General features: G+C 54.8%; 211 protein-coding genes, 2 tRNA genes, 2 other RNA genes, 7 pseudogenes and 1 other annotated feature (1 of these 223 cut by a window edge). Of the genes and pseudogenes, 138 read left to right on the forward strand and 84 right to left on the reverse strand.

Translation table 11 applies throughout. From position 1 onward, the window contains the following. Nucleotides 1-1,281, forward strand: partial view of a murein biosynthesis integral membrane protein MurJ gene (gene murJ, locus PGR29_RS11200; protein WP_316424538.1) — the 3' portion only. The gene continues 255 nt to the left of window position 1, outside the view; only the last 1,281 of its 1,536 coding nucleotides appear in the window; the start codon falls outside the window, past its left edge; its stop codon occupies nt 1,279-1,281. Nucleotides 1,282-1,336: 55 nt separating this feature from the next. Here murJ and PGR29_RS11205 read toward each other — a convergent pair whose 3' ends face one another. Next, nucleotides 1,337-2,551, reverse strand: coding sequence for an MFS transporter (locus tag PGR29_RS11205; protein WP_047079612.1), 1,215 nt, complete (start codon nt 2,549-2,551; stop codon nt 1,337-1,339). Nucleotides 2,552-2,660: 109 nt separating this feature from the next. On the opposite strand from PGR29_RS11205, the gene PGR29_RS11210 reads away from it, so the two are divergent. Then, complete coding sequence (locus tag PGR29_RS11210; protein ID WP_316424539.1) at nt 2,661-3,599, forward strand: LysR family transcriptional regulator; 939 nt, start codon at nt 2,661-2,663, stop codon at nt 3,597-3,599. A gap of 39 nt (nt 3,600-3,638) precedes the next feature. On the opposite strand, the gene rne is transcribed toward PGR29_RS11210, so the two are convergent. Continuing rightward, nucleotides 3,639-6,863, reverse strand: coding sequence for a ribonuclease E (rne, locus tag PGR29_RS11215; protein ID WP_316424540.1), 3,225 nt, complete (start codon nt 6,861-6,863; stop codon nt 3,639-3,641). 825 nt (nt 6,864-7,688) lie between these two features. Here rne and rluC point away from each other — a divergent pair. Further along, a complete protein-coding gene (gene rluC / locus PGR29_RS11220; protein ID WP_072205245.1) occupies nt 7,689-8,642 on the forward strand; it encodes a 23S rRNA pseudouridine(955/2504/2580) synthase RluC in 954 nt (317 codons plus the stop codon). Nucleotides 8,643-8,682: 40 nt separating this feature from the next. Here the strand turns inward: rluC and PGR29_RS11225 are convergent, their stop codons facing one another. Further along, entirely contained in the window at nt 8,683-9,267 is a 585-nt protein-coding gene (locus PGR29_RS11225; protein ID WP_087858005.1) for a Maf family protein, read from the reverse strand. Nucleotides 9,268-9,408: 141 nt separating this feature from the next. Here PGR29_RS11225 and yceD point away from each other — a divergent pair, with 141 nt between their 5' ends. The 22 genes from yceD to PGR29_RS11335 all read left to right on the forward strand — a co-directional run bounded on the left by yceD (nt 9,409) and on the right by PGR29_RS11335 (nt 28,342). Next, nucleotides 9,409-9,930 carry a 23S rRNA accumulation protein YceD gene (gene yceD / locus PGR29_RS11230; RefSeq protein ID WP_015705036.1) on the forward strand — a complete coding sequence of 174 codons (522 nt, stop codon included), beginning with the start codon at nt 9,409-9,411 and terminating at the stop codon, nt 9,928-9,930. Nucleotides 9,931-9,946: 16 nt separating this feature from the next. Then, the gene (gene rpmF, locus PGR29_RS11235) at nt 9,947-10,120 is read left to right on the forward strand and encodes a 50S ribosomal protein L32 (protein ID WP_000290724.1); all 174 of its coding nucleotides are present in this window, start codon (nt 9,947-9,949) and stop codon (nt 10,118-10,120) included. Nucleotides 10,121-10,266: 146 nt separating this feature from the next. Beyond that, nucleotides 10,267-11,367: a phosphate acyltransferase PlsX gene (gene plsX, locus PGR29_RS11240; RefSeq protein ID WP_087858004.1), complete on the forward strand. Its 1,101-nt coding sequence runs from the start codon at nt 10,267-10,269 to the stop codon at nt 11,365-11,367. A 53-nt stretch (nt 11,368-11,420) separates the two neighbouring features. Continuing rightward, on the forward strand, nt 11,421-12,374 hold the full coding sequence (locus tag PGR29_RS11245; RefSeq protein WP_045393676.1) for a beta-ketoacyl-ACP synthase III: 954 nt from the start codon (nt 11,421-11,423) through the stop codon (nt 12,372-12,374). A 15-nt stretch (nt 12,375-12,389) separates the two neighbouring features. After that, nucleotides 12,390-13,319 carry an ACP S-malonyltransferase gene (gene fabD, locus PGR29_RS11250; protein WP_087858003.1) on the forward strand — a complete coding sequence of 310 codons (930 nt, stop codon included), beginning with the start codon at nt 12,390-12,392 and terminating at the stop codon, nt 13,317-13,319. Nucleotides 13,320-13,331: 12 nt separating this feature from the next. After that, nucleotides 13,332-14,066, forward strand: a complete 735-nt coding sequence (gene fabG / locus PGR29_RS11255) for a 3-oxoacyl-ACP reductase FabG (protein ID WP_015367190.1) — start codon at nt 13,332-13,334, stop codon at nt 14,064-14,066. Nucleotides 14,067-14,276: 210 nt separating this feature from the next. Next, a complete protein-coding gene (gene acpP, locus PGR29_RS11260; RefSeq protein ID WP_000103754.1) occupies nt 14,277-14,513 on the forward strand; it encodes an acyl carrier protein in 237 nt (78 codons plus the stop codon). Between the two features lie 88 nt (nt 14,514-14,601). Further along, a complete protein-coding gene (gene fabF, locus PGR29_RS11265) occupies nt 14,602-15,843 on the forward strand; it encodes a beta-ketoacyl-ACP synthase II (RefSeq protein ID WP_087858002.1) in 1,242 nt (413 codons plus the stop codon). A 128-nt stretch (nt 15,844-15,971) separates the two neighbouring features. After that, a complete protein-coding gene (gene pabC, locus PGR29_RS11270) occupies nt 15,972-16,781 on the forward strand; it encodes an aminodeoxychorismate lyase (RefSeq protein ID WP_087858001.1) in 810 nt (269 codons plus the stop codon). 2 nt (nt 16,782-16,783) lie between these two features. Continuing rightward, the gene (yceG, locus tag PGR29_RS11275; protein WP_271031909.1) at nt 16,784-17,806 is read left to right on the forward strand and encodes a cell division protein YceG; all 1,023 of its coding nucleotides are present in this window, start codon (nt 16,784-16,786) and stop codon (nt 17,804-17,806) included. Beyond that, nucleotides 17,796-18,437 (forward strand): dTMP kinase, encoded by a 642-nt coding sequence (gene tmk, locus PGR29_RS11280; protein ID WP_113374196.1) that lies wholly within the window; start codon nt 17,796-17,798, stop codon nt 18,435-18,437. The genes yceG and tmk overlap by 11 nt, the downstream gene beginning before the upstream one ends. Continuing rightward, nucleotides 18,434-19,438 (forward strand): DNA polymerase III subunit delta', encoded by a 1,005-nt coding sequence (gene holB / locus PGR29_RS11285; RefSeq protein ID WP_087857998.1) that lies wholly within the window; start codon nt 18,434-18,436, stop codon nt 19,436-19,438. The genes tmk and holB overlap by 4 nt, the downstream gene beginning before the upstream one ends. 10 nt (nt 19,439-19,448) lie before the next feature. Further along, the gene (locus tag PGR29_RS11290; RefSeq protein ID WP_316424541.1) at nt 19,449-20,243 is read left to right on the forward strand and encodes a metal-dependent hydrolase; all 795 of its coding nucleotides are present in this window, start codon (nt 19,449-19,451) and stop codon (nt 20,241-20,243) included. A 297-nt stretch (nt 20,244-20,540) separates the two neighbouring features. Then, nucleotides 20,541-21,974, forward strand: a complete 1,434-nt coding sequence (ptsG, locus tag PGR29_RS11295) for a PTS glucose transporter subunit IIBC (protein ID WP_045393695.1) — start codon at nt 20,541-20,543, stop codon at nt 21,972-21,974. A gap of 257 nt (nt 21,975-22,231) precedes the next feature. Then, the gene (gene hinT / locus PGR29_RS11300) at nt 22,232-22,588 is read left to right on the forward strand and encodes a purine nucleoside phosphoramidase (RefSeq protein ID WP_087857996.1); all 357 of its coding nucleotides are present in this window, start codon (nt 22,232-22,234) and stop codon (nt 22,586-22,588) included. Nucleotides 22,589-22,592: 4 nt separating this feature from the next. After that, the gene (locus PGR29_RS11305) at nt 22,593-22,967 is read left to right on the forward strand and encodes a YcfL family protein (RefSeq protein ID WP_087857995.1); all 375 of its coding nucleotides are present in this window, start codon (nt 22,593-22,595) and stop codon (nt 22,965-22,967) included. A 21-nt stretch (nt 22,968-22,988) separates the two neighbouring features. After that, nucleotides 22,989-23,627, forward strand: coding sequence for a penicillin-binding protein activator LpoB (lpoB, locus tag PGR29_RS11310; RefSeq protein ID WP_213316802.1), 639 nt, complete (start codon nt 22,989-22,991; stop codon nt 23,625-23,627). Next, nucleotides 23,608-24,435 carry a thiamine kinase gene (gene thiK, locus PGR29_RS11315; protein ID WP_316424542.1) on the forward strand — a complete coding sequence of 276 codons (828 nt, stop codon included), beginning with the start codon at nt 23,608-23,610 and terminating at the stop codon, nt 24,433-24,435. The genes lpoB and thiK overlap by 20 nt, the downstream gene beginning before the upstream one ends. 23 nt (nt 24,436-24,458) lie before the next feature. Further along, on the forward strand, nt 24,459-25,469 hold the full coding sequence (nagZ, locus tag PGR29_RS11320; protein ID WP_316424543.1) for a beta-N-acetylhexosaminidase: 1,011 nt from the start codon (nt 24,459-24,461) through the stop codon (nt 25,467-25,469). Between the two features lie 36 nt (nt 25,470-25,505). After that, nucleotides 25,506-26,048 (forward strand): alpha/beta hydrolase YcfP, encoded by a 543-nt coding sequence (gene ycfP, locus PGR29_RS11325; RefSeq protein ID WP_087857991.1) that lies wholly within the window; start codon nt 25,506-25,508, stop codon nt 26,046-26,048. A gap of 244 nt (nt 26,049-26,292) precedes the next feature. Further along, nucleotides 26,293-27,597, forward strand: a complete 1,305-nt coding sequence (locus PGR29_RS11330; protein WP_087857990.1) for an NAD(P)/FAD-dependent oxidoreductase — start codon at nt 26,293-26,295, stop codon at nt 27,595-27,597. A 205-nt stretch (nt 27,598-27,802) separates the two neighbouring features. Further along, nucleotides 27,803-28,342, forward strand: a complete 540-nt coding sequence (locus PGR29_RS11335) for a glycine zipper 2TM domain-containing protein (protein WP_020079139.1) — start codon at nt 27,803-27,805, stop codon at nt 28,340-28,342. Between the two features lie 56 nt (nt 28,343-28,398). On the opposite strand, the gene PGR29_RS11340 is transcribed toward PGR29_RS11335, so the two are convergent. From PGR29_RS11340 to PGR29_RS11350, 3 genes are all read right to left on the reverse strand, one after another. Beyond that, on the reverse strand, nt 28,399-30,588 hold the full coding sequence (locus PGR29_RS11340; protein ID WP_087857989.1) for a TonB-dependent siderophore receptor: 2,190 nt from the start codon (nt 30,586-30,588) through the stop codon (nt 28,399-28,401). Nucleotides 30,589-30,813: 225 nt separating this feature from the next. Further along, on the reverse strand, nt 30,814-31,449 hold the full coding sequence (locus PGR29_RS11345; RefSeq protein ID WP_087857988.1) for a TetR/AcrR family transcriptional regulator: 636 nt from the start codon (nt 31,447-31,449) through the stop codon (nt 30,814-30,816). Further along, entirely contained in the window at nt 31,446-31,565 is a 120-nt protein-coding gene (locus PGR29_RS11350; RefSeq protein ID WP_161801890.1) for a hypothetical protein, read from the reverse strand. Before PGR29_RS11350 ends, PGR29_RS11345 begins: the two co-directional genes overlap by 4 nt. 133 nt (nt 31,566-31,698) lie before the next feature. Between PGR29_RS11350 and bhsA the strand changes: the two genes are divergently transcribed. Further along, nucleotides 31,699-31,956: a multiple stress resistance protein BhsA gene (gene bhsA / locus PGR29_RS11355; RefSeq protein ID WP_045375056.1), complete on the forward strand. Its 258-nt coding sequence runs from the start codon at nt 31,699-31,701 to the stop codon at nt 31,954-31,956. 230 nt (nt 31,957-32,186) lie between these two features. Here bhsA and ldtC read toward each other — a convergent pair whose 3' ends face one another. Beyond that, a complete protein-coding gene (gene ldtC / locus PGR29_RS11360; protein ID WP_271031905.1) occupies nt 32,187-33,146 on the reverse strand; it encodes a L,D-transpeptidase LdtC in 960 nt (319 codons plus the stop codon). A 165-nt stretch (nt 33,147-33,311) separates the two neighbouring features. Then, entirely contained in the window at nt 33,312-36,758 is a 3,447-nt protein-coding gene (gene mfd, locus PGR29_RS11365; protein ID WP_316424544.1) for a transcription-repair coupling factor, read from the reverse strand. A gap of 338 nt (nt 36,759-37,096) precedes the next feature. Between mfd and lolC the strand changes: the two genes are divergently transcribed. The 6 genes from lolC (at nt 37,097) to PGR29_RS11395 (ending at nt 42,521) form a co-directional block, all read left to right on the forward strand. Beyond that, nucleotides 37,097-38,296: a lipoprotein-releasing ABC transporter permease subunit LolC gene (gene lolC / locus PGR29_RS11370; RefSeq protein WP_087857985.1), complete on the forward strand. Its 1,200-nt coding sequence runs from the start codon at nt 37,097-37,099 to the stop codon at nt 38,294-38,296. Further along, nucleotides 38,289-38,990, forward strand: a complete 702-nt coding sequence (gene lolD / locus PGR29_RS11375) for a lipoprotein-releasing ABC transporter ATP-binding protein LolD (RefSeq protein ID WP_015367168.1) — start codon at nt 38,289-38,291, stop codon at nt 38,988-38,990. The genes lolC and lolD overlap by 8 nt, the downstream gene beginning before the upstream one ends. After that, entirely contained in the window at nt 38,990-40,234 is a 1,245-nt protein-coding gene (gene lolE, locus PGR29_RS11380) for a lipoprotein-releasing ABC transporter permease subunit LolE (RefSeq protein ID WP_113374189.1), read from the forward strand. Before lolD ends, lolE begins: the two co-directional genes overlap by 1 nt. Nucleotides 40,235-40,337: 103 nt before the next feature. Then, entirely contained in the window at nt 40,338-41,249 is a 912-nt protein-coding gene (nagK, locus tag PGR29_RS11385; protein ID WP_221694252.1) for an N-acetylglucosamine kinase, read from the forward strand. Between the two features lie 14 nt (nt 41,250-41,263). Further along, on the forward strand, nt 41,264-42,094 hold the full coding sequence (gene cobB / locus PGR29_RS11390; protein WP_087857981.1) for a Sir2 family NAD+-dependent deacetylase: 831 nt from the start codon (nt 41,264-41,266) through the stop codon (nt 42,092-42,094). Between the two features lie 91 nt (nt 42,095-42,185). Continuing rightward, complete coding sequence (locus PGR29_RS11395; protein ID WP_316424545.1) at nt 42,186-42,521, forward strand: hypothetical protein; 336 nt, start codon at nt 42,186-42,188, stop codon at nt 42,519-42,521. Nucleotides 42,522-42,661: 140 nt separating this feature from the next. Here the strand turns inward: PGR29_RS11395 and PGR29_RS11400 are convergent, their stop codons facing one another. The 6 genes from PGR29_RS11400 to potA all read right to left on the reverse strand — a co-directional run bounded on the left by PGR29_RS11400 (nt 42,662) and on the right by potA (nt 48,588). Next, nucleotides 42,662-43,549 carry a DUF6708 domain-containing protein gene (locus PGR29_RS11400; protein ID WP_316424546.1) on the reverse strand — a complete coding sequence of 296 codons (888 nt, stop codon included), beginning with the start codon at nt 43,547-43,549 and terminating at the stop codon, nt 42,662-42,664. Nucleotides 43,550-43,605: 56 nt separating this feature from the next. Continuing rightward, on the reverse strand, nt 43,606-44,469 hold the full coding sequence (locus PGR29_RS11405; RefSeq protein ID WP_316424547.1) for a DUF6708 domain-containing protein: 864 nt from the start codon (nt 44,467-44,469) through the stop codon (nt 43,606-43,608). Nucleotides 44,470-44,785: 316 nt separating this feature from the next. Further along, complete coding sequence (potD, locus tag PGR29_RS11410) at nt 44,786-45,832, reverse strand: spermidine/putrescine ABC transporter substrate-binding protein PotD (RefSeq protein ID WP_020079135.1); 1,047 nt, start codon at nt 45,830-45,832, stop codon at nt 44,786-44,788. Next, nucleotides 45,829-46,614 carry a spermidine/putrescine ABC transporter permease PotC gene (gene potC / locus PGR29_RS11415; RefSeq protein ID WP_012968557.1) on the reverse strand — a complete coding sequence of 262 codons (786 nt, stop codon included), beginning with the start codon at nt 46,612-46,614 and terminating at the stop codon, nt 45,829-45,831. Before potC ends, potD begins: the two co-directional genes overlap by 4 nt. Further along, entirely contained in the window at nt 46,611-47,468 is an 858-nt protein-coding gene (gene potB, locus PGR29_RS11420) for a spermidine/putrescine ABC transporter permease PotB (RefSeq protein WP_316424548.1), read from the reverse strand. Before potB ends, potC begins: the two co-directional genes overlap by 4 nt. Continuing rightward, a complete protein-coding gene (gene potA, locus PGR29_RS11425) occupies nt 47,452-48,588 on the reverse strand; it encodes a spermidine/putrescine ABC transporter ATP-binding protein PotA (RefSeq protein WP_316424549.1) in 1,137 nt (378 codons plus the stop codon). Before potA ends, potB begins: the two co-directional genes overlap by 17 nt. Nucleotides 48,589-48,842: 254 nt before the next feature. Between potA and pepT the strand changes: the two genes are divergently transcribed. Together pepT and PGR29_RS11435 are read left to right on the forward strand one after the other, a co-directional pair. After that, a complete protein-coding gene (gene pepT / locus PGR29_RS11430; protein ID WP_316424550.1) occupies nt 48,843-50,066 on the forward strand; it encodes a peptidase T in 1,224 nt (407 codons plus the stop codon). Nucleotides 50,067-50,179: 113 nt separating this feature from the next. Then, on the forward strand, nt 50,180-50,605 hold the full coding sequence (locus tag PGR29_RS11435) for an REP-associated tyrosine transposase (RefSeq protein WP_316424651.1): 426 nt from the start codon (nt 50,180-50,182) through the stop codon (nt 50,603-50,605). 134 nt (nt 50,606-50,739) lie between these two features. Here PGR29_RS11435 and PGR29_RS11440 read toward each other — a convergent pair whose 3' ends face one another. The 8 genes from PGR29_RS11440 to rluE all read right to left on the reverse strand — a co-directional run bounded on the left by PGR29_RS11440 (nt 50,740) and on the right by rluE (nt 58,617). After that, a complete protein-coding gene (locus tag PGR29_RS11440; protein WP_015367148.1) occupies nt 50,740-51,861 on the reverse strand; it encodes a cupin domain-containing protein in 1,122 nt (373 codons plus the stop codon). Between the two features lie 85 nt (nt 51,862-51,946). Next, nucleotides 51,947-53,413, reverse strand: coding sequence for a two-component system sensor histidine kinase PhoQ (gene phoQ / locus PGR29_RS11445; RefSeq protein ID WP_087857975.1), 1,467 nt, complete (start codon nt 53,411-53,413; stop codon nt 51,947-51,949). Then, on the reverse strand, nt 53,410-54,084 hold the full coding sequence (gene phoP / locus PGR29_RS11450; RefSeq protein ID WP_087857974.1) for a two-component system response regulator PhoP: 675 nt from the start codon (nt 54,082-54,084) through the stop codon (nt 53,410-53,412). Before phoP ends, phoQ begins: the two co-directional genes overlap by 4 nt. A gap of 167 nt (nt 54,085-54,251) precedes the next feature. After that, nucleotides 54,252-55,622, reverse strand: coding sequence for an adenylosuccinate lyase (purB, locus tag PGR29_RS11455; RefSeq protein WP_015367145.1), 1,371 nt, complete (start codon nt 55,620-55,622; stop codon nt 54,252-54,254). Nucleotides 55,623-55,625: 3 nt separating this feature from the next. After that, the gene (gene hflD / locus PGR29_RS11460) at nt 55,626-56,267 is read right to left on the reverse strand and encodes a high frequency lysogenization protein HflD (RefSeq protein ID WP_015367144.1); all 642 of its coding nucleotides are present in this window, start codon (nt 56,265-56,267) and stop codon (nt 55,626-55,628) included. A gap of 56 nt (nt 56,268-56,323) precedes the next feature. After that, nucleotides 56,324-57,430 carry a tRNA 2-thiouridine(34) synthase MnmA gene (mnmA, locus tag PGR29_RS11465; RefSeq protein WP_015367143.1) on the reverse strand — a complete coding sequence of 369 codons (1,107 nt, stop codon included), beginning with the start codon at nt 57,428-57,430 and terminating at the stop codon, nt 56,324-56,326. A 56-nt stretch (nt 57,431-57,486) separates the two neighbouring features. Beyond that, the gene (locus PGR29_RS11470; RefSeq protein ID WP_015367142.1) at nt 57,487-57,945 is read right to left on the reverse strand and encodes an NUDIX hydrolase; all 459 of its coding nucleotides are present in this window, start codon (nt 57,943-57,945) and stop codon (nt 57,487-57,489) included. Between the two features lie 21 nt (nt 57,946-57,966). Continuing rightward, nucleotides 57,967-58,617: a 23S rRNA pseudouridine(2457) synthase RluE gene (rluE, locus tag PGR29_RS11475; protein WP_045393759.1), complete on the reverse strand. Its 651-nt coding sequence runs from the start codon at nt 58,615-58,617 to the stop codon at nt 57,967-57,969. A gap of 239 nt (nt 58,618-58,856) precedes the next feature. Here rluE and icd point away from each other — a divergent pair, with 239 nt between their 5' ends. From icd to yajD, 3 genes are all read left to right on the forward strand, one after another. Then, on the forward strand, nt 58,857-60,107 hold the full coding sequence (gene icd / locus PGR29_RS11480; protein WP_015705065.1) for an NADP-dependent isocitrate dehydrogenase: 1,251 nt from the start codon (nt 58,857-58,859) through the stop codon (nt 60,105-60,107). A 192-nt stretch (nt 60,108-60,299) separates the two neighbouring features. Beyond that, nucleotides 60,300-60,599: a hypothetical protein gene (locus PGR29_RS11485; protein ID WP_113374181.1), complete on the forward strand. Its 300-nt coding sequence runs from the start codon at nt 60,300-60,302 to the stop codon at nt 60,597-60,599. Between the two features lie 134 nt (nt 60,600-60,733). Beyond that, nucleotides 60,734-61,081, forward strand: a complete 348-nt coding sequence (gene yajD, locus PGR29_RS11490) for an HNH nuclease YajD (protein ID WP_015367133.1) — start codon at nt 60,734-60,736, stop codon at nt 61,079-61,081. 33 nt (nt 61,082-61,114) lie between these two features. Here yajD and PGR29_RS11495 read toward each other — a convergent pair whose 3' ends face one another. The 4 genes from PGR29_RS11495 to PGR29_RS11510 form a co-directional block, all read right to left on the reverse strand. Beyond that, entirely contained in the window at nt 61,115-62,074 is a 960-nt protein-coding gene (locus tag PGR29_RS11495) for a YbgA family protein (protein ID WP_316424551.1), read from the reverse strand. Between the two features lie 148 nt (nt 62,075-62,222). Further along, nucleotides 62,223-62,951 carry a MerR family transcriptional regulator gene (locus tag PGR29_RS11500; RefSeq protein WP_316424552.1) on the reverse strand — a complete coding sequence of 243 codons (729 nt, stop codon included), beginning with the start codon at nt 62,949-62,951 and terminating at the stop codon, nt 62,223-62,225. Between the two features lie 88 nt (nt 62,952-63,039). Further along, nucleotides 63,040-63,444, reverse strand: coding sequence for a cell envelope integrity protein TolA (gene tolA, locus PGR29_RS11505; RefSeq protein WP_271031897.1), 405 nt, complete (start codon nt 63,442-63,444; stop codon nt 63,040-63,042). A gap of 117 nt (nt 63,445-63,561) precedes the next feature. Further along, complete coding sequence (locus PGR29_RS11510; protein WP_087857968.1) at nt 63,562-63,921, reverse strand: helix-turn-helix domain-containing protein; 360 nt, start codon at nt 63,919-63,921, stop codon at nt 63,562-63,564. Nucleotides 63,922-64,250: 329 nt separating this feature from the next. Here PGR29_RS11510 and PGR29_RS11515 point away from each other — a divergent pair, with 329 nt between their 5' ends. Next, nucleotides 64,251-65,426 carry an efflux RND transporter periplasmic adaptor subunit gene (locus PGR29_RS11515; RefSeq protein WP_316424553.1) on the forward strand — a complete coding sequence of 392 codons (1,176 nt, stop codon included), beginning with the start codon at nt 64,251-64,253 and terminating at the stop codon, nt 65,424-65,426. Nucleotides 65,427-65,449: 23 nt separating this feature from the next. Next, nucleotides 65,450-68,602 (forward strand): multidrug efflux RND transporter permease subunit OqxB, encoded by a 3,153-nt coding sequence (oqxB, locus tag PGR29_RS11520; protein WP_316424554.1) that lies wholly within the window; start codon nt 65,450-65,452, stop codon nt 68,600-68,602. Nucleotides 68,603-68,666: 64 nt separating this feature from the next. Here the strand turns inward: oqxB and PGR29_RS11525 are convergent, their stop codons facing one another. Next, a complete protein-coding gene (locus PGR29_RS11525; RefSeq protein ID WP_015705070.1) occupies nt 68,667-69,146 on the reverse strand; it encodes an RrF2 family transcriptional regulator in 480 nt (159 codons plus the stop codon). A gap of 104 nt (nt 69,147-69,250) precedes the next feature. After that, entirely contained in the window at nt 69,251-70,141 is an 891-nt protein-coding gene (locus PGR29_RS11530; RefSeq protein ID WP_113374298.1) for an oxidoreductase, read from the reverse strand. A gap of 171 nt (nt 70,142-70,312) precedes the next feature. Here PGR29_RS11530 and PGR29_RS11535 point away from each other — a divergent pair, with 171 nt between their 5' ends. After that, nucleotides 70,313-70,795 carry a cold-shock protein gene (locus PGR29_RS11535; RefSeq protein ID WP_113374177.1) on the forward strand — a complete coding sequence of 161 codons (483 nt, stop codon included), beginning with the start codon at nt 70,313-70,315 and terminating at the stop codon, nt 70,793-70,795. Nucleotides 70,796-70,845: 50 nt separating this feature from the next. Next, nucleotides 70,846-71,385, forward strand: a complete 540-nt coding sequence (locus PGR29_RS11540; protein ID WP_045375126.1) for a DUF2058 domain-containing protein — start codon at nt 70,846-70,848, stop codon at nt 71,383-71,385. 107 nt (nt 71,386-71,492) lie between these two features. On the opposite strand, the gene PGR29_RS11545 is transcribed toward PGR29_RS11540, so the two are convergent. After that, entirely contained in the window at nt 71,493-71,651 is a 159-nt protein-coding gene (locus PGR29_RS11545) for a hypothetical protein (RefSeq protein ID WP_316424555.1), read from the reverse strand. 34 nt (nt 71,652-71,685) lie between these two features. On the opposite strand from PGR29_RS11545, the gene PGR29_RS11550 reads away from it, so the two are divergent. The 4 genes and pseudogenes from PGR29_RS11550 (at nt 71,686) to PGR29_RS11565 (ending at nt 74,617) form a co-directional block, all read left to right on the forward strand. Beyond that, nucleotides 71,686-71,943: a YjhX family toxin gene (locus tag PGR29_RS11550; RefSeq protein ID WP_015705074.1), complete on the forward strand. Its 258-nt coding sequence runs from the start codon at nt 71,686-71,688 to the stop codon at nt 71,941-71,943. Between the two features lie 22 nt (nt 71,944-71,965). Beyond that, nucleotides 71,966-72,712, forward strand: a pseudogene (locus PGR29_RS11555) (SAM-dependent methyltransferase); the annotation flags it as partial. Between the two features lie 155 nt (nt 72,713-72,867). Further along, nucleotides 72,868-73,893 (forward strand): LLM class flavin-dependent oxidoreductase, encoded by a 1,026-nt coding sequence (locus tag PGR29_RS11560; RefSeq protein ID WP_316424556.1) that lies wholly within the window; start codon nt 72,868-72,870, stop codon nt 73,891-73,893. A 160-nt stretch (nt 73,894-74,053) separates the two neighbouring features. Beyond that, entirely contained in the window at nt 74,054-74,617 is a 564-nt protein-coding gene (locus PGR29_RS11565; protein ID WP_045393784.1) for a YagU family protein, read from the forward strand. An 81-nt stretch (nt 74,618-74,698) separates the two neighbouring features. Here the strand turns inward: PGR29_RS11565 and ychF are convergent, their stop codons facing one another. Together ychF and pth are read right to left on the reverse strand one after the other, a co-directional pair. Beyond that, nucleotides 74,699-75,790, reverse strand: coding sequence for a redox-regulated ATPase YchF (ychF, locus tag PGR29_RS11570; protein WP_015705079.1), 1,092 nt, complete (start codon nt 75,788-75,790; stop codon nt 74,699-74,701). A gap of 117 nt (nt 75,791-75,907) precedes the next feature. Next, nucleotides 75,908-76,492: an aminoacyl-tRNA hydrolase gene (gene pth / locus PGR29_RS11575; RefSeq protein ID WP_015705080.1), complete on the reverse strand. Its 585-nt coding sequence runs from the start codon at nt 76,490-76,492 to the stop codon at nt 75,908-75,910. 271 nt (nt 76,493-76,763) lie between these two features. On the opposite strand from pth, the gene ychH reads away from it, so the two are divergent. Then, on the forward strand, nt 76,764-77,039 hold the full coding sequence (ychH, locus tag PGR29_RS11580) for a stress-induced protein YchH (RefSeq protein WP_045393789.1): 276 nt from the start codon (nt 76,764-76,766) through the stop codon (nt 77,037-77,039). Between the two features lie 43 nt (nt 77,040-77,082). On the opposite strand, the gene dauA is transcribed toward ychH, so the two are convergent. The 4 genes from dauA to lolB form a co-directional block, all read right to left on the reverse strand. After that, nucleotides 77,083-78,774, reverse strand: coding sequence for a C4-dicarboxylic acid transporter DauA (gene dauA / locus PGR29_RS11585; RefSeq protein WP_087857962.1), 1,692 nt, complete (start codon nt 78,772-78,774; stop codon nt 77,083-77,085). A 124-nt stretch (nt 78,775-78,898) separates the two neighbouring features. Next, on the reverse strand, nt 78,899-79,846 hold the full coding sequence (gene prs / locus PGR29_RS11590) for a ribose-phosphate diphosphokinase (RefSeq protein WP_015367113.1): 948 nt from the start codon (nt 79,844-79,846) through the stop codon (nt 78,899-78,901). A 181-nt stretch (nt 79,847-80,027) separates the two neighbouring features. Then, complete coding sequence (gene ispE, locus PGR29_RS11595) at nt 80,028-80,879, reverse strand: 4-(cytidine 5'-diphospho)-2-C-methyl-D-erythritol kinase (protein ID WP_213316803.1); 852 nt, start codon at nt 80,877-80,879, stop codon at nt 80,028-80,030. Then, nucleotides 80,879-81,493 (reverse strand): lipoprotein insertase outer membrane protein LolB, encoded by a 615-nt coding sequence (gene lolB / locus PGR29_RS11600; protein WP_015705083.1) that lies wholly within the window; start codon nt 81,491-81,493, stop codon nt 80,879-80,881. Before lolB ends, ispE begins: the two co-directional genes overlap by 1 nt. Nucleotides 81,494-81,764: 271 nt before the next feature. Here lolB and hemA point away from each other — a divergent pair, with 271 nt between their 5' ends. The 6 genes from hemA to kdsA are packed head-to-tail and all read left to right on the forward strand — an operon-like array spanning nt 81,765 to nt 87,094. Continuing rightward, complete coding sequence (gene hemA, locus PGR29_RS11605; RefSeq protein WP_015367110.1) at nt 81,765-83,021, forward strand: glutamyl-tRNA reductase; 1,257 nt, start codon at nt 81,765-81,767, stop codon at nt 83,019-83,021. A 40-nt stretch (nt 83,022-83,061) separates the two neighbouring features. Further along, nucleotides 83,062-84,144, forward strand: a complete 1,083-nt coding sequence (gene prfA / locus PGR29_RS11610; RefSeq protein ID WP_015367109.1) for a peptide chain release factor 1 — start codon at nt 83,062-83,064, stop codon at nt 84,142-84,144. Further along, on the forward strand, nt 84,144-84,995 hold the full coding sequence (gene prmC, locus PGR29_RS11615) for a peptide chain release factor N(5)-glutamine methyltransferase (RefSeq protein ID WP_316424652.1): 852 nt from the start codon (nt 84,144-84,146) through the stop codon (nt 84,993-84,995). Before prfA ends, prmC begins: the two co-directional genes overlap by 1 nt. After that, nucleotides 84,992-85,384, forward strand: coding sequence for an invasion regulator SirB2 (gene sirB2 / locus PGR29_RS11620; protein ID WP_015367107.1), 393 nt, complete (start codon nt 84,992-84,994; stop codon nt 85,382-85,384). Before prmC ends, sirB2 begins: the two co-directional genes overlap by 4 nt. 3 nt (nt 85,385-85,387) lie before the next feature. After that, complete coding sequence (gene sirB1 / locus PGR29_RS11625) at nt 85,388-86,200, forward strand: invasion regulator SirB1 (protein WP_045393803.1); 813 nt, start codon at nt 85,388-85,390, stop codon at nt 86,198-86,200. A gap of 39 nt (nt 86,201-86,239) precedes the next feature. Then, a complete protein-coding gene (gene kdsA, locus PGR29_RS11630) occupies nt 86,240-87,094 on the forward strand; it encodes a 3-deoxy-8-phosphooctulonate synthase (RefSeq protein WP_015367105.1) in 855 nt (284 codons plus the stop codon). 78 nt (nt 87,095-87,172) lie between these two features. On the opposite strand, the gene chaA is transcribed toward kdsA, so the two are convergent. Continuing rightward, a complete protein-coding gene (gene chaA, locus PGR29_RS11635) occupies nt 87,173-88,273 on the reverse strand; it encodes a sodium-potassium/proton antiporter ChaA (RefSeq protein ID WP_015367104.1) in 1,101 nt (366 codons plus the stop codon). A gap of 265 nt (nt 88,274-88,538) precedes the next feature. On the opposite strand from chaA, the gene chaB reads away from it, so the two are divergent. Together chaB and PGR29_RS11645 are read left to right on the forward strand one after the other, a co-directional pair. Then, complete coding sequence (chaB, locus tag PGR29_RS11640; RefSeq protein WP_015367102.1) at nt 88,539-88,769, forward strand: putative cation transport regulator ChaB; 231 nt, start codon at nt 88,539-88,541, stop codon at nt 88,767-88,769. A gap of 148 nt (nt 88,770-88,917) precedes the next feature. Continuing rightward, nucleotides 88,918-89,598 (forward strand): gamma-glutamylcyclotransferase, encoded by a 681-nt coding sequence (locus PGR29_RS11645; RefSeq protein ID WP_015705085.1) that lies wholly within the window; start codon nt 88,918-88,920, stop codon nt 89,596-89,598. A gap of 28 nt (nt 89,599-89,626) precedes the next feature. Here the strand turns inward: PGR29_RS11645 and PGR29_RS11650 are convergent, their stop codons facing one another. After that, complete coding sequence (locus PGR29_RS11650; RefSeq protein WP_015705086.1) at nt 89,627-89,869, reverse strand: DUF1883 domain-containing protein; 243 nt, start codon at nt 89,867-89,869, stop codon at nt 89,627-89,629. 228 nt (nt 89,870-90,097) lie between these two features. After that, entirely contained in the window at nt 90,098-90,451 is a 354-nt protein-coding gene (locus PGR29_RS11655; protein ID WP_015367099.1) for a DsrE/DsrF/TusD sulfur relay family protein, read from the reverse strand. 66 nt (nt 90,452-90,517) lie between these two features. Here PGR29_RS11655 and nasR point away from each other — a divergent pair, with 66 nt between their 5' ends. The 7 genes from nasR (at nt 90,518) to PGR29_RS11690 (ending at nt 103,077) form a co-directional block, all read left to right on the forward strand. After that, complete coding sequence (nasR, locus tag PGR29_RS11660; protein WP_316424557.1) at nt 90,518-91,714, forward strand: nitrate regulatory protein NasR; 1,197 nt, start codon at nt 90,518-90,520, stop codon at nt 91,712-91,714. Between the two features lie 234 nt (nt 91,715-91,948). After that, on the forward strand, nt 91,949-93,205 hold the full coding sequence (locus tag PGR29_RS11665; protein ID WP_316424558.1) for an ABC transporter substrate-binding protein: 1,257 nt from the start codon (nt 91,949-91,951) through the stop codon (nt 93,203-93,205). A 1-nt stretch (nt 93,206) separates the two neighbouring features. Next, nucleotides 93,207-94,091: a nitrate ABC transporter permease gene (gene ntrB, locus PGR29_RS11670; protein ID WP_316424560.1), complete on the forward strand. Its 885-nt coding sequence runs from the start codon at nt 93,207-93,209 to the stop codon at nt 94,089-94,091. Between the two features lie 9 nt (nt 94,092-94,100). Then, complete coding sequence (locus PGR29_RS11675; RefSeq protein WP_213316718.1) at nt 94,101-94,889, forward strand: ABC transporter ATP-binding protein; 789 nt, start codon at nt 94,101-94,103, stop codon at nt 94,887-94,889. A 6-nt stretch (nt 94,890-94,895) separates the two neighbouring features. Then, nucleotides 94,896-98,963 (forward strand): nitrite reductase large subunit NirB, encoded by a 4,068-nt coding sequence (gene nirB / locus PGR29_RS11680; protein WP_316424561.1) that lies wholly within the window; start codon nt 94,896-94,898, stop codon nt 98,961-98,963. Continuing rightward, nucleotides 98,963-101,569, forward strand: a complete 2,607-nt coding sequence (locus tag PGR29_RS11685) for a nitrate reductase (protein ID WP_316424562.1) — start codon at nt 98,963-98,965, stop codon at nt 101,567-101,569. Before nirB ends, PGR29_RS11685 begins: the two co-directional genes overlap by 1 nt. A gap of 131 nt (nt 101,570-101,700) precedes the next feature. Beyond that, nucleotides 101,701-103,077, forward strand: a complete 1,377-nt coding sequence (locus tag PGR29_RS11690) for a YchO/YchP family invasin (RefSeq protein WP_213793777.1) — start codon at nt 101,701-101,703, stop codon at nt 103,075-103,077. On the opposite strand, the gene narL is transcribed toward PGR29_RS11690, so the two are convergent. Both narL and narX read right to left on the reverse strand, forming a co-directional pair. Next, the gene (gene narL / locus PGR29_RS11695) at nt 103,074-103,724 is read right to left on the reverse strand and encodes a two-component system response regulator NarL (protein WP_015705094.1); all 651 of its coding nucleotides are present in this window, start codon (nt 103,722-103,724) and stop codon (nt 103,074-103,076) included. The two genes, PGR29_RS11690 and narL, sit on opposite strands and share 4 nt — an antisense overlap. Before the next feature lie 10 nt (nt 103,725-103,734). Beyond that, nucleotides 103,735-105,513: a nitrate/nitrite two-component system sensor histidine kinase NarX gene (gene narX / locus PGR29_RS11700; protein WP_213316722.1), complete on the reverse strand. Its 1,779-nt coding sequence runs from the start codon at nt 105,511-105,513 to the stop codon at nt 103,735-103,737. A 311-nt stretch (nt 105,514-105,824) separates the two neighbouring features. Between narX and PGR29_RS11705 the strand changes: the two genes are divergently transcribed. From PGR29_RS11705 to narI, 5 genes are all read left to right on the forward strand, one after another. Further along, complete coding sequence (locus PGR29_RS11705) at nt 105,825-107,213, forward strand: NarK family nitrate/nitrite MFS transporter (RefSeq protein WP_045375160.1); 1,389 nt, start codon at nt 105,825-105,827, stop codon at nt 107,211-107,213. A 387-nt stretch (nt 107,214-107,600) separates the two neighbouring features. Beyond that, the gene (locus tag PGR29_RS11710) at nt 107,601-111,344 is read left to right on the forward strand and encodes a nitrate reductase subunit alpha (RefSeq protein ID WP_316424563.1); all 3,744 of its coding nucleotides are present in this window, start codon (nt 107,601-107,603) and stop codon (nt 111,342-111,344) included. Next, nucleotides 111,341-112,876 carry a nitrate reductase subunit beta gene (gene narH / locus PGR29_RS11715; RefSeq protein ID WP_316424564.1) on the forward strand — a complete coding sequence of 512 codons (1,536 nt, stop codon included), beginning with the start codon at nt 111,341-111,343 and terminating at the stop codon, nt 112,874-112,876. Before PGR29_RS11710 ends, narH begins: the two co-directional genes overlap by 4 nt. Next, the gene (gene narJ / locus PGR29_RS11720; RefSeq protein ID WP_045375167.1) at nt 112,873-113,583 is read left to right on the forward strand and encodes a nitrate reductase molybdenum cofactor assembly chaperone; all 711 of its coding nucleotides are present in this window, start codon (nt 112,873-112,875) and stop codon (nt 113,581-113,583) included. The genes narH and narJ overlap by 4 nt, the downstream gene beginning before the upstream one ends. Beyond that, nucleotides 113,583-114,260 (forward strand): respiratory nitrate reductase subunit gamma, encoded by a 678-nt coding sequence (gene narI / locus PGR29_RS11725; protein ID WP_015367083.1) that lies wholly within the window; start codon nt 113,583-113,585, stop codon nt 114,258-114,260. Before narJ ends, narI begins: the two co-directional genes overlap by 1 nt. Here the strand turns inward: narI and PGR29_RS11730 are convergent. Continuing rightward, nucleotides 114,257-115,153, reverse strand: coding sequence for a DMT family transporter (locus PGR29_RS11730; RefSeq protein ID WP_316424565.1), 897 nt, complete (start codon nt 115,151-115,153; stop codon nt 114,257-114,259). The two genes, narI and PGR29_RS11730, sit on opposite strands and share 4 nt — an antisense overlap. Nucleotides 115,154-115,260: 107 nt before the next feature. On the opposite strand from PGR29_RS11730, the gene PGR29_RS11735 reads away from it, so the two are divergent. Then, a complete protein-coding gene (locus PGR29_RS11735; RefSeq protein ID WP_049056889.1) occupies nt 115,261-115,704 on the forward strand; it encodes an Lrp/AsnC family transcriptional regulator in 444 nt (147 codons plus the stop codon). 116 nt (nt 115,705-115,820) lie between these two features. On the opposite strand, the gene PGR29_RS11740 is transcribed toward PGR29_RS11735, so the two are convergent. The 5 genes from PGR29_RS11740 to PGR29_RS11760 all read right to left on the reverse strand — a co-directional run bounded on the left by PGR29_RS11740 (nt 115,821) and on the right by PGR29_RS11760 (nt 117,710). Continuing rightward, nucleotides 115,821-115,953: non-coding RNA, RtT sRNA (locus tag PGR29_RS11740), on the reverse strand. Between the two features lie 43 nt (nt 115,954-115,996). Further along, a tRNA-Tyr gene (locus tag PGR29_RS11745) sits at nt 115,997-116,081 on the reverse strand. Nucleotides 116,082-116,120: 39 nt separating this feature from the next. Then, nucleotides 116,121-116,205 (reverse strand) — tRNA-Tyr (locus PGR29_RS11750). 159 nt (nt 116,206-116,364) lie between these two features. Next, on the reverse strand, nt 116,365-117,207 hold the full coding sequence (gene purU, locus PGR29_RS11755; RefSeq protein WP_316424566.1) for a formyltetrahydrofolate deformylase: 843 nt from the start codon (nt 117,205-117,207) through the stop codon (nt 116,365-116,367). Between the two features lie 44 nt (nt 117,208-117,251). Next, nucleotides 117,252-117,710, reverse strand: a complete 459-nt coding sequence (locus tag PGR29_RS11760; protein ID WP_045397568.1) for a YchJ family protein — start codon at nt 117,708-117,710, stop codon at nt 117,252-117,254. A 110-nt stretch (nt 117,711-117,820) separates the two neighbouring features. Here PGR29_RS11760 and rssA point away from each other — a divergent pair, with 110 nt between their 5' ends. The 3 genes from rssA (at nt 117,821) to galU (ending at nt 120,924) form a co-directional block, all read left to right on the forward strand. After that, a complete protein-coding gene (gene rssA / locus PGR29_RS11765; RefSeq protein ID WP_045397562.1) occupies nt 117,821-118,720 on the forward strand; it encodes a patatin-like phospholipase RssA in 900 nt (299 codons plus the stop codon). An 89-nt stretch (nt 118,721-118,809) separates the two neighbouring features. Beyond that, nucleotides 118,810-119,823, forward strand: a complete 1,014-nt coding sequence (gene rssB, locus PGR29_RS11770; protein WP_087857945.1) for a two-component system response regulator RssB — start codon at nt 118,810-118,812, stop codon at nt 119,821-119,823. 198 nt (nt 119,824-120,021) lie between these two features. Beyond that, nucleotides 120,022-120,924 carry a UTP--glucose-1-phosphate uridylyltransferase GalU gene (gene galU / locus PGR29_RS11775; protein ID WP_045397556.1) on the forward strand — a complete coding sequence of 301 codons (903 nt, stop codon included), beginning with the start codon at nt 120,022-120,024 and terminating at the stop codon, nt 120,922-120,924. 124 nt (nt 120,925-121,048) lie between these two features. On the opposite strand, the gene hns is transcribed toward galU, so the two are convergent. Then, nucleotides 121,049-121,456 (reverse strand): histone-like nucleoid-structuring protein H-NS, encoded by a 408-nt coding sequence (hns, locus tag PGR29_RS11780; protein ID WP_004103116.1) that lies wholly within the window; start codon nt 121,454-121,456, stop codon nt 121,049-121,051. Between the two features lie 546 nt (nt 121,457-122,002). On the opposite strand from hns, the gene tdk reads away from it, so the two are divergent. Then, nucleotides 122,003-122,623 (forward strand): thymidine kinase, encoded by a 621-nt coding sequence (gene tdk, locus PGR29_RS11785; RefSeq protein WP_045397553.1) that lies wholly within the window; start codon nt 122,003-122,005, stop codon nt 122,621-122,623. A gap of 184 nt (nt 122,624-122,807) precedes the next feature. On the opposite strand, the gene adhE is transcribed toward tdk, so the two are convergent. After that, a complete protein-coding gene (gene adhE, locus PGR29_RS11790) occupies nt 122,808-125,486 on the reverse strand; it encodes a bifunctional acetaldehyde-CoA/alcohol dehydrogenase (protein WP_087857943.1) in 2,679 nt (892 codons plus the stop codon). Between the two features lie 478 nt (nt 125,487-125,964). Here adhE and PGR29_RS11795 point away from each other — a divergent pair, with 478 nt between their 5' ends. From PGR29_RS11795 to PGR29_RS11825, 7 genes are all read left to right on the forward strand, one after another. Continuing rightward, entirely contained in the window at nt 125,965-126,612 is a 648-nt protein-coding gene (locus tag PGR29_RS11795) for a YchE family NAAT transporter (RefSeq protein WP_045397549.1), read from the forward strand. Nucleotides 126,613-127,365: 753 nt separating this feature from the next. After that, a complete protein-coding gene (gene oppA / locus PGR29_RS11800; protein ID WP_045397547.1) occupies nt 127,366-128,997 on the forward strand; it encodes an oligopeptide ABC transporter substrate-binding protein OppA in 1,632 nt (543 codons plus the stop codon). An 84-nt stretch (nt 128,998-129,081) separates the two neighbouring features. Then, entirely contained in the window at nt 129,082-130,002 is a 921-nt protein-coding gene (oppB, locus tag PGR29_RS11805; RefSeq protein WP_015367069.1) for an oligopeptide ABC transporter permease OppB, read from the forward strand. A gap of 14 nt (nt 130,003-130,016) precedes the next feature. Next, entirely contained in the window at nt 130,017-130,925 is a 909-nt protein-coding gene (gene oppC, locus PGR29_RS11810; protein ID WP_087857941.1) for an oligopeptide ABC transporter permease OppC, read from the forward strand. Between the two features lie 11 nt (nt 130,926-130,936). After that, nucleotides 130,937-131,950: an ABC transporter ATP-binding protein gene (locus PGR29_RS11815; RefSeq protein ID WP_113374162.1), complete on the forward strand. Its 1,014-nt coding sequence runs from the start codon at nt 130,937-130,939 to the stop codon at nt 131,948-131,950. Beyond that, nucleotides 131,947-132,951: a murein tripeptide/oligopeptide ABC transporter ATP-binding protein OppF gene (gene oppF, locus PGR29_RS11820; RefSeq protein WP_059304977.1), complete on the forward strand. Its 1,005-nt coding sequence runs from the start codon at nt 131,947-131,949 to the stop codon at nt 132,949-132,951. Before PGR29_RS11815 ends, oppF begins: the two co-directional genes overlap by 4 nt. Nucleotides 132,952-132,967: 16 nt before the next feature. Beyond that, a complete protein-coding gene (locus tag PGR29_RS11825; protein WP_162750197.1) occupies nt 132,968-133,834 on the forward strand; it encodes an ion transporter in 867 nt (288 codons plus the stop codon). A gap of 68 nt (nt 133,835-133,902) precedes the next feature. Here PGR29_RS11825 and PGR29_RS11830 read toward each other — a convergent pair whose 3' ends face one another. After that, nucleotides 133,903-134,232 carry an HI1450 family dsDNA-mimic protein gene (locus PGR29_RS11830; protein ID WP_015367064.1) on the reverse strand — a complete coding sequence of 110 codons (330 nt, stop codon included), beginning with the start codon at nt 134,230-134,232 and terminating at the stop codon, nt 133,903-133,905. A gap of 34 nt (nt 134,233-134,266) precedes the next feature. Continuing rightward, nucleotides 134,267-135,727 (reverse strand): cardiolipin synthase, encoded by a 1,461-nt coding sequence (cls, locus tag PGR29_RS11835; protein WP_045397543.1) that lies wholly within the window; start codon nt 135,725-135,727, stop codon nt 134,267-134,269. A gap of 144 nt (nt 135,728-135,871) precedes the next feature. Between cls and PGR29_RS11840 the strand changes: the two genes are divergently transcribed. After that, nucleotides 135,872-136,045 (forward strand): YciY family protein, encoded by a 174-nt coding sequence (locus PGR29_RS11840; RefSeq protein ID WP_086538044.1) that lies wholly within the window; start codon nt 135,872-135,874, stop codon nt 136,043-136,045. Between the two features lie 52 nt (nt 136,046-136,097). Here PGR29_RS11840 and PGR29_RS11845 read toward each other — a convergent pair whose 3' ends face one another. Continuing rightward, the gene (locus tag PGR29_RS11845; protein WP_015367051.1) at nt 136,098-136,394 is read right to left on the reverse strand and encodes a YciI family protein; all 297 of its coding nucleotides are present in this window, start codon (nt 136,392-136,394) and stop codon (nt 136,098-136,100) included. 210 nt (nt 136,395-136,604) lie between these two features. On the opposite strand from PGR29_RS11845, the gene tonB reads away from it, so the two are divergent. Beyond that, on the forward strand, nt 136,605-137,345 hold the full coding sequence (gene tonB / locus PGR29_RS11850) for a TonB system transport protein TonB (protein WP_271031887.1): 741 nt from the start codon (nt 136,605-136,607) through the stop codon (nt 137,343-137,345). A 43-nt stretch (nt 137,346-137,388) separates the two neighbouring features. Here tonB and PGR29_RS11855 read toward each other — a convergent pair whose 3' ends face one another. The 3 genes from PGR29_RS11855 to pfkB form a co-directional block, all read right to left on the reverse strand. Further along, on the reverse strand, nt 137,389-138,249 hold the full coding sequence (locus tag PGR29_RS11855; RefSeq protein ID WP_087857938.1) for a fructosamine kinase family protein: 861 nt from the start codon (nt 138,247-138,249) through the stop codon (nt 137,389-137,391). Nucleotides 138,250-138,354: 105 nt separating this feature from the next. After that, entirely contained in the window at nt 138,355-138,639 is a 285-nt protein-coding gene (ghoS, locus tag PGR29_RS11860) for a type V toxin-antitoxin system endoribonuclease antitoxin GhoS (RefSeq protein WP_087857937.1), read from the reverse strand. 86 nt (nt 138,640-138,725) lie between these two features. After that, nucleotides 138,726-139,658 carry a 6-phosphofructokinase II gene (gene pfkB / locus PGR29_RS11865; RefSeq protein WP_087857936.1) on the reverse strand — a complete coding sequence of 311 codons (933 nt, stop codon included), beginning with the start codon at nt 139,656-139,658 and terminating at the stop codon, nt 138,726-138,728. A gap of 357 nt (nt 139,659-140,015) precedes the next feature. On the opposite strand from pfkB, the gene PGR29_RS11870 reads away from it, so the two are divergent. The 6 genes and pseudogenes from PGR29_RS11870 (at nt 140,016) to PGR29_RS11900 (ending at nt 147,811) form a co-directional block, all read left to right on the forward strand. After that, complete coding sequence (locus PGR29_RS11870) at nt 140,016-140,774, forward strand: DUF481 domain-containing protein (protein ID WP_316424567.1); 759 nt, start codon at nt 140,016-140,018, stop codon at nt 140,772-140,774. Between the two features lie 603 nt (nt 140,775-141,377). Then, a pseudogene (locus PGR29_RS11875) lies at nt 141,378-142,364 on the forward strand (IS3 family transposase). 186 nt (nt 142,365-142,550) lie between these two features. Further along, nucleotides 142,551-144,206, forward strand: a complete 1,656-nt coding sequence (locus PGR29_RS11880) for a hypothetical protein (RefSeq protein ID WP_316424569.1) — start codon at nt 142,551-142,553, stop codon at nt 144,204-144,206. Nucleotides 144,207-144,272: 66 nt separating this feature from the next. Continuing rightward, entirely contained in the window at nt 144,273-145,763 is a 1,491-nt protein-coding gene (locus tag PGR29_RS11885) for a hypothetical protein (RefSeq protein ID WP_316424570.1), read from the forward strand. A gap of 189 nt (nt 145,764-145,952) precedes the next feature. Beyond that, on the forward strand, nt 145,953-147,182 hold the full coding sequence (locus PGR29_RS11895; protein ID WP_410477029.1) for a putative holin: 1,230 nt from the start codon (nt 145,953-145,955) through the stop codon (nt 147,180-147,182). Then, nucleotides 147,179-147,811 carry a hypothetical protein gene (locus PGR29_RS11900; RefSeq protein ID WP_316424571.1) on the forward strand — a complete coding sequence of 211 codons (633 nt, stop codon included), beginning with the start codon at nt 147,179-147,181 and terminating at the stop codon, nt 147,809-147,811. Before PGR29_RS11895 ends, PGR29_RS11900 begins: the two co-directional genes overlap by 4 nt. Nucleotides 147,812-147,964: 153 nt before the next feature. Here the strand turns inward: PGR29_RS11900 and PGR29_RS11905 are convergent, their stop codons facing one another. Further along, nucleotides 147,965-149,581 carry a hypothetical protein gene (locus PGR29_RS11905; protein WP_316424572.1) on the reverse strand — a complete coding sequence of 539 codons (1,617 nt, stop codon included), beginning with the start codon at nt 149,579-149,581 and terminating at the stop codon, nt 147,965-147,967. Nucleotides 149,582-149,634: 53 nt separating this feature from the next. Continuing rightward, on the reverse strand, nt 149,635-149,874 hold the full coding sequence (locus tag PGR29_RS11910; protein WP_316424573.1) for a DinI family protein: 240 nt from the start codon (nt 149,872-149,874) through the stop codon (nt 149,635-149,637). Nucleotides 149,875-150,000: 126 nt separating this feature from the next. Here PGR29_RS11910 and PGR29_RS11915 point away from each other — a divergent pair. Beyond that, nucleotides 150,001-151,265: pseudogene (locus PGR29_RS11915) on the forward strand (Y-family DNA polymerase). A gap of 130 nt (nt 151,266-151,395) precedes the next feature. Here PGR29_RS11915 and PGR29_RS11920 read toward each other — a convergent pair. Beyond that, nucleotides 151,396-152,808 (reverse strand): MFS transporter, encoded by a 1,413-nt coding sequence (locus tag PGR29_RS11920; RefSeq protein ID WP_316424574.1) that lies wholly within the window; start codon nt 152,806-152,808, stop codon nt 151,396-151,398. A 111-nt stretch (nt 152,809-152,919) separates the two neighbouring features. Here PGR29_RS11920 and PGR29_RS11925 point away from each other — a divergent pair, with 111 nt between their 5' ends. Then, entirely contained in the window at nt 152,920-153,579 is a 660-nt protein-coding gene (locus PGR29_RS11925) for a helix-turn-helix transcriptional regulator (RefSeq protein ID WP_410477030.1), read from the forward strand. A gap of 174 nt (nt 153,580-153,753) precedes the next feature. On the opposite strand, the gene PGR29_RS11930 is transcribed toward PGR29_RS11925, so the two are convergent. Beyond that, the gene (locus PGR29_RS11930; RefSeq protein ID WP_316424576.1) at nt 153,754-154,431 is read right to left on the reverse strand and encodes an SOS response-associated peptidase; all 678 of its coding nucleotides are present in this window, start codon (nt 154,429-154,431) and stop codon (nt 153,754-153,756) included. A gap of 319 nt (nt 154,432-154,750) precedes the next feature. Between PGR29_RS11930 and thrS the strand changes: the two genes are divergently transcribed. The 8 genes from thrS to ihfA all read left to right on the forward strand — a co-directional run bounded on the left by thrS (nt 154,751) and on the right by ihfA (nt 161,917). After that, the gene (thrS, locus tag PGR29_RS11935; protein ID WP_045397528.1) at nt 154,751-156,679 is read left to right on the forward strand and encodes a threonine--tRNA ligase; all 1,929 of its coding nucleotides are present in this window, start codon (nt 154,751-154,753) and stop codon (nt 156,677-156,679) included. A 3-nt stretch (nt 156,680-156,682) separates the two neighbouring features. Then, nucleotides 156,683-157,225 carry a translation initiation factor IF-3 gene (gene infC / locus PGR29_RS11940; protein ID WP_004189469.1) on the forward strand — a complete coding sequence of 181 codons (543 nt, stop codon included), beginning with the start codon at nt 156,683-156,685 and terminating at the stop codon, nt 157,223-157,225. Nucleotides 157,226-157,315: 90 nt separating this feature from the next. Next, nucleotides 157,316-157,513: a 50S ribosomal protein L35 gene (gene rpmI, locus PGR29_RS11945; protein ID WP_001124225.1), complete on the forward strand. Its 198-nt coding sequence runs from the start codon at nt 157,316-157,318 to the stop codon at nt 157,511-157,513. A 50-nt stretch (nt 157,514-157,563) separates the two neighbouring features. Beyond that, on the forward strand, nt 157,564-157,920 hold the full coding sequence (gene rplT, locus PGR29_RS11950) for a 50S ribosomal protein L20 (RefSeq protein ID WP_004102963.1): 357 nt from the start codon (nt 157,564-157,566) through the stop codon (nt 157,918-157,920). A 118-nt stretch (nt 157,921-158,038) separates the two neighbouring features. After that, nucleotides 158,039-158,163, forward strand: a sequence feature (Phe leader region). After that, nucleotides 158,044-158,088, forward strand: a complete 45-nt coding sequence (gene pheM, locus PGR29_RS11955; protein ID WP_001386830.1) for a pheST operon leader peptide PheM — start codon at nt 158,044-158,046, stop codon at nt 158,086-158,088. It overlaps the preceding feature by 45 nt. 63 nt (nt 158,164-158,226) lie before the next feature. Then, the gene (pheS, locus tag PGR29_RS11960; protein WP_015367044.1) at nt 158,227-159,210 is read left to right on the forward strand and encodes a phenylalanine--tRNA ligase subunit alpha; all 984 of its coding nucleotides are present in this window, start codon (nt 158,227-158,229) and stop codon (nt 159,208-159,210) included. 15 nt (nt 159,211-159,225) lie between these two features. Next, nucleotides 159,226-161,613, forward strand: coding sequence for a phenylalanine--tRNA ligase subunit beta (gene pheT, locus PGR29_RS11965; RefSeq protein WP_113374159.1), 2,388 nt, complete (start codon nt 159,226-159,228; stop codon nt 161,611-161,613). A 4-nt stretch (nt 161,614-161,617) separates the two neighbouring features. After that, nucleotides 161,618-161,917 (forward strand): integration host factor subunit alpha, encoded by a 300-nt coding sequence (ihfA, locus tag PGR29_RS11970; RefSeq protein ID WP_015367042.1) that lies wholly within the window; start codon nt 161,618-161,620, stop codon nt 161,915-161,917. Nucleotides 161,918-161,974: 57 nt separating this feature from the next. Here the strand turns inward: ihfA and PGR29_RS11975 are convergent, their stop codons facing one another. The 3 genes from PGR29_RS11975 to PGR29_RS11985 are packed head-to-tail and all read right to left on the reverse strand — an operon-like array spanning nt 161,975 to nt 164,543. Then, nucleotides 161,975-162,328: a RidA family protein gene (locus tag PGR29_RS11975; RefSeq protein ID WP_316424577.1), complete on the reverse strand. Its 354-nt coding sequence runs from the start codon at nt 162,326-162,328 to the stop codon at nt 161,975-161,977. Beyond that, on the reverse strand, nt 162,325-163,590 hold the full coding sequence (locus tag PGR29_RS11980; RefSeq protein WP_337072016.1) for a D-amino acid dehydrogenase: 1,266 nt from the start codon (nt 163,588-163,590) through the stop codon (nt 162,325-162,327). The genes PGR29_RS11975 and PGR29_RS11980 overlap by 4 nt, the downstream gene beginning before the upstream one ends. A 38-nt stretch (nt 163,591-163,628) precedes the next feature. Continuing rightward, nucleotides 163,629-164,543 carry a LysR family transcriptional regulator gene (locus PGR29_RS11985; protein WP_015705115.1) on the reverse strand — a complete coding sequence of 305 codons (915 nt, stop codon included), beginning with the start codon at nt 164,541-164,543 and terminating at the stop codon, nt 163,629-163,631. 277 nt (nt 164,544-164,820) lie between these two features. Between PGR29_RS11985 and PGR29_RS11990 the strand changes: the two genes are divergently transcribed. Continuing rightward, nucleotides 164,821-166,254, forward strand: a complete 1,434-nt coding sequence (locus PGR29_RS11990; protein ID WP_113374157.1) for a gluconate:proton symporter — start codon at nt 164,821-164,823, stop codon at nt 166,252-166,254. A gap of 127 nt (nt 166,255-166,381) precedes the next feature. Next, nucleotides 166,382-167,368: a vitamin B12 ABC transporter permease BtuC gene (gene btuC, locus PGR29_RS11995; RefSeq protein WP_316424579.1), complete on the forward strand. Its 987-nt coding sequence runs from the start codon at nt 166,382-166,384 to the stop codon at nt 167,366-167,368. 36 nt (nt 167,369-167,404) lie between these two features. On the opposite strand, the gene PGR29_RS12000 is transcribed toward btuC, so the two are convergent. After that, nucleotides 167,405-168,205, reverse strand: coding sequence for a MetQ/NlpA family ABC transporter substrate-binding protein (locus tag PGR29_RS12000; RefSeq protein ID WP_316424580.1), 801 nt, complete (start codon nt 168,203-168,205; stop codon nt 167,405-167,407). A 231-nt stretch (nt 168,206-168,436) separates the two neighbouring features. On the opposite strand from PGR29_RS12000, the gene PGR29_RS12005 reads away from it, so the two are divergent. From PGR29_RS12005 to selO, 4 genes are all read left to right on the forward strand, one after another. Further along, the gene (locus PGR29_RS12005) at nt 168,437-168,988 is read left to right on the forward strand and encodes a glutathione peroxidase (protein WP_087857929.1); all 552 of its coding nucleotides are present in this window, start codon (nt 168,437-168,439) and stop codon (nt 168,986-168,988) included. Next, nucleotides 168,988-169,737: a vitamin B12 ABC transporter ATP-binding protein BtuD gene (btuD, locus tag PGR29_RS12010; protein WP_113374155.1), complete on the forward strand. Its 750-nt coding sequence runs from the start codon at nt 168,988-168,990 to the stop codon at nt 169,735-169,737. Before PGR29_RS12005 ends, btuD begins: the two co-directional genes overlap by 1 nt. An 81-nt stretch (nt 169,738-169,818) precedes the next feature. Continuing rightward, complete coding sequence (locus PGR29_RS12015) at nt 169,819-170,283, forward strand: NlpC/P60 family protein (protein WP_045374354.1); 465 nt, start codon at nt 169,819-169,821, stop codon at nt 170,281-170,283. A gap of 113 nt (nt 170,284-170,396) precedes the next feature. Continuing rightward, nucleotides 170,397-171,839, forward strand: a complete 1,443-nt coding sequence (selO, locus tag PGR29_RS12020; protein ID WP_213316736.1) for a protein adenylyltransferase SelO — start codon at nt 170,397-170,399, stop codon at nt 171,837-171,839. A gap of 28 nt (nt 171,840-171,867) precedes the next feature. On the opposite strand, the gene hemP is transcribed toward selO, so the two are convergent. From hemP to ppsR, 3 genes are all read right to left on the reverse strand, one after another. Then, nucleotides 171,868-172,047 (reverse strand): hemin uptake protein HemP, encoded by a 180-nt coding sequence (gene hemP / locus PGR29_RS12025; protein WP_162750204.1) that lies wholly within the window; start codon nt 172,045-172,047, stop codon nt 171,868-171,870. 169 nt (nt 172,048-172,216) lie between these two features. After that, nucleotides 172,217-173,263 (reverse strand): 3-deoxy-7-phosphoheptulonate synthase, encoded by a 1,047-nt coding sequence (locus PGR29_RS12030; protein ID WP_316424581.1) that lies wholly within the window; start codon nt 173,261-173,263, stop codon nt 172,217-172,219. Between the two features lie 154 nt (nt 173,264-173,417). Continuing rightward, nucleotides 173,418-174,251 (reverse strand): posphoenolpyruvate synthetase regulatory kinase/phosphorylase PpsR, encoded by an 834-nt coding sequence (ppsR, locus tag PGR29_RS12035; RefSeq protein ID WP_087857925.1) that lies wholly within the window; start codon nt 174,249-174,251, stop codon nt 173,418-173,420. Between the two features lie 330 nt (nt 174,252-174,581). Between ppsR and ppsA the strand changes: the two genes are divergently transcribed. Further along, nucleotides 174,582-176,960: a phosphoenolpyruvate synthase gene (gene ppsA / locus PGR29_RS12040; protein WP_015367026.1), complete on the forward strand. Its 2,379-nt coding sequence runs from the start codon at nt 174,582-174,584 to the stop codon at nt 176,958-176,960. Between the two features lie 83 nt (nt 176,961-177,043). Here ppsA and rprA read toward each other — a convergent pair. Both rprA and ydiK read right to left on the reverse strand, forming a co-directional pair. Further along, nucleotides 177,044-177,151, reverse strand: an RNA gene (gene rprA / locus PGR29_RS12045) — antisense sRNA RprA. Nucleotides 177,152-177,321: 170 nt separating this feature from the next. Further along, the gene (gene ydiK, locus PGR29_RS12050) at nt 177,322-178,446 is read right to left on the reverse strand and encodes an AI-2E family transporter YdiK (protein WP_113374151.1); all 1,125 of its coding nucleotides are present in this window, start codon (nt 178,444-178,446) and stop codon (nt 177,322-177,324) included. A 218-nt stretch (nt 178,447-178,664) separates the two neighbouring features. Between ydiK and ydiJ the strand changes: the two genes are divergently transcribed. Together ydiJ and menI are read left to right on the forward strand one after the other, a co-directional pair. Then, on the forward strand, nt 178,665-181,721 hold the full coding sequence (gene ydiJ, locus PGR29_RS12055; protein ID WP_316424582.1) for a D-2-hydroxyglutarate dehydrogenase YdiJ: 3,057 nt from the start codon (nt 178,665-178,667) through the stop codon (nt 181,719-181,721). Then, the gene (gene menI / locus PGR29_RS12060) at nt 181,718-182,128 is read left to right on the forward strand and encodes a 1,4-dihydroxy-2-naphthoyl-CoA hydrolase (RefSeq protein WP_316424583.1); all 411 of its coding nucleotides are present in this window, start codon (nt 181,718-181,720) and stop codon (nt 182,126-182,128) included. The genes ydiJ and menI overlap by 4 nt, the downstream gene beginning before the upstream one ends. Before the next feature lie 37 nt (nt 182,129-182,165). On the opposite strand, the gene PGR29_RS12065 is transcribed toward menI, so the two are convergent. Next, nucleotides 182,166-182,354 (reverse strand): YegP family protein, encoded by a 189-nt coding sequence (locus PGR29_RS12065; RefSeq protein ID WP_113374148.1) that lies wholly within the window; start codon nt 182,352-182,354, stop codon nt 182,166-182,168. A 167-nt stretch (nt 182,355-182,521) separates the two neighbouring features. Between PGR29_RS12065 and PGR29_RS12070 the strand changes: the two genes are divergently transcribed. Beyond that, nucleotides 182,522-182,770, forward strand: a complete 249-nt coding sequence (locus tag PGR29_RS12070) for a GlsB/YeaQ/YmgE family stress response membrane protein (protein WP_087857921.1) — start codon at nt 182,522-182,524, stop codon at nt 182,768-182,770. A gap of 486 nt (nt 182,771-183,256) precedes the next feature. Here PGR29_RS12070 and PGR29_RS12075 read toward each other — a convergent pair whose 3' ends face one another. Further along, entirely contained in the window at nt 183,257-183,853 is a 597-nt protein-coding gene (locus PGR29_RS12075) for a hypothetical protein (RefSeq protein WP_271031880.1), read from the reverse strand. Between the two features lie 179 nt (nt 183,854-184,032). Here PGR29_RS12075 and PGR29_RS12080 point away from each other — a divergent pair, with 179 nt between their 5' ends. Then, nucleotides 184,033-184,839 (forward strand): MBL fold metallo-hydrolase, encoded by an 807-nt coding sequence (locus PGR29_RS12080; RefSeq protein ID WP_316424584.1) that lies wholly within the window; start codon nt 184,033-184,035, stop codon nt 184,837-184,839. Between the two features lie 401 nt (nt 184,840-185,240). On the opposite strand, the gene PGR29_RS12085 is transcribed toward PGR29_RS12080, so the two are convergent. Continuing rightward, a complete protein-coding gene (locus tag PGR29_RS12085) occupies nt 185,241-185,360 on the reverse strand; it encodes a small membrane protein (protein ID WP_141097063.1) in 120 nt (39 codons plus the stop codon). 554 nt (nt 185,361-185,914) lie between these two features. On the opposite strand from PGR29_RS12085, the gene sufA reads away from it, so the two are divergent. The 7 genes from sufA (at nt 185,915) to ldtE (ending at nt 192,523) form a co-directional block, all read left to right on the forward strand. After that, nucleotides 185,915-186,292, forward strand: coding sequence for a Fe-S cluster assembly scaffold SufA (gene sufA / locus PGR29_RS12090; protein WP_063443660.1), 378 nt, complete (start codon nt 185,915-185,917; stop codon nt 186,290-186,292). 2 nt (nt 186,293-186,294) lie between these two features. Continuing rightward, nucleotides 186,295-187,782, forward strand: a complete 1,488-nt coding sequence (sufB, locus tag PGR29_RS12095) for a Fe-S cluster assembly protein SufB (RefSeq protein ID WP_113374145.1) — start codon at nt 186,295-186,297, stop codon at nt 187,780-187,782. A 16-nt stretch (nt 187,783-187,798) separates the two neighbouring features. Beyond that, nucleotides 187,799-188,545: a Fe-S cluster assembly ATPase SufC gene (gene sufC / locus PGR29_RS12100; RefSeq protein WP_047050190.1), complete on the forward strand. Its 747-nt coding sequence runs from the start codon at nt 187,799-187,801 to the stop codon at nt 188,543-188,545. Continuing rightward, nucleotides 188,520-189,791, forward strand: coding sequence for a Fe-S cluster assembly protein SufD (gene sufD, locus PGR29_RS12105; protein ID WP_113374144.1), 1,272 nt, complete (start codon nt 188,520-188,522; stop codon nt 189,789-189,791). The genes sufC and sufD overlap by 26 nt, the downstream gene beginning before the upstream one ends. Beyond that, nucleotides 189,788-191,008: a cysteine desulfurase SufS gene (gene sufS / locus PGR29_RS12110; RefSeq protein ID WP_113374143.1), complete on the forward strand. Its 1,221-nt coding sequence runs from the start codon at nt 189,788-189,790 to the stop codon at nt 191,006-191,008. The genes sufD and sufS overlap by 4 nt, the downstream gene beginning before the upstream one ends. 11 nt (nt 191,009-191,019) lie before the next feature. Further along, nucleotides 191,020-191,436 (forward strand): cysteine desulfuration protein SufE, encoded by a 417-nt coding sequence (gene sufE, locus PGR29_RS12115; protein ID WP_113374142.1) that lies wholly within the window; start codon nt 191,020-191,022, stop codon nt 191,434-191,436. 100 nt (nt 191,437-191,536) lie between these two features. Beyond that, entirely contained in the window at nt 191,537-192,523 is a 987-nt protein-coding gene (gene ldtE, locus PGR29_RS12120) for a L,D-transpeptidase LdtE (protein ID WP_113374141.1), read from the forward strand. Nucleotides 192,524-192,583: 60 nt separating this feature from the next. Here ldtE and PGR29_RS12125 read toward each other — a convergent pair whose 3' ends face one another. The 3 genes and pseudogenes from PGR29_RS12125 to PGR29_RS24980 form a co-directional block, all read right to left on the reverse strand. Further along, the gene (locus PGR29_RS12125) at nt 192,584-192,820 is read right to left on the reverse strand and encodes a major outer membrane lipoprotein (protein WP_002908860.1); all 237 of its coding nucleotides are present in this window, start codon (nt 192,818-192,820) and stop codon (nt 192,584-192,586) included. 311 nt (nt 192,821-193,131) lie between these two features. Then, nucleotides 193,132-194,544, reverse strand: a complete 1,413-nt coding sequence (pykF, locus tag PGR29_RS12130; RefSeq protein WP_047056319.1) for a pyruvate kinase PykF — start codon at nt 194,542-194,544, stop codon at nt 193,132-193,134. Nucleotides 194,545-194,551: 7 nt separating this feature from the next. After that, nucleotides 194,552-194,686 (reverse strand): annotated as a pseudogene (locus PGR29_RS24980) (hypothetical protein); the annotation flags it as partial. Here PGR29_RS24980 and PGR29_RS12135 point away from each other — a divergent pair. Then, the gene (locus tag PGR29_RS12135) at nt 194,682-194,813 is read left to right on the forward strand and encodes a hypothetical protein (protein ID WP_161799851.1); all 132 of its coding nucleotides are present in this window, start codon (nt 194,682-194,684) and stop codon (nt 194,811-194,813) included. The pseudogene PGR29_RS24980 and the gene PGR29_RS12135 overlap by 5 nt on opposite strands. A gap of 235 nt (nt 194,814-195,048) precedes the next feature. After that, nucleotides 195,049-195,261 (forward strand): fumarate hydratase FumD, encoded by a 213-nt coding sequence (gene fumD, locus PGR29_RS12140; RefSeq protein WP_213316754.1) that lies wholly within the window; start codon nt 195,049-195,051, stop codon nt 195,259-195,261. A 26-nt stretch (nt 195,262-195,287) separates the two neighbouring features. Here fumD and PGR29_RS12145 read toward each other — a convergent pair whose 3' ends face one another. Continuing rightward, complete coding sequence (locus PGR29_RS12145) at nt 195,288-195,926, reverse strand: TetR family transcriptional regulator (protein WP_087857909.1); 639 nt, start codon at nt 195,924-195,926, stop codon at nt 195,288-195,290. 127 nt (nt 195,927-196,053) lie between these two features. Here PGR29_RS12145 and PGR29_RS12150 point away from each other — a divergent pair, with 127 nt between their 5' ends. From PGR29_RS12150 to PGR29_RS12165, 4 genes are all read left to right on the forward strand, one after another. Beyond that, nucleotides 196,054-197,904: a bifunctional sugar phosphate isomerase/epimerase/4-hydroxyphenylpyruvate dioxygenase family protein gene (locus PGR29_RS12150; protein ID WP_316424587.1), complete on the forward strand. Its 1,851-nt coding sequence runs from the start codon at nt 196,054-196,056 to the stop codon at nt 197,902-197,904. 76 nt (nt 197,905-197,980) lie between these two features. Beyond that, entirely contained in the window at nt 197,981-199,303 is a 1,323-nt protein-coding gene (locus PGR29_RS12155; RefSeq protein WP_271031874.1) for an MFS transporter, read from the forward strand. Between the two features lie 15 nt (nt 199,304-199,318). Then, nucleotides 199,319-200,155 (forward strand): shikimate dehydrogenase family protein, encoded by an 837-nt coding sequence (locus PGR29_RS12160; protein ID WP_316424589.1) that lies wholly within the window; start codon nt 199,319-199,321, stop codon nt 200,153-200,155. 58 nt (nt 200,156-200,213) lie between these two features. After that, nucleotides 200,214-200,951 carry a substrate-binding domain-containing protein gene (locus tag PGR29_RS12165; RefSeq protein WP_316424590.1) on the forward strand — a complete coding sequence of 246 codons (738 nt, stop codon included), beginning with the start codon at nt 200,214-200,216 and terminating at the stop codon, nt 200,949-200,951. On the opposite strand, the gene PGR29_RS12170 is transcribed toward PGR29_RS12165, so the two are convergent. Genes PGR29_RS12170 through PGR29_RS12180 form a run of 3 tightly spaced genes read right to left on the reverse strand, consistent with a single transcriptional unit; the run spans nt 200,938 to nt 203,739 of the window. After that, nucleotides 200,938-201,687, reverse strand: coding sequence for an ABC transporter ATP-binding protein (locus tag PGR29_RS12170; RefSeq protein ID WP_316424591.1), 750 nt, complete (start codon nt 201,685-201,687; stop codon nt 200,938-200,940). The two genes, PGR29_RS12165 and PGR29_RS12170, sit on opposite strands and share 14 nt — an antisense overlap. Beyond that, nucleotides 201,684-202,691, reverse strand: a complete 1,008-nt coding sequence (locus PGR29_RS12175) for a FecCD family ABC transporter permease (RefSeq protein WP_213316760.1) — start codon at nt 202,689-202,691, stop codon at nt 201,684-201,686. The genes PGR29_RS12170 and PGR29_RS12175 overlap by 4 nt, the downstream gene beginning before the upstream one ends. Then, a complete protein-coding gene (locus PGR29_RS12180; protein WP_113374135.1) occupies nt 202,681-203,739 on the reverse strand; it encodes an ABC transporter substrate-binding protein in 1,059 nt (352 codons plus the stop codon). The genes PGR29_RS12175 and PGR29_RS12180 overlap by 11 nt, the downstream gene beginning before the upstream one ends. Nucleotides 203,740-203,875: 136 nt before the next feature. Here PGR29_RS12180 and PGR29_RS12185 point away from each other — a divergent pair, with 136 nt between their 5' ends. Next, a complete protein-coding gene (locus PGR29_RS12185; RefSeq protein ID WP_316424592.1) occupies nt 203,876-204,595 on the forward strand; it encodes a polyphenol oxidase family protein in 720 nt (239 codons plus the stop codon). Between the two features lie 80 nt (nt 204,596-204,675). Beyond that, nucleotides 204,676-206,079, forward strand: coding sequence for a DUF7594 domain-containing protein (locus PGR29_RS12190; RefSeq protein ID WP_316424594.1), 1,404 nt, complete (start codon nt 204,676-204,678; stop codon nt 206,077-206,079). Between the two features lie 54 nt (nt 206,080-206,133). Here PGR29_RS12190 and PGR29_RS12195 read toward each other — a convergent pair whose 3' ends face one another. Together PGR29_RS12195 and PGR29_RS12200 are read right to left on the reverse strand one after the other, a co-directional pair. Next, nucleotides 206,134-207,714 carry a rhodanese homology domain-containing protein gene (locus PGR29_RS12195; RefSeq protein ID WP_316424596.1) on the reverse strand — a complete coding sequence of 527 codons (1,581 nt, stop codon included), beginning with the start codon at nt 207,712-207,714 and terminating at the stop codon, nt 206,134-206,136. After that, the gene (locus tag PGR29_RS12200) at nt 207,707-208,312 is read right to left on the reverse strand and encodes a cysteine dioxygenase (RefSeq protein WP_113374131.1); all 606 of its coding nucleotides are present in this window, start codon (nt 208,310-208,312) and stop codon (nt 207,707-207,709) included. Before PGR29_RS12200 ends, PGR29_RS12195 begins: the two co-directional genes overlap by 8 nt. Nucleotides 208,313-208,419: 107 nt before the next feature. Between PGR29_RS12200 and PGR29_RS12205 the strand changes: the two genes are divergently transcribed. The 7 genes and pseudogenes from PGR29_RS12205 to PGR29_RS12235 all read left to right on the forward strand — a co-directional run bounded on the left by PGR29_RS12205 (nt 208,420) and on the right by PGR29_RS12235 (nt 215,452). Then, the gene (locus tag PGR29_RS12205) at nt 208,420-209,313 is read left to right on the forward strand and encodes a LysR family transcriptional regulator (protein WP_316424598.1); all 894 of its coding nucleotides are present in this window, start codon (nt 208,420-208,422) and stop codon (nt 209,311-209,313) included. 145 nt (nt 209,314-209,458) lie between these two features. Then, nucleotides 209,459-210,551: pseudogene (locus PGR29_RS12210) on the forward strand (LLM class flavin-dependent oxidoreductase); the annotation flags it as partial. 46 nt (nt 210,552-210,597) lie between these two features. Next, nucleotides 210,598-211,692, forward strand: coding sequence for an acyl-CoA dehydrogenase family protein (locus tag PGR29_RS12215; protein WP_316424654.1), 1,095 nt, complete (start codon nt 210,598-210,600; stop codon nt 211,690-211,692). Nucleotides 211,693-211,697: 5 nt separating this feature from the next. After that, complete coding sequence (locus PGR29_RS12220; RefSeq protein WP_213316767.1) at nt 211,698-212,672, forward strand: ABC transporter substrate-binding protein; 975 nt, start codon at nt 211,698-211,700, stop codon at nt 212,670-212,672. Then, nucleotides 212,669-213,706, forward strand: coding sequence for an ABC transporter substrate-binding protein (locus tag PGR29_RS12225; protein ID WP_316424599.1), 1,038 nt, complete (start codon nt 212,669-212,671; stop codon nt 213,704-213,706). Before PGR29_RS12220 ends, PGR29_RS12225 begins: the two co-directional genes overlap by 4 nt. After that, nucleotides 213,687-214,682 (forward strand): ABC transporter permease, encoded by a 996-nt coding sequence (locus PGR29_RS12230; protein WP_316424601.1) that lies wholly within the window; start codon nt 213,687-213,689, stop codon nt 214,680-214,682. The genes PGR29_RS12225 and PGR29_RS12230 overlap by 20 nt, the downstream gene beginning before the upstream one ends. Further along, nucleotides 214,676-215,452 (forward strand): ABC transporter ATP-binding protein, encoded by a 777-nt coding sequence (locus PGR29_RS12235; protein WP_316424602.1) that lies wholly within the window; start codon nt 214,676-214,678, stop codon nt 215,450-215,452. The genes PGR29_RS12230 and PGR29_RS12235 overlap by 7 nt, the downstream gene beginning before the upstream one ends. 95 nt (nt 215,453-215,547) lie before the next feature. Here PGR29_RS12235 and PGR29_RS12240 read toward each other — a convergent pair whose 3' ends face one another. Next, a complete protein-coding gene (locus PGR29_RS12240; protein ID WP_316424655.1) occupies nt 215,548-217,620 on the reverse strand; it encodes a TonB-dependent siderophore receptor in 2,073 nt (690 codons plus the stop codon). A gap of 505 nt (nt 217,621-218,125) precedes the next feature. Here PGR29_RS12240 and PGR29_RS12245 point away from each other — a divergent pair. The 8 genes and pseudogenes from PGR29_RS12245 to PGR29_RS12280 all read left to right on the forward strand — a co-directional run bounded on the left by PGR29_RS12245 (nt 218,126) and on the right by PGR29_RS12280 (nt 225,278). After that, nucleotides 218,126-218,947, forward strand: coding sequence for an ABC transporter ATP-binding protein (locus PGR29_RS12245; RefSeq protein WP_316424603.1), 822 nt, complete (start codon nt 218,126-218,128; stop codon nt 218,945-218,947). Further along, nucleotides 218,944-219,969 (forward strand): FecCD family ABC transporter permease, encoded by a 1,026-nt coding sequence (locus PGR29_RS12250; protein WP_113374124.1) that lies wholly within the window; start codon nt 218,944-218,946, stop codon nt 219,967-219,969. The genes PGR29_RS12245 and PGR29_RS12250 overlap by 4 nt, the downstream gene beginning before the upstream one ends. Continuing rightward, complete coding sequence (locus PGR29_RS12255; RefSeq protein ID WP_316424604.1) at nt 219,966-221,018, forward strand: FecCD family ABC transporter permease; 1,053 nt, start codon at nt 219,966-219,968, stop codon at nt 221,016-221,018. Before PGR29_RS12250 ends, PGR29_RS12255 begins: the two co-directional genes overlap by 4 nt. Before the next feature lie 11 nt (nt 221,019-221,029). Continuing rightward, nucleotides 221,030-221,982 (forward strand): annotated as a pseudogene (locus PGR29_RS12260) (iron-siderophore ABC transporter substrate-binding protein). Then, nucleotides 221,927-222,878: pseudogene (locus PGR29_RS12265) on the forward strand (MurR/RpiR family transcriptional regulator). The pseudogenes PGR29_RS12260 and PGR29_RS12265 overlap by 56 nt, the downstream one beginning before the upstream one ends. Nucleotides 222,879-222,973: 95 nt before the next feature. Then, a complete protein-coding gene (locus PGR29_RS12270) occupies nt 222,974-223,741 on the forward strand; it encodes a basic amino acid ABC transporter substrate-binding protein (protein ID WP_020079063.1) in 768 nt (255 codons plus the stop codon). Nucleotides 223,742-223,804: 63 nt separating this feature from the next. Continuing rightward, nucleotides 223,805-224,569, forward strand: coding sequence for an amino acid ABC transporter permease (locus PGR29_RS12275; protein WP_020079062.1), 765 nt, complete (start codon nt 223,805-223,807; stop codon nt 224,567-224,569). Further along, nucleotides 224,556-225,278 (forward strand): amino acid ABC transporter ATP-binding protein, encoded by a 723-nt coding sequence (locus tag PGR29_RS12280; protein WP_316424656.1) that lies wholly within the window; start codon nt 224,556-224,558, stop codon nt 225,276-225,278. Before PGR29_RS12275 ends, PGR29_RS12280 begins: the two co-directional genes overlap by 14 nt. Before the next feature lie 54 nt (nt 225,279-225,332). On the opposite strand, the gene PGR29_RS12285 is transcribed toward PGR29_RS12280, so the two are convergent. After that, on the reverse strand, nt 225,333-226,532 hold the full coding sequence (locus PGR29_RS12285) for an MFS transporter (protein WP_316424606.1): 1,200 nt from the start codon (nt 226,530-226,532) through the stop codon (nt 225,333-225,335). Nucleotides 226,533-226,789: 257 nt separating this feature from the next. Between PGR29_RS12285 and PGR29_RS12290 the strand changes: the two genes are divergently transcribed. Beyond that, entirely contained in the window at nt 226,790-227,953 is a 1,164-nt protein-coding gene (locus PGR29_RS12290) for a M20 aminoacylase family protein (protein ID WP_316424607.1), read from the forward strand. A 78-nt stretch (nt 227,954-228,031) separates the two neighbouring features. Here PGR29_RS12290 and PGR29_RS12295 read toward each other — a convergent pair whose 3' ends face one another. The 3 genes from PGR29_RS12295 to PGR29_RS12305 form a co-directional block, all read right to left on the reverse strand. Continuing rightward, nucleotides 228,032-228,778 (reverse strand): SDR family NAD(P)-dependent oxidoreductase, encoded by a 747-nt coding sequence (locus PGR29_RS12295; protein ID WP_316424657.1) that lies wholly within the window; start codon nt 228,776-228,778, stop codon nt 228,032-228,034. Between the two features lie 70 nt (nt 228,779-228,848). Continuing rightward, nucleotides 228,849-229,538: a helix-turn-helix transcriptional regulator gene (locus PGR29_RS12300; RefSeq protein ID WP_316424608.1), complete on the reverse strand. Its 690-nt coding sequence runs from the start codon at nt 229,536-229,538 to the stop codon at nt 228,849-228,851. 40 nt (nt 229,539-229,578) lie between these two features. After that, the gene (locus tag PGR29_RS12305; RefSeq protein WP_045366971.1) at nt 229,579-230,478 is read right to left on the reverse strand and encodes a LysR family transcriptional regulator; all 900 of its coding nucleotides are present in this window, start codon (nt 230,476-230,478) and stop codon (nt 229,579-229,581) included. Nucleotides 230,479-230,686: the final 208 nt, after the last annotated feature.

The following is a 230,686-nucleotide window of genomic DNA, read 5'->3' on the forward strand; positions in this document are numbered from 1 at the left end:
TATGTTTCCGGGCTGTTGACGCTGGTTCTGGCGCTGGTCACGGTGGCAGGGATGCTGGCTGCGCCGTGGGTGATTACCGTTACTGCTCCGGGCTTTGCCGATACGCCAGATAAATTTGCCTTAACCACCCAGCTGCTGCGCATCACCTTCCCCTACATTTTATTGATCTCGCTGGCGTCGCTGGTGGGGGCGATCCTTAACACCTGGAACCGCTTCTCGGTTCCCGCCTTCGCGCCGACCTTCCTCAACGTCAGCATGATTGGTTTTGCCCTGTTTGCCGCGCCTTATTTTCATCCGCCAATGCTGGCGATGGCCTGGGCGGTCACGGTTGGCGGTATCCTGCAACTGGCGTATCAACTGCCGCATCTGAAAAAAATAGGTATGCTGGTGCTGCCGCGGGTTAACCTGAAAGATGCCGGGGCGATTCGCGTGGTTAAGCAGATGGGGCCGGCGATCCTCGGCGTCTCTGTTAGCCAGATCTCGCTGATTATCAATACCATTTTCGCCTCCTTCCTGGTTTCAGGTTCGGTCTCCTGGATGTATTATGCCGACCGTCTGATGGAGTTCCCCTCCGGCGTGCTGGGCGTGGCGCTGGGCACCATCCTGTTGCCATCGTTATCAAAAAGTTTCGCCAGCGGCAATCACGATGAGTACTGCCGACTGATGGATTGGGGGCTGCGTCTGTGCTTCCTGCTGGCCTTGCCAAGCGCGGTTGCCTTAGGCATTCTCGCCAAACCGCTGACGGTATCGCTATTCCAGTACGGTAAGTTTAACGCTTTCGATGCGGCGATGACCCAGCGCGCGCTGGTGGCTTATTCGGTTGGACTGATGGGGCTTATCGTCGTGAAGGTGCTGGCGCCGGGCTTTTACTCGCGCCAGGATATCAAGACGCCGGTTAAAATCGCCATTGTTACTCTGATAATGACCCAGGTGATGAACCTGGCGTTTATTGGCCCGTTGAAGCATGCCGGCTTGTCGCTGTCTATTGGTCTGGCTGCCTGTCTGAACGCCGCGCTGCTTTACTGGCAACTGCGTAAGCAGAAAATCTTCACGCCGCAGCCGGGCTGGCTCGTCTTCCTGCTGCGTCTGGTCATCGCGGTGCTGGTCATGGCCGCAGCGCTCGTCGGCGTGATGTATCTGATGCCGGAATGGTCGCAGGGGACGATGCCGTTCCGCCTGATGCGTCTGATGGTAGTAGTGGTCGCCGGCGTTGTCGCCTATTTCGCGACCTTGCTGCTGCTCGGCTTCCGCCTGAAAGAGTTTGCCCGCCGCACGATTTAAATTCACCGTAACGTCGGGCCTGATTAACCCGTTCCGCTATGCGGAGCGGGTTTTTTTATCTCACGGCGCGTTCTGCGGCCTGTAGACGAGCATTTTCCAGCAGGCGGATAATCAGAGCAATCGCGCCGCTGCTCACCGCCAGAATCACCACACCGTTCCAGCCAGCCAGCACGTACAGTTTACTTCCCAGCACCGATCCCAGAGCCATTCCGATGAAGACCACGGTAAATAGCAAGGCGTTAAGCCTGCCGCGGGCCTGGGGCTCCAGGCTGTAAACCAGATTTTGATGCGCCACCAGGCTCGACTGCAGACCAAGGTCAAAACCGATAGCCGATAACGCAATCAGCGCCAGTTGGCCGTGTACCGGCAGCGCGGGCAGTAGCAACATCAGGGCAAAGGAGACGGTGACTAACGCCGCGCCGAGCTGGGTGACTCTCCCCGCGCCAACTTTATCCGCCAGTCCTCCTGCCAGCGGTGCCGCCAGGGCGCCTGCCGCGCCAGCGATACCGAAGCCGCCGGCGACCGCGCTACCCATCTGAAAATGTTCGGCGAGCATGACCGCCAGCGTCGACCAGAACGCGCTAAAGGCGATAGACAAAAAGCCCTGGGCGAATGCCGCGCGGCGCAGCGCGGGATAGCGCTGCCACAAATGGGCCATTGACTTCAGCAACTGCGGATAACTGAGGGTAGAGTGGATCTCAAAACGCGGCACAACACGCCACATTAACAGGCCGATAAAGGCGATACTGACTGCCGCAGCCTGGTACATGACCCGCCAGCCAAATAGCGCGCCGACCAGCCCGCTGACGGTACGTGAAAGCAGGATCCCCAGTAGCAGGCCGGTCATCACCGTACCGACCATCTTCCCCTGTTTGCCCGCCGGCGCCAGAATCGCCGCCGCCGGGACAATATCCTGCGCCATGGTCGCCGCCATGCCAATCAGCAGGCTGACGACCAGTAGCGAGGTAAGCTGACCGGTCAGGCTGCAGAGTAGCAACAGTACCGCCAGCACGGCGCTTTTCAGCAGGATAAGCGTTCGGCGATCGTGGCGATCGCCGAGCGGCAGCAGAAATAATATTCCCAATGCATAGCCAGCCTGGGTCAGCGTGGGTACCAGCCCCATTCCCTCAACGCTGAGATGCAGGTTGGCGCCGATTAACGGCAGCAGCGGCTGGGCGTAGTAGATGGATGCGACGCTGAAGCCAGCGCCGAGCGCGAGAATAAAAATAACCCAGCCGGCCTGGCGGGGGGATAAAGGAAGCGGTGTCATGGTAGTGCCCTCGTAAATGCGTTGGCGCTATTGTTCCCTGAAGCAGACTGGCGCGGAAGATAGGGTAGTGGTAAAACGGTTATACGTAGCACGTATAGGCAAAATATAAATGAAGAAACAAGAGCGTATAGATCGGATTGAGCTGATGCGGACCTTTATTCGCATCGTCGAAGCGGGTTCGCTCTCGGCGGCGGCTCTGCAGATGAGTACGACTCAGGCGACCGTCAGCCGACGTTTGCAGTCGCTGGAGACGTTACTTGGCGCGAGGCTTATTCTGCGCACGACCCATGCGATGAAACTGACCGATGACGGCGAGCGCTGTTATCAACATGCGCGGCGGCTGGTGGACAGCTGGCTGGCGCTGGAAGATGATTTGCGCATCGAGGAAGACCGGCCGGTTGGCGTGCTGCGGGTGCGGGCGCCGCACGCTTTTGGCCAACAGCAGTTGCTGGGTCCGCTGGTGAGTTTTCTGCAGCGATATCCTGAGCTCTCCGTTGAGTGGATGCTGAATGATAAAACCGTCGACTTTCTTAGCGATAATATTGATTGCGCGATCCGCGTTGGCGCGGAAGTCGATCCATCAACGGTATCGGTACTGTTGGCTGTGGTTCCCCGCAGCCTGGTGGTTGCGCCTGAGCTATTGGCGCGCCATCCGGAACTCAGCGAACCTCAGATGCTCTCCGCGCTGCCCTGGGTCGCTATCAGCACCTTTTATCAGCATGAAGTCACGCTACAGCATCAGGTGGACGGGCAGTTGATGAATTTCCCGATTGTCCCTTGCCTGAGTACCGATAGCGTCTACGTTGCGCGTAACACCGCCCTAGCGGGGCTGGGGGCGGCAATTGTTTCCAGTTGGGCGGTGGAGGAAGATATTGCGGCAGGCAGGCTGATTGAGCCGTTTGCGCAGTGGCGGGCTTCGCCGCTGCCGGTGCATCTGGTTTACCCCTGGGCGCGCTATTATCCGACGCGGCTACGCAAGTTTCTCGATTTGATGCGCGAAGTGATGCCACAGGTGGCGGGGATGCAGCGCCCGGACGAGAAGAAATAAAAAAACCGGCCAGTTGGCCGGTTTTTTCGTTGAGCACCGTTACTCTACAGGCTGCGGACGGGTAGCTTCCGCCGTGGCTTGATGAGTGGCGCTATGGCCGCCTGCAGACCCTTTACCCTCAAAGGCAAACGGAGGACGAACCCAATCGCTTTGGCGCGGCGCTTCCGGCACGTATTCCGGAGCCGGTGCGCGGGTCATCGGCGCGGTCGCATGGCGAGTAGCGGTGGTCGCCGGTTGCGCTTTCACCACTGGCGCGGTGCTGATGACCGGCGTCGGTTCAACAACCGGCGCGGCTTCTTCAACGGCGGCAACGGTCGTTTCTTCGACAACAGCGGTTTCTTCTTCGACAATCGTTGGCTGCGCAGTGACGGTTTCTTCAGTAGCTGGAGCAGGTGCGGACTCAGTTTCTTCGACTACCGGCTCTGCTGGCTCACTGACTTCTGCCTGCGGCGCAACGCTTTCCGCAACAACTGCGGTCTCTTCAACCACCGCCGTTTCTTCGACGACCGGAGCTTCAACGACGGTCGCTTCTGCGGTCGGTTCGCTGGCCACTGCCGGTGCGACAGTTTCAGCCGCGACGGTTTCCGCAACGACAACCGGAGCGATAGTCTCCGCGACGACTGGCGTAATGATAGGCTCAACGTTGGCGGTTTCCTGTACCGGTAACTCTTCCTGCTGCTGATCATGCGCACGGGCAATCGGATAGCGGATCCACGCTTTACCTGACGCCAGCTCAGGCGACGCGCAGGCGATGGCCAGCGGCATCGGCGATTGGGTCGGATAACGCTCATCGCGGTAGCGACGGCGACGTTGGCCGCTTACGCGCAGGTGGCGCGGAGAGCGACGTGAACGACGCGGCATACCGTTAGATTCACGAGCGTCGCCGTTTTCATCCTGCTCAGCGGCAGTTTCAACGACGGCCGGCAGATCGACTTTTGCCAATTCCGTACGCGGCGTAGTGGATTCCGCCTGCTGCTCGGCTACGGTTTCGATAACCTGCTCGGTTTCCACGGACTCAAAGCGGATTTTCTGCGCCAGCTGACGCGGCTTACGACGCGGCATGCTCTGAACGCGTTCTTCCTGCTCGGTTTCCTGCTGGACTACCGGTTCTTCACGGGTCTGAGCTTTCGCTTCCTGCTGTGCCTGGCGCTTGTCATCATTACGACGACGGTTGCGTTCACGGCGCGGTTGCTGCTGCTCATCACGTGATTTGCCGGTATCAGCCTCATTGCCTGCGGTTTGACGAGATTCGCGCTGTTCAACGTTCTGCGGCTGTTTCTCACGGCGATTACGGCGGTTTTCCTCACGAGACTCACGAGAGTCGCGACCTTCAGCGTTTTCTCCACGGTTATCGCGATTGTCACGATTATCGCGGCTATCGCGGTTATCACGACGGTCATTGCGATCGCGGCGATTATTAGAACGCGGTTTACGACGCTCTTGCTGACGTTCCGGTTTCTCTTCTGTTTTTTGCTCAGTCTTGACTTCCGCCGGTTTGGCTTCCTCTGCGCCAGCAAAAATGTTTTTCAATGCGCCGAAGAAGCGGGACAGCAGGCCAGGTTGGGCAGGCGTTGCTACTTTTGCGGCTGGAGCGGCGGCGGCTTTCGCTGCGACCGGGGCGGCTGAGGTTTCTTCCTGTACCGGTACTGGCGGCGCATCCGGCATCACGAAAGCGGCCAGCGCAGGTTCCTCGCGGCGTTTACGCTCAGCAGGTTCCTCGTCGGACGGCATCGCCATCTCTTCTTCGTGCAGTTTCGGCAGCAAATAGCTCAGGGTTGAGGTCTCTTCGCCTTTACGCACGCGCAGTACGGAGTAGTGCGGGGTTTGCATCTCGTCGTTCGGGACGATGATGACGCGAATGTCGCTCTGACGGGTTTCAATCGCGCTGACTGCGGCACGTTTTTCGTTAAGCAGATAAGACGCAATGGGGACCGGAACGATCGCGTGGACTTCTTTGGTGTTCTCTTTCAGCGCTTCTTCTTCAATCAGACGCAGGATAGAGAGCGACAGCGATTCGTTGTCACGCACGGTACCGGTGCCGCTACAGCGTGGGCACACGTGGTGGCTGGATTCACCCAGTGACGGGCTCAGACGCTGGCGGGACATCTCCAGCAGGCCGAAGCGCGAGATATGGCTTATCTGGATACGCGCGCGGTCCTGGCGGACGGCTTCACGCAGGCGGTTTTCAACCGCGCGCTGGTGGCGTACCGGGGTCATATCGATGAAGTCGATAACGATCAGGCCGCCAAGGTCGCGCAGACGCAGCTGGCGCGCGATTTCGTCAGCCGCTTCGAGGTTAGTATTGAACGCCGTTTCTTCGATATCGCCGCCGCGGGTCGCGCGAGCGGAGTTGATGTCGATAGCGGTCAGCGCTTCGGTACTATCAATAACGATAGAACCACCGGATGGCAGGCGAACTTCACGCTGGAACGCGGATTCAATCTGGGATTCAATCTGGTAGTGGCTGAACAGCGGGATTTCACCGGTGTACAGTTTGATTTTGCTGCTGAAATCCGGACGACCGAGGGCGGCGATATGCTGGCGCGCCAGCTCAAGCACTTTCGGGTTATCGATCAGGATTTCGCCGATGTCCTGGCGCAGGTAGTCGCGGAAGGCACGTACGATAACGTTACTTTCCTGGTGGATCAGGAATGGAGCAGGGCGGCTCTCAGCGGCTTTCTGAATCGCTTCCCAGTGCTTCAGGCGGAAGCTCAGATCCCACTGCAGCGCTTCAGCGGATTTGCCGACGCCCGCGGTACGTACGATAAGACCCATGCCGTCCGGCAACTGCAGGCTCGCCAGCGCTTCTTTCAGCTCGGTACGATCGTCACCTTCGATACGGCGTGAAATACCGCCGGCGCGAGGGTTATTCGGCATCAGTACCAGGTAGCTGCCTGCCAGGCTGATAAAGGTGGTCAGCGCAGCACCTTTATTACCGCGCTCTTCTTTATCAATCTGAACAATGACTTCCTGACCTTCGCGCAGAACGTCCTTAATGTTAGGGCGGCCATGAGAGCTGTAATTGGCTGGGAAGTATTCGCGGGCAATTTCTTTGAGGGGGAGGAAACCATGACGCTCAGCGCCGTAATCGACAAACGCGGCTTCAAGGCTAGGTTCAATACGTGTGATTTTGCCTTTGTAGATGTTCGCTTTTTTCTGCTCGTGCCCGGGGCTTTCGATATCCAGGTCGTACAGGCGCTGCCCATCAACAAGAGCGACGCGCAACTCTTCCTGCTGAGTTGCGTTGATTAACATTCTTTTCATCGTAACTTACTCATTATTCTTACATTGACGACTAAGCTACGGGCAGAGTAACGCCTTACCGGGTGAAAACCGATGGCCTCGAGTCTGGTTCACGTCGCCAACCTCACGGTTGTCGCGCGCTTAAGAGGCGCAGAGTGTCGGTCGCCTGTGTTTCAAACGGAAACACAGCGCAATTATTCAGGGGAACAGCCTGGGATGTATCACCAGAGAATATTCCATTTATACACTTCATCCTTTAAGTGATTTCGCGTTGGCCGCGCTTGTTCACTTCAATCGATTGCTTGTACAACCGACTGAAGATTCTCTCTTTTGCAGCCTTGACGCACCTCAAACGATGTTGCGTATATTCTCATCGTCTCTCACGTCGCAGGGGTAATGGCTTAACCTGTTCACCTCAATCGGAGGATTCAGATGAACTCCCGGTAGTCCCGGAGTCGTCGCCGTCCTGCCACGCAAAAATCTTATAGAGCCTGTGCCGGTAAGGACTGCAACCCGCAGCCCGCTAACTGTCTGAAAGATCAATACGTCTTACGCCATTGCTGCGTGGATGATCGGTCAGACAAAATTGGTCATTCCGCTAATTTCTTGTTCTAACAAGTGTCAACACGGAAAACAGCCTCATTATTCCATTGCTAACCTTGTTATAGCAAGTTCACTTTTACCTTTTATCACCGGGTTACTCACAGTTTTTTCACCAGCGTCTACAGATTGTTCTAATAACAAACAAAACGCCGATGAAGCATGCGATGAAATCCGGATACTGATAAATATAAGCATATAAAAATGAGTGGCGCTAATGCCCTCGGCTATTTAGAATCGCCGACCATGAAAACTGAGACTCCAACCGTAAAAATGGTTGCCATTTCCGCCGATGAAGCGGGGCAACGTATCGACAACTTTTTGCGTACGCAACTTAAGGGCGTACCGAAGAGCATGATTTATCGCATCCTGCGTAAAGGCGAGGTGCGGGTAAACAAAAAACGCGTCAAGCCGGAATATAAACTGGAAGATGGCGATGAAGTGCGTATCCCGCCAGTGCGTGTCGCCGAGCGCGAAGAAGAGGCCGTTTCGCCGCACCTGCAAAAAGTGGCGGCGCTGTCGGATGTGATTCTCTATGAAGACGATCATATCCTGGTGCTGAATAAACCTTCCGGCACCGCAGTGCACGGCGGTAGCGGTCTGAGCTTCGGCGTGATTGAAGGGCTGCGCGCGCTGCGCCCGGAGGCCCGTTTCCTTGAACTGGTTCACCGTCTCGATCGCGATACTTCCGGCGTGCTGTTGGTGGCGAAAAAACGTTCGGCGCTTCGTTCGCTCCACGAGCAGCTGCGTGAGAAAGGGATGCAGAAGGATTATCTGGCGCTGGTGCGCGGTCAGTGGCAGTCGCACACGAAGGTGGTACAAGCGCCTCTGCTGAAAAATATTCTGCAGAGCGGCGAGCGTATCGTGCGCGTGAGCCAGGAAGGTAAGCCCTCCGAAACGCGCTTTAAAGTAGAAGAGCGTTACGCATTTGCCACGCTGGTGCGCTGTAGTCCGGTTACCGGGCGTACGCACCAGATTCGCGTTCATACGCAGTATGCGGGACATCCGATTGCTTTTGACGATCGCTATGGCGATCGCGAGTTTGACAAGCAGCTTTCAGGGACTGGCTTAAACCGCCTGTTTTTGCATGCGGCGGCGTTGAAATTCACCCATCCTGGCACCGGAGAGGTGATGCGTATTGAAGCGCCGTTGGATAACCAACTGAAGCACTGCTTACAGGTTTTACGTAATAGCAAATAGGTAAAGCGGCGGATTTATACTCCGCCGCTTTCTTTTCTGACTAACTGAGTAACGGGTTGTAGCCTTCCCGGCGCAACATCTGGCATAGCGCTATTAGCGGTAACCCAACCAGCGAATTAGGGTCGCGTCCTTCCAGTCGTTCAAATAGCGTAATACCTAATCCTTCGCTTTTAAAACTCCCGGCGCACTGCAGAGGGTTCTCTTTACGGATATAGGCCTCGATCTCCTGATCGCTTAAATGCCGAAAATGGACGTCGAAAGGTTCGCATTCCGTTTGCAGGTGTCCGTTGGCGGAATTATAGAGCGCCAGTCCGGTATAAAAAGTGACAATCGTGCCGCTGGCTTTGCGTAGCTGACGGTGGGCGTTTTCTTCAGTGTGTGGTTTACCGGTAATTTCGCCGTCTAAGACGCAAACCTGATCGGAACCTATAATAAGGTGCTGAGGGAAGCGGGATGCCAGCGCCTGGGCTTTGGCTTGCGCCAGACGCACAACCAACTGGCGGGCGGATTCGCCGGGCAGAGGCGTTTCATCAACCTCAGGCGCTGCGCATTCGAACGGCAGCGAGAGTTTTTCCAGCAGCATCCGCCGCCACGGCGAGGTTGAGGCCAGGAGAAGATTAGACATATTTTTTCATCCACATATAGCGCTTCGCAGAGCATCATTTTAAACTATGCGCCGCAATGTGTGCGAATAAATGGCAAAAGGCAACCTGAGGCTGCCTTTTTCTTTGACTCTATGACATTACAAAGTTAATATGCGCGCCCTATGCAAAAGGTAAAATTACCCCTGACTCTCGATCCGGTTCGCACGGCTCAAAAACGCCTTGATTACGAGGGTATCTACGCCCGTGATCAGGTTGGCCGTGTCGCCGATTCAGTCGTCAGCGTGGACAGTGATGTGGAATGCAGCATGTCGTTCGCTATCGATAACCAGCGTCTCGCCGTTATTACCGGTGATGCGAAGGTATCGGTAACCCTCGAATGTCAGCGTTGCGGGAAACCGTTCCCTCATCATGTTCACACAACGTATTGTTTCAGCCCTGTCAGAAATGACGAACAGGCAGAAGCACTACCGGAAGCGTATGAGCCGATTGAGGTTAACGAATTCGGTGAAATCGATCTGCAGGCGATGGTTGAGGATGAAATCATTCTTTCCTTGCCGGTAGTTCCGGTGCATGATTCTGAACACTGTGAAGTGTCCGACGCGGACATGGTCTTTGGCGAACTGCCTGAAGAGGCACAAAAACCAAACCCATTTGCCGTATTAGCCAGCTTAAAGCATAAGTAATTGAGGAGTAAGGTCCATGGCCGTACAACAGAATAAACCAACCCGTTCCAAACGTGGCATGCGTCGTTCCCATGACGCTCTGACCGCAGTCACCAGCCTGTCTGTAGACAAAACTTCTGGTGAGAAACACCTGCGTCACCACATCACTGCCGACGGTTTCTACCGCGGTCGCAAGGTAATCGCTAAGTAATCACGCCTTACTCCGTGGATTTCACGTTGCAAGAAAACGTAATTAACGTCCTTGTAACGTGAAAGACAAGAGTAAAAGCGTGGTGAAGCTTAGTGAGGATCTCCCCAGGTAACTGGGGAATAACCGAACCGGGCAGCGACGATACCTTGACACGTCTAACCCTGGCGTTAGATGTCATGGGGGGCGATTTTGGCCCATCCGTGACAGTGCCTGCAGCACTGCAGGCACTGAACTCTAATTCGCAACTCACACTTCTTTTAGTCGGCGACCCCGACGCCATCACGCCATTACTTGCCAAAGCTGATTTCGAACAACGTTCGCGATTGCAGATTATTCCTGCACAGTCAGTTATTGCCAGTGATGCGCGGCCCGCTCAGGCTATCCGCAATAGTCGCGGTAGCTCGATGCGCCTGGCGCTGGAGCTGGTAAAAGAAGGCCGGGCCGAGGCCTGCGTTAGCGCGGGAAATACCGGCGCGCTGATGGGACTGGCGAAATTATTACTCAAACCCATTGAGGGAATTGAGCGCCCGGCGCTGGTGACGGTGCTACCGCATCAGCAAAAGGGCAAAACGGTGGTGCTGGATTTAGGCGCCAACGTCGATTGTGATAGCACGATGCTGGTACAGTTCGCGGTGATGGGCGCAGTGTTAGCTGAAGAAGTCGTAGGGATTAAAAATCCACGCATTGCGCTGTTGAATATCGGCGAAGAAGAGATGAAAGGTCTCAATAGCATCCGTGATGCGTCGGCGATTCTCAAAAAGCTGCCGTCCTTCAACTATATTGGTTACCTTGAAGCTAACGAGTTGCTGACGGGTAAAACGGATGTTCTGGTTTGTGATGGATTCACGGGCAACGTCACATTAAAGACGATGGAAGGTGTTGTCAGAATGTTCCTTTCGCTGCTGAAATCACAGGGAGAGGGAAAAAAACGGTCGTGGTGGCTGATTTTATTAAAGCGTTGGTTACAAAAAAGCCTGAGCAGGCGATTCAGTCACCTCAACCCCGACCAGTATAATGGCGCCTGTCTGTTAGGATTGCGCGGTTCTGTGATCAAAAGTCATGGCGCTGCCAACCAGCGCGCATTTTGCGTCGCAATAGAGCAGGCAGTGCAGGCGGTGCAGCGGCAGGTTCCACAGCGGATCGCCGCTCGCCTGGAATCGTTATACCCAGCAGGCTTTGAACTGCCAGGGAGCAGCAGCGGTAACGGGAATGCCCGACGGCACAACGGGACCAACGGATACGACTGACGCCCTGCGGTTTGAACAACGCGGGTATATTACCCAAGAGTGACTGAGCGTACATGTATACAAAGATTATTGGCACCGGCAGCTATCTGCCTGAGCAAGTGCGTACTAACGCCGACCTGGAAAAAATGGTTGAAACGACTGACGAGTGGATTGTCACGCGTACAGGTATTCGTGAACGCCGTATTGCCGCAGCGAACGAAACAGTTGCTACGATGGGCTTCGAAGCCGCAAAGAAAGCGCTTGAAATGGCGAATGTCAACCCGGAGCAAATTGGTCTGATCGTTGTTGCGACCACCTCGGGCACTCATGCCTTCCCGAGCTCTGCGTGCCAGATTCAATCTATGCTGGGCGTAAAAGGTTGCCCGGCGTTCGACGTCGCAGCCGCCTGCGCGGGCTTTACCTATGCCCTGAGCATCGCCGATCAGTACGTGAAAAACGGCGCCGTTGATTATGCGCTGGTGATCGGCGCTGACGTGCTGGCGCGCACCTGCGATCCAACCGATCGCGGTACGATCATTATCTTCGGTGACGGCGCGGGCGCGGTAGTGCTCGGCGCTTCTGAAGAGCCGGGGATTATCTCCACGCATCTGCATGCCGATGGCCGCTACGGCGACCTGTTAACGCTGCCGAACGCCGATCGCGTTGAGCCGGAAAACCCGATTTATCTGACGATGGCCGGTAACGAAGTGTTTAAAGTTGCGGTCACCGAACTGGCGCATATCGTTGACGAGACGCTGGCGGCCAACAATCTTGAGCGCTCGGCGCTGGATTGGCTGGTGCCGCATCAGGCTAACCTGCGTATCATCAGCGCGACGGCGAAAAAGCTGGGAATGTCGATGGATAATGTGGTGGTCACGCTCGATCGTCACGGTAATACTTCCGCGGCCTCGGTTCCTTGCGCGCTCGATGAAGCCGTTCGCGATGGCCGTATTCAACGCGGTCAGTTGATTCTGCTGGAAGCCTTCGGTGGTGGTTTCACCTGGGGTTCCGCGCTGGTTCGTTTTTAGTATAAGGATTTAAACATGACGCAATTTGCTTTTGTGTTCCCGGGACAGGGCTCTCAGGCTGTCGGTATGCTGGCAGATATGGCCGCGACCTGGCCAGTTATTGAAGAGACCTTCGGCGAAGCTTCCGCAGCGTTGGGTTACGATCTGTGGGCGCTTGCCCAACAGGGCCCGGCAGAAGAACTGAACAAAACCTGGCAAACGCAACCGGCGCTGCTGACCGCGTCCGTCGCGTTATATCGCGTATGGCAGCAGCAGGGCGGTAAAGCGCCGGCGCTGTTAGCCGGTCATAGCTTGGGCGAATACTCTGCGCTGGTCTGCGCAGGCGTTATCAATTTCGCTGATGCTGTTCGTCTGGTTGAACTGCGTGGTAAATTCATGCAGGAAGCGGTACCGGAAGGTACCGGCGCGATGTCTGCAATTATTGGCCTTGACGACGCGTCCATCGCTAAAGCTTGTGAAGAATCTGCGCAAGGGCAGGTGGTTTCGCCAGTGAACTACAATTCACCGGGCCAGGTGGTTATCGCCGGGCACAAAGAAGCCGTTGAACGCGCGGGCGCCGCGTGTAAAGCCGCAGGCGCCAAACGCGCGCTGCCGCTGCCGGTCAGCGTACCTTCGCACTGCGCGCTGATGAAACCTGCCGCTGAAAAACTGGCGGTAGAGCTGCAGAAAATCACTTTTAACGCGCCGACCGTTGCGGTTGTGAACAACGTCGACGTGAAGTGCGAAACCGCGCCGGACGCTATCCGCGACGCGCTGATTCGCCAGCTGTACAGCCCGGTGCAGTGGACTAAGACCGTTGAGTTTATGGCATCTCAGGGCGTCGAGCACCTGTATGAAATGGGCCCGGGTAAAGTCCTCACCGGCCTGACCAAACGTATTGTTGACACCCTGACTGCTTCTGCGCTCAACGAGCCGGCTGCGATGTCTGCGGCGCTTGAGCAATAAAAGAGGAATACCATGAGTTTTGAAGGAAAAATCGCGCTGGTTACCGGCGCGAGCCGCGGTATCGGCCGCGCTATTGCTGAAACCCTCGCCGCGCGCGGCGCGAAAGTTATCGGTACTGCCACCAGCGAAAGCGGCGCGCAGGCGATCAGCGACTATTTAGGCGCCAATGGTAAAGGTCTGATGTTGAATGTGACCGACCCGGCATCTATTGAATCTGTTCTGGAAAATGTTCGCGCAGAGTTTGGCGAAGTTGACATCCTGGTCAATAATGCCGGGATTACTCGTGATAACCTGTTAATGCGAATGAAAGATGATGAGTGGAACGATATTATCGAAACCAACCTGTCATCGGTATTCCGTCTGTCAAAAGCGGTAATGCGCGCTATGATGAAAAAGCGTCATGGACGTATTATCACTATCGGTTCTGTGGTTGGTACCATGGGAAATGCTGGTCAGGCTAACTACGCTGCGGCGAAAGCGGGTCTGATCGGTTTCAGTAAGTCACTGGCACGTGAAGTTGCGTCTCGCGGTATTACTGTAAACGTTGTTGCTCCGGGCTTTATTGAAACGGACATGACGCGTGCGCTGACCGATGAGCAGCGTGCGGGTACGCTGGCGGCAGTTCCTGCGGGGCGCCTTGGCTCCCCAAATGAAATCGCCAGCGCGGTTGCATTCTTAGCCTCTGACGAAGCGGGTTACATCACTGGTGAAACCCTGCACGTCAATGGCGGGATGTATATGGTCTGACCGAGATTTGCGCAAAATGTTCAGGAAGCGCGCAGTCTGCACGCTTGCGGGTACTGTTTTGTGCGAAATCATTTGCGTTATTAGGGCAAACAGCCGCAAAATAGCGTAAAATCGTGGTAAGACCTGCCGGGATTTAGTTGCAAATTTTTCAACATTTTATACACTACGAAAACCATCGCGAAAGCGAGTTTTGATAGGAAATTTAAGAGTATGAGCACTATCGAAGAACGCGTTAAGAAAATTATCGGCGAACAGCTGGGCGTTAAGCAGGAAGAAGTTACCAACAATGCTTCCTTCGTTGAAGACCTGGGCGCTGATTCTCTTGACACCGTTGAGCTGGTAATGGCTCTGGAAGAAGAGTTTGATACTGAGATTCCGGACGAAGAAGCTGAGAAAATCACCACCGTTCAGGCTGCCATTGATTACATCAACGGTCACCAGGCGTAAGTGAACATCTCCAGGCGGTCATTCGACCGCCTGAGTTTTATCTTTTTTTGTCCCACAAGAATCTATTTTCCCTCCCTGGAGGACAACCGTGTCTAAGCGTCGTGTAGTTGTGACCGGACTGGGCATGTTGTCTCCTGTCGGCAATACCGTAGAGTCTACCTGGAAAGCTCTCCTTGCCGGTCAGAGTGGCATCAGCCTGATCGACCATTTCGATACTAGCGCCTATGCAACGAAATTTGCTGGCTTAGTAAAGGATTTTAACTGTGATGATATCATCTCGCGCAAAGAACAGCGCAAGATGGATGCCTTCATTCAATATGGAATTGTCGCTGGCGTTCAGGCCATGCAGGATTCTGGCCTTGAAGTGACGGAAGAAAACGCAACCCGCATCGGCGCCGCTATCGGTTCCGGTATTGGTGGCCTTGGCTTGATCGAAGAAAACCACAGTTCGCTGGTAAATGGCGGACCGCGGAAGATCAGCCCGTTCTTCGTACCGTCCACAATTGTTAACATGGTGGCCGGTCATCTGACCATCATGTTCGGTCTGCGTGGACCGAGTATCTCCATCGCGACCGCTTGTACTTCAGGCGTACACAATATCGGCCACGCGGCGCGTATTATCGCTTACGGCGATGCCGATGCGATGGTTGCCGGTGGTGCAGAGAAGGCGAGTACGCCGCTGGGCGTAGGCGGCTTTGGCGCTGCGCGCGCGCTGTCTACCCGCAATGACAATCCGCAGGCGGCAAGCCGTCCGTGGGATAAAGAGCGTGATGGCTTCGTGCTGGGCGACGGCGCCGGTATGGTCGTACTGGAAGAGTACGAGCATGCGAAAAAACGCGGCGCGAAAATCTACGCTGAGATCGTCGGCTTTGGTATGAGCAGCGATGCCTACCATATGACGTCTCCACCGGAAGATGGCGCTGGCGCTGCGCTGGCGATGGTTAACGCCATTCGTGATGCGGCAATTGAACCGGGCCAGATTGGCTACGTCAACGCCCACGGAACTTCTACGCCAGCGGGCGATAAAGCAGAAGCCCAGGCGGTGAAATCCGTGTTTGGCGATGCGGCACGCCGTGTGATGGTGAGCTCCACCAAATCCATGACTGGCCACCTGTTAGGCGCGGCTGGCGCAGTAGAGTCTATCTACTCTATTCTCGCGCTGCGCGATCAGGCGGTTCCGCCGACCATCAACCTGGATAACCCGGATGAAGGTTGTGACCTGGACTTCGTTCCTCATGAAGCGCGTCAGGTTTCCGGTATGGAATACACCCTGTGTAACTCCTTCGGCTTTGGCGGTACTAACGGTTCGATTATCTTCAAAAAAGTATGATCAACCGCTAATGCTGGTTTAAGCGTTGACGAAAGACCCGCCTGGCGGGTCTTTTTTTATTCGGTTTTCTCCGCTTGTTCTCTGCTTTTTATCCTGAGACACTGTGCCACCGGTGAGAGGAGCCCTCTATGTTCTTGATAAATGGTGTCGAGCAGGATGTTCTGGCAGCAAATGACCGCGCAATTCAATTCGGTGATGGCTGTTTCACCACCTCGCGAATCATCAACGGCCAGATAGCCTTTTTCAATGCCCATCTGGGCCGTTTGCAGGATACGTGCGAAAAACTCTTTATACCTTTTACTGAATGGCGAACGTTGGCCGCAGAGATGCAAGAACTGGCAAAGCCGCACAGTGAAGGCGTCCTCAAAGTGGTCATAACGCGTGGCTCAGGAGGCCGGGGATATAGCGCGACAGGCTGCATGCAGCCGAACCGCATGATGAGCGTTTCTTCTTTCCCCTCGCATTATGCGCGATGGCGAGAAGAGGGAATAACCCTGGCGTTAAGTCCGATCCGCCTGGGGCGCAATCCCTCGCTGGCCGGGCTCAAACATCTTAATCGCCTGGAACAAGTCTTGATTCGTTCTCATCTTGAGCAGACAGACGCCGATGAGGCGCTGGTCCTTGACAGCGACGGGTGGCTTACGGAATGCTGTGCCGCGAATGTGTTCTGGCGTAAAGGAAGCCATGTGTTCACGCCGCGCCTCGATCAGGCGGGCGTCAATGGCATTATGCGCCAGTACTGTATAGCCAAGTTGGCACGTTCGCCTTTTGATGTTGTCGAAGTATCCGTGCGCCCCGATGTGCTGCGCGATGTCGATGAAGTGCTGATTTGCAATGCGCTTATGCCGCTGGTACCGGTTCGTCGTTGGGATGACATCTGTTGGTCCGAACGCGATCTTTACCATTTTTTAGCCCCATTGTGTGAGCTGCCTGGTTAGTCATGAAGAAAATGTTACGTTTTGTCTTGCTGTTAGTGGTGGTGTTCGGTATTGCCGCAGCGGCAGGGATGTGGAAAGTCCGCCAACTGGCAGACAGCAAGTTGCTTATTAAAGAAGAGACCATCTTCACTCTTGAGCCAGGAACCGGACGAGTGGTGCTTGGCCAGCAGCTTTATGGCGATAAAATTATTAATCGTCCGCGCGTATTCCAGTGGTTGCTGCGCGTCGAACCCGAACTTTCTCATTTTAAAGCGGGTACTTACCGCTTCACACCGCAAATGACGGTGCGCGAAATGCTGCAGCTACTGGCAAGCGGCAAAGAGGCGCAGTTCCCGTTACGTTTTGTTGAAGGGATGCGCGTTAGCGACTATCTGCATCAGCTGCGCGATGCGCCGTATGTAAAACACACTTTAGAAGACGATAGTTACGAAACGGTGGCCAAAGCGCTGGGGCTTGAGCATGCCGATTGGGTTGAAGGCTGGTTCTGGCCGGATACCTGGATGTACACCGCCAATACCAGCGATATCGCGATTCTTAAACGCGCGCATCAGAAAATGGTCGCTGCGGTAGCGAAAGCCTGGGAAGGGCGGGCGGAAAATCTACCGTATAAAGATCAAAACCAATTACTGACCATGGCCTCTATTGTTGAGAAAGAGACCGCGGTTCCTGCCGAGCGCGATCGCGTGGCTTCGGTCTTTATCAACCGCCTACGTATTGGCATGCGTTTACAGACCGACCCTACCGTGATTTACGGCATGGGTGAGCGCTATAATGGTAAACTGACGCGCAAAGATCTGGAAACGCCGACCGCCTATAACACCTATGTGATTAGCGGTATGCCGCCAGGGCCCATCGCCGTGCCGGGCGAAGCGTCTCTCAATGCGGCCGCGCATCCGGCGAAGACGCCGTATCTCTATTTTGTTGCCGACGGAAAAGGCGGCCATACGTTCAATACCAATTTGGCCAGCCATAACCGCTCGGTTCAGGACTATTTAAAAGTACTTAAGGAAAAAAATGCGCAGTAACTATATCGTCATCGAAGGCCTGGAAGGGGCGGGGAAAACGACCGCACGCAATCTGGTCGTTGAGACACTCGAACAGCTGGGTATCCGCGATATGGTGTTTACCCGTGAGCCGGGCGGCACCATCCTGGCTGAAAAACTGCGCAGCCTGGTGCTGGATATCCAGTCTACCGGCGATGAAGTCATTAACGACAAGGCGGAAGTACTGATGTTTTACGCCGCCCGCGTACAGTTGGTTGAAACCGTTATCAAGCCGGCGCTGGCCCGCGGTCAGTGGGTCATTGGCGACCGTCACGATCTCTCAACTCAGGCCTACCAGGGCGGCGGGCGCGGTATCGATCAGGGAATGCTGGCGACGCTACGCGATGCGGTGCTCGGCGATTTCCGTCCTGATTTAACGCTCTATCTTGACGTGACGCCGGAGGTCGGCCTCAAGCGCGCGCGCGCGCGCGGCGATCTGGATCGGATTGAACAGGAGTCGATGAACTTCTTTAATCGTACCCGCGCGCGCTACCTTGAACTGGCGGCGCAGGATCCGACTATCCGTACGGTGGATGCAACGCAGCCTCTGGAAGCGGTTGAACGTGATATCCGTTCTGTCATCACACAATGGGTTGCGGAGCAACGCGCATGAAATGGTATCCGTGGTTACGCCCGTCCTTCGAGCAGCTAGTGGCTGGTTATCAGGCAGGACGGGGTCACCATGCGTTATTACTGCAGGCGTTGCCGGGGATGGGCGGCGATGCGCTCATCTACGCGTTATGCCGATTCCTGATGTGCCGCCAGCCGGAAGGGCATAAAAGCTGCGGCCATTGTCATAGCTGCCAGCTTATGCAGGCCGGCACCCATCCTGATTACTACACGCTTGCCCCGGAGAAAGGCAAGAGTGCGCTAGGTATCGATGCGGTGCGCGGCATCACTGAAAAACTCTATGAGCGCGCGCGTCTCGGCGGCGCGAAGGTGGTGTGGATCAACGATGCGACGTTGTTAACCGATGCCGCCGCCAATGCTTTGCTGAAGACGCTGGAAGAGCCGCCGGAACACACCTGGTTTTTCCTGGCCTGTCAGGAGCCGGCGCGGCTGCTCGCTACCTTGCGTAGCCGTTGCTTCTCATATCATCTTGCCCCGCCCTCTGAAGCCTGGGCATTAGGGTGGTTAGAGCGCGAAGTGACAATGTCACAAGATGCTTTGTTGGCCGCTCTGCGCCTCAGCGCTAACGCGCCCGCAGCAGCGCTAGAGTTACTGCAAGAGGCCAACTGGGCGCCGCGACAACAGCTCTGCCAGGCGCTAGCCAGCGTGTTAACCAGCGGCGACTGGCTGTCATTATTACCGGTTCTGAATCACGAACAGGCTCCGGTGCGTCTGCACTGGCTGGCATCGCTGTTGCTGGATGCGCAAAAAAGGCAACAGGGTATTTCGCTTCTGAGTAATCCGGATGCCTGGACGCTGGTTAACCAGCTGGCGCAAACACTCTCGGGCCCGCGTCTTGAAGCTATCACGCGCGATGTTAGCGCCTGTCGCGAACAGTTACTGAGCGTGGTCGGCGTCAACCGCGAACTACTACTCACCGAGCGCCTCCTGCGCTGGGAACATTACCTGCAACCCGGGGCGGTTCTGCCCGTCTCGCATCTCTGAGAATAAGAATATGTTTTTAGTCGATTCCCACTGCCATCTTGATGGCCTGGATTATCAAACGTTGCATAAAGACGTCGATGATGTTCTGGCGAAAGCCGCCGCGCGTGATGTCAGGTTTTTCCTGGCGGTCTCCACGACGCTGCCGGGATACCGCGGGATGCGTGAATTAATCGGCCAGCGCGATGACGTCGTGTTTTCTTGCGGCGTGCATCCCCTGAACCAGGATGAAGCGTATGACTTTGAGGAACTGCGTACGCTGGCGGCGGAAGAGGGCGTCGTGGCGATGGGGGAAACCGGGCTCGATTACTTCTATACCCCGGAAACTAAACTGCGCCAGCAGGAGTCTTTCCGTCAACACATTCGCATTGGCCGCGAATTAAATAAACCGGTGATTGTGCATACCCGTGATGCGCGCGCCGACACGCTGGCAATTTTGCAGGAAGAAAACGTGACGGATTGCGGTGGCGTACTACACTGTTTCACAGAAGATAGAGAGACTGCGGGTAAACTGCTCGATATGGGATTCTATATTTCGTTTTCCGGTATCGTCACATTCCGTAATGCCGAACAGCTACGAGATGCCGCGCGTTATGTGCCGCTCGATCGTCTGCTGGTGGAGACCGATTCGCCGTATCTGGCGCCGGTGCCGCACCGCGGCAAAGAGAACCAGCCGGCAATGGTTCGTGATGTCGCCGAATACATGGCGGTGTTGAAAGGCGTGCCGTTGGAGCAACTCGCGCAACAAACCACCGAAAACTTTGCCAGCTTGTTCCACATCGACCCTGCCAGACTGCAACCTGCCTGATCTTTCTATTATTTTAAGGCTCGTAATTAATACTTAAAGCGAGTAAAGTTCACCGCCGCGACAGAGGCGGTGAACGCATTTTTGCAACATACAGATACACATTATGTAAATCAGTGTAAATTTTTATATGTTGACTGAATGAAACGTGATAGCCGTCAAACAATCTCCGCGTTAATTATTTTACTCTGTGTAATAAATAAAGGGCGCTTAGATGTCCTGTCCACGGCCCGGTTCTCCCCCCGAGCCAATGCGTGAAAACGTAAAAAAAGTACCAAATACTCAGGAGCACTCTCAATTATGTTTAAGAATGCATTTGCTAACCTGCAGAAGGTCGGTAAATCGCTGATGCTGCCAGTATCCGTACTGCCTATCGCAGGTATCCTGCTGGGCGTCGGTTCTGCCAACTTCAGCTGGCTGCCAGCCGTGGTTTCTCACGTCATGGCAGAAGCAGGCGGTTCAGTATTCGCCAATATGCCGCTGATCTTCGCAATCGGTGTTGCGCTTGGCTTCACCAATAACGACGGTGTATCCGCACTGGCTGCAGTCGTAGCTTACGGCATCATGGTGAAAACCATGGCGGTAGTCGCGCCGCTGGTTCTGCATTTACCTGCTGAGGAAATCGCAGCGAAACACCTGGCTGATACCGGCGTGCTTGGCGGTATTATCTCGGGTGCGATTGCAGCCTACATGTTCAACCGCTTCTACCGTATCAAGCTGCCTGAATATCTGGGCTTCTTCGCGGGCAAGCGCTTTGTGCCGATTATCTCTGGTCTCGCTGCTATCTTCACCGGCGTGATCCTGTCCTTTATCTGGCCGCCGATCGGTTCCGCCATCCAGACCTTCTCTCAATGGGCGGCTTACCAGAACCCAGTTGTGGCGTTCGGTATCTACGGCTTCATTGAGCGCTGCCTGGTACCGTTTGGTCTGCACCATATCTGGAACGTACCTTTCCAGATGCAAATTGGTGAATACACCAACGCTGCAGGCCAGGTGTTCCACGGCGACATCCCGCGTTACATGGCAGGCGACCCGACTGCAGGTAAACTGTCTGGCGGCTTCCTGTTCAAAATGTACGGCCTGCCGGCTGCAGCTATCGCGATTTGGCACTCTGCTAAACCAGAGAACCGCGCCAAAGTCGGCGGTATCATGATCTCCGCTGCGCTGACCTCGTTCCTGACCGGTATTACCGAGCCGATCGAGTTCTCCTTCATGTTCGTCGCGCCGATCCTGTATATCATTCACGCGATTCTCGCAGGCCTGGCATTCCCGATCTGTATCCTGCTGGGTATGCGTGACGGGACTTCGTTCTCTCATGGTCTGATCGACTTTATCGTTCTGTCCGGCAACAGCAGCAAACTGTGGCTGTTCCCGATTGTCGGTATTTGCTACGCGATCGTGTACTACGTCGTCTTCCGCGTGCTGATTAAAGCGCTGGACCTGAAAACGCCGGGTCGTGAAGATGCAACAGAAGACAGCAAAGGCGCCGCTACCAGTGAAATGGCCCCGGCTCTGATTGCTGCTTTCGGCGGTAAAGAGAACATCACTAACCTCGACGCATGTATTACTCGTCTGCGCGTGAGCGTGGCTGATGTAGCGAAAGTTGATCAGGCTGGTCTGAAAAAACTGGGTGCTGCTGGCGTAGTTGTTGCAGGTTCTGGCGTTCAGGCCATTTTCGGTACCAAGTCCGATAACCTGAAAACCGAAATGGATGAATACATCCGCAACAGCTAAGACGTAGTGTGGGGAGACTAAGGCAGCCAAATGGCTGCCTTTTTTACGTCGGTATTCTGGTCATTGTTTGGCAATATCCGGAAAATGGGGAGAAATGCTTATTCCCTCAGCAGCTAAGTCTATAGTTGAATAAGAAAAACTGCATTCAGGTTGAAAGAGAGGGAGGAAGTCGCTCATACTCTTAGCTGATCCTGTGCATTCGTGTTTATCTGCAGAGGCAGGCCGGAGCACGGTATAAAACTAATAAGGAATCAGTCATGGCAGAAGAAACGATTTTCAGCAAAATCATTCGCCGGGAAATCCCGTCGGATATTGTTTATCAGGATGAGCTGGTCACCGCTTTTCGCGATATCTCTCCGCAGGCGCCGACCCATATTCTGATTATCCCGAATATCCTGATTCCGACCGTAAACGACGTCACTACCGAGCACGAACTGACTTTGGGCCGTATGATGACCGTCGCGGCCAGGATTGCCCGTGATGAAGGCCTGGCTGATGACGGCTACCGCCTTATCGTTAACTGCAACCGCCATGGCGGCCAGGAAGTCTACCATATTCATATGCACCTGCTGGGCGGTCGTCCGTTAGGCCCGATGCTGGCGCATAAAGGCTAAACCGATGCGCGCTGCTTATTCAGGCGTTTTGATTCTGACGGCGCTACTGGCCGGATGTAGCTCGCGCCCGGAAATTCCGGTTGGCGAACAGCAGACTTTGGTGATGGAATCCAGCGTTCTGGCGGCGGGTATCAGCGCCGATCCGCCGTCGGTCACCGCCTCGGAAATCCAGGCCACCGCTACCTCAAGATTATTTAATGAACGGCAACAGCCCATAACCGTGCACTACCGTTTCTTCTGGTATGACGCCCATGGGCTGGAGATGCATCCGCTGGAACCTGCGCGAAGCGTGACGGTTCCAGCCCACTCGTCCGTGGTGCTCTACGGCAGTGCCAATATTCTCGGGGCACACAAAGCCCGTCTTTATCTTTATCTCTAAGAGGTCATCATAATGATTAAAATGTGTCGCTATGCGTTAATCACTGCACTGGCGATATTCCTGGCAGGCTGTGTGGGGCAACGAAATGAACCTGCGCCAGTCGAGGAGGCCAAGCCGAAGCCGGAACAACCTGCGCAGCCGCAGCCGACGGTACCTGCCGTGCCGACGGTGCCAACGCAGCCGGGTCCAATCGAACACGGCGGTGAACAGCCTTCGCAGCCGTCCCAGCCCGCGCCGCGCGTTCGCCACTATAACTGGGACGCCGCTGTGCAACCGATGGTCGGTCAGATGCTGCAGGCGGGCGGCGTGAACGCAGGTAGTATTCTGCTGGTGGATAGCGTCAACAACCGTACCAACGGATCGCTGAACGCATCCGAAGCGACCTCCGCGCTGCGCAATGCGTTGGCGGGCAACGGCAAGTTTACGCTGGTTTCCTCGCAGCAGCTCTCCGTAGCGAAACAACAATTAGGTCTTTCGCCGCAGGATAGTCTCGGCAGCCGCAGCAAAGCGATGGGAATTGCGCGCACCGTTGGCGCTCAGTATGTGCTGTATTCGAATGCCACCGGCAACGTCAACGCGCCGGAGCTGAAAATGCAACTGATGCTGGTGCAGTCCGGCGAGATTATCTGGTCAGGCAAAGGTGCGGTTCAGCAACAATAAGCTAACGCGCGACGAGCTCTTGTCGCGCTTTTTTCCCCGCTATTCGCCTGTCGCCGCGCTGACTGAAAACGGTCTTAGCGGCGGCAGCTGTATTATCAGCGATGGCGTTCGTCGGCTGGTGTTGCGCCAGCCACACGATCTGCTGGCGCCGCTCAGCCATTTTCTACGCCAGTACCGCGTGCTTCAGCGCCTTCCCGCGACCCTTTCGCCGGCGCCGGTGTTCTTTTCGCCGTGCTGGATGGTGGTGGAGTATTGCACAGGGGAAGTGAAAAGCGGGCTGCCGGAATGCCCCTCGCTTGCCGGGTTATTGTATCATCTGCATCAACAGCCGCGTTTTGGCTGGCGTATCGAGCTGGCGCCGTTGCTTGAATTGTACTGGCAGCAGTGCGATCCGGCGAGGCGTACGGTTTTCTGGTTACGTTGGCAGAAACGGTTATTACGCCGGCGAGAACCACAGCCGTTGCGTTTGGCGCCTCTGCATATGGACGTCCACGCCGGCAATATAATTCACCGCGACGACGGGCTGCGCTTGATTGATTGGGAGTATGCCGGAGACGGCGATATCGCACTGGAACTGGCGGCGGTATGGTGCGATGCCCCTACGCGTCGTCAATTGCTTAAAGCCTATTCACGGCTCGCGCATCTTGATGAGCGTCAGCTGCGGCGGCAAATACAACGCTGGCGACCGTGGGTGCTCATGCTGATGGCGGGATGGTATGAACGGCGCTGGCAGCAGAGCGGCGACCGGCAATTTATTACGCTGGCGGATGCGACATGGCGTCAGCTAAAAATAGAAAATAAAGGATAAGAGAGGTCTGTGTGGGTCCGGTAATGTTGGATGTCGAAGGTTTTGAACTGGATGCGGAAGAGCGTGAGATTCTGGCTCATCCTTTGGTCGGCGGCTTAATTTTGTTTACCCGCAACTACCACGATCCGGCGCAATTGCGTGAACTGGTACGTCAAATCCGCGAGGCCTCGCGTAATCATCTCGTGGTGGCGGTAGATCAGGAAGGCGGACGCGTGCAGCGTTTTCGCGAAGGTTTTACTCGCCTGCCGGCTGCGCAGTCTTTTGCCGCTCTGCTGGGGGTGGAAGAGGGCGGTAAACTCGCCGCTGAGGCCGGTTGGCTGATGGCCAGCGAAATGATCGCCATGGATATTGATATCAGCTTTGCGCCGGTGCTGGATGTCGGCCATATCAGCGCCGCGATCGGTGAACGCTCCTGGCATGAAGACCCGCAAAAAGCGTTGGCGATGGCGCGTCATTTCATCGACGGTATGCATGCCGCCGGCATGAAATCCACCGGTAAACACTTCCCTGGCCACGGCGCGGTGACGGCGGATTCACACAAAGAGACGCCGATTGATCCGCGTCCGGCGGCGGAAATTCGCGCCAAAGATATGGCGGTGTTCAAAAGTCTGATCGATGAACAACGGCTGGATGCGATTATGCCGGCGCACGTGATTTACTCTGACATCGATCCGCGCCCGGCCAGTGGTTCAGAATACTGGCTGAAGACGGTGCTGCGCGGCGAGCTGGGCTTTGACGGCGTCATCTTCTCTGACGACCTGTCGATGGAAGGAGCGGCGATCATGGGCAGCTATGCTGAACGTGGGCAGGCATCGCTCGATGCCGGTTGCGATATGATCCTGGTCTGCAATAATCGTAAAGGCGCGGTGAGCGTATTGGATAACCTGTCCCCGATCAAAGCAGAGCGTGTTACAAAATTGTATCATAAAGGTTCATTTACCCGTCAGGAACTGCGAGATTCCGCGCGTTGGCAGACGGTCAACGCACAGCTGGAGGCGCTCCATGCGCGCTGGCAAGAAGCGAAGTCTGCGTAATTAACCTGAAGGGCGTTGTTGTCTGGTGAGGATACGATGATTATCTATTTACACGGTTTTGACTCTAACAGCCCCGGTAACCATGAAAAGGTGCTGCAGCTGCAGTTTATCGACCCGGACGTGCGGTTGATTAGCTACAGTACGCTCCATCCAAAACATGATATGCAGCATTTGTTGAAGGAAGTCGACAAAATGCTGCAGCTCAATGCCGACGATCGGCCGCTGATATGCGGTGTCGGGTTAGGTGGCTACTGGGCGGAAAGGATTGGTTTCCTGTGCGATATTCGCCAGGCCGTGTTCAACCCGAATCTGTTCCCTCACGAGAACATGGAAGGGAAAATCGACAGGCCGGAGGAGTATCAGGATATCGCCACCAAGTGCGTGAACAACTTCCGTGAAAAAAATCGCGACCGTTGCCTGGTAGTGCTATCACGCCATGATGAGGCGCTGGATAGCCAACGCTCGGCTGACTTGTTGCATCATTATTACGAAATCATCTGGGATGAAGAACAGACTCACAAATTTAAAAGTCTTTCACCGCACCTGCAGCGAATAAAAGCTTTTAAGACCCTCGGCTAATCCTGTTTTGTCATAATCAGCCCGCCGCGTGCAAACGCCGCGGGCTTTTTCTTGTCCATAATTGACGTTGTTCGTTTAAAAAATATGCGGTAAAACTTGATGCACATCAATTTTGGTATGACCAATGTTCCGTTCATGCTATTCTCGGTGCTGCTGAATGGTTTCATCGCTGCAACCTATTGTTAAATAAGAGCTATTTGAATAACTTTTAATTAACAATTGGTTAATAATTTTAGGGGGTCTTGTGACTACGCCATTGAAAAGAATCGTTATTGTAGGTGGTGGTGCCGGCGGACTGGAACTGGCTACTCAGTTGGGTAGAAAGCTGGGCCGCAGCAAAAAAGCGAAAATTACGCTGGTGGACCGCAACCATAGCCACCTGTGGAAGCCGTTGCTGCACGAAGTGGCGACCGGTTCTCTGGATGAAGGCGTTGACGCGCTGAGCTACCTGGCGCATGCGCGCAACCATGGTTTTCAGTTCCAGTTAGGCTCGGTGGTGGATATCAATCGCGAAGGGAAAACCATTACCCTTGCGGAACTGCGTAACGAGAAAGGCGAGCTGTTGGTTGCGGAGCGTAAGCTGCCGTACGACACGCTGGTAATGGCGCTGGGCAGTACCTCCAATGACTTTAACACGCCAGGGGTGAAGGAAAACTGTATTTTCCTGGATAACCCGCACCAGGCGCGCCGTTTCCATCAGGAAATGCTCAACCTGTTCCTCAAGTATTCTGCAAATCTCGGTGCGAACGGTAAGGTCAATATCGCTATCGTCGGCGGCGGGGCCACCGGCGTTGAGCTGTCGGCTGAGCTACATAATGCGGTGAAACAGCTGCATAGTTACGGCTATAAAGGGTTGACCAACGAAGCGCTGAACGTGACGCTGGTCGAAGCCGGTGAACGTATTCTTCCGGCGCTGCCGCCGCGTATTTCCGGCGCCGCGCACAATGAACTGACCAAACTCGGGGTTCGTGTCCTGACGCAGACCATGGTGACCAGCGCAGACGTTAACGGCCTGCACACTAAAGATGGGCAGTTTATTGATGCCGATCTGATGGTATGGGCGGCGGGTATCAAAGCGCCTGATTTTATGAAAGAGATTGGCGGCCTGGAGACCAACCGTATTAATCAGCTGGTGGTGGAGCCGACGCTGCAGACCACCCGTGACCCGGATATTTACGCCATCGGCGACTGCGCCTCCTGCGCTCGCCCGGAAGGTGGGTTTGTCCCACCGCGCGCCCAGGCGGCGCACCAGATGGCAACCTGCGCGCTGAATAACATTCTGGCGCAGATGAAAGGCAAAGCGCTGAAACCGTATGTCTATAAAGATCACGGTTCACTGGTCTCGCTGTCGAACTACTCCACCGTTGGCAGCCTGATGGGCAACCTGATGCGCGGCTCGATGATGGTTGAAGGGCGAATTGCGCGCTTCGTGTATATCTCGCTGTATCGCATGCATCAGATTGCGTTACACGGCTATTTCAAAACCGGCCTGATGATGTTGGTAGGACGTATTAACCGCATCATTCGTCCGCGTCTCAAGCTGCACTAAGCGGCAGGCAATCAGGATAGCGTCATCGCGGCGCTATCCTGAAAACACAGCATATCCTTCTGCCAGAATCGCTAATTCCTGTTAGGAATCCTCTGAATCCCCTTGATCTGCCGTAGGTTCCCGCATTTTTCATCCGCTTTCTGATTTGCATACCCCCTGAGCAGAACGCAGAATTGCTAGTAACAGCAATGAAGGAGGAACTCCCGTGAATAAATCAATGTTGGCGGGTATTGGGATTGGCGTTGCCGCCGCGTTGGGCGTCGCCGCCGTTGCCGGTCTCAATGTATTAGATCGTGGCCCGCAATATGCGCAAGTGGTGTCCAGTACGCCAATAAAAGAAAGCATAAAAACGCCGCGTCAGGAATGCCGTAACGTGACCGTTACCCATCGTCGCCCGGTTCAGGATGAAAACCGTATTGCCGGTTCCGTTCTCGGCGCGGTCGCCGGCGGCGTGATTGGCCATCAGTTTGGCGGCGGTCGTGGTCGAAGCGTAGCGACCGTTGTCGGCGCGTTGGGCGGCGGCTATGCCGGCAACCAAATTCAGGGCTCAATGCAGGATAACGACACCTATACCACTACCCAGCAGCGCTGTAAGACGGTCTACGATAAGTCGGAAAAAATGCTCGGTTATGACGTCACCTATAAAATCGGCGACCAGCAGGGCAAAATCCGCATGGACCACCAGCCGGGGGCGCAAATCCCGCTGGACAGCAACGGTCAGCTGATTCTGAATAACAAAGCGTAAAACAGCAGTTTTAAGCTATTAGCCCCTCAATCACTCAGGCTGAGGGGCTTTTTTTATCAGAACGTTAACGCGTAGTTCAGGCCGAAGGTCCGGCCGCGGCCTTTATATTCGTACAGCCCGGCGCTGCCATAGGTTGGACTATACAACAGCGGCGCACGCTGTCCCCAGATGGTGACGTAATCCTCATTCAGCAAGTTCTCGATGCTAAAGGTCAGTTTACCCACCGGGAGCAGATAGCTACCGATAAAATCGACGGTATTGTACCCATCAAGCTTATTGCCGCTGGCATCGCTTAAATCAAATACCTGCTGGCTTTGCACACGCAGCGACCACGGGTCCGGCGCCCAGCCGACCCAGGCAGTAGCTTTCGACGGCGAGGCCAGGGTGACGTCCCACTTCTGCCAACTGCCATCAGTTTTTACTTGCGATTTCAGCACGTTGAAGTTAGCACCCAGACTCCAGTCGCTATCAGGCACGAAGTAGTCCACCGCGCCTTCCACGCCGTAAATGCGTCGTTTATCCGATTGCACATCAATGGTCATATCGCTGCGGTTAACCACGATGGTTTTGTCTGATGTCGAGTAATAAGCGGCAAGCTGGGTGCGCAGGTTGTCGCCGGTGTAGCGCCAACCCAGCTCCCAGGAGTTAACTTTGATCCCCTGCAGCGGCGAGTCGCCGACGTTAACACTGGAGACCAGCGGCAGATGGCCGTTGACCGCGGCGCCGTAGCTGCCGATACCGTAATATTTACCCGGATCCGGGAGTTCGACGCCCTGAGAGAAGTTAAACCAGGTCTGCTGGCGTTCGGTAATGTGGGCGACGATCCCGGCGTTAAAGAGGAAGTTATCATAATCGGTCTTGCCGCCAGGAATGGCGTCAGCCGACCGGTATTTACCTTTGGCCACATCCTGCTGTTGCGCATAGCCGACAAAATCATCAACCCGATTTTCCGTCCACTGATAACGGACGCCGCCGCTAAGGGTGAAGATGTCGTTCAGGTCATAACTGCTTTGCAGGAACGGCGCGAGATTGGTGATGCTGTAGCCAGGGTAACGGCCCGTGGTATAGGCTGACTGGTTGTTCAGGCCGCCGGAAGCCATCGCTTTATCCAGATCGAAAAACATCTGGTTGGAATTAAAGGTTTCATGGTCGGCATCAACGCCCCAGGTTAGATCCCATCCCGTTAGCGGCTGGCTGTTGAAGGTAATTTTAGCGCCGTACTGGTCGGTATCCTGCTGTGAGGCGGAAAAACTGCTGATTTTACCTTTGCTCAAGGCCGGGAAGGGGTAGAAGGTCAGCGATTCGTCGCGATAGTAAATCTGGCTGACCAGGTTCTGACCGAAGAAGTCGGCGTCGGAATATTGCAGGCTGATCAAATGACGTTCGGTGCCGGGTACGCGGTCAGAGTTAAGCCCGTTAGAGGTCCAGGCTTTACTTTCGCCAAGTACCGCCGACATATCTTTGCCCAGATTCAGGCCATAATCATCGCCCTGGCTTTTATAGTACTGCGTGACTAGCTGGAGCTGACGCTGGTCATCGATTTCTATGGTACCGGTGCCCATCACGTCGAGTCGGTCTGAATGCTGTAAGCCGGTTTGCGTATTATCGAGGATCAGCGCGTCATTGTTGCCGTCATACCAGCCGCCGAAGCGCTGATAGGCCACCGATAGACGGCCGGAAGCATGATCGGTACCACCGCTGACGGCCGCCGCCACCCGTTCATCATGGTCGTTGCTATTGGCAAAGCCGGTTTTACCACCCAGCTCCAGATCCACCTGGCGTTCCTGCTGGCCTTTTTTCGTAACGATATTAATCAGACCGCCGGTACTACCGCCACCGTATAACGACGTCGCGCCGGAAATAACTTCAATATGCTCGATGTTAAACGGATCGATGGCATCAAGCTGGCGGCTATCGGTGCGCGATGAATTGAGGCGCACGCCGTCGATCAGCACGACGATGGCGCGTCCGCGCATGTTCATGCCGTAGTTGGTACGCCCCTGGCTGCTGACATCTATCCCGGGGATCAGCTGCGCGAGGACATCTTTAAACTCTTTACCACCCTGAACCTGTTGCTCGATTTCCTGGCCTTCAATCACCCAAGTGGTTTGCGCCATCTCAGCGACGGTACGGTGGTTACGGTTGGCGCTGACGATAATATCGTCTTCATCGGCAGCCTGCGCAGTAAACGCTGGCAGAGCGGTGGCCAGCAGCAGAGGATTGAGCAGCCAGAGGCGCTTGTTCATTCGCATTCCTTGATATGAGTTAGTCAGTAGTGTTGTTATTTTTTTCAGCCACAGGCGCGGCTGTTACAGCGTGAAACATATAGAAAGACAAATGCGAATTTTGCACATATTGATTATCGTTATCAATATCATTTACAACAAATCAACATAATGAAAATATTGAGAAAAGTAAGGGTATTCAGCAGAAGGGGAAAAAACCGGCGAGCGACGGCCGCCGGTAGGGGATTAAGGTTGCAGGATTTGCGGCCACAGGCGCAGCGTAGTGTCGCTTATTTGTTTCAGGGTAGCGAAATCAGCGCCTTCGCGCGCGCTGATTGACATTCCTTGCAGCACGCAGTTTAAAAACTGCGCCAGCTGCAAGACATTGCCCTGCGCAGGGAGCTCGCCGCGCTGCTGGCGTTGCTGTAAAAATTGCGTCAGCGTTTGTTCCTGCACCGCGTGGCGCGACTTAATGGTGTTGGCGATATCGGTTGACGAGGCGGCCAGCGCCGCGGAGGTGTTAATCATAAAACAGCCTGCCGGGGTATCTTTGCTGGTAAAGCAGGTGGCGACGGCGGTGAAATAGTCGCGCAGCGCCTGATCGACGGTTTTAGCGTCATCGAATAGCAGGGCTTCGTGTTTGGCGGCGAAGCGGGAAATGTAGCGATCCAGCACCGCGCGGAATAAGCCTTCTTTGTTCACGAACTCGGCGTACAGCGTCGGGGCTTTCGCACCGGTCGCTTCGACGAGATCGGCCAGCGAAGTTGCTTCATAGCCGTGCTGCCAGAAAAGTGTCATGGCCTTGTCCAGCGCCGCGTCCCTGTCGAACACTTTAGGTCGGCCACGGCTTTTTTTTGTGCAACTTTGAACGTCAGTTGTCATGATGCCGTTGTACCTATGTTGGGTTGTTGAACGGCCATTATAAAAATAAACGTGTCATGCTGCCAGCGGCAGAAGTCCAAAAATAAATAATTCATATATGTATGAAAATTAAGCATTTTATAAATAGTTAAATGATCGTTATAAAAATGAGTTGACCTGTGACGTGGATCACATTATCATTTACCTATCGATCGTTAAGTTAATTCTTACGACCCTACTATAAAAATCATCTGCATAGGTATAATAATCATGAAAAACGTCCAAAAACTGGCACTTGCCGCCGTACTGAGCTCACTCTCATTCGCAAGTTTCGCCGCTGTTGAGGTGCAATCCACCCCAGCAGGTCAACATAAAATCGGTACCGTTTCCGCATCCGCCGGCACCAATCTGGGTTCGCTTGAAGATCAGCTGGCGCAGAAAGCCGACGAGATGGGGGCGACCTCTTACCGTATTACTTCGGTAACCGGTCCTAACACCCTGCACGGTACCGCGGTTATCTATAAATAAATGTTGTAACCCCTGTCATGCCACTGACAAAACGCGTTCCTGACCCCCTTCAGCAGAACGCGTGTAGTAAGCAGTAAAAGTCGTTCCCTTTGTTATGCCACTCTCGCGACGCGGTCCACACCCCTTCATGGGACCGCGCCCCGCGAAACCTCGTCAGCGACGCTGACGATTGCCACAAAAAAACCCGCCGTGCCTGGCGGGTTTTTTACTTTCTGCAATTCGGAAATGCATTACAAGGCTTGCTCGGCGGAAACCTGATGGCGGGTCACATCGATCGGCATTCCTGAACGCAGCTCCATCGCGCTTTCCATCACCTGCTGATTGGTCTGCGGCGCCTGTTTAAAGTTCTTCATGCTGGCGTTCAGGACGATTGGCAGCGTCTGCGGATCGTCATTGATATGTTCGGACAGCGGCTGGTGGACTTCCACCAGACGGGTACCGTTTGGTTCTACCGAAACTTTGATTGGTTCGTTGATGATATTCACCCTGGTGCCCGGCGTGATTTTGTTATACAGCGACTTGATATCGGCATCGCGCAGGCGGATACAGCCTGAACTGACGCGCATCCCGATACCAAAATCGGCGTTGGTGCCGTGCAGCAGATAGACGCCGCCGTAGGCCGCGAGACGAATCGCGTGATGCCCCATCGGGTTATTCGGCCCGGCTGGAACAACCGCAGGTAAATCGATCCCCATCGCTTTATATCGTGCGCGGATGTTGGCGGTTGGTGTCCAGGTGGGGTTGGCGCGCTTATCGGAAACGGTAGTGACCATCGTCGGGGTCAGAGTATCGCCGCCAAGCTGGCCGATACCGATCGGATAAACGGTCACGCTATTCTGTCCCGGCGGATAGTAGTACAGGCGCAGCTCGGCGATATTGAGCACCAGACCTTCACGGGGGGCGTCAGGCAGCAGCGTCTGTAGCGGGATAGTCAGCACGCTCCCGGCGCGCGGCACATAAGGATCGACGCCAGGATTAGCCTGCAGCAGCGCGAGAAAACCGACGTTGTATTTTTTAGCAATCGCTTCCAGCGATCCGCCGTTATCCTGCACCACATGAAACTGATTCTCCCCGACCAGCCGGCTACCGCTCGGCGGTAGCGGCCAGGTATTGGCGCGGGCGGGAAGGGCCAGCGTCGCCGCGAGAGCGAATGCCGTAAGCCAGGTTGAAACACGCGAGATATTTATCATTACCATAATTCCACAATAAACAAACGGTTATTTTTATAAGATAATCGATGTCAATTATGGCGCGGGAGAGTGTTGGGAAATCCAGGTGGATTGCAAAATGTTTGTAAAGTTTGCTAACTGTGATAGGTAAAGAGATGCGGTTCTGACAACCGCATCTCTTTTTTATCATGCGCTGGCGTTCTCTTCTAGCTGACGCATAAACTGGTTTACCCATTCCATGCGCGTTTTACGCTCATCAAGCTCCTGGAAGAATTTGAGCCTTGTCGGCCCATCCAGCCGGTAATGCTGCGGCTGCTTCTGCAGTAGACCGATAAGCCAGACCGGGTTAACGTTATTTTTCTCGTTAAACTCGATCACGCCGCCTTTTTCATTGCACTCCAGCTTGCGGATCCCCAGCTTTTGCGCCTGCTGGCGTAGGCGCGCGATATCCAGCAAATCACGCGCCGCATCCGGCAATGTGCCAAAGCGATCGATCAGCTCGACTTTGATTTCATCGAGATCGTGTTCATTTTTGGCGCTGGCGATACGCTTATAGAACGACAGGCGGGTGTTAACGTCGGGAATAAAGTCATCCGGCAGCAGCGCCGGCATGCGCAGCTCCACTTCCGTCTGCTGGCTGGTGAGATCTTCCAGCGACGGCTCGCGACCCTCTTTCAGGGCATCGACAGCGTTCTCCAGCAATTCCATATACAGTGAAAAGCCGATAGTTTCCATCTGCCCGCTCTGACCTTCTCCCAGCAGTTCGCCAGCGCCGCGGATTTCAAGATCGTGGGTCGCGAGGGCAAAGCCGGCGCCAAGGTCTTCTAACGACGCGATAGCTTCCAGGCGTTTCTGCGCGTCGGTGGTCATGGCTTTCGGATGCGGGGTGAGCAGCCAGGCGTAGGCCTGATGGTGCGAACGACCCACGCGGCCGCGCAGCTGGTGCAGCTGGGCAAGGCCGAAGTGATCGGCGCGCTCAATGATGATGGTATTGGCGGTCGGGATATCGATGCCGGTTTCAATGATTGTCGTGCAAACCAGCACATTAAAACGCTGGTGATGGAAATCGTTCATCACCCGTTCCAGTTCACGTTCGCGCATCTGGCCGTGACCGATGGCAATTCGCGCCTCCGGTACCAGTTCAGCCAGACGATCCGCCGCTTTCTGAATATTTTCAACATCGTTATACAGATAGTAGACCTGGCCGCCGCGCAGGACTTCACGCAGAATCGCCTCGCGAACCACCAGCGCGTCGTATTCGCGGACAAAGGTTTTTACCGCCAGACGGCGAGCTGGCGGGGTGGCGATAATGGACAGATCGCGCATTCCGCTCATCGCCATATTCAGCGTACGCGGGATCGGCGTGGCGGTCAGCGTCAGGATATCGACGTCCGCGCGCATCGCCTTGATACGTTCTTTATGACGCACCCCGAAGCGGTGTTCTTCATCGACGATAAGTAGACCCAGGTCGCGCAGCTTGACTTCATTTTGCAGCAGCTTATGGGTACCGATCAAAATATCGATTTTACCCTCAGCCGCCTGTTCGAGGATCTGCGCCTGCTCTTTAGCGCTGCGGAAACGCGATAGCATCTCAATGCGTACCGGCCAGTTGGCGAAGCGGTCGCGGAAGTTATCGTAGTGCTGCTGGGCGAGCAGGGTGGTCGGCACCAGCACGGCCACCTGTTTGTGGTTTTCGACGGCGAGGAAAGCGGCGCGCATCGCCACTTCGGTTTTCCCAAAGCCAACGTCGCCGCAGACCAGACGATCCATCGCCAGCGGCTGGCACATGTCGCTGAGGACGGCGTTAATCGCCTGTGCCTGATCCGGCGTGGTTTCGAACGGGAAACCGTCGCAGAATAATTGATACTGCTCGCGGTCATGCTTAAAGGCGAAGCCTTCTTTGGCCGCGCGCTGGGCGTAAATATCCAGCAGTTCGGCGGCCACGTCGCGCACTTTCTCCGCCGCTTTTTGCCTTGCCCGCGCCCAGGCGTCGCCGCCGAGTTTATGTAGCGGCGCATTTTCTTCCGCCCCGCCGGCGTAGCGGCTAATCAAATGCAGTGACGATACCGGGACGTACAGTTTGGCGTCGTTGGCGTAGGTGAGCATCAGATATTCGCCTTTGATGCCCCCGGCTTCGAGGGTGGTCATCCCGGCATAACGACCCACCCCGTGTTCAAGGTGCACCACCGGCTGTCCGATATGCAGTTCCGCCAGGTTGCGAATGAGCGTATCGGGGTTGATGGTACGGCGGGAATCCTGACGGCGGCGGGCGACGCGTTCGCCCAGCAGATCGCTTTCGCAAATCAGCGCCAGATTGGCCTGACTGTCGATAAATCCGTGTTCGGCGGCGCCGATCATCAGGAAGCGGCCATTTCCGGTGGCTTCCTGCAGGCGCAATATATGTTTTGGCGCAATTTTGATGCGCGCCAGCATTTCGCCAAGCGCCTCGCGGCGGCCTTCGCTTTCAACTGAGAAAATCACCGGGCCGCTGAAGGATTCAAGGAAGCGACGCAGATTGTCCAGCGGCGCTTTATTCTGCGCCTGGATCGCCAGCTCGGGCAGGGGTTGATAGCCGAGGTTAGTATTAGCGGCTTTCTCCGCCAGACGCTCGGTTTTTAACTGGATCCGCGGCCATTTTTTCAGCTCGCTAAAAAGTTCGTCGCTGCGAAGCCACAGCTGCTCCGGCGGTAGCAGCGGGCGCATCGGATCGACGCCGCGGTTTTCAAAGCGGGCGCGGGTTTCATTCTGGAAACGCTCGGCGCTGTGCTCCAAATCGCCGGTATTCACAATCAGCGTACTGGGCGGGAAATAGCTAAACAGCGGCGGCAGCGGTTCGTTGAAGAACAGCGGTTGCCAGTATTCGATCCCGGCGGGCAGGGTACCTTTGCTCACCTGCTGGTAGATATGTTCCGGATCGCGCTTCACGTCAAAACGATCGCGCCACTGGCTGCGGAACAGCTCGATCGCCGCCTGGTCGGTCGGGAACTCATGCGCCGGCAGCAGATTGATGGCCTCGACTTCTTCCAGGGTACGCTGGCTATCAACATCGAATAACCGCAGGCTGTCTATTTCGTCATCAAAGAAATCGAGGCGATAGGGCTGCTCGCTACCCATCGGGAAAAGGTCGAGCAGCGCGCCGCGGGTCGCGTATTCGCCGTGTTCCATCACCTGATCGACATGGCGGTAACCGGCGCTATCTAACTGCGTGCGTAGCGCATCGCGCGACAGACGCTGCCCTTTTTTCATTACCAGCGCGTGACCGTGCAGATAATTATGCGGGCAGACCTTCTGCATCAGAGTGCTGACCGGAACGATAAGCACGCCGCGCTGCATGGTCGGCAACTGGTATAAAGTGGCAAGGCGCGAAGAGATAATATCCTGATGGGGCGAAAAGCTATCGTAAGGCAGGGTTTCCCAGTCAGCGAGGCTTATCACCATGCTATCGGTAAATTGCCTGATTTCATCATTCAGACGCAGGGCGTTTTGCATGTCGGGCGCCACCAGCACCACCGGGCCGTGATGGCGTTCGGCCATTTCGGCTACCAGCGTGGCGCACGCGGCGCCGGTGAGTTCGCCAAGCTGGCGCTGATCGCCGGCTTTGACCGGCAGAGTATAGCGATATTGTTCAGGCATAACGGTTGTCAGGATCCCTTAGCGCCTATCCCATCAGGCGATTGTTTGTACTGTTTGGCCGCAGTCGGCCAACTCGCTCTACGATGTAGGGGCAAATTGCTGATATTCAATGTCTCTGATTATCCGCAATTGGTCTGATTTCGCCAACCCGAATGGCCTTCCGCGCCAGGTTTTCTACAGCGCGTGGCGATTGATAAATATATACACTCTAAATTAACTTCCTGATTTAAAACTATTATTTTGTTATTTTGGCGAAAAAATCTACCGTATCAGCGATTTACGCGTTGGGCTATGCCATATATACTCGAACATCGGCTATCAGCAACCAGATGGATTACATGTACCAACCTGCCGCACTATTTATCGGCCTTCGCTACATGCGCGGGCGCGCAGCCGACCGCTTCGGCCGTTTCGTCTCCTGGCTTTCGACCATCGGCATTACGCTTGGCGTGATGGCGCTGGTGACTGTCCTGTCGGTGATGAACGGTTTTGAGCGCGAGCTGCAAAACAACATCCTGGGGCTGATGCCGCAGGCTATCATTAGCGCCCAACAGGGCTCTATCAACCCGCAAAAAATGCCGGAAAGCGCCGTTAAGCTGCAGGGCGTGACGCGCGTCGCGCCGCTCACCACCGGTGATGTGGTGCTGCAAAGCGCCCGCAGCGTCGCCGTCGGCGTAATGCTGGGCATCGACCCGGCGCAAAAGGATCCGCTGACGCCTTACCTCGTCAACGTCAAACAGAGCGATCTGCAGGCAGGTAAATATAACGTCATTCTCGGCGAACAGCTGGCGGGTCAGTTGGGGGTTAACCGCGGCGATCAAATTCGCGTCATGGTACCTTCCGCCAGCCAGTTTACGCCGATGGGACGCGTGCCGAGCCAGCGTCTTTTTAACGTCATCGGCACCTTCGCCGCCAACAGCGAAGTTGACGGCTATCAAATGCTGACCAATATCGATGATGCCTCTCGACTGATGCGCTATCCGCTGGGCAATATTACCGGCTGGCGATTGTGGCTTAGCCAGCCGCTGCAGGTTGACACCCTCAGCCAGCAGACGCTGCCGGAAGGTACCAAATGGCAGGACTGGCGCGAGCGTAAAGGCGAGCTGTTCCAGGCCGTGCGGATGGAAAAAAATATGATGGGGCTGCTGCTGAGCCTGATCGTCGCCGTCGCCGCTTTTAACATTATTACCTCGCTTGGCATGATGGTGATGGAGAAGCAGGGCGAGGTGGCTATTCTGCAGACCCAGGGGCTGACGCCGCGGCAGATCATGGCCGTCTTTATGGTACAGGGCGCCAGCGCCGGGATCGTGGGCGCGCTGCTTGGCGCGCTGCTCGGCGTGCTGTTGGCCAGCCAGCTGAATAATTTAATGCCGATTATCGGCGCGTTTTTGGACGGCGCGGCCCTGCCGGTGGCGATTGAGCCGCTGCAGGTGATTATTATCGCTCTGGTGGCGATGGCGCTGGCCCTGCTGTCTACGTTGTATCCTTCCTGGCGCGCCGCCGCCACCCAACCCGCTGAGGCTTTACGTTATGAATAAGATCCTGCTGCAATGCGACAACCTGTGCAAACGCTATCAGGAAGGCAACGTGCAAACCGATGTGCTGCACGATGTCAGCTTCAGCATTCAAGAGGGTGAAATGATGGCGATTGTCGGCTCTTCAGGCTCCGGCAAAAGCACGCTACTGCACCTGCTTGGCGGGCTGGATACGCCGACCTCCGGCGATGTTATTTTCTCCGGTCAGCCGATGAGCTCGCTCTCCGCCGCGGCTCGCGCCGATCTGCGTAACCGCGAGCTCGGGTTTATCTATCAGTTCCACCATCTGCTGCCGGATTTTACCGCGCTGGAAAACGTGGCGATGCCGCTGCTGATTGGTAAGAAAAAAGCGGCGGATATCGAACGCCAGGCGAAAGCGATGTTGCAGGCGGTCGGTCTGGAGCACCGTAGCCACCATCGTCCGTCGGAGCTTTCCGGCGGCGAGCGCCAGCGCGTGGCGATTGCTCGCGCGCTGGTGAACAAACCGCGGCTGGTACTGGCGGATGAACCGACCGGCAACCTCGACGCCCGCAATGCCGACAGCATTTTTGAGCTGCTGGGCGAGCTTAACGTGGCGCAGCGTACCGCTTTCCTGGTGGTGACCCATGACTTGCAGCTGGCGAAACGAATGAACCGCCAGCTGGAGATGCGCGATGGCCGCCTGACGGCTGACCTGACCCTGATGGGGGCCCAGTAATGGCTTCACCGTTATCGTTACTGATTGCGCTGCGTTTTAGCCGCGGCAGACGCCGCGGCGGTATGGTCTCGCTGATTTCCGTCATCTCTACTATTGGCATCGCATTAGGCGTGGCGGTACTGATCGTCGGCCTGAGCGCGATGAACGGTTTCGAGCGCGAGCTCAACAACCGCATTCTGGCGGTAGTGCCGCACGGTGAAATCGAGCCGGTTAATCAGCCGTGGAATAACTGGAACGAAGCGCTGACGAAGGTTGAAAAAGTGAAAGGCATCGTCGCCGCTGCGCCTTATATCAACTTTACCGGGTTGGTGGAGAGCGGCAGCAATATGCGTGCCATTCAGGTCAAGGGCGTCGATCCGCAGCAGGAGAGCCGCCTGAGTTCATTACCAAACTTTGTGCAGAACAATGCCTGGGCTAGTTTTAAGGCCGGCGAGCAGCAGGTGATTCTGGGCAAAGGCGTCGCCGATGCGCTGCACGTGAAGCAGGGGGATTGGGTGTCTATCATGATCCCCAATTCAGATTCCGAGCACCAGCTGTTGCAGCCGAAACGCGTCAGGCTACACGTGAGCGGCATTCTGCAACTGAGCGGCCAACTGGACCATAGCTTCGCGATGATCCCGATGGCGGACGCCCAGCAGTATCTGGATATGGGCAGCAGCGTGACCGGCATCGCCATTAAAGTCACCGACGTCTTCCACGCCAATACGCTGGTACGCGACGCCGGCGAGGTAACCAACAGCTACGTCTATATCAAGAGCTGGATCGGCACCTACGGCTATATGTATCGTGATATTCAAATGATCCGCGCCATTATGTATCTCGCCATGGTACTGGTGATTGGCGTCGCCTGTTTTAACATTGTCTCGACGTTGGTGATGGCGGTGAAAGATAAAAGCGGCGATATTGCGGTGCTGCGCACGCTTGGCGCGAAAGACGGCTTAATCCGCGCGATTTTCGTATGGTATGGTTTATTGGCCGGTTCGGTCGGGAGCCTGATCGGGGTGGTTATCGGCGTGTTAGCCGCGCTGAAGCTGACATCGATTATCAACGGTATCGAAGCGTTGATCGGGCATAAATTCCTTTCCGGCGACATCTATTTTATTGACTTCCTGCCGTCTGAATTGCACTGGCTGGATGTCGTTTATGTGCTGGTGACAGCACTGTTGCTGAGTTTGCTGGCCAGCTGGTATCCCGCCCGCCGCGCCAGTCGTATTGACCCGGCGAGGGTGCTGAGTGGCCAGTAATTTATCGTCGTGGCCCTTCAACGCTGCATCTATTAAGCCAATTCTGTGACAGCAGAGGCCGCCCAAAGGATGTGGGGTTGGGGCTAATAAGAGGAATGGCTAAATGTATTACGGATTTGACATTGGCGGCAGCAAGATAGCGTTGGGGGTGTTTGATAACGCCCGGCAACTTCAGTGGGAAAAACGCGTTGCCACTCCAACGGAAAGCTATGAGGCTTTCCTGCAGGCGATTGAAGCGCTGGTTCGCGAAGCCGATCGGCGCTTTGGCGTGGAGGGCGCGGTCGGTATCGGTATCCCCGGCATGCCGGAAACCGCGGACGGCAAGCTGTATGCCGCCAACGTTCCCGCCGCCAGCGGCCAACCGCTGCGCGTTGATCTCAGCGCGCGCCTGGGGCGCGAAGTACGTCTTGATAATGACGCTAACTGCTTTGCGTTATCTGAAGCGTGGGATGATGAATTTACCCAATATCCGCTGGTGATGGGATTAATCCTCGGCACCGGCGTCGGCGGCGGGATCGTGCTTAACGGCAAATCGATTACCGGTCACAGTTACATTACCGGCGAGTTCGGCCATATTCGTCTACCGGTGGATGCCCTGGAAGTGGTGGGGCGCGATTTTCCGCTGACCCGCTGCGGCTGCGGCCAGCTCGGCTGCATTGAGAACTATCTTTCCGGCCGCGGATTCGCCTGGCTGTATCAGCATTTTTATCACCAATCCTTAACTTCGCCGCAGATCGTCGATCTGTGGCTGCAGGGTGATGCGCAGGCGCGGGAGCACGTCGAGCGTTATCTCGATCTACTGGCCGTTTGTCTGGGCAATATCCTCACCATTGTCGATCCGGATCTGCTGGTGTTGGGTGGCGGATTATCTAATTTTACTGCTATAACCGAAGGGCTGGCGCAGCGCCTGCCGCGTCATTTGCTTCCGGTCGCCCGGGTGCCGCGCATTGAGCGCGCGCGTCATGGCGACGCCGGAGGTATGCGCGGTGCGGCCTTCCTTCATTTGACTCATTAATTACAGGGGTAGCTATGCTGTCGCGCCGCTTACATCGCTTAAGCCGTTTCCGCCGTAAAAAACGCCAGTTGCGCGATCGCTTACGGCAACGTGTCTTCTTCGGCGAAGACAAAACGCCGCCGCAGGCAATAGATAAACCGCGGGTGGTGGTGTTAACCGGCGCCGGGATTTCGGCAGAGTCGGGGATTAAAACCTTCCGCGCCGCCGACGGCCTGTGGGAAGAACACCGGGTGGAGGACGTGGCGACACCGGAAGGTTTTGCTCGCGACCCGGCGCTGGTGCAGGCGTTTTATAACGCCCGCCGCCGCCAGTTGCAGAGTGCGGAAATCGCGCCCAATGCCGCGCATCTGGCGCTGGCGAAGCTGGAAGAGGCGCTTGGCGATCGTTTTCTGCTGGTGACGCAGAATATCGATAATCTGCACGAGCGCGCGGGTAACCGCCGGGTTATCCATATGCACGGCGAGCTGCTGAAAGTACGCTGTTCGTGGAGCGGGCAGGTGCTGGAATGGACCGGCGACGTGACGGCGGATGATAAATGCCACTGCTGTCAGTTCCCGGCGGCGCTGCGCCCGCACGTGGTATGGTTTGGCGAGATGCCGCTGGGCATGGATGAGATCTACAGCGGGCTGGCCGAGGCCGATATCTTTATCGCTATCGGAACCTCCGGTCACGTCTATCCGGCGGCGGGGTTCGTCCATGAAGCTCGTTTGCACGGCGCGCATACCGTCGAGCTAAACCTTGAACCCAGCCAGGTCGGCAGCGAATTCGCTGAGAAACATTACGGGCTGGCAAGCGAAGTGGTGCCCGAGTTCATTGATAAGCTGCTGCAGGAAAATTCGCTATAAACTGAAGCAGCCTGCCAGGGAGCATGGGCACAGCCCATTGCTTCCGGCAGCGCTGTTGACAAGGATGAAACGTCATGACAGGAGTCAGACTATGCATAATCCGCTGGTTATCGAAGCGATCATGTTGATCGCGGCCATCGTCGTCGGCGTATGGAGCCAGAGAGCTTTACCTATATACGCCGATAGTCGGCCGATTCTCTTTATACTGTGCTTGTTCATCAGTATCGGCAGCACATTGGGCCTGCTGCTCGATGGCTTAGCCCTGCTCCTCACCGGCCAGGTAGCAACAGGTATTGTACGGATATATGGCCCCCTGCTGCTGCTGGTGGTGCTGTGGAAACCCCTTAATGCGGTCTTCGGTATCATTGAAGATTTTTTGCAGCGCAGAGAAGCCAGGGGGAAATCCCGGCGGCGAAAGCGAAATTAGAAACGTCTTAACGGTCGGAAGCTTCCGACCGCGATGAGTTATTGCTTAAAAAAATTGAATACCTGTCTGCCTGAATAATATGGACAAATTTTAATGCTCGCAAGAACAGGTCTGTAAGCCACTCTGGCTACTTCTAACTTTTAACTATCCAACGTAGATTCCGTCAGCGCGGAGTCAGACCACGGGGTGTCGGGAAGTCTTCGCATAATCCAGCGCATTGCTAATGCGTCTAGTAAAATGAAGGGAACAATAACTATAGAAAATGTTAAGAAAAATGGGTCCCTGAGAGGAAAGATTGTGGTCCATTTGTCATTCTGATTGGCACGTAGCACTATTCGACTGCTGATTGCCGTGACGCAGTATTTATAGCTGTATTCGTTTTCAGGTGAGACTAAACGCAAGTTGGGCATCGCGCCACTCATATAGTGGTTACACCATTCCCATGATGCTTCATAGCCAGAGATAATCGTAGTCATATCGGCTTTAAAGCGAGAGTAGGGAGAGCACATCGGTAAAATATCTTCGCTAATGGTAAAACTGGTTTTGGTACCATTAGATGAAACAGCATGCCAGCGGTACCACGACTGGGGACCATAATAGCGACTGACATGCTGACCAAAATGGGCCTCTATAAGATTCCAGTCATAAATGAGTGTTTCAATGGGCCATTTAGCAAAAATATTAAATGTACGCTGATGTTTTTGAATATAAACTTTCTGCTGTTGGCGATTTAACCTGATGGTGAGCGTTTTAGGGTGTTCTAAAGCGCATCGTAATGCGTAGATACAAAAATAAATTAATGCACAACCTGCCAGACCAAGGAAGAGTAAAATGTCATTTTCCTCCAGTAGACTAAAGCAAAGGTATAGGAAAGGTGAAGTGATAATTATCAGTAGTGTCGGTATTGTTACATTTCGCGTCATGCTATTCATGTTCATACCGATATTCATGTTGGTTATTATATCACAATAAATATCATTCGCCGTAGTAACGCCGAACAACGGTGGCATTGCTCTGTTAATTTCCAATGTGGCCACTCCTTGTAATGTTATCAAATGTCGCCGATATACGGAAATGACTATTTTTAATTGTTCGACGTTGATTCCGCCCGTGCTGAATCAGACCACGGGGTGTCGGGTTTTATTCGTAACACCACATACGTTATTAATGCATCAGGTATCATCATTGGCAGCATGAAAAGAGCCAGAATCCAGAAGAAAGGGTTCCGGAAAGGAATAATAGTTGACCATTTATCATTTATATCAGCACGCAGGAAACCCCGACTAACTAATAACATGCAATATTTAAATGAGTGTTGAGGCTCTGGCGGTAAAATATGGACAGGCGGCATCATGCCGCGCATGTAGTTTTCACACCATGCCCATGATTTCGCATAGCTAAAGAGAAAATCTTCGTTTTCAATGGTAAAACGTGAAAATAGCGAAGCACTATGATCGGCGCTAATAACAAATTTTCTTTGGTAACCGCTGGGTTCAGTAACACGCCACTCATACCACGTACAACCGCAGCTTTTCCCGGATCCGGTCTTAAAGTTAGCGACTATCTCTTTCCAGTCATAAGTCAGCGTTTCGATAGGCCATCTGGCAAAGATGTTATAGGAAGTATTATGATGTTGAATATACACCCGCTGTCGCTTGCGATTCAGTCTGATGATTAAGCTTTTAGGCTGTGTTATGGCCACGCGTAGCACATATATACTGTAGTATAATATAAAAATAACGAATAGTATGGCGTAAAAGATTTCATCGGAATGGGTTAATAGAGGCCCCACCAGAAAAAGAGAGTAAATAGTTCCAATTATTAAAAATAACCATATAGTTACACCAGTTCCATTTCCTCGGAGGATGTTTCTTTTTATATCGCAGTAAATATCATTAACTTCTGTAATACCGAAGAGTGGAGGGGGATTAATTTTTATATCATTCATTATTCCATTTCCTTATGTAAGAGCGGCGGTTAATCCTTTAGGTATTTCTGCTGGTTATGTTTTTTATCGCTAAATAATGGCGGTAGAGTTGCCTTCTCTTATTTATCCCGGTTAGGGCTACCCGCAAAGCGGCAACATCGATGTAAAGTATCGACGGCGACGGGTGAGATGCAATACATATAATTATTGAATAAATTCGGATGAAATGAATAACCCGCAGTACTTTATAAGCCTGTGTTTTCGCGGGTGATTGACAGTGAATATATTAATTTTTTATATGCTGGATAACATCGCGCTATCCAGCATAGTATTACAATTAGCGACCGGCTTTCAACTTCTGGTAATACTCTTCATAAATGGCGCTGGCGCTGCCGACGTCATTTTGCCATTCGCCTTTTTCGATAGTGGCGGCATCCGGATACAGCGATTTATCGTTGGCGACTTCCGGGCTGAGCATTTTGCGCGCGGCCAGGTTTGGCGTCGGATAACCGATAGTTTCGGCTACCTGTTTCGCGACATCAGGGCGCAGCAGGAAGTTAATCAACTTAAGCGCGCCGTCAACGTTTTTGGCATTCGCCGGAATCGACAGGCTATCCATCCAGAAAATGCCGCCTTCTTTTGGCCAAATCACTTCCAGCGGGGTGCCAGCCTGACGCGCGACATAAGCGGAACCGTTCCAGACCATGCCAAGGTTCACTTCACCTTCCATATACGGGTTTGCCGGGTTATCGGAATTGAACGCCGCGACGTTTGGCATCAGCTTTTTCAGCTCGTTATAAGCCGCTTCAATCTCTTTTGGATCGGTGGTGTTGCCGGAATAGCCCAGTTTGCGCAGCGCCATCTGGAACACCTCGCGGGCGTCATCGGTCAGCAGCAGGCTGCTTTTATATTCCGGTTTCCACAGGTCGGCCCAGCTGGTTACGGTTTTCGGGTCGATAGCATCGCTATTGACGCCGATTGCCGTCGCGCCCCAGATGTAGGGAATCGAGTAGTCGTTATTCGGGTCGAAAGGTTTGTTCAGCATCTGCGGATCGAGGTTGCTGAAGTTACTCAGCTTGCTCTTGTCAATCTTTTGCAGCATGCCTTCTTTGCGCATTTTGTCGACGAAATAGGTTGATGGCACCACCAGATCGTAAGCGCCGTCTTTATAGGTTTTGAGCTTGGCGTACATGGTTTCATTCGACTCGTAGGTCGAATAGATCACCTTGATACCGGTCTCTTTGGTGAACTGTTCCAGCAGGCCTGGCGGCACGTATTCGGTCCAGTTATAGAAGTAGAGCGTTTTGCTATCGTCCGCCTGCGCGGCGCCCATGCCCAAAGCCAGAGCGCCCGCAGCGAGCAGGTGGCGTGACCATTTTTTCATTTTAACGTCCCCTGAGTTTTATCACGTGCAATTAACTGACTGGCGATAACCATCACCAGCGAAAGAACCAACAGAATCGTCGCCAGCGCGTTCACTTCTGGTGAAACGCCGACCTTCACCATGGAGTAGATCTTCAGCGGCAGGATTTCATAACCCGGACCCGTAACGAACGAAGAGACCACCACGTCATCCATCGACAGGGTAAAGCTCAATAGCCACCCGGCCGCTACCGCCGGCAGTGCCAGCGGCAGGATGATTTTGCGCAGGATGGTCATCTCGCTGGCGCCGAGATCTTTCGCCGCTTCCAGCATGCGCACATCAAAGCCTTTCAGGCGAGAGAACACGGTCACTACCACGAATGGCAGACAGAAGGTGATATGCGAAAACAGCAGCGACCAGAAGCCCAGCTGAATACCGATCAGCATAAACAGCACCAGCAGGGAGATAGCCATCACGATATCCGGCGACATCATCACGACGAAAAGCATTCCGCTGACGAACGGTTTACCGCGAAAACGGTAGCGATACAGCGCCACGGCGGTGAGTGAGCCGATAAGCGTGGCGAAGGTTGCCGACAGCACCGCCATGGTCAGCGAGTGCTGGGCGGCCTGCAGTAGGCTATCGTTATTCATCAACAGGCTATACCAGTCGGTGGTGAAGCCTTGCCAGTTGATACCAAAGCGTGAACGGTTAAACGAGTTAACGATCAGAATAATAATAGGGATGTAGAGATACGCGTAAATGGCGGTCATAAAGCCGCCGCGCAGCAGTCGACCGATCATTCCAGCTCCACCTTTTTATTCAGCAGGCGCGCCGCGCGCCAGTAAATCAACAACATCAGCCCCATCACCAGCGTTAAGGTAATACTGGTTGCCGCGCCGAATGGCCAGTCGCGGATATTAAGGAACTGACTCTTGATAACGTTGCCGATCAGCAGATTTTTGGCGCCGCCCATCAGGTCTGAGACGTAAAAGAGCCCCATTGCCGGCAGCATCACCAGCAGACAGCCGGCGATAATTCCCGGCATGGTCAGTGGAATAATGATGCGGATAAAAGTCTGCAGCTTGCTGGCGCCGAGATCTTTTGCCGCCTCCAGCAGCGGGCGATCCAGTTTCTCAATGCTGGAGTAGAGCGGCATCACCATAAACGGCAGCAAAATATAGACCAGGCCGATAATTACCGCTGACGGCGTGTACATAATGCGTACCGGCGTATCGATAATCCCTAACCACAGCAGGAACTCGTTCAGATAGCCTTTGGTACTGAGGAAAATCTTCAGCCCATAGATGCGGATCAGCGAATTCGTCCAGAACGGGACGATAAGCAGGAACAGCAGCAGCGGGCGTACCTTTTGCGGCAAGCGCGCCAGGAACCACGCGAACGGGTAGCCCAACGCCAGGCAGGCGAGGGTCGCCAGCAGCGCCATATTCAACGAGTGCAGCAGCACATCGTAATAGAGCGGATCCAGCAGCCGCGAGTAGTTATCCAGCGTGAAGACCATTTTGACGAAGTTCGCATCGTCGCGGGTCAGGAAGCTGGTGGTGATGATCATCAGGTTGGGCAAAAAAACGAACAGCACAAGCCAACCCACGATAGTGGCGATCACCACATTCTGGAATTTACTGGTGTTCTTCATCGGCCAGCACAACCTCCCAGCTTTCTACCCAGTTAATCGCCATTTTCTGGTCGAGTGAGTGGTCAAAGTCCGGATCGTCTTCATTGAAGAATTCGCTGACCATAACCATCTTGCCGTTTTCCAGCTCAACAACTGACTCAAGGGTCATCCCCTTGTAGTTGCGTTCGCGCACGTAACCGATAAGGCCATCCGCTTCGCTGCCGTGATGAATTTCATCAACGCGGAGATCTTCCGGGCGCAGCAGAACGTTCAACTGTTGCCCTTTTTCAACGGCGAAGTTGACATAGATATTGCACTCGCGGCCTTCGACGCAGGCGCGTACGCGCTGTTCATCCAGGCGTTCAATAACGGTCGCGCTGAAAATGTTGATTTCGCCGATAAAACTGGCGACGAAAAGATTCTTCGGCTCTTCGTAGATTTCACGCGGGGTACCGTCCTGCTCGATTTTGCCATCGCGCATCACCACAATGCGGTCGGACATGGTCAGGGCTTCTTCCTGGTCATGGGTGACGAAAACAAAAGTGATGCCCAGCTTGCGCTGTAGCGCTTTGAGTTCGTTCTGCATCTGCTTACGCAGCTTGTAGTCGAGCGCCGAGAGGGATTCATCAAGCAGCAGCAGACGCGGTTTGTTGACCACCGCCCGGGCGATGGCGACGCGCTGCTGCTGGCCGCCGGAGAGCTGGTGAGGCTTACGCTGGGCAAACTCTTCGAGCTGTACCATTTTCAATGCGTCCACCACCCGCGGGGTGATTTCTGCCGCCGGGGTTTTCTGCATCCGCAGGCCGAAGGCGACGTTTTCGAACACGGTCATGTGCGGGAAAAGCGCATAGCTTTGGAATACGGTATTGACGTGGCGGTTTTCCGCCGGGACATGGGTAATATCCTGGTCTTCCAGGTGGATACGTCCGATATCGACGCTTTCCAGACCAGCGATTAGACGAAGAACGGTTGTTTTACCGCAGCCAGAGGGGCCAAGCAGGGTGAGAAATTCACCATTATTGATGGTTAAGTTGAGATCGGAGATAACGGTCTTACCATCAAAGCTTTTGCGAATTCCCGCCAGTTGTACCAGCGGAGAAAGCGAACGCGGTTGTATATTCAATTTTTGACTCTGTCCCATGTAGACGCAACGGAAAAGGGATCGCTGCGGGGTTTGTGATTAACCACCTTTGGGGTTGCACATAATTAATAAGGGCCAGCATTTTACGGCAAACGATTGTAATCGCCAATCATTGTTGTACCGCGGTGTATCACCTTTACACATAATGCACGTAAATGTATTAAATTTTGGTTTACGGGCTAAAAATGACCTGACGCAATATTTGTCTTTTCGCCCTTATTGATAATGTTGTCACAAAAAAAGAGGGTGGCCACATGGATAAATTGCTTGAGCGTTTTCTGCAGTATGTTTCTTTAGATACGCAATCGAAGCCTGGCGTGCGTCAGGTTCCCAGTACCGAAGGGCAGTGGAAGCTGCTGCGTTTGCTGCAGAGCCAGTTGGAAGAGATGGGGCTGGTCAACGTGACGCTAAGTGAAAAGGGCACGGTGATGGGGACGCTGCCGGCCAACGTCGCAGGCGAAATCCCGGCCATCGGTTTTATTTCCCACGTTGATACCTCGCCGGATTTCAGCGGTAAGAACGTGAATCCGCAAATTGTCGAAAACTACCGCGGCGGCGATATCGCCCTCGGCATCGGCGATGAAGTGTTGTCGCCGGTGATGTTCCCGGTTCTGCATCAACTGTTAGGCCAGACGCTTATTACCACCGACGGTAAAACGCTGCTCGGCGCCGACGATAAAGCGGGCATCGCAGAGATCATGACGGCGCTGGCGACGCTGCAGGCGAAAAAGATTCCTCACGGCGATATTCGCGTCGCCTTTACGCCGGATGAAGAAGTCGGCAAAGGCGCGAAGCACTTTGACGTCGCCGCGTTTGATGCCCGCTGGGCGTACACCGTTGATGGCGGCGGGGTCGGTGAGCTGGAATTTGAAAATTTCAATGCCGCCTCGGTGACCATTAAAATTGTTGGCAATAATGTGCATCCCGGCACCGCGAAAGGGGTGATGGTTAACGCTTTATCATTGGCGGCGCGTATTCACGCCGAAGTGCCGGCCAGTGAGGCACCGGAAACCACCGACGGTTATGAGGGCTTTTATCACCTGACCAGTATCAAGGGCAGCGTTGATCGGGCGGAGATGCACTACATTTTGCGTGATTTCGATCGCAAGCAGTTTGAAGCGCGCAAACGCAAAATGATGGAGATCGCCAAAAAGGTCGGTAAAGGGCTACATCCGGATTGCTACATCGAACTGGTGATCGAAGATAGTTATTACAACATGCATGAGAAGGTGATTGCCCATCCGCACGTAGTGGACATCGCGCGTCAGGCGATGGTGGACTGCGATATCGAGCCGCAGATAAAGCCAATCCGCGGCGGTACCGACGGCGCCCAACTCTCTTTCATGGGGTTACCGTGCCCGAATCTGTTTACCGGCGGCTATAACTATCACGGTAAGCACGAGTTTGTCACTCTGGAGGGTATGGAAAAAGCCGTGCGGGTGATTGTGCGGATTGCGGAGCTGACGGCAAAACGTTAAACCCAGATCCCGGTCCTGTAGGCCCGGTAAGGCGTGAGCCGCCACCGGGCAAAAAGAGTCCATCTAAGCTGAAGAGGAGGGAACCTCTGATGTCAAATTATCGCCGTAGTTAAATCCCCGGCGGCTGCTGGTTCTTCACCGTAAACCTGCAAAACCGCCACAGCGATCTGCTGACACGACATATTGATCATCTTCGTGCCGCGATAGCCTGTGCTAAACGTAAAAGACCTTTTCAGATTAACAGTTGGGTTGTGTTACCTGAACATATGCACTGTATCTGGACGTTACCGGAGGGTGATTCCGATTATTCCGCTCGTTGGCGGGAGATTAAAAAGTCTTTTACGCGTGCGTTAGCGCAAAACCAGATCTGGCAGCCGCGTTTTTGGGAACATACCATCCGTAATGATGAAGATTATCGGCGCCATATGGATTACGTTTATATCAATCCAGTGAAACATCGGCTTGTTGGATGCGTGAGGGATTGGCCATATTCAACGTTCCACCGCGATGTGAGGAAAGGGTTATATCCTGAGGATTAGGCTGGGGATACGGTCAAAATAGATGCCGGAGAGCGGCGGTAATATGCCGGATGGCGGCTACGCCTTATCCGGCCTACGGTACCGATGCCATTTGTCGGCCCGGTAAGCGCAGCGCCACCGGGCAGGGTGCCGACTCAGTCCTCGAAGAACCAATAGCCGCTGTTGACCAGCGCCGCCAGCATGGCGAGGAACGACGGGTCTTCCAGCGCATCGCCGAAATGTTCGGCGCGTAGCGACAGATGCGTTGCCAGCGCGTCAAGCGCCGGGCGGTGCGGAGAGTCTATTTTTTCGCCGTTGACGAACACTTCACCATCGATCCGCAGCACGCGCAGGCCGCCAAGGCGGGCGAGCTTATCGCCCTGCTGCAGCGCATCGTAAATTTCGTCCGGCTGATAAGGCGGCTCCGGCGGCGCCACGTCAAGTTCGTGGCGGGATTGGGTAATGAACTCGCCAAACCACTGCTTAAAGTGCTCAGGTTGGTTAATCAGCCCCAGCATCATCTCACGCAGGCGATCCAGTTCAACCGGAAGAATATCGGCCGGATGGTCGCGGGATGGCACGTCCGGGTCGGCATAGCGCTGGCTGCCCAGCTCTCGTTGCAAAATATAGTCAGCAAAGCCGCTGAACAGCTCGCGGGCATTCGGCGCACGATAGCCGACCGAATAGTTAAGCGAATTTTCCAGCGAATAGCCTTCATGCGGGAATCCTGGCGGAATGTAGAGAATATCGCCAGGTTCCATCTCTTCATCGATGATGGCTTCAAACGGATCAACCTGCAGCAGATCCGGATGCGGGCAATGCTGCTTCATCGGCACCTTTTCGCCCACGCGCCAGCGCCGGCGACCGGTACCCTGAATGATAAACACGTCGTATTGATCAAGGTGCGGGCCCACGCCGCCGCCGGGGACGGAGAAAGAGATCATCAGGTCGTCGATACGCCAGTCCGGCAGAGCGCGGAAGGGGTGCATCAATGCCGCCGTCGGCTCGTGCCAGTTGTTCACCGCTTGCACCAGCAGCGACCAGTTGTTTTCGCTAAGATGATCGTAGCTTTCAAATGGACCATGGCTGACCTGCCATTTTCCGTCCTGATGACTCACCAGACGGCTGTCGACCTCGCTCTCCATGGCCAGGCCGGCCAGTTCATCCGGGCTGATTGGGTCGATGAAATTGGCGAAGCCGCGCTTTAACACTACCGGGCGTTTTTGCCAGTAGCGTTCGATAAAGTCGGGCCAGTTTAGCGTTAATTGATAGTCCATATTTATATTCCACAGCAGGTGTCTGTCTGGGATTATAACGGATGCGGCGCCGCGGCGATGCAGGCGCCGTTAAAAAACTGTTGCGTTAGCTCTCTTTATCATCAGGAAGCTGGCGGCCAAAGATAACTTCCATGCAGGCGCCGCCGAGCAGGCTGTCGCCGGTCAGGATATCGCCATCGTACTGTTCAACGATATCGCGGGCGACAGACAGGCCTACCCCCTGACCCGGACGCAACGTATCGGCGCGCTGGCCGCGATCGAACACCGCCGTGCGCTGGTTGCGGGGAATTCCGGGACCGTCATCCTCCACCAGAATATGCAACTGGTTGTCGTTGGTCTGGCGTACCGAGACTTCGACAAACTCCAGACAATACTTGCAGGCGTTATCGAGCACGTTGCCCATCACTTCCATAAAGTCGTTCTGCTCGCCGACAAAGCTTATCTCCGGCGAAATATCCAGCGTGATGTTAACCCCTTTACGCTGGTAGACCTTATTTAAAGCAGAGGTCAGGCTATCCAGCAGTGGGGCGATCGGGTGTAGTTCGCGGCTGAGAAGCGCATTGCCGCTGCGCATGCTGGCGCGGTGCAGATAGTAGCCGATTTGCTGCGATATGCGGCTAATCTGCTCCAGCATCACCGGCTCCGCTTCGCTGACGCTAATTTTCTCGCCGCGCAGCGAACGTAGGGTGCTTTGCAGCACCGCCAGCGGTGTTTTCAGGCTGTGGGTTAAGTCAGTGAGGGTGGTTCGGTATTTGTCGTAGCGGTCACGTTCGCTTTTTAGCAGGCGATTGAGGTTACTGACCAGGCCGGTAAGTTCACGAGTGGTGTGAGAATCGAGCCTCTCACGATGATGTTCTTCCAGCTCGCGGACCTCTTTCGCCAGTGATTCGATAGGGCGTAAACTCCACCAGGCGGCAAGCCACAGCAGCGGGATGACCAGCAACAGGTTGGCCGCCAGCACGTAGATAAACCAGCTCCACACCATGTAAGAGCGTTTTAGCTCCACCGGAATGGTGTCGACCACCACAATGCTTAATTGCGGCATCTTCGCGGTGGCCGGATAGAGATTAATCGCCACCGAGTGGGTCATCTCCGAGGAGTCATCTTCCTCGCGGATGGCGTCAAGCTGCTCGCGAATTTCATCATTATTGCGCAGCAGCAGACTACTGCTGCCAACATCGGCTTCGATTTCATGGAAGCCGTTGCTCTTCAGCCATTCAGGTTGGATTCGCTTCACCAGCCAGGGGACGTCATGCTGCGCCCACAGCAGTTTGCCTTTGGCATCGTAAATCAGCGTCACCGTCGGGCTCTGCATGTTCAGGTGTTCGGGGATATCGACATCGATATGGTTATTTTCCCACTTCGCCAGCATATAGAACAGGTTGCTCTCGCCGCGCAGCAGGCGGAAGGTGGTTTTATCGAAGCTTACGCTGTAGCCTACCAGCGCAACCATGCCGTAGGCCAGAGACAGGATCAGCACTACGGCGGCGGTCGCCAGCAGAAAGCGGACGCGCAGAGAAAGCGGAAGGATATGTCGCAACACGCCTTTCATCCGCGCAGTTCGAATAAGTAGCCCTGACCGCGCACGGTGGTGATCACGTCCTGCGGATATTGCGCCTGGATTTTTTTGCGCAGCCGCCCCATCAGCACATCGATGGTGTGGCTTTCGCGGAGTTCGGCATCAGGGTAGAGCTGTAGCATCAGCGAATCTTTGCTCACCACTTTGCCGCGGTTACGGATCAGCGTTTCCATGATGGTGTACTCAAAGGCGGTGAGCTTAATCGGCTGGTCATTGACCGACAACTCGCGGCGGGATAAATCTACCTGGAACGGCGGGATCGAGATAACCTGCGAGGCCAGGCCGCTATTGCGACGCAGCAACGCCTGCATGCGGGCGGCGACCTCTTCGATATGGAAGGGTTTGGTGACGTAGTCATCGGCGCCGGCGCTCAGCACCTCGACTTTATCCTGCCAGCCTTCACGGGCAGTCAGCACCAGTACCGGTACCGATACGTCGTGACTACGCCAGCGGCGGATCAGCGACAGGCCGTCTTCATCCGGCAGGCCAAGGTCAACGATGGCGACATCCGGGATATGCTCGCCCAGGTAGTAATCTGCTTCCTTTGCATCTTCCGCGGCATCCACCTGATGCCCCAGTTCCTGTAGCTGGACCTTGAGGTGATGGCGCAGCAGAGCATTATCCTCAACGACGAGTACGCGCATGCCCATTCTCCATTTCATTTACGATTTGAATAGTTTAACGCGATTATGTGGCGCTGGGGGTAAACATTATTTAAACCAGGCGGGAGAGAGCGTGTTTCTGCGTGGAAAGTCGTGATTGCCAGGTAGCATGTGCGAAGAGATTGCCCATGCTACCTGAGTCAGGCTGGTTACTTCAGCTCGTCGACCATGGTGGTCGCCCGACCGATGTAGTTAGCCGGGGTCATCGCCTTCAGGCGGATTTTTTCTGCTTCCGGCAGCGGCAGGCCGTCGATGAACTGCTGCATGCCTTCGGCGTCGACGCGCTTACCGCGGGTCAGCTCTTTCAGCTTCTCGTACGGTTTTTCGATACCGTAGCGGCGCATGACGGTCTGGATCGGCTCAGCCAGCACTTCCCAGTTGTGATCCAGTTCGTCCAGCAGACGATCCTGGTTCAGCTCCAGTTTGCTCACGCCTTTCAGGGTGGATTGGTAAGCGATCAGCGCATAGCCGATGCCCACGCCGAGGTTACGCAGCACGGTGGAGTCGGTCAGGTCGCGCTGCCAGCGGGAAACCGGGAGTTTGCTGGCCAGGTGCTGCATGACGGCGTTCGCCAGGCCGAGGTTGCCTTCGGAGTTTTCGAAGTCAATCGGGTTCACTTTATGCGGCATGGTTGAAGAGCCGATTTCGCCCGCGATGGTTTTCTGTTTGAAGTGGTTGAGCGCAATGTAGCCCCACACATCGCGATCGAAATCGATCAGGATAGTATTGAAGCGCGCCATACAATCAAACAGCTCGGCGATGTAGTCGTGCGGCTCGATCTGGGTGGTGTACGGGTTCCACTGAATTCCCAGCGAGGTCACAAACTCTTCACTGAACTGATGCCAGTCAACTTCCGGGTAGGCGGCGATGTGGGCGTTGTAGTTACCGACCGCGCCGTTGATTTTACCGAGGATTTCCACCTGGTTCAGCTGACGGTACTGGCGCTCCATACGGTAGGCGACGTTGGCCATCTCTTTGCCCATGGTGGACGGGGTCGCCGGTTGACCGTGGGTACGAGAAAGCAGCGGCACGTCACGGTATTGGGTCGCCAGATCTTTAATCGCGTCAATCAGCTTGCGCCAGTACGGCAGCACCACTTCGTCACGGGCGGTTTTCAGCATCAGCGCGTGCGACAGGTTGTTGATGTCTTCAGAAGTACAGGCGAAGTGAATGAACTCTGACACCGCGTGCAGTTCGGCGATATCGGCGACTTTTTCCTTGAGGAAATATTCTACCGCTTTCACGTCGTGGTTGGTGGTGCGTTCGATGGTTTTGATACGCTCCGCGTCCTCTACGCTGAAGTCGGCAACGATTTTATCAAGGAAACCGTTTGCGTCGGCAGCAAAAGCAGGAACTTCCTTGATCGCTGCGTGCGCGGCCAGTTTTTGCAGCCAGCGGACTTCTACCTGTACACGGAATTTCAGCAAACCGAATTCGCTGAAGATACCGCGCAGCGCGCTGACTTTATCGCCGTAGCGGCCGTCTACGGGGGAAACGGCGGTCAGTGAGGATAATTCCATAAATCATAACTCCGGGGTTAAATGAGCAAGAATTTGTTTTGCCTGGTTAACCAGACGATTGCGAGAAAACATGAGCTGCAGACGTCCGCCGCCAACCTGATGCCAGAGCACGGCGGAACGAATGCCGGCGAGTAGGGTAGAGCGTACCTTCGCCTGAACCTGCGGGCTTTGCAGCACGGCAGGGGAACCTGTGACCTGAATGCGAGGCCCCAGCGGGCTGATGACGTCAACGTAAATGCCGGCCATCGCGCTGAGCAGCGTTTCAGATTGTAGATCAAAATGTTCTAACTGACGGCGCAGGCCGCCGATGCGGTTGCCGAGGGTATCCATCGCCCCTTTGCTGGCGGCGAGTTTACGTTCCAGCACCATCAGGCTTAATGTGTAGCGGGTGAGTTCCGCGTTAAGGCCCTGACGGCTGCTGGTATTCAGCACGCCGAGCAGAGTCTCAAGCCCGAGACGAAGATTGGCTTCACTCCCACCGAATACCGCCAGCGTTGAATCCGGGTCGAGATCGATGATGCTGTTCAGCGAAACGTGCAGGGCGTCGCTGTCGCAATGCCCCTGATGCGCCAGTTGCTGAACCAGCCGCGCCGCCTGGCATACGCCCGCCAACGCCAGAGTGATGTCATAATAATTCTTCGCCACGCTTACTCCTTGTAACCCGCCGGGCGTTAATCAGGCATCCGGCGGAAAATGGTCGATCAAGACGCCAGCGGCAGGCGCTGTTCGATAATTCCGCCGCCGAGACACACTTCGCCGCTATAGAAAACAGCCGACTGTCCCGGCGTCACGGCGGCGACGGGTTCATCAAAGATAACCTCGATGCGGTCGTCATCCAGCGCCTTCACGGTGCAGGGGATGTCGGTCTGGCGGTAGCGGGTTTTCACCGTGCAGCGAAGGGTGCCCTGCAGCGGCTGACGATCGACCCAGTGTAACTGCTGGGCAATCAGGCCGACGGACATCAGACGCGGGTGATCGTGACCCTGGGCGACGATCAGCACGTTGTTTTCCACGTCTTTATCGACCACGTACCACGGATCTTCGCTACCTTCTTTGGTGCCGCCGATGCCGAGCCCTTTACGCTGGCCGAGGGTGTGATACATCAGCCCCTGGTGTTCGCCTATCTCATCGCCGTCGACGGTGATGATTTTGCCCGGCTGCGCAGGCAGGTAGCGGCCCAGGAAGTCGCGGAACTTACGCTCGCCGATAAAGCAGATGCCGGTAGAGTCTTTTTTCTTCGCGGTGATAAGATCCAGCTCTTCGGCGATTTTACGCACCTGCGGTTTTTCCAGCTCACCGACCGGGAACAGACTTTGCGCGATTTGTTCGTGGCTGAGGGTGTAGAGGAAATAGCTCTGGTCTTTATTGCCGTCGAGCCCGCGCAACAGTTGGCTTTTGCCGTTGACATCGGCGCGGCGCACGTAGTGACCGGTGGCGATGTAGTCAGCGCCGAGGTCTTCTGCGGCGAACTCAAGGAAGGCTTTGAATTTGATCTCTTTGTTGCACAGGATATCCGGGTTCGGCGTACGGCCTGCTTTATACTCCTCGAGGAACAGCTCGAAGACGTTATCCCAGTATTCTGCGGCAAAGTTGACGGTATGCAGTTCAATACCGAGCTTATCGCAGACGGCTTGCGCGTCGGCGAGGTCGGCAGCGGCGGTGCAGTATTCCTCACCGTCGTCTTCCTCCCAGTTCTTCATGAACAGGCCTTCCACCTTATACCCTTGCTGTTGCAGAAGGTAGGCGGAAACAGAGGAATCGACGCCGCCGGACATGCCGACGATCACTTTTTTTGGACTTTCTGACATTGGAATACTCACCACATTGAACTTCAAGGCGGCGTATTCTAGCACGCGCCAACCGTTCAGGCACCCCCTGTGAACGGCCAGTTAAATTCCGCAATCAGCGACAGCGGATGCCGCGGATCCTGCTGATAGCTGCGGATGCTTTCCGCCACCAGCGGCGAGCGCAGGTTTTTTGCGTTAAGAATTTCCTCGGCACTGAGCCACAGACAGCGGTCGATGTCGCTATCATGCGGTTCAGTAGCGCACGTATCGTTAAGCTCAATGGCAAACAGAAAGCGCAGGAACGGCGTATTATCCGGGGCTTGCCACTGGTGCATGCGGATGAAGTGCTGCGGCGCGGCGCGAATACCGGTCTCTTCCCACAGTTCGCGTTCGGCGGCCTGCGCCAGGGTCTCATTGGCCTCAAGATGACCAGCTGGTTGGTTCCATAGCGCTTTGCCGTTAATCGTCTCTTCAACAATCAGGAATTTGCCTTTGGCGTGAACCACGCAGGCGACGGTGACGTGCGGTTTAAACATCGAGCTTCCTTATGAATGCGGTTATTCGGTTTGGCGCCATTCGCCGTTGGCTAAGCCATCAAGCGTATAGCCGCCCATGGCGTAGCGAATCAGCCTTAGCGTCGGGAAACCGACATGGGCGGTCATCCGACGAACCTGACGGTTGCGCCCCTCATAGAGGGTAATTTTTAGCCAGCGAGTGGGAATCGATTTACGCTCGCGAATCGGCGGATTGCGCGGCCAAAGCCAGGCGGGTTCATCCACCAGCTCCACGCCGGCGGGTAGGGTGGGTCCATCGTTTAGCGTCACTCCGTCGCGCAGCGCGCGGATCGCTTCTTCTGTAGGTTCGCCTTCCACCTGAACGTAATAAATCTTGCCGGTGCGCTTACCGGGCTGGGTCAGTTTTGCCTGTAGCGCGCCATCGTTGGTCAGCACCAGCAAACCTTCGCTGTCGCGGTCAAGACGACCGGCGGCGTAAACGCCGGCGACCGGAATAAAATCCTTCAGCGTGCTGCGCCCGGACTCGTCGGTAAATTGCGGCAACACATCGTAGGGTTTATTGAACAAGATCACAGTTTTAAGCTGGCGTTCTTTACGTTGTCTGGTCACTTGTTGTGTGCTGAATCGCTCAACGCGATGTTTTCTAAATGAAGTTTTCTGCATGGTATTTTCAGGCTCTCTCAATTGCCGCATTATAGCCTAATTACGAATGCCTTTCATGGACGCAAACATTCAGGTAGTATTGACATGCTCATTACAAATTATTAACAAAAAATTGCTCAAACCGATTCGCAATACAGGCAGGAAGGCAACACGGACGCGAATCTCCGGTTAGCGGGGCGACCCGGTACTCAGGAGTAGGCCGACTAAGCCAACACCAGGCTCGCGTGAAGAGGGAAGAGCAGAACCAGAAGCGCTCGAAGGAGAGGTTAATGGAAAGCAAAGTAGTAGTTCCGGCGGAAGGTCAGAAAATCACCCTGCAAAACGGCAAACTGAACGTCCCTCATAACCCGATTATCCCGTTCATTGAAGGCGATGGTATCGGTGTTGACGTTACCCCAGCGATGCTGAAAGTGGTTGATGCCGCCGTTGAGAAAGCCTATAAAGGCGAGCGTAAAATTTCCTGGATGGAAGTTTACACCGGTGAAAAATCTACCCACGTTTACGGCCAGGATGTCTGGCTGCCTGCTGAAACCCTCGATCTGATTCGTGATTACCGCGTTGCTATTAAAGGTCCACTGACGACGCCAGTTGGCGGCGGTATCCGTTCTCTGAACGTGGCGCTGCGTCAGGAGCTGGATCTCTACGTTTGCCTGCGCCCGGTACGTTACTATCAGGGTACCCCGAGCCCGGTTAAACACCCGGAACTGACCGATATGGTTATCTTCCGCGAAAACTCCGAAGATATTTATGCGGGTATCGAGTGGAAAGCAGATTCTGCCGAAGCTGACAAAGTTATCAAATTCCTGCGCGATGAGATGGGCGTGAAGAAAATTCGCTTCCCGGAACATTGCGGTATCGGCATCAAGCCGTGCTCTGAAGAAGGTACCAAACGCCTGGTACGCGCCGCTATCGAATACGCGATCACCAACGATCGTGATTCCGTGACCCTGGTGCACAAAGGCAACATCATGAAGTTCACCGAAGGCGCGTTCAAAGACTGGGGTTACCAGCTGGCTCGCGAAGAGTTCGGCGGTGAGCTGATCGACGGCGGCCCGTGGGTGAAAATCAAGAACCCGAACACCGGCAAAGAGATCGTGGTTAAAGACGTGATCGCCGATGCGTTCCTGCAGCAAATCCTGCTGCGTCCGGCTGAATACGATGTTATCGCCTGTATGAACCTGAACGGCGACTACATCTCTGACGCCCTGGCGGCGCAGGTTGGCGGTATCGGTATCGCGCCGGGCGCCAACATTGGCGACGAGTGCGCGCTGTTCGAAGCCACCCATGGTACTGCGCCGAAATATGCCGGCCAGGATAAAGTGAACCCAGGTTCCATCATCCTGTCTGCAGAAATGATGCTGCGTCACATGCAGTGGTTCGAAGCTGCAGACCTGATTGTTAAAGGCATGGAAGGCGCTATCGCCGCTAAGACCGTGACCTATGACTTCGAACGTCTGATGGAAGGCGCTAAACTGCTGAAATGCTCTGAGTTTGGCGACGCGATCATTAAAAACATGTAATCCGGTTTTCTGGATTAATGCGAAACGGGAGCCTAAGGGCTCCCGTTTTTATTTGCTTTGTACCGGGTTATCCATAATTAAATAACAGTGAGCTATTCATGCCCACTGCCGCTTGCTACGGTAAATCATCCATTGGCTTTATCGATTGCCATATTTTGCCTGGTTATCCAGGTTATTATTAGAGGTGATATTATGAAAAAGATTATTTTGACCCTGGTATTAGCATCAGCGAGTATTTCTGCCTTCGCGGGTTACCATCCGGTCGCAAGGACCGCAGCCGTAGCCTCAGCCGATCATCCGGTGGCGGTAGCGGCGGCAACCGGCGATAACGGTAACCATCCGGTGGCGCGCACCGCGGCTGTCGCTTCGGCTGACCATCCGGTGGCGGTGGCGGCGGCAACCAGCGATAACGGTCGCCACCCAGTTGCGCGTACCACGGTTGTCGCTTCAGCGGATCATCCGGTCGCAGCGGCGGCAGTGACCAGCCATTAATAATCCTCTTCCCGGCGCCACGCCGGGATTTAGCTACTGCTCACGTCTGCGCATCGATTTCCTTTCCTGCTCCGTTTTACGCTATATTGGCGCTATTATCGTAAATTATCTCTTTATCACAGGTAACATCTGCCATGGCTTTGATCCCTAAAAACTATGCCCGCCTGGAAAGTGGCTATCGCGAGAAGGCGCTTAAAATTTATCCATGGGTCTGCGGACGCTGCTCGCGCGAGTTTGTCTACTCCAACCTGCGTGAATTGACGGTACATCACATCGATCACGATCATACCAATAACCCGGAAGATGGCAGCAACTGGGAACTATTGTGTCTGTATTGTCACGATCACGAGCATTCCAAGTACACTGAGGCCGACCAGTACGGTACAAGAGTGGTGGCCGGTGAAGATGCGCAAAAGGATGTCGGTGAAGCCACCTACAATCCTTTTGCCGATTTAAAAGCCATGATGAACAAGAAGAAGTAGCTACGCTTCGTCGTAATGCGCATAGCCTGGCTGCTAATTGACGCCCAGACGCAGGGCTAAATCCTGCGGGTAGGGATCAAAATAGTTCTGCGTCTGCAGATAGCGGTCGGGATATTCGGCCAGGTAGTGCTTAAGCAGCGTCAGGGGCGCCAGAATAGGGAGCAGCCCCGCGCGATAATGTAGTATCACGTCACGCAGCTCGCCGCGCTGACGGCTATTCAACCGTTCGCGGAAATAGCCCTGAATATGCATCAGCACATTGGTGTGGTTTTTCCTGGAGGCGGTATTTTTCAGGATCGCCATCAGTTTATCGCGGTAGGCCACGAAAAAGGCATCCAGGTCCTGCCATTGATGCATCGAGGCGACGAAAGGGCCAATTTCGCGATAGCCGGCCTGATGATGCGCCAGCAACTGCAGTTTATAGCGGCTATGAAAATCCATTAACGCCCGACGGGTCAGGCCATTGGCCCGCAGCGTATTCAGTTCATGTAGGGCGAAAAGACGCTCGACAAAATTCTCTCTTAACTGCGGGTCGTGCAGTCGTCCATCCTCTTCTACCGGCAACCACGGATAGGCTTCCATCAACGCGCGGGTAAACAGGCCGGTACCTTCTTTGCGCCCACGGTTGCCTTTTTCATCATACAGGCGCACGCGTTCCATACCGCAGCTCGGTGATTTGGCACAGACGATAAAGCCCGCTAATTCGCCAAGCCCAGGCAGGTAACCGGCGGTAAAATTCTTCATTTTGCCCGTGACATCGTCGTGCGGCTCGCTGCTAAAACGCATCTGAATCTCACCTGCGTCGGTCCGCACCAGGCGCAGGGCCGGTCGAGGAGAGCCCAGGCCGATGGCCATTTCCGGACAAATGGGTTTGAAGGTTACCCACGACGCCAGTTCATCCATCGCAAATGGCGATCGTTTATGTCCGCCATCAAAGCGCACGGACGAGCCGGTTAAACAGCCGCTGATGCCAATGACAGGTTGCTTATTCATGGCGTACTCCTCGCTTTGTTCTCACTGGATGAGCCGTCCCGCAAAAGCGTTCGACCCGATATATTAAACTTACACAATCATGATTTTTTGTCCAAGTTTTTGGTGTGCTTTTTTAGCGGAGAACATGGCGCACAGGAGCAAAGCTTTTTTACAGCGAGATAACGTCCAGCGAGACAACGTGCTGGCGCCAGACATCTATCTGTCTCTGTCGTGCGGCGGTGAGCTGGCCCGAGGTCACCAGTAACCAGCGGCGTTGAGGGAATATTTCCGGGGCCAGCGCGGTGGGCGGCATCGGCAGCACATCAATGCGATGACCTTGTCCGGTGCGCATGAGCGCTTCCAGCCAGATTTCACATGGGTCGCTCAGGTGCCAGCCGGTAATCAGATAGTTATCGCCCGGCGCGCGTTTATCGCCTTCAAGACAAAAGGAGGTGTAGGAGATGATAATGCCGTCGAGGATCTCACGCAGGGTCTGCATCGCCGGCACATTAGCCGATACCTTACTGCGTAACGGGCGCAATACGTTGGTAACCAGCTCAGGGCGGGGATATTCCCGACCGGCGTCGTAAATCAGCTGGCGCAGGGATTCGATTTTTCCCTCTTTCAGCCGCTGCAGCATGTTGTCCTGCAGGACAAGCCAGTTATTGCCTGGGCCGCTATCAGGGCGGGTCAACAGCGGTTTGACCTGGCTTACGGGAACACCTTTTTTTACCCAGTCGAGAATTTTCAGCGCCAGCTGGACATCGTTATCGTTATAGAGGCGGTGGCCTCCATCGGTGCGCTCGGGTTTAAGCAGGCCGTACCGGCGTTGCCAGGCCCGCAGCGTGGTTGCGTTGATGCCGCAAAGACGGGAAAATTCGCCGATGGAGTAAGACATTGCAATTACCTGATAACCGAGATTGCTTCTAATATACTACGGATGACGGCCGGTTGAATGCCGTGTTGCTGGTAATAAAGCGCTAGTCTTATGCTTTAAAATCGATACTCGTATTTTTAAACGTCTGATAAGCGTCATCATCCGGCGCGGCGGGAATGTCTGCTTGCATAAATGCGGCTACAACAGTGTTGCATAGTTCTTCATCACCCTTTTCCACGGTAGCGGAATTTACGGTGCCATCACGCTGCAGCGACAAACGAATACGACAGGTTTGCCCGGGATACTCCACGGAATCAGGCATTTTGGCTTTGACGGCGGTCATTATCTGATACGCGTAGGTAGCCCGACTTGATGGCTTCGCCGAAGGGAGGCTGGCGAAAAGGTCGTCTACTTCGGTGGCGCTCGCCGCCGCGCGCGGCGTGGGCTGAGGATGATGACAGCCTGCCAGCAGTAAAGGGAACAATAACAACACCAACGGCGATTTGTTCAGCATGGTAACGCGTCCTTGTTTGTTTGGTATGGGCCAATCATAACGGTAGGCGCTACGCCCTGATAGCTGCTAAACATAGGTGCTTCTACCGTTCGCTCACCGATTCCCTGGAGACGATTATCACGACGGTAAGCGCAGTGGCGTCGTTTGAGAGCCGGAGACGCTTCGTCGCCAGGCGCCGGGCGCCTGACCATACTGGCGTTTGAAGCTGCGGTTAAAAGATTGCTGGGAGTCGAAACCCAGCGCTATCGCTACGTTTAAAATGGGCTCGTCGCTGTTGGCTAAGCGCTCGACCGATCTTTGCAGCTTATGCATGCGAATATATTCAGCGAGAGGGTAACCGGTGTGCTCCTTGAAGATCCGCTGCAGGTGCCATTTCGAATAGCCCGCGCGCCTGGCAACGGTCTCGATATCCAGACGGCTCTCGAGATTATTGTCGATCCAATCGAGTAGATCATGAATTACCGCAGCAGTATTCATCTTGCGCTCCACGTAATTATAAAAGCATCTTTAATTGTTGCATTTAAAGGTGGCTCGTTTTGGCATTAATTGCAAGTTTTATTGTTGCAATTAATTCCTTGCCGTAAACAGGCCTTTCTACAGCCAGAGGAATAGCACAGAAAGTGCAACAATTATTCTTGCACTTAGTTAAGCGCCTTCCTACAATCGCCGCGATAGTGTATTCGCAACTGTTACAGTTTTGTGGCGATGAACGACACAAATGGCCTCAAGCCTGCCCGGACAAAGGAAGTGGCGCGGCGTCTCCCGCAGCGTCTTGCCCGGCGGCGACAATTACCGGAATAAAAATAATGAGCCTGCAAAAAACCTGGGGAAAACGTCATCTGACTGCAGTAGGTATGGTGCTACTCTCGGCGCTGCTCGCCGGCTGCGATGAAGGCGTCGCGCAAAACGCCGCGCCGCAAGCGCCTGCCGTCAGCGCCGCTGAGGTGGTGGCGAAATCCATTAGTCAGTGGGATAGCTTTAATGGCCGGATTGAGGCGGTGGAAAGCGTGCAGCTACGTCCCCGCGTCTCTGGCTACATTGATAAAGTGAATTACACCGACGGTCAGGAGGTGAAGAAGGGGGAGGTGTTATTCACCATTGACGATCGAACCTATCGCGCGGCGCTGGAACAGGCGCAGGCAACCCTGGCGAGAGCGAAAACGCAAGCCAGCCTGGCGCGAAGTGAAGCAAACCGCACCGATAAATTAATCAATACCAATCTGGTTTCCCGTGAAGAGTGGGAGCAGCGCCGCTCCGCTGCGGTCCAGGCGCAAGCGGATATTCGCGCCGCCCAGGCGGCGGTTGATGCCGCGCAGCTTAATCTGGATTTCACCAAAGTGACCGCGCCCATCGACGGCCGCGCCAGCCGCGCGTTGATCACCAGCGGTAATCTGGTCACCGCCGGCGATACCGCCAGCGTTCTTACCACGCTGGTGTCGCAGAAAACGGTTTACGTCTACTTTGACGTGGATGAGTCTACCTATCTTCACTATCAAAATCTTGCCCGCAGGGGGCAAGGGGCCTCCAGCAGCCACCAGGCATTACCGGTTGAGATCGGCCTTGTGGGCGAAGAGGGCTACCCTCATCAGGGCAAAGTGGATTTTCTGGATAATCAGTTAACGCCGAGCACCGGTACGATCCGCATGCGCGCGCTGCTGGACAATTCGCAGCGTCTGTTCACGCCGGGACTCTTTGCCCGCGTCCGCTTGCCGGGCAGCGCTGAATTCAAAGCCACGCTTATCGACGACAAAGCGGTACTGACCGATCAGGACCGTAAATATGTCTATATCGTTGATAAAGAAGGTAAAGCTCAGCGTCGCGATATCGCGCCGGGGCGGCTGGCTGCCGGTTTACGTATCGTCAAGCAGGGGCTGAACCCAGGCGACAAAGTTATCGTCGATGGCTTACAAAAAGTGTTTATGCCGGGGATGCCGGTTAACGCGAAGAACGTTGCCATGACTACCAGCGCCGCCCTCAACTGATCCCTTATCTGAGAATCCGCCATATGGACTTTTCCCGCTTTTTTATCGACAGGCCGATTTTTGCCGCCGTGCTGTCGATTCTGATTTTTATCACCGGCTTGATCGCCATTCCGCTATTGCCGGTCAGCGAATATCCTGACGTCGTACCGCCCAGCGTGCAGGTGCGGGCGGAATATCCCGGCGCCAACCCGAAAGTGATTGCGGAGACCGTGGCGACGCCATTGGAAGAAGCCATCAACGGCGTCGAAAATATGATGTACATGAAGTCCGTCGCAGGCTCTGACGGCGTACTGGTAACTACCGTCACTTTCCGTCCGGGAACCGATCCCGATCAGGCGCAGGTTCAGGTGCAAAACCGGGTATCTCAGGCCGAGGCGCGTCTTCCGGAAGATGTGCGGCGTTTAGGTATCACCACCCAGAAGCAATCACCAACGCTGACGCTGGTGGTGCATCTGTTTTCGCCCGGCGGTAAGTACGATTCCCTGTATATGCGTAACTACGCCACGTTGAAAGTCAAAGATGAACTCGCGCGTCTGCCCGGCGTCGGCCAGATCCAGATATTTGGCTCGGGCGAATATGCGATGCGCATCTGGCTGGATCCCAATAAGGTTGCGGCGCGCGGGTTAACCGCATCGGATGTGGTGACGGCGATGCAGGAACAAAACGTGCAGGTTTCCGCCGGTCAGCTGGGCGCCGAGCCGCTGCCGAAAGAGAGCGATTTTTTGATCTCTATTAACGCCCAGGGGCGTCTGCACACGGAAGACGAGTTTGGCAATATTATTCTGAAAACGGCGCAAGACGGTTCGCTGGTGCGCCTGCGCGACGTGGCGCGTATCGAAATGGGCTCGGGTAGCTATGCGTTACGTTCCCAGCTTAACAATAAAGACGCAGTCGGGATTGGTATTTTCCAGTCGCCAGGGGCGAATGCTATCGATTTGTCTAACGCCGTTCGCGCTAAAATGAACGAACTCTCCACCCGTTTCCCGGAAGATATGAAATGGGCGGCGCCGTACGATCCGACGGTGTTTGTGCGCGATTCGATTCGCGCGGTGGTGCAAACGCTGCTGGAAGCGGTGGTGTTGGTGGTGCTGGTGGTGATTTTGTTCCTGCAGACGTGGCGAGCGTCGATTATTCCGCTGATTGCGGTGCCGGTATCGGTGGTGGGCACCTTCAGCATTCTTTATCTGCTGGGCTTTTCGCTGAATACCCTGAGTCTGTTCGGGCTGGTACTGGCGATCGGTATCGTCGTGGATGATGCCATCGTGGTGGTGGAAAACGTCGAACGAAACATTGAAGAGGGGCTGGCTCCGCTAGCGGCGGCGCATCAGGCGATGCGCGAAGTCTCCGGGCCGATTATCGCTATCGCGCTGGTGTTGTGCGCGGTGTTCGTGCCGATGGCATTCCTCTCCGGGGTAACGGGGCAGTTTTACAAGCAGTTTGCGGTGACGATTGCGATATCGACGGTGATCTCCGCCATCAACTCGCTGACGCTCTCGCCGGCGCTGGCTGCGCTGCTGTTAAAACCGCACGGTGCGGCGAAAGATTTCCCGACCCGGCTTATCGATCGCTTGTTCGGCTGGATTTTCCGTCCGTTTAACCGTTTTTTCCATCGTAGCTCAACCGGCTATCAGGGGCTGGTGGGCAAAACGCTCGGGCGACGCGGCGTGGTGTTTGTGGTCTACGTCCTGCTGCTCTGCGCGGCTGGCGTGATGTTTAAAGTCGTACCCGGCGGATTTATTCCGACGCAGGATAAACTGTATTTAATTGGCGGCGTGAAAATGCCGGAAGGCTCTTCACTGGCGCGCACCGACGCCGTGATCCGCAAAATGAGCGAAATCGGTATGAATACCGAAGGCGTGGATTATGCGGTGGCCTTTCCGGGGCTTAATGCCCTGCAGTTCACCAATACGCCGAATACCGGGACGGTCTTTTTTGGTCTGAAACCGTTCGACCAGCGAAAACATACCGCTGCGGAAATTAACGCCGAGATTAACGCCAAAATCGCGCAAATTCAGCAGGGCTTTGGTTTCTCGATTCTGCCGCCGCCGATTTTAGGACTGGGTCAGGGTTCCGGCTATTCGTTGTATATTCAGGATCGCGCCGGTCTGGGTTATGGCGCGTTGCAAAACGCGGTGAACGCGATGTCGGGTTCAATTATGCAGACGCCGGGAATGCATTTCCCTATCTCGACCTACCAGGCGAACGTGCCGCAGCTGGATGTGCAGGTCGATCGTGATAAAGCGAAAGCGCAGGGCGTGTCGTTGACCGACCTTTTCGGTACGCTGCAAACCTATCTGGGGTCATCGTATGTGAATGATTTTAACCAGTTTGGGCGTACCTGGCGCGTGATGGCGCAGGCCGATGGGCCGTTCCGCGACAGCGTGGAAGATATCGCTAATTTACGCACCCGCAATAATCAGGGCGAAATGGTGCCGATTGGCAGTATGGTGAATATTAATACCACCTACGGGCCGGATCCGGTGATTCGCTACAATGGCTATCCGGCGGCGGATTTGATTGGCGATGCCGATCCCCGCGTGCTCTCGTCCACGCAGGCGATGACGCAGCTGGCGGGCATGTCTAAGCAGATACTGCCGAACGGGATGAATATTGAGTGGACGGATCTCAGCTTCCAGCAGGCCACGCAGGGCAATACGGCGCTGATCGTCTTCCCGGTCGCGGTCCTGCTGGCGTTCCTGGTGCTGGCGGCGTTGTATGAAAGCTGGACGCTACCGCTGGCGGTTATCCTTATCGTCCCGATGACCATGCTCTCCGCGCTGTTTGGCGTCTGGCTGACCGGCGGCGACAATAACGTATTTGTGCAGGTGGGGCTGGTGGTGCTGATGGGGCTGGCGTGTAAAAACGCGATTCTGATTGTCGAGTTTGCCCGCGAACTGGAAATTCAGGGTAAAGGGATTATGGAAGCGGCGCTGGAAGCCTGTCGCCTACGTTTACGCCCGATTATCATGACCTCGATTGCCTTTATTGCCGGGACGATCCCGCTGATTCTTGGCCACGGCGCGGGGGCGGAAGTGCGCGGCGTCACTGGGATCACGGTATTCTCCGGTATGCTCGGCGTGACGCTGTTTGGTTTGTTCCTGACGCCGGTGTTTTACGTGACGCTGCGAAAACTGGTGACGCGTGGCAAACAGGCAAGGGACGTCTTGCCCGCGTAGGTCGCTGCTAATAACAAAAAACCGCCTTTTCGTTTAAGGCGGTTTTTTTTCGCAACAAGAAAAGTTAATGCGCTTCTTTATAGCGGGCAGTCAGCTCAGGCAGCGGATCGCAGCCGCTGGTATCGGCTTTTTTGACCTCTTCCAGGGCGCTTGCCACGGTGTGGCGAGCTAACACCGCGAGCGACGCCTGCTCGGCTTCATCGGCTACGGACTTAAAGTACCAGCAAGCATTGGCGCTGACCACGCAGCGAGCCGGGACGTCAGGGCGAGACGCCCACAGTTTTTTATCTTCAATAACGGAAAGATAGATATCACGCAGCGTGATTTGGTCGGCAGGGCGGCCAAGATGAATAGAGCCGTTGCGGCCAAGCGTGGAAACGATGATACCGTCGCGAGTGAGCGGAACCATGAGTTTACGGATAAAGCTCGGGTTGGCTTCCAGGCCGTAGGCCAGAATCGCGCTCGTCGAACGTTCACCCAATTGCTCCGCCATCGCTACGCTGAGAACCATCTGCAAAGCTGTCGGGAAGCGGTAATCTAACATTTTCTTATCCTGGATTGCGGTGAATCTTGTTCTTTTTGGCACCGCAGAGGTAAATAATCAGTGAGTAACACTATAACAAATACGGTAATTTTTTTGAAGCAATCTTAGCCAGGTCCCTCGCTTGCGGCCGCCAGCAGCGGCACGACGACATCGCTGATGGGTGTGGCAACGCCCAACCTTCGGCCATAGCGTTGTATGACGCCGTTACGGATGTCCCATTCCAGCGGACGATTGGCCTGACGGTCGGCGAGTATCGAGGTGCTTAAATCCGCCGGCGCCTGATGAAACCCATCAACAATTTCCTGCGGCACGCTATCGGCGAGTACCGCCCCTGCGGCGCGCGCCACCGCCAGACACTCGTGTAGATAGGCCAGCGCCAACCCAGTGATGTCCTGGCGCGAAAACATCCCGGCGCGGCGATTCGCCAGTACCATCAGGCCAGCGACGGCATTTTGCAGCAGTTTCCGCCAGGCGACCGAGGTGAAATCTGCCGTCAACTCAACCGCGCAGCGGGTACCGTTGAGAACCTCGACTATCCTCTTCACCTGCGGCGTATCGGGTAGCGTCAGGCGCGGTTTGGCACGTAACCATACCGAAGCATCCGCCTCTCGTTGTGCCGGAAACCAGACAACCGAAGGCAACACCTTTGCGCCGTTAACATAGGGGTCAAGCAGGCTTTCCTGTTCAACGCCGTTCTGTAGCGCGCAGACCACCGTGTTTTCATCACACAGCGCGTTAAGCCAGCCCGCGCAATCCGCTACCTGGGTGGTTTTCACCGCCACAAACAGCAACTCAACCGGGCGTTCCAGCGTATGCGGATCGGTCAATACGGGCCCTGGAAGGATCGTTTCGCCGTCATCCCGGCGTAAAATCAATCGCTGATGTGCGGTGCGTCCGCAGAGCAGCGGTTTACGGCCCGCTTCATGCAGCACGGCGGCAATGGTTGTGCCAATAGCGCCAGGACCTAGCAACGCGACGGAGGAAAAGTTAGACATCATGCATTCTCCTGATTGAAGCCTACCCATTAATGATACAAATTTTCGGCAAAAGCCAGGATCAATTGCCGATATCGGGCAACACTTAGAGCAAAGGCATGGTCTATGCTGGCATTGTGCTTTAAACTGCGCGCTGCAAAATTGAGTAGATAAACGATTAATCAGGCGGTAATGGCGATGAACGGTACGATCACAACGTGGTTTAAAGATAAAGGTTTCGGATTTATCAAAGATGAAAATGGTGATAACCGCTATTTTCACGTGATTAAGGTCGCCAATCCGGATCTGATTAAGAAAGACGCGGCGGTCACGTTTGAGCCCACGACTAATAATAAAGGTCTCTCGGCTTACGCGGTTAAAGTCATCCCGGAAAGCAAACATCTGTATATTGCCGGTGAGCGTGTGAAGCTGACATCGATTAAGTCTTACCTGGTATACAGTGAGGAAGTGCCGGCCGATACGCGTATCGACAAGGAAAATGCGGTGCTCTCCGTGGGACTACTGATGAACAGCATCAAGCCGAAAGAGAGCGTGAAGCCGGGCGAAATGCGTACGCTGAAAAAGTTGGCGATCACTACCTTTCAGGGCACAACGCTCATCTTCTCTGAAGATGAAATCGACATCGACGCCACGGTGAAGCTCCTTAAAGTCTAATCCTGATTTACCGTATCCGAAGCAGAATTCAAACGATTGTAGAAACGACGATGACAAAACTTACCTTACAAGAACAGATGCTGAAAGCGGGTCTGGTCACCAGTAAAAAGATGGCTAAGGTTCAGAGAACGGCGAAAAAGTCACGCGTTCAGGCGCGTGAAGCCCGCGAGGCCGTTGAAGAAAACAAAAAAGCCCAGCTTGAGCGCGACAAGCAGCTCAGCGAGCAGCAAAAGCAAGCGGCTTTAGCAAAAGAGTACAAAGCGCAGGTTAAGCAGCTGATTGAAATGAACCGAATCACGATTGCGAAAGGTCAGATCGCTTTTAACTTTACGGATAATAATCTCATCAAAAACATTGATGTGGATAAAACCACCCAGGCGCAGCTCATTAGCGGCCGTCTGGCGATTGCCCGCCTTGCTGTTGATAATAACGGAAAATACGAATACGCGATTATTCCCGCCAGCGTGGCGGATAAAATCGCCCAGCGCGACGCCGAAAGTATTGTGTTGAACAGCGCCCTGAGCCAGGAAGCCGAGGACGAAGACGATCCGTATGCTGACTTTAAAGTACCTGATGATTTGATGTGGTAATCCGGGTCAGTACGCTGAAGCTAGTCATTGTGCGTCTTCCGTCATGGAGCGGGGGGCGCAATTTCAGATATCGATCACAATTTTCCCGTTTATAAATATCCTTTCTGTCACTGGATGTTATTATCCGGCTGGTAAATACCTTTCAACTCTACCGAGGCTTTGATGCTGGAGAATGTAATCATCTGATAATCAGTTTGCCGACCTTTCAGGCCGGGCTGGTTATCAATGCGCTGAAATCGAATGCGGGCACCGCTGCGTGTTTGCACGTTTTGCACATGATGATTAAACAGGTTTTCCAGTATGAATTTATCCCGTCAGGAACAACGTACCTTACACGTTCTCGCGAAAGGCGGACGTATTGCGCACATTCGCGATACCTCAGGCCGCGTCATCGCCGTGGAGTGCTATAGCCGCGAAGGGCTACTGCTCAGCGACTGTACGCTCGCCGTCTTCAAAAAACTCCGCACTAAAAAACTGATTAAATCCGTTAACGGCCAGCCGTACCGCATCAACACCAGCGGGCTGAATAACGTTCGCGCTCAACCGGATAACCGCTAAGGAGAGTGGCATGACCACAACAATCGATATCCCCCGTATCTTTACCATCAGCGAAAGTGAACATCGTATCCATAACCCCTTCACGGCGGAAAAATATGCCACGCTTGGCCGCGTACTTCGCCTGCAGGCAGGGGCGCAGATCCTCGACCTTGGCAGCGGTTCTGGTGAAATGCTCTGCACCTGGGCGCGGGACCATGCTATCGGCGGTCTGGGCATTGATATGAGCCCATTGTTTACTGCGCAGGCTAAACAACGCGCCGCAGCGCTTGGCGTTAGCGATCGCGTCACTTTTCTCCATAGCGATGCGGCAGGTTACGTTGCCGAACGGCAATACGATGTAGCGGCCTGTATCGGCGCGACGTGGATTGCCGGCGGCGTCGCTGGAACCGTGGCGCAGTTAGCCCGCAGCCTTAAGCCTGGCGGTATGCTACTTATCGGGGAACCCTGGTGGCGTAAGGTACCCACCACAGAAGAACAAGCGCGCGCCTGCGGCGTTTCTGCGGTGGCTGATTTGTTGCCGCTTCCGGCGCTGGTCGCCACTTTTGGCAAACTGGGCTATGACATTGTTGAGATGGTGCTGGCTGACCGCGAAGGGTGGGACCGTTATGAAGCCGCTAAATGGCTGACGATGCGCCGTTGGCTGCAGGCGAATCCCGACGATGAATTTGCGGTTGAGGTCCGTGCGGAGCTCAATGCCGCACCGCTTCGCCATGTCACTTATACCCGGGAATATTTCGGTTGGGGCGTTTTTGCGCTGATGCAGAAATAGCCATCGTTATATTTGGTCAATTTATTTGAACCATTCTGTTAAATAAACGCCATTTATACATTTTGGCTAAGGGGTAGAGTAGGAGAACCACAAGCAGACGCGGAACGTTATCTCCGCGTCTGCTGAATGTTTTGCCGAAATCAGGGGCTATCCTCATGAAAAAGATTGGATTTTTGTCATTTGGCCACTGGACGCCATCGTCGCAGTCGGCGACCCGTTCCGCTGCCGACACGCTCTTACAATCCATCGATCTGGCCGTTGCCGCCGAAGAGCTAGGCGCGGACGGCGCCTATTTTCGGGTTCACCATTTCGCCCGCCAGCTCAGTTCACCGTTCCCGCTACTGGCCGCTATCGGCGCGAAAACTAAGAAGATTGAGATCGGCACCGGCGTTATCGATATGCGCTATGAAAATCCGCTATATATGGCGGAGGATGCCGGCGCTGCAGATTTGATCGCCGGTGGGCGTTTACAGCTTGGCATCAGCCGGGGTTCGCCGGAACAGGTGATTGATGGCTGGCGTCATTTCGGTTTTCAACCGCAGGATGGCGAGTCCGACGCTGACATGGCGCGGCGCCATACTGAGGTTCTGCTGGACGTGCTGCGCGGCGAAGGTTTCGCTAAACCTAACCCGCAACCGATGTTTCCCAACCCGCCGGGATTGCTGCGTCTTGAGCCGTACTCCGCCGGACTACGTGAGCGTATCTGGTGGGGTGCGGGCTCTAATGCTACGGCGATGTGGGCGGCGAAGCTCGGCATGAACTTGCAAAGCTCGACGCTGAAAGATAATGAGACGGGCGAACCATTCCATATTCAACAGGCGAAACAGATCCGCGCCTATCGTCAGGCCTGGACTGAGGCGGGGCACACGCGTACGCCGCGGGTATCGGTCAGCCGAAGTATTTTTGCCCTGATGGACGATCGCGACCGAATGTATTTCGGCTCCAGCCGGGATACTAGCGATAGTATTGGTTTTCTTGATGAGAAAACCCGCGCCATTTTCGGCCGCAGCTATGCCGCTGAACCCGATAAGCTCGTCGAACAACTGAAACAGGATGAAGCGATCGCAGAAGCGGATACTTTATTGCTGACGGTGCCGAATCAGCTGGGCGTGGATTATAACGCTCACGTGATTGAGTCTATTCTGAAGCACGTTGCGCCGGCAATGGGATGGCGTGATTAAAAGAATGCCACGCGGGGCATTAATTGATGCCCCGCGATAATTTAAAAGTATTAGCTTTGTTTATCTTTTGAACAAAAAGTGTGATCTTGATCAAGCCATACCCGCGCAGACTTAAAGAATATTGCAATGCTGTAACAATATTATTCATGGCGAGGGATTTATGGCAATTAAGGATTTTTTTGTACAGACTGCACCTGGTCGGCGTCGCTATGGCGTCGCCTTATTGGTTGGGGTTATTGCCGGAATCATGTCGGCATTCGTTAAGTGGGGGGCGGAAGTGCCTCTGCCGCCGCGAACGTTTTCCGGCGGGCGTGATGAATTCAACCCTCCTTATCTCTTTCTACGCGACTATCTTGGTATTGACCCAACGCATACCGTTTACACCTTTTCTGAGCATATCATCAACCCGGTGATGGTCACGCATATCATCTTCTCGTTGGTGTTTGCGATTGGCTATTGCGTGGTGGCGGAGATATTCCCAAAAGTTAAATTATGGCAGGGCGTGTGGGCCGGCATTGTCGCCACCATTGCGGTTCACTGGATATCTTTCCCGCTATTAGGACTTACGCCGTCGTTATTCAATATTCCGGCTGATGAATATATTTCCGAACTGCTTGGCCATATTTTTTGGTTCTGGGCAATTGAGATGATTCGTCGCGATCTGCGTAACCGAATTACCCACGAGCCTGACGCAGAAATTCCGTTAGATGCGCCGTTCAGATAATTTAAAACCTCGCGAGTTATAAAACCTGCGAGGCTTTGAAATGAAAAATCCGCGCCGGGGCGCGGATTTTATCGGCAGGGATTAGACGTTGAACAAGAAGTTCATCACGTCGCCATCTTTAACGATGTAGTCTTTGCCTTCCGCACGCATTTTACCGGCTTCTTTCGCGCCTTGTTCACCTTTGTAAGCAATGAAGTCTTCATAGGCGATGGTCTGGGCGCGGATAAAGCCTTTTTCGAAGTCGGTGTGGATTTTACCGGCAGCCTGCGGCGCGGTCGCGCCAACCGGAATAGTCCATGCGCGAACTTCTTTCACGCCGGCGGTGAAGTAGGTTTGCAGGTTCAGCAGAGCGTAGCCTGCGCGGATCACGCGGTTCAGGCCCGGCTCTTCAAGGCCCAGCTCGGCCATAAACTCATCACGCTCTTCGTCGTCCAGCTCGGCAATGTCGGATTCAACGGCGGCGCAAACCGGAACTACCACAGAACCTTCTTGCTCAGCGATAGCGCGAACCTGGTCGAGATACGGGTTGTTTTCAAAACCGTCTTCGTTAACGTTGGCGATGTACATGGTCGGCTTCAGGGTCAGGAAGCTCAGATAGCGGATCGCTTCTTTCTCTTCTTTGCTCAGATCCAGCGCGCGCAGCATGCCAGCTTTTTCCAGCTGCGGCAGACATTTTTCCAGCGCGGCCAGTTCAACTTTAGCGTCTTTATCGCCGCCTTTGGCTTTCTTGGAAACGCGGTGAATGGCGCGTTCGCAGGTATCGAGGTCGGACAGCGCCAGCTCGGTGTTGATAACGTCAATATCTTCCGCCGGGTCAACTTTACCCGCGACGTGGATAATGTTGTCATTTTCAAAGCAACGCACTACGTGGCCGATGGCTTCGGTTTCACGGATATTGGTCAAGAACTGGTTGCCCAGACCTTCGCCTTTGGACGCGCCTTTAACCAGACCGGCAATATCAACGAATTCCATGGTCGTCGGCAGGATACGCTGCGGCTTGACGATCTCTGCCAGTTTGTCCAGACGCGGATCGGGCATCGGTACGACACCGGTGTTCGGCTCAATGGTACAGAACGGGAAGTTGGCCGCTTCAATACCTGCTTTGGTGAGCGCATTGAACAGGGTGGATTTGCCGACGTTGGGCAAACCGACGATACCGCATTTGAATCCCATGATTTAAATCACCTTAATCTTTGGATAATCAGTCTGTTATGAATAACAGACTGTAGAAAAGTAAATAGCTTCGCCTATTATACACGGTGTGCGGCAAAAATTCCGCACGTCGAACGCTTATTGCGCTTTAAACGCGTGTAAACGGTTGGTTGCTTTAGTTAAACCGTCTTTCAGCCACACCTCGGTACAACGCGCCGCTTCATCAACCGCTTCGTCAATTAACTTCTGTTCGCTGGCCGGTGGTTTACCCAGCACAAAGCCGACAACTTTGTTTTTGTCGCCCGGATGGCCAATTCCGACGCGTAAGCGGTGAAAGTTAGGGTTATTACCCAACTTGCTGATTATGTCCTTCAGGCCATTATGGCCGCCGTGCCCGCCGCCAAGTTTAAATTTAGCGACGCCGGGCGGTAAATCGAGCTCGTCGTGAGCGACCAGAATTTCGTCCGGATTAATGCGGTAAAAGGTGGCCATCGCTGCCACGGCCTTGCCGCTGAGATTCATAAAGGTAGTCGGCACCAGCAGGCGCACGTCTTCCCCGGCCAGGTTGAGGCGCGAGGTATAGCCAAAGAATTTGCTTTCTTCTCGCAGCGGCGCGCGGTGGCGCTCCGCCAGTAAATCTACGTACCAGGCGCCAGCGTTATGGCGCGTTGCCGCGTATTCCGCGCCGGGGTTAGCCAGGCCGACAATCAGTTTTATCGTCACTTTTTATTCCTGCATGGGTCGTTCTTTGCCGCGTAGTGTACTGCCTGCGTCGGCGCTTGACAAAATTCTGCCGGCGAAACGCTACCCTTACTGATAATTTCCCCTTTGAACCATTAGAATTTGATGTTGTTCAGTGGCTTATTTGTAAACTTTTGTTGATCAGATGTTCCCGAATGTGATCACTAACGCAATCACTCATATCTCCATTGTCTATACTTAACCTATAAATTTTGGGGATATTCCCATGCAGCCCAAGGTCCGGAGGTGACATATGAAACGCAGAAACGCTTCGTTACTCGGTAACATACTGATGGGTTTAGGGTTGGTTGTGATGGTGGTCGGCGTTGGTTACTCTATTTTAAACCAACTTCCACAGCTTAACCTGCCGCAATTCTTTGCTCATGGCGCAGTGTTGAGTATTTTCGTCGGCGCCGTTTTGTGGCTGGCGGGCGCTCGCGTAGGCGGTCATGAAAGAGTCACCGACCGCTATTGGTGGGTTCGCCATTACGATAAACGCTGCCGCCGCGATCCGCACCGTCACAGCTAACGGAATTCAGCTCGCCGGATAGCCTTTCCGGCGAGCCTCTCATTTATTGCCCTAATTCTATATCCGCCAGTGCCGCAGTACGGTCTGGGTAGAAGCTCAGGCGTCCCGGAATTGGCTGAACCCCTGCGCGAGCCAAAGTACGCAGCGGCTGGAATTCAAGGTTCGATACCCGCAGCTCGCAGCCTTCCGGCAGGCGCTTCACAAAGCGCAGGAACGCATCAAGACCACCGGCATCCAGCACCGGTACCGCATCCCACTTCAGCACCACCACGCGTTTGCCTTCAATCCGGCTTTCCAAATCGGTGAACAACCCTTCCGCCGCGGCGAAGAACAGCGGGCCGATCACCCGTAGCACCAGTACATCGTCCGGCACTTCAACGTTGACTGGCGCCAGTCGCGTCATGCGCGCGATGCGGCGCATAAACAGCAGCGAAGCCAGCACGATACCGACGCTAATGGCGATGACCATATCGAACAGCACGGTCAGCGACATGCACATCAACAGTACGACGATGTCATCTTTTGGTCCGTGGCGTAGCAGGTTAATCACCTTATGCGCTTCGCTCATGTTCCACGCTACCATCAGCAGCAGGGCGGCCATGGCCGACAGCGGCAGCCACGAGAGCAGCGGGGCGAGGATTAGCAGCGCGAGGATCACCAGCAGGGCATGGATCACCGCGGAAATCGGCGAAGTTGCGCCAGCGCGCACGTTAGCCGCGGAGCGGGCAATCGCCGCGGTGGCGGTGATACCGCCAAAGAACGGCGCGATGATATTGCCAAGGCCCTGGCCGACAAGCTCGCTGTTCGCTTTGTGCTTGGTGCCGGTCATACCGTCGAGCACCACCGCGCAGAGCAGTGATTCAATGGCGCCCAGCATCGCCATAGAGAAGGCGGCAGGTAGCAGCGCGCGCAGCGACGACCAGCTCAGGGTAAACTCCGAGCCAGGCATATCCCACGGCAACACCAGTTGCGGCAGCAGCTGCGGGATACCATTGCCCTGGCTGCCGTCGGCGAGTACATAGTGGAACTGCGAGCCGATGGTCGCCACATGCCCGCCAAGCAAATTAACGATGCCCATCACCGCGCAGCCCGCCAGCAGCGCCGGCAGGTGCCCCGGCAAGCGGATGCCCAAACGCGGCCAGAAAATCAGAATACCCAGCGTCACGATACCGATGGCGGCATCGCCAACGTTAATTGTCGGCAGCGCCATCACCAGCGCGCCGACTTTCTGCAGATAGTGCTCTGGGACATGCGCCATCTGCAGACCAAGGAAGTCTTTAATTTGCATGGTACCGATGGTGATGCCGATACCAGAGGTAAAGCCAAGGGTGACTGAAAGCGGGATATATTCAATCAGGCGGCCAAAGCGGGCGAGGCCGAAAAGGATTAAGAAAATACCCGACATTAGCGTCGCCACCAGCAGGCCGGCAAGGCCAAACTGTTGTGACACCGGATAGAGGATCACCACGAAGGCCGCGGTGGGGCCGGAAACGCTAAAGCGCGAACCGCCGGTCAGGGCGATGACAATCCCCGCCACCGCCGAGGTGTAGAGTCCATATTGCGGCGCTACGCCGCTGCCAATTGCTAACGCCATCGCCAGCGGGATAGCGATGATCCCGACGGTTATCCCGGCAATCAGATCGCGGGTAAAGCGCGATGCGGTGTACTTTTCTTTCCAGCAAGCGTCGATGAGGGCGCGGAAAGGCATCACATGTGAGGAAAATAATCTATTCACAATAATGTTTCATCCATGAGCGCATCATCTGTCAACTGAATGGCAGGTGAAGGAGGCATTAGTCATACAAATATGAACCAGAGACAAAAAAACCCGCCGCAGCGGGTTTTTCGGCTGGGCTCGATTAGTGCTCGAACATAGCGGAAATGGATTCTTCGTTGCTGATACGACGAATCGCTTCGGCCAGCATACCAGACAGGGTCAGGGTACGGACTTTGTCCAGCGCTTTGATTTCTGGCGTCAGCGGAATGGTATCGCAGACGACGAATTCATCAATCACAGAGTTTTTAATGTTCTGGATAGCATTGCCGGAGAAGATCGGGTGAGTCGCGTAGGCGAAAACACGTTTCGCACCGCGTTCTTTCAGCGCTTCCGCTGCTTTACACAGGGTGCCGCCGGTATCGATCATGTCATCAACCATCACACAGTCACGGCCAGCGACATCGCCGATGATATGCATCACCTGAGAAACGTTAGCGCGCGGGCGGCGTTTATCGATGATCGCCATGTCGGTATCGTTCAGCAGCTTTGCGATAGCGCGAGCGCGAACCACGCCGCCGATGTCCGGAGAAACCACGATCGGGTTGTCCAGATTCAGCTGCAGCATATCTTCGAGCAGAATTGGGCTACCGAATACGTTATCAACAGGAACATCAAAGAAGCCCTGAATCTGTTCAGCGTGCAGGTCAACGGTCAGAACGCGGTCAACGCCGACACTGGACAGGAAGTCAGCGACGACTTTTGCGGTGATTGGCACACGAGCGGAACGTACGCGACGGTCCTGGCGGGCATAGCCGAAGTAAGGGATAACAGCGGTGATACGGCCTGCAGAAGCGCGACGCAGGGCATCAACCATAACAACCAATTCCATCAGGTTGTCATTGGTGGGAGCACAAGTGGACTGGATGATGAAAATATCACCACCGCGTACGTTTTCGTTGATTTGTACGCTGACTTCGCCGTCGCTAAAGCGACCTACAGCGGCGTCGCCAAGAGAAGTGTACAGGCGGTTGGCAATACGTTGTGCTAGTTCCGGGGTGGCGTTACCAGCAAAAAGCTTCATATCAGGCACGAGAAGAACCTCAGGCATGCGTCCAGTGGTGGATGAAACGGGCCATTAAACTGTGCGGGCCGGCGCCATCTCATCCAGGCGGTGTATTAAAGAGCACGATGCAACGTCTGGAACAGGGTGACGTTGTCACCGATACTCTGTTTGCCCGGCAAACTTGCCGTTATTCATGCAAAAAGCAGAATTACTTCAGTAGGGCTTGCTTCAGCGGCGAGACATTAATTCCTCGCGCAACAAAGCCTTGCAGCCATTCCGGGGCTTTTTCCAGCACCTGACGAGCGGCGGATTCGGTGTCAAATTCAGCAAAGACACAGGCTCCTGTGCCAGTCAGGCGCGACGGCGCGTATTCTAACAGCCAGGAAAGCGTTGCATCAACCTCACGAAAACGTTTTCTTGCGATAACCTCGCAATCGTTGCCGAATTCACAGTTTAGTAAGGTATTAATTGACCTGCTCGGGGTATTTCGTGGTAACTCCGGATCGCGAAAAATGATCGGCGTCGGGATACTCACGCCCGGGTGGGCGACCAGATACCATTTTTCCGGCGGATCGACCGGGGTGAGAATCTCGCCGACGCCTTCGGCAAACGCCGCGTGGCCGCGAACGAAAACCGGGACATCGGCGCCGAGCTGTAGCCCAAGCGTCGCCAGTTGGTCTTCGCTAAGCCCGCAGCCCCACAGATGATTGAGGGCTACCAGCACCGTCGCGGCATTGGAAGAGCCGCCGCCTAAGCCGCCGCCCATCGGCAGGCGTTTGTCGATGCTGATATCCGCGCCGCTGCCAGTGGGGAGTTGACCGTGAGACTCCGCCGCCGCCATCAGTAGCCTGGCGGCGCGAATAATCAGGTTCTCTTCATCCGGCACGCCGGCGACCGGCGTTAACAACCGCAGTTTCCCGTCGCGGCGTGGTTCAATAGTCAGCATGTCGCCATAGTCAAGAAACTGGAACAACGTCTGCAGCGTGTGATATCCATCGGCGCGTTGACCGGTGATATACAAAAACAGATTCAATTTTGCAGGGGCGGGCCAGCGACTCATCATTTCACAATCCAGTTATCCATTTTCAGCTTGATGCGCTGGCTGCCGTTGTTGAGTTCCATATTAGACGGCAGGGTGGGTTTGGTGTCGCTGGTGTAGCCGCTGTAGGTCACGTGCCAGGTTTTGCCATTCTGCGTGTAGTTGAGTTCGCGCAGGCGGTACTGGTCATCCAGCGAATAGTCGGTGGCATCGCCCGGCAGGCCGATAATCCACTGACGCAGGCTGTTAAGCGGGATCGGCATGCCGGTCAGGCGGCCAATCATCTCTTCGGCATCGGTGGCGTTGTAGGTCTGGCCTTTGTTGTCAATCAATTGGACGCCGCCCGGCTGCGCGGTTAATGACAGTTCGGTGCTGCCAAGCGGGTTGGTCAGCAGCAGGCGGTAGCGGTCCTGGCCGGTTTGTTGCCAGAAGAAACGGGCATACACTTTCTGCTCATCGGACAGATAGGCAAACGCCCCGCGAGTCTGGAACTGGTTAAGGTTGCGGACATCCTGCTGGTGCTGGCGCCACTGTGGGGAATCCGGGCTTTTGCCGGGCCCTTGCGGCGGAGTATTGATTGCACAGGCGGTCAGAACGAGGCTTGCCAACGGCAGCAGGCGGAACAGTCGATTCATAATGATGACAAATCCTTGATGTCTACAGTGAAATGCGGCGACTGATGGTTCGCACACCGATTTGTGTAGCGGGTTGCAATAATAACCCTTAATGCTAGCGTCGCTGGCCGATAGCGTCTACGTTCAAGTTGTCTGAAATCAAAAAATTACCGTTAGTGGCTATTAAGCCCTGACTATTACTCCAAAAGGGGGGCGTCTCTTTTATTGAGTACGCGCATCCTGTATGATGCGCTCAGACTAACCTTAGCAACGCTGGTACTATTCCCTCACCATGACCCTTTTAGCTCTTGGCATCAACCACAAAACAGCTCCGGTAGCGCTGCGAGAACGCGTAACGTTTTCGCCGGATACGCTCGACAAGGCGCTGGAGAGCTTATTGGCTCAGCCAATGGTGCAGGGCGGGGTGGTGCTATCAACCTGTAATCGCACGGAGCTGTATCTCAGCGTTGAAGAGCAGGACAACCTGCAGGAAGCGCTGATCCGCTGGCTATGTGACTTCCACGGCCTGAATGAAGAAGACCTACGTAAAAGTCTTTATTGGCATCAGGATAACGACGCCGTCAGCCATCTGATGCGTGTCGCCAGCGGCCTGGATTCACTCGTGCTTGGCGAGCCGCAAATCCTCGGGCAGGTGAAAAAAGCGTTTGCGGATTCCAGCCGCGGCCATCTGAACGTCAGCGAACTGGAGCGCATGTTCCAGAAATCGTTCTCGGTGGCTAAGCGCGTACGGACCGAAACCGATATCGGCGCCAGCGCCGTTTCCGTTGCTTTCGCCGCCTGTACGCTGGCGCGACAAATTTTTGAATCGCTCTCCAGCGTCACGGTGTTACTGGTTGGCGCGGGGGAAACTATCGAACTGGTCGCCCGCCATCTTCGCGAACATAACGTTCGCAAAATGGTGATTGCCAACCGCACCCGTGAACGCGCCCAGGCGCTGGCGGATGAAGTCGGCGCGGAAGTTATCGCCCTCAGCGATATCGACGAGCGCTTAAAAGACGCCGATATTATTATCAGTTCTACCGCCAGCCCGCTGCCGATTATCGGCAAAGGGATGGTCGAGCGCGCGCTGAAGGCGCGCCGCAATCAGCCGATGCTGCTGGTGGATATCGCGGTGCCCCGCGACGTCGAGCCGGAAGTCGGCAAGCTGGCCAACGCCTATCTGTACAGTGTTGATGACCTGCAAAATATCATTCAGCACAATCTGGCGCAGCGTAAGGCCGCGGCGGTGCAGGCGGAATCGATCGTCGAGCAGGAAACCAGCGAATTTATGGCCTGGCTGCGCGCCCAGAGCGCCAGCGAGACTATCCGCGAATATCGTTCCCAATCCGAGCAGGTTCGCGAGGAGCTGACGGCGAAAGCGCTTGCCGCGCTGGAGCAGGGCGGCGATGCGCAGGAAATTATGCAAGATCTGGCCCGTAAGCTGACCAACCGCCTGATCCACGCTCCAACCAAATCTCTTCAGCAGGCTGCCCGTGACGGGGATGATGAACGCCTGCATATTCTGCGCAACAGCCTCGGGCTGGAATAGCGCACATTTCTCTATTTAAAGACAGGGTGAATTCACGCCTATGAAGCCTTCTATTGTTGCTAAACTGGAAGCTCTGTACGAACGCCATGAAGAAGTTCAGGCGCTGCTTGGCGACGCCGCCACCATTGCCGACCAGGACCGTTTCCGCGCGCTGTCGCGCGAGTATGCGCAGCTTGGCGATGTCGCCCGCTGCTATACCGACTGGCGCCAGGTGCAGGACGATATCGAAACCGCGCAGATGATGCTCGACGATCCGGAAATGCGCGAAATGGCGCAGGAAGAGCTGCGCGATGCCAAAGAAAAAAGCGAAGCGCTGGAACAGCAGCTGCAGGTGCTGCTGCTGCCGAAAGATCCAGACGATGAGCGCAACGCTTTTGTCGAAGTTCGCGCCGGCACCGGTGGCGATGAAGCGGCGCTGTTCGCCGGCGATCTCTTCCGCATGTACACCCGCTACGCTGAAGCCCGCCGCTGGCGGGTCGAAATCATGAGCGCCAACGAAGGCGAACATGGCGGATTTAAAGAAGTGATTGCCAAGATCAGCGGCGATGGCGTCTATGGGCGGCTGAAATTTGAATCCGGTGGCCATCGTGTCCAGCGCGTTCCGGCGACCGAATCGCAGGGGCGTATCCACACCTCCGCCTGTACCGTGGCGGTGATGCCGGAGCTGCCGGAAGCCGAAATGCCGGATATCAACCCGGCGGACCTGCGTATCGATACCTTCCGTTCCTCGGGGGCGGGCGGCCAGCACGTCAACACCACCGACTCCGCTATCCGTATTACCCACTTGCCGACCGGTATCGTCGTTGAATGTCAGGACGAACGTTCGCAGCATAAAAACAAAGCCAAGGCGCTGTCGGTGCTGGGCGCGCGTATTCGCGCCGCCGAAGTCGCCAAGCGTCAGCAGGCGGAAGCGTCTACCCGTCGTAATCTGCTGGGCAGCGGTGACCGCAGCGACCGCAACCGTACCTACAACTTCCCGCAGGGCCGCGTGACCGACCACCGTATCAACCTGACCCTTTACCGTCTGGATGAAACCATGGAAGGCAAACTGGATATGCTGATCGAACCGATTGTGCAGGAATTCCAGGCTGACCAGCTGGCGGCGCTTTCCGAGCAGGAATGATGACCTTCCGACAGTGGCTCACTCAGGCGATAGCCCGGCTCGGCGCGAGCGAAAGCCCGCGTCGCGACGCCGAGATCTTACTGGGGCACGTCACCAGCAAAGCGCGGACCTGGATCCTCGCTTTTGACGAAACCCTATTGACGGCGGAACAGTTGGCGGAACTGGAAGCATTGCTGGCGCGCCGCGCCAACGGCGAGCCGGTGGCGCATCTGGTGGGTCAGCGCGAGTTCTGGTCGCTGCCGCTGTTTGTCTCGCCGGCGACGCTTATCCCGCGCCCCGACACAGAATGCCTGGTCGAGCAGGCGCTGGTACGCTTGCCGCAGACGGCCTGCCGTATCCTGGATCTTGGCACCGGCACCGGCGCTATCGCCCTGGCGTTGGCCAGCGAGCGGGCGGACTGCGAGATTATTGCCGTTGATTTTATGCCTGACGCCGCGGCGCTCGCCGCGCGCAATGCCGCCCATCTCGCTCTCAACAACGTGACCGTGCTGCAGAGCGACTGGTTTAGCGCGCTCAAGGGGCAGCGGTTCGCGATGATTGTCAGTAATCCCCCCTATATCGATGAAACCGATCCGCATCTTGCAGAAGGGGATGTCCGCTTCGAGCCGAGAACGGCATTGGTCGCCGCCGACCTGGGGCTGGCCGATTTAGCGCATATCATCCGTGAAGGACGCAACTACCTGCTACCCGATGGTTTTATGCTACTGGAACATGGCTGGAAACAGGGCGAGGCGGTACGCGCATTGTTTAATGAAGCAGGATATCGCGACGTCGAGACCTGCCGCGATTATGGCGATAACGAACGTCTGACTCTCGGGCGTTGGCCGCACAAGGAGCAAGCCGGCGAATGAATTTATTTACTGCAGTACTCTATTTGCATATTGCCTGCGTGGTGACATCCGTCGGGCTTTTCGTGTTGCGTTACTGGTGGACCTACAGCGGTAGCGCGATGCTCAATCAGCGCTGGGTACGTATTGCGCCGCATTGTAGCGATACGCTGCTGTTCCTCAGCGGCGCGGGATTAATGGCGATAACGCACTATCTGCCGTTTACCGAAGATGGCGCATGGCTGACTGAAAAGCTGTTTGGCGTTATCATTTACATCGCATTAGGATTTATTGCGTTGGGCCGACGTCGCCCGCGCCGCCAGCAGACCCGGTTCATCGCCTTTCTGCTGGCGCTGGTGGTGTTGTTCTTCATCGTTCAACTCGCCATCACAAGAATACCGTTACTGGGGTAAGGCATGAGGTCATTAGCTGATTTCGAATTTAACAAAGCGCCATTATGCGAAGGCATGGTCCTCATTTCTGAATTGATCCGCGACGACTTTCCGACGCACTTTGTGCAGGATGAGCTGCAGCGGTTGTTAACACTGGCGCAGGAAGAGATTGCCACCTCCTGGGATCAGGAGCGTCAGCTCGACCGGTTGCTGGAATTGTTCTATCACGAGTGGGGCTTCGGCGCATCGCAGGGCATCTATCGTCTGTCCGATGCGCTATGGCTGGATAAAGTGCTGGTGAATCGCCAGGGAAGCGCTGTGTCGCTGGGGGCGATTCTGTTATGGATTGCCCAGCGTCTGGATCTGCCGGTGGTGCCGGTTATCTTCCCGACGCAGATGCTGCTGCGCGCCGACCCGGACACCAGCGAAGAGATGTGGCTGATTAACCCATTCAACGGCGAAACGCTTGATGAACACACGCTTGAGGTGTGGCTGAAGGGAAATATCAGCCCGGTAGCCGAGCTGTTTAATGAAGATCTCGATGAGGCCGACAACGCCGAAGTGATCCGCAAACTGCTCGATACGCTGAAATCGGCGCTGATGGAAGAGCGGCAGATGGAACTGGCGCTGCGCGCCAGCGAAGCGCTGCTGCAGTTTAATCCAGAGGACCCGTATGAAATTCGCGACCGCGGGCTTATCTACGCCCAACTGGAGTGCGATCACGTGGCGCTGCTGGATCTCAATTATTTCGTTGAGCAGTGTCCGGAGGATCCGATTAGCGAGATGATCCGTGCGCAGATCAACACGATTTCACATAAACAAATTACATTGCATTAGTCTGGAACCATTCCGGTTACACCCTGATAAGGCGATCTTATGAAACAAAAAGTGGTTAGCATTGGTGATATCAACGTAGCAAACGACCTGCCGTTCGTGCTGTTTGGCGGAATGAACGTGCTGGAGTCCCGCGATCTTGCGATGCGTATCTGCGAACATTATGTGACCGTCACGCAAAAGCTGGGCATTCCGTATGTGTTCAAAGCCTCTTTTGATAAAGCCAACCGTTCTTCCATCCACTCCTATCGTGGGCCAGGACTGGAAGAAGGGATGAAGATTTTCCAGGAGCTGAAGCAGACTTTCGGCGTGAAAATCATCACCGACGTTCACGAAGCCAGCCAGGCGCAGCCGGTGGCCGACGTGGTTGACGTGATCCAGCTGCCAGCGTTCCTCGCGCGTCAGACTGACCTGGTGGAAGCGATGGCTAAAACTGGCGCTGTCATCAACGTCAAGAAACCGCAATTCGTCAGCCCGGGCCAGATGGGCAACATCGTTGATAAATTCATCGAAGGCGGTAACGACAAAGTGATCCTGTGCGATCGCGGCGCTAACTTCGGCTACGACAACCTGGTCGTTGATATGCTCGGCTTCGGCGTAATGAAGAAAGCGTCCAACAACTCGCCGGTCATCTTTGACGTGACCCACGCCCTGCAGTGCCGTGACCCGTTTGGCGCTGCCTCAGGCGGCCGCCGCGCTCAGGTGACGGAACTGGCTCGCGCCGGGATGGCGGTGGGTATCGCCGGACTGTTCATTGAAGCGCACCCGGATCCGGACCACGCGAAATGTGATGGCCCGTCCGCGCTGCCGCTGGCTAAACTGGAACCGTTCCTGAAGCAAATGAAAGCGATCGACGATCTGGTGAAAAGCTTCGACGAGCTGGATACCAGCAACTAAGTTTCGTTGAGCAGTAAAAAAGCCTGCCGGTTTCGCCACCGACAGGCTTTTTTTTGGGCTTTATTGCTGATTACCCGGTCAGGCAAATATCGTCATCAGGTAGGCGGCGAACAGCGCCAGATGCGCCGCGCCGTTGAGGACATTGGTACGCCCGGTTGAGAACGAGATATGGCACAGCACCAGCGACGCCACCATCACCACCATTTCCGGCGCTCCCAAACCGAAGCGGAGTTCATTGCCGGTAAGGAAGGCGATAAGCGTGACGACAGGCACCGTCAGGGAAATCGTCGCCAGCACCGAACCAAAGAAGAGATTCATTGCGCGCTGCACCTGATTATTCAGCACCGCTTTCAGTGCGCCGAGTCCTTCCGGGGAGAGGATCAGCAGCGCCACCAGGAAACCGGTAAAGGCTACCGGCGCGTTCATGCTGGTCAACAGCGTTTCCAGCGGATTAGCGTTCATTTTGGTAACGGCGATAACCGCAACCAGGTGTACCAGTAACCAGGCTGTGTGCCAGCCGCTACTGTGCGCCGAGGGCTTACCGTGATGCGGGTCGTCATCATCGCTGTCATCTTCATGCTCGTACACAAACAGGCTCTGGTGCGTTTTGGTCTGAATGAGCAGGAATACGCCGTACATGGCGGCGGAAATCAGCGCCACCAGCAGCGCCTGGCCAGTGCTGAAATTGGCGCCCGGCAGCGCCATAGGGAATACCAGTACGATAATCGCCAGCGGGAAGAGGGCGATCAGGTACTGCTTGATACCAAACAAATTCATATACTGCGTGGCGAATTTACGCCCGCCCAGCAGTAAAGAGAAGCCGACCAAACCGCCGGTGACGATCATAATGATTGAATATAACGTATCGCGCATTAGCGTTGGCGCGGCGTCGCCGGTCGCCATTAATGCGGAAATCAGGCTCACTTCAAGAATGACCACTGACAGGCTCAAAATTAATGAACCATAGGGCTCGCCGAGACGGTGAGCAAGAACGTCGGCATGGCGAACCACGCTAAATGCGCTACTCAGAATCCCGACTAGCGCCAGAATATTAATCGCAACGACCACTGGTAGTGATTGACTGCTTCCCCAGAGAAACAGCACCACCAGTGCTAAAACCGGAAAAACGAGGGAGGTCTCCTTGTGGCGGGTCTTAACCGCCTCATGTGCATGTGTCATGAACCATCTCCATTTATGCAGGTGTTATAATTATAGATAACGTAAGTTGATAAAATAACAGACATTGATAGGTTTAATTTGTATTTTTACTTAAATTTACCACTCTTGCATAAGAAATGCGTTGGTCTGCTAAAAAAAGCTGTTACGTATGTTTTATATATATTTTTCAGATGATTACTAAAATTCATTTCTCAATATTCCTGCCATTTGCCAACCTGGCAATTGTGTTCCAGACTTAGCTTTTACCCTGATTCTGGAGGTCATTATGCCTTACCGTAGTAAACAAGAACTTCCCGATAGCGTTCAGCACGTCTTGCCGGAACACGCGCAGGAAATTTATAAAGAAGCTTTCAATAGCGCATGGGACCAATATAAAGACAAAGCCGACCGTCGCGATGATGCCAGCCGTGAGGAGACGGCGCATAAAGTCGCCTGGGCGGCGGTGAAAAATGATTATCAAAAAGGCGATGACGACAAATGGCATAAGAAAAAGTAATCACTTTTGCGATCTAATTTTTTGTCAGCCCCCTTGTCAACGCTCCGTTAATTGCTTATTGAGTAATAAAGCTGGATAATAATTCAGCAATATTCACGGATGGCACAGATTATCGCCGGGAAGCAGGCAGTGGCGGAGGTAGTAGAAAGTGTTAACTCGTGATTTCTTGATGAATGCGGATTGTAAGACGGCGTTTGGCGCGATTGAGGAATCGCTGCTGTGGTCGGCTGAGCAACGGGCGGCCTCGTTGGCGGCGACTCTGGCCTGTCGTCCGGACAACGGTTCGGTGTGGATTTTTGGCTACGGTTCGTTGATGTGGAACCCGGCGCTGGAATACAGCGAATCCTGCACCGGTACGCTGCCGGGTTGGCATCGCGCGTTTTGCCTGCGCCTGACCGCCGGTCGCGGCAGCGCGCATCAGCCGGGCAGGATGTTGGCGTTGAAGGAAGGCGGGCGTACCACCGGAGTGGCCTATCGTCTGCCGGATGAGACGCTGGAGCAAGAGCTGACGCTACTGTGGAAGCGAGAAATGATCACCGGCTGCTATTTGCCAACCTGGTGCCGTCTTGAGCTCGATGATGGGCGCACGGTGAATGCGCTGGTGTTTATTATGGATCCGCGCCACCCGCTGTATGAATCCGATACCAGCGCACAAACCATCGCGCCGCTAATTGCCCGCGCCAGCGGGCCGCTTGGCACCAATGCCCAGTATCTCTTTTCGTTGGATCAGGAATTACGCAAGCTTGGCATGCGCGACGCCAGTCTTGACGATCTGATTATCCAGGTGCGACATCTGGTCGGCGAGGCGAGCCAACCCGGGCTCGCATAAAAACGCCCGGTCTACCGGGCGTGGAGATTCAGGCGGGAACGTAGCTAATGGAGTGCTCCAGCGACTGGCTATGGCTATCGATCAGCACGTTCCAGGTGCCGCTGTAGGGCACGGTGAGATAAGCGCTATCCCTGTCCTGCACGCTAAAAATATCGGCGTGGCTGTCGCCGGCGGCCTTGGCGCTCATTAAGTGAATATGACAGCGCTCCGAACAGCGCACCACCAGCGTATCACCGCCGAATAACGTTAAACTTGCTTTTACCATTGCCATTTTCATAACCCCGTTTCTGTCTCTGAATACATCAACCCGCGCGTGATATTGTTCACACTTTGCTCGTTGCATAACACCAAAGGGGGAGCGCGTGGATGATGATTTCGATCAACAAAATGGATAACGATTAAACAAAAATGACAATCTTCCTGAAAGCGTTCAGGTGGCGTACTTTTGCATCAGCAATAGCCGCCAGCCTGACATTTAATCCTGTTAATGGCGATTAATTCAGAAGGTCAGCACTTTATCCGCCGCCAGCGTCCACTGCGCCAGCTCGACCAGCGTTCCCACTTCCACGCCATCTACTAATGGCAAATGGGTGATCCCGCGTCCGTCCGTACAGGTCTTGCAGAGTTTTACCGGCACATTCTGCGCGGTGAGGATCTCAAGCATCTGCTGGATGTTATAGCCTTCCGCCGGTTTCTGTCCGCGAAGCCCGGCGGTCACCGCATCGGACATTAAAAACAGCTTCAGATCGAGGTCTGACTCCTGCTCGCGCAGGGCGATAGCCAGGCGCAGGCTATTAAACAGAGATTCGCTGCCGTAGGCGGCGCCGTTGGCGACAATCACAATACGTTGCATAAAGACTCCTTTTATCAGGCACGGTTATTGCTTAGCTTTACCTAAAGACGTAATTCGGGAGAGGGTATGAATAATACGACCGGCATGACGCCTGAAGCAATCGGCTGGTTTCATTATGCGCGCCAACTACAAAAACAGCAGCTCCGCAAGCTAACGCAGCAAGGGACGCTGGCGAGCGAAATAAGTGGGTTGGTTCATATGCTGCAGTGCGAGCGCGGCGTCTCCAATATGTGGCTCTCTTCCGATGGCCGCTTGTATGACGCCGAACGCCGGGCTGGCGGGGCGCTGGTGGACGCGCGCTTAAGCGCTTTTTATGCTGCGCTGCAACCGGCGCGGGAATCCTCCAGTAGCGCGCTCTGTTGGCGAATAGCCAGCGCGGTGTGGTATCTGGCGCAACTTCCGGCGCTGCGAGCGGCGGTGCAAGGCCGCACGGTGGACGCTCAGGAGGCCACTCAGCGCTTTAGCCGTATTATTCGCCATTTATTGAATATCGTGCCGCAGTTGAATGACAGCATAGACGATCCGCAGATCGCCAGGCGTATGGTCGCCCTGTACAGCTTTATGCAGGGTAAAGAGCTGGCCGGCCAGGAGCGCGCGCTGGGGGCGTTGGGCTTTGCGCGAGGCCAATTTAACGGCGAGCTCCGGCAGCAGCTGGTTGACCGCATTGACGGTCAGCAGCCCTGTTTTGACAGCTTTCAGGCACTTTCCGGTCTGCCACGGGCGCTTGAGCTGCTGCAGGGTTGCGAAGCCGGGCGCGAGATAGAGCAACTGCGGCGCATCGCCTGTACCCGCCAGCCCTCGGCGGACGAAGGGGCCGCGGCGCAGCGCTGGTTTAGCCTGCAAACTGAACGGCTTGAGCAGATGCGCGGTCTGGAGGAGGCGTTGATTGCCGACCTGCTCAGCGCGACCCGGCAGTTGCTCGAACGTGGAGAAGACGATATGCCTCCGCTGCAATGGCCTGAAGAAGAAGGCGGCGATAGCCTGACTTTGCGCCTGGATAAGCAGCTGCTGCCGCTGGTCCGCCAGCAGGCGTGGGAACTTGAGCAACTTTCCGGCCAACTGGCTTCACTGAAAGCCACGCTTGAAGAGCGCAAGATTATTGATAAGGCGAAAGCGCTGCTGATAAGCCATCAAGGGATGCAGGAAGAACAAGCCTGGCAGGCGCTGCGTAAAATGGCGATGGATAAGAACCAGCGGATGGTTGAAATCGCCCGCGCGTTGCTAACGGTGAAAGCCCTGCTGCCGGACTCATCGTCAAATTGAATGCACAATCAGCGGGCAGGCATTGCCTGACGATGGTGCAATAGTTTACGCGGGGAGCGGTAAAACAACGTCTGGCGGGCAATGATAAATTGGCATCCGCTTTGCATTACTGAATTTGAGTGAATCAACAATTTGAGATAACGGACCAACGGCGGTCTGAGGGTCTCTGGATAAAGGCGTCCTGCGGTGCGAAAGCACTGCCGGGCGCTTTTTTTTGCGCGTTCTGGAGCGGCTATGGGCGATAAAGTTTTTATTTCACGACGGCGTTTTTTGCAGGCCGGGGCGGCGCTGGGCGGCGCTATGCTGCTGCCCGGCGTGATGCAGGCGGCGTGGGCGGCGGGTTCCGATAAACCGGAGTTGGCCACCGTGCGGGTTGGATTCATCCCGCTAACCGACTGCGCGCCGCTGGCGATCGCGGCACTGAAAGGATTCGATAAAAAGTATGGCATCAGCCTGCAGCCAAGTAAGGAGGCCAGCTGGGCGGCGGTGCGCGATAAGCTGGTTGCCGGCGAACTCGATGCGGCGCATATCCTCTACGGCATGCTGTATGGCCTTGAGCTTGGTATCGCCGGCAAGCCGCAGTCGATGGCCAACCTGATGACCCTGAACCGCAACGGTCAGGCGATCACCCTCTCAAGTGACCTGCAGGCGCAAGGCGTGAGCGATAGTCATGGGCTCAAGCGGCTGATCGACCAAAAAGCGCCTGGCAGCTACACCTTCGCCCATACCTTTCCTACCGGCACCCATGCGATGTGGCTCTATTACTGGCTGGCTAATGCTGGTATCGACCCCTTCGCCGATGTGCGCATGGTGGTCGTGCCGCCGCCGCAAATGGTGATGAACATGCGCATCGGCAATATGGTCGGCTTCTGCGTCGGCGAACCGTGGAACGCGCGTGCGATTAACGATCGCATTGGCTTTACGGCGGCAACCAGCCAGCAGATCTGGCCGGATCATCCAGAAAAAATCCTCGGCGCGCGCAGCGATTGGGTGGCGCGCTATCCAAATACCGCAAGGGCGCTGGTGGCGGCGCTGCTGGAGGCCCAGCGCTGGATTGAAGCGTCTGCCGACAACACCCGCGAAACCGCGCGGATCCTCGCCAGACGGGCGTGGCTCAACACCAAAGAACAGTACCTTAGCGGTCGAATGCTTGGCGAATACGACAACGGCATCGGCAAACGCTGGCGCGACGATCACCCCATGCGCTTCTTTCAGCAGGGCGAAGCCAGCTATCCGTGGCTCTCCGACGGCATGTGGTTCTTAACCCAATTCCGCCGCTGGGGCCTGCTGAAAAACGCGCCGGATTACCAGGCGGTAGCGCAGCGTATCAACCGCATCGACCTGTGGAAAGAGGCGGCGCAGGCCGTGGGCGGTATCACTGCGCCAACGCAAACGCTACGCAGCAGCACGCTGCTGGACGGCAAAGTGTGGAACGGCGTCGACCCGGAAGGGTACGCCGCCAGTTTCGCCATTCAACATAAGGGGGCATGAGATGAAACCAGCCATTAACACGCAGCCGCGCACGCAGACCTCACCCGCGCCGGGCGAAATCATTGTCCTGCCGCCGTTGCAGGTGCGCAAAGCTACGCCGTCCGCCAGGCGCTGGCTGAACGCCGCGCTGCAACGTCTGCTGCCGCCGCTGCTGGGCCTGGCTCTGCTGCTGCTCGGCTGGCAGCTGGCGGCGATTGGCGCGAAAGGCTTCCCGACGCCGTTGAGCACTCTGGATTCGGCGCTGACGCTGTTTTCCGACCCCTTCTACCGCGACGGACCGAACGATATGGGCATCGGCTGGAACGTGCTGGCTTCGCTGCAACGGGTCGCGGTGGGCTTTGGTTTGGCGGCGCTGGCCGGTATTCCGCTGGGCTTTCTTATCGGCCGCTCGCTGTTCTTTGCGCGAATGTTTAACCCGCTCATCGCGCTGCTGCGCCCGGTGAGTCCGCTGGCGTGGTTACCGATTGGCCTGCTGCTGTTCCAGAAGGCGGAACCGGCTTCCAGCTGGACCATTTTTATCTGCTCTATCTGGCCGATGGTCATTAACACCGCGGAAGGCGTCAGGCGCATCCCGCAGGACTATCTCAATGTGGCTCGCGTGCTGCAGCTGTCGGAATGGACGGTGATGCGCAAAATCCTCTTTCCGGCAGTGCTGCCCGCGGTATTAACCGGCGTGCGGCTGTCGATAGGCATTGCCTGGCTGGTGATCGTCGCCGCCGAGATGCTGACCGGTGGGTTGGGTATTGGGTTTTGGATCTGGAATGAATGGAACAACCTCAATGTGGAAAACATCATCATCGCTATCGTCATTATCGGCGTCGTCGGCCTGCTGCTCGAACAGGGGCTCATATTGCTCGCCCGCCGCTTCAGTTGGCAGGAAAAATAAGGAGTCGCTATGAAACCATTAATTCAGGTGCAGGCCGTCAGTCAACGCTTTAACACCGCCAGCGGCGAGTTCCTGGCGCTGCAAAACGTCTCATTTGATATTCACGAAGGGGAAACCATCAGCCTGATTGGCCACTCCGGATGCGGCAAATCCACGCTGTTGAATCTGATTGCCGGGATTACCCAGCCCACTGAGGGCGGGCTGCTATGCGATAACCGTGAAATTTCCGGGCCGGGGCCTGAACGGGCGGTGGTGTTCCAGAACCATTCGCTGCTGCCATGGCTGAGCTGTTTTGACAACGTGGCGCTGGCGGTGGATCAGGTGTTTCGCCGTACCATGAGCAAGGCAGAGCGCCGGGAGTGGATTGAGCACAATTTACAGCGAGTACAGATGGGGCACGCGCTGCACAAACGTCCGGGGGAGATCTCCGGCGGTATGAAGCAGCGCGTTGGCATCGCGCGCGCGCTGGCGATGAAGCCAAAAGTGTTACTGCTTGATGAGCCTTTTGGCGCGCTGGACGCGCTCACCCGAGCCCATCTGCAGGATGCGGTAATGCACATCCAGCAGGAACTAAACACCACCATTGTCGTGATCACCCACGACGTCGATGAGGCGGTGCTGCTTTCCGACCGGGTGTTAATGATGACCAATGGCCCGGCCGCGACGATCGGCGAGATCCTTGACGTTAATCTGCCGCGTCCACGTAACCGGGTCCAACTGGCGGATGATAAACACTACCACCACCTGCGTCAGCAGATCCTCCATTTCCTCTACGAAAAGCAGCCGAAAGCGGCGTAAGGCGGAATGATGCGGCGACTGGTGATTATCGGCAACGGTATGGCGGCAACCCGGCTGGCTGAGAAGCTGGCGGCGCGCGCGCAGGGGCGTTTCATCATCACGCTAATCGGCGATGAACCGCAGCCGGCCTACAACCGCATTCAGCTCTCGCCGGTACTCGGCGGGGAAAAAACGGCGGCGCAAATACAACTGCTGCCGACGGAGTGGTACGCCCAGCATGGTGTCCGCGTGCGGCTTGGCGAGGCGGTCAGCGAAGTGGATGTCGCCGGGAGAAGGCTACGCGTCGGCGGCGACTGGCTGGAATGGGATGAACTGGTGTTCGCCACCGGGTCGCAGCCGTTTATCCCGTCGCTGCCGGGTATTGAGCGCCCTCAGGTATTCGCCTTTCGCACCCTGGCGGATGTTAAAGACATCCTTGCAATCCCCGGCCCGGCGGTGGTAATCGGCGGCGGCGTACTGGGCGTGGAGGCCGCGGCGGCGCTGCGCCGTCACGGTGGGGAAGTGACGCTACTCCATCGCGGTAGCGGTTTGATGGAGCCACTTACCGATGCTTTCGCTGCGGAACAGTTAAAACAACAGCTTGAGGCACGCGGCATCCGCTGCGTGCTGGAGAGCCGAATTGCCGCTATTGACGAACAGCATGTGCGGCTGGAAGACGGGCGCACTTTTGCCGCCAGCCGGGTGGTGTTAGCCACCGGCGTGCGGCCGGATATCCGTCTGGCGACGCGCAGCGGCGTAGCCTGCCAGCGGGGGATTATCGTCGACCGCCGGATGGCGACCTCGCTGCCGGGGATCAGCGCTATCGGCGAGTGTTGTGAGATTGACGGCCAAACCTGGGGACTGGTGGCTCCCTGTTTGCGCCAGGCCGATGTGTTAGTTGAACGCCTGTGCGGGGCTCCCGGCGAAGAGTTCAGCTGGCAGGACGGCGGTACCCGGTTGAAGGTCACCGGTATCGAGTTTTTTAGCGCTGGCGAACAGCAGGCCGGCGAGCAGGACCAGATCTACAGCAGTTGGGACCCCATCGATCGCCACTACCGTCGCCTGCTGATCCGCGATGGCCGGCTGCACGGCGTGCTGCTGCTGGGCGACTGCCTGCAGGCGGCGCCGCTTACCGCGCTGCTCGGCAGCGATAGGTCTCCTTCAGCGGAGTGGCTTTTTGACCCATCTATAACGCAGCCGCGGGCTGCAGGAAAAATGACGATGACTAAACCTGTATTAGTGCTGGTCGGACACGGCATGGTCGGCCACCATTTTCTTGAGCAATGCGTGAGCCGGAACCTGCACCAGCAGTACCGTATCGTGGTTTTTGGCGAAGAGCGCTATGCCGCCTATGACCGGGTTCATCTCTCGGAATATTTCGCCGGGCGCAGCGCAGAGTCGCTATCGCTGGTAGAGGGAGACTTTTTTAGCCAGTACGGGATTGAGCTGCGGCTAGGGGAGACGATCGCGGAAATCGATCGTCCGGCGCGAATCGTGCGCGATGCCCACGGCCATGAAACCCATTGGGATAAGCTGGTGCTGGCGACCGGCTCCTATCCCTTCGTGCCGCCAATCCCCGGTAACGATGAAGAAGGCTGCTTCGTCTATCGTACGCTTGACGATCTTGACCGCATTGCCGCCCGCGCCGCCACTGCGCAGAGCGGGGTGGTCATCGGAGGCGGGCTGTTGGGGCTGGAAGCCGCTAACGCGTTAAAACAGTTGGGGCTTAAGACCCATGTGGTGGAGTTCGCCGCCAACCTGATGGCGGTGCAGTTGGATAACGGCGGCGCGGCGATGCTGCGGGAGAAAATTCTCGATCTGGAGGTTGGCGTGCACACCAGCAAAGCGACGACCGCGATAGTGCGCACCGCCGAGGGGCTGCAGCTTAACTTTGCCGATGGCGATACGCTGCAGACCGATATGGTGGTCTTTTCCGCCGGGATCCGCCCGCAGGATGCGCTGGCGCGCGGCGCAGGCCTGGCAATCGGCGAACGCGGCGGTATCGGTATCGATGACCACTGCCGGACCTCGGACGCAGATATATTGGCGATTGGCGAATGCGCGCTGTGGGACAACAAAATTTATGGCCTGGTGGCGCCGGGCTATCATATGGCGCGCACCGCAGCGGCGCAGTTGGCTGGCGAAGCGGCCCGCTTTAGCGGCGCCGATATGAGCACCAAACTCAAACTGCTCGGCGTGGATGTAGCGTCGTTTGGCGATGCTCACGGACGTACAGCTGGTTGCCAGAGCTATCAATGGACCGATGGTCCGCGGCAGATCTACAAAAAGATCGTTGTTAGCGCTGATGGCAAAACGCTGCTGGGCGGCGTACTGGTGGGCGATGCCGGTGACTACGCGACGCTGTTGCAGATGATGCTGAACGGCATGGCGCTACCGTCTCGTCCGGAAAGTCTGATCCTCCCGGCCATCGATGGGGCCACGACGAAAGCGATGGGGGTGGCGGCGCTGCCGGATAGCGCGCAGATTTGCTCTTGCCATAACGTCAGTAAGGGAGACATTTGCCAGGCGGTCAGCGCCGGAGCGGGCGATATGGCGGCGATAAAAAGCTGCACTAAAGCGGCGACCGGCTGCGGCGGCTGCAGCGCGCTGGTCAAACAGGTGATGGAACACCAGCTTGCCGGGCAGGGCGTCGAGGTTAAAAAAGATATCTGCGAGCATTTTCCGTGGTCGCGGCAGGAGATCTATCATCTGGTACGAGTCAACCACATCCATACCTTCGATCAGCTCATTAGCCGTTACGGGCAGGGCCACGGCTGTGAAGTGTGTAAACCGCTGGTGGCGTCGGTACTGGCCTCCTGCTGGAATGAGTATCTGCTGAAACCGGCGCATCTGCCGCTGCAGGACACCAACGATCGCTACTTCGCCAATATTCAGAAAGACGGTACTTACTCGGTGGTGCCGCGGATGGCCGCAGGCGAAGTGACACCGGACGGGCTTATCGCTATCGGCCAGATCGCCAAACGTTACCAGCTGTACAGTAAAGTGACCGGAGGACAGCGTATCGACCTGTTTGGCGCGCGGCTGGAGCAACTGCCGGACATCTGGCGCGAACTGGCGGCGGCGGGATTTGAAACCGGACACGCCTACGGCAAATCATTACGCACGGTAAAATCCTGCGTCGGCTCGACCTGGTGCCGCTATGGGGTTCAGGATTCAACGGGGCTGGCGGTAAGGCTTGAACATCGTTACAAGGGGCTGCGCGCGCCGCACAAAATCAAAATGGCGGTCTCGGGCTGTACCCGCGAATGTGCCGAAGCGCAAGGTAAAGACATCGGGGTTATTGCGACTGAAAAGGGCTGGAATCTTTACGTCTGCGGCAACGGCGGGATGAAACCGCGCCATGCGGACCTCTTTGCGAGTGACCTTGATGACGCCAGCCTAATCCGTACCGTCGATCGGTTGTTGATGTTTTATATTCGCACCGCCGACCGCCTGCAGCGCACCAGTAGCTGGATGGATAACCTTGAAGGCGGCGTGGCGTATCTACGCGAGGTGATCTTGCACGATAGTCTCGGTATCGGCGATGAGCTGGAGCAGGAGATGGCGCGGGTGGTGGATAGCTACCAGTGCGAATGGCAGACCACCCTGAACGATCCACAGCGGCTGGCGCTATTCCGTTCCTACGTTAACAGCGATGAGGCCGATGAGGCGGTGCAGCGGCAAATCCTGCGCGGTCAGCCGCAGCTGGTGGCGCCGCAAGGGCTTGGGCAACCGGCCCTGCCGTCGCGGCCGTGGCAGGCGATCTGCGATCTGGACGCGATCCCGCCGCAGGCGGGGATCGGCGCGCGCCTCGGCGAGCGGCAAATTGCGCTGTTCCGCTTCGGCGAGCAAGTTTATGCGCTGGATAACCAGGAACCCGGCAGCGAGGCCAACGTGTTATCGCGCGGCATTTTAGGCGACGCGGGCGGCGAGCCGATCGTTATTTCGCCGCTGTATAAACAGCGGATTCGCTTGCGAGATGGTCGCTTGTACGACAGCGGCGAGCCGTCGGTGCGCGCGTGGCCGGTGAAGATCGAACAGGGCAAAGTGTGGGTCGGCAACCAGGCATTGCTGCTGCGCGCGGAGGCGAGCTGATGAGCGAAACCCGAACCACCTGCCCATACTGTGGCGTCGGCTGCGGGGTTATCGCCCGCGTTGAACCCAGCGGAACCGTCACGATTCGCGGCGATGAAAACCATCCTGCCAACTTTGGCCGCTTGTGCGTAAAAGGGGCGGCGCTTGGGGAAACGACCTCGCTTACCGGGCGATTATTACATCCTGAAGTCGATGGCCGGGCGGTCGGCTGGCCGCAGGCGCTGGCGGAGGCGGGTTCACGTCTGCGCGACATTATTGAGCGCTACGGCCCGAAGGCGGTCGCGTTTTACGCTTCCGGTCAGCTGTTAACTGAGGATTATTACGCCGCCAACAAGTTGATGAAGGGCTTTATCGGCGCCGCCAATATCGATACGAATTCGCGGTTATGTATGTCATCGGCGGTCACTGGCTATAAGCGGGCGCTCGGCGCGGACGTCGTGCCGTGCAGCTATGAAGATGTCGAGCAAAGCGATCTGGTGGTGCTGGTGGGCTCCAACGCCGCCTGGGCGCATCCGGTTCTCTATCAGCGGTTGGCGCAGGCGAAACGCGATAATCCGCGGTTGCGGATCGTGGTGGTGGATCCGCGACGCACCGCGACCTGCGATATTGCCGACGATCATCTGGCCTTGGCGCCCGGTAGCGATGGCGGGCTATTTGTCGGCCTGCTTAATGCTATTGCCGCCAGCGGTGAAATGGCGGCGGGTTTTCGCGACCAGCGGCAGGCGCTGACCATCGCCGCGCAATGGAGCGTGGAAAAAGCGGCCGCTTTCTGCGGCCTGCCGCCGGAGCAGGTGGCTCGCTTTTATCGTGATTTTATCGCTGCACCGCGCGCTATCACGCTGTACACCATGGGAATTAATCAGTCCGCCAGCGGCAGCGATAAGTGCAACGCGATTATCAATGTCCATCTTGCCAGCGGGAAGTTTGCCCGCCGTGGCTGCGGGCCGTTTTCGCTGACCGGTCAACCCAACGCCATGGGCGGGCGTGAAGTGGGGGGGCTGGCGACGATGCTGGCGGCGCATATGAATTTTGAGCCGCAGGACCTGCAGCGATTAGCGCGCTTTTGGGGCAGCGAGCGACTGGCGCAGACGCCGGGGCTAACCGCCGTCGAACTCTTCGCCGCGATTGGACGCGGCGAGGTCAAAGCGGTGTGGATTATGGGGACCAATCCGGTGGTCTCACTGCCCGATAGCCACGCGGTGAGTCAGGTGCTGTCCAGGTGTCCGCTGGTGATGGTCTCCGATGTCGCCGCCAATACTGATACCGGTCGCTTTGCCCATATCCGCTTTCCGGCGCTGGCATGGGGCGAAAAAAACGGTACCGTGACTAACTCGGAGCGGCGAATTTCGCGTCAGCGGGCTTTTTTGCCGCCGCCGGGGGAGGCGAAAGCCGACTGGTGGATCATTTCCCGTCTCGCCGCCGAATTAGGTTATGCCCGGGCTTTTTCATGGCAACATCCGCATGAGGTGTTTTGTGAACACGCGGCGCTCTCAGGGTTTGAAAATGACGGTCAGCGGGCGTTTGATATTGGCGGGCTGGCGGACCTCAGCCGGGAGTCGTGGGATGCCCTGGCGCCGGTGCGCTGGCCGGTGAGCCGCAGCGCAGCGCCCTGGCGGTTAACGGAGGGCTGGCACGGCGACGGCAGGTTGCGGATGGTGCCGGTGTCGCCGCAGCCGACCCGGGCGCGGACCGAGGCATTTTATCCATTGATCCTCAATAGCGGACGTATTCGCGATCAGTGGCATACCATGACCCGCACCGGCGACATACCGCGGTTGATGCAGCATATTGCCGAACCGGTCGTCGAGGTGGCGCCTGCCGATGCTCGTCGATTTGAATTACGTGAGGGAGAACTGGCTCGCGTCTGGTCGCGCCACGGCGTGATGATTGCAAAGGTGATAGTTAGCGAAGGGCAGCGCGCCGGTTCGCTCTTTGTGCCGATGCACTGGAATAATCAGTTTGCCCGCCAGGGACGGGTCAATAATTTACTGGCGGCGGTCACCGATCCGCATTCCGGCCAGCCGGAGAGCAAGCAGTCGGCGGTAGCAATAGCGCCGTGGCGGCCGCTGTGGCAAGGGGAGCTATTATCTCGCGAGCCCTTGCCGTTGCCATCCTCGCTGCACTGGCGGCGGCGGGCGGCGGTAGGGCTCAGCCATTTGTCGCTGGCCGCGGACACCGGCCCGCAAAGCTGGCTGAGCGAGTGGTGTCGCAAACAGGGATGGCAGTTGCAAATTGCCGAAGGCGGTGGGCTGTGGAACCTACTGGCCTGGCACGACGGACAATTGATGCTCGGCTGCTGGAGCGATATTAAGCCGCCGCAAATCGATGCTGAATGGCTGTATACGGCGTTCCGGACGCCGCCGCAGACCGCCGGGCTACGCCATGCGTTGCTCAGCGGCCGTAAGGGCGGCGACAGCGCGCCGCGTGGGCAGACTATCTGCAGTTGCTTTAGTATCGGTGAGCGGCAGATCGGCGAGGCGGTTGCCGGCGGTTGCGTCAGCGTAGAGGCGCTTGGCGCGAAGCTCAAGTGCGGCACCAACTGTGGTTCCTGTATTCCGGAACTCAAAGCGCTGCTGGCGGCAAATCAAACTCGAACGCCGGTTTGATGATAGGGGAAAGCAAACGCCAACCGGTTTCAGTTTATTCCTGGAATGGCCTACAGGGCTGCGGGGAAGGGCAAAAAACGATAAACTAACGTGATGTTGTTATTCCCCGTGAGCTTACGTTAATCCGTTTGATGCCTTTGCCGTACCGCTTAACCCCATCACTGACGCTTCTCCTGCTGCTGACAGGCGCTCCCGCCTGGGCGCTGATTGCCAACGATAGCAGTATGCCGCCGCAAACTACGCTGCCTGATTTAGGGATAGCGCCGCAGGTCGACGACGATGCCAAACATTTCGCCGAGATGGCCAAGAAATTCGGCGAAGCCAGCATGAGCGATAACGGACTCACCACCGGCGAGCAGGCGCGAATGTTCGCCATAGGCAAAATCGGCAATGAGTTCAGCCATCATCTGGAAAACTGGCTGTCGCCGTGGGGGAATGCCAATATCGACCTGTTGGTGGATAAAGAGGGTAACTTCACCGGCAGCAAGGGGAGCTGGTTTGTGCCGCTGCAGGACAATGAACGTTACCTCACCTGGAATCAATATTCGGTTACCCGGCGCGAGAACGATCTGGTGGGCAATGTTGGGCTCGGCCAGCGCTGGCGTGTCGGTGGCTGGCTGCTGGGCTATAACTCCTTTTACGACAAAGTGCTCAGCGAGAGTCTGGCGCGCGGCAGTATCGGCGCGGAAGCCTGGGGCGAGTACTTGCGCTTATCGGCCAACTATTACCACCCACTTGGCGACTGGCAGTTGCGGGAAAACCAGACTCAGGAACAGCGGATGGCCGTCGGCTATGACGTCACTGCCCAGGCGCGATTGCCATTTTATCAGCACATCAATACCAGCGTCAGCGTTGAACAGTATTTCGGCGATAGTGTCGATCTGTTTCATTCCGGTACCGGATATCACAATCCGGTGGCGGTTTCGGTGGGACTGAATTACACCCCGGTACCGCTGGTGACGGTCACCGCTAAACACAAACAGGGTGAAAATGGCGTCAGCCAGAATAATGTCGGCCTGAAGCTGAATTATCGTTTTGGGGTACCGCTGAAACAGCAACTGGCGGCGGATGAAGTGGCTATCAGCAACTCGCTGCGCGGCAGCCGCTACGATAGCCCGGAACGCGATAATCTGCCGGTAGTGGAATATCGACAGCGTAAGAATCTGACGGTGTATCTGGCGACGCCGCCGTGGGATTTGCACTCCGGCGAAACGGTACAGCTGAAGCTGCAAATTAATAGCCTGCACGGCATTAAATCGCTGCATTGGCAGGGGGATACTCAGGCGCTAAGCCTGACGCCGCCGGTTAATGCCAACAGTGCGGATGGCTGGAGCATCATTATGCCGGTTTGGAACAGCGAGCCGGGCGCGGTGAATCGCTGGCGTCTGTCGGTGGTGGTTGAAGATAAATCGGGTCAGCGCGTCTCTTCCAATGAGATCGCACTGGCGCTGACCGAGCCGCTGGTGACGTTTACGGCTCCCGACGTTTCCTGGACGGAATCGCCTTAGAAGATCCGTTCCTGGTGAACCCAGACGGCGGCTTCAACCCGTGATTTCAGCTTCATTTTCTTCAGCATGTGTTTCACGTGCACTTTAACGGTGCTTTCGGTGATATCCAGGCGGCGGGCAATCATTTTGTTCGGCAGGCCCTGGGCAATCAGCTTCAGGATATCGCGCTCGCGCGGGGTCAGCTGGCTGATGTCGCGGTCGGACGTGGCGCGATTAGCGCGCAGGCTGGCGGCCAGTACCGGGGTTAACGCTTCACTTAATACCATTTCGCCTGCAGCGGCCTGCTGCAGCGCTTTCAGCAGATCTTCTGGTTCCATATCTTTCAACAGGTAGCCGTCGGCGCCGCGTTTCAGGGCGGTCACTACGTCCTCTTCATGATTGGAGACGCTGAATACCACTACGCGGCCGGAGAGCGATTTTTCCCGCAGCTTGTCGAGCGTTTCGAGGCCGTTCATGCCCGGCATATTAAGGTCCAGTAGAATCAGGTCCGGATCCAGCGATTCCGCCAGTTCGATACCTTGTTCGCCATTACTGGCTTCGCCGATAACCTGAATGTCCGGCGCCATGCTAACCAGTTGCTTTACGCCAGTGCGCAGCATGGGATGATCATCAATGAGAAGGATGGTTGCCCGTTCCTGTTGACTCATAGGGGTCTCCTTATTGGATTGAAAACGATTTTTCCGGGATAAACGTCACCACGACTTCGGTACCGCCGGTCTCCCGGCGGCGCACCTGACAGTCGCCGCGCAAGCTTTGCGCGCGATCCCGCATAATAATTAAACCGTAATGGTTACTTCGCTCCGCGTTTTCCGGTACCCCGCGGCCGTTATCGGCAACGACTAAACGTACCTGATTATCGCGTTGTGACACGGTCACGGTGACTTCCGTCGCGTTGGCATGCTTCAACGCATTGCTTAACGCCTCGCGGGCGATCTGCAGCAGGTGAATCGCCTGATGCGACGGGACAAAACGCGGCGGCAACTGATAATCCAGTTGTACCGTGAAACCAAAGTGCGCGCTGTACTCCTGACAGCTGGCCTCCAGCGCCGGGCGCAGACCCGCCTCGGTAAGCTGCAGACGGAAGGTGGTTAACAGCTCCCTTAACTGCGCCCATGAGGTGTTGAGTTCGTTGCGGATCTGCCCCAACAGCAGCCGGCTTTCATCCGGCAGGCTATCGCCCTGCATCTGCAGACAGCTCACCTGCATCTTCATGCACGAGAGTGACTGGGCGATAGAGTCGTGAAGCTCGCGGGCGATGGTCGCACGCTCTTCCATCACGATGAGCTGCTGCTGTTTTTCCTGATGGCGATCCAGCGCCAGGGTGCTGGTCAACTGCTCCACCAGCGTATCCACCAGTTGCTGTTGGTCATGGCTCAGGTGGCGGCCAACCGGCAGCGTTGCCAGCAGAATGCCATACTGGTTATGCGCGTCTGAAAGTCGCCATTTCAGCGTTGTGCCGCCATCCGGCAGCGGGGGAAGATCGCGCGGACACAGATAGCAGCCTTTATCATCGCACTCGATATCGGAGTGGCAGGCAAACTCCTGATGATTGTCTTCATCCTCAAGGTCATAAACCCGCACTTCAATATCACGTAGCAACGTCAGCCCTTGCAGACCGTTCAGCACCGGTGAGATGCGCTCACACAGCGGAGCGCTGGAGTGTAACCGACGGTTGGCCTGCCATAAAAAGGCCAGGATCTCGTTTTTCTGCTCGAGCCCGGCAGTCTTTTCCTGTACCCGTCGTTCAAGCACGGCGTAGCTTTCCGCCAGCTCTTCCGACATGTTATTCAACGCCATGCCGAGGGTCGCCATTTCGTTGCGCCCGCTAATGTGCGCGCGCTGGGTAAAGTCGCGCTGGCTGACCGCCCGCGCCATACCCAGTAACTGTTTCCACGGTCGCAGCAGACGGGCGCGTAGCCAGATGATGGTAAAGATCAGCAGCAGCGCCATGCCAACGGCGAGGATCCGGTGGATCCAGACCACGCGCTCGATACGTTGTTCGGTGGTGTGGTCGAAGGCGGTCACCAATTGGTCAATACGGTCGACAAAATCGGCGACATCCTGTGCCACGTCGCTTTGCCTGACGGCCTGTTTCATACCTGGTCCCAGCGACAACTGCCAATATTGCTGTAGCGCTTTCAGCTGGACTTCCTGGCCGTCACGACGCGCGGAGTATTGCAACTCCGGGCTGAAAACGGTAGCGGTCATATCGTTAAACAGTTTTTGATCGTTGTCCGTTAGCGGAATAGCCGCCAGCAGGCGGTAGCTCTGCATACGCAACGAGCCGGCCTTGTTAATGGCGTGGGCGCTGCCCTGCACCCCATGCACCAGGCGGGCGGATATCGCCATGCCGGCCACGCCGATGATGGTGGCGAGCAGCACGATTAACGCCAGCTGATTAACCAACGTGAGCGGCGTAAAAAGACGTTTTAACATGGAATGGGTGGCTCCTGATGGGTCATCTCTCCGGGAGTGGCGCTTATTCTCAGCTATCCCCTGGAGTATACCCATACCCCTAAGGTATTACTCCTTAATTGTCGGTGGTAGACGCCGTGGTGGGAGGGATAACCAGAAACCCGGCAGCCGCGTGAAAAACCACACTTTTTTTCTCATAATTATCTACTCACTTCGGAGCATGATTTATTTTTGCACAAAATGGCCCGCGCTTTTCCTTTGATTTATATCAACTTACAGCCTTGAGCAACCCCTAAGGTAGCATCAGGAAATATGAATAATCAGAGGTATCTATGAGTCACTCTTCAATCCCGGAGAAGGCTAACAGCTCAGTCATCACCGACTGGCGTCCTGAAGATCCTGAGTTTTGGCAACAGCGCGGCCACCGTGTGGCGAGCCGTAATTTGTGGATCTCCGTTCCCTGCCTTTTACTGGCGTTCTGCGTCTGGATGTTGTTCAGCGCCGTCGCCGTGAATCTTAATAAAGTTGGCTTTCAGTTTACTACCGATCAGCTGTTTATGCTGACCGCGCTCCCGGCCCTTTCCGGCGCATTGCTGCGCGTACCTTATGCCTTTATGGTCCCGCTGTTCGGCGGCCGCCGCTGGACGGCGTTCAGTACCGGTATCATGATTATTCCGTGCGTATGGCTGGGCTTCGCGGTACAGGATACCTCTACGCCGTTTAGCGTGTTCGTGATTATCTCTCTGCTGTGCGGCTTTGCCGGCGCTAACTTTGCATCCAGTATGGCGAACATCAGCTTCTTCTTCCCGAAAGAGAAGCAGGGCGGCGCGCTGGGCGTTAACGGTGGGCTTGGCAACATGGGCGTCAGCGTGATGCAGCTGGTTGCGCCGCTGGTGGTCTCGCTCTCTATCTTTGCCGTATTTGGCGGAAGCGGTAGCGAGCAACCGGATGGCTCAATGCTGTATCTGGAAAACGCCGCGTGGATCTGGGTGCCTTTCCTGATTATCTTTACCCTGGCAGCGTGGTTCTTTATGAACGACCTGTCGGCCTCGAAAGCGTCACTGAGCGAACAGCTGCCGGTACTTAAACGCCTGCATCTGTGGATTATGGCGCTGCTGTATCTGGCGACCTTTGGTTCCTTTATCGGTTTCTCCGCCGGGTTTGCGATGCTGTCAAAAACCCAGTTCCCGGACGTGCAGATCCTGCACTACGCCTTCTTCGGTCCGTTTATTGGCGCGCTGGCGCGTTCGATGGGCGGGGCGATTTCCGACCGACTCGGCGGGACCCGCGTGACGCTGGTGAACTTCGTGGTGATGGCGGTTTTCTGCGCGTTACTGTTCCTGACTCTGCCGACCAACGGTCAGGGCGGCAACTTCATCGCCTTCTTCGCGGTATTTATGGTGCTGTTCCTGACCGCCGGACTGGGCAGCGCCTCTACCTTCCAGATGATTTCCGTTATTTTCCGTAAGCTTACGATGGATCGCGTGAAAGCGCAGGGTGGTAGCGAAGCGCAGGCGATGCGTGAAGCGGCAACGGATACCGCCGCGGCGCTGGGCTTTATTTCGGCGATTGGCGCGATCGGTGGTTTCTTTATTCCGAAAGCGTTTGGTATTTCGCTGGATCTGACCGGCTCGCCGGCCGGGGCAATGAAAGTCTTCCTCGTGTTCTATATTGCCTGCGTAGTGATCACATGGGCGGTATACGGCCGTAAACAGAAATAAGTCTTTTCTTAACGGTAAGTGACAGGGCGCGCCATAGGGTGCGCCCTTTTTATTATTTGTTGTTAGTTACAACATGCTTTTAATCTGCGCAAGGTTGTTGAATTCAGGGAGATAACTATCGATATGCTATCTACCACTTAATACCTAAGCGCGGCATAAATCCCGGTTAACATTCTGTCATATTTAAAATAATCCTTATAAAACAATTGGATATTTAATAAATATCGTTACTACTTTGGTGGTATCTGTGGGTGGGGTGCGGATTTATAAGCTATTTCGCATTGATCGCCATCAATTCTCCTCTTCCGGCATGGCGCTATTTTCGCTGCAAATCCAGCAATGTCGATTTATCAGAGAGCCGTCAGGCTCCATATCAGGAGAAACCCGATGAGTAAATTTCTGGACCGGTTTCGCTACTTCAAACAGAAGGGTGAAACCTTTGCCGATGGGCACGGCCAGCTTCTTAAAACCAACCGGGATTGGGAGGATGGATACCGCCAGCGTTGGCAGCATGACAAAATCGTGCGTTCCACTCACGGTGTGAACTGCACCGGCTCATGCAGCTGGAAAATTTATGTCAAAAATGGCCTGGTCACCTGGGAAACCCAGCAGACCGATTATCCGCGCACCCGCCCCGATCTGCCGAACCATGAGCCACGCGGCTGCCCGCGCGGCGCCAGCTACTCCTGGTATCTGTATAGCGCTAACCGCCTGAAATATCCGCTGATGCGTAAGCGTCTGATGAAGATGTGGCGTGAAGCGAAAGTTCAGCATAGCGATCCGGTTGAGGCATGGGCTTCTATTATTGAAGATGCCGATAAAGCGAAAAGCTTTAAACAGGCCCGCGGCCGCGGCGGTTTTGTTCGTTCTTCATGGAAAGAAGTGAACGAACTGATTGCCGCCTCAAACGTCTACACCGTCAAAACTTACGGTCCAGACCGCGTGGCAGGCTTCTCGCCAATCCCGGCGATGTCGATGGTTTCCTACGCGTCCGGCGCCCGTTACCTGTCGTTGATTGGCGGTACCTGCCTGAGCTTCTACGACTGGTACTGCGACCTGCCGCCGGCCTCGCCGATGACCTGGGGCGAACAGACCGACGTGCCAGAATCCGCCGACTGGTACAACTCCAGCTATATCATCGCCTGGGGCTCCAACGTCCCGCAGACCCGTACCCCGGACGCGCACTTCTTTACCGAAGTTCGCTATAAAGGGACCAAAACCGTGGCGATTACTCCGGACTATGCCGAAATCGCCAAGCTGTGCGATCTATGGCTGGCGCCGAAGCAGGGTACCGATGCCGCGATGGCGCTGGCGATGGGCCACGTTATGCTGCGTGAGTTCCACCTCGATAAACCGAGCCAGTACTTCACTGATTACGTACGCCGCTACACCGACATGCCGATGCTGGTTATGCTCGAAGAGCGCGATGGCTACTATGCCGCTGGCCGTATGCTGCGCGCTGCCGACCTGGTTGACTCCCTGGGCCAGGAGCAGAATCCGGAATGGAAAACCGTCGCCTTTGACGAGAAGGGCGAAATGACCGTACCTAACGGTTCTCTGGGCTTCCGCTGGGGTGACAAAGGCAAGTGGAACCTCGAGCAGCGCGATGGTAAAACCGGCGAAGAGATTGAACTGCGTCTGAGCCTGCTTGGCAGCCACGACGATATCGCCAACGTCGGCTTCCCATACTTTGGCGGCGAAGGTTCCGAGCATTTCAACAAAGTCGACCTCGAAAACATTCTGCTGCACAAACTGCCGGTAAAACGCCTGCAGATGGCCGACGGCTCCACCGCGCTGGTGACCACCGTTTATGACCTGACCATGGCGAACTACGGCCTGGAGCGCGGTCTGAACGATGAAAACTGCGCCACCAGCTACGATGACGTCAAAGCGTACACTCCGGCCTGGGCAGAAAAAATCACCGGCGTACCCCGCGCGCATATCATCCGTACCGCTCGTGAATTTGCCGATAACGCCGATAAGACCCATGGCCGCTCGATGATTATCGTCGGTGCGGGCCTGAACCACTGGTTCCACCTGGACATGAACTACCGCGGGCTGATCAACATGCTGATCTTCTGCGGCTGCGTTGGCCAGAGCGGCGGTGGCTGGGCGCATTACGTTGGTCAGGAAAAACTGCGTCCGCAGACCGGCTGGCAGCCGCTGGCGTTCGCCCTCGACTGGCAGCGTCCGGCACGCCACATGAACAGTACATCGTACTTCTATAACCACTCCAGCCAGTGGCGTTATGAAACGGTCACCGCGCAGGAACTGCTGTCGCCGATGGCGGATAAATCCCGCTACAGCGGACATCTGATCGACTTCAACGTGCGCGCTGAGCGTATGGGCTGGCTGCCGTCGGCGCCGCAGCTGGGCGTGAACCCGCTGCGTATTGCTGACGAAGCGAAGAAAGCCGGCATGACGCCGGTCGATTACACCGTGAAATCGCTGAAAGAGGGGTCTATTCGCTTTGCGGCCGAACAGCCGGAGAACGGTAAAAACCATCCGCGTAATCTGTTTATCTGGCGTTCCAACCTGCTGGGCTCCTCCGGTAAAGGCCATGAATATATGCTCAAGTACCTGCTGGGTACCGAGAACGGTATTCAGGGCAAGGACCTTGGCAAGCAGGGTGGCGTGAAGCCGGAAGAAATCGAGTGGCGGGATAACGGTCTTGACGGCAAACTGGATCTGGTCGTTACGCTCGACTTCCGTCTGTCGAGCACCTGTCTGTACTCTGACATCGTGCTGCCGACCGCAACCTGGTACGAAAAAGACGACATGAATACTTCGGATATGCATCCGTTTATTCACCCGCTGTCTGCCGCCGTTGACCCGGCCTGGGAATCCAAAAGCGACTGGGACATCTATAAAGGTATCGCTAAGAAATTCTCTGAAGTCTGCGTAGGCCACCTCGGCAAAGAAACCGACGTCGTGACGCTGCCGATTCAGCACGATTCCGCCGCAGAAATGGCGCAGCCGTTTGACGTTAAAGACTGGAAAAAAGGCGAATGTGACCTGATCCCAGGTAAAACCGCTCCGCATATTATTCCGGTCGAGCGCGATTACCCGGCGACCTACGAGCGCTTCACCTCTATCGGCCCGCTGCTGGAAACCATCGGCAACGGCGGTAAAGGTATCGCCTGGAATACCCAGAGCGAGATGGACCTGCTGCGTAAGCTCAACTACACCAAGACGGAAGGCCCGGCGAAAGGCCAGCCGAAGCTGGAGACCGCTATCGACGCCGCCGAGATGATCCTCACTCTGGCGCCGGAAACCAACGGTCAGGTAGCCGTGAAGGCGTGGAAAGCGCTGAGCGAATTTACCGGCCGCGAGCATGCGCACCTGGCGCTGAATAAAGAAGATGAGAAGATCCGCTTCCGCGATATTCAGGCGCAGCCGCGTAAGATCATCTCCAGCCCGACCTGGTCTGGCCTGGAAGACGAACATGTCTCCTATAACGCCGGTTATACCAACGTTCACGAGCTGATCCCGTGGCGTACGTTGTCCGGCCGTCAGTCGCTGTATCAGGATCACCAGTGGATGCGCGACTTTGGCGAAAGCCTGCTGGTCTATCGTCCGCCGATTGACACCCGTTCGGTGAAAGCGGTGATGGGCGAGAAGTCCAACGGCAATCCAGAGAAGGCTCTTAACTTCCTGACGCCGCACCAGAAGTGGGGGATTCACTCGACCTACAGCGATAACCTGCTGATGCTAACCCTGTCGCGCGGCGGGCCGATCGTCTGGATGAGCGAAGCGGACGCGAAAGATCTGGGTATCGAAGATAACGACTGGATCGAAGTATTTAACGCCAACGGCGCCCTGACGGCGCGTGCGGTAGTGAGCCAGCGCGTACCGGCCGGAATGACCATGATGTACCACGCGCAGGAACGTATCGTTAACCTGCCTGGCTCTGAAGTCACCGGTCAGCGCGGCGGTATCCACAACTCGGTTACCCGTATTACGCCAAAACCGACCCATATGATCGGCGGCTACGGCCACCTGGCGTACGGCTTTAACTACTATGGCACCGTCGGTTCCAACCGCGATGAGTTTGTTGTGGTACGTAAGATGAAGAACATTAACTGGTTAGACGGCGAAGGTAATGACCAGGTACAGGAGAGCGTAAAATGAAAATTCGTTCACAAGTCGGCATGGTGCTGAATCTCGATAAATGCATCGGCTGCCATACCTGCTCCGTAACCTGCAAAAACGTCTGGACCAGTCGTGAAGGGATGGAGTACGCCTGGTTCAACAACGTAGAAAGTAAGCCGGGCGTCGGTTTCCCGAACGACTGGGAAAACCAGGAAAAATGGAAAGGCGGCTGGATCCGCAAAATCAACGGAAAACTGCAGCCGCGTATGGGCAACCGCGCGATGCTGCTGGGTAAAATCTTCGCCAACCCGCATCTGCCGGGAATCGATGATTACTACGAGCCGTTTGATTTTGACTACCAGAATCTGCATAACGCGCCGGAAAGCAAACATCAGCCGATCGCCCGTCCGCGCTCGCTGATTACCGGCCAGCGGATGGACAAAATTACCAGCGGCCCGAACTGGGAAGAGATCCTCGGCGGCGAGTTTGAAAAACGCGCCAAAGACCAGAACTTCGAAAACATGCAGAAGGCGATGTACGGCCAGTTCGAAAACACCTTCATGATGTATCTGCCGCGCCTGTGCGAGCACTGCCTGAACCCGGCGTGCGTCGCGACCTGCCCGAGCGGTGCCATCTATAAGCGTGAAGAAGACGGTATTGTCCTGATCGACCAGGACAAGTGCCGCGGCTGGCGTATGTGCATCACCGGCTGCCCGTACAAGAAGATCTATTTCAACTGGAAGAGCGGGAAATCCGAGAAATGCATCTTCTGCTACCCGCGTATTGAATCCGGGATGCCGACGGTGTGCTCCGAAACCTGTGTAGGACGTATTCGCTATCTCGGTGTCCTGCTCTACGACGCGGACGCGATTGAAAACGCAGCCAGCACCGAGAACGAGAAAGATCTGTATCAGCGTCAGTTGGACGTCTTCCTCGATCCAAACGATCCAAAAGTGATTGAGCAGGCGTTAAAAGATGGCGTCCCGCAGGGGGTCATTGAAGCCGCGCAGCAGTCGCCGGTTTACAAAATGGCGATGGACTGGAAGCTGGCGCTGCCGCTGCACCCGGAATATCGCACCCTGCCAATGGTCTGGTATGTGCCGCCTCTGTCGCCGATTCAGTCCGCCGCCGATGCGGGCGAACTGGGTAGCAACGGGATCCTGCCGGACGTAGAAAGCCTGCGTATTCCAGTCCAGTATCTGGCGAACCTGCTGACCGCGGGCGATACCCAGCCGGTACTGCTAGCGCTGAAACGTATGCTGGCGATGCGCCACTTCAAACGTGCGGAAACCGTCGACGGCATCGTCGATACCCGCGCGCTGGAAGAGGTTGGGCTGAGCGAAGCGCAGGCGCAGGAGATGTACCGCTATCTGGCCATCGCTAACTACGAAGACCGTTTCGTGGTGCCGAGTAGCCATCGTGAACAGGCCCGCGATGCCTTCCCGGAGAAGAGCGGCTGCGGCTTTACCTTCGGCGATGGTTGCCACGGTTCTGATAGCGAATTCAACCTGTTCAACAGCCGTCGTATCGACGCCATTGACGTTACCAGCAAAACGGAGCCGCACTCATGATTGAACTCGTGATTGTGTCGCGTCTGCTCGAATACCCTGACGCTGCCTTATGGCAGCATCAGCAGGAGATGTTCGAGGCTCTCGCGTCATCGGAAAAACTCGCCAAAGAAGATGCCCAGGCGCTGGGCGTTTTCCTGCGCGATTTAGTGGCTCAGGATCCGCTGGACGCCCAGTCTGCGTACAGCGAGCTGTTTGACCGCGGGCGTGCTACTTCGCTGCTGCTGTTTGAACATGTCCACGGCGAGTCCCGCGATCGCGGGCAGGCGATGGTCGACCTGATGGCGCAGTACGAGCGCCACGGCCTGCTGCTGGATAGCCATGAGCTGCCGGATCACCTGCCGCTGTATCTGGAGTATCTGGCGCAGCTGCCGGAAGAGGAAGCGCTTGGCGGCCTGCGGGACGTTGCGCCGATCCTCGGCCTGCTCAGCGCGCGTCTGCAACAGCGCGAAAGCCGCTATGCGATGCTGTTCGAGCTGCTGTTGAAACTGGCCAATACTCAGGTCGATAGCCAGAAAGTGGCGGAGAAGATCGCCGACGAGGCCCGCGACGATACGCCGCAGGCGTTGGATGCCGTTTGGGAAGAAGAGCAGGTCAAATTCTTTGCCGACCAGGGCTGCGGCGAGTCGGAGATTTCCGCTCACCAGCGTCGTTTTGCCGGAGCCGTGGCCCCGCAATATTTGAATATCTCTAACGGAGGACAGCACTAATGCACTTCCTGAATATGTTCTTCTTTGACATTTATCCGTACATTGCGGGTTCGGTGTTCCTTATTGGCAGCTGGCTGCGCTACGACTACGGTCAGTACACCTGGCGCGCCGCCTCCAGTCAGATGCTGGATCGTAAAGGGATGAACCTGGCGTCAAACCTGTTCCATATTGGGATCCTGGGTATTTTCGCCGGTCACTTCCTCGGCATGCTGACCCCGCACTGGATGTATGAGTCCTTCCTGCCGATCGACGTGAAGCAGAAGATGGCCATGTTTGCCGGCGGCGCGTGCGGCGTGATGACGTTGGTGGGCGGTTTACTGCTGCTCAAGCGCCGTCTGCTGAGCCCACGCGTTCGCGCTACCACCACCACAGCGGATATTCTGATCCTCTCGTTGTTGATGGTGCAATGCGCGCTGGGACTGCTGACCATTCCATTCTCCGCCCAGCATATGGACGGTAGCGAAATGATGAAACTGGTCGGTTGGGCGCAGTCGGTGGTCACCTTCCACGGCGGAGCTTCGCAGCATCTCGATGGCGTGGCGTTTGTCTTCCGCGTTCACCTGGTGCTGGGGATGACGCTGTTCCTGCTGTTCCCGTTCTCTCGTCTGGTTCACATCTGGAGCGCGCCGGTCGAGTACCTGACGCGCAAATACCAGATTGTGCGCGCGCGTCGCTAGTTCATTCGCGACGGCTGACTCACCCCGCCATGGCGGGGTTTTTTTTCGCCCCAACCAAGGTTGTTGCCGGCAGCGGCAAGCAGAATCAGTACCCCTCCAGCCAACTGCAGCGGCGCCAGCGCATGATGGAAAACCAGATAGTCAACCAGAATGGCCACCAGCGGATAGATAAACGAGAGCGAACCGGTGACCGGCGTTGGCAATTTTTGAATCGCGCTATATAAAAGCTGGTACATAATCCCGGTATGGACGATGCCGAGGATTAACAAATAGCGCCAGGGAAAATGGCTGTTAAATTCGGGGTGATGAACCAGCGGTAAAAGCATCACCGTGCCGACGATAACTTGAATAAAAGCGATATGCTGCGCCGGTAGCGGCTGCAGTTTGCGGGCAATAATGGCGGTCAGGGCATAAAAAAATGCCGCGCCTAATGCCAGGATAATACCGGTGACGAGATTATCGCTGTGGGCGGGAGTCAGTTCGCTCGACAGCAGAATCACCACGCCGCTAAAGGCCAGGAGTAACCATCCCCATTTTACCGCGCTTACCTTTTCACCCAGCATCATGCTCAGTAATACCAGCATAAAAGGCTGGGTATTGTAGACCACGGTGGCCATCCCAATAGAAACGCGTGAGTAGGCGGCAAAAAGCAGCAGCCAGTTAATGACCAGCGCGACGCCGCCAAGGATTGCCAGCGCCAGGGTGAAGCGCGTCAGGCGGCTGAATGGCTGTCGACTTAACAAAATAAACAGCAGTAATGCGACCGCGCCAATAAGACAACGCCAGAACACCACATCAATCACCGGTAACCCTGAGAGCAGCACGAACGCGCCAATCGAGCCGGAAATCATCATCGCCAGACTCATTTGCCAGACACCACGAGAAAGCTGCATATATCACCTCCAGAAGTTTTCCATTATTGTCGTGAAAAGCCTGACAGCTTGATATATCTGAATTAAGGTAAGAACAAATGAATGCCTTTATTTATTAGGTGAAATAAATGGAATACATAATTGATGAAATAGACCGGGCGATTCTTGCCTGCCTGACGCAAGATGCCAGAGTTTCGCTTAAGGTATTGAGTGCGCAGGTGGGATTGACCTCGCCGAGTACCGCCGAGCGGGTAAAACGCCTTGAGGAAAAAGGGGTGATTCAGGGTTATAGCGCGCGGGTTAATCTTGCGGCGTTGGGATATAGCCTGCAGGCATTAGTTCGAGTGAGACCGCTACCGGGATTGCTGCAAAAAGTGGATAAATATATCCAGGCGATGCCGGAGTGTATTGAAAGCGACAAGGTCACCGGAGAGGATTGTTTTGTTATGCGTCTCGTGGTCCGTGATATTGCGCAGTTGGATACGATATTGGATGGTCTCGCGGAGTATGCGCAGTGCAATACGTCGGTGGTGAAGAGTTCACCGGTAAAAAGACGATTGCCCCCGCTGTGAGTTTTCCCGGAGGCGGTGCTGCGCACCTGTCCGGGCTACCAAACGGCACCACCTGTAGCCTCGCTAAGCGAAGCGCGAGCGAGGAGATAGCAGAACAGGTGGCTGAAGAGAGTGCAACAGGAGTGGGGAAGGATTACTCGGCGCTAAAGCGCCTCGCCCTTCGGGCCGTTGCCTGCGGCAACGTTCTCTCGCTGACGCTCGAGTCGAACCTTGGTCGAAGCTTCTCATCCTTCCCCGTAGGGCAGAATATAGAATATCGTAGGTAGATTAAGCTGGGTATTACAAGGAGAGATGGTGGTGGGGGAAGGATTCGAACCTTCGAAGTCGATGACGGCAGATTTACAGTCTGCTCCCTTTGGCCGCTCGGGAACCCCACCAGGGGTAAAATCAAATTGTAGGCTATTCAGCAAAATGAATGGTGGTGGGGGAAGGATTCGAACCTTCGAAGTCGATGACGGCAGATTTACAGTCTGCTCCCTTTGGCCGCTCGGGAACCCCACCACGGGGTAATGCTTTTTACTGGCCTGCTCCCTTCTCGGGAAGCGGGGCGCATCATACCAAATGACGCGCCCCTGTAAAGCATTCCTTTGACAAAATTAAACTGGTTGCCTGATTTTTACGCGTAACGCCGTAAAGCTAACCAATTCATTTCGCTGTTGATTAAAGAATGATCGTCCGGTTGCCGTAAACAAAGACGCGCTGCGCCAGTACCTGATATAGCGCACGGCTTAAGACGTTTTTTTCAACGTCACGGCCCGCGCGCATCATATCTTCGGCGGTATAGGTATGATCGACGTGAATCACGTCCTGCATGATGATTGGGCCTTCATCCAGATTATCATTCACATAGTGGGCGGTGGCGCCAATGATCTTCACGCCGCGCTCATAGGCCTGGTGATACGGACGCGCGCCGATAAACGCCGGCAGGAACGAGTGGTGAATATTAATGATTTTGTTCGGGAAACGAGCGACAAACGCCGGAGTAAGCACGCGCATGTACTTTGCCAGTACCACGTAGTCCGGATCGTGGGCGGCTATCGCATCGCCCATCTGCTGGTCGTGCTCTTCGCGGCTCAATCCTTCATGGCTCACCAGCTCAAAGGGAATATCGAAACGTTCCACCAGCGTGCGCAGCGTTTCATGGTTGCCGATAACCGCGGCGATCTCGACGTCCAGCCCACCGTAGTTGGCTTTCATCAGCAGATCGCCGAGACAGTGCGCTTCTTTAGTGACCAGAATCACCACCCGGCGACGGCCGGCCGGATTGAGTTCACGGATTGAGCCTTCCGGCAGCGCGCTATCGAGGTCGGCCAGCAGAGTGGCGTCGTTAAAGATACCTTCGAGCTCGGTACGCATGAAGAAACGACCGGTACGGTGGTCGACAAACTCATTGTTCTGCACGATGTTTAACTCGTGCTTGTAGCAGATATTCGTGATACGCGCGATGAGGCCTTTCTGATCAGGGCAAATGGTGCGTAGTACTTTACGTTGTAATGAATGCATCGCGGGGGAAATCCTGTTGTGTTTGCAATTGCTGATGCCGGGCCTTATTGGCCGCAGCATTTTTTAAATTTTTTACCTGAACCGCAAGGGCAGGGGTCATTACGACCAATTAATGGCCGGGTGCCGTCAATATAGTACCACTGTCCGTTTTCTTTTAAGAATCTGGAACGTTCAATAATCGCGCCGGGGCGGTTATCTTCAGTAAAACGTGCGATAAAACTGACGAAGCCTTCGTCGGGATTACGTCCGTTATCGGTGGCGAAAACGGTTAAGCCGAGCCATTGCGTATTGGCAAAGCCTTTTTCAATATCGGTGCGAAAACGTGACGCTTCACAGGTCGGATGCCAGGTTTTGATTAAATAATCGACATCTTTCATCACGAATGCGCTATAGCGGGAACGCATCAGCTGTGACGGGCTCGGCGCTAGCTGACCGCCGTCCAGATATCGCTGGCAACATGAGCTATACTCGAGAGCGCTGCCACAGGGGCATAATTGCGACAAAATCGCCTCCATGGAAAAGAATGACGGCGCCAGAGCGCCAACCTGCATTATGTTAACTGAGCGATGGCGCTAATGTCATGCTCAGAGTGGAAGGATATGTATCTGTACTAATGAGAAAGTTGAAGATTGGTTTAGCGCTAGGGGCTGGCGCCGCGCGCGGTTGGTCGCATATCGGCGTGATAAAAGCGCTGCATCGGGCAGGAATTGATGTCGATGTAGTGGCAGGATGTTCTATTGGTGCCTTAGTCGGTGCGGCATACGCCTGCAATCGTCTCCCTGCGTTGGAAAAGTGGGTTAGCTCCTTTAGCAACTGGGATGTGCTGCGATTGATGGATCTCTCCTGGCGGCGCGGCGGTTTGTTACGCGGCGAGCGGGTGTTCAATCAATACCGGCAAATTATGCCCGTTGCGCAAATCGAAGAGTGCGAACGTCGTTTTGCCGCCGTGGCGACTAACCTGAGCACCGGGCGTGAATTATGGTTTACGGAAGGTGACCTGCACATGGCGGTCCGCGCTTCTTGTAGTATGCCGGGCCTGATGTCGCCGGTGATGCATAACGGCTACTGGCTGGTAGATGGTGCGGTGGTCAATCCGGTTCCGGTCTCGCTAACGCGAGCCTTGGGGGCGGATATTGTGATTGCCGTCGACCTCCAGCATGACGCCCATCTTATGCAGCAGGACCTGTTATCAATCGAATCGCCGCGTCCGGAGCCGATAGAAGAGCTAAGTTGGCATTCCCGCCTGCGATCACGGTTGGGGAGAATGAGCTCTCGTCGTGCGACAATAACCCCCACGGCGATGGAGATTATGTCCACCTCGATTCAGGTGCTGGAAAACCGCCTGAAACGTAATCGTATGGCAGGCGATCCGCCAGATATCCTGCTACAGCCGTTTTGTCCGCAAATATCCACTCTCGATTTTCATCGTGCTGGCGAAGCGATGGCCGCAGGACAGCTGGCCGTTGAGAAAAAAATGGATGAATTATTACCCTTGGTGCGCACTTCCGCGTAGCGCACTTGTCCAACACTTAAGTAAATTCTGACAGGCGATAGCGTGAATAGCGTGCCACTATTTAATTATCGTCAGCCAGGGGAGAGAACATGACGCAGCCATTGGCGGGAAAACAGATTCTGATAGTAGAAGACGAACCCGTTTTCCGCTCTCTCCTGGATAGCTGGCTAACTTCACTGGGAGCGACGACTCGCCAGGCGGAAGACGGCATTGAGGCGCTGCAGCAAATCGCGATTTCGAAACCGGATCTGATGATTTGCGATATCTCGATGCCGAGGATGAACGGCCTGGAGCTGGTTGAACAGGTTCGCAACCAGGGTGAACAACTTCCTATTTTGATGATTTCCGCGACCGAAAACATGGCGGACATTGCCAAAGCGCTGCGTCTTGGCGTGCAGGACGTCTTACTGAAGCCGGTAAAAGATTTTAATCGCCTGCGTGAAACGGTGTATGCATGTCTCTACCCGACAATGTTTAGTTCTCGAGTAGAAGAGGAAGAGCGATTATTTGAAGACTGGGATGCGTTAGTTAGCGATCCCCTGGCGGCGTCAAGGTTATTGCAGGAGCTTCAGCCGCCGGTACAGCAGGAGATATCTCATTGTCGCATTCATTACCGCCAGCTTATCTCTGCAGATAAACCGGGGCTGGTGCTGGATATTGCGCCGTTATCAGAAAACGATCTGGCGTTTTATTGCCTGGATGTTACCCGTGCCGGTGATAATGGCGTTCTGGCTGCATTATTATTACGTGCTTTGTTTAATGGCTTGCTGCAAGAACAGCTCGCTCATCAGGGGCAGCGCCTGCCGGAAATGGGCGCATTGTTAAAACAAGTTAACCAATTACTCCGCCAGGCCAATTTACCAGGTCAATTCCCATTGTTGGTTGGTTATTATCACAGCGGATTAAAAAATTTGATTCTGGTTTCTGCAGGTCTTAACGGCACGTTGAATACCGGTGAGCATAAAATTCAAATTAGTAACGGCGTTCCGTTAGGAACGTTGGGCAACGCATACCTCAACCAAATTAGCCAGCGCTGTACTTCATGGCAGTGCCAAATTTGGGGCGCGGGGGGACGTTTACGACTGATGTTGTCTGCAGAATGAACAATTCTATCTATTTTTAGTAGGTGGGATTACCGGGCCTACATTTCCGGTGGTACTATCACTGCGTTTTATGCGTAAAAGTCCTAATTCGAGGGTATCCAAACCTTTTCAGACCAGGTTTAACTGATCAGACTGATATACTCGATGCGTTATTTATTGACGATTAAGTTCAAAAAACGAACAGTCCAGGAGATTTCAATGGCTGCCCTTAATTCTAAAGTAAGAAAAGCTGTTATCCCGGTAGCGGGATTAGGCACCAGGATGCTACCCGCCACCAAGGCTATTCCGAAAGAAATGCTGCCACTGGTAGATAAACCATTAATCCAATATGTTGTTAACGAATGTATCGCCGCTGGGATTACTGAAATTGTTCTGGTGACACACTCTTCGAAAAACTCTATTGAAAACCATTTCGATACCAGCTTCGAACTCGAAGCGATGCTGGAAAAACGTGTAAAACGTCAGCTTCTGGAAGAAGTTCAGTCTATTTGTCCGCCGCACGTTACCATCATGCAGGTACGTCAGGGGCTGGCTAAAGGTCTGGGTCATGCGGTGCTGTGCGCGCATCCCGTTGTCGGCGACGAGCCGGTTGCGGTTATTCTGCCGGACGTTATTCTGGACGAATATGAGTCCGATCTGACCCGTGATAACCTGGCGGAAATGATTGCTCGCTTTGACGAAACGGGCGCCAGCCAGATCATGGTTGAGCCAGTTGATGACGTTACGGCTTATGGTGTTGTTGATTGCAAAGGCGAAAGCCTGCAGCCTGGTGAAAGCGTGCCGATGGTTGGCGTTGTTGAGAAGCCGAAGGCAGACGTCGCGCCATCTAATCTGGCGGTTGTCGGCCGTTATGTACTGAGCGCCGATATTTGGCCGCTGCTGGCTAAAACCCCTCCGGGAGCCGGCGATGAAATTCAGCTGACTGATGCTATTGATATGCTGATCGAGAAAGAGACCGTGGAAGCCTACCACATGAAAGGCAAAAGCCATGACTGCGGTAATAAGCTCGGTTATATGCAGGCCTTCGTAGAATATGGCGTTCGCCATAAGACTTTGGGCGAAGACTTTAAAGCCTGGCTTGAGCAAGCTGTCGCGAAGTAATATTCGTCGCCAGAACAACCGGGTCGCCTGATAGCGATCCGGTTTTTTTATGCCTGATACTTTAGCGCGTAGCGATAAAAAAAATCCCGCCGAAGCGGGATTTTTATATCAAGCATAAAGCTAATTAGAGCAGGAAATCGTCCAGTGTTTTACCTTGCTCATCCATTGCTTTCTTGATGACTGCCGGAGTACGACCCTGGCCAGTCCAGGTTTTAGTTTCGCCGTTTTCATCAACGTAGCTGTATTTAGCCGGACGTGCAGCACGTTTAGTTTTGGTGCCAGCTTTAACTGCCGCCATGGTGCTCAGCAGTTCATTCGGATCAATACCGTCAGCAATCAGCATTTCGCGGTACTGTTGCAGTTTACGAGTACGCTCTTCAATTTCTGCAGCAGCGGCGCTTTCTTCTTCGCGACGTTCGTTAACAACAACTTCTAATTTTTCCAGCATCTCTTCAAGCGTTTCAAGGGTGCATTCTCTTGCCTGCGCACGAAGAGTACGGATGTTGTTCAAAATTTTAAGTGCTTCGCTCATTGTAGTAATCTCAAACTTATATTGTGGGGTGGTTTGTTGAAGTAATAATAGAGCGATAAAATCAGATGTGCAATAGGGGAGAATGTAAGGAATTCAAAATTACTTGTTATTTGTCTGGTTGATTAAATAATTTAAGTTAAATTTTCGCGCGACCTCACATCTTCTCGCTTATAGCTTAAGCATACGCACTGGCGCTAAAACCATGAGTCAGGATGATTTTCCCGCGTTTCGAGAGTAAATTTATACTTCACGTGGATAAATATCGCTCTTCAGTTTTAGCGCATTAGTTACGGTGATGCTTAATATAAATTGGCGGCCAAAACCCATTATAGTTGTCCGGAGAATGGCGGTTTAAGCACAAAACGACAATGATTTGTATCCGCTGGCGCGGCGACGGTGGTGCCTGACGCTATTCATTAGCTGGCCGTTTCATTTTTTGTAAAGCATTATCAGCCTGCCAGCAATACCCCCTGTGAAAGCACGGTCGGCTCGGTAATATATGATACAATTGCGCGGTAAAACACATTGATTGGGGTTACGCAGCCGATGGCACAACTTTATTTTTACTATTCTGCAATGAATGCCGGTAAGTCTACTGCGCTGTTGCAGTCTTCGTACAATTACCAGGAACGAGGGATGCGTACCGTCGTTTATACCGCTGAAATTGACGACCGTTTTGGTTCTGGCAAAGTGAGCTCGCGAATCGGGCTCTCTTCGCCGGCGCGGCTGTATAATCCTCAGACGTCGTTATATGCCGATATCGCGTCGGAGCATGCCCGCCAGCCCATTCATTGCGTGCTGGTGGACGAGAGCCAGTTCTTGACCCGTGAACAGGTCCACGAGCTCTCTGAAGTGGTGGATGAGCTCGATATCCCGGTATTGTGCTACGGATTGCGTACGGACTTTCGCGGTGAGTTATTTAGCGGTAGTCAGTATTTGTTAGCATGGTCAGATAAGCTGGTTGAATTAAAAACGATTTGCTTCTGTGGGCGAAAGGCAAGCATGGTTTTACGTCTTGATCAGGAAGGGCGCCCGTACAATGAGGGGGAGCAGGTGGTTATTGGCGGTAATGAGCGCTACGTTTCCGTCTGTCGTAAGCATTATAAAGAGGCGCTGAATATCGGTTCGTTAACCCAGGTGCAAAGTAAGCTGCGTCACTGCGAATAATTCTTTAATTTCATTACCTTCAGGCGCCTATATGGCGCCTGTTGTCTTTTATGGAATCGGTTCCTGTATTCAGATATTACCAGGTTTATTGTCTTTTGTACTTCTGTAGGCAAACGTTAATAAAGTATGAAAATAAAAAAAGCCCCATCAATAGATGGGGCTTCGTTCATATCAATGCCGTGAATTAAGCGGATTTTTTCGCTTTTTTCTCTGCTTTGACTGGAGCAGCTTCTTTTTTCACAGCCGCAGCTTCGCCTTCGACAAAGTCACGACCGTAGTAGGTATCCAGCAGAATCTGTTTCAGCTCGGCGATCAGAGGGTAGCGCGGGTTAGCGCCGGTGCACTGGTCATCAAAGGCGTCTTCAGACAGCTTATCAACGTGAGCCAGGAAGTCAGCTTCCTGAACGCCGGCTTCGCGGATAGATTTCGGAATACCCAGTTCAGCTTTCAGGCTTTCCAGCCATGCCAGCAGTTTCTCGATTTTCGCAGCAGTGCGGTCGCCCGGAGCGCTCAGGCCCAGGTGGTCTGCGATCTCGGCGTAACGACGGCGAGCCTGCGGACGGTCATACTGACTGAATGCGGTCTGCTTGGTCGGGTTGTCATTCGCGTTATAGCGGATAACGTTGCAGATCAGCAGGGCGTTTGCCAGACCGTGCGGAATGTGGAACTGCGAGCCCAGTTTGTGAGCCATTGAGTGGCACACGCCCAGGAAGGCGTTAGCAAACGCGATACCAGCGATAGTGGCGGCACTGTGCACACGTTCGCGGGCTACCGGGTTCTTAGAACCTTCATGGTAAGAGGCCGGCAGATACTCTTTCAGCAGTTTCAGCGCCTGCAGAGCCTGACCATCGGAGAACTCAGAGGCCAGTACGGAAACGTAAGCTTCCAGGGCGTGAGTTACGGCATCCAGACCACCGAAGGCACAGAGAGACTTCGGCATATCCATGACGAGGTTGGCATCGACAATCGCCATATCCGGAGTCAGCGCGTAGTCGGCCAGCGGATATTTCTGTCCAGTTGCATCGTCGGTTACCACGGCGAACGGGGTAACTTCAGAACCGGTACCGGAAGTGGTGGTAATGGCAACCATCTTGGCTTTGACGCCCATTTTCGGGAACTTGTAGATACGTTTACGGATATCCATAAAGCGCAGCGCCAGTTCTTCGAAGTGGGTTTCCGGGTGCTCATACATGACCCACATGATTTTGGCTGCATCCATCGGGGAACCGCCGCCCAGCGCGATGATTACGTCTGGTTTGAAGGAGTTGGCCAGATCCGCGCCTTTACGCACGATGGTCAGCGTTGGGTCAGCTTCAACTTCAAAGAATACTTCGGTTTCTACGCCAGCCGCTTTCAATACGGAAGTGATCTGGTCTGCATAACCGTTGTTGAACAGGAAGCGGTCAGTCACAATCAGCGCGCGTTTGTGACCATCAGTAATCACTTCATCCAGTGCGATTGGCAGTGAGCCACGACGGAAGTAGATAGATTTCGGAAGTTTATGCCACAACATGTTTTCAGCTCGCTTAGCAACGGTTTTCTTGTTGATCAGGTGTTTCGGACCAACGTTTTCAGAGATGGAGTTACCACCCCAGGAACCACAACCCAGAGTCAGGGAAGGTGCGAGTTTGAAGTTATACAGGTCGCCGATACCACCCTGAGAAGCCGGGGTGTTGATCAGGATACGCGCGGTTTTCATCATCTGGCCGAAGTAGGCCACGCGAGTCGGCTGGTTGTCCTGGTCGGTGTACAGGCAAGAGGTATGGCCGATACCGCCCATGGCGACCAGTTTTTCTGCTTTATTGACCGCGTCTTCGAAATCTTTCGCACGGTACATTGCCAGCGTCGGGGACAGTTTTTCGTGAGCGAACGGTTCGCTTTCGTCAACGTCGGTAACTTCGCCGATCAGAATCTTAGTGGTGGCCGGCACGGTGAAGCCCGCCAGTTCGGCGATTTTTGCCGCTGGCTGACCAACGATAGCCGCGTTCAGCGCGCCATTTTTCAGGATAATGTCCTGAACCGCTTTCAGTTCTTTGCCCTGCAGCAGGTAGCCGCCGTGGCTGGCAAAGCGTTCGCGAACGGCATCGTATACAGAGTCAACGACGACGACAGACTGTTCAGAAGCACAGATAACGCCGTTATCGAAGGTTTTTGACATCAGTACGGACGCTACTGCGCGTTTAATATCGGCAGTTTCATCGATGACAACCGGCGTGTTGCCTGCGCCAACGCCGATAGCTGGTTTACCAGAACTATAAGCGGCTTTAACCATACCTGGGCCACCGGTGGCGAGGATCAGGTTGATGTCAGGGTGGTGCATCAATGCATTAGACAGTTCTACTGAAGGTTGGTCGATCCAACCAATCAAATCTTTCGGCGCGCCTGCGGCAATCGCCGCCTGCAATACAATATCCGCCGCCTTGTTAGTTGCGTCTTTAGCACGCGGGTGCGGAGAGAAGATGATGGCGTTACGCGTCTTCAGGCTGATCAGCGATTTGAAGATTGCCGTTGAGGTTGGGTTGGTAGTCGGGACGATACCGCAAATAATACCGATTGGTTCAGCAATGGTGATGGTACCGAAAGTGTCGTCTTCAGACAGGACGCCACAGGTTTTTTCATCTTTATAGGCGTTGTAGATATATTCGGAGGCGAAGTGGTTTTTGATCACTTTATCTTCAATAATACCCATGCCGGATTCGGCAACGGCCATTTTTGCGAGAGGGATTCGAGCATCTGCAGCGGCCAGAGCGGCGGCACGGAAGATCTTATCAACTTGTTCTTGAGTGAAACTGGCATATTCACGCTGGGCTTTTTTTACGCGCTCTACAAGTGCGTTAAGTTCAGCGACATTAGTAACAGCCATAATGCTCTCCTGATAATGTTAAACTTTTTTAGTAAAACAGTAGCTCGATTCGACATTATAGACAGGCTGTTAACAGCTTGCATGTAAATGTTAACGTAAAGATTTCTAACGCTTTGAACACACTGATTTACTAAAAAAGCTTTGTCTTACTACGCACTCAGGTACTTCGGCCTTTCACTCTGTTGGTGTAGCCAAGATTACTCACTTCTGAGTATGAATTACGTGATTTGGATCAATATTTGGCGATGCTGATACCTTTCAGCAGGGCAATAATTGACCAGTTAAATCATGAGGAGTGATAAGGTATGCATATTTAATGAATAAAGCGCATACATTAAACAAATATATAACAAATAAAATCAATCAGCCGCGGCTGCATATTTGAGATGAATTGTGGCTATGAAAAGGGTATCTTCTGCCAAATTAATTCGTACTGACGCTGTCAACAGCCTTTTTTAATGGTGCTGCGGAGTTCACTGTGACCCTACCGTTGTTTGATTTCGCTGTTTATTTTAAATTTTTTATCGGCCTGTTCGCGCTGGTCAATCCGGTCGGCATCATTCCGGTTTTCATTAGTATGACCAGTTATCAGACGGCGCTGGTACGTAATAAGACGAATCTGACGGCTAACCTGTCGGTGGCTATCATCCTCCTTACCTCGCTTTTCCTCGGTGATGGAATCTTGCAAATTTTCGGCATCTCAATTGATTCTTTCCGTATCGCGGGGGGGATCCTGGTGGTGACTATCGCCATGTCGATGATCAGCGGGAAACTCGGCGAGGATAAACAAAACAAACAGGAAAAGTCGGAGACGGCCATTCGTGAAAGCATCGGTGTCGTACCGTTAGCGCTGCCTTTAATGGCGGGGCCGGGGGCGATAAGTTCCACGATCGTGTGGGGCACGCGTTATCACTCAATTGCCCATCTGATCGGTTTTTCAATCGCCATTGCGCTGTTTGCCGCCTGTTGTTGGGGAATCTTTCGCATGGCCCCATGGTTGGTCAGATTGCTGGGGCAGACCGGAATTAACGTCATTACGCGTATCATGGGTCTGTTGCTGATGGCTTTAGGGATCGAGTTTATCGTCACCGGGATTAAAGCGCTGTTTCCTGGATTAACAGGGTGACTGACGCAGCAGACGCGGGGCGCTGAGCCTCGCGTTTGAAAGATTATTAGCAAAACTTATCCCTGTCGTTGCTATAAATGGCAAGCGATAACTTTTGCTGATAATGATTTTATTTTATATTTATCATATTGTTAGTTGTTTTTATTCTATCTCGTCAGACTGTTTTTCTCCCCTCATCACTGTTATTTTTGTCACATCATTCTCTGGCGCTTGCTGTCGGATCATCGAAATGATATTAGTAATTTCTTCGAGACAGCAGATTAATGTGCTAAAAATTAGACAATTGTTAAATTTTTGTGCAAAAAAGCAACTTTGCGTACAGAGCGGGAACGTAAAACGACAGGGTGTTCCTATCCGTGTGATTTTAAACGCTATTTTTGCTTTTTAAACGTCATAAGTCTCAGGTTAAGCACGGTAAAAAAAACAATAAAAGAGAATCCGGTAACATATTTGCAAATTGCATTGGCGGACAAGAAACCGTTTTGGTACTTTCCGGCCTGATCGCTAACTAAATAATGTGCACAAATGAGAATTATTATTACATAACTCATTGTGCCGGCATTCCCCCTCTGGACAGGGGATAAAGAATCGACGTCAAGGCTGCCGTTTGAGCGGTCGTAATAAATAAGTCGGTGATAGCAAGCAGTAGAATCTGACAGCGGCAAAGACTCCTGCACTGTACAGAATCCCTATAAGGGAAAAATAACAGGCTGGTTAAATAACCAGTAATTATAATGAGTGGAGTAACAACACATGACCATCATCACTAAAAAAAGTCTGGTAGCGGCGGGAATTTTATCTGCGCTCATCACCGCAAATGTTGCTATGGCAGCTGATGTCCCTGCCGGGGTGCAACTGGCGGATAAACAAACGCTGGTACGTAATAACGGGGCAGAGGTGCAATCTCTGGATCCGCATAAAATTGAAGGTGTACCGGAGTCCAACGTTAACCGCGATCTGTTTGAAGGGTTAGTGATTGGCGATCTTAACGGCCATCCAGTTCCGGGCGTTGCCGAATCGTGGGATAACAAGGATTTTAAAGTCTGGACTTTCCATATTCGCAAAGATGCCAAATGGTCCGACGGTTCACCGGTTACCGCGCAAGATTTCGTTTATAGCTGGCAGCGTTTGGCGGATCCGAAAACGGCATCACCTTACGCCAGCTATCTTCAGTATGGCCATGTGGCTAACGTCGATGAGATTATTGCCGGCAAAAAACCGGCAACCGATCTCGGCGTCAAAGCGATCGATGACAAAACGTTTGAAGTCACGCTGAGCGAACCGGTTCCGTATTTCTATAAACTCCTCGTCCATCCATCCGTTTCTCCAGTACCAAAAGCCGCCATCGAAAAATATGGCGAGAAATGGACGCAGCCTGCGAATATCGTCACCAACGGCGCCTATAAATTAAAAGACTGGGTGGTGAACGAACGTATTGTGCTCGAGCGTAATACGAATTACTGGGACAACGCCAAAACCGTTATTAACCAGGTAACTTACCTGCCAATTTCTTCTGAAGTTACCGATGTCAACCGCTACCGCAGCGGCGAAATCGACATGACTTATAACAACATGCCGATTGAACTGTTCCAGAAGCTGAAAAAAGAGATTCCGAAAGAAGTTCACGTCGATCCTTATCTGTGTACTTATTATTACGAAATCAATAACCAGAAAGCGCCATTTACCGACGTACGCGTCCGTACCGCGCTTAAGCTGGCGCTGGATCGCGATATTATCGTTAATAAAGTGAAAAACCAGGGCGATCTGCCGGCTTACAGTTATACCCCGCCATACACCGATGGCATGAAACTTGTTGAACCGGAGTGGTTCAAATGGTCTCAGGACAAGCGTAATGAAGAAGCGAAAAAATTGCTGGCGGAAGCCGGCTATACCGCTGATAAGCCGCTGACCTTTAACCTGCTGTATAACACCTCTGATTTACATAAAAAACTGGCTATCGCCGTGGCGTCCATCTGGAAGAAAAACCTTGGCGCTAACGTTAAGCTGGAAAATCAGGAGTGGAAAACCTTCCTCGATAGCCGTCATCAGGGCACCTTTGACGTCGCGCGCGCTGGCTGGTGCGCTGATTACAATGAGCCGACATCGTTCCTGAACACCATGCTCAGCGACAGCTCTAACAACACGGCGCATTATAAGAGCCCGGCATTCGATAAGATCATCGGCGATACTCTGCAGGTCACCGATGAAGCGAAACGCGCCGAGCTGTACGCGCAGTCCGAACAACAGCTGGATAAAGATTCCGCGATTGTTCCTGTTTACTACTATGTGAACGCACGCCTGGTTAAACCGTGGGTTGGCGGTTATACCGGTAAAGACCCGTTGGATAATATTTACGTGAAGAACCTTTATATTATCAAACATTAATGGCAAGACGTGGGGCAGGCTGAGCTTGCCCCACCGTGTCTGAATTCATCGCACTCGATAGGCACAGGCCAGAAGGTACGGGCAATGTTAAAATTCATATTACGTCGCTGTCTGGAAGCGATTCCGACGCTATTTATTCTTATTACTATCTCTTTCTTCATGATGCGCCTCGCGCCGGGCAGTCCTTTTACCGGTGAACGCACGCTGCCGCCGGAAGTCATGGCGAACATTGAAGCGAAATATCATTTAAACGACCCCATCATGACCCAGTACTTCAATTATCTGAAGCAACTGGCGCACGGTGATTTCGGTCCTTCCTTCAAATATAAAGATTATTCGGTGAACGATCTGGTTGCATCAAGCTTCCCGGTTTCCGCCAAATTGGGCCTTGCAGCCTTCTTATTAGCCGTGATTCTTGGCGTTAGCGCCGGGGTTATTGCCGCCTTAAAACAGAATACCAAATGGGACTACGCGGTGATGGGGGTGGCAATGACCGGCGTCGTCATACCGAGTTTCGTGGTGGCGCCGCTGCTGGTGATGATTTTCGCCATCACGCTGCACTGGCTGCCTGGCGGCGGCTGGAACGGCGGGGCACTGAAATTTATGATCCTGCCGATGGTGGCGTTATCGCTGGCCTATATTGCCAGTATCGCCCGTATCACCCGCGGTTCGATGATTGAAGTTTTGCACTCTAACTTCATCCGCACCGCGCGGGCGAAAGGCCTGCCGATGCGCAGAATTATCTTCCGCCACGCGCTGAAGCCTGCGTTGCTGCCGGTGCTTTCCTATATGGGCCCGGCGTTCGTTGGCATTATCACTGGCTCAATGGTTATCGAGACAATTTACGGCCTGCCGGGTATTGGCCAGTTATTCGTCAACGGAGCGCTTAACCGCGACTACTCGCTGGTGCTCAGCCTGACGATTCTGGTCGGCGCGCTGACCATTCTGTTTAACGCGATCGTCGACGTGCTGTACGCCGTCATCGATCCGAAAATTCGCTACTGAAGCCGGAGTTCGCCATGATGTTAAGTAAGAAAAATAGCGAGGCGCTGGAGAACTTCAGTGAGAAACTGGAAGTTGAAGGCCGTAGCCTGTGGCAGGATGCGCGTCGCCGCTTTATGCATAACCGCGCGGCGGTGGCCAGCCTGATTGTGCTGGTGATTATTGCGCTGTTTGTGACTATCGCTCCAATGCTGTCGCAGTTTTCCTATTTCGATACCGACTGGGGGATGATGTCTAACGCTCCGGATATGGAGTCTGGTCACTATTTTGGCACCGATTCATCCGGTCGCGACCTGCTGGTGCGCGTGGCGATAGGCGGACGCATATCGCTGATGGTTGGCGTGGCTGCGGCGCTGGTGGCGGTGATCCTCGGCACCCTCTATGGTTCACTTTCCGGTTATCTCGGCGGCAAAGTGGACTCGGTGATGATGCGTTTACTGGAAATCCTCAACTCCTTCCCGTTCATGTTCTTCGTGATCCTGCTGGTGACCTTCTTTGGTCAGAACATCCTGCTGATCTTTGTGGCTATCGGGATGGTGTCGTGGCTGGATATGGCGCGTATCGTACGCGGTCAGACCCTGAGTCTGAAACGTAAAGAGTTCATCGAAGCCGCGCAGGTCGGCGGGGTCTCCACCGCGAATATCGTTATTCGTCATATTGTGCCGAACGTCCTGGGCGTGGTGGTGGTTTACGCTTCACTGCTGGTACCCAGCATGATTCTGTTCGAATCCTTCCTGAGCTTCCTCGGCCTTGGCACCCAGGAACCGCTGAGCAGTTGGGGCGCGTTACTCAGTGATGGCGCCAACTCAATGGAAGTCTCGCCGTGGCTGTTGTTGTTCCCTGCCGGTTTCCTGGTGGTAACGCTGTTTTGTTTTAACTTTATCGGCGATGGCCTGCGTGATGCCCTCGACCCGAAAGACCGCTAAGGAGCGCCGTCATGAGCACAATTGAAATGGCTAAAGCGCCGCAGGCCGCGCAGCAAAGCGGTCTGCTGCTGGATGTGAAGGATCTTCGGGTGACGTTTAAAACGCCGGACGGCGATGTCACCGCGGTTAACGATCTGAATTTTAACCTGCGGGCCGGCGAAACCTTAGGAATCGTCGGTGAGTCAGGTTCCGGGAAATCGCAAACGGCATTCGCGCTAATGGGGCTTTTGGCCGCGAATGGTCATATTAGCGGTTCCGCCACTTTTAACGGTCGCGAAATCCTTAATTTGCCCGAGCGCGATCTGAATAAGCTGCGTGCCGAACAGATTTCGATGATTTTCCAGGACCCGATGACGTCGTTGAACCCTTATATGCGGGTTGGCGAGCAGCTGATGGAAGTGCTGATGCTGCATAAAGGGCTGAGCAAAGCCGCGGCTTTTGAAGAGTCGGTAAGAATGCTCGATGCGGTGAAGATGCCGGAAGCGCGTAAGCGCATGAAGATGTTCCCGCACGAGTTCTCCGGCGGGATGCGCCAGCGCGTGATGATTGCCATGGCGCTGTTATGTCGGCCAAAACTGCTGATTGCCGATGAACCGACCACCGCGTTGGACGTCACCGTGCAGGCGCAGATCATGACCCTGCTTAACGAGCTGAAGCGCGAGTTTAACACCGCGATTATAATGATTACCCACGACCTCGGCGTGGTAGCGGGGATCTGCGATAAGGTTCTGGTGATGTATGCCGGGCGTACCATGGAATACGGTCAGGCGCGAGACGTCTTCTATCAACCGTCGCACCCGTACTCGATTGGTTTACTCAATGCGGTACCGCGTCTCGATGGCGAAGGCGATTCCTTGCTAACAATTCCTGGTAACCCGCCGAACCTGCTGCGTCTGCCGAAAGGCTGTCCGTTCCAGCCGCGCTGCCCGCATGCCATGGAAATCTGTAATAGCGCTCCGCCTCTGGAGTCGTTTGCGCCAGGCCGCCTGCGCGCTTGCTTTAAACCGGTAGGGGATCTGCTATGAACGCCGTGATCGAACAAAGAAAAGTGCTGCTCGAAATTGCCGATCTGAAAGTGCATTTTGATATTAAAGATGGCAAGCAATGGTTCTGGCAACCGTCAAAAACGCTCAAAGCGGTGGATGGCGTTACTCTGCGCCTGTATGAAGGCGAAACGCTGGGCGTGGTCGGCGAATCCGGTTGCGGTAAATCGACCTTCGCCCGCGCCATCATCGGCCTGGTGAAAGCTACCGACGGTAAAGTGGCCTGGCTTGGAAAAGATCTGTTAGGCATGAAGCCGGAAGAGTGGCGCGACGTGCGCAGCGATATCCAGATGATCTTCCAGGATCCTTTAGCATCGCTGAATCCGCGTATGACCATTGGCGAAATCATCGCTGAACCGCTGCGGACCTATCATCCTAAGATGTCTCGTCAGGAAGTGCGCGATCGCGTGAAGGCGATGATGATGAAGGTCGGCCTGTTGCCGAACCTGATTAACCGCTATCCGCATGAATTCTCCGGCGGCCAATGTCAGCGCATTGGTATCGCTCGCGCGCTGATCCTTGAGCCTAAATTGATCATTTGCGATGAGCCAGTATCGGCGCTGGACGTTTCCATTCAGGCGCAGGTGGTGAACTTACTACAGCAGCTGCAGCGGGAGATGGGGCTATCGTTGATTTTTATCGCCCACGACCTGGCGGTAGTGAAACACATTTCCGACCGCGTGTTGGTCATGTATTTAGGCCATGCGGTGGAGTTGGGCACCTATGATGAGGTGTATCATAATCCGCTGCATCCTTATACCAAAGCGCTGATGTCGGCCGTACCGGTGCCGGATCCGGATCTGGAGAAGAATAAAACCATCCAACTATTGGAAGGGGAATTACCTTCACCGATTAATCCGCCTTCGGGTTGCGTATTTCGCACCCGATGTCCATTGGCCGGGCCCGAATGCGCCAAAACGCGGCCGGTGCTGGAGGGCAGTTTCCGCCATGCGGTTTCCTGCCTGAAGGTAGACCCGTTATAATCACTCGGGCTGACTGATGTCAGCCCTTTTTTATTGTGAGGTTAACGTGGCAGTTTCGCTCTCCGCCGCCCGTTTGCGGCTATACCATCTACTCTTCGATCAAACTCGTCGCTCCGGCCGTCGTTTTGAAGGGCTTTGCGGTTTATTCGCCCTGTTAAGCGTGGTCATTATTTTTGTTGAGTCCGGACTCGGCTCGCAATATCACCTGTCGCTTGATGAGTGGCATGTTTTTGTTTGGCTGGAGCTGGGGGTTACCGCGGTCTTCACCGCAGAATATATTCTACGCGTTATAAGCTGGCCGAATCCGCTACGCTATATCTTCAGCTTCTGGGGATTTATCGATCTGGCGACCGTTTTACCGCTGTATGTAATGTGGTTATGGCCGGAAATGAGCCTCGAGTATGTCTTTGCCTGGCGGGCCATGCGGGTTATCCGCGCGCTGCGTATTCTTAAACTGCTGCGCTTTATGCCGTCGCTGAATATTTTTTGGCGGGCTATCGTCAGCGCCCGTCATCAGCTCATTCTGTTTTACTCGTTTATTGCTATTGTGATGGTGATTTTCGGCTCGCTGATGTATTTAATTGAAGGGCCGCAATACGGGTTTACCACCTTAAATGCTTCGGTCTATTGGGCAATCGTCACAATTACTACCGTGGGATACGGCGACATTACGCCACATACTCCATTAGGGCGGATACTCGCCTCTGTACTTATTCTCATCGGTTATTCTATCATCGCCATCCCAACCGGGCTGATAACGACACATATGACTACGGCGCTGCAAAACCGACGCGCTCGCCGCGTTTGCCCAAACTGCAATAACGCCGAGCATGATAAAAATGCCCGTTTCTGCCACGCTTGCGGAACAGAATTACCGCAATAACATATAAAACAAAAAGCCTGCCGATATTACTGTCGGCAGGCTTTTTTACAGGCGCATTAGCTTAATGCTTATTCGCGCCACAGAATATGGCACAGTTTGTGATCTTTTTCCCGGCACAGCAGAACGCGAGCGAAAATATCGTTGATCTCGCCGCCATCGGTATCGGCAAGGCCAATAACGACTTCGGCGAAGAAATCTGGATTGAGGTCGTAATCGACATGCTCTTGCCAGTCTTCCGCCGGGTCAAACAGTTCTGCGCCGCCGCGCTCCTCAAACTGCAGGTTGAAAAGGATGATATCTGCCGGGTCGAGGTTATCCGCCGCCAGCTCAAGAAAGATATCGTAAGCCTGTTCGAGCGTTTCGTCTTCGGTCAGGCGATTGTTTAAATCCATATCCATGATTGCTACCCGTTAAGCATCTGATGGGCACGTTTTACAGCAACGGGCTGAAGAAGTAAAACAGTCGCTCTGCGATCCGCTGCCATAGCGGGCGTTTGGCCCACAATTTTGCATCCAGCAGGCGTGAACGGGAGATGTAATCGTCCTGCACCGCCGCCAGGTCGCCGCCGAAGCCCACGTCGTCGATCGCCAGCGTGATCTCGAAATTAAGCCACAGGCTGCGCATATCGAGATTAACGGTACCGACCAGGCTCAATTCGCCATCCACCAGCACGCTTTTGGTATGTAGCAGGCCGCCTTCGAATTGGTAAATTTTCACGCCAGCGGCAAGCAGTTCAGTGAAGAAGGCGCGGCTGGCCCAGCCTACCAGCAGGGAGTCGTTTTTGCGCGGCATAATAATACTGACCTCGACGCCGCGCTGGGCTGCGGTACAGATGGCGTGCAGCAGGTCATCGCTGGGGACGAAGTAGGGGGTGGTCATAATCAGGTGTTCTTTCGCCGCATAGGCTGCGGTTAACAACGCTTGATGAATCAAATCTTCCGGGAAGCCGGGACCGGATGCAATGGTATGAATGGTATGCCCGTTAGCCTCTTCAAACGGCATGATGTTGACGTCCGGCGGCGGGGGCAAAATTCGCTTGCCGGTTTCAATTTCCCAGTCGCAGGAGTAGACGATCCCCATCGCCGTGGCCACCGGGCCTTCCATTCGCGCCATCAGATCGACCCACTGACCGACGCCGGAATCCTGTTTGAAGTAGCGCGGATCGACCATATTCATGCTGCCGGTGTAGGCGATATAGTTGTCAATCATCACCATTTTACGGTGCTGGCGCAGATCCATACGACGTAAGAATACACGCATCAGGTTAACTTTAAGCGCTTCAACCACCTCGATACCGGCGTTACGCATCATGGCCGCCCACGGGCTGCGGAAAAAGGCGACGCTACCGGCTGAATCGAGCATCAGTCGACAATGCACGCCGCGACGCGCGGCGGCCATCAACGATTCCGCCACCTGGTCGGCCATCCCGCCGGGCTGCCAGATGTAGAACACCATTTCGATGTTATGCCGCGCCAGCTGGATGTCTCGAATCAGCGCCTGCATCACATCATCAGATTCGGTCAGCAGCTGTAGCTGGTTACCTTTTACGCCAGCGATCCCCTGGCGACGTTCACAGAGTTTGAACAGTGATTCGGCAACCGGGCTATTTTCTTCAGCAAAGATATGTTTGCAGCTTTTTAGGTCCGTTAGCCATTTGGCGGTGGAGGGCCACATGGCGCGAGCGCGCTCGGCTCGACGCTTACCAAGATGCAGTTCGCCGAAGGAGAGGTAAGCGATAATTCCCACCAGCGGCAGGATATAAATAATCAGTAACCATGCCATGGCGGAAGGTACCGCGCGGCGTTTCATTAGAATGCGTAATGTAACACCTGCAATCAACAGCCAGTACCCCAGAATGACCAGCCAGTTTACGACCGTGTAAAAGGTTGTCATAGATGAAAAATCCTTTTGAATAGCCCGATGCCATGAGTTTACGCATCATCATCCATCTGGCAAATAAAAACGCAGCGAAAGCGATGGTCAGACAGATTCATCGGTTTATAATGAGGGCTGTTTTTCACTCGTAGAGTAGTAGCAATGAAGCGTAGTAGAACGGAAGTAGGGCGCTGGCGCATGCTTAGACAGGTAAGTCGCCGTAAATCGCGCTGGCTGGAAGCCCAATCTCGCCGCAACATGCGGATTCTTTCAATCAGGAAGTGCCTGGTCAAACGGCAACGTCATGCTTTGCTGTTCACCTTCTCTGAATTCTGAGCGTTAAAACGAAAGGCACCGCTTGCGGTGCCTCTGTGTTTTAAGCGCTTGATTAAAATACTTTCTTGTAAGGTTTTACCGAGACGTGCTGATAGACGCCCGCGGCGATATAGGGGTCATCGTTGGCCCAGGACTGCGCCGCTTCCAGCGATTCAAATTCTGCGATAACCGTTGAGCCGCTAAATCCTGCCGCGCCAGGTTCATTGCTATCTACCGCGGGCATCGGGCCTGCGGTCAGTAAACGGCCTTCATCATGTAATAGTTGTAGGCGCGCCAGATGGGCAGGGCGCACCGCCTGGCGTTTTTCCAGAGAATCGGCGATATCTTCTGCGTAGATGACGTAAAGCACGGCAAGGCTCCTTAATCAAAAAATTGGCAAATCACGTGACGTGAAAGCGTTATGAGCAGCAATGTAAGATGCGCACGCCTTTAGCATGCCACGGCACGCCGGTTTTTTTCCACAAAACGAGGCAAAATTTGATGCAGGATAACACGCCTTATTGAATATGATTGCTATTTGCATTTAAAATCAGGGCATCATTTTTCAACAGAAACGACTATGAGCGCAATGACCCTTGATTTACCTCGCCGCTTTCCGTGGCCAACGCTGCTGTCCGTGGCTATCCACGGTGCCGTTGTGGCGGGGTTGCTTTATACCTCGGTACATCAGGTTATTGAAAAGCCTTCGCCTTCACAGCCAATCGAAATAACAATGGTGGCGCCGGCGGATTTAGAGCCTCCGCAGGCGGCGCAGCCGGTCGTTGAACCCGTTGTTGAACCGGAGCCGGAACCGGAGCCTGAAGTGGTGCCTGAGCCGCCAAAAGAGGCGCCAGTGGTTATTCACAAACCGGAACCGAAGCCCAAACCTAAGCCGAAACCAAAGCCTAAACCAGAGAAAAAAGTCGAGCCGAAACGCGAGGTGAAACCCGCTGAGCCGCGCCCGGTCTCGCCGTTTGAGAACAGCAATACGGCGCCTGCGCGTACCGCGCCGAGTACGACGGCGGCAACGGCAAAACCGATGACTACCGCGCCGAGCGGTCCTAAAGCGTTGAAACGCGGCGACCCTTCTTACCCGCAACGTGCCCAGGCGCTGCGTATTGAAGGTGATGTGCGCGTGAAATTTGATGTTACTGCCGATGGTCGCGTGGAGAATATTCAGATACTCTCTGCGAAGCCGGCCAATATGTTTGAGCGTGATGTCAAAACAGCGATGCGCAAATGGCGCTACGAGGCAGGCAGGCCGGGCACTGGTTTGACGATGAACATCAAATTCCGCTTAAACGGCGTAAAAATGGATTAAACTTGCTGAAGAAAAAGGCCCCTTTGAGGGCCTTTTTTTACGCTTATTGCAGGGCTTCATCGAGCGCTTTTTGCGCGGTGACCAGATGCTGGCCGCCGAACAGAATCGCCCGATTAAGTAAGGTATAAAGCTGGTAAATCGGTTGTCGTTCAAGGAAGCCAGCAGGCAGCGGCGAGACCGACTGGTAGCCGTCGTAAATCTGCGGCGGCTGTTCCGGATGCAGAGGCAGCATTGCCAGATCGCATTCGCGATCGCCCCAATAACATGCCGGATCGAAAATATACGGCCCATTGGGCCCTAGCGCGCAGTTACCGGACCACAAGTCGCCATGTAATAAAGAGGGCTGCGGCTGATGGTTGCTGAGCCGCTGCTGTACGGTGTCGACAATGCTGTCGATATCGCCGAAGTGCAGTCCTTTTTCCGCCGCTAACTCCAGCTGCCAGCCAATGCGTTGTTCAGCGAAAAACGTTGACCAGCGGCGCTGCCAGGCATTCGGCTGCGGGGTCGTCGACAGATCGTTGTCAAAATCAAGGCCAAATTGCGGCTGGTCGCTCCACTGATGTAAATGGGCAATTTGCTGACCGAGCAGAAACGCGTTATGCGCGTCCAGCGGTCGCGGCGGTAAATATTCCATCACCAGAAAGCTGTAATCCCGATCGCTGCCGACGGCAAAGACCTGCGGAACGCTGACGGTTTTACAGCGCGAGAGCAGCTCCAGCTGATCCGCCTCCGCGGTAAAAATGGGGAGCAGCTCGCGTTCATCGCATTTGACGAAATAGTCTTTCCCGCCAAAACGTAAATGCCAGGCGGCATGGATTTCCCCGCCGGGTAGCTCGTTGCGCAGTTCGATTTCAGCGCCGTCAGTGTGCTGCTCGCTTAACAAATTGCTAATAGCTTGCCACATGCTGTCTCTCCCCATGTTTTCCACCATATCATAAGGTTAGCGTATAACCTGGCCGTAAAGTTCGAGCTAACGCACAACTGGCGCCTTCCACGATGGCGATCGCACTTATTGAGCTTTTAACCATTCGCTAAATGTGGTGATGGCTATCTCTGCTGGTCTGCCTAGAGCGGTTTCCGCAAGGCCTGCGCTTAAAGCCCGCACGTCGTCGGCGCTCTGCGCGCTCAGCAGGCCAAACGTGTTGGTGCCTAATTCATGCGTTTTTCCATCTTCGTCGTTGAGCGTCAGGACAAAACCTGCGCGGATGAAATGATTGCTGAGCTCATTTATCTCGGTCAGCGTCTGTTCCTGAAATTTAACGGTGATCACGTGCGCGGTAATATCGTTGCTCATTTTTCACTCTGTTGTTATGCATGGAATTTCTAGCATAGACCATGATAGCGAATTGACCCCCTTCACCGGAGCGAAGGGGGGCGAGACTAGCGGGCACACAGGTAATCGTAGATTTTTTGCGTATTGGCTAATGAACACAGGCGGGTGCCGTGGTTAATCGTGGCGGCGCTACCGGCGGCGACGCCAAAGCGGACCATATCTTCCAGCGAGGCGTGCTCGGCGAGACGCAAAGTCATCGCGCCGACCATACTGTCGCCGGCACCTACGGTGCTTTGGCTTTTCATCGGCGGCGGCACCACCTGTACGCTGCCGGAGGCATCAACTCCCAGCGCCCCCTGCGGGCCCAGCGAAACCACAACCCGGCGTACTTTTCCGGAGCGGATGAGCTCCAGCGCGGCATTGCGTACGTCGTCAGGCTGGCTGAGGTCGCGCTGTACCAGCGCGCTAAGCTCTTTCTGGTTCGGTTTGACCAGCTCAATGTTGCCGACGTCCAGCGCGGCGGCCAGCGCATCGCCGGAGCTGTCGATGATGCAACGTAGCCCGTGCTGCTGCGCGTTTTTTACCAGTTGAGTCAGATGCTCGACGCTGATACCGGGAGGCAGACTGCCGCTGATAACCAGCAGCGAACCGGGCTCAATCGCCAGCACTTTCTCTTCCAGGCGGCGGAACTCATCCTCGGTTAGCGCCGCGCCGGGCATGACAAAGCGATATTGTTCACCGCTGGCATCGACATGCACATGTAAGTTTTGCCGCGTCCAGTCGCGGGTTTCTATTGTTTCGACCGGGACCTGCTCGTCTGCCATCAGGGCGGTAAGATGCTCGCCGGTGGCGCCCCCAACCGGGAAAATCGCCGTCGCTTTACCCCCCAGAAAGGTAATGGCCCGGGCGACGTTGATCCCGCCGCCTCCAGGTTCGAATACCGGTGCGCTACAGCGTAATTTGCCTTCGGGGTAAATTTGCGGCGTCAGCGTTGCGCTGTCGAGTGATGGGGCCAGCGTGAGCGTATAAATTTTGGTCATCCTGTTCCTCCTTAATACGAATAAAGCTGCTTTTTTAAGCATGGCACCGAAATGGAGTGAGGGGAAGCGGGGTGGGCGGCGGATTTGCAAAGATGTCTGTGTTTTTATCTTTATGAAATAAAGATTGTTTTGGGAACCGTCTTATTCAAAAAACGAAATAGCAATTGATTGCTAAGTTATTCGTGCCTTTTTATAATCAAGCGCCTTTCTTAGGACTCGCATTCAGCGCGCCTCGCGAAAGTTTCCGGGACCTGTCGGGTCTCCTTAAATGTTGTACGGACTCTAAATTCAATGAAGGGATCTCTGGTCCATTCATCATTTGTACTGTCCTGAAGATATGTATTTTAGAGAGTTATAATGAAGCTTTTGAAGACAGTACCCGCAGCGGCATTGCTGGCGGGGGGGCTTTTTGCGTCTGTAAACGCACTGGCCGATGATTCCGTTTTTACCGTCATGGATGACCCTTCCACTGCCAAAAAACCTTTCGAAGGTGCTGTGAATGCGGGTTATCTCGCTCAGTCCGGCAATACGAAAAGCTCCTCAATGACCGCTGGCTCCACGCTGACCTGGTACGGCGACACGACGGCCTGGTCACTGTGGGGCAATGCGAGCAACACGTCCTCTAACGATCAACGCTCTTCGGAAAAATATGCCGTGGGCGGTCGTAGCCGTTATAACCTGACCGATATGAACTACGTATTTGGTCAGGCCAGCTGGCTGACCGACCGCTACAACGGTTATCAACAGCGCGACGTACTGACCGCCGGTTATGGTCGCCAGATCCTTAACGGCCCGGTTCACAGCCTGCGTTTTGAATTTGGTCCGGGCGTGCGCTATGACGAATATACCGATGGCGATAACGAAACTCAGCCGCTGGGGTATGCGTCCGGAACCTGGGCGTGGCAGATGACCGACAACGCTAAATTTACACAAGGTGTTTCGGTATTCGGGGCTGAAGACACGACGCTGAATTCGGAAAGCGCATTAAACGTGGCCATCAATGCCCACTTTGCGCTGCGCGTCGCTTATAACCTGACGTGGAACTCGCAGCCGCCGGCCTCGGCGCCTGAGCATACCGACCGCCGCACCACCTTGTCGCTCGGTTATAAAATGTAATTTACAGGCCGGGCAACCGGCCTGATTCCTGTTATTTCCTGCCGGGTATGAATACTCACTATAACGGATGATTTTTTCATTCGTTTTTTAGCGGTGGGGGGATTTATTTATGTATGCAGGTAATTTATCGATTAATTAACCGCGTGGTATGAGCGGGAATTGCCACGATAAATTGTCAGCGCCCCTTGCTATTTAAAAGAAGAATAACCATTTAGTTATTACGTCTTTAATCGCGCACTAATGATGTGTACACTAACCCTCGGTGTTATCAACGAGCGGCTGCAGGTGAGGGCGGTTCAATAGATAGACGGGCGTACTCATATTTTCGCAGAGTGAAGCGGGAGCTGAGCCACAACTCGTTGATAATTATGATTATATTGTTTTGTATGTGCTCTTTCGTGTAGGTCACTAACACTGTTTCATCCTGTTCACCTCTGTTTCGCCATCTCCCTTTAAACCCTCGCCATCATTGACTAATCCGCTTGCGGGTGTTTCACTCCGTTTTACTTTATTCCACTTTGTGCCACGGAAATTGTGTACACATCGATGTGCCCCCGAGCCCGTAGACAAATCTGCCCTATAGTTTGAGCATAGGAGGAGTCTATGGGCACACCACGTTTTACCCCTGAATTTAAGGAAGAGGTTGTCCGCCAAATCACCGAGCGGGGCTATTCCATCGCTGAAGTATCTGAACGACTCGGCGTTTCGGCGCACAGTCTTTATAAATGGCTCCGCGCTGTTAAGCCTGACAACAATGGGCAACAGACACAGGACTTACTGGATGCCAGAACAGAAATTCTCAGGCTGAAAGCGCAGCTTAAACGCACTGAGGAAGAACGGGATATTCTGAAAAAGGCGGCGCGGTACTTTGCAAGGGAGCCCGACTGAAGTACCGCTTTATCAACGATCACCTTGAAATCTGGTCGATCGTTACAATGTGTCGGGTTCTCAAGGTTGCCCGTGCCGGATTTTATGTCTGGCTCCATAACCCTGTATCTGCCTCATGAGGAAAAACAGGATACAGGCCATACATGGTTATAAAGTGCCACGCGGGACCCGGGGACGACCGTCATTGGTAGCGCCTAACCGCGTACAGCGTGAATTTACTGTAGTGAAGCCCAATCAGGTCTGGGTAACAGATATTACCAATATCCGCACCTGGCAGGGCTGGCTGTATCTGGCAGTGGTTATCGATCTCTTCGCCCGGGCTGGTCGATGAAACCAACACTATCGCGCGAGCTGGCACTGGATGCGTAGTTGATGGCTGTCTGGCGGCGTAAGCCTTCAGAAAACGTTATTGTGCACAGCGATCAGGGTAGTCAGTATGGCAGTGATGACTGGCAGCGGTTCTGCCGGGCCAACAATCTGGCGCCAAGCATGAGCCGTCGCGGAAACTGCTGGGATAATGCAGTGGCAGAATCGTTCTTCAGTTCACTCAAAAAAGAGCGCATCAGGAAGCGGATATATAAAACCCGGGACATGGCCCGGGCGGATATCTTCGATTACATTGAAGTGTTCTACAACCGTAACCGACGCCACAGCCATCTTGGTGGCGTCATCCCGGAGGCCTTCGAAAAGGCCTCGCCGTGAGGACAGAAACAGTCTACCGGAGCGTGGTCACTCCACCCTACTAGTTTTGGAATAAGATTTAACTGGAAAAACACCCCAAAACTGCTTATATCAGAAAAGCCTGTAGTAAAATATATGATGATGTAATAGTGGCTAACGCGTAGTAAAAGTTTTATTCATATGATGAAATTTTTTATGTGGAGATGAATGATGCCAGAAATTACTAGTGGTAATGTTATTCCTACGCCAGGTGAAATAAAATCTGATAACTTAAACACTGGATTGCATAGCAATGATGGTACATTAAGTATGCAAGGTGCGTTTACTTCTATTGCAGCGGGTGACAATAATTATGTGTCTCCTTTGATGTTTGGTGGTATAGGGAATAGTCCGAATACAGATAATACAAAGGCGGTTTTAGCGGCAGTTGACGCGGCTGTTAATCTCGGGCTTAGGCTCGATTTAACAGGGGGGCCCTGGAGAATAATTGAAACTATAGATTTTACAAATGTAAAATCCATTATAACTGATTGGACTGGGCGTTTTTTACTTGATCCATCAAAATTCACATGTAAGCATTCCGCAAAATACGTAATTACATTTGGAAACCCTGATACTGTATTTTCAGATTCACGCTGTGTGAGTGCCTGTGTTATTGGGTTGTTTGCAGTGATAGCTGATGGGAGAGGGGTAGAATTAAATGGTGTCTTTATTAAAGGGCATTTGTTAACATTTGACTCCATCAGGATTACTAATTTCAATGGTTCGGGTTTATACGCCGGTGCAGTTTGGGATAGTACATTCGGGTCCATTTCTGTAGAGCTTTGTGGGAATGTTGCAAACTATGCTCTGTCTATTGCTCCTTTTGGTGATACCTCAAATTGCCTGCACATAGGGCGCATTCAGTGTGAGCAGGCTTATCATAAACAGATTTATCTAAACGTTATTCGTTCAGAGATTCATACTGTACATGCTGAGAGAATGTACATATTGACAACAGATGACGGCACAACTGGATTGCCTTCCGGGTTAAATTATGAGAATAGCTATTTTTTATTAAGTAACTCAGCTGTTTATCAGTGTATCATAGACGCAACATCATCTTCGGATATTGGTACGGTTACAGAAATACCATCCGTAAGGTTGAATCTTTATGCAAGTAAAATTGCTGCCTTTAGTTTGGTTAATTGTGTAGTGTCATCGATGTATGGTAATCATTCGACCGTGGATAACAGTATTTTTTATAAATATTATAATTTGGCATATCCATATAAATATACGTCATGCCGATTTGTAAGTTCATCCTCGGACGGATTGCTAACACTAGGCGTTGGTAGTGTAGATAATTGCGAAATAGATACTTTCCTCCCTGCCTATGGAACGACATCTGTTCTGTTGATGAAAAGCATTATTAATAATGATTATAATAATACCAGGACAGGGGTAAGTGGGGTGCTATTCGATTCTTGTACCTTCAAAAAGGATGTGATGCAGACTGGTTCTACAGAGGCAAATCAACCAACTAAGCTTCGAGATTGTCTTGTATTGGGAAAACTGTCAGGATTTTACCAACAGAGGTTGATTGTCGAAGGTGGGTACATTCAGAGTGTGAGTTTAGCTAGTCGCGCTTACGTAACCTTGGACGGAGTGAAAGGTGGGAGTTTTAGCTACTCTGGCGATAAGGCTTTTGTTTCCAGAAACTGTCGTTTCAGTGGTGTTTTAGCGTGGGCTGTTCCGACTTTTGGAAATTATCCGGCAGGTGAAAGAACACAGCTACTGGGTGCAATATCCCCCGGGGATTGTGTCGAGTATATTAACATTCAAGATAATGGTGCTGTATTCAAACCATTGCTCTATGTTTAAGGTTAATTCTTTATGAAAATTATATGTCTTAAATCAGTCGATTTTTAATTTTATGAGATAACAACCATGACATTGATAACCCCACAGCAGTTTGGTGCTAAAGCTGATTATAATTTTTCTACCAAGCAAGGAACAGACGATACTCAGGCTTTCATTGATGCTATTTCGGCGGCCATTGCTGCTGGATATCAGGAGGTCTATGTTCCAGCTGGAAACTACCTGGTTACAAAAGAAATTAACCTAGGTGGTATCAACAGCTCCGCAAGGGAAGGTATTAGGTTGCGTGGAGCTAACTGGAGTAAGAGTCAATTGGTGTTTAAAGCATCAAATATAGATGATGTATGCATATCATTACGGGGTGCACCAGGTTCACATACATCAAAAGCAGTGTCTAACATTAATATAACGGCCCACGACGATAGTAAAAATAAAGGCATTGGTTTACTTTTAAATAACGTATGCTTTGCGCATATAGATGAGTTTATATTATCAAATCTTTTTGTCGGCATTAGACTAAGTAACTCAGGGGGCGTGGGGGGATTTACAGAATTCAATTATTTCAAAAATGGGCGATTGTTAAAAAATAATGTGAATATTCAGTTTTATCGTAATGGTGGTGATCCAAGTTTTCATGGGAACAACTTTGATAACATTCAGAATCAGGTCATGCCAAAAGGTGGCGTAGGTATACAAGTCAACGGGGTTTCTGGAAGTTGTTATTTGTATAATCAATATTGGCAAATGCAGTTTTTTGGCGGTGAGGAATGTACTGCGATTGATTTGATTAACTGCAATACGGACTACATTGGTGGGAAGTTTACTGCTGAGTTACCTCTTGTGTTGAGAGCTGATGCTAATAGTCGGTGGGATTTTCACGGTAATTTTAATTCTATAAGCCCAGTGTCATTTGATTGCCCGGCGGAATCTACCACCACTGGAGGGCGCTTTGTTTTTGCAAATATTACATCTTTGCAAAATACACCGATGACTAATGCTGCAAATAGATTGCCTGATAACTCTAGGTTTTTCCCATTTACAACTAACTTTGCGGATAAAAATAATAATGGAATTTTTCCGTCAATATTTAACATAAAGGCTTCAAATATTGAATCTTTAGGGTTTGCCACATATAATTTATCAGGTAATGCATTTTTCTTTGGGGGGGTTGCTTATAATAAAGGATTGACAGATTTCTCTCCTACATTTTGGTTTGAACATGATGGAACTAGGCTTACAACAGTTTCTGCAAGCTATAATCTGAATTTAAGCTCTTCAAAATCATCGGATGGTGATGGGTTTGTATTTACAGTCTCTTCTTTTAGACCAAAGAAAGATGCGTCCGTAGATATCGGGAGTGAAACTACACAGTTCAGGGATGGATATTTTTCTGGTAGGGTGGTTGTTGCTAATGAACCTGTTTCTACAATTAGTTCTGGTACGGTTTCTACCAGCGATTCCGGAGTGATTGGCCAAATGAAGATATCTCCGGATGCTAGTGAGTTATACATTTGTGTATCAGAAAATAAGTGGAAAAAAGTTACGCTAACTGATATTTGACTACTTAATTAAATTTGTTGTTTCAGATTTGAAAATATCCTGGATTGTAACTCGCTCTACATTCATTCTATCGCAGAGTACCTACTTGCTACTTGTTTCGCGGAGAATACGCTTTAGGCCAAAATTTCCGTGGCCTTTTCTCTTTTCCCCTCAATTCTGAGAGGACTCACAGCAATAAGAGGGAGCTTAATGTCCGATCCTTTAACTGGTACCGGCCTGATTTTTGGCGGCGGTTTAATTGGTTCTGTCGTATTTGGCGTTATCACTCATAGCGATTTTGGTGTGGTGTTTGGAGCTTTTGGCGGCGCGGTGTTTTATGTGGCAACGACCGCAAACCTGACACGAGGAAGGCAAATAGCCTACTTCATGACGTCGTTTATTGTAGGTGTTCTGGCTGCCGGATTATTAGGTTCAAAATTTACTACCTGGACAGGCTATACAGACCGACCGCTAGACGCGCTCGGAGCGGTGGTGGCATCGGCTTTGATCCGCGTCCACTTACAGCCAGCCATTGAAGCAAAGCCCAGATTCATTACCTTCCTGGGTGGTCGTAACGATGTCATTCAGAAAGATAGTGCCGGGAACTTTAAATTCACCATTGCAACAGTCACCAGCAATATTCGGTACATCCTCACCCAATTTCGCAAGAATGGCATTATCCCAGTGGTGTGTAGCATGGCGGCGCAGAACAACAGCGATCCGGCGGTGAAAGACAGAGAAAACGCGATAAACGCTTTTACGCGCGCGTATGCAATAGAGCAGGGATTTCCGTTCGTTGATATGCGGTCAGTCACTGTTGATCCTGAAACCGACGGCTGGAAGGCGGGCTATAACGGCAAACTTCAGGATGGCTCACCTGATCCATCACACCCTGCGCCACTCGGTGCTTTTCATATGGGTAAAGCACTGGCGGAAGCGCTGGCACCTTTCATGATGCCGGTTTATCCGCAGATGGCCATCTCCAACCCGGTCACGTCAGGAGGACCGAATGCCATTATCAACCCACTCTTTCTCGATACCGTGAATGGTCTACCGTCAGGATGGGTTGTTGAAAGCGGAACCGTGTCATTAACCACTGATCCTGATGTCGTTGGTAACGTGCTGGTGGTGACAGGCGCCGGGAATACCAGCGCGCGCGTGTCACAGACTATCCCGGTTACGCCGGGTGAGCGCCGGAAATTCAGTTTCAGAGTGAAATTTGATGTGGATGAAAACGCAGCAACTGCCTGCTTCCTCGAAGCCAACGGAGCCAATATTGCCGGAATTCGCCCCTCGAACCAGTCGACGGAAGGATTCAGGACGTTCAGTTATGACGTGGTGATCCCGGCGGGGATGACCGAAATGAAATTGACCATTGTCGCGAATGGAGCCACTACCAGCGTGGGCCAGATGGGATTATTAAAACTGGAGGAAGTATGATTCTTGTATGTGATGGCGTGGTAAATGCCGACGATCTGGAACTGGCCGAACCTGAAATGATTCTTAACGAGAGCTCCAGTATTGCGACTTACGGTATGCAGGACCAGTATGATTCAAGCGGCAACGGGTATGATCTGGTTACTGGCAATGAGTTTACTGAGCTGGGGATGCGTACCGTCGCAGAAAGTGCGCACGGTGCTAATACGGGGATCATTGAATCCGATGAAATGACGTTTGCGCTGTGTATCAATATGAATCAGCCCACCGTGTCGGGCCGTCTGTTCTCCAACTTATTTCCCGGTATCGCCCCGTTTGGTGGTCTGCAGCTGCGAATTGAAGCCGCGCGCACGCTCATTTTACAGGTGGCTACGGGGAATAGTGTTGAGTCAACTGTTCAGGTGAGCCACGGTGGCGCAGTAGGTGGATGGACGCGCTTCACCGTAGCGGTATCAAATACAGAAGCGTCTATCACCCGCGCAAGTGGAGAAAAACGTTCTTCTGCAATCTCAGTGCGAAAGAAATCGACACTGCCACTGATACTGAATGGTGGTCAGAGCCCGGAACAGAATATGGGACTTCCTGGTTTAGGGAATCTTCGCTGTCTACAATCGCGTGTTGACCGATGCTGAGCAGACAGAAGTGCGTGACAAACTGAAAAGTATCATGGCAATGCGAGGGGGGGTTGTGAACTAAGCGTTTTTAGTGAGTTCTTGTATGTAAAAAAACCGGTATCCTTATGCAAAGGCTATCGGGCTGTTTTGTAAGATGATACGCACTAATTTCTAAAGCTCAGTGATTTTTGCATCAGCAACATACAGGTTACCTGATGACATATTGTTTAATGAGATTTTGACAATAAGTTCAGTCGCCCATTCAGGGGTGTAATTTCTGGCACTCTGTTGGGTAACCGGTATCCATTCAGATATAGTGGAAGAATCAATGATTCGTGTTGGCCCGACCTTTAAAACTCTTGATGCTATTGGAATTCCAATTTGGTTGTTATATATTGTTCTGCAATAATAAGCGCTAATGTTAATGTTTCCTGTGAGATTGACTCCCTGAATAAACATAGTATACATAGTTAGCATGTTTGCTGATATTGGGGCGTTTATTTGTATTTCCGAAGAAGTACCGACTCCAAGGGCTTTGCTTATTTTCAAGGATGCTGTGCCATTTGTTCTAAAGTTGGATGTATCCTTTGATAGTTTGGTGTTTTCACCTGATGTCCGACTGGTTAATGCTCCTGTATCAGATGAAATATACCAGTCTACAACCTCTGTTTGGGTTAATTCAGGGTCTGATATTAAATTGTGTGTATCCGATTTGAGAAGTGGGACCCGAGGGTTTCCGCCGCCAGAAATAATATCTATACCAGTGGTCTGGAATTTCCCTTTACCACTGTTTATATTAGTAAATCCTGTTGGTAGCACTATGTTCATCAATTCCATATTTGATAAACCAATTCCATTCGTATTATCGCCACATTTAAATATTGTGGTAACCTCATCTGGCAGTGGAGTAATATAGCCTCTTATCCCGCCTCCCATTAGTGAAATTTTCGCTGTTTCTGCACCAGAGGTTTCAAAAGGAATTCCATTCAATTTGTTCGAGTTGTTGTTGAATTCAATGTATGTTCCATATGTTTCAACACGGCCAGCGGTAACAACTATGATCCTCCCCATATAATCCAGTGATCCACCATACACTCGTATCGCACCATCAGCATTGTCATTGCGTATACCTGTGCCACTTGAAGTTGAAATGGTCGATGCGTGATATTCTATTGCTTCGCCGTAGTTTGAGTAACCAGATGGCATCCATATATGATTGGTACAGCGGGTAATACTCCTTCCCCAGTGTTTTATAATATATGCATTTTGACGGTATGAATCGCCAGTTCTGAATCCCATAGTACCAAGACTTCTGGTTGTGAAAGATGCTATGGCACGTGTGGGATTATGGTAAATTATTGCATCAACATTACTGGTAGCCCCTGGGCCAAGACAAAAAATATCACGTATTTTATCCGTGTAAATGTTTCCAATATTGTTAATACTGGATGCGCCGGAGTTATACAGACGTAGCCAGTAATTACCATCAACATCAGGAATGCTTGTGGCATCGATTGTACAAACACCACCCTCACCAACCAAAGAGACCCACGCAAGGTCAATATCAGTTTGGGGGGCAATCCATGGCTCGAATGCTTTTGAAAGACGAATCTCAGTTGCTTTTTTAATGTTTGTATTGACGTAATTTACAGCAGCTACCAATTCATCACGAGACTTTACCCGAATGTATCCTTCGCGAAGGAAATCGCCGAGGAAAACCTCAGCTCCTGTAATGTCGTCGTAGATGATCGAGTCAGCATTTAAATTGTCTGAAATACCTTCATTCATTATCTAACCCTCAGATTTTAATAAATATTGCATTAGGTGCGGTTTGCATAGGATCACTCCTCAACTAACCACATGTCAGATTCTTCAAACATCTCTTCAAGCATGCGATTCAGTCGCTCTTTCTCCGTTTTTGTGCAGTCACTGTTTAACGCGTTTGTCTGCATTGGCTTAACCTTCACCTCTGCATCAGGGAAAACTCGATGTACTCGCTTAGTCAGTTCAGCCAGTATGATTTGTTGAGCGCCCGGCAACCCCTGGACATTGCGCTTGTCATAAACGAGCTCCACAAACATCTTTAATACCTCTTTACTGGGTTCGAATACAGTAATTATACTGTACAAATAAACAGTATCAAGGGGAGTTCATAATGGGATTTATATCATCAGTAAAGCTGGCTTTGATGACTGTCCGGTGATGTGATGTTTGCTCTAGTTGATGTGAACAGCTTCTATGCGAGCTGCGAAACCATTTTCAGGCCGGATCTGCGAGGTAAGCCGGTTGTTGTATTGTCCAATAACGATGGGTGCGTGATAGCGCGTTCTGCTCAAGCCAAGAAGCTTGGCATCAAGATGGGGACCCGTACTTCAAATGCAAAGACCAGTTCCGCCGGCATGGCGTGGTTTGCTTCAGTTCGAACTATGAACTCTACGCGGATATGAGCAACCGGGTCATGACGATACTTGAGGAAATGTGCCCCAGAGTTGAAATCTACAGCATCGACGTGACCTTTTGCGATCTCACTGGTATACGTAATTGCCGTGTGCTGGAAGAGTTCGGGCATGAGCTGAAAGATACCGTTTACCGCAATACCAGGCTCCCGGTCAGGGTAGGGATCGCACAAACAAAGACGCTGGCAAAACTCGCCAATCCTGCGGCGAAAACATGGAAAGCTACTGGCGGAGTTGTCGACCTGTCGAATGTGGAAAGACAGCGCAAACTGATGGCGTTGCTTCCGGTGGATGAGGTTTGGGGTGTTGGCCGCCGTATCAGCAAAAAGCTTGAGGCTATGGTGATAAAAACCGTCCTGCAGCTAGCTGATACGGATATCCGCTTTATCCGCAAACACTTCAACGTGGTGCTTGAGAGAACTGTCCGGGAGCTTCGCGGCGAGCCGTGTCTTGAACTGGAAGAGTTTGCGTCAGTGAAACAGGAAATTGTCTGCAGCCGGTCGTTCGGGGAGCGCATTACCACCTATGAACAAATGCGCCAGGCTATCTGTTCATATGCGGCCAGAGGCGCAGAGAAACTTCGTGGTGAGCATCAGTATTGTCGTTATAACTCCGCCTTTGTGAAGACATCTCCCTTCGCGCTGAAGGAAAAATACTACGGCAACAGCGGGTCCATTAAGTTACTGACGCCCACGCAAGATAGTAGGGATATCATCAATGCCGCGGTGAAGTGCCTGGATGCGATATGGGTCGACGGGCACAGGTATCAGAAGGCGGGGATCATGCTCGGTGATTTCTATAGCCAGGATGTCGCGCAGTTGAACCTGTTCGACGAGAATGCGCCAAGGCAGAACAGTGAGAAACTGATGGAAGTTCTCGACCAACTCAACGCAAAGGACGGTAGGGGAACTCTGTATTTTGCTGGACAGGGGATCCAGGCCACCTGGCAGATGAAAAGGGAAATGCTATCCCCGCGCTATACTACGAGGTTCTGTGACCTGCTCAAAGTTAGATGATTCGGCTATTAACGGGAGTGGTCATGCTACTACAGTCCGCTTAGAGCGAGGAGTGGACGAAACACCTGACAATGTCAGATAAGTGCAGCTCTGTTAGTTTACAGGGCTGCACGCCAATTTAGCTGAAGCCTTATTTATTGAGTCCAGATATAACCTTTTTTGCACTCAGCAGAGAGAGCAACGGGGCAACAGCCATCGCTGCAAACAGCAGCCATGCAGCAGATGATGCGCCTTCCTGCCCTCCGGGCATTGACAATCCACCTGCATTCGCCAGCATACCAGCGACAGTTGAACCAAGCGCAGTGGCAAACAGCTGGACGGTGGTAATTGACGTAGCCGCCGCATCCTGTTCGTCAGCGGGTGCAAACTGGAGGATACGCGTCAGTAAATGCGGCCAGCCCAGCCCGATCCCAAACCCTACCAACGTCAGGCCCAGGCCAATTAAGAAGAGTACTATCCAGTCTCCTCCGGTAGAACGGGGGGTACTGAGAGCCAGTACCATCATGCCTGCTAACACCAATACCGGGCCAGCAGCGATTGCGCGTTTAATGTTCCGCCCTTGCCAGCCGGAACTCCAGATTTCCGAAACCGTCCAGCCTGCGGCCATCAGAGCTGCCAGGTATCCAGAGATCAACGGCGTCTGCCCATGCAGGATTTGTAAGAAATAGGGAATAAAAGTTTCGCTCGTCATGCCAATGATCAGCAGCCCCATCGTGATGTAGAGCGCCAGCAAAGGCGAATTCAACCGCAGCGCATCACGCGGCAACAGGCGAATTTCACTGGTAAATTCCCGACGTATCAGTAACAGAATCAGCACAACCGCAACGCTGATTCCCGCCACATTGATCGCTACATCAGGTGACATGCCTCCTGTGCTTACAGCCATGACTGCAGCGACCAGCAGCAGTAGCTGCATCAGCGGGGGCTTGCTTACAGGAAGGTCGGCTTCACGCTTGTGCGCGGGAAAGACGAGCCAGACCAGCAGCATATAGAGCAGCGTGACAGGCACCAGTATGCCAAACGCAGCGCGCCAGGCATTCATCTCCGCAAATATTCCGCCTGCTGCAGGACCCAGCAGCGTCGCGACGCCCCACATACCAGAGATAAGTGCCATCGCGCGAGGCCAGAGCTTTTCGTCAAAAAGTGCATAAATCATGGCATAGCAGAGCGCAAACAAAAAACCACCGCCGAGGCCCTGTAGCGCCCGACCGGCCAGCATAACAGGCATAGTCTGCGCCAGCGCGCAGACTATGCTGCCTGCGATAAATAACATAACCGCGACCAAATAGGCTTTGCGCGCTCCCATCAGGGCCAGCAGCCGTGAAGTCAGTGCGGAACCTAGGATGGAGGCCACTACAAAAAGCGTCGTATTCCATGAATAGAGTTCAAGACCACCTATTTCATTAACCACAGAGGGAAGTACAGTGGTCGCGATGTAAATATTGATCGCATGTAGCGCTACTCCTCCTGAAAGCGCAATAGAGAAAAACAGGTTTCTACCACCCAGTAAATCATTCCAGCTTCCTTCCTGTACTGACGACATATAAGCCTCCCGGCATGTGTTGCGTCAAATGTCCTGTTGCTGGTTGCAATAGGATCCGTTACATTAATAAAACAAGATATCACTTGGATTATTGAGAGGGGGTGAATTAATTTGTCAAGCAATCGCTTGTTAAATAGCGCTGAGAAGGCATCTGCGACGCCCGAGCGCCTCCTTTATCTGCTTAAAACGCGTGGGCCACAGCAGTCTGTGGAAGCGGGGGAAACACTAGGCATGACAGCCGAGGCAGCGCGCCAGCAGCTTGCTAAACTTGCTTCGGCAGGTCTGGTGGAAACCTACTCTCAGAGCAAAGGGGTTGGCCGCCCCAGTCAGTTCTGGACACTGACTCAGGCGGGGCATAACCGCTTTCCGGATACGCACTCCACATTGACAATCCAGCTACTGGACACAGTGCGTCACGCCTTTGGCGAGGAGGCGATTGACCGTCTGATTGATCTGCGCGAGCAGACCAGCAGGGAGAATTATCTACGGGAACTGGGGGAGGCGGCCAGCCTCAGAGAACGGGTTGCGCGTCTGGCATTAATACGTTCGCAGGAAGGTTATATGGCGGACTATGAAGAGCTGGCGGATGGAACCTTGCTTTTTATCGAAAATCACTGCCCAATCTGTGCTGCCGCTGCAGCCTGTCAGGGGTTTTGTCGTGCTGAATTAACATTGTTCAGAGAAGTACTTGGCGCAAAAGTAGAGCGGACAGAGCATATTTTAAATGGGGCTAGACGCTGCGCTTATACTATTAGCGGGCATGCTGATTAAACCTTCAGACTGACTGAGCGCGGTTGATAAGGTACTGAAAAATGAAATCCGGTTATCCCTTTCATAAATTGAGCATCGCTTGTGGCAGGGTAGTCTGATTTTTCAGCTACCTGATAATTAAGGTAATCTGGCATAGGTAACGTCCGCTTAAGGCACATTGCGGACGTTATCAATTTATGGGAACTCAATAGCCTTGATTAATTCTGACCCCTGGTTTTTCACGTTACCAATGGCACGTGAAACAGGGTGCCAAGTAAAATGGTCAGCTGACATGGAACCATCGGCAGCTATTTCTTCGGCCTCTTTCCCTCCTATATCCTGTCTCATCCATTCCCTGGCTGCTTCTGGTGACAGTACCACTGGGCGGCGGTCGTGAATATCTACCAGTCCTTTATCTGCTGCTGCAGTGACAATCAGAAAACCTTCGGCTTCATCTCCACGTTCAAACGGTGTACTCCCGATTGCCGCCATGAATATAGGCTGGTCATCGGCACGATGGATGAAGTAGGGCTGCTTCTTGTCGCCTTCCTTCTTCCATTCGAACCAACCATCAGCAAAGCAGATCGCCCGGCCATGTTGCCAGAGAGGTTTAAACATTCTGCTGGTGGCCGCCGTTTCGACGCGTGCGTTAATCAGAGGTGGTTTATCCCTCCATCCTGGCGCATAACCCCAGAAGACAGGATCGATATGCAATTGTTCGTCGCGTTCGCTCAGAAGCAAAACTTTGGTACTGGGCGCGACGTTGTATCGACCAATCGGCTCCGGGTCATATGCGATGTCACGATCGGCTTCATCGGCAAGATAGGAAAGATAATCTTCACGGGTCATTGACTGGGAAAAGCGTCCGCACATATCAACCTCCAGTGGTCAGACTGAAAGTATAGAAGAGGGAAGAGGGGTTGAAATGAGGTAATAAGGACTCATATATAAAGTCCACAATGAAAGTGTGCAGTTAATGCCGTTACCGCGCTTTTACAATTTATCAAGGGCGTGTACTATTGAGGCTCGTTATCAGCAGGCGAAGGTAGGTACATTTGGGAAGTTGTACATCCTGATGTACACAGTTTGCAGAGTGAAGCAAATAAAGCCATCTAACCTGATGATATAGTTAATTTATTTAGTTTTGTATGTGCTCTTTCGTGTGGGGCACCACTGCAAATAAGGACATAAAATGCCTGTAATTACGCTTCCTGATGGCAGCCAACGCCATTTCGACCACGCAGTTAGCCCGATGGATGTTGCTCTGGATATCGGTCCAGGCCTGGCGAAAGCCACCATCGCCGGACGTGTTAACGGTGAGCTGGTTGATGCCTGCGACCCGATCGAAAATGATTCCACGCTTTCTATTATCACCGCAAAAGATGAAGACGGTCTGGAGATCATTCGTCACTCCTGTGCGCACCTGTTAGGTCATGCGATCAAGCAGCTGTGGCCGAACACTAAAATGGCCATTGGCCCGGTTGTCGACAACGGTTTTTACTATGATGTCGATCTGGACCACACCCTGACTCAGGAAGACATCGACGCGCTCGAAAAACGTATGCACGAGCTCGCCGAGAAAAACTATGATGTCATCAAGAAGAAAGTCAGCTGGCACGAAGCGCGTGAAACCTTCGTGAAGCGCGGCGAAACCTATAAAGTTTCCATTCTTGACGAAAACATCGGCCATGATGACAAGCCAGGCTTGTATCATCACGAAGAATATATCGATATGTGCCGTGGCCCGCACGTGCCGAATATGCGTTTCTGCCATCACTTCAAACTGATGAAAACCGCTGGCGCGTACTGGCGTGGCGACAGCAACAATAAAATGTTGCAGCGTATCTACGGTACCGCGTGGGCAGATAAAAAAGCGCTGAACGCCTACCTGCAGCGTCTGGAAGAAGCCGCTAAGCGTGACCACCGTAAAATCGGGAAACAGCTAGACCTGTATCATATGCAGGAAGAAGCGCCGGGTATGGTGTTCTGGCACAATGACGGCTGGACCATCTTCCGTGAACTGGAAACTTTCGTTCGCTCGAAGCTGAAAGAGTATCAGTATCAGGAAGTCAAAGGCCCGTTCATGATGGACCGTGTGCTGTGGGAAAAAACCGGCCACTGGGACAACTACAAAGATGCGATGTTCACCACCTCTTCTGAGAACCGTGAATACTGCATTAAGCCGATGAACTGCCCGGGTCACGTGCAGATCTTCAACCAGGGGTTGAAATCTTACCGCGATCTGCCGCTGCGTATGGCTGAATTCGGTAGCTGCCACCGTAATGAGCCGTCGGGTGCGCTGCATGGTCTGATGCGCGTTCGCGGCTTTACTCAGGATGATGCGCATATCTTCTGTACTGAAGATCAGGTTCGCGATGAAGTGAACGCCTGTATTCGTATGGTTTATGATATGTACAGCACCTTTGGCTTCGAGAAAATCGTCGTCAAGCTGTCTACTCGCCCGGAAAAACGTATCGGTAGCGATGAGACCTGGGATCGCGCGGAAGCGGATCTGGCGGTGGCGCTGGAAGAAAACAACATCCCATTTGAATATCAACTGGGCGAAGGGGCGTTCTACGGCCCGAAAATTGAATTTACCCTGTATGACTGCCTCGATCGTGCATGGCAGTGCGGTACTGTACAGCTGGACTTCTCCCTGCCGCAGCGTTTAAGCGCCTCTTATGTTGGCGAAAACAACGAGCGTCAGGTACCGGTAATGATTCACCGCGCGATTCTCGGCTCGCTGGAGCGCTTCATCGGCATCCTGACCGAAGAGTTCGCTGGCTTCTTCCCAACCTGGCTTGCGCCAGTGCAGGTAGTGGTCATGAATATTACTGATTCTCAGTCTGAATACGTTAACGAATTGACGCGTAAACTACAAAATGCGGGCATTCGCGTAAAAGCGGACTTGAGAAATGAGAAGATTGGCTTTAAAATCCGCGAGCACACTTTACGTCGTGTCCCGTATATGTTGGTCTGTGGCGACAAAGAAGTCGAAGCCGGCAAAGTGGCCGTGCGTACCCGTCGCGGTAAAGACCTCGGCAGCATGGACGTAAATGAAGTGATCGAGAAGCTGCAACAAGAGATTCGCAGCCGCAGTCTTCAACAACTGGAGGAATAAGGTATTAAAGGCGGAAAACGAGTTCAAACGGCACGTCCGAATCGTATTAATGGCGAGATTCGCGCCCAGGAAGTTCGCTTAACTGGTCTGGAAGGTGAGCAGCTGGGTATTGTGAGTCTGAGAGAAGCTATCGAAAAGGCTGAAGAGGCTGGAGTAGATTTAGTTGAAATCAGCCCTAACGCCGAACCGCCAGTTTGTCGTATCATGGACTACGGCAAGTTCCTTTATGAAAAGAGTAAGTCTTCTAAGGAACAGAAGAAGAAGCAGAAAGTTATCCAGGTTAAGGAAATTAAATTCCGCCCTGGTACTGATGAAGGTGACTATCAGGTAAAACTCCGCAGCCTGATTCGCTTTCTCGAAGATGGCGATAAGGCCAAGATCACGCTGCGTTTCCGCGGTCGTGAGATGGCCCACCAGCAGATCGGTATGGAAGTGCTTAATCGCGTGAAAGACGATCTGGTTGAACTGGCAGTAGTCGAATCCTTCCCAACGAAGATCGAAGGCCGCCAGATGATCATGGTGCTCGCTCCGAAGAAGAAACAGTAAGGCCATCAAGTAACATTCCGGTGGGCTTCGGCTCACTGGCTTGTTCGCCTTTGTTTCGTTTATTAACAATGCGAAGTGGAAGTTATTAAAATGCCAAAAATTAAGACCGTACGCGGTGCTGCAAAGCGCTTCAAAAAAACCGGTAAAGGTGGTTTTAAGCACAAGCACGCTAACCTGCGTCACATTCTGACCAAAAAAGCTACCAAGCGTAAACGTCACCTGCGTCCGAAAGCCATGGTTTCCAAAGGCGATCTGGGCCTGGTAATCGCGTGCCTGCCGTACGCATAAGTCGTTAACCCTTTTAACTTTTTAATTAGAATAGATACAGGAGAGCACATATGGCTCGCGTAAAACGTGGTGTAGTTGCCCGTGCACGTCACAAGAAAATTTTGAAACAAGCTAAAGGTTACTACGGTGCGCGTTCTCGCGTATACCGCGTTGCCTTCCAGGCTGTTATCAAAGCTGGTCAGTACGCTTATCGTGACCGTCGTCAGAAAAAGCGTCAGTTCCGCCAACTGTGGATTGCGCGTATCAACGCAGCAGCACGTCAGAACGGTATTTCTTACAGCAAATTCATCAACGGCCTGAAAAAAGCCTCTGTTGAAATCGACCGTAAGATCCTGGCTGACATCGCCGTATTCGACAAATTAGCGTTCACCGCTCTGGTCGAAAAAGCGAAAGCAGCTCTGGCATAAGCCAGTTGAAAGAGGGAGCTTGTCTCCCTCTTTTCGTTTCAACACTATCAATACATTGACTTTTATCCGTGCAGGCTTTTCAATACAGGTCTGACATTTCTTACCAGACAAGGTAATGCAAGCATGAATGCTGCTATTTTCCGCTTCTTTTTTTACTTTAGCACCTGAACTCAGGAGGCTAGCGCGTGAAAGAAGAAACGGAAAACAGCGCCAGAAAGCCTCCCCTGTGGAGGCTTTTTTCGTATATAGATTCGGGATATTTATTTCACTAAAACCGGTGTCTGCACCGACATAATGAGGAAAACCATGTCACATCTCGCAGAGCTGGTTGCCAGTGCCAAGGCAGCCATTAACGAGGCATCAGATGTTGCCGCGCTGGACAACGTCCGCGTTGAATATCTGGGTAAAAAAGGGCATCTGACCCTGCAAATGACCACCCTGCGTGAGTTGCCGCCGGAAGAGCGTCCAGCAGCGGGTGCGGTCATTAACGAAGCGAAAGAGCAGGTGCAGCAGGCGCTGAACGCGCGTAAGGCTGAACTGGAAGGCGCCGCGCTCAATGCCCGTCTGGCCGCAGAGACCATCGACGTCTCGCTGCCGGGTCGCCGCATCGAAAACGGCGGTTTACATCCGGTTACCCGCACCATCGATCGTATCGAAAACTTCTTCGGCGAACTCGGCTTCACCGTGGCGACAGGCCCGGAAATCGAAGATGATTATCATAACTTCGATGCGCTGAACATTCCGGGTCACCATCCGGCGCGCGCTGACCACGATACCTTCTGGTTCGATGCGACCCGTCTGCTGCGTACTCAGACCTCTGGCGTGCAGATCCGCACCATGGAAAACCAGCAGCCGCCAATTCGTATTATCGCGCCGGGCCGCGTCTATCGTAACGATTACGATCAGACCCACACCCCGATGTTCCATCAGATGGAAGGTCTGATTGTCGATAAGAACATCAGCTTCACCAATCTGAAGGGTACCCTGCACGATTTCCTGAATAACTTCTTCGAAGAAGATCTGCAGGTACGATTCCGTCCGTCCTACTTCCCGTTCACCGAACCGTCTGCAGAAGTTGACGTTATGGGTAAAAACGGTAAATGGCTGGAAGTACTGGGCTGCGGCATGGTGCACCCGAACGTTCTGCGTAACGTCGGCATCGATCCGGAAGTTTACTCCGGCTTCGCCTTCGGCATGGGCATGGAGCGTCTGACCATGCTGCGTTATGGCGTGACCGATTTGCGCGCATTCTTCGAAAACGATCTGCGTTTCCTCAAACAGTTTAAATAAGGGCAGGACAGAACAATGAAATTCAGTGAACTGTGGTTACGCGAATGGGTTAACCCGGCGATCGACAGCGACGCGCTGTCCGATCAGATTACCATGGCGGGCCTGGAAGTTGATGGCGTTGAGCCGGTGGCCGGTAGCTTCAACGGCGTGGTCGTCGGTGAAGTGGTCGAGTGCGGCCAGCATCCGAATGCTGACAAACTGCGCGTGACCAAAATCAATGTCGGCGGCGAGCGTCTGCTGGACATCGTCTGCGGTGCGCCGAACTGCCGTCAGGGCCTGAAGGTGGCCGTCGCGACCATTGGCGCCGTACTGCCGGGTGATTTTAAAATTAAAGCGGCGAAACTGCGCGGCGAACCGTCAGAAGGAATGCTGTGCTCTTTCTCCGAGCTGGGTATTTCCGACGACCATAGCGGTATCATCGAGCTGCCGGCCGATGCGCCGATCGGTACCGATATTCGCGAATACCTCAAGCTTGACGATAACACCATTGAAATCAGCGTCACGCCAAACCGCGCCGACTGCCTGGGTATCATCGGCGTGGCGCGCGATGTCGCTGTGCTGAACAAAGCGCCGCTGAACGCGCCGGAAATCACTCCAGTTGCCGCGACTATTGACGACGTGCTGCCGATTCAGGTTGACGCGCCGCAGGCGTGCCCGCGCTATCTGGGCCGGGTGGTGAAAGGCATCAACGTCAAAGCGCCCACTCCGCTGTGGATGAAAGAGAAGCTGCGTCGCTGCGGTATCCGTTCCATCGATGCGGTGGTTGACGTGACCAACTACGTGCTGCTCGAGCTCGGCCAGCCGATGCACGCCTTTGACCGCGACCGCATTGAAGGTGGTATCGTGGTGCGGATGGCAAAAGAGGGCGAAACGCTGGTACTGCTGGACGGCTCTGAAGCTAAGCTCGATAGCGATACGCTGGTCATTGCTGACCACAAGAAAGCGCTGGCGATGGGCGGTATCTTCGGCGGCGAACATTCCGGCGTTAATGATGAAACCCAGAACGTGCTGTTGGAATGTGCGTTCTTCAGCCCGCTGTCTATCACCGGTCGCGCGCGCCGTCATGGCCTGCACACCGATGCATCCCACCGCTACGAACGTGGCGTCGATCCGGCCCTGCAATATAAAGCGCTGGAGCGTGCGACCCGTCTGCTGATCGACCTGTGCGGCGGGGAAGCCGGCCCAATTATCGATGTGACCAACGAAGAGACGCTGCCAAAACGCGCCACTATCACCCTGCGCCGTAGCAAGCTGGATCGCCTGATTGGCCATCATATTGATGACGCTCAGGTGAGCGACATTCTGCAACGTCTGGGTTGCGAAGTGACCATTGGTCAGGACGAGTGGCAGGCCGTGGCTCCAAGCTGGCGTTTCGATATGGAGATCGAAGAAGATCTGGTTGAAGAAGTGGCCCGCGTCTACGGCTACAACAACATTCCTGACGAGCCGGTACAGGCAGGTCTCATCATGGGAACCCACCGTGAAGCGGACCTGTCGCTGAAGCGCGTGAAAACGCTGCTTAACGACAAAGGTTATCAGGAAGTGATTACCTACAGCTTCGTTGACCCGAAAGTACAGCAGCTAATCCACGCCGGTGAAGAGGCGCTGATTCTGCCAAGCCCTATCTCTAGCGAAATGTCGGCGATGCGTCTGTCGCTGTGGACCGGTCTGTTGGGCACCGTCGTCTACAACCAGAACCGTCAACAGAGCCGCGTGCGCATCTTTGAGAGCGGTCTGCGCTTCGTGCCGGATACGCAGGCGCCGCTGGGTATTCGTCAGGATGTGATGCTGGCCGGGGTGATTAGCGGTAACCGTTACGAAGAGCACTGGAACCTGGCAAAAGAAACCGTCGATTTCTATGATTTAAAAGGCGATCTGGAATCTGTTCTTGATCTGACCGGTAAATTAGCCGATATCGAATTCCGTGCAGAAGCGGCTACCGCACTGCATCCGGGACAATCCGCGGCGATTTATCTGAAAGGTGAACGCATTGGTTTCATTGGGGTTGTTCATCCGGAACTGGAACGTAAACTGGATCTTAACGGCCGCACTCTGGTGTTCGAAATCGAGTGGAACAAGCTTGCAGACCGCGTGGTGCCTCAGGCGCGCGAAATTTCTCGCTTCCCGGCGAACCGTCGCGATATCGCGGTACTGGTCGCGGAAAACGTCCCTGCAGCCGATGTTTTGGCCGAATGTAAGAAAGTTGGCGTAAATCAGGTAGTTGGCGTAAACTTATTTGACGTGTACCGTGGTAAGGGTGTGGCGGAAGGCTTTAAGAGCCTTGCGATTAGCCTGATCCTTCAGGATACCAGCCGTACACTCGAAGAAGAGGAGATTGCCGCTACCGTTGCCAAATGTGTAGAGGCATTAAGAGAGCGATTCCAGGCATCATTGAGGGATTGAACCTATGGCGCTTACAAAAGCTGAAATGTCAGAATATCTGTTTGATAAGCTTGGGCTTAGCAAGCGGGATGCCAAAGAACTGGTAGAGTTGTTTTTCGAAGAGATCCGTCGTGCTCTGGAAAACGGAGAACAGGTAAAACTCTCCGGGTTTGGCAACTTCGATTTGCGTGATAAGAACCAACGCCCGGGACGTAACCCGAAAACGGGGGAAGATATTCCCATTACAGCCCGGCGTGTGGTGACCTTCAGACCCGGACAGAAGTTAAAAAGCCGTGTCGAAAACGCTTCACCCAGAGAGAAATAATCTGGACTGACTAATTAAAAAGGCCGCTATGCGGCCTTTTTTCTTACCTGTTTTATCTTACGCTTTTACGGCGGTGACCATGATTTCCACCAGTATGTCGGGCCGCGCCATCTCGGCCTGAACGGTTGCCCGCGCCGGGCTATGACCTTCCGGCATCCACGCTACCCAGACCTCATTGAACGCGGCAAAATCGCGTGAGATATCTTTAAGCCAGATCTGTGCGGAAAGGATGTGCTGCTTGTCGCTACCGGCGGTAGCCAGCAGGGCGTCGATCTTCTCCAGAACTTCACGGGTTTGCAGCGCAATATCATCAGTACTGCTTTTCGGCGTTTGTCCGGAGAGAAACACCAGGTTGCCGTACTCGACGCTGGCGGAAAGTCGGGGTTGCGGATTATTACGAATAATTGTCATGCGGATTGTTTCCATGTCAGACCATCTAAAGAAATTGCCGGCGCTTCGCCATCGAGGAGCGCTCCCAGTACCACGGCGCTGCCGGCCGCGAGGGTAAAACCGAGGCTACCCTGGCCGAGATTCATCCACAGATTCTGGTATCCGGCACGCCCTAGCATCGGTGGGCCCGCGGGCGTCGACGGACGCATACCGGTCCAGGCTTCAGCCTCATCCAGTCCCTGCAGTTCGGGAAAGCTGCTAGCGACGATTTTCTTCAGCGCCTGAACGCGGCTATCACGTAGTTCATCGCCGTCGTAACCGATATCCACCATCGCCGCGATGCGTAACCGATCGCCCAAGCGGGCGTAAACGATTTTGTGTCCGTAGTCGGTCACGCTGATATCCGGCGCGATCCCGGATTGCTTAGGGTAGGGAAGGGTCAGGCTGTATCCCTTCAGCGCGCACAGCGGCACGCGCACGCCCAGATGACCCAGCAGCGGGCCGCTGCCGTTGCCGGCGGCGACGACATAATCATCGCCGGTTATCGTACCGCAGCTGGTCTCAAGTGAACTAATGCGCCCGTCGCGCTTATTGAGCCGCAGCACCTCGCAGTGGGTGAGCAGGCTGAAGTTGCTGCTGGCATTGAGTTTGTCGAGCAGCGCGAGACAGAATTTATGGCAGTCTGCCGTTTCATCTCCTGGCGAATAAATCCCGCCCTGTAGCGAATGGCTGATGTGTTTCAGCGCCGGTTCAAGCTGCAGGCAGGCTTCGGCGCTCAGCGCATGCTGGTATTGGGGGTTAATCCCTTTTGCCGCTTTATGAAAATCATATTCCCGGCGATGGATGATGAGTTTGCCGCTACGCCGCCAGTGAAAATCAGCAAGATTATCTTCATCAAGCCACGACTGCATGACCTGACGGCTGAGCAGTGATAAACGCAAAATATGATCACCGTTAATTCTGTTGCTTTGGCTATTGCAGGCGCGCAGAAACTGCAACAGCCAGCGCCACTGCTGGAAAGACATTTGCAGGCGCATATTCAGCGGTGAATCGGCTTTGCCCATCCATTTAATTCCCTGCAGGGGAACGCCGCGGTCGGCAAGCGGCGCCACGTAGCGGTAGCTTAATTGCCCGCCGTTGGCGAAACTGGTGGCGCTGCCCGGCTCGGCGTTGCGCTCCAGTAGCTGCACCTGGTGTCCGCTCTTAATTAATACCCAGGCGGTGGCCAGCCCCACCACGCCGCCGCCGATAATCACAATGCTTTTTTTCATAACCTGATATATCCACCGCTGATAAATATCTTGCGGTTATGTCAAAGCATTTACCCCAGCGGCGCAATTGACTTTTTATGGTCAGGGTATAACTGCAGGTTAATTTCTTTGAGCTGTTGGCGCAGCTGTTTACACAGAAAATCGACAAATTTCTGCGTAATTGGGCTGAGTGAAACATCGGCGCGACGCAGCAGGCAAAGGTTGATTTTCATCGGCGGCGTAATCGGGTGAATCATCTCCGGCGACAAATTATGCCGCGCCGAGAAGATATCGGTGATACTGCAGCCGATGCCGCGCTTCACGAACTCGGTGGCCATGTAGTAGGTCTGCACATTAAGCCGGGTAGTGGAAAAATCACGGCGGGTGGCGATGGCGGCAGAGAGCGAATGCGGCCCCGGCGAGATCCAGCGCTGCTGATCGATCTCTTTGATGTCTACCGCGCCTTGTCGGTAATCGCGGTCGATATAGACCAGCGGCACTTCGGCAATCAGGGTGGTGATGATCTCCCCCTGTTGGACCGGCTGCAGCGTCAGCGCTAAATCTATTTCGCGCAGATCCAATTTTTTGACCAACGTCTCAGTATGCTCGGTGGTTAAGGTCATCACCAGATTACTGTTTTGCTGATAAAAATCGGTCACCAGCTCCGGCACCAGGCTTAATCCGAGGCTTGGTAAACAGCCTAAGGTGATTTTGGCGCGCGGATCGCGGGCCAGATTATCCGCCAGCAGGCGCAGGTTATCGAGATCCTGATAAATGCTCTGCGCTTTTTCAAAAAGTGTGAGCGCTTCGCTACTTGGCAGCAGCTTGCCCCGTACCCGCTGAAACAGCTTAAAACCGAGCTTAAGCTCGGCGTTTTTTAACGCTTTACTGGCGGCTGGCTGGGAGATATTCAGCGATTCCGCCGCACGTGAAAGAGAGCCGCAAGTCATCACGGCGTAGAAGATTTCCAGATGGCGCAGTTTCATGAACAGTTAACTCAGGGTTATAGCTTGCCGATAAAAAGTCATTTTCTACTAACACTAAATTAACATAAATTTAATCGCCAATCAGCGCTCCGGTTACATATTGTGCTGCTGGTACCGTCTTCAGACGGACTTTTACGTTCTCAGAACCATTCCCTTTGTTCCCTACAAACCCTCAGGCCATCGAGCCAATAATGATAACGAGGGGGGATATTTTCTGAGCAGGCCCGAATACGCCAACCTGCAAGTGCGGTCGGTTTTAATGGCTTTAAGGAGTTATATGAGTGACTCAACGCTCGCTGGCAATACCCTCGCCAGACGAAATATCACAAGAAAAAACGTTATTATTGGCCTGTTATTGGTGATTTTTGTGTTGACCGCGTGGTGGTGCCATGGCCGGCCGAGTAATGAACTCGGCCTGCTGGGTTTTACACCATTAGTGGCGTTAGCGGTGCTGTCGCTGGTCGGCGTCGACATTGTTCTGGCGGTGATTTCTTCGATTATCATCGCCATGATTATGACCTCCACCGGATTGCCGGAAATGGGCACCATGCTGGCGAAATCCACCGGTTCATTTATCGCCACCGTCGGGCTGATTATTATGCTCGGCGCCGGGGTGGGCGAAGTCGCCACCCGTACCGGCGCCGCAGTTGAGTTGGTGAAATTTGTCGTTCACCGCATCGGCCTGTCCAGCCAGACCCGAGTGAAGTTTGGCATTGTGGTGTCCTCGATTTTAATCTGCGGCTCGCTGGGGACGATGGCCGGTGGTAACGCGATTATTGTCGCGGTAATCATCCCGGTAGCGGCAGCGGTACGCCTTACTCCGCCAACGGTAGCCGCGCTGATGATGACCGCCGGCTCCGTGGGATTGTTTACCGGGCCGTTTACCCCTAGCACCGTGACTATCCTGAGCCTCGGTGGATTAAGCTATCCGGATTATCTGCTGTACGTGGGGCTGCCGATGAGCGCGGTGACGTTGCTGGCCGGCTGGGTGATGGCGGGACGGATCCAGAAGATGACCGAAGGCAAACTACGCTATGAAGTCGATCTCACGGAGAAGCCAACAGAAGCACTGAGCGCCGCGCAGCTGCGTCGGCGTAAGCTCAGCGCGCTGGCCTTCGCGGCAACGATTATTGTGATGGCGGTCATTGGCGTGGTGATTAAAGCCGGATTCAGCTTTGCGATTATCGTGATGCTGCTGGTGGCCCTGATTACCGGGCTGGTGGGCGGCCTGCGCCCGACGCAGATCCTGCAGGCGCTGTACCACGGTTGTGGCCGTCTGGTGTGGATGTTTATCCTCTACTGGCTGTATAACCCGATCCTGGAGCTGATGGATGGTCTTCATGCCTACCAAGGGCTGCTCGACTATACCCAGCCGCTGCTGGAAGGCATTTCGCCTGCCTGGTTGTGCTTTTGCATCTTCGCTTTCAATATTATTGGCCACGTACCGGGGGCGGCGGTGGCGCAGATGACCTTCACCCACAAAATATTCGGCCCGATGCTGATGGCCGCTGGCGTACCGCCGCAGGGAACGACTGCGGTGCTGCTGGCCTCTTCGCAGGTCGACTGGTTTGGCCCATTCCCCTCTTCGGATATGTTTGGTCAGATGGGGCTGGCGCAATCTACCCATCTGAAATATATGCTTTATAACGGCTGGGCGATTGTGGTGGCGAATATCATTCTCTTCGCGCTACTGTTCCAGGTATTGGTGTAAATTCCATTCCCACGCTGGCGTCTCGAGGAGCGCCGGCGCCAGCGTGGTGATAACTCAGAGTTTTTCCTTTTCTCCCCGCCATCGCCACCGTAAAATCAATCACCTCGCTCACTTGTCTCCGGGACTTATGCAGACCTTCGCCGATATTCAACAGCGCCATAACCGTCGTTGGCTAACCGCCTTAACGCTGATCCTACTTGTCACATTGACAATTAGCCTGTGCGCCGGTGACCAACGGATCGCGCCGCAGGAGTGGTTTAGCGCTAAAGGCGAGCTGTTTATCTGGCAAATCCGTCTGCCGCGCACGCTGGCGGTGCTGTTAGTGGGGGCGGCGCTGGCGCTTTCCGGGGCGATCATGCAGGCGCTATTTGAAAACCCGCTGGCGGAACCGGGACTGCTGGGCGTCTCTAACGGCGCGGGCGTTGGGCTGATTGCCGCCGTGCTGTTAGGTCACGGCGTGTTACCCATGTGGGCGCTGGGGCTGTGCGCCATCGCCGGCGCGCTGCTGATTACCTTTATTCTGCTCCGTTTCGCCCGACGTCACCTGTCCACCAGCCGTCTGCTGCTGGCAGGGGTGGCGCTCGGCATTATTTGTAGCGCCTTGATGACCTGGGCGGTCTATTTCTCAACGTCTTTTGATCTGCGCCAGCTGATGTACTGGATGATGGGCGGTTTTGGCGGCGTCGACTGGCAGCAGCTGTGGCTGATGCTGGCGCTGCTACCGGTGCTGCTGTGGGTATGCTGGCAGTCGCAGCCGCTGAACTTACTGGCGTTGGGCGAAGTCTCGGCGCGTCAGCTCGGCCTGCCGCTGTGGCTATGGCGAAAACTACTGGTGGTGGCCACCGGCTGGCTGGTCGGCGTCAGCGTGGCGCTGGCGGGAGCGATTGGCTTTATTGGTCTGGTGATCCCGCATATTTTGCGCCTGTGCGGCCTGAGCGATCATCGGGTGCTGCTTCCCGCCTGCCTGTTAGCTGGCGCCAGCGCGCTGCTCGGCGCCGATATCATTGCCCGTCTGGCGTTATCGGCGGCGGAATTACCGATCGGCGTGGTGACGGCGACGCTGGGGGCGCCGGTATTCATCTGGTTGCTGCTGCGTTCGGGACGGCGGGGGTAGGGAGACGCCGTCGTAATGGACGGCGTCGGGTGACGATTACCAGCCTTTGATGGCATCGCCTTTATAGACTTCCTGCGCTTTATCGGCGACTTCCTTGGTCTGGAAGGCCTCTTTCAGCTCCTGGATTTTCTTGCTGTCTTTATTGTCTTCGCGAGAGACAATCGCATTGACATAAGGTGAATCCGGGCCTTCCATAAACAGGCCATCGCGGGCCGCAGATAAACCGACCTGCGCCGAGAAATTTGTGTTGATGATGGCCAGCGTTACGTTCGGATCGTCGAGCGTACGGGTCAGCTGCGGAGTATCGACTTCAACAATCTTCAGGTGTTTCGGGTTATCAATGATATCCAGCGTAGTGGGCAGATAGCCTACGCCATCTTTCAACTTGATTAATCCTTGCGCCTGTAACAGCAGCAGGCTGCGGCCAAGCGTGGTGGTTTCGTTAGAGATAGAGACGGTCGCGCCGTCAGGCAGTTCGCTGATATTTTTGATTTTGCGCGAATAGGCGGCAATCGGGAAGACGAACGTTTTACCGACGATGGCGAATTTATAGCCGCGCTCTTTCGACTGCGCTTCGAGATAGGGCAGCGTCTGGAAGGCGTTGGCGTCGACATCTTTATTATTTAACGCTTCATTCGGCAGGACGTAATCATTGAAAGAGATAACCTCAACGTCGAGGTTATATTTGTCTTTTGCTACCTGCTCCACGACTTTCCAGATAGCTTCATCCGGGCCGGTATTGATCGCGACTTTAACCTTATCGTTATTGTCCTGAGAGCAGGCGGATAACAGCGCCACCGATGTGGCGATTAATACCGAGCTTAATAACTTCTTCATCTATAAAAACTCTCATAAATTAACAAGTAACGAAACACTATTACATCTGTTTCACACTGTACACTGATTTGTCCATTGCTGATATTGAGAGGAATTCATGTTGCCGGTGGCAAACGCAGCGGTGTTACATCAAGCGACATTTACCCACGAATCAAAGTAGAATCAGCCGCGTTGAATCCGCTACAGTAGATAGGGATCTCCTTAACCTGCATTATTGACTGAGGGAAGGCTATGCAACACGACATTCTAAATACCGAAGTGACGACCATCGATGGCGAGAAAACCACCCTGGCAGCGTATGCCGGAAAGGTGCTGCTGATCGTCAACGTGGCCTCAAAATGCGGCCTCACGCCGCAGTATGAGCAACTGGAAGCGCTGCAAGAAGAGTTTGCCCCGCAGGGATTCAGCGTCCTTGGCTTTCCTTGTAATCAGTTTCTCGGCCAGGAGCCGGGCAGCGAAGAAGAGATTAAAACGTTCTGCAGCGTGACCTACGGCGTCACTTTCCCACTGTTCAGTAAAATTGACGTTAACGGCGAACATCGCGCGCCGCTGTATCAAAAACTGATTGCCGCCGCCCCGAAAGCCGTCGCGCCGGAAGGGAGCGGTTTTTATGAGCGGATGGCCAGTAAAGGCCGAGCGCCGCTGTACGTTGACGACATCCTGTGGAACTTTGAAAAATTCCTCGTGGGCCGCGATGGCCAGGTCATTCAGCGTTTCTCTCCGGACATGACGCCGGACGACCCGCAGCTACTGGCTGCGCTAAAAGGAGCATTAGCGCAATAATGCCGTTTTTGATGCAGCTACAGGATGTAGCGGAAGCGGGGCGGCTGTCGCCGTTTACCGCTGACGTTCGGCCCGGAGAGATAGTCCATCTGGTGGGGCCGAACGGCGCGGGTAAAAGTACCCTGCTGGCGCGGATGGCCGGGCTGACCAGCGGCCCCGGCCTGATTACGCTTAACCAGCGGGCGCTGGATAAGTGGCCCGCGGCGGAGCTTGCCCGCCATCGCGCCTATCTGAGCCAGCAGCAGCTCCCGCCCTTCGCAATGCCGGTGTGGCACTATCTGTCGTTACATATGCAGGATAGCGCCCCGCAGGGGTTGCTCAACGAGATCGCCGGGCAACTGGGGTTAAGCGATAAGCTGGGGCGCCAGGTCAACCAGATCTCCGGCGGCGAGTGGCAGCGGGTGCGTCTGGCGGCGGTGATCCTGCAGATTCACCGCCGCGCGAATCCAGCCGGCCAGCTGTTATTATTGGATGAACCGATGAACAGCCTCGATGTCGCGCAACAGGCGGCGCTGGATAGCGTGTTGGCGTCGCTATGCGGGCTGGGGATCGCTATCGTGATGAGCAGCCACGATCTCAACCATACGTTGCGACATGCGCAGAGGGCGTGGCTCATTTGTGGTGGGCAGATGATTGCCAGCGGGGAAACGTATGAGGTGCTGAGTGAGGAAAATTTGACCGCCGCTTATCATATCGCTTTCCAGCGTGTGGAAGTCGCGGGTCATCTTATGCTCGTGGCGTCACAGTAGCAGGTAAGGATCTTGCCTGTACGCCGCTAAACAGGCTAAATTATTGCAATAACAGGACAGGGAACAGAGGAATCGTCTGAGATGCGTTTGTGGTTCATTTTTATTGCGGCGATGGTGCTGGCTGGCTGTAGCAGCCACCGGGCGCCGCCGCCGAATCCGCGGCTGGCTGATTCCATTACCGTGGTGGCGAATCTGAATGAGCAATTGCGCAACTGGCGTGGTGCGCCGTACCGTTATGGCGGCATGACGCCGCGCGGCGTTGACTGTTCGGGCTTTGTGGTACGCACGTTCCGCGACAAATTCGCCATGCAGTTGCCGCGGGAAACTCGCGAGCAGGCGGAAATCGGCACCCGCATTGATAAAAGCGATCTGTTGCCCGGCGACCTGGTATTCTTCAAAACCGGATCCGGCGAAAGCGGCCTGCACGTCGGTATCTATGATACCGACAATCAATTTATTCACGCCTCTACCAGCCAGGGCGTTACCCGCTCGTCGCTGGACAACGTCTACTGGAACAAAAAATTCTGGCAGGCGAGGCGCATTTAACCCGCATTCGGTGAGAAAGGGGAGCGATGGCTCCCTTTTTTAATTGCCATAACCCTGCAGTTCGCCCGTGTTAATACCCTGTTGAAGGCACTACACTGGCGGCAGGAGGAACCATGACCCTGTCTTTTACTACTCACTGGCGCGATCGGCTGCCGGGTTTTTACACTTCTCTGGCGCCCACGCCGCTGGAGAACGCGCGTCTCATCTGGCGCAACACCGCTCTGGCGCAAACGTTGGGCGTCCCGGAAACGTTATTCGAACCCGAGCGCGGAGCGGGCGTCTGGGGTGGCGAAGCGTTGCTGCCGGGGATGTCGCCGCTGGCGCAGGTCTATAGTGGCCATCAATTTGGCGCCTGGGCCGGTCAGCTTGGCGATGGGCGCGGCATTTTGCTTGGCGAGCAGCAGTTGCCGGATGGTCAACGTTTTGACTGGCATCTTAAAGGCGCTGGTCTGACGCCCTATTCGAGAATGGGCGATGGCCGGGCGGTACTGCGTTCAACTATCCGCGAAAGCCTTGCCAGCGAAGCAATGCATGCGCTTGGGATCCCAACCACCCGCGCGCTGGCGATGGTGACCAGCGACACGCCGGTTTACCGCGAACGCGAAGAACGCGGCACCATGCTGATGCGCATCGCCGAAAGTCACGTACGCTTTGGCCATTTCGAACATTTTTACTATCGTCGCGAAGCGGGAAAAGTGCAGCAACTGGCCGATTATGTGATTGAACACCACTGGCCGCAGCTGCAGCAGGAGGCGGATAAGTATATTCTCTGGTTCCGTGACGTTGTCACGCGTACCGCGGAAATGATCGCCAGCTGGCAGACCGTTGGCTTTGCCCACGGGGTGATGAATACCGACAATATGTCGATTCTTGGCCTGACCATGGATTATGGTCCGTATGGCTTCCTCGATGATTTCCAGCCCGGTTTTATCTGTAACCACTCTGATTACCAGGGGCGCTACAGCTTTGATAACCAACCGGCGGTAGGGTTGTGGAACCTGCAGCGTCTGGCCCAGTCGCTCTCGCCGTTTATCAGCGCCGACGCGCTGAACGCGGCGCTGGATGACTATCAGCATGCCTTGTTGACCGCCTACGGCCGCCGCATGCGCGACAAACTCGGCTTCTATACTCAGCAAACCGGTGATAACACTCTGCTTGATGGACTGTTCAGCCTGATGGAGCGTGAAGGGAGTGACTACACTCGTACCTTCCGGATGCTGAGCCAAAGCGAGCAGCATAGCGCGGCATCGCCGCTGCGCGATGAGTTTATCGACCGCGCGGCGTTTGATAGCTGGTTTGCCGACTACCGGGCGCGGCTGCGCGATGAAAAGATCGACGATAGCGAACGCCAGCAGCGGATGCAGGGCGTCAACCCGGCGGTGGTGCTACGCAACTGGCTGGCGCAGCGGGCAATAGAAAAAGCCGAAGATGGCGACATGCGCGAGCTGGAACGTCTGCATGAGGCCCTCGCGCAGCCGTTTGCCGATCGTTCAGATGATTATGGCAGCCGCCCGCCTGACTGGGGTAAACATCTGGAAGTCAGCTGCTCCAGCTAACCGTAAAGCCTCGCCATCGCGCGAGGTTTTATTTGGTCAAAATTAGCTTACCGGCGTGTGTCTGGCGCAGCAGATAGCGCTGGCCGTCATGTTCGATCACCACGCGGCCTTCCGCGCCCAACAGCGTCCGGCTGCTGATTTGGCGATCGCTGGCAATAGGATAGGGAGCATTGTCTTTCGTTTTCTCAGCTGTGGCAGTGTTATCCATACGCGTCATAGCACCAAAGTAAAAATAAAAGCAACAATGATAATCATTATCAGTAATGTTAATTTTCACAGCAAGCCTTTTTTGTCGTGGCTTACCATTTCAGGTAGCTATTGCGCAGAGGATGAACGGCGAGCGATGAATACCCGCCGCGAGCGCGGCGGGGGAAGGGTTACAGCCGTGTAGCGGTGGCAGCAGCCAGTTCGGCGAGCATTTTTTCGCTATCTTCCCAGCTCAGGCACGGGTCGGTAATCGACTGGCCCCAGGTCAGCGGCTGACCGGGAATCACTTTTTGCGTCCCTTCGGCGAGGAAGCTCTCCGCCATAACCCCGGCAATGGCGGTAGAACCCTCGCGGATCTGCTGGCAGATATTGGCGCACACTTCCAGTTGCCGGCGATGCTGCTTCTGACAGTTGCCGTGGCTGAAGTCGACGACCAGTTGCTCAGGGAGATCGAATTCCCGTAGCGCTTCACCGGCGGCGGCGATATCCGCTGCATGATAATTTGGCCGTTTACCGCCGCGCATAATGATATGGCCGTACGGGTTACCGCTGGTCTGGTAGATGGTCATCTGGCCCTGTTTATCCGGCGACAGGAACATATGGCTGGCGCGCGAAGCGCGTATCGCGTCGACCGCGATGCGGGTGTTGCCGTCGGTACCGTTTTTAAAACCAACCGGGCAGGAGAGCGCCGAGGCCATCTCGCGGTGGATTTGACTTTCGGTGGTGCGCGCGCCGATGGCGCCCCAGCTAATCAGATCGGCAATAAACTGCCCGGTCACCATATCCAGGAATTCGGTGGCGGTGGGGATACCCAGCTCGTTGACCTGCAGCAGCAGACGACGCGCCAGTTCGATACCGTGGTTGACCCGGTAGCTGCCGTTGAGGTCAGGGTCGGAAATGAGTCCTTTCCAGCCCACGACGGTGCGCGGTTTTTCGAAATAGGTGCGCATGACAATTTCCAGCTGCGGCTGGTAACGTTCGCGCATGCCCTGCAGGCGGCGCGCATATTCCAGCGCCGCTTCGGGGTCGTGAATGGAGCAGGGGCCGATAATCACCAGCAGGCGGCGGTCTTCGCCGTTGAGGATTTTTTCAATCCGCTGGCGGGAGGCGGAGACGTGGGCGGCAACCTCGGCCGACACGGGATGGCGCTGCGCCAGTTCCGCGGGCGTTACCAGGCTTTCAATGCGCGCGGTACGCAATTCGTCTGTTTTATTCATTGGGGTCTCAAAAATCTGTTTCTTCCGCGGCGAAAATGCCGGGAAGTGATGCGCATCACGATAAACCAATCCCTGCTTATTGCAAGAGCAGGGCATGATCCTGTATAGGCCACGAGCGATAGCATAAACAAATTTTCAATAATGTACTAGTGTGTTAGTACATCCTGCGATTAAGCCCCATGATATCCATGATTTTGGTAGCAATTTCCTCTACCGAATAGTTGGTACTGTTAAGGCAGGGGATCTTGTTTTTGCGATACAGCGCTTCGACTTCGGTTACTTCCATACGGCACTGGCGCAGCGAGGCGTAACGGCTGTTTTCCCGGCGCTCTTCGCGGATTGCCGCCAGTCGCTCCGGGTTAATCGTCAGGCCGAACATCTTGTGCTGCAGCGGCTTTAACGAGGCCGGGAGAACCAGATTGTCCATATCGTCGGCGATAAAAGGGTAGTTAGCGGCGCGAATGCCATACTGCATTGCCAGGTACAGGCTGGTCGGCGTTTTACCGCAGCGCGAAACACCGAGCAGGATCACCTGCGCCTGATCGAGATTACGCAGCGAAATGCCGTCGTCATGGGCGAGCGTGTAATCGATGGCGGCGATACGCGCATCGTATTTAATCAGGTTACCGGGGTTCAGGCCGTGGGTGCGGTGAGCCACCGGCGTGGGATCCAGATGTAACTCTTGCTGCAGCGGGGCCACCAGCGCCTGCACGATATCCTGACAAAAACCCTCGCTTTGCAAAATAATGTCGCGAATTTCGGGGATAACGATGGAATAGAAGACCAGCGGGCGGATGCCGGTTTGTTGATAAATGGCATCGATTTGTTCTTTTACCGCCCGGGCGCGGCTGACGTTTTCAACAAACGGCAACGTCACGCTACTGATGGCCACCGGGAATTGCGACATTACCGCATGACCTAAAACTTCCGCCGTAATAGCGGTACCGTCAGAAATATAAAATACGTGGCGATCTACAGCACTGTCCATTTTGACCATCCGGTATAATTATCTAAAAGCAGAGTAAATTTAAGCACAGAGCTTTAACCTTTGTCTCACTTAAAAAAATGAAACGCTATTTTTGTTTTTAATGAAATGGCAGGTTCAGTTTCGGGTTTTGCACACTATTTGTATCAGATATCAATAGAATCCATTTTAATCATATAGTTAGGGAATTCCGGAAAACAATCCTAAAAACAGAAAATTAATTTGCTTGAACGATTCACCGTTTTTTTCAGCGGCATAAATATGTCAGGATGAATACCGTAGTCGATCGTGTGTTTTCTATAATTTGTATTAAATCACAAAAGGATTGTCTCGATGTCCAACAATGGCTCGTCACCGCTGGTGCTTTGGTATAACCAACTCGGCATGAATGATGTAGACAGAGTTGGGGGCAAAAATGCCTCCCTTGGTGAAATGATTACTAACCTGTCCGGTATGGGTGTCTCCGTACCAAACGGGTTCGCCACCACCGCTGATGCTTTCGATCAGTTCCTGGACCAAAGCGGCGTTAACCAGCGCATTTATGCACTGCTGGATGAAACCGACATTGACGACGTTTCCGCATTAGCGAAAGCGGGCGCGCAGATCCGGCAATGGATCATCGACACCCCCTTCCAGAGCGAACTGGAAAACGCGATTCGCGAAGCTTATGACCTGCTGTCCGCCGATGACGCCGAGGCCTCGTTCGCCGTTCGCTCTTCGGCGACGGCGGAAGATATGCCGGATGCTTCCTTCGCCGGCCAGCAAGAGACATTCCTCAACGTGCAGGGCTTTGACGCCGTGCTCGTTGCCGTGAAGCACGTCTTTGCTTCACTGTTTAACGATCGCGCGATCTCCTATCGCGTGCATCAGGGTTACGATCACCGCGGCGTGGCGCTATCCGCCGGGGTGCAGAGGATGGTGCGCTCCGATCTGGCCTCCTCCGGCGTGATGTTCTCCATCGATACCGAGTCCGGTTTCGACCAGGTGGTGTTTATCACCTCGGCGTGGGGGCTCGGCGAGATGGTGGTGCAGGGCGCGGTGAACCCGGACGAATTTTACGTCCATAAACCGACCCTGGCGGCTAATCGCCCGGCTATCGTGCGCCGTACCATGGGGTCGAAAAAAATCCGCATGGTTTACGCGCCGACTCAGGAACACGGCAAGCAGGTGCGCATCGAAGATGTGCCGCAGGCGCAGCGCGATGTTTTCTCGTTAACCAACGAGGAAGTGGAAGAGTTGGCGAAGCAGGCGGTGCAGATCGAGAAGCACTATGGTCGCCCGATGGATATCGAGTGGGCTAAAGATGGCCACACCGGTAAGCTGTTTATCGTCCAGGCGCGTCCGGAAACCGTCCGTTCGCGCGGTCAGGTGATGGAGCGTTATACCCTCCATGCCCAGGGGCAGATCATCGCCGAAGGGCGAGCCATCGGCCACCGCATCGGCGCCGGCCCGGTTAAGGTTATTCACGATATCAGTGAGATGAACCGCATTGAGCCCGGCGACGTGCTGGTCACCGACATGACCGACCCGGATTGGGAACCGATCATGAAGAAAGCCTCGGCGATCGTCACCAACCGCGGCGGACGTACCTGCCACGCGGCGATTATCGCCCGCGAGCTGGGGATCCCGGCGGTGGTCGGCTGCGGTGATGCGACCGATCGAATCCAGGAAAACCAGAACGTCACCGTTTCCTGCGCCGAAGGGGACACCGGCTACGTCTACGCAGAGCTGCTGGACTTCAGCGTGAAGAGCTCCAGCGTCGGCGAGATGCCGAACCTGCCGCTGAAGGTTATGATGAACGTCGGCAACCCGGATCGCGCCTTTGACTTCGCCTGCCTGCCGAATGAAGGCGTGGGGCTGGCGCGGCTGGAATTTATCATTAACCGCATGATTGGCGTTCACCCGCGCGCGCTGCTGGAGTTTGACGACCAGGAGCCGGGCCTGCAGAACGAAATCCGCGAGCTGATGAAAGGCTACGATTCGCCGAGAGAGTTCTACGTTGGCCGCCTGACCGAAGGGATCGCTACCCTTGGCGCCGCCTTCTACCCGAAACGCGTCATCGTGCGTTTGTCCGACTTTAAATCTAACGAATACGCCAACCTGGTGGGCGGCGAGCGTTACGAGCCGGAAGAAGAGAACCCGATGCTCGGCTTCCGCGGCGCCGGACGCTACGTTTCAGAAAGCTTCCGCGATTGCTTCGCGCTGGAGTGTGAAGCGATGAAACGCGTGCGTAACGACATGGGCCTGACCAACGTGGAAGTGATGGTGCCGTTCGTACGTACCGTCGCGCAGGCGAAAGCGGTGGTTGAAGAGCTGGAACGTCAGGGGCTCAAGCGCGGCGAGAACGGGCTGAAGATCATCATGATGTGCGAAATCCCGTCGAACGCGCTGCTGGCGGAGCAGTTCCTCGAGTATTTCGATGGCTTCTCGATCGGTTCGAACGACATGACGCAGCTGGCGCTGGGTCTCGATCGCGACTCCGGCGTTGTGTCTGAGCTGTTTGATGAACGCAACGACGCGGTGAAAGCGCTGCTGTCGATGGCCATCCGCGCGGCGAAAAAACAGGGCAAATACGTGGGCATCTGCGGCCAGGGGCCGTCCGACCACGAAGACTTTGCCGCCTGGCTGATGGAAGAGGGGATCGATAGCCTGTCCCTGAACCCGGATACCGTGGTGCAAACCTGGTTAGGTCTGGCTGAACTGAATAAATAAGTTCAACGCGGATAGCCCAATCCCTGGCAGAAATGCCGGGGATTTTTTTTGCCTTCAGCAACGTTGCTTTTTTTGATTTTGACGTAAAAAAAAGCCCATCGTGGGAGATGGGCAAAGACTACACACAGCAATTCGTTGTTTCACTCAGGGGATTTCCATGCTTATAAATCAATATCTTGATCTATAACCGTGGGCTAATAGTAGGCATCAGGGCTGTTGACGTCGATCGGATTCTTCTCAATAGTTAAATCAGTGTGAAGAATATGAGAGGTAAATATCGAGCTGGAACATGAATATGCCGGAAGTGGCGGGGGATTGATAAATTTAGCTTAAGTTTAAGGCGGGTTTCCCCGCCTTTCTGTTACTTTTCGCTTTTGTTATGGCTGGCATTAAGTTCGGCGAGCTCCGCCAGAACCAGATCCGGGTCCAGCGGCGGCGCTGGAACTTCCTGCACCCAGGCGTCGTAAAGGCGCCAGGAGACGGCCAGCAGCACCGGACCGATAAACAGGCCAATCATGCCGAAGGCGATCAGGCCGCCGATAACGCCGGAGAGGATCAGAATCATCGGCAGGTCGGCGCCCATGCGAATCAGCACCGGGCGAATTACGTTATCCATCGTACCCACCACGCAGCTCCATACCAGCAGCACCGTGCCCCAGGTCGTATCGCCGGTCCAGTACAGCCAGATAATCGACGGCACCAGCACGATAAGCGGCCCCAGCTGTACCAGACAGGTGAAAATCATCACCACGGTCAACAGCGCGGCGTAAGGTACGCCGCTTATCGCCAGCCCGATACCGCCAAGAACCGCCTGCGCCAGCGCGGTGACAACCACGCCCAGCGCCACGGCGCGTACCGCCTGTCCGGCTAGGACCACCGCAGCATCGCCACGCTTTGAGGCCAGACGGGTCGCGAAGTAGCGGAAACCATAGGCGACCCGCTCGCCGCGCCAGTAAAGCAGGGCGCTGAACAATAGCATCAGTCCGCAGTAAACCAGCAGTTTACCAATATGCGCAGCCTGGCCGACAAACCAGGTGGTGGTGGCGCCGATATAAGGGCGGACCTTGGCCATAATCGCCGCGCCGCCCATCTCCAGCAGGCTATGCCAGGCGGAATAGAGTTTATCGCCGATCAGCGGAATCGAGTTCAGCCAGGCGAAATCCGGCAGCGTTACCTGGCCGGTACTGACGATTTTAATCAGCGGGGCGCTATTATCGACCAGGCTATTCACCAGTAAGGCAATGGGAATGACGAATAGTAAAAACAGCAGTAGCGTCATCACCAGCACCGCCAGCGCGCGTTTGCCGAACAGCAGCTTTTGCAAACGAAGCAGCACCGGCCAGGTGGCGATGACCACGGTACCGGCCCAGGCGAAGGAGAGAATAAATGGTTGCACAACCCACAGGCAGGAAATAATTATCAGGGACAAAAACAGCACCGACAGCAGAATTTGCGGTATGTCCCGGGGCTGATGTTGGTTAATCATAGAGAAAATTTACCTTTCCAGTCGCGTCTCAATGCTGACGCAGCGTAATTCCATGTACAGATAATAATATCAATAATTTCGCGCGCCTGATTTTGCCCGTAAATCTCGTGGGCGGATATGAAAAAAATGTGATAAAAAGTTGAGTGCGCCACGCAAACGTTTAATTTGCGCATTATTACATCATCTAAACACAACATATTCAGGCAGGGTCAAGCGTCATGATCCCACAGATTTCTCAAGCGCCGGGCGTCGTTCAACTGGTGCTGAATTTTTTGCAGGTACTGGAGCAACAAGGTTTCACCGGCGATACCGCCACCAGCTATGCCGACCGGCTCACCATGGCGACCGATAACAGTGTCTATCAGCTGTTGCCGGACGCCATTCTGTTTCCCCGTTCCACCGCAGACGTCGCTTTACTGGCGCGACTGGCGGCGGAACCGCGCTTTAAATCGCTGATTTTTACCCCTCGCGGCGGTGGTACCGGCACCAATGGTCAAGCGCTGAATGCGGGGATCATCGTTGATATGTCGCGCTATATGAACCGTATTATCGAAATCAACCCCGAAGAGGGATGGGTGCGGGTCGAAGCCGGGGTAATCAAAGACCAGCTCAACCAGTTTCTTAAGCCCTACGGCTATTTCTTTGCCCCTGAACTGTCGACCAGTAACCGCGCGACGCTCGGCGGAATGATCAATACCGATGCCTCCGGACAGGGGTCATTGGTCTACGGTAAAACCTCCGATCATGTGCTTGGTGTGCGATCGGTGCTCATGGGCGGCGATATCCTTGATACCTTACCCATTCCCGCCGCGCTGGCGGAAACGCTGGGGCGCGAGCAGTCAGCGATTGGCCGCATCTACCGTACCGTCTATCAGCGCTGCAAAGCGCAGCGTCAGCTGATCATCGATAAATTCCCGAAACTGAACCGCTTCCTGACCGGCTACGATCTGCGTCATGTCTTTAATGATGAGATGAGCGAGTTCGACCTGACGCGCATTCTGACCGGCTCCGAAGGCACGTTGGCATTTATTACCGAAGCGCGGCTCGATATTACGCGTCTGCCGAAGGTACGCCGGTTGGTCAACGTCAAGTATGACTCTTTTGATTCGGCGCTGCGTAACGCCCCCTTCATGGTTGAAGCAAAGGCGCTGTCGGTGGAGACCGTCGATTCGAAGGTGCTTAATCTGGCGCGAGAAGATATCGTCTGGCACTCGGTAAGCGAATTGATCGCCGATGTGCCGGATAAAGAGATGCTGGGGCTCAATATTGTTGAGTTTGCCGGTGATGATGCTGAATTAATAGACGGTCAGGTTTCCACCCTGTGTCAGCGTCTTGATGAGCTCATGTCGCAGGGCGCCGCAGGAGTGATTGGCTGGCAGGTCTGTCATGAACTGGATGGCGTCGAGCGCATCTATGCCATGCGTAAAAAGGCGGTTGGTCTGCTGGGCAACGCCAAAGGCGCCGCTAAACCGATTCCTTTTGCTGAAGATACCTGCGTGCCGCCTGAGCATCTGGCGGATTACATCACCGAGTTTCGCGCTTTACTCGACGGACATGGCCTGAGCTACGGCATGTTTGGACACGTCGATGCCGGCGTGCTGCACGTTCGTCCGGCGTTGGACATGTGCGACCCGCAGCAGGAGGTGCTGATGAAGCAGATCTCCGATGAGGTGGTGGCGTTGACGGCCAAATATGGCGGCCTGCTGTGGGGCGAACACGGTAAAGGGTTCCGCGCCGAGTACAGTCCGGCCTTTTTTGGCGAGGAGTTATATAGCGAACTGCGTAAAGTGAAAGCGGCATTTGATCCGGATAACCGATTGAATCCGGGGAAAATTTGCCCACCGGAAGGCGTCGATGCGCCGATGATGAAAGTCGATGCGGTGAAACGCGGCACCTATGATCGCCAAATTCCCATCGCCGTGCGTAGCGCCTGGCGTGGCGCGATGGAGTGTAATGGTAACGGTCTGTGCTTTAACTTCGATGTAAAAAGCCCGATGTGTCCATCAATGAAGGTCAGCAATCAGCGCATCCATTCGCCGAAAGGCCGCGCGACGCTGGTGCGTGAATGGTTACGCCTGCTGGCCGACCGTGGTATCGATCCGAACAAGCTGGAGCAAGAGCTTCCGGAAAAAGGCGTGAGCCTGCGCGCCCTGATCGAGCGTACCCGCAACAGCTGGCATGCGCGTAAAGGCGAATATGATTTCTCACATGAAGTGAAAGAGGCGATGTCCGGCTGCCTGGCCTGTAAGGCCTGTTCAACCCAGTGTCCGATTAAGATCGACGTGCCGGAATTCCGCTCCCGCTTCCTGCAGCTGTATCACAGCCGCTACCTGCGACCGGTACGCGACCATCTGGTGGCGACGGTCGAGTCCTACGCGCCGCTGATGGCCCAGGCGCCGAAAACATTCAACTTCTTTATCAATCAGCCGTGGATGCGCAAGCTGTCGGAAAAACACATCGGCATGGTCGATCTGCCGCTGCTCTCCGTACCGTCGCTCAAGCAGCAGCTGGCAGGCCACCGCTCCGCCAATACCACGCTTGAGGATCTGGAAGCGATGAGCGTCGACCAGCGTGCGAAGAGGGTGCTGGTGGTACAGGATCCGTTTACCAGCTACTACGAAGCGCAGGTGGTAGCTGACTTTGTCCGCCTGATTGAAAAAGTCGGCTATCAGCCGGTGCTGTTGCCGTTCTCACCGAACGGTAAAGCGCAGCATATCAAAGGGTTCCTGACGCGCTTTGCGCGTACCGCGCAGAAAACCGCTGATTTTCTCAACCGCGTAGCGCGGCTGGATATACCGATGGTTGGCGTCGACCCCGCGCTGGTGCTTTGCTATCGCGATGAATATAACCAGACGCTGGGCGAGAAACGCGGCGATTTTCGCGTGATGCTGGTGCATGAGTGGCTGACCCAGGCGATAGCGCCATCGGCTGGCCAGGACAACAGCGGCGAACCCTGGTATCTGTTTGGCCACTGTACGGAAGTGACGGCGCTACCGGCCGCGCCCAAACAGTGGGCAGAGATCTTTGCCCGTTTTGGGGCGAAAATGGAGTATATCAGTACGGGTTGCTGCGGCATGGCGGGTACCTACGGGCACGAAGTGAAAAACCATGCCAACTCGCTGGCGATTTACGCGCTTTCCTGGCAGCAGGCGATGGCGCGTTTACCGCGTCATCGCTGTCTGGCTACCGGTTATTCCTGCCGAAGCCAGGTGAAGCGTATCGAAGGCAGCGGAGTGCGTCACCCGCTGCAGGCTCTGCTGGAGATTATCGGATGATTTGGAAACGTCAGGCTTCGCTAGCGCAGCTTAACGCGATGGGCGAGGGGAACATGGTGGGTCTGCTGGATATTCAGTTTGTGGCCATCAACGATAACGCCATTGAAGCAACAATGCCGGTTGATCACCGTACGCATCAGCCATTTGGCCTGCTTCACGGCGGCGCATCGGTGGTTCTTGCGGAAACGCTGGGTTCGGTTGCGGGCTATTTGTGTACCGAAGGGGAACAGAAAGTGGTCGGCCTGGAAGTGAATGCCAACCATATTCGTTCAGTGCGCAGTGGGCGGGTGCGTGGGGTTTGTACCGCGCTGCATGTAGGGTCGCGCCATCAGGTGTGGCAAATTGATATCACCGATGAGCAGGGGCGCCTGTGTTGCTCATCACGGCTGACCACCGCGGTGGTGTAACAGTATTTCAGGGGATGCATTAGCATCCCCTGATTGTTTATTGCGTGTCGTCCTTGATGACCTCGCTGGCGCCGTTTTTCTGCACCGAGGCGATACCCTTTTTCGCCGCATCTTTCGATGAGTACATCTCGCTGGTGGCGATGGTCTCGTGGTTATCGGCCTTCAGCAGAAAATACCACGGCTGCGAGACGTTCTTATCAGACTTTTTCAGTACGTAATATCCCATTTCTCACTCCTTCGGCGTTGATGAGCACTGAATAATCTGTAGACCATGGCTAACGCTACGGCAAGCAATCATCCAATAAATATATATTTGTTAAATCATTCGTTGTAATTATGCTACTATTTTAATTACGAATTACATTCACGGTAACAAAGAGGACGGAGTTAACCATGGGTATCATTTCCTGGATCATTTTTGGTTTGATCGCTGGTATTTTGGCTAAGTGGATTATGCCGGGCAAAGACGGCGGTGGATTTATTGTCACCGTGATCCTCGGTATTATCGGTGCGGTAGTTGGTGGCTGGATCAGTACCTTATTCGGCTTTGGCAAAGTTGACGGTTTTAACTTCGGTAGCTTTGTCGTGGCGGTAATTGGCGCACTTGTTGTGCTGTTTATCTACCGTAAAGTGAGGAGTTAATACGCCAGGCGTACATTGACTCTGAGAAAGTAAGCCGCCGTGAACCACGGCGGTTTTTTTATGCCTGCGACACAAAAAAAGCCCGCAGGATACCCGCGGGCGAACCCATTTTGGCAAATTTTTTCGGCTGCCTCCTGACAAAGGGCGTAAACACCGTTTTGCCGGATGGTAAGGCGCAGCCTGACCGCTTCCCGGCTGGAGAAGCAGTGAGGTAATTTTATGTCCAATTCAGGGGGAAAATAAGCTGACAAAAACAGTAGGGGCCGCGCTTATTCCAGCAACACGCTCATCACCAATAGCACAACCATGCACATCGACATAATACTGATATCAATCATCCTGTACGACACTCGCTCCCAAAACAATAGCCCGGCCTTGCACCGGTAAGTATTCACAAAGGAGAGGGATTGTACATGAGTAAACGCTGTCTTAACCAACCCTGCTTTTAAGAATTAACCGATCACATCACAAAACGTGAACGTTCTATTACTCGTCAGCAGCACCGATTGGCACTTTGGCGAAAACCTGTAGTCGGGCTTCGGATGCGTAAAATGGAATCAGCAGAAAAGCTAAACCTGCGCCACCGGTTGCATACTGCACTGCCAGGTCGGCGCTGTGGGTGATAAATATTTGATGACCACCCCAGCTACAGCCTACGCTCATATCCGGCGTACAGTTTTTCCATTTACTCAGTAACTCGCCACTTTTCGTCAGGTATAAGTACTTTGTGTCCGAACCCGATGGCGGCGTCGCGGATTCGGCTAACAAGATGAACGTTTGAGTGCTTACTACTTTCCCTTGCCCGTCTAACGATGAGGCTTGTAGCGTTGCGGTGGGGTAATTGAAGCGTAATTCAATGCTTGCGGCATTTTTGTCACTGACGTAAAAAACCTGCGTTAAATTATCCGCCCCCCAATATTTTCCACCGCTGGATTGCAGCGGTTTTATCTTAAATCGGTATACGTTCCGCTTGCGTATATCCTGGCGCTGGGAGTATTCGGCATTGTATTGCGCGCTTTGCGGCGCGTTAACCGAGCAGCCGGTAAGTAACCCCATTAATAGTAATGCTGAAAATTTACGCACTCTTTTTCCCGTCCATTATTCATATACTGCTGACGGTCGATTATGCCCGTTATGACAAACGATAAAAAATACAGAACGCTACCAAACCCGGTAGGTCGTTGCATCTCGCACTATCTGACATATGCTTAAAATAAGCATATGCCATGCTTGTTATCAGATGCTGGGATAGAGGAGAAGATATGACGATTACGCTGTGCAAAGCTTGTGGTACCTCCTATGAATTTAGCGAAGGCCCTGCGCAACATTGCCCAATATGCGAAGACGAGCGTCAATTTGTTCCTGTGGGCGGGCAGCAGTGGATTGCGTTAAATAAGCTCACCGCATCGCATAACAATAAATGGCAGCAGCATAGCAGTGGGCTTTTTAGCATTCGCACCATCCCCAGTTTTGCCATTGATCAGCGCGCATTTCTGCTGCGTACGCCGCAGGGCAATATTCTGTGGGACTGTATCGCCAACCTCGATGAGGCGACCAAAACGCTGGTTTCCGCGCTAGGTGGGCTGAAGGCTATCGCCATTTCGCATCCGCATTATTACAGCTGTATGCAGGATTGGGCGGCGGAATTCAAGGCGCCAATCTATCTGCATGGGGATGACCGGCAGTGGATCATGCGTGATAGCCCGTGGATCAGCTTATGGGAGGGAGAAACTCTACAACTGACCGCTGGCGTCAGCTTGATTCGTCTGGGCGGGCACTTCGCCGGCGGCAGTGTGCTGCACTGGGCACAGGATGACGGTCTGTTATTATCCGGCGATATAGTCCAGGTGGCGCCCGGAGCTAACGCCGTTTCTTTCATGTGGAGCTACCCCAATATGCTGCCGCTGCCGGCTGCTACCGTGAGTGATATCATTCGACGTCTCGACGAGCTGAAGTTTAGCCAAATCTACGGCGCGTTTGAAGGACGGGAGATTTTGGTTAATGCACAAGAAATCGTACGTCAATCGGGGAAAAAGTATGTGGCATGTTTGGCCAGACATAGCGTCTAGTCATGCCGGGCTAAATACTGAATTGAAAGTATTCTTGAACCCGTAATATGCCAGGCGAAAGATTATGAAGAATTGGTCATGCATATTTCTGGTTTTGAGCGACACATATTATTTCGTGTCAATGTTACTGGTTTTTTTACCACGAAAATGATAATGGATAGTCTGCTTTTGGCATTGCTTGTAGCGGTTTTTTACAATGGGGTTTATATCATTGTTTTCTTCGCCAGCGAGTCACTTACCGTGGTGCAATAAATAATCTATGGAAAGTCATTAAAGGTATGGCGAAGAGCGTCAGCGTGAGGGGAGGCTTCTTGTTGTGTCTGTATGCCCCTGTGATGGGGCATGATTGAAAATTATGATAGAAAGTCTTTTGATAGAAGTTGGTAATAATATTTTGGTTATTAATATTTCTTTTTGAATGTGTTTTTTTGTTTTTTTCGATCCTTGATATAGGAAATGAAAACAGCAATGGCAAGTAGCAAAAGAATTATCACAATAATAACGAAAAATAAATTTTCCATTTGAGATATCCTCAGGAATGAAGATCGGTAATTTTATTGTTATGAGGAAGAATCTACATCTACACTAGGAAAAATCCTAGTGAAAAACACACTTCAGATAACAAAAAGTATAACTGAATGATGGTTGTTAATTGAGGTGGCATATAATTCCGAAATCCAGCGGGAGAAGCGCTATTTTCTATAGCTAATTACTATTATTTTTCACTTTGATGGCATCCTGATGGCGCAAGCGATGCTAATCCTGGCGCTGGCAAGGAAGCTGCCTGTTGCTACCACATAGACAGGTCATTTGCCTATCTAATAAATAGGTATTTTCGATGCATCTTTTTTCATTGCCGCTTTGCCTAAGTCTTTTTCCTGATAATTTATTATTTATCAATATGTTAGGTAAAGAAAATGCTGCCTGATAACCCCTCTGCCAGGGTCTATGCTTATAGAAAAGCCCAGGAATGGGCGAAATGGACGAATACCCCTGCTATGGCAGGGTTGAAGTGATAATCATTATCACTAACATGAGGGTATGGCCCGATAGCGGCAATCGATGAGGTAGAGCGATGGAACTACAAACAAACACCTTTAATCCCGACGATTTCAACTGGCAGGGGCTCACGATGACCCCCGCTGCGGCGGCCCATATCCGCGAACTGATGCATAAACAGCCGGATAAGCAGGGGCTGCGTCTGGGAATAAAAACCAGCGGTTGCGCCGGTTTTGGCTACGTGCTGGAAATGATTGCCGAACCGGCGGACGACGACCTGCTGTTTGAGCGCGACGGCGCGAAGCTGTTTGCGCCGCTGCAGGCGATGCCGTTCATTGACGGTACCGAACTGGATTATGTTCGCGAAGGTTTAAATGAAATATTCAAATTTCATAACCCGAAAGCGCAGCACGAATGCGGCTGCGGCGAAAGCTTCGGGGTGCAGGCGGAGTAACTATGTCTCGAAATACTGAAGCAACTGACGATGTCAAAAGCTGGACCGGCGGCCCGCTCAACTATAAAGAAGGCTTTTTTACCCAGCTACAAACCGATGAGCTGGCCAAAGGCATCAACGAAGAGGTGGTGCGCGCGATCTCCGCTCGTCGTAATGAACCGGAGTGGATGCTCGAATTTCGTCTCAACGCCTTTAGGGCGTGGCAGGAGATGGAAGAACCGCACTGGCTGAAAGCGCATTACGATAAGCTCAATTATCAGGATTATAGCTACTACTCGGCGCCATCCTGCGGCAACTGCGACGATACCTGTGCCTCCGAACCCGGCGCGGTGCAGCAAACCGGGGCGAACACTTTCCTGACAAATGAAGTCGAGGAAGCCTTTAACCTGCTCGGCGTACCGGTACGCGAAGGCAAAGAAGTCGCGGTGGACGCCATTTTCGACTCGGTATCGGTGGCAACCACCTATCGCGAGAAGCTAGCGGAGCAGGGGATCATCTTCTGCTCCTTTGGCGAAGCGATTCACGATCATCCGGAACTGGTGAAAAAGTACCTCGGCACCGTAGTGCCGGGCAACGACAACTTTTTCGCCGCGCTGAACGCCGCGGTCGCTTCCGATGGCACCTTTATTTACGTGCCGAAAGGCGTGCGCTGTCCGATGGAGCTGTCGACCTATTTCCGCATCAACGCCGAGAAGACCGGCCAGTTTGAACGTACGATTCTGGTCGCCGACGAGGGTAGCTACGTGAGCTATATCGAAGGCTGCTCGGCACCGGTCCGCGACAGCTACCAGCTGCATGCGGCGGTGGTTGAAGTCATCATTCATAAAGATGCGGAAGTGAAGTACTCCACCGTGCAGAACTGGTTCCCCGGCGACAACAATACCGGCGGTATCCTTAACTTCGTCACCAAGCGCGCGCTGTGCGAAGGCGAAAACAGCAAGATGTCGTGGACCCAATCGGAAACCGGTTCGGCTATAACATGGAAATACCCGAGCTGCATTCTGCGCGGCGATAACTCGATCGGCGAATTCTTCTCGGTGGCGTTGACCAGCGGCCATCAGCAGGCGGATACCGGGACCAAAATGATCCATATCGGCAAGAACACCCGTTCGACCATTATCTCGAAAGGGATCTCCGCCGGCCACAGCCAGAATAGCTATCGCGGGCTGGTCAAAATTATGCCGACCGCGACGAACGCCCGGAACTTCACCCAGTGCGATTCGATGCTGATCGGCCCGGACTGCGGGGCGCATACCTTCCCGTACGTCGAATGCCGCAATAACAGCGCCCAGCTGGAACACGAAGCCACCACCTCGCGGATTGGTGAAGACCAGCTGTTCTACTGCCTGCAGCGGGGTATTAGCGAAGATGACGCGATCTCGATGATCGTCAATGGATTCTGTAAGGACGTGTTCTCAGAATTGCCGCTGGAGTTCGCCGTCGAAGCGCAAAAATTGCTGGCTATTAGCCTTGAACATAGCGTCGGCTGATAATTAAGGAAAAAAGATGTTAAGTATTAAAGATTTGCAAGTCGCCGTTGAAGACAAAGAGATCCTGCGCGGGCTGAACCTTGAGGTACGCCCCGGTGAAGTCCACGCGATCATGGGCCCTAACGGCTCAGGGAAAAGTACGCTCTCGGCGACGCTCGCCGGACGGGAGGATTACGAAGTCACCGGCGGCAGCGTCGAGTTTAAGGGCAAAGACCTGCTCGAACTTGCCCCGGAGGATCGCGCCGGGGAGGGCATTTTTATGGCTTTCCAGTATCCGGTGGAAATCCCCGGCGTCAGTAATCAGTTTTTCCTGCAAACCGCGCTCAACGCCGTACGCGGCTATCGCGGCCTGGAGGCGCTGGATCGTTTCGATTTCCAGGATTTAATGGAAGAGAAGATCAAACTGCTGAAGATGCCGGAAGATCTGCTGACCCGTTCGGTGAACGTCGGTTTCTCTGGCGGCGAGAAAAAACGCAACGATATTCTGCAAATGGCGGTGCTTGAGCCTGAGCTGTGTATTCTGGATGAATCGGATTCCGGACTGGATATTGATGCCCTGAAGATTGTTTCGGAGGGGGTTAACTCGCTGCGTGACGGTAAACGCGCCTTTATTATCGTCACCCACTATCAGCGTATCCTTGATTACATCAAACCGGATTATGTCCACGTGCTGTATCAGGGGCGAATCGTCAAGTCGGGCGATTTCACTCTGGTTAAACAACTGGAGGAGCAGGGCTATGGCTGGCTTAGCGAACAGCAGTAACGCGCTGCAGCAGTGGCATCATCTGTTTGAAGCTCACGGCGAAGAACGCACGCCGCAGGCCAATCAGCATCTGCAACAGCTGTTGCGTCTGGGGTTGCCGACGCGCAAACATGAAAACTGGAAATACACCCCGCTGGAGACGCTGCTAAGCGGCACATTTGTTGCGAGTCCGGCGACGCTCAACGTGGCGCAGCGCGACGCGCTGGCGCTCAACCTCGATGCCTGGCGGATGGTGTTTATCGACGGCCGCTTCAGCCCGGCGCTCAGCGACGATCTCGCCGCTAGCGGTTTTGACGTTAGCGTTGATAACCAGCGCCAGCATTTGCCGGATGCGGTACAGCCGGAAGTGTTTCTTCATCTCACCGAAAGCCTGGCGCAGACGGTGACCCGCATCGGCGTAAAGCGCAATCAGCGTCCGGAGAAACCGCTGTTGCTGATGCATATTACCAGCGGACTGGCAGGTGACGAGCTTAATACCGCTCACTATCGCCATCATCTGGCGTTGGAGAGCGGGGCGCAGGCGACCATCATCGAACACTATATTAGCCTTGACGAGCAGCGGCATTTCACCGGCGGACGCCTGACGATGTCTGTCGCCGACAACGCCCATCTGCAGCATATTAAGCTGGCGTTTGAAAATGGGCAAAGCTACCACTTTGCCCATAACGATCTGCTGCTTGGCCGCGATGCGTCGGCCTTCAGCAGCAGCTTCCTGCTGGGCGGCGCGGTGTTACGACACCATACCAGCACCCGTCTGGCTGGTGAAAACAGCAATCTGCGCATTAACTCGCTGGCGATGCCGGTGAAAAATGAGGTCTGCGACAGCCGTACCTGGCTCGATCATCGCGTTGGCTACTGCAACAGCCGTCAACTCCACAAAACCATCGTCAGCGATAAGGGGCGGGCGGTGTTTAATGGCCTGATTAACGTCGCTAAACACGCGCTGAAAACCGATGGTCAGATGACCAATAACAATCTGTTGTTGGGAAGGCTGGCGGAAGTCGATACCAAACCGCAGCTGGAAATTTACGCCGACGACGTCAAATGCAGCCACGGCGCCACCGTCGGACGTATTGATGACGAACAGCTGTTCTATCTGCGCTCGCGTGGTATCGATCAACAGGCGGCGCAGCAGATGATCCTTTACGCCTTCGCCGCCGAGCTTACTGAAGCCATTAGCGATGATGCGCTGAAACAACAGGTGCTGGCGCGTATTGGCAAGCGCCTGCCGGGAGGAGATGCATGACATTTTCAGTGGAACGCCTGCGCGCCGATTTCCCGGTGCTGAGCCGTGAGGTTAATGGTCAGCCGCTGGTCTATCTCGATAGCGCCGCCAGCGCGCAGAAACCGGAAGCGGTGATTAACGCCGAAGCCGAGTTTTACCGCCACGGTTACGCTGCCGTCCATCGTGGTATCCACACGCTGAGCGCCGAAGCGACGGCGCGGATGGAGCAGGTACGCCAGCAGGCGGCCGTTTTTCTTAATGCCCGTTCGCCGGAAGAGCTGGTATTCGTACGGGGTACCACCGAAGGCATCAACCTGGTAGCCAATAGCTGGGGCGGGGCTAACGTCGGGGCCGGCGATAATATCATCGTCAGCGAAATGGAACATCACGCCAATATCGTGCCGTGGCAGATGCTCTGCGCCCGCGTCGGCGCCGAGCTACGAGTGATCCCGCTCAACCAGGACGGAACTCTACAGCTCGATGTTATCCCCGGCCTGTTTGACGACCGCACCCGGCTGCTGGCGATAACCCAGGTGTCGAACGTGCTGGGGACGGAAAACCCGCTATCGGCGCTGATCCCGCTGGCGCATCAGCATGGCGCGAAGGTGCTGGTGGATGGCGCGCAGGCGGTGATGCATCACCCGGTGGATGTGCAGGCGCTGGATTGTGATTTTTACGTCTTCTCGGCGCATAAGCTGTACGGGCCGACCGGTATTGGCGTGCTATATGCCAAAGAAGCGTTGCTGCAGGAGATGCCGCCGTGGGAAGGGGGCGGGTCGATGATTGCTACCGTCAGCCTGAAGGAGGGCACCACCTGGGCGAAGGCGCCGTGGCGCTTTGAAGCCGGTACGCCGAATACCGGGGGAATTATCGGCCTCGGCGCCGCGCTGGACTATGTTAGCCAGATTGGGCTTGAGCAGATTGGCGAATATGAGCAGACATTAATGCGTTATGCCCTGCAGGAGCTGAAAAAGGTGCCGGATTTGACGCTTTACGGCCCGCAACATCGGTTGGGCGTCATCGCTTTCAACCTCGGGAAACATCATGCCTACGATGTCGGCAGTTTTCTTGATAACTACGGTATAGCGGTGCGCACCGGTCACCACTGCGCGATGCCGCTGATGGCGTTCTATCAGGTGCCGGCGATGTGCCGGGCGTCGCTGGCGATGTACAATACGATGGAAGAGGTGGATCGGCTGGTGGCCGGGCTGCAGCGGATCCACAAATTACTGGGTTAAAGGACGCGAATATGGCGGCATTACCAGACAAAGACAAATTGCTGCGCAACTTTTCTCGCTGCGCTAACTGGGAAGAGAAGTATCTCTACATCATTGAACTCGGCCAGCGCCTGGCGCCGCTCAGCGCGGAAGAACACATCGCGCAGAACATTATTCAGGGCTGCCAAAGCCAGGTGTGGATTGTGATGGAGCAGGAGCCATCCGGCGTGATTACCCTACGCGGCGATAGCGATGCGGCGATCGTCAAAGGGCTGATTGCGGTGGTATTCATCCTTTACGACCACATGACCGCGCAGGATATTAGCGAATTCGATGTGCGCCCGTGGTTTGAAAAAATGGCGTTGACCCAGCATCTTACCCCCTCCCGCTCGCAGGGCCTTGAAGCGATGATCCGCGCAATTCGCGCGAAAGCCGCAAATCTTAGCTAGAATAAACAGGTAGATTTCATTCTGTTACGTGCGACGAAGGCGAACGCTTTCGTCGCCGCGCAGATCCTGGCGTTTTATCAGCGAAAGAAGGAATCTCAGTATGAAACGCGCGTCTCTCATCACGATGACCCTTTTCGCAGCTCTGAGCGCGCAGCACGGCGCCTGGGCTGTCGATTATCCACTTCCCCCTGCCAACAGCCGTTTGATTGGCCAAAACCAATACTGGACGGTACAGGAAGGGGATCGCAACCTGCAGGCTATCGCCCGCCACTTCGACACGGCGGCGATGCTGATTCTTGAAGCCAACGATACGATTGCGCCGGTGCAGCCGAAGCCGGGCACACGGGTCTTAATCCCATCGCAGATGCTGCTGCCGGATGTCCCGCGTGAAGGCATTGTCGTCAACCTGGCCGAGCTCCGGCTGTACTATTTCCCGCCGGGGCAAAATCAGGTGCAGGTTTATCCGCTCGGCATTGGCCAGTTAGGGCTGGAAACGCCGGAGATGACCACCCGCGTCGGGCAGAAAATCCCTAACCCGACCTGGACGCCGACTGCCGGTATTCGCGCGCGCTCACTGGAGAAGGGTATTAAGCTGCCGCCGGTGATCCCCGCCGGGCCCAATAACCCATTAGGCCGCTACGCGCTGCGACTGGCCTACGGTAACGGCGAGTATCTGATCCACGGTACCAACGCGCCTGATAGCGTCGGGCTACGGGTGAGTTCCGGCTGTATGCGAATGAACGCTGACGACATCAAGGCGCTGTTCAGCCAGGTGCGCGCGGGCACGCCGGTACGGATTATCAATCAGCCGGTGAAGTTTGCGGTAGAACCCGATGGTAAACGCTATGTAGAGGTCCACAGGCCGCTTTCGCAAACTGAAGGGGAAAATACCCGGACAATCTCTTACACGCTTCCTGCCGCGTTTCAGGCCTTTTCTGACGATAAAGCGGTGGATGACCTGCAGCTGAAAAAAGCGCTGTCGCGAAGAGCGGGATATCCGGTGGTGGTTTCTGAAGGGGCGGGCAGCGCGACGACCGAGCTGTCAGCGCAGAATAGCCAGCAGAATGACACTAAACTGACGCAGTAGGGTAAAACAACAGGCAAAAAAAATGGCGCACAATGTGCGCCATTTTTATTACCAGAACTCTTACTTACGGTAAGAGTGAGCCTGGTTGTCCAGACGCTGGTTAGCGCGAGCTGCGTCGTCTTTAGCAGCCTGAACGTCAGAACGCATTGCGTTCACGTCGTTGCTCAGCTGGTCAACTTTAGCGTTCAGAGTCTGAACGTCAGAAGACAGCTGATCGATTTTAGCATTGCTGGAGCAACCAGCCAGCAGAGTAGAACCCAGGATTACCGCGCCCAGTACCAGTTTAGTACGATTCATTATTAATACCCTCTAGATTGAGTTAATCTCCATGTAGCGTTACAAGTATTACACAAACTTTTTTGGGATGAGAATATTTTTTTTATCCGAATGCACTTATTTTTGATCGTTCGCTCAAAGAAGCATCGAATTCGTCGATTTGGTTTAAAAAGCGCTGTGAAAACAGAAGGCTTCCATCGGATTCATCTTAGATAATCTCTTATTAAATAGTAAAATCCGATTTGCATTTTTATTAAGAACAGCTAGGGAATGAATAAAAAAAAGCGCCCCAGAGGAGCGCTTTAAAAAAAGATAAAATAACCTGTAAATTATTACAGCACGTGCACGGAGGCTGTGTTGGTGGTGCCGCTTGGAACCAGCGCGCCAGAAACCATCACAACCACGTCGCCTTTACGCGCCAGGCCGCTCTGCAGCGCCAGCTCTTTACCCAAGTGGTAGAAATCATCAGTAGAGGCGATCTCTTTCACCAGCTGCGGTACCACGCCTTTGCTCAGGACTAACTGACGAGCGGTGGTTTCGTTGGTGGTCAACGCAAGGATAGTGGCGTCCGGGAAGTATTTACGCACGGCGCGTGCGGATTTACCGCCCTGGGTGGCGACGACAATCAGCGGCGCTTCAAGTTTCTCAGCGGTTTCAACTGCGCCGCGGCAAACCGCTTCGGTAATGCGCAGTTTGCGGTTGTCGTTGTTGTAATCCAGGCGGCTGGTCATCACGCGGTCGGTACGCTCGCAGATGGTCGCCATAATGGTAACGGCTTCCAGCGGGTATTTACCTTTCGCGGATTCGCCGGACAGCATTACGGCGTCGGTGCCGTCGAGAATGGCGTTAGCGACGTCGCCTGCTTCAGCGCGGGTCGGACGCGGGTTTTTGATCATGGAATCCAGCATCTGGGTCGCGGTAATAACGACTTTGCGCGCGCGGATACATTTTTCGATGATCATCTTCTGCGCGAAGATAACTTCTTCTACCGGGATTTCAACGCCCATATCGCCACGAGCAACCATGATGCCGTCAGACGCTTCGAGGATTTCGTCGAAGTTGTTCAGGCCTTCCTGGTTTTCGATTTTGGAGATGATCTGGATGTTTTCGCCGCCGTGCGCCTTCAGGTGCTCGCGGATTTCAACCACGTCAGAACGTTTACGGATAAAGGAAGCGGCTACGAAATCAACGCCTTGCTCACAACCGAAGATCAGGTCCTGCTTGTCTTTTTCAGCCAGCGCCGGCAGAGCGATAGAAACGCCCGGCAGGTTAACGCCTTTGTTCTCGCCGAGGTCGCCGTTGTTCAGCACTTTACAGATAACTTTGTTACCTTCGATCGCGGTCACTTCCATACCGATCAGACCATCGTCGACCAGTACGGTGTTGCCGACGCTCAGGTCGGTGGTGAAGCCTTCGTAGGTCACCGCAACGATTTCATTGTTGCCGATTACGGATTTATCAGTGGTGAAGGTAAAGGTCTGGCCCGCTTTCAGGGAGACGTCGTTGCCGCCTTCCAGCTTGATGGTGCGGATTTCCGGCCCTTTGGTGTCCAGCAGGATTGCGGCTTTCTTACCGGTTTTGTTCATCACATTGCGCAGGTTCTGGATGCGCTGACCGTGTTCCGCATAGTCGCCGTGAGAGAAGTTCAGACGCATGACGTTCATGCCCGCGTCCAGCATTTTGGTCAACATCTCTTCGGATTCGGTTTTCGGACCGATGGTGCAAACAATTTTGGTCTTTTTCATGACAGTCTTAGTCTTTAAGTTGTGAAGGATATGGAAATCTCGCTCCGAGGGCGCACTGCCGCGGAGTCAAACCTGTGTTACGAAAGTTGCAATGCCACGCTCTAAGGATAGGTGACAACAAAAGAGCGTGCAGAAGAATGTGTGCTGGCGGTTCAGCCCATGAAAAGTGGCAATGTTTTGTACGTTTTTTTGTGCAGTCCAATGCGCTGAAACCATTCAAGAAAGAATCGAGGCGCATTATACGCTGCCGAAACGAAAAAGGAAAATAAAAACGGCGTTTCATTTTTAGTGTGATTAATGTAACAAAATTCACACGATTCGCTCGCGAAGCTGCAACACACTTTTGCCGCTGCGGATCAGATTAAACGGTGTTTTATCATATTTACAAACCTATTAAAGGCAGTAAAACGCTTCATTGAGTGGAAAAAAATAGCGCAGTTTGCTTTATTATAAAATCGTATCAATAATGAATTGATTGATAATGATAATTTACGAGTCTTAATAATGGGAAATAAAGCGAAAGACGACGAGCTCTATCAGGAAATGTGCCGCGTAGTGGGTAAGGTGGTATTGGAAATGCGCGATCTTGGCCAGGAGCCAAAACATATTGTTATCGCCGGAGTCGTACGCACCGCGCTGGCAAATAACAAAATTGAACGTTCAGCGCTGACCCGCGAGGCGATGGAAAGGGTGATTCACGCGTTATCGGGGCACTAAACGTCGCGCCCCAACATAAGCCGCGCTTAAGAGATTACGAACCTAATCACCGCTTTTACCGCGATTTCGCAGTGGTGCGAGACCATCTCTTCGTCGTCGATTTCTGGCAGCGGATCGTCGAGATACAGGCTGCTGAAAGTATAAAAATTCGATACCTGATAGAAGCTAAAACTACTGATCAGCCTATGCACGTCGCGCGCCTGCAGACCAGCCTGGAAAATCCCCTGTTGCTGGCCGCGTTGCAGAATATCTTCGATAATCGACAGCGCGGTACGGTTAAGCGGCTTCAGCTCTTCTGAACCTTTCAACCACTTGCCGCGCTGCATGTTTTCCATGCAGATAACCCGCATGTAGTCGGCGTGAGTGGCGTGATAGCGCACGCTCCATTTCACCAATTGCACCAGCGCCTCAACCGGCGGCAGGTGCTCCAACCCCAGCTGTTGCTCCGTTTCACGGATCCGTGCATAGACATGTTGCAGTACCGCCTGGTACAGCTGCTCTTTGCTCTTGAAGTAGTAGACCACCATGCGTTTGGTGGTTTGCGCCTCGATGGCGATCTGCTCCATACGCGCGCCGGGAAGGCCATATTCGGCAAACACGGTAATGGCGGCGGCGAAGATGCGCTCCTTCAGGGATTGTGCTTCATCATGAGCAATGAGGGACATAACGACTCCTTTTTCTGTGGAGACAAAAAATACACATATTGATCACAATTCAGCAACCAAATCTGGCACCTGTGAACCAAATGATACATAGTCAGTGCTCATGTCGATTGATGACCCGAGGACTCTTATGTTGCGTTCCATCGCTACCGTTTCGATATCCGGTACTTTACCCGAAAAGCTGCATGCTATTGCTGCGGCCGGTTATCAGGGCGTTGAAATCTTTGAAAACGATCTGCTCTATTATACGGGCACGCCGCGCGATATTCGCAACCTTGCCGCTGAATTAGGGCTAAAAATCACGCTTTTTCAGCCCTTTCGCGATTTCGAGGGCGCCAGCCGCGCGCAGTTTGCCGCTAACCTGCAGCGGGCTAAGCGGAAATTCGCTCTGATGCATGAATTAGGCTGCAATACCATGCTGCTCTGTAGCAATGTCCAGCCGGACTGTTCGGCCGATATCGAACTACAGGTCGCCGACCTGCGCATGCTGGCCGATCTTGCCGAGCAGGAAGGGATCGTCATTGGCTACGAAGCGCTGGCGTGGGGAACCCACGTTAACCGCTGGCGTCAGGCATGGGAACGGGTGCAGCGGGTGAACAGCCCGGCGATGGGCATCGTCCTTGATAGCTTCCATATTCTGTCGCTCGGGGATGATCTACAAGGACTTGCCGAGGTGCCGGTTGAGAAAATCACCTTCCTGCAGCTGGCTGACGCGCCGTTGATGAAGATGGATGTTCTCGAATGGAGCCGTCATTTCCGCTGCTTCCCGGGCCAGGGGCAACTGCCGCTGGTGGATTTCGCCCGTGAACTGACCCGCTGCGGCTATCGCGGACCCTGGTCGCTGGAGATATTCAATGACGGCTTTCGCGCCTCACCCAACGGCGCCACGGCAAAAGATGGCTACCGGTCGTTGCTGTGGCTCGAGGAGCAGACCCATCGGCAGCTTGCCGATTGCGATGCGGCGTTATTTTCACCACCTGCGCTACCGCGCTATGACGGTCTGGAATTTATTGAGTTCGCCGCCAGTCCGGCGGAGTCTATCGCGCTTGGCCAGCGCCTGACGCAGTTGGGTTTTAAGCTCCAGGGCAAGCATCGGTCTAAGCAGGTTGCGCTCTGGTGCAATGGTGAGGCGCGGGTGATTGTTAACGCGCAGCCGCACAGCTGGGCCGACCATTTTCATCAGCGCCACGGCATCTCGTTGTGCGCAATGGCGCTGCGGGTGAGCCACAGCGCGCCGGTTGTGGAGCGCGCCCGCGCCTACGGTTATGCCACCTGGCAGGGGGATGCCGGGCCAAATGAGAGTTCGATCCCGGCGGTTTGCGCCCCGGATGGCAGCCTGATCTACCTGGTTGAAACCGGTGACGACATCTACGCCCGCGATTTTCATTTACAGGCAGCAGCGCCGCGCGACGATTACAGCGGCATTGACCATCTGGCGTTAGGCATGGAGGCCGACAGCCGCGACAACTGGATTATCTTTTTCCGTACGGTTTTCGGCTTCAGTCTCGAACATGAACAGACGCTGCCCGATCCATACGGCCTGGTACGCAGCCTGGCGGTTCATAGTCCGCAGGGCGATATCCGTCTGGCGCTGAATATTTCACAAAGTCGAGCCACGCAGATTGCGCGGTCGGTCGCCTGTTATCAGGGCGCCGGGCTACAGCACGCCGCTTTCGCCTGTCGCGATTTACCCGCAACGCTCGAAAGTCTGCCGCAGGCCGCGCTGAACGCGCTACCGATCCCGGCGAATTACTATGAGGATCTGCTGGCGCGCTTCGGGGGAGAGCCGCAGGTAGAGACGCTGCAACGCCTGCAAATCCTCTATGACCGTGACGCCCACGGCGGCGAATTCCTGCATCTCTATACCCGGCCATTCGCGGCGGGGCGCTTCTTCTTCGAATTAACCGAACGGCGCGACGGTTACGCCCAGTACGGCGCGGTGAATGCCGCTGTCCGCCTTTCGGCCATGCAGTACAGCTAAACGTAGCAAATGGTTCACAACACGACATCGCAAACACAATAACAACATTCATCTGTACTCAAGACAGGACACGACTATGAACTCTTATAGCCATAACCAGGCGACGGCGGCGGATACCGCGACCACCGTGCCTCGCTCCCGGCGGCGTATCGGGATCCTGGCGCTGCTGGCCGTCGGCACGATGATTAACTATCTCGACCGCACGGTGCTTGGCATCGCCGCGCCGAGACTGACCGCCGAGCTCGGCATTGATGCCGCCATTATGGGAATTGTTTTTTCGGCCTTTGCGTGGACCTACGCGCTGGCGCAAATTCCCGGCGGTATTTTCCTCGATCGTTTCGGCAATAAGGTGACCTATTTCCTCTCATTGGCGCTGTGGTCGCTGTTCACCTTATTTCACGGTATGGCGATTGGCTTAAAAACGCTATTGCTGTGCCGCTTCGGTCTTGGCGTCAGTGAAGCGCCCTGTTTTCCGGTCAACAGCAGGGTAGTGAGTACCTGGTTTCCGCAGCAGGAGCGCGCGAAGGCCACGGCGGTCTACACCGTTGGCGAATATCTCGGGCTGGCCTGTTTCTCGCCGCTGCTGTTCTGGATTATGGGCAGCTTCGGCTGGCGCGCGCTGTTTATCAGCGTCGGGGTTGTTGGCATCCTGTTCGCGCTGGTCTGGTGGCGTTGCTACCGCGAACCCCATCAGGACAGTCGCCTGAGCGACAGTGAACGCGAACATATTCTTCGCGGCGGCGGGCTGGCTAGCGCGCAGCGGCAAAAAAACGCTTTTAGCTGGCCGCTGGTGCGCCAACTGTTGGCAAAACGACAGGTGATTGGCGCCAGCGTGGGTCAATTCGCTGGTAATACCGTGCTGGTCTTCTTTCTGACCTGGTTTCCAACCTACCTGGCGACCGAGCGCCACATGGCATGGTTGAAAGTGGGCTTCTTCGCCATCCTGCCGTTCCTCGCCGCGGCGGGAGGCGTGCTGTTTGGCGGCTGGCTCTCCGACAAGCTATTGAAAGCCACCGGTTCGGCCAATCTGGCGCGTAAGTTGCCTATCGTCGTCGGGCTGATGATGGCCAGCAGCATTATTTCCGCCAACTGGCTGCCGAGCGACCTGGCGGTGATCCTGATGATGTCTTTTGCCTTTTTCGGTCAGGGTATGGTTGGCCTCGGCTGGACGCTAATCTCCGATATCGCGCCGCAGGGGCTTGGCGGGATAACCGCCGGCATCTTTAATTTCTGTACCAATCTGGCGGGGATCCTCACGCCGCTGATTATCGGTTTTATCGTTGCCGCTTCCGGTAGTTTCTTCTACGCGCTGGTCTATATCGGCGGCGCGGCGCTGCTTGGCGTAGTGGCCTATCTGTTTATTCTTGGCGATGTCAAACGCATCGAACTTTCGCAGTAACGACAGGAGTAAGGCATGATCATTAGTGGTCATACGCGGCTGATAGCGCATCTTGGTTATCCGACCGCCAGTTTTAAAGCGCCGATGATTTATAACCCATGGCTGTCCCATTGTGAGGCGGACGTCAAAGTGGTGCCGATGGGGGTGAAGCCGGAGGATTACGCGGCGCTGGTGCCAGCGCTGTTTTCCATGACGAATATCGTCGGCGCGCTGGTCACCATGCCGCATAAAATGGCTACCTGCGGGCTGGTAGACCAGCTGAGCCCGACGGCGACAATCGCTGGCGCCTGTAATGCCATCCGTCGCGAAGTCGATGGCAGCCTGCGCGGCGATATGTTCGATGGCGAAGGTTTTGTTCTGGGGATTAAGCGCAAGGGCTTTCAACCACAAGGGGCGAGAGCGCTGGTGATCGGCTGCGGCGGCGTCGGCTCGGCGATTGCCGCGTCGCTGGCGGCCGCAGGGGTCAGTACCTTGACGTTGTTCGACACCTGTGAAGCCGCCGCCGAGGCGCTGGCGGAGCGGCTGCATCAGCACTATCCACGTCTGGAGCTCGTCCTGATGCAGCGCGATCCCATCGCGCAGGATCTGGTGGTCAACGCCACGCCGCTGGGTATGAAAGCGGATGATCCGCTACCGCTGGACGTTTCGCGCCTGTCGCCGCGCACCTGGGTTGGCGAGGTGGTGATGAGCGTTGAATACACTCCGCTACTGCGGGCGGCGCAGACGTTGGGGTGCCCGATTCAGCGCGGTACCGATATGCTATTCGAGATGATCCCGGCCTATCTCGAGTTCTTCCAGCTCCCGGTGGCGACGCCGGAACAGCTGCGCGAACGGGCCGAAATTCGCTACTGAATCAGCAAAAAAGGCGTTACCCTAGCGTTATGTTTTTGTCTTTATAGCGATTCGTGTGATGACCACTTCATTGACGCTGCTGGCGGCGGGGAGCCTGAAAAGCGCTTTCCTCCCGCTGCTGGCGCGATTTCAGCAGCTTAGCGGCATTCCTGTCGAGGCGCAGTTCGGCCCGGCCGGTCTGCTGCGCGAACGCATTGAAGGCGGTGAACGCTGCTCGCTGTTCGCCTGCGCTAATACCGAACACCCTCAGGCGCTGCTGCAGGCCGGGCTTGCGAAAAATTGCTGTTCGTTTGCCGCCAACCGGCTGATGCTGACCGCACGCCGCACGCCTGACACCGATCGCGCTGACTGGCTGGCGTTGCTTCGCGACGGGCGACTGCGGCTGGCGACCTCCACGCCGGGCTGCGATCCCTCCGGTGATTACACATGGCAGCTTTTCGCTCTCCTTGAGGCCAGCTTTCCGGGGCTCGGACGGGCGTTGATGGCCCGGGCACAGCAGCTGGTCGGCGGCCGGGCGTCGCTGACTGTGCCGTCGGGCATTACCGCTGGGGCGTGGCTGATTGGCGAAGACTTTGCCGATCTGTTTATCGGTTACGCCCACTATGCGGTTCAGATGACGGAGAGCGCGCAGTTTCGCACGTTACTCATTCCCGAGCCGTGGAATATACGCTGCGAATATCAACTGGCGGAAATTGAGGAAAGCGCCGCCGCGCGGCAGCTACGGCGCTTTATCACCGCGGAAGAAGGGCAGAACTTTCTGCGCGCGGCAGGTTTTTTGGCCGTTAACGATGGATAGTAAACTGCGGCGCCAGTAACGGCACCGCGCTACCGGGATGATGGATTTTGTGGACCGGCAGGCCGTAGGCGCGGCGCAGGTTTGTCTCGCTGAGCACTGCGAATGACTCTCCCGCCAGCCATTCGCCGCCGGGCAACAGCAGCAGGGTATGGCTGGCGACCTGCAGGGCGTGAGTCGGATCATGGGTAGTGAACATCACCGTGCGTTTCTGCCGATGAGCAAGGTCGCTAATCAGCTGTAACACAATCTGTTGATTGGCCAGATCCAGCGCTGAGCAAGGTTCATCTAACAGGATATTCTGGCTGGCGCTGACCAGCGCGCGGGCTATGAGCGCCAACTGCTGCTGACCGCCGGACAGGGCGCGAAAAAGCTGATTGGCCAGCGCGGCGATCCCCAACTGCGCCAGCGCCTGTTGAACCTCCCGTTCATCTTCCGGCCCCGGCTGCGCGAACAGATCGACGTGGCGGGCGCGCCCCATCAGCACCACATCGCGCACTTGCCAGCCAAACGCCGGACGAAATGACTGCGGCACGATGGCGACGCCGCCTTCCACGCTAAATTTCCCGCCGAGCGGCGGCAGAACGCCGGTCAGGGTATCCAGTAGCGTGCTTTTACCACGACCGTTGGCGCCCAGAATTGCCCAGATTTGCCCGTGACGGCACTGCATTGATAGTGGGGCGAAGAGCGGCTGACGATGACCATAGCGCAGGGCGTCCAGTGATAAGGAAATGTTCATTGGGCCACTCCGCGGCGTTGAGACTGAATTAGTAAAAGGGTAAACAGCGGCGCGCCGAGCAGGGCGGTAATAATGCCAATTGGAATCTCCGCCTGGGTTAAGGTGCGCGCCAGGTCGTCCACCACCACCATAAACGCGCCGCCGAGCCAGAATGCCGTTGGCAGCAGGCGGCGGTGATCGGCGCCGACCAGCAGTCGCGCCAGATGCGGAATCACCAGCCCGACCCAGGCGATGCTGCCGCTAACCGCGACCTGGGCGGCGACCAGCACCGCGCAGCAAACCAACACTCCGCGGCGCAATGTGGTCACTGAAACGCCAAGACCGCGCGCATCTTTATCATCCAGCGCCAGCAGGTTGATACGCCAGCGCAGCTTTAGCAGGATAACGGCGGCGACGGTGACCGGCAGCGCCATGGACAGTACTTTATGCCAGTTAGCGGTGGCAAAGCTGCCGAGCAGCCAGAAAACGATATTCGGCAGGGTTTCTTCCGTGTCGGCAAGGTACTGCATCAGGCTGACCAGCGCGGCAAAGAAACCGCTGAGAATAATGCCGGAAAGGATCAGCGCCAGCGTGTTTTCACGCCCTTGCAGCCTGGCAATCAGATAAACCAGCGCCAGCGCGGCGAGGCCGAAGAAGAAGGTACACCCCATCATCGATATGATGTCAAAACCCAGCAGGATCGCCAGCGTGCCGCCGAAGGCGGATCCGGAGGTCACGCCGATGATATGCGGGTCGACCAGCGGGTTGTGGAATACGCCTTGTAGCGTCGCGCCGCATAGCCCCAGCGAGCCGCCGGCCAGCAGCGCCATCGCTACCCTGGGAAGTCTGACTGACCAGACTATCTGCCCGGCGACGGCGCTGGCGGACGCGCTATGCGTAAGCTCATGAAAGACCTCATTCAGGCTGAGGGGGTACTGCCCCAGGCATAGCGAAGCGATAGCGATAAATAACGTTGCCGCCGCCAGCCCGCCGTGCAGCAGGGCCCAGTGAAGGTTACTGCGCATTCGGCGTCCATTTCACGCGGTAGAAGCGTTGATAGTAATCCTGCGCTTTGGCATCGACATCGACGTTCCGGTAGCGGGAAGGATAGAGCTTTTTCGCCATCCACAGTTCGCCTATCGCCAATGCCTCTGGCATTGGATAGCCCCAGGCCTTGGCGTATTCCGGCATCAGCCATACGCGGTGGTTTTTCACCGCGTCTATCGTCTGCCATTGCGGGTCGTTTTCAATCTGTTTGACCACCTGCGGATAGCGGTCCTGGACGAAGATCACCTCGGGGTTCCACTGCAGAACCTGTTCCAGCGAGACTTGACGCGCCCCCTTAACCGTCGCGGCCGCAACGTTCAGCGCCCCGGCATGCTTCATCATCAGACCGGTATATTTGCCGGAGCCGTAGGTGTTGAGATCCGGGTTGGCCATGTACACGCGCACCCGCTGATTCTCAGGGATACCGGCGACCGGGGCGTTAGCTTCTGCCCGCGCCGCGAAGGTGTAATCAATCAGCGCTTCGGCCTGGCTTTGGCGTTCGACGACTTCGCCAATCAGGCGGATCCCTTGTTTGAGCCCATTGTTATAGGCCTGCTCTTCATTGGCCATCGTCGGATTCATTTTGCTTTTCTCTCCCGCCGCGTCCTGGCGCAGAGAGATGGCGATAACCGGAATACCGGCATTTTGGATCTGCTGGATCATCGCCTGCGGCGCGTAATTAGCGACGAACACCACCTGCGGATGCAGCGCCAGCAGGCTTTCGATATTGACCTGCGTTAAATCACCCGGCGTTGGCAGATTTTCAATAGCGGGCATAAAGCGGACAAACTGCGGCCCGAGCTGTTTTTTCCAGCTGCTTAACACGCCAACGATATCGTCGCCGGCATTCAACTGGACCAGCAGATTAAGCGTCTGGTGCTGCAGGACGACCGCGCGGGTGATGTGATCCGGAAGCGTAACCTGGCGGCCCAACTGGTCGGTAACGGTGCGGTCGGCAAAGGCCTGGCTGGTGAACAGGCTGGCGCTACACAGCGCCAGGCCTAAAAGTAAACGGTGTGGTGACATGGATTAACCCGGTTGGATAAGAATAATCGATATATACTAAATTATATAGCGATGCCAAAAACAAAGCATCAACATCTTGCGTAGCGAGCGGCCTTGGCCTACGGTAAATCCACCACCAATCCATTCATGCGACGTTATGTCTTATCCATCCCGCTTGTTAAGTGATATTCCCGGTATTCGTTACGCTTTTCTTGATGTGCACGAAACCGCCGCCTTTCCGTACAGCGAAATGGCGCCGGTTAAGCTAGTGCACGGCAATGTTGTTCATCACTATCAGGAGCCGCTGGCAGAGCGGCCGCATGCCGATGCGGTGTTTACGGCGCTGCGTGGGCAAAAGGTCGGCGTCGTCACCGCCGACTGTTTACCGCTGTTAATGGCTTCGCGGGATGGGCGCTATGTTTGCAGCGTGCATGCCGGCTGGCGCGGAGCGGCGAGCGGCATTATTGAAAACAGCCTGGCGCTGTTTCACCAGCATCAGGTGGCGACAGAAGAGATTGTGGTGGTCTGCGGGCCGCATATTCACGCCTGCTGCTATGAGGTTTCGGCCGATTTTTATCAAACGCTGTTGACCATGCCGGCGGGCAAGCTGGCAAAACGGTACAGCGACGAGCTCTTTCATCAGCGCCTCGCCCCACCAGGAAACGGGCAAGCGCAGGCGACCGGTAGCGATAATCTGTGGTTCGATCTCCGCGCGCTGGCGCAACGGGTGCTGCAACAGGCCGGGGTGGCGGCGGAAAATACCGAATGGCTGGGAAGCTGTACCTACTGTACGCCGCAGGCGCTCGGCTCCTACCGTCGGCGTACCCATTTTCCGGCGGCCAAAACCTTCCAGTATTCATGGATTATGCGTGAATGAGATAAAATGATGTTTGCTGATGTGTAACATCGGCGCACGCTTGCTATCTCTACGGTCCTTCAAACAAGGAGGATCGTAAAATGAAAGCTAACTCAGTTGTACTGGCCCTGACGCCGCTGCTGGCCGCCAGCGCTTTTTCCGCCCATGCAGGACCGCAAGCCCAGGCGGTATGCGGCTACAGCCACACCCTTGGCGACGACGCGATTATGATGTTCGGCATGCCCAACCAGGCGATGTGGCATGATTTCTTCGGCAATAGCCACACCGACGCGGTCTCAACCTATCAAACCCTGCGCGCACAGCCGGAAACCACCTGTGATAACAAGGCCGACAGTTCTGCATACTGGGCGCCGTCAATGAAGTTGCCGGATGGACAAATTGTCACTCCGGCTTATCAGAAAACCTATTATCAGGCGACCAAAGTCGAACAGTATCCGCTGCATCCTTTCCCGTCGGGGTTAGAGCTGCTGGCTGGCGACCACCACGGCTCCGCGCCGAGCTCGCGGATAACCTTCCTGTGCGCCAACGGTAAAGGCTATAGCAACAAAGCCGGTGAGGTTTGCGGCCTGCGTAAAGCGGGCGATGCCGTACAGTTTAATATCGGTATTCAGTTCCCCAACTGCTGGGATGGCGTCAACCTCAAACCGAGCCACGACCACAGCAACGCCGCCTATGATGTTAACGGCGCCTGCCCGGCCGACTATCCGGTAAAAATCCCGACGGTAAATATGAATATCGCCTACGAGCTGCCGCAGATTACGTCTCTGGACACGGCGAAAATTGAGCTGTCGATGGACCCGGTAATGAAGGGCGATAAACGTGAAGAGAAGTGGGGCAGCATCTATACCGCCCATGCGGATTTCATGAACGGCTGGACGGTAGAGGGCGCGCACTTCATGACCGAACACTGTATGAATGACGGTATGGATTGCGGTACCAACGTGCCTTATAGCTTCTCGCTGGCGGAAGAAAACGCGGTGGTTGAGAGCGCGCAGCCGAATGTTAACTTTGGGACGCCTGAAGCGCTGCAGATTTCCGATAACTGGAAGAACGGCGGCCGTACCAGCAACCCGGAAACCCTGACCCTGGTGAAGTTTAAAATCCCGGCGCTGCCGAAAGATCAGGACGCGTCGCTGTTTAAGTATCGTCTGCGTCTGTACGGCGGCAAGGTTGAAACCAACGGCGCGGATCAGATTTTCTTCTATCCGGCCAGCAATAGCTGGAGTGCGTCAAGCGTGACCTGGAAGCATCGCCCGACCTGCAGCTACAATTCAGATGCTCAACTGTATCTCAATTCATCTCGTGAGTATCGGATGGTGGATATCGATAAAGCGGTGCGTAAGGCGCTGGCGGAAGGGAAAACCGAAATCTCCTGGTACATCGGCGGCGACCGTCAGGGCAACCACTATCAGTTTGACGCCGCAGCGGCGCAGAAGCAGCCGATCCTGATGCTGGTTGGCTTTAAAACCACCCCGGAAATTTAATTTCCAATAAAGGTAAGCTATTCCCGGTGGCCGTGTCGCCACCGGGTTTGTGACTTACAATACCTTAAAGCCGTGGGTACCATCGCGCGCTAACTGTTCCACCAGGCCATACTCCCAGTCGAGATAAGCCTGCATTGCCTCAGCGGAGTTATCGGTTCCTTCATAAGGCCGTCGATAGCGATCGCCGCGCGGCGTTGCCAGATGTGTCTCGCCCTGTTCCAGCGCCAGCCCGGCATCAATCCACGCCAGCGTCCCGCCGCTTAATAGTTGTACCGGCTTACCGGTCAATGCCGCGACTTCAGGCACGGCATAGCGGGCCAGCAGGCTGCTGCCGCAGGTGACAACGTAACGTTTTGCGGGAGGGATGAGCTCAAGCGCCTGACGCAGCTGTGAACGCGCCAGCCACCAGGCGCCGGGGATATGCCGTGCGACATAGTTAGCGCTGGTGGTGAAATCCAGTACCACGGTGCCGGGTTCACGCAATTGTTCCGCTAACTGCGCTGGGGTTATCTCCTCAGCCTGCGGCGCCGGCGGTACGCTTACGGGCGGAACGCCGCGTTCGCTCAATTGCTCCACGCGGACATCGCGTAAAACCGCCACTTCCCAGCCCATCTGCGCTAACCAGGACGCTGCTATCGGCGCGCGTATCTCATCATCGGAGACCAGCACAATCCGTGCTCCGCGTACGCTGGCATAATGATCGGTTTCCTGCACCAGCTGGCCGCCGGGCGCATTCACGCTGTGCGGCAGATGGCCTGCGGCATACTCCTCGGGGCTGCGAACATCAAACAGATAGGTGGTGCGGCTCGGCTGCTGTTGCCAGCGGGCTAAAGTCGCGGCATCAATGAAGGCCACGCCAGCGCGCTCGGCCAACTGCGTCACCGCAGCCACGCGCTGCGCTGAGGCGCGGAAATCGGCGTCGTAGCGACGCTGTTGGCCGTGCTCGAGTTCCAGTCCGGCTAAGGTCCAGCCGATGGTACCGTTGCGCAGTGCGTATACCGGATTGGCTAAGCCGGCATTGCGCAGCGATTGGGTACCGACAATGCTGCGGGTACGGCCGGCGCAGTTAACGATCACTGTCGTTTGCGCCGACGGCAGCAGGCCTTCGATGCGTAACGCCAGCTCCCCGCCGGGCACGCTGATGCTGCCGGGAATATTCATCGTTTGATACTCATCGAAACGCCGCGCGTCGACCACCACGACCGGCTGGGGACCCTCGATCAGCGCCTTCACTTCCTCGGCGCTCAACGACGGCGTCTGGCGCTCGCTCTCTACCAGCTCGCCGAACGCTTTGCTCGGTGAGTTAACGTCCTGAAAGAGCTCGCCGCCGCTACGCTGCCAGCCAGTCAGTCCGCCTGCCAGTAGCGCGACATCCTGATAGCCCCAGCGTTGCAGCCGTTCAAGGGCCTGCTCCGCGAGACCTTCGCCGTTATCGTAGAGGGTAATCGGCGTCGTCAGGCGCGGCACGCGACGAAAAATCTCCAGCTCCAGCTTGCTGAGCGGCAAATTAGCGGCAAACAGCGGATGGTTAGTGGCAAATGCGGCCTCTTCGCGAACATCGATGAGCGCCACTTCCGCGCCATCGATTAGCGCCTGGCGCACCTCGGCTGGCTGGCGGTAATTGTAGTCAGGCATATTCATTATCCTTTGAGAGATCCCAGATATTGGGCAAGTGGCGGTTGGAGTAACCGGAGACGAAAGGTTTGGCGATCCCATCCGCGGTATAAACAGCACGCCGGACGCCGCCGATGTTAGCGCCGTAGACGTGAATACTGATTGAGACGTGGTCCGCGAGCGCATTACTCACCCGATGAATATCGCCATCGCGGGAAGAGACTTTTTCCACCTTGCCGGGTGAAAGCCGTTCAGCAGGACCAGTGGCGATCGGTAAACCGCGTTCGTCGAGTCGGTAGCGCTGGTTCTCCTCCGCGCCGCGCAACATACCGATGGCTCCCCAGACCCGATGGTCGTGGATCGGCGTCGATTGCCCCGGCCCCCAGACGAAGCTGACAATCGAAAAACGTTGGCCGGAATCGGCATGCAGCAAATACTGCTGATAGTGGTGGGGATGCGGTAGGGTGTACTCTTCCGGTAACCAGTCATCTTTTTGCACAAGCGAAGCCAGGCGCACGGCGACGGCGTCGAGCAGGGGGGCCTCATCGGTAAACTGGCGATGCAGGGCATCAAGGTCTTGAATGAACTGGCGTAATTTTTCCACTCGCGGTGCGGTCATGGTGGTTTCCTGTTGTCGGGACTGGTCATTACGCTAGCAAAGGCGTTAATATAATTAAAATGCAATTTCCGCATATATTAATATGCAAAAATCACATTAAGGATTGTATGCGTATCGACGACATTGATGCTCTGCTGGCTACCGTGCAGTTTTCCTCCCTAAACCAAGCTGCGGAATATCTTGGCATTACCCAATCGGCCATTACCCGTCGGCTTCAGCGCCTTGAGCAAACCCTCAATGTGACGCTGCTGGAGCGCCAGACCATGCCCCTGACGCTCACCGCCGCCGGGCACCGGGTGTATGAACAATGTCTGAGCATCAAGCGGGAAACTAAAAAGCTGTACGGTCTGCTTGACCCGGAGGCGGAGCCGCAGGGCGTTCTGCGTCTTGGCGTGCCGCAGAGCGTGGCGGAAATCGCCCTCCAGCCGGCGCTGAGCGCGCTACGCCAGCAGTTCCCGGCTCTGGAGCCGCAGGTGACCTGCGGCTGGAGCGGGCTGTTGCAAAAACGGCTAGAGAGCGTCGAACTGGATGGCGTGCTGGCGATGGGACCGCAACAGCAGCGCTTTGCTGACGGCTACAGCGGGAGGCTGCTGTGCCCGCTGGATATCGTGGTCATCGCGGCGAAAAGCTGGCGACTGCACGCCGGAGCGCTGCGCGACTGTGCGCAGCGAGGCTGGATACTGAATCCCGACGGCTGCGGCCTGCGGGCCGGGCTTATCCGCGAACTGCACTCGCAGGGGCTGCGGCTGGCGCTGAACGTCGAGACCGCCGGCGCCCAGTTGCAAATCAGCCTGGTGGCGCAGGGGCTGGGGCTTGGCCTGGTGCCTCGCGCCGCGCTGGCCGCCAGCCCGTGGCGCGATGAAGTGTCCACGCTTACGCTCGCGGATTTTCAGCCGCAAGTGCATCTGTGGCTGGTACAGGCGCAGAATCTGGCTAACCTCAGCCAGCCGCTGACTTTTTTCGCCGGAAAAGTGGTCCAGCAACTTAACGCATCTTTCTGATACGTATATGTTATTTTAAGAAATGCTTATCTTGCATATTAAGTTATGATAAAAATGCATTTTGTTCATTAAGTGCCTGTGTATAGGGTAATGAAAACGCGCCGCCGCCGCGGCCCATTCATTACCTTGCTACCAGGAGTTCTGTATGAGCATTCAGTTTCTCGGCATGATCGGCCACCGCCTGTCGTCAGAAACCATCGCCCCGGTAGGGCCGATTTTTGACCGTGATTATATTGTGCGCTTCGCGCAAACACATGAAGCCGCGGGGTTTGACCGTCTGCTGGTGGGGCATTGGTCCGATCAACCCGACGGCTTTTTGGTGACCGCGCTGGCGGGGTTGTCGACGCAAAAGATAGCTTTCCTGCTGGCGCACCGCCCCGGTTTTGTCTCGCCAACTCTCGCCGCGCGTAAATTTGCCACTCTTGAACATCTGCTTGGCGGCCGGCTGGCGGTACATATTATCAGCGGCGGCAATGATGCCGAGCAGCGCCGTGACGGCGATTATCTCGACCACGACCAGCGCTATGCGCGCACCGACGCCTTCCTCGATACCATCCGCAAAGTCTGGACCGCCGAACAGCCGGTGGACATCGACAATGATTTTTATCAGGCGCAACAGGCCTGGTCGGCGATTCGCCCTCTGCAGAAACAGCATATTCCCCTCTATTTCGGTGGCTCGTCGGAGGCGGCAATTACGGTTGCCGGTAAACACGCTAACGTCTTCGCGCTATGGGGGGAGTCGCTGGCGCAGACTGCGGAAACTATCCAGCGGGTACGTGCCGAAGCGGCAAAACATCAGCGCGAGATCGGTTTCAGCGTATCGTTCCGGCCGATTATCGCCGATAGCGAAGCGGAAGCCTGGGAGAAAGCCGAGCATATTTTGCATGTCGCCACCGAGCGGGCGGCGCAGAGTGAAGGGGGCTTTAAAGCCAAGCCCGATAGCGTTGGCGCGCAGCGTCTGCGGGCTACGGCGGCGCAGGGCAAGGTGGTGGATAAACGCCTGTGGACCGGCATCGCGCAGCTGGTGGGCGGCGGCCACAACTCCACCGCGCTGGTCGGTACGCCGGAGCAGGTTGCCGATGCACTGCTCGACTACTACGACCTCGGCGTGCGTAACTTCCTGATCCGCGGATTCGATCCGCTGAACGATGCGCAGGAGTATGGCAAAGCGCTGCTGCCGATTACCCGCGAAAAAGCCGCGCTGCGCGCCGTGGCGGAGCGTGCATCGTGAGTCATCGCCCAATCGCAGATTGGCCACGGCAGCTTGCCGAGATCCGCCAACTGATGGCGGAGGAGGCGGCCAGCCTTGATGCCAGCGGCGATTTTCCCCATCGCAATATTGACGTTCTGCGCCGACGCGGATTTTTAAGCCTTGCCGTACCATCGCAGTATGGCGGTGCAGGCGCCAGTTTAGCCGAGCTGCAACAGGCTATCGCCGCCATCGCCTGGGGCGAACCGGCGACCGCGCTGATTGTCTGCATGCAGTACCTACATCATCTGCGGCTGGCGGAAAATACGCATTGGGCTGAGCCGCTACGCCAGCACGTGTTTGATGATGCGCTCACAAACGGCGGGTTGATCAATAGCCTGCGCGTCGAGCCGGATCTGGGCTCTCCGGCGCGCGGCGGCCTGCCGCAAACGATAGCCAGCCGTAACGGCCGGGGCTGGCTGATTAACGGTCACAAAATTTATACCACCGGTATCGAAGGGTTGAGCTGGCTGGCGCTGTGGGCGCGCAGCGACGACAACCCGCCGCTGGTCGGTAGCTGGCTGGTCCCTGCCGACAGCGAGGGCATCAGCGTAGTGAAAAGCTGGGATCACGTAGGCATGCGGGCTACCGGCAGTCACGAGGTGGTGCTGAAAAACGTGCAGGTATCCGCCGGGCACGCGGTAGACGTTTGGCCTGCCGACGAGCCGCCCGCGCCGGACGCCGAACAATTTCGTCTGTTTGCTAACCGTCATACGGCGTTGCTGGCGGCGATTTACGACAGCGTGGCCCGCGCGGCGCGCGACTGGCTTGTCGCGTGGCTTGGTGCGCGGGTTCCCGGCAATCTTGGACAACCGCTTTCCAGTCTGCCGCGGGTACAGGAAAAAGTGGGGCAGATAGAGGGGCTACTGCTGGTTAACCGCGCTCTGCTGGAGAATACCGCGGAGCTGGGCTTTTCCGCTATTGAGGCCAATCTGGCGAAAGTCACTATCACCGATAACGCCATTCTGGCGGTCAATCTGGCGCTTGAACTCACCGGCAATCATGGTTTAAGCCGGCAAAATCCTCTGGAACGCCACTATCGCAACGTCCTGTGCGGGCGGGTACATACGCCGCAGCACGACAGCGCGTGGCAGGCGGCGGGTAAACACGCTTTTCAACAACAAGGATAATTAAGATGCGCATACCTCATTTTACCCGCATAGCCGGGGCGCTAATGCTATTGACGCTGAGCGGCTATGTTGCGGCTCAGGAAAGAATCACGCTGCGAATTGCCGATCAAAAAGGCGGCATGCGGTCGCAACTGGAGGCTGCTAACGCCTTGCAAAACCTCGCTTACGATATTAAATGGGCCGAGTTTCCTGCCGCCGCGCCGCTGGCTGAAGCGCTCAACGCCGGCGCGGTTGACGTGGGGATTATCGGCGATGCGCCGCTGCTGTTCGCGCTGGCGAACGGCGCGCCGGTAAAAGCGATTGCCGTCGATAAGAGCAACCCGGCGGGGACCGCCGTGCTGGTGCCCCCCGGCAGCGCGTTAAAAAGCGCGGCGGATCTGAAAGGTAAACGCATTGCCACCGGTAAAGGATCAATTGGCCATTTTGTGGCGCTGAAAGCTCTGGAGCAGGCGGGGGTCTCGCCGAAGGATGTCCAGTGGGTATTCCTTGGCCCGGTGGATGCGAAAGTCGCGCTGCTTAACGGTTCGGTAGATGCCTGGGCGACCTGGGAGCCCTATACCACGCAACTGGTGAAAACCGCCGAAGGGCAGATTCTGGTGAGCGGTAAAGGGCTGTTGCCGGGTAATACCTTCCTGGCTGCCACCGATAATGCTCTGAAGGATCCACAAAAGCGCGCGGCGCTTCAGGATTATCTCACCCGACTGGCCGGCGCCGAGCGTTGGGCATACGCCAATCTCGATAGCTATGGCAAAACGCTGGGGGAGATCATTCGCTTCCCGGCGGAGATCGCCCGCGCGCAGTTTGCCAACCGCCAGTCGCAGTGGCAGCGGCTGGACGCGCCGACGGTCGCCCAGCAGCAGTCGACGGCGGACTTTTATCTTGCCAACGGCCTCATTCGCGCAAAGCTCGATGTAACGCCGACATTTGATAACGGCTTTAACGTGCCGGTCGCGCCGGTTCATGCGGAGGCGGCGCCATGATGACCACACGTTTTACCCGTCGTCGTTTCTTACAATTTACCGGCGGTCTGGCGCTGGCCGGGGCGTCTGTGCCGCTATGGGCTCACGATATGGCGGAGATGGCGAGCGGCGATGAACATCCGGCGCTGCGTCTGGCGCAGCCTTACAAAATCAAGCTGGCGATCAACAAAAGCGCGGTGTGCCTGGCGCCGGTCGCCGTCGCGGAGCAGCAGAAGATTTTTAGTAAATATAATCTCGACGTTGAGTTTGTTAACTTTGGTAACTCGACGGATGTACTGCTGGAAGCGATTGCCACCGGCAAGGCCGACGCCGGGGTAGGCATGGCGTTACGTTGGCTGAAGGCGCTGGAGCAGGGGTTTGACGTCAAACTTACTGCCGGAACGCACGGCGGCTGCCTGAATTTGTTGACGGCCAAAAACTCGCCTTTTAGCGGTCTGGAGAGCCTGAAAGGGCAAACCATTGGCGTCACCGATATGGCCGGGCCGGATAAAAACTTCTTCGCCATCTTGCTGAAACGCCACGGTATCGACCCGATTAGCGATGTGCAGTGGAAAGTCTATCCGGCCGACCTGCTCAGCGTGGCGCTGGATAAACGCGAAATCGCCGCCATTAGCGGCAGCGAACCCTTTAGCTATCGCCTGCTGGAAACCGGGAAATATCAGCTAATCGCCAGCAATATGACCGGCGATTACGCCAATCTTAGCTGCTGCGTGCTGGGCGTCAGCGGCTCCCTTGCGCGCGATCATAAACCGGCGGCGGCCGCGCTTACCAAGGCGATTCTGGAAGCGCACAGTTATGCCGCCGCGCACCCGGAAAGCGTGGCGCAATCTTTTCTCGCCCATGCGCTAAATACTAACGAAGCGGAGGTTAGCGGCATTCTTCACGGCCAGGGGCACGGCCATCATGCGGTGGGCGAGGCTTTTGTTAAAGAGCTGACGCAGTATGCCGTGGATCTTCAGCGGGTACAGGTCATCAAACCGGGAACCGATCCTCATCAGTTTGCGGAGAGTATTTATGTCAACGTTTTCGCCTGACCGCGCGCTCGCCCGACCGGGGCTCGGCGCTCTGCTCTGGACGGAGGGCGGGCTTGCCGCCGCGCTATGGCTGCTGGGCGGCCTGTTCACGCAGGCCTGGCCCGATGCCGGTCGGCGCTGGCCATTTAGCGAGGAGTGGGCGCTGGCGCAGTTCACTCTCGGCGGCGGACTGCTGTTACTGACGCTGAGTTACCGTTACTGGCGCCAGCGGGGCGCGCGTTTGCAGCGTGCCGGAAAATGGCTGGCGCTGTTGCCGGTGCTCTTCGCGCTATGGGAAGGGCTGACGGCCAAGACGGCGTTTTTGCCGGTGCCGTTTTTCGCTCCGCCGCAGGCGCTGATTGAAGTGCTGCATGATGACTGGCCGCGGTTGCTTGATAGCCTGCTGCATTCGCTGGGGCTGCTCGGGCTCGGAGTACTGCTCGGCACCAGCTGTGGGTTTATTAGCGGGCTGGCGATTGGCTGGTCTCAGCGTATTGGCTATTGGGTGCATCCGGTATTACGCCTGCTGGGGTCGGTGCCTTCCACCGCGCTGCTGCCGCTATGCCTGTTTATCTTTCCTTCCAGCTTCGGCGCCAGCGTGTTTTTGATTGCGCTCAGCACCTGGTTCCCGGTCACGGTATTAACCTGGTCCGGGGTCATCGGTATCGATAAAGCGTGGTATGACGTGGCGCGAACGCTAGGAGCCAGCCAACGGTTCCTGATCCTGCGCGTGGCGATCCCCGCCGCGCTGCCGAACGTGTTTGTCGGCTTATTTATGGGGCTTGGCGCGTCGTTTTCAGTGCTGATTGTCGCCGAAATGGTCGGCGTCAAATCCGGGATCGGTTTTTATCTGCAGTGGGCGCAGGGCTGGGCGGCCTATCCGAATATGTACGCGGCGCTATTCGTGATGGCGTTGTTATGTTCCGGCCTGATTAGCGGGCTATTTATGATTCGCGATCGGCTGCTGAGCTGGCAGCGCGGAGGAATGCAATGGTAAGTGCCCAGACAGTTTCGACCGGTGCGGCGGTGGCGGTACGTCATCTTCATCATGCTTTTACATTGGGCAAACAGACGGTGCCGGTGCTGGACAATATCAGCCTGCAACTGCGGCCAAGGGAGAGTGTCGCCCTGCTTGGCCCCTCAGGCTGCGGTAAATCGACGCTTCTGCGCCTGCTGGCGGGGCTGGAGCCACAGCAAAGCGGGCATATTGAGATTGACGATGCGGCGATGGGCGGGCCGGGGCCGGAACGGATCCTGGTTTTCCAGGACCCGACGCTTTATCCGTGGCTGACGGTGCGGCAGAACGTGCTGCTGGGGCCGCAGGCGCAGGGGAAAAAGGGGCTGGAGCCGAAGGCCGACGCGCTGATTTCACGGATCGGGCTGCAGGCGTTTAGCGAGGCGTGGCCGCGGCAGCTTTCCGGCGGGATGGCGCAGCGTGCGGCGCTGGCGCGCGCGTTGCTCAATGAACCGCGTCTACTGCTGCTTGATGAGCCGCTGGGTAAGCTGGATTCGCTTACCCGTATCAGCATGCAGCGCGAACTGATTGCGCTGTGGCAGCGGCAGGGTTATACCAGCCTGCTGGTGACCCACGATATTGAAGAAGCGCTGCTGCTCTGCGAGCGGGTGCTGGTGATGTCGCCGCGGCCGGGGCGCATTATCGCTGAGTTTACGCTTCCGCTGGCGTTTCCCCGCCATCGCGATAACCCACTGCTATTGCAGCATCGGCAGGATATTTTGCGTATCCTCGGCCAGGAAGAGGATTGGTAAGCCAAATGCATCATCCGGTATTTCCCCGCAGCAGGGGCTGAGGGGAGGTAGCCCGGATAAGGCGCAGCGCGCCGCTATCCGGGGCAGGGTAAGGCTTAAAAATCCATTTTCACCGTAAACTGCACTTCACGCGGGTCGCCAATCTGGTTGCCGAGATTATTGGTGCCGATTGACGAGGTATAATAGGTCTTATCGAACAAGTTCTTCACATTCACCTGTAGCGTTACCGGATACTGCAGCTTCATTTTGTAGGCCGCGAAGACGTCGGCCACCGCATAGCCCTGCAGATAATAATCCGCGCCGTTGGTGCCGGACCGTTTGCTGACCGCGTGGCCGCCGCCGCCAACGGTCAGGGTGTTGCTGTTATAGACGTTATGAATGTCATAGGTCAGGAACAGCGAACCGGTATGTTTTGGCACGTTCGGTAGCGGTTTACCGGCATAATCGGGATCTTCCAGCACTTTGGCATCGGTATAGCCGTAGCTGGCGATGACGCTGAGGTTATCGGTGATCGAGCCCGCCAGATCCACCTCCACGCCGCGCGAGCGAACCTTACCCGCGGTCTTCGCCACCGTCTCGTCGCCGATACTTTCGGTATACAGCACGTTACGTTTATGAATATCAAATAACGCGATATTGGCGGTAATACCCTCTAACAGGTCGAATTTCGCGCCGACTTCGTAAGAGGTGGACTCTTCCGGCGGCAGTTCGCCGATATAGCTGGCAATCGACGACTGCGGCATAAATGACTGGGCGACGTTAGCAAACAGCGACACATTTGGCGTTACCTTGTAGACCAGGCCAGCCTTCGGCGTCCATTTCTCATCGCGGCTATCGGTATTGACGTTAAACGGACGGCCTTTACCGGCATACTGGGTGTAATACTGGTAGCGTACGCCGGCCACGGCAATCCAGTTATCGGTCAGGTACAGGGCGTCCTGCAGATAGGTCGCATAGCTCTCCTGCTTGATGCGCTGATCGCTATCGGCAGCGGAAACGGTATTACAGGTATCGAGAGTGCCGTAAACCGGATGATAAATATTAAAGCCTTTCACGTTCTTACAACGCAGCATATCGGTACGCAGCAGATCGTAATTCTCATAGGCGACGCCGGTCAGCAGTTCATTATAAAAGCCGCCGATCACCACGTTGCCTTGTAGATCGGCGCGGGTGGAATGCATCTTTTGCGTTGAGCCATGCGTGCCGTCGACCCGGCGGGTCAGGTTGCCGGTCGCAGAATCATAGGCCATTACCCTGGCCTGGTTATCGTTGTAGTGATCCTGGCTGTAGCTGTAATCAAAGCGCGCGGTCCAGGCGCTGTTAAGACGATACTCGGCGTTCAGTTGGGCAATATCGGAATAACCATCGGTGATATTAAAGGCTTCATCGAAACGGGTTTTACGGTCGACGTTGACCGCGTGGCCGGTATTGAGATCGAAAATCGTGCCGCGGTCAAAGGGGGCGCTGTAATCGCGATGTGAATACGAAGCGGTAATGGTCGCGCTATCGCCAAACCAGGTCAGGGAAGGGGCGATAAAGCTGCTTTTGTTCTTGCCGAAATTACGCCAGTAATCTTCATTTTGATATTCGCCGATCAGTCGATAGGCCAGATTTGTGCCATCGATTGGCCCGGTCACGTCGAAGCTACCCGTGCCGCCGCCAAAACTGCTGGAGGTGGCGGAAACCGAACCAGAGAACTGACGCTCGGGGCGTTTGGTGACCACGTTTATCAGCCCGCCGGGGTCGAGAATGCCGTACAGCGTCGAGGCCGGGCCCTTCAGAACTTCAACCCGCTCGGTAGCGGCGTTAAAGCTGCGCGGTAGAACGGTACGCAGGCCGTTGGTCATGATAGAACCGTCGCGATTGGCGCCGAAGCCGCGGCGGGTAAAGGCATCCTGGGTACCGCCGAGGGTATTGGTCTGCACTACGTTGGCGACGTTATACAATGCTTCATCCAGCGAGGTAGCGTGCTGATCTTCCAGCACCCGGTCGCTGACGGTATTCACCACCTGCGGAATATCCAGCAGCGGCATTGAGGTCAATGTCGCCGTGGACGAACTCAGCGGCTGATAACCGCTGGTGGCGTTCTGCTGGCGGCCGTCAGCCACTACGGTAATGGTGTCCTCCGCGTCCTTGGTATTCTTTGCCGCGTTATTTTCTGCGGCTATTAATCCCGGTGAGGCTAAAAAAAGAAGCGAAAAAAGCGCGCGCCCTTGCAACGTCCTGCAGGCGACATGGGGTTGAGTCATTATCTGTTTCTCGTGAACGAATCTGCCTTTGCGGTCAGATAAAGCCAATTAAATCATTGCCCTGAAAATAAAACCTATCCGTTAAGCGTCTGAATGCGCCTTCAGATATGTAATTGAGAATCATTCAAACACGAAGAAATGTAGTAGTAAATGTTATGTAAGATAAAAAAGCTGCGCTGAAGAAAAGCGCGATTTAGCAGTCTGTACCAGGTGATGTGATGATCTTATTTTATTGATTATAAATAGTATTCATAAAATTCATTTTGTCTCCCCATGAGGTGCTGAACGTGAAGGAAGCAACATGCAGCACAGTATTGACTACTACATTCATCCCCTTCATGATCAAAAGAGAATGAGATTTATTTTGATTTGACTGCAGAACGTTGAAGGCGGACGCCGGAACGCTGCGGCGCAGGAGCGAGTTATGCCACAGCGGGTAAACCCTGCAGAGAAGGGGATCGTCCTGGAATCCCTGTCGGCCGGGTATGGCCAGACGCTTATCGTCGATGACATTAATCTGACGATCCCCAGCGGTAAAATGACGGTGCTTGCCGGGGCTAACGGGTCCGGCAAATCAACGCTGTTATCGACCATCGCCCGGATGCTAAAACCGCTCGGCGGCTGCGTCCGTCTGGACGGAAAGACCATCCACGACATGCCGACCAAAGCGGTCTCCCGCCAGCTGGGGATCCTGCCGCAATCGCCGCTGACGCCGGAAGGGCTCACGGTGTTTGAACTGGTATCGCGCGGGCGCTACCCGTGGCAGGGGCTGATGCGCCAGTGGTCTGAAGCCGATGAACAGGCGGTGGAAGAGGCGCTGCAATTAACCGGCACCGCCGAATTCGCCCATCTGCCGGTCGATAGCCTTTCCGGCGGTCAGCGTCAGCGCTGCTGGATAGCGATGGCGCTGGCGCAGCAGACGAAAACCATTTTACTGGATGAGCCCACCACCTGGCTCGACCTGCGCTATCAGGTCGATATTCTTGAACTTCTGCAGAGCCTGACCCGCCAGCATGGCCGCACGGTGGTAACGGTCCTTCACGACCTGAACTTTGCGGTGAACTACGCCGACCTGCTGGTATTTCTCAAAAAAGGGCGGATAGCCGGGACCATTTCAGAACACGAAATCTGCAGCCCTGAACTGATTAAAAACGTCTTTGATGTTGATGTGCAGATGTCAATCAATCCGCAAACCGGCAAACCTTTCTTTATGCCGTTTCGCGCAAGCCAGACCGTTGCCCTATGAGCGCCGCCGTGCTGTACGCCACACGGCGTCGTACTCGTCCGCGGCTGGCGATGCTGCTGTTAGCTCTGCTACTTATTATCGGTTCGCTGATTCATCTTGGCTTAGGCGCCCGCTGGATCGCGCCGCAGACGGTCCTGCAGGCACTGCTCGAGTACGACCCGCGAAACTTCGATCACCGTATTATTGTTGATTTACGTCTGGTTCGGCTGGCAGCGGCGCTGTTGACCGGCGCGGCGCTTGGCGTTGCCGGGGTGCTGCTGCAGACGGTGATCCGCAACCCGCTTGGCGAGCCGCATATTCTTGGGCTCAACGCCGGCGCCTCGCTGGCGATGGTTGCGACCTCGGCGCTGGGCCTCTCTCTCGGCGATTTTCCAGCGGCACGCCCGCTAACCGCCGCCTGTGGCGCGGCGCTGCTGTTCGGCGGGGTAATGGCCCTGGCTTCTGCCGGGCGCGGCGGGGCGACGCCGCTGCGCATCACGCTATGCGGCGTGGCGATCTCGGCGTTTGCCTCGGCGGTGACGGCGGCGATTTTAATTCTTGACGAACAAACGCTGCTGGCGATGCGCACATGGCTTGCCGGCGATCTGGCCGGATTGAACTGGGCTACCCTACAGGCGGCGCTGGTGCCGGCGCTTTCTGGCATGGGACTGGCGCTGCTCCTCGCGCCACGTCTGAACGTGCTGGCGCTGGGCGATAAAGCGGCGCTGGGGCTGGGGGTGAATCTGGTGCAGACCCGGCTGCTGGGGCTGGCCGCTATTGCACTGCTGTGCGGCGCGGCGGTGGCGGTGGCCGGGCCTGTTGGGTTTGTCGGGCTGGTGGTGCCGCATGTGGTGCGCCGTCTGATAACGCAAGATATTCGCCTGGCGTTACCGCTGGCGGCGCCGGTAGGGGCGCTGGTGCTGGTGCTGGCGGATATCGCCGCCCGTACCCTAGTCGCCCCGCAGGAACTGGCGACCGGCGCGATGACTGCGCTGGTGGGGGCGCCGCTATTTATTTTTATCGCCGCGAGGTTTTTTAAATGAAACGCGCCGTTCATCGCGCTGGATTTCGGCCTCTGGGGCTCGCTTCAAGGCATCTGTTGCTGCGTCCGGCAGCATTGAAAATTGCCGCCTTCATGCTGCTCTTTTTGCTGGCGCTGGGGCTCTATAGCCTCAGCCGCGGCAGCTTTCCGCTGCCATCTTCGACATTGGCGCGTGCGCTGCTGGCGCCGGAGAAGCTTGGCGAGCAGCAACGTTTCATCCTGTTTGACATCCGCCTACCGCGAATTTTGATGGCGCTGCTCTGCGGCGCCATGCTTGGCCTGGCGGGAGCGGCAATGCAGAGCATTACCCGTAACGGCCTGGCGGACCCCGGCCTTATTGGCGTCAAAGAAGGGGCCAGCATTGTGGTGCTGGCGCTAATTCTGTTTTTTCCGGCCGTAGGGCTGGCGTGGCGGCCGCTGGCGGGAATGCTCGGCGGCGTGCTGGTGGCGCTGTTGGTGCTGGCGCTGGCGCGCGATTGTTCACGCCCGCGCTTTATTTTGATTGGCATCGGCGTGTCGTGGACGCTGGCGGCGGCGGTTGGCATTTTTATGACCACCGCCGACGTACGCGACGTACAGACGGCGATGATCTGGCTCTCCGGTAGCCTGCACGCGGCGACCTGGCCGCTGCTGGCGGTCGCGTTTTGCTGGGCGCTACCTGGCGCACTGATTCTGTTCTGCACCGCCCGCGCGGCGGATGCGGCGCTGCTGGGCGACCGTACCGCCATCGGTCTTGGCGTGCGTTTGCCGCAGCTCACGCTACTGCGTTTCTTCGCCCCCGTGCTGCTGACCTCTGCCAGCGTTTCCTGCGTTGGCAGTCTGGGTTTTGTCGGTCTGATGGCGCCGCATATGGCGCGTTTCGTCCTGCGCGGCGGTCAGGTGGCGCTACTCTGCGGCAGCGCGCTGATTGGCGCGTTGCTGGTGCTGGCAACCGATACGCTGGGGCGGCTGGCGTTTGCGCCGCTGCAGATCCCGACGGGGATTGTTATTGCTCTGGTGGGGTGCCCATTTTTTATTGCTCTGCTTTGGCGTCGCCGTGACGCCCTGTAAATCAAAAAGGATTGTTATGCGTTGGTTCATTTCTCTGCTGGTGCTGTGCGCGGGCGCCGTCTCGGCTGCCGATTCGCAAACCTTCACCGACGATTTAGGTCGTACGGTGACCGTACCGCTGCATCCGCAGCGAATCGTTTCGATGCACGATCTCGATATCACCATCCCGCTAATTGAGCTCGGAGTGCCGCCGGTGGCCAGCCATGGCCGCACGCGCCCGGACGGCAGCCACTACCTGCGTTCCAGCGCCCAACTGACCGGCGTTGATTTCGACAATAGCGAGATCCGCTTTATTGGCACCGCCGATATCGACCTTGAGGCCGTGGCTGCGGCGAAGCCGGATCTGATTATTACCGAGCCTAGCCGCCATGTCTCGGTGGAGCAACTGGCGAAAATCGCGCCGACGGTCAGTATCGATCACCTGCAGGGCAGCGCGCCGCGGATTTACCGCCAACTGGCGCAGCTCACCGGCAGCCAGGCGCGACTGGCGGTGCTTGAGCGTCGTTATCAGGAACAAATTAAACAGCTAAAGGCTACGGTCGACCCGCAGCAGTACCGCGTGTCGGTGATACAGGCGAATAACGGCAAGGTGACGGTACACCACTCCTATCACGCGCTGGGGCGAGTTCTGCGTGACGCCGGGTTCCGCTTCCCGCCGTTGATCGACAAGATCCCCGATGGCCAGCGGATCGACGTCAGCGCCGAACAGCTACCGGAGCTGGATGCCGATTTTGTCTTCGCGACCTGGCGTTCGGACACCGGCGGTAAGCCGCAGGATGAGCTAAAGGCCATGGAGGCGGTAATGCCCGGCTGGTGTGACTTTATGCGCGCCTGCCGCACCGGCCGCTATATTTTGTTGCCGCGCGAAGAGGTTATTTCTAATTCGTATGCCGCATTGACGCTGATGGTTGCTCAGGTGCAGTCGCACATCGCCGGGCGGCCGATTCCGGCGGGGGCGAAATGAAAACGGGAGTGAAAAAAGAGAAGGGCAGAGTCGATCTGTTTGGCGAGCGTTTTCGCGCTCGCGCGCATCAGCTTTCGCCCCGTTTACGCGAGGTGGCAAACTACATCAATGATAATCGTGAAGTGGTACTGGAACGAACGGCGATGGAGATCGCCACCGCTACCCACACCTCCGATGCCACCGTGGTGAGGGCGATTCAGGCTTTAGGTTTTGCCGGGCTGCGCGAGTTAAAAGAGACCATGGCGCGCTGGTTCGGGCCGTCAGCGACCTCGTCGGAAAAGATGCGCTCGACGGTGGGGGCACTCTCCTGTGATGTCAATTCCAGCATCGATTTTGTGCTGGATGGGCATCAACGCGCCTGTGAGGTGCTATCGCGTGCGGATAATCGCGCGGCGGTAGCCCAGGCGGTGGCGCTACTGGGCGATGCGCGTCAGGTGGCGATATTTGGCATCGGGGCGTCGGGGATCCTCGCCGAATACACAGCGCGTCTGTTTAATCGTATTGGCTTACCTGCCTGTACCCTCAACCGTACCGGCTTCAGTCTTGCCGAGCAGTTGATTAGCCTGCAGCGCGGCGACGTGCTGATTATGATGGGGCAAAAATCGCCGCACCGGGAGGGGATGACCACATTGCGCGAGGCGCAGCGGCTGGGGATCCCAACGATATTACTCACCCAGGCGCTGGATTCGCGCTTCAGTCAGTTGGCGCAGGTGGTGATTGATGTTCCGCGCGGCGGCGATAACGGGCGGGTGCCGCTGCATGGCACGGTGCTGATTTGCCTTGAGATGATCGTGCTGTCCGTCGCCTCGACCGCGCCGCAAAAGACGGTCAAATCAATGAAGCGAATCAATGAATTGCATCGAGCCATCGGCAAATCAGGTGGTCAACGCGGTTGAACAAAAGATAATTCACTCCCCAGACGCTTTCCGGTTGCATGCTATGCTAAGTATGTGTATTTTTATGCAAAATAAATGCATAAAAAGGATGTCTCATGGTCAAGAATTTGCTCAAAGCGTGTTTCATGATGGCCGCGCTGGCGGCAGCCGGACAGGCGGCTGCGGAAACCTATACCGTCGGTTCCGGCGGCACCTACCGTCCCTTTGAATTCGAAAATAGCCAAAAGCAGCTGGAAGGCTTTGATATCGATATCATTAAAGCCATCGCCAGGGCCGAAGGTTTTGACGTGAAGCTGGTCAACACCCCTTGGGAGGGCATTTTCGCCACCCTGGGCACCGGCGATCGCGACATTATCATCTCGGGTATTACTATCACCGATAAACGCAAACAGATGGTGGATTTCTCCGCGCCGTACTTCCCGGCCGAACAGTCGATTGTGGTGCCGGAAGGTTCAAAAGTGAACTCGCTGGCGGCGTTAAAAAACGAAAAAGTCGGCGTGGTGAACTCCAGCACCGGCGATATTGTGGTTTCGCAGGAACTGGGTAAAAACAGTACCTCCATTAAGCGTTTTGACAATACGCCGCTGATGCTGCAGGAGCTGTTTGAAGACGGCGTTAGCGCCGCGGTAGGCGACGTCGGGGTGGTTAAATACTACATCAAGCAGCACCCGGAAAAGCAATTCAAGCTGGTGCCTGACGCCAAATTTGAGCGCCAGTATTTCGGCATCGCCGTCGCTAAAGGTAACAGTGAACTGCTGGGCAAAATCAACGCCGGTTTGCAGAAAATCGTTGCCGATGGCACCTACGCCAAAATCTATAAAACCTGGTTCGATGACAACGTGCCGACGCTGCCTGCGCAATAACACCAATTTTCAGTGACCGCGGCTGTCGCTCAGGCGATGGCCGTATTTTTTTAGGGAAGGACTATGACGGGATTCCGTTGGGAGATCATCGAGGAGTATGGCCCGCTGTTTATGGACGGCGCCTTGATGACGATTAAATGTACCATTATCTGCGTGATCCTCGGGACGTTGTGGGGGTTAACGCTTGGACTGGGGCGGATGGCGAAGGCCGAGCACGGGCCATGGAAATATATTCTGCGTTATCTGGTGCAGTTTCCGGTGCGCTTCTACGTCAGCGCCTTCCGCGGTACGCCGCTGTTTGTGCAGATCATGGTGGTCCACTTTGCGCTGGTGCCGCTGTTTATTAACCCGCGCGACGGCCTGCTGGTCACCAGCGGGATAATGAGCGCCGATTTCGCCCGCGAACTGCGTTCTAACTACGGCGCGTTCCTCTCCTGTATCGTGGCGATTACCCTTAACGCCGGCGCCTACGTGTCGGAGATTTTCCGCGCCGGGATCCAGTCTATCGATAAAGGGCAGATGGAAGCTTCGCGCGCGCTGGGTATGCCGTGGTGGAAAACCATGCGTAAAGTGATCCTGCCGCAGGCATTTCGCCGCATTCTGCCGCCGCTTGGCAACAACGCTATCGCTATTGTTAAAGACTCATCGCTGGCCTCGGCGATCGGGCTTGCCGATCTGGCCTACGCGGCGCGAACCGTCTCCGGCGCTTACGCCACCTACTGGGAACCCTACCTGACTATCTCGCTGGTCTATTGGGTGATTACCTTCCTGCTGGCGCAGCTGGTTAACCGTCTGGAAAAGAGGTTTGGCAAAAGTGATTCACATTAATAATCTACATAAGCGCTTTGGCGATAGCCACGTGCTGCGCGGCATCAGTTGCGATATTAAACCACAGGAAGTGGTGTGCATTATCGGGCCCTCCGGCTCTGGCAAAAGTACCTTTTTGCGCTGTATGAATGCGCTGGAAACCGTGAACGAAGGCGAAGTGGTGGTCAATGGTTTTGCCGCCCATGACCGGACGACCGACCTCAACAAGATGCGCGAAAGCGTTGGCATGGTGTTCCAGCGCTTCAACCTGTTCCCGCATATGACAGTGCTGGAAAACCTGCTGATGGCGCCGATGAATCTGCGCAATATGCCGCGCCAGCAGGCGGTCGACCTGGCGGATGCCTTGCTGGCGAAAGTGGGCCTCAGCGATAAGCGCGATGCCTGGCCTTCCAGCCTCTCCGGCGGTCAGCAGCAGCGGGTAGCGATTGCCCGTGCGCTGGCAATGAAGCCGTCGATCATGCTGTTTGATGAGCCCACGTCAGCGCTGGATCCGGAACTGGTAGGGGATGTGCTGGAAGTGATGAAAAATCTCGCCAGCGAAGGGATGACGATGGTTATCGTGACCCACGAAATGGGCTTTGCCCGCGAAGTGGCCGACCGGGTGATTTTCATCGATCAGGGCGTGATTCAGGAAGAGGGTAAACCGGCGCAGATCTTTAGCGCGCCGACCAATCCGCGCACCGCCGCCTTCCTCAGTAAGGTGCTGTAGCCATAAGCAAAACGGGCAGGTGGAGTCCTGCCTGCCCGTTATCAACAACCTCCGCTATTGCGCGGTCTCGGTAGCCTCTTCCATGTCCTCTTCCTGCTCATTGGCGAGCAGCGTTTTTTCATTCTTGCTAAGGCACTGGATTAACAGGAACAGCACGCCGCTGGCGAACAGGGTGATGATCAAGCCGTCATAGCCGGAGACGCCAATCAACAAGCCACTGACAATCGGCCCGGCCACGCTACCGGCGGACCAGAAAAAGCCAAATAGGGCGTTGATCATGATGAGCTTTTGCCCGCTAAAGGTTTTGCCTGCCCGCACCAGCGACAGGGTATAAAGCGCGCCCGCCGCGGCGCCGAGCAGCAGGCAGATAGCCATCAGCTGTACGCGCGAGGCGAGCATAAACGGCAGCGCCAGTAGCGACAAGCTAAAGATAACCGCGCAGATAAGATGCACGCGACGGATGCCGAAGCGGTCGGCAACCCATCCCAGCGGCGCCTGGAACATGGCGTCGCCGGTGAGGACGACGGTGACCAGCAGTACCGCCATCGTTTCATTTAAACCTTTATCGATGCCGTACAGCGGCAGTAGCGCGAGAATACTGGCGTCGAAGAAGGCAAAGCAGAATACCCCAGAGGCCAGAACTGGCAAGAACGCCCCCAGGCTACGCCAGCTGGCGCGCTCGGCAAGGCTTTCGCGACTGCCGCGCGGCAGATGACGCAGCATCAGCAGGCAAACGGCGGTAATGGCGACAATTGCCATCAGCGCCGCGTGTTGCCAGGCGGGGCCGACGGAGATAAGCAGCGGGCCGGCGAGCTGGCAGCCGGTAAAGGCCGAGGCATAGATGCCGGTGAGAGTGGCGCGATTACTGCCCGCCGCACCGCCGGTTATCCAACTTTCCCCCAATACGATAATGACGCCGGAGGCGAGTCCGGTCAGCAGGCGCGGCACCAGCAACAGCGTCATGTCGGTGGTCATGCAGGAGGCGATGGTCGCCAACGCCAGCAGGATCAGGCTAACGCTGAGCAACGCGCCCATTTCAAAACGACGGCACAGCGCGGGAGAAAGGAAAGAAGAGAGCATCATTCCAGCGGGCGGCAGCGCGGCCAGCAGGCCGACATAAAGCGGAGCAACTTGCTGCTGCGCCAGCTCAAGGCTGATTAATGGCACCGTATAGCCGGTGATAAATCCCACAAGTGAAGCGGCCATGATCATCGCCAGCGTGGGGGCCAGGCGATTCTGGTCTGGGTTAAACATTGTATTCCCGATAACGGAAGGTTGCAGGTGAATAATCCGGCAAGACGCCGACCAGTCTGCATGATAATTAATCAGCTGACGGAAGTCACCGCTGAAATAGCTACTATTTTTGATATCGATAAAACGATCCGCTGGTGAATAGACAAAAATCATCATCGCTGAAGTTGTCAGCCGCGGGGGCGAAAGGATATAACGAAGGGTGCCGCCTGGAAGCAGCAGGACGGGGACTACTCATTCAGTAATGAAAGGAACAGGACATGGCGGTATCGTCTTCACTGATTGCCGAAGCTATCGGCTGGCGTCGCGATTTTCATGCTCATCCGGAGCTCGGGTACCAGGAGCAGGAGACCTCGCGTCGGGTCGCCGGGCTACTGGCTTCGTTCGGCCTGCAGGTGCATGTCGGGCTGGCCGGTACCGGGGTGGTCGCGACGCTCGAGAATGGCCCGGGGCCGGTGATTGGCCTGCGCGCCGATATGGATGCGCTGCCGATCGCTGAACAGGGGGCGGTGGAATATCGTTCGCGTCATGCTGGCGTAATGCATGCCTGCGGCCATGACGGCCACACCGCCATGCTGTTGGCCGCCGCCGCGCACCTTGCCCAGACCCGCAACTTTGGCGGCACCGTGCATTTTGTCTTTCAACCCGCGGAGGAGAACCTCGGCGGCGCGCGCAAAATGGTGGAAGAGGGGTTGTTCGAGCGCTTCCCGATGGACGCCATTTACGCGTTGCACAACTGGCCAGGCTTGCCGCTGGGGCATGTGGCGGTGAATCCCGGGGCAATGATGGCCTCGCTTGACGCCTTTGAGATAACGCTCACCGGTAAAAGCTGCCATGCGGCGATGCCGGAGAGCGGCGCCGACCCTATCGTCGCCGCCGCACAGCTGATTATGGCGTTGCAGACGATTCCGTCGCGACGCCTGTCGCCGCAGGATTCCGCGGTGGTCAGCATTACCCAGATCAACGGCGGCGAGGCGATCAACGTGCTGCCGGACCGCGTGGTGCTGCGCGGGACTTTTCGCTGCCTGAGCAATACGGTGCGCGAGCGGGTAAAAAAACTGATTGAGCAATACGTGCATACGCAGCCGCAGGTTTCCGACGTTGACGGTCAGATTACGTGGTATCCAGGCTATCCGGTGACCAAAAATGATGAACAAGAGGCGCTGAAGGTGCGCGAGGTGGCGCAGGCCGAGCTCGGCGAAGCCGCGGTGCGCTGGCAGATCAATCCTTCCATGGCGTCGGAGGATTTTGCCTGCATGCTGGAAGTGTGTCCCGGCGCCTATTTCTGGATAGGGACAGATGGCGAGACGCCCTCGAGGCCGCTGCATAATGCCAGCTACGATTTTAACGACGATCTGCTGGCGCCCGGCGTGGCGCTGTGGACGGCGCTGGTGGAAAAGCTGCTGCCTGCCGGGAAGGGCTAAGTTTTCGTGCGCCGCGGAAAGCGGGTCAAGGGTCTCCGGGCGCCAACATCTTGCAGTTAAAAAAGCCTCGATGGGAGTTCACTCAGCTAAATAACCCCCATCGATGGGATAAACGCCGCCGGTACAGAACGCCGCATTTTCTGACAGCAAAAACAGTATGAAGTCTGCTATTTCTTGCATTTTTGCCATCCTCTTCATTGGGTGGCTATTGGCGAAACTACGTACGATATTGTCAGGGAATTCACTCATTCGTGGCGTTTGGACGTAGCCCGGAGCGACGGCATTGATTCGAATACCTTGCGTTGCAAACTCTAATGCTGCGGTTTGGGTCAAACCGATGATACCGTGTTTAGCCACGGTGTAAGGCGCTAATCCTGGAATGCCAACCAGACCATTGACTGCAGATAAATTAACGATAGAACCGCCAGATTTTATCATCTCAGGTATTTCGTATTTTAGGCAGTAAAAAACGCCGCTCAATGAAGTGGCAATAACTTTTTCCCAGTTTTCAACCGTCTGCTCTGTTATATTTTTACCATGCTCACCTGTTATGCCCGCATTATTTACAGCATAATCAAGTCTGCCAAAATGTTTGATAACATCAGCAATCATTTCCTCTACTTGTTCAGGTTGCGACACATCGCATCCGATCCCCAGCGCCTGTTGCCCCTGTGAAGATAATTGTTTCGCTTTTTGGATGGCCTGCTCTGGCGAGCGGGAGACAATAACGACCTTAGCACCATGTTGGTGTAATTGCTCTGCGACTGCCTCACCTATCCCTGTAGTACTTCCTGTGATGACAGCAACTTTATTCTGGAAATTCATCATTCCCCCTATGACGTAGAATTGAGTCTTTCATCTGGGGGAGTATACAAAATCGCTGTGACAGTTTTTGTCAGTACTCTTTCTCCTCGTCGATCCCTTCTTTTATTCTCCATTTTTTCAATAAAGCCATCCGGCTTTCCCTGTACATAGAGCCCAGTTGTGCCATCTCTGAAATTTTGTCAGTTCTAAAGTGACGAAAATCATTTCTCATTTCACACCACGCGACCAAAAGCCAACATGACTGCATATATGCCAATCCGATGGGCCATATAACACGAGAAGAGTAAGCGCCTTTCTTGTCACAATATTTTATTTGGACCCTACTTTGCTTTTTAATAGCATCGCGAATGTTTTTGAAAAATACCTCATTGCTCTCGGAAGGACCGATCACATAGGATTGGCTTTCAATAAGATTTTTTAATTCGTCAGGAATGACGGCGTGTATTTTGGCAAGCGCATTCCTTGCTACGTTTTTGAAATCATCATCCGTGCTATGAGATACCCAGTTTAGCCCAAGGGTAATGGCATTGATTTCTTCATGAGAAAGATTTAAGGGCGGCAAATGAAAATCGGACTTAACGATATAACCCATTCCGGCCCCACCTTCAATGCGAACCCCTTGATGCTGTAGCGTTTTTATATCTCTATAAAGCGAGCGCACGCTTATTTCTAATCTTTCTGAGAGCGTGGATGCCGTGATGGGATATCTTTGCGCCCTTAATATCTGTAGTAACTCGAGAAGCCTCTCTGTTCTGGTCATATTGATAAATCCATCCTGATACTGCGAAAAAATCTTAAACCTAAAGTTTCCCGTTCATGCGCAGCGCATCAACAACGAGTGAGAAGGCAGGGGAAGGCTGTTTGCGGCTGGGATAATAAAGATAGTAGCCCGGAAAAGGATGACACCAGGACTCAAGCACCCGCACGAGACGACCTTCTCTGATGTGTGAGCCGAATTCCTCTTCAGGTAAAAAGGCGATGCCTAACCCGGCCAGGGCGGCGTCGACAACATGGTCCGACGTGTTAAACGTCAACTGTCCATTAACCCGGACCTTCAACTCTCCTCCCTCGCGATCGAATTCCCAGACATAAATCCCGCCGGAGCGGACCATGCGCATATTAATACACTGATGCTGCGTCAGATCATGAGGCGTTTTCGGCACCGGGTATCGTGCGAAATAATCTGGCGAGGCGGCTGCTGCCATGCGCAGTTTCGGGCCGATTGGCATCGCTATCATATCTTTATCAATCGTATCGCCAAGCCGCACGCCCGCATCAAACCGATCCGCCACGATATCCCGGAATCCGTGATTAGCATCGAACTCAATATGAATATCCGGATATTCGCGGAGCAGCGGCGCCAGCTTGGGCAGCAGGGTCGTTTTCAGCACGTTCGGCCCGCAGGTGATGCGGACGATTCCTGCAGGCTTGTCCCGCAGTTCAGTCAGCATATCCAGCTCAGCCTCTATCTCGTCAATACGATGGCCCACCGATTGCAACAGCCGCTCGCCGGCGGCCGTCGGGGATACACTGCGGGTGGTCCGCGTCAGCAGGCGGATTTGCATCCGCTCTTCCAGCCCGGAAATCGCCTGGCTCAGCGCAGGCTGGGTCACGCCAAGCTGCGCGGCGGCACGCGTGAAGCTGCCTTCCCGCGCCACGGTGACGAAAGAGAGTAAATCGTTGAGGTTGCGTCTTGCCATGTTGGTTTCCAGGCTATTTATAAATTTTACTTATAAAGCTATTAAGCATTCATTAGCTAGTTTCACCGCTGCCTATTGGTAACAATAATGCGATGAAAAAGTCAACGCTAAACGAGATGGAAAATGCTCACCGTAAAACGACACGGCTGATGCTCCTCCTTGCCGGATTCAGGAGCGTGGATTGAGCCATCGAGCCTTCCATATCCAT

The organism is Klebsiella sp. 141203 (genome assembly GCF_032601985.1).
Classification (GTDB): domain Bacteria; phylum Pseudomonadota; class Gammaproteobacteria; order Enterobacterales; family Enterobacteriaceae; genus Klebsiella; species Klebsiella aerogenes.

Coding starts and splice junctions, on each gene's coding strand:
- PGR29_RS11395 (WP_316424545.1), top strand. CDS start 42,186: ATGCATAATCCGCTGGTTATCGAAGCGATCATGTTGATCGCGGCCATC.
- PGR29_RS11565 (WP_045393784.1), top strand. CDS start 74,054: ATGGCAATTAAGGATTTTTTTGTACAGACTGCACCTGGTCGGCGTCGC.
- lolD (WP_015367168.1), top strand. CDS start 38,289: ATGAATAAGATCCTGCTGCAATGCGACAACCTGTGCAAACGCTATCAG.
- PGR29_RS12270 (WP_020079063.1), top strand. CDS start 222,974: ATGGTCAAGAATTTGCTCAAAGCGTGTTTCATGATGGCCGCGCTGGCG.
- ychH (WP_045393789.1), top strand. CDS start 76,764: ATGAAACGCAGAAACGCTTCGTTACTCGGTAACATACTGATGGGTTTA.
- potC (WP_012968557.1), bottom strand. CDS start 46,614: ATGATCGGTCGACTGCTGCGCGGCGGCTTTATGACCGCCATTTACGCG.
- PGR29_RS11245 (WP_045393676.1), top strand. CDS start 11,421: ATGTATACAAAGATTATTGGCACCGGCAGCTATCTGCCTGAGCAAGTG.
- PGR29_RS11920 (WP_316424574.1), bottom strand. CDS start 152,808: ATGTCGTCAGTACAGGAAGGAAGCTGGAATGATTTACTGGGTGGTAGA.
- mfd (WP_316424544.1), bottom strand. CDS start 36,758: ATGCCTGAACAATATCGCTATACTCTGCCGGTCAAAGCCGGCGATCAG.
- PGR29_RS12125 (WP_002908860.1), bottom strand. CDS start 192,820: ATGAATCGTACTAAACTGGTACTGGGCGCGGTAATCCTGGGTTCTACT.
- ntrB (WP_316424560.1), top strand. CDS start 93,207: ATGAAACCAGCCATTAACACGCAGCCGCGCACGCAGACCTCACCCGCG.
- PGR29_RS11735 (WP_049056889.1), top strand. CDS start 115,261: ATGGAATACATAATTGATGAAATAGACCGGGCGATTCTTGCCTGCCTG.
- PGR29_RS12230 (WP_316424601.1), top strand. CDS start 213,687: ATGTCAACGTTTTCGCCTGACCGCGCGCTCGCCCGACCGGGGCTCGGC.
- PGR29_RS11510 (WP_087857968.1), bottom strand. CDS start 63,921: ATGAATACTGCTGCGGTAATTCATGATCTACTCGATTGGATCGACAAT.
- narH (WP_316424564.1), top strand. CDS start 111,341: ATGAAAATTCGTTCACAAGTCGGCATGGTGCTGAATCTCGATAAATGC.
- PGR29_RS11470 (WP_015367142.1), bottom strand. CDS start 57,945: ATGTTTAAACCGCACGTCACCGTCGCCTGCGTGGTTCACGCCAAAGGC.
- fabD (WP_087858003.1), top strand. CDS start 12,390: ATGACGCAATTTGCTTTTGTGTTCCCGGGACAGGGCTCTCAGGCTGTC.
- PGR29_RS11550 (WP_015705074.1), top strand. CDS start 71,686: ATGAATTTATCCCGTCAGGAACAACGTACCTTACACGTTCTCGCGAAA.
- PGR29_RS11870 (WP_316424567.1), top strand. CDS start 140,016: ATGAAGCTTTTGAAGACAGTACCCGCAGCGGCATTGCTGGCGGGGGGG.
- tonB (WP_271031887.1), top strand. CDS start 136,605: ATGAGCGCAATGACCCTTGATTTACCTCGCCGCTTTCCGTGGCCAACG.
- yajD (WP_015367133.1), top strand. CDS start 60,734: ATGGCTTTGATCCCTAAAAACTATGCCCGCCTGGAAAGTGGCTATCGC.
- cobB (WP_087857981.1), top strand. CDS start 41,264: ATGCTGTCGCGCCGCTTACATCGCTTAAGCCGTTTCCGCCGTAAAAAA.
- nirB (WP_316424561.1), top strand. CDS start 94,896: ATGATGCGGCGACTGGTGATTATCGGCAACGGTATGGCGGCAACCCGG.
- PGR29_RS12295 (WP_316424657.1), bottom strand. CDS start 228,778: ATGAATTTCCAGAATAAAGTTGCTGTCATCACAGGAAGTACTACAGGG.
- PGR29_RS12150 (WP_316424587.1), top strand. CDS start 196,054: ATGTTGCGTTCCATCGCTACCGTTTCGATATCCGGTACTTTACCCGAA.
- lolE (WP_113374189.1), top strand. CDS start 38,990: ATGGCTTCACCGTTATCGTTACTGATTGCGCTGCGTTTTAGCCGCGGC.
- ghoS (WP_087857937.1), bottom strand. CDS start 138,639: ATGAGCAACGATATTACCGCGCACGTGATCACCGTTAAATTTCAGGAA.
- sufD (WP_113374144.1), top strand. CDS start 188,520: ATGGCTGGCTTAGCGAACAGCAGTAACGCGCTGCAGCAGTGGCATCAT.
- rssA (WP_045397562.1), top strand. CDS start 117,821: ATGAGAAAGTTGAAGATTGGTTTAGCGCTAGGGGCTGGCGCCGCGCGC.
- rssB (WP_087857945.1), top strand. CDS start 118,810: ATGACGCAGCCATTGGCGGGAAAACAGATTCTGATAGTAGAAGACGAA.
- narL (WP_015705094.1), bottom strand. CDS start 103,724: ATGAGTCAACAGGAACGGGCAACCATCCTTCTCATTGATGATCATCCC.
- PGR29_RS11405 (WP_316424547.1), bottom strand. CDS start 44,469: ATGAATGATATAAAAATTAATCCCCCTCCACTCTTCGGTATTACAGAA.
- nagK (WP_221694252.1), top strand. CDS start 40,338: ATGTATTACGGATTTGACATTGGCGGCAGCAAGATAGCGTTGGGGGTG.
- PGR29_RS12185 (WP_316424592.1), top strand. CDS start 203,876: ATGTCTTATCCATCCCGCTTGTTAAGTGATATTCCCGGTATTCGTTAC.
- hns (WP_004103116.1), bottom strand. CDS start 121,456: ATGAGCGAAGCACTTAAAATTTTGAACAACATCCGTACTCTTCGTGCG.
- potB (WP_316424548.1), bottom strand. CDS start 47,468: ATGAAGAACACCAGTAAATTCCAGAATGTGGTGATCGCCACTATCGTG.
- PGR29_RS12000 (WP_316424580.1), bottom strand. CDS start 168,205: ATGAAGAAGTTATTAAGCTCGGTATTAATCGCCACATCGGTGGCGCTG.
- PGR29_RS11690 (WP_213793777.1), top strand. CDS start 101,701: ATGCCTTTGCCGTACCGCTTAACCCCATCACTGACGCTTCTCCTGCTG.
- tmk (WP_113374196.1), top strand. CDS start 17,796: ATGCGCAGTAACTATATCGTCATCGAAGGCCTGGAAGGGGCGGGGAAA.
- PGR29_RS12160 (WP_316424589.1), top strand. CDS start 199,319: ATGATCATTAGTGGTCATACGCGGCTGATAGCGCATCTTGGTTATCCG.
- PGR29_RS12235 (WP_316424602.1), top strand. CDS start 214,676: ATGGTAAGTGCCCAGACAGTTTCGACCGGTGCGGCGGTGGCGGTACGT.
- hemP (WP_162750204.1), bottom strand. CDS start 172,047: ATGGATAACACTGCCACAGCTGAGAAAACGAAAGACAATGCTCCCTAT.
- ydiK (WP_113374151.1), bottom strand. CDS start 178,446: ATGATTAACCAACATCAGCCCCGGGACATACCGCAAATTCTGCTGTCG.
- PGR29_RS12080 (WP_316424584.1), top strand. CDS start 184,033: ATGACGATTACGCTGTGCAAAGCTTGTGGTACCTCCTATGAATTTAGC.
- PGR29_RS11495 (WP_316424551.1), bottom strand. CDS start 62,074: ATGAATAAGCAACCTGTCATTGGCATCAGCGGCTGTTTAACCGGCTCG.
- PGR29_RS11350 (WP_161801890.1), bottom strand. CDS start 31,565: ATGCTTAATTTTCATACATATATGAATTATTTATTTTTGGACTTCTGC.
- PGR29_RS12255 (WP_316424604.1), top strand. CDS start 219,966: ATGAAACGCGCCGTTCATCGCGCTGGATTTCGGCCTCTGGGGCTCGCT.
- rluC (WP_072205245.1), top strand. CDS start 7,689: ATGAAAACTGAGACTCCAACCGTAAAAATGGTTGCCATTTCCGCCGAT.
- oppC (WP_087857941.1), top strand. CDS start 130,017: ATGATGTTAAGTAAGAAAAATAGCGAGGCGCTGGAGAACTTCAGTGAG.
- menI (WP_316424583.1), top strand. CDS start 181,718: ATGATTTGGAAACGTCAGGCTTCGCTAGCGCAGCTTAACGCGATGGGC.
- pheT (WP_113374159.1), top strand. CDS start 159,226: ATGAAATTCAGTGAACTGTGGTTACGCGAATGGGTTAACCCGGCGATC.
- tolA (WP_271031897.1), bottom strand. CDS start 63,444: ATGCTGAACAAATCGCCGTTGGTGTTGTTATTGTTCCCTTTACTGCTG.
- prmC (WP_316424652.1), top strand. CDS start 84,144: ATGACCTTCCGACAGTGGCTCACTCAGGCGATAGCCCGGCTCGGCGCG.
- PGR29_RS11930 (WP_316424576.1), bottom strand. CDS start 154,431: ATGTGCGGACGCTTTTCCCAGTCAATGACCCGTGAAGATTATCTTTCC.
- PGR29_RS12245 (WP_316424603.1), top strand. CDS start 218,126: ATGCCACAGCGGGTAAACCCTGCAGAGAAGGGGATCGTCCTGGAATCC.
- PGR29_RS11830 (WP_015367064.1), bottom strand. CDS start 134,232: ATGGATATGGATTTAAACAATCGCCTGACCGAAGACGAAACGCTCGAA.
- PGR29_RS11905 (WP_316424572.1), bottom strand. CDS start 149,581: ATGAATGAAGGTATTTCAGACAATTTAAATGCTGACTCGATCATCTAC.
- PGR29_RS12015 (WP_045374354.1), top strand. CDS start 169,819: ATGCGTTTGTGGTTCATTTTTATTGCGGCGATGGTGCTGGCTGGCTGT.
- PGR29_RS11650 (WP_015705086.1), bottom strand. CDS start 89,869: ATGGCAATGGTAAAAGCAAGTTTAACGTTATTCGGCGGTGATACGCTG.
- PGR29_RS12005 (WP_087857929.1), top strand. CDS start 168,437: ATGCAACACGACATTCTAAATACCGAAGTGACGACCATCGATGGCGAG.
- PGR29_RS11345 (WP_087857988.1), bottom strand. CDS start 31,449: ATGACAACTGACGTTCAAAGTTGCACAAAAAAAAGCCGTGGCCGACCT.
- btuD (WP_113374155.1), top strand. CDS start 168,988: ATGCCGTTTTTGATGCAGCTACAGGATGTAGCGGAAGCGGGGCGGCTG.
- PGR29_RS11535 (WP_113374177.1), top strand. CDS start 70,313: ATGGCGATGAACGGTACGATCACAACGTGGTTTAAAGATAAAGGTTTC.
- oppF (WP_059304977.1), top strand. CDS start 131,947: ATGAACGCCGTGATCGAACAAAGAAAAGTGCTGCTCGAAATTGCCGAT.
- oppB (WP_015367069.1), top strand. CDS start 129,082: ATGTTAAAATTCATATTACGTCGCTGTCTGGAAGCGATTCCGACGCTA.
- PGR29_RS12155 (WP_271031874.1), top strand. CDS start 197,981: ATGAACTCTTATAGCCATAACCAGGCGACGGCGGCGGATACCGCGACC.
- ppsA (WP_015367026.1), top strand. CDS start 174,582: ATGTCCAACAATGGCTCGTCACCGCTGGTGCTTTGGTATAACCAACTC.
- PGR29_RS11500 (WP_316424552.1), bottom strand. CDS start 62,951: ATGTCTTACTCCATCGGCGAATTTTCCCGTCTTTGCGGCATCAACGCA.
- PGR29_RS12250 (WP_113374124.1), top strand. CDS start 218,944: ATGAGCGCCGCCGTGCTGTACGCCACACGGCGTCGTACTCGTCCGCGG.
- selO (WP_213316736.1), top strand. CDS start 170,397: ATGACCCTGTCTTTTACTACTCACTGGCGCGATCGGCTGCCGGGTTTT.
- PGR29_RS12275 (WP_020079062.1), top strand. CDS start 223,805: ATGACGGGATTCCGTTGGGAGATCATCGAGGAGTATGGCCCGCTGTTT.
- PGR29_RS12165 (WP_316424590.1), top strand. CDS start 200,214: ATGACCACTTCATTGACGCTGCTGGCGGCGGGGAGCCTGAAAAGCGCT.
- acpP (WP_000103754.1), top strand. CDS start 14,277: ATGAGCACTATCGAAGAACGCGTTAAGAAAATTATCGGCGAACAGCTG.
- sufE (WP_113374142.1), top strand. CDS start 191,020: ATGGCGGCATTACCAGACAAAGACAAATTGCTGCGCAACTTTTCTCGC.
- PGR29_RS12290 (WP_316424607.1), top strand. CDS start 226,790: ATGGCGGTATCGTCTTCACTGATTGCCGAAGCTATCGGCTGGCGTCGC.
- PGR29_RS12205 (WP_316424598.1), top strand. CDS start 208,420: ATGCGTATCGACGACATTGATGCTCTGCTGGCTACCGTGCAGTTTTCC.
- PGR29_RS11515 (WP_316424553.1), top strand. CDS start 64,251: ATGAGCCTGCAAAAAACCTGGGGAAAACGTCATCTGACTGCAGTAGGT.
- PGR29_RS11225 (WP_087858005.1), bottom strand. CDS start 9,267: ATGTCTAATCTTCTCCTGGCCTCAACCTCGCCGTGGCGGCGGATGCTG.
- adhE (WP_087857943.1), bottom strand. CDS start 125,486: ATGGCTGTTACTAATGTCGCTGAACTTAACGCACTTGTAGAGCGCGTA.
- galU (WP_045397556.1), top strand. CDS start 120,022: ATGGCTGCCCTTAATTCTAAAGTAAGAAAAGCTGTTATCCCGGTAGCG.
- PGR29_RS12300 (WP_316424608.1), bottom strand. CDS start 229,538: ATGACCAGAACAGAGAGGCTTCTCGAGTTACTACAGATATTAAGGGCG.
- PGR29_RS11815 (WP_113374162.1), top strand. CDS start 130,937: ATGAGCACAATTGAAATGGCTAAAGCGCCGCAGGCCGCGCAGCAAAGC.
- narJ (WP_045375167.1), top strand. CDS start 112,873: ATGATTGAACTCGTGATTGTGTCGCGTCTGCTCGAATACCCTGACGCT.
- purB (WP_015367145.1), bottom strand. CDS start 55,622: ATGGAATTATCCTCACTGACCGCCGTTTCCCCCGTAGACGGCCGCTAC.
- PGR29_RS11705 (WP_045375160.1), top strand. CDS start 105,825: ATGAGTCACTCTTCAATCCCGGAGAAGGCTAACAGCTCAGTCATCACC.
- tdk (WP_045397553.1), top strand. CDS start 122,003: ATGGCACAACTTTATTTTTACTATTCTGCAATGAATGCCGGTAAGTCT.
- thrS (WP_045397528.1), top strand. CDS start 154,751: ATGCCTGTAATTACGCTTCCTGATGGCAGCCAACGCCATTTCGACCAC.
- PGR29_RS12085 (WP_141097063.1), bottom strand. CDS start 185,360: ATGGAAAATTTATTTTTCGTTATTATTGTGATAATTCTTTTGCTACTT.
- PGR29_RS11530 (WP_113374298.1), bottom strand. CDS start 70,141: ATGTCTAACTTTTCCTCCGTCGCGTTGCTAGGTCCTGGCGCTATTGGC.
- phoP (WP_087857974.1), bottom strand. CDS start 54,084: ATGCGCGTACTCGTCGTTGAGGATAATGCTCTGCTGCGCCATCACCTC.
- PGR29_RS11340 (WP_087857989.1), bottom strand. CDS start 30,588: ATGAACAAGCGCCTCTGGCTGCTCAATCCTCTGCTGCTGGCCACCGCT.
- PGR29_RS11210 (WP_316424539.1), top strand. CDS start 2,661: ATGAAGAAACAAGAGCGTATAGATCGGATTGAGCTGATGCGGACCTTT.
- PGR29_RS12220 (WP_213316767.1), top strand. CDS start 211,698: ATGCGCATACCTCATTTTACCCGCATAGCCGGGGCGCTAATGCTATTG.
- narX (WP_213316722.1), bottom strand. CDS start 105,513: ATGTTAAAACGTCTTTTTACGCCGCTCACGTTGGTTAATCAGCTGGCG.
- potD (WP_020079135.1), bottom strand. CDS start 45,832: ATGAAAAAATGGTCACGCCACCTGCTCGCTGCGGGCGCTCTGGCTTTG.
- icd (WP_015705065.1), top strand. CDS start 58,857: ATGGAAAGCAAAGTAGTAGTTCCGGCGGAAGGTCAGAAAATCACCCTG.
- pfkB (WP_087857936.1), bottom strand. CDS start 139,658: ATGACCAAAATTTATACGCTCACGCTGGCCCCATCACTCGACAGCGCA.
- rluE (WP_045393759.1), bottom strand. CDS start 58,617: ATGCGGCAATTGAGAGAGCCTGAAAATACCATGCAGAAAACTTCATTT.
- lpoB (WP_213316802.1), top strand. CDS start 22,989: ATGTGTCGCTATGCGTTAATCACTGCACTGGCGATATTCCTGGCAGGC.
- rne (WP_316424540.1), bottom strand. CDS start 6,863: ATGAAAAGAATGTTAATCAACGCAACTCAGCAGGAAGAGTTGCGCGTC.
- PGR29_RS11305 (WP_087857995.1), top strand. CDS start 22,593: ATGCGCGCTGCTTATTCAGGCGTTTTGATTCTGACGGCGCTACTGGCC.
- sufC (WP_047050190.1), top strand. CDS start 187,799: ATGTTAAGTATTAAAGATTTGCAAGTCGCCGTTGAAGACAAAGAGATC.
- phoQ (WP_087857975.1), bottom strand. CDS start 53,413: ATGAAAGGCGTGTTGCGACATATCCTTCCGCTTTCTCTGCGCGTCCGC.
- ychF (WP_015705079.1), bottom strand. CDS start 75,790: ATGGGATTCAAATGCGGTATCGTCGGTTTGCCCAACGTCGGCAAATCC.
- PGR29_RS11990 (WP_113374157.1), top strand. CDS start 164,821: ATGAGTGACTCAACGCTCGCTGGCAATACCCTCGCCAGACGAAATATC.
- rplT (WP_004102963.1), top strand. CDS start 157,564: ATGGCTCGCGTAAAACGTGGTGTAGTTGCCCGTGCACGTCACAAGAAA.
- PGR29_RS12170 (WP_316424591.1), bottom strand. CDS start 201,687: ATGAACATTTCCTTATCACTGGACGCCCTGCGCTATGGTCATCGTCAG.
- PGR29_RS11855 (WP_087857938.1), bottom strand. CDS start 138,249: ATGTGGCAAGCTATTAGCAATTTGTTAAGCGAGCAGCACACTGACGGC.
- pabC (WP_087858001.1), top strand. CDS start 15,972: ATGTTCTTGATAAATGGTGTCGAGCAGGATGTTCTGGCAGCAAATGAC.
- PGR29_RS11655 (WP_015367099.1), bottom strand. CDS start 90,451: ATGCAACGTATTGTGATTGTCGCCAACGGCGCCGCCTACGGCAGCGAA.
- hemA (WP_015367110.1), top strand. CDS start 81,765: ATGACCCTTTTAGCTCTTGGCATCAACCACAAAACAGCTCCGGTAGCG.
- PGR29_RS11910 (WP_316424573.1), bottom strand. CDS start 149,874: ATGTTTGTGGAGCTCGTTTATGACAAGCGCAATGTCCAGGGGTTGCCG.
- ydiJ (WP_316424582.1), top strand. CDS start 178,665: ATGATCCCACAGATTTCTCAAGCGCCGGGCGTCGTTCAACTGGTGCTG.
- ycfP (WP_087857991.1), top strand. CDS start 25,506: ATGATTATCTATTTACACGGTTTTGACTCTAACAGCCCCGGTAACCAT.
- sufB (WP_113374145.1), top strand. CDS start 186,295: ATGTCTCGAAATACTGAAGCAACTGACGATGTCAAAAGCTGGACCGGC.
- PGR29_RS12305 (WP_045366971.1), bottom strand. CDS start 230,478: ATGGCAAGACGCAACCTCAACGATTTACTCTCTTTCGTCACCGTGGCG.
- hinT (WP_087857996.1), top strand. CDS start 22,232: ATGGCAGAAGAAACGATTTTCAGCAAAATCATTCGCCGGGAAATCCCG.
- PGR29_RS12190 (WP_316424594.1), top strand. CDS start 204,676: ATGAAAGCTAACTCAGTTGTACTGGCCCTGACGCCGCTGCTGGCCGCC.
- sirB1 (WP_045393803.1), top strand. CDS start 85,388: ATGAGGTCATTAGCTGATTTCGAATTTAACAAAGCGCCATTATGCGAA.
- PGR29_RS11975 (WP_316424577.1), bottom strand. CDS start 162,328: ATGACAATTATTCGTAATAATCCGCAACCCCGACTTTCCGCCAGCGTC.
- PGR29_RS12225 (WP_316424599.1), top strand. CDS start 212,669: ATGATGACCACACGTTTTACCCGTCGTCGTTTCTTACAATTTACCGGC.
- ppsR (WP_087857925.1), bottom strand. CDS start 174,251: ATGGACAGTGCTGTAGATCGCCACGTATTTTATATTTCTGACGGTACC.
- pheS (WP_015367044.1), top strand. CDS start 158,227: ATGTCACATCTCGCAGAGCTGGTTGCCAGTGCCAAGGCAGCCATTAAC.
- cls (WP_045397543.1), bottom strand. CDS start 135,727: ATGACAACCTTTTACACGGTCGTAAACTGGCTGGTCATTCTGGGGTAC.
- PGR29_RS11290 (WP_316424541.1), top strand. CDS start 19,449: ATGTTTTTAGTCGATTCCCACTGCCATCTTGATGGCCTGGATTATCAA.
- PGR29_RS11525 (WP_015705070.1), bottom strand. CDS start 69,146: ATGTTAGATTACCGCTTCCCGACAGCTTTGCAGATGGTTCTCAGCGTA.
- yceG (WP_271031909.1), top strand. CDS start 16,784: ATGAAGAAAATGTTACGTTTTGTCTTGCTGTTAGTGGTGGTGTTCGGT.
- kdsA (WP_015367105.1), top strand. CDS start 86,240: ATGAAACAAAAAGTGGTTAGCATTGGTGATATCAACGTAGCAAACGAC.
- PGR29_RS11560 (WP_316424556.1), top strand. CDS start 72,868: ATGAAAAAGATTGGATTTTTGTCATTTGGCCACTGGACGCCATCGTCG.
- rpmF (WP_000290724.1), top strand. CDS start 9,947: ATGGCCGTACAACAGAATAAACCAACCCGTTCCAAACGTGGCATGCGT.
- PGR29_RS11675 (WP_213316718.1), top strand. CDS start 94,101: ATGAAACCATTAATTCAGGTGCAGGCCGTCAGTCAACGCTTTAACACC.
- pykF (WP_047056319.1), bottom strand. CDS start 194,544: ATGAAAAAGACCAAAATTGTTTGCACCATCGGTCCGAAAACCGAATCC.
- PGR29_RS12065 (WP_113374148.1), bottom strand. CDS start 182,354: ATGGGATATTACGTACTGAAAAAGTCTGATAAGAACGTCTCGCAGCCG.
- PGR29_RS11730 (WP_316424565.1), bottom strand. CDS start 115,153: ATGCAGCTTTCTCGTGGTGTCTGGCAAATGAGTCTGGCGATGATGATT.
- ldtC (WP_271031905.1), bottom strand. CDS start 33,146: ATGATAAATATCTCGCGTGTTTCAACCTGGCTTACGGCATTCGCTCTC.
- potA (WP_316424549.1), bottom strand. CDS start 48,588: ATGGGACAGAGTCAAAAATTGAATATACAACCGCGTTCGCTTTCTCCG.
- PGR29_RS11985 (WP_015705115.1), bottom strand. CDS start 164,543: ATGAAACTGCGCCATCTGGAAATCTTCTACGCCGTGATGACTTGCGGC.
- rpmI (WP_001124225.1), top strand. CDS start 157,316: ATGCCAAAAATTAAGACCGTACGCGGTGCTGCAAAGCGCTTCAAAAAA.
- PGR29_RS12180 (WP_113374135.1), bottom strand. CDS start 203,739: ATGTCACCACACCGTTTACTTTTAGGCCTGGCGCTGTGTAGCGCCAGC.
- PGR29_RS11710 (WP_316424563.1), top strand. CDS start 107,601: ATGAGTAAATTTCTGGACCGGTTTCGCTACTTCAAACAGAAGGGTGAA.
- mnmA (WP_015367143.1), bottom strand. CDS start 57,430: ATGTCAGAAAGTCCAAAAAAAGTGATCGTCGGCATGTCCGGCGGCGTC.
- PGR29_RS12030 (WP_316424581.1), bottom strand. CDS start 173,263: ATGAATAAAACAGACGAATTGCGTACCGCGCGCATTGAAAGCCTGGTA.
- chaB (WP_015367102.1), top strand. CDS start 88,539: ATGCCTTACCGTAGTAAACAAGAACTTCCCGATAGCGTTCAGCACGTC.
- PGR29_RS12195 (WP_316424596.1), bottom strand. CDS start 207,714: ATGCCTGACTACAATTACCGCCAGCCAGCCGAGGTGCGCCAGGCGCTA.
- pepT (WP_316424550.1), top strand. CDS start 48,843: ATGGATAAATTGCTTGAGCGTTTTCTGCAGTATGTTTCTTTAGATACG.
- PGR29_RS11900 (WP_316424571.1), top strand. CDS start 147,179: ATGATTCTTGTATGTGATGGCGTGGTAAATGCCGACGATCTGGAACTG.
- PGR29_RS12135 (WP_161799851.1), top strand. CDS start 194,682: ATGTGTGCTGGCGGTTCAGCCCATGAAAAGTGGCAATGTTTTGTACGT.
- sufA (WP_063443660.1), top strand. CDS start 185,915: ATGGAACTACAAACAAACACCTTTAATCCCGACGATTTCAACTGGCAG.
- prfA (WP_015367109.1), top strand. CDS start 83,062: ATGAAGCCTTCTATTGTTGCTAAACTGGAAGCTCTGTACGAACGCCAT.
- PGR29_RS12285 (WP_316424606.1), bottom strand. CDS start 226,532: ATGTTTAACCCAGACCAGAATCGCCTGGCCCCCACGCTGGCGATGATC.
- PGR29_RS11485 (WP_113374181.1), top strand. CDS start 60,300: ATGAAAAAGATTATTTTGACCCTGGTATTAGCATCAGCGAGTATTTCT.
- PGR29_RS11840 (WP_086538044.1), top strand. CDS start 135,872: ATGAAGCGTAGTAGAACGGAAGTAGGGCGCTGGCGCATGCTTAGACAG.
- PGR29_RS11895 (WP_410477029.1), top strand. CDS start 145,953: ATGTCCGATCCTTTAACTGGTACCGGCCTGATTTTTGGCGGCGGTTTA.
- fumD (WP_213316754.1), top strand. CDS start 195,049: ATGGGAAATAAAGCGAAAGACGACGAGCTCTATCAGGAAATGTGCCGC.
- lolB (WP_015705083.1), bottom strand. CDS start 81,493: ATGAATCGACTGTTCCGCCTGCTGCCGTTGGCAAGCCTCGTTCTGACC.
- fabG (WP_015367190.1), top strand. CDS start 13,332: ATGAGTTTTGAAGGAAAAATCGCGCTGGTTACCGGCGCGAGCCGCGGT.
- PGR29_RS12175 (WP_213316760.1), bottom strand. CDS start 202,691: ATGCGCAGTAACCTTCACTGGGCCCTGCTGCACGGCGGGCTGGCGGCG.
- lolC (WP_087857985.1), top strand. CDS start 37,097: ATGTACCAACCTGCCGCACTATTTATCGGCCTTCGCTACATGCGCGGG.
- yceD (WP_015705036.1), top strand. CDS start 9,409: ATGCAAAAGGTAAAATTACCCCTGACTCTCGATCCGGTTCGCACGGCT.
- PGR29_RS11880 (WP_316424569.1), top strand. CDS start 142,551: ATGATGCCAGAAATTACTAGTGGTAATGTTATTCCTACGCCAGGTGAA.
- nagZ (WP_316424543.1), top strand. CDS start 24,459: ATGTTGGATGTCGAAGGTTTTGAACTGGATGCGGAAGAGCGTGAGATT.
- PGR29_RS11205 (WP_047079612.1), bottom strand. CDS start 2,551: ATGACACCGCTTCCTTTATCCCCCCGCCAGGCCGGCTGGGTTATTTTT.
- PGR29_RS12215 (WP_316424654.1), top strand. CDS start 210,598: ATGGCGGAGGAGGCGGCCAGCCTTGATGCCAGCGGCGATTTTCCCCAT.
- ispE (WP_213316803.1), bottom strand. CDS start 80,879: ATGAGTCGCTGGCCCGCCCCTGCAAAATTGAATCTGTTTTTGTATATC.
- bhsA (WP_045375056.1), top strand. CDS start 31,699: ATGAAAAACGTCCAAAAACTGGCACTTGCCGCCGTACTGAGCTCACTC.
- PGR29_RS11685 (WP_316424562.1), top strand. CDS start 98,963: ATGAGCGAAACCCGAACCACCTGCCCATACTGTGGCGTCGGCTGCGGG.
- oqxB (WP_316424554.1), top strand. CDS start 65,450: ATGGACTTTTCCCGCTTTTTTATCGACAGGCCGATTTTTGCCGCCGTG.
- purU (WP_316424566.1), bottom strand. CDS start 117,207: ATGCATTCATTACAACGTAAAGTACTACGCACCATTTGCCCTGATCAG.
- PGR29_RS12070 (WP_087857921.1), top strand. CDS start 182,522: ATGGGTATCATTTCCTGGATCATTTTTGGTTTGATCGCTGGTATTTTG.
- PGR29_RS11825 (WP_162750197.1), top strand. CDS start 132,968: ATGTCAGCCCTTTTTTATTGTGAGGTTAACGTGGCAGTTTCGCTCTCC.
- PGR29_RS11440 (WP_015367148.1), bottom strand. CDS start 51,861: ATGGACTATCAATTAACGCTAAACTGGCCCGACTTTATCGAACGCTAC.
- sufS (WP_113374143.1), top strand. CDS start 189,788: ATGACATTTTCAGTGGAACGCCTGCGCGCCGATTTCCCGGTGCTGAGC.
- ihfA (WP_015367042.1), top strand. CDS start 161,618: ATGGCGCTTACAAAAGCTGAAATGTCAGAATATCTGTTTGATAAGCTT.
- ldtE (WP_113374141.1), top strand. CDS start 191,537: ATGAAACGCGCGTCTCTCATCACGATGACCCTTTTCGCAGCTCTGAGC.
- sirB2 (WP_015367107.1), top strand. CDS start 84,992: ATGAATTTATTTACTGCAGTACTCTATTTGCATATTGCCTGCGTGGTG.
- btuC (WP_316424579.1), top strand. CDS start 166,382: ATGCAGACCTTCGCCGATATTCAACAGCGCCATAACCGTCGTTGGCTA.
- holB (WP_087857998.1), top strand. CDS start 18,434: ATGAAATGGTATCCGTGGTTACGCCCGTCCTTCGAGCAGCTAGTGGCT.
- PGR29_RS11885 (WP_316424570.1), top strand. CDS start 144,273: ATGACATTGATAACCCCACAGCAGTTTGGTGCTAAAGCTGATTATAAT.
- oppA (WP_045397547.1), top strand. CDS start 127,366: ATGACCATCATCACTAAAAAAAGTCTGGTAGCGGCGGGAATTTTATCT.
- chaA (WP_015367104.1), bottom strand. CDS start 88,273: ATGACACATGCACATGAGGCGGTTAAGACCCGCCACAAGGAGACCTCC.
- PGR29_RS11665 (WP_316424558.1), top strand. CDS start 91,949: ATGGGCGATAAAGTTTTTATTTCACGACGGCGTTTTTTGCAGGCCGGG.
- ptsG (WP_045393695.1), top strand. CDS start 20,541: ATGTTTAAGAATGCATTTGCTAACCTGCAGAAGGTCGGTAAATCGCTG.
- PGR29_RS12145 (WP_087857909.1), bottom strand. CDS start 195,926: ATGTCCCTCATTGCTCATGATGAAGCACAATCCCTGAAGGAGCGCATC.
- nasR (WP_316424557.1), top strand. CDS start 90,518: ATGAATAATACGACCGGCATGACGCCTGAAGCAATCGGCTGGTTTCAT.
- PGR29_RS11540 (WP_045375126.1), top strand. CDS start 70,846: ATGACAAAACTTACCTTACAAGAACAGATGCTGAAAGCGGGTCTGGTC.
- PGR29_RS12200 (WP_113374131.1), bottom strand. CDS start 208,312: ATGACCGCACCGCGAGTGGAAAAATTACGCCAGTTCATTCAAGACCTT.
- narI (WP_015367083.1), top strand. CDS start 113,583: ATGCACTTCCTGAATATGTTCTTCTTTGACATTTATCCGTACATTGCG.